The sequence below is a fragment of the Pseudocitrobacter sp. CD920760 genome, from assembly GCF_057782505.1.
Window position 1 is genome coordinate 4,754,677 of the sequence record NZ_CM173490.1, and the last position, 230,686, is coordinate 4,985,362.

At 55.4% G+C, this 230,686-nt stretch carries 203 protein-coding genes and 1 tRNA gene (2 of these 204 running past the window's edge); 78 read left to right on the top strand and 126 right to left on the bottom strand.

Translation table 11 applies throughout. The annotated features are described in order from the left end of the window. On the top strand, window positions 1-1,564 hold the 3' portion of the coding sequence (locus tag AC1MKH_RS22460; RefSeq protein WP_276218653.1) for an ABC transporter ATP-binding protein. The gene continues 341 nt to the left of window position 1, outside the view; only the last 1,564 of its 1,905 coding nucleotides appear in the window; its start codon lies beyond the left edge, outside the window; the stop codon is at window positions 1,562-1,564. A 12-nt stretch (window positions 1,565-1,576) separates the two neighbouring features. After that, entirely contained in the window at window positions 1,577-2,509 is a 933-nt protein-coding gene (locus AC1MKH_RS22465; protein WP_276218655.1) for a LysR family transcriptional regulator, read from the top strand. Between the two features lie 108 nt (window positions 2,510-2,617). On the opposite strand, the gene mdcH is transcribed toward AC1MKH_RS22465, so the two are convergent. The 8 genes from mdcH to mdcA form a co-directional block, all read right to left on the bottom strand. Further along, on the bottom strand, window positions 2,618-3,511 hold the full coding sequence (mdcH, locus tag AC1MKH_RS22470; protein WP_276218657.1) for a malonate decarboxylase subunit epsilon: 894 nt from the start codon (window positions 3,509-3,511) through the stop codon (window positions 2,618-2,620). Further along, a complete protein-coding gene (locus AC1MKH_RS22475; protein ID WP_276218659.1) occupies window positions 3,511-4,128 on the bottom strand; it encodes a malonate decarboxylase holo-ACP synthase in 618 nt (205 codons plus the stop codon). The genes mdcH and AC1MKH_RS22475 overlap by 1 nt, the downstream gene beginning before the upstream one ends. A gap of 3 nt (window positions 4,129-4,131) precedes the next feature. Beyond that, window positions 4,132-5,091, bottom strand: coding sequence for an AEC family transporter (locus AC1MKH_RS22480; protein WP_276218661.1), 960 nt, complete (start codon window positions 5,089-5,091; stop codon window positions 4,132-4,134). A 120-nt stretch (window positions 5,092-5,211) separates the two neighbouring features. Further along, on the bottom strand, window positions 5,212-6,012 hold the full coding sequence (gene mdcE / locus AC1MKH_RS22485; RefSeq protein WP_041686160.1) for a biotin-independent malonate decarboxylase subunit gamma: 801 nt from the start codon (window positions 6,010-6,012) through the stop codon (window positions 5,212-5,214). Continuing rightward, entirely contained in the window at window positions 6,012-6,845 is an 834-nt protein-coding gene (locus AC1MKH_RS22490) for a biotin-independent malonate decarboxylase subunit beta (protein WP_276218663.1), read from the bottom strand. Before AC1MKH_RS22490 ends, mdcE begins: the two co-directional genes overlap by 1 nt. Beyond that, window positions 6,838-7,137, bottom strand: a complete 300-nt coding sequence (mdcC, locus tag AC1MKH_RS22495) for a malonate decarboxylase acyl carrier protein (protein ID WP_276218665.1) — start codon at window positions 7,135-7,137, stop codon at window positions 6,838-6,840. The genes AC1MKH_RS22490 and mdcC overlap by 8 nt, the downstream gene beginning before the upstream one ends. Window positions 7,138-7,146: 9 nt before the next feature. Continuing rightward, on the bottom strand, window positions 7,147-8,013 hold the full coding sequence (locus AC1MKH_RS22500; protein WP_276218667.1) for a triphosphoribosyl-dephospho-CoA synthase: 867 nt from the start codon (window positions 8,011-8,013) through the stop codon (window positions 7,147-7,149). After that, window positions 8,013-9,668, bottom strand: coding sequence for a malonate decarboxylase subunit alpha (gene mdcA, locus AC1MKH_RS22505; protein ID WP_108476626.1), 1,656 nt, complete (start codon window positions 9,666-9,668; stop codon window positions 8,013-8,015). The genes AC1MKH_RS22500 and mdcA overlap by 1 nt, the downstream gene beginning before the upstream one ends. A gap of 249 nt (window positions 9,669-9,917) precedes the next feature. On the opposite strand from mdcA, the gene AC1MKH_RS22510 reads away from it, so the two are divergent. The 3 genes from AC1MKH_RS22510 to AC1MKH_RS22520 are packed head-to-tail and all read left to right on the top strand — an operon-like array spanning window position 9,918 to window position 12,051. Next, window positions 9,918-10,940, top strand: a complete 1,023-nt coding sequence (locus tag AC1MKH_RS22510) for a hydrolase (RefSeq protein WP_276218671.1) — start codon at window positions 9,918-9,920, stop codon at window positions 10,938-10,940. Continuing rightward, the gene (locus AC1MKH_RS22515) at window positions 10,937-11,155 is read left to right on the top strand and encodes a YheU family protein (RefSeq protein ID WP_015962712.1); all 219 of its coding nucleotides are present in this window, start codon (window positions 10,937-10,939) and stop codon (window positions 11,153-11,155) included. Before AC1MKH_RS22510 ends, AC1MKH_RS22515 begins: the two co-directional genes overlap by 4 nt. 26 nt (window positions 11,156-11,181) lie before the next feature. After that, window positions 11,182-12,051: a phosphoribulokinase gene (locus AC1MKH_RS22520; protein WP_015962711.1), complete on the top strand. Its 870-nt coding sequence runs from the start codon at window positions 11,182-11,184 to the stop codon at window positions 12,049-12,051. Between the two features lie 131 nt (window positions 12,052-12,182). Here the strand turns inward: AC1MKH_RS22520 and AC1MKH_RS22525 are convergent, their stop codons facing one another. After that, window positions 12,183-12,587, bottom strand: coding sequence for an OsmC family protein (locus AC1MKH_RS22525; protein ID WP_253898969.1), 405 nt, complete (start codon window positions 12,585-12,587; stop codon window positions 12,183-12,185). Window positions 12,588-12,889: 302 nt separating this feature from the next. Here AC1MKH_RS22525 and crp point away from each other — a divergent pair, with 302 nt between their 5' ends. Both crp and AC1MKH_RS22535 read left to right on the top strand, forming a co-directional pair. Continuing rightward, window positions 12,890-13,522: a cAMP-activated global transcriptional regulator CRP gene (crp, locus tag AC1MKH_RS22530; protein ID WP_000242758.1), complete on the top strand. Its 633-nt coding sequence runs from the start codon at window positions 12,890-12,892 to the stop codon at window positions 13,520-13,522. A gap of 48 nt (window positions 13,523-13,570) precedes the next feature. Continuing rightward, a complete protein-coding gene (locus AC1MKH_RS22535; protein WP_276219317.1) occupies window positions 13,571-15,646 on the top strand; it encodes a YccS/YhfK family putative transporter in 2,076 nt (691 codons plus the stop codon). On the opposite strand, the gene argD is transcribed toward AC1MKH_RS22535, so the two are convergent. Beyond that, window positions 15,639-16,856: a bifunctional acetylornithine/succinyldiaminopimelate transaminase gene (gene argD, locus AC1MKH_RS22540; RefSeq protein WP_276218682.1), complete on the bottom strand. Its 1,218-nt coding sequence runs from the start codon at window positions 16,854-16,856 to the stop codon at window positions 15,639-15,641. The two genes, AC1MKH_RS22535 and argD, sit on opposite strands and share 8 nt — an antisense overlap. A gap of 178 nt (window positions 16,857-17,034) precedes the next feature. On the opposite strand from argD, the gene AC1MKH_RS22545 reads away from it, so the two are divergent. Further along, on the top strand, window positions 17,035-18,135 hold the full coding sequence (locus AC1MKH_RS22545; RefSeq protein ID WP_276218684.1) for a DUF3829 domain-containing protein: 1,101 nt from the start codon (window positions 17,035-17,037) through the stop codon (window positions 18,133-18,135). A gap of 15 nt (window positions 18,136-18,150) precedes the next feature. On the opposite strand, the gene pabA is transcribed toward AC1MKH_RS22545, so the two are convergent. From pabA to ppiA, 4 genes are all read right to left on the bottom strand, one after another. Further along, entirely contained in the window at window positions 18,151-18,714 is a 564-nt protein-coding gene (pabA, locus tag AC1MKH_RS22550; protein ID WP_276218686.1) for an aminodeoxychorismate synthase component 2, read from the bottom strand. A 39-nt stretch (window positions 18,715-18,753) separates the two neighbouring features. Continuing rightward, window positions 18,754-19,347 (bottom strand): putative adenosine monophosphate-protein transferase Fic, encoded by a 594-nt coding sequence (locus AC1MKH_RS22555; RefSeq protein ID WP_276218688.1) that lies wholly within the window; start codon window positions 19,345-19,347, stop codon window positions 18,754-18,756. After that, window positions 19,337-19,504: a YhfG family protein gene (locus tag AC1MKH_RS22560; RefSeq protein WP_149464167.1), complete on the bottom strand. Its 168-nt coding sequence runs from the start codon at window positions 19,502-19,504 to the stop codon at window positions 19,337-19,339. Before AC1MKH_RS22560 ends, AC1MKH_RS22555 begins: the two co-directional genes overlap by 11 nt. Window positions 19,505-19,609: 105 nt before the next feature. Then, a complete protein-coding gene (gene ppiA, locus AC1MKH_RS22565; RefSeq protein WP_015962704.1) occupies window positions 19,610-20,182 on the bottom strand; it encodes a peptidylprolyl isomerase A in 573 nt (190 codons plus the stop codon). A 279-nt stretch (window positions 20,183-20,461) separates the two neighbouring features. Here ppiA and tsgA point away from each other — a divergent pair, with 279 nt between their 5' ends. Beyond that, window positions 20,462-21,640, top strand: coding sequence for an MFS transporter TsgA (gene tsgA, locus AC1MKH_RS22570; RefSeq protein WP_276218693.1), 1,179 nt, complete (start codon window positions 20,462-20,464; stop codon window positions 21,638-21,640). A gap of 102 nt (window positions 21,641-21,742) precedes the next feature. Here tsgA and AC1MKH_RS22575 read toward each other — a convergent pair whose 3' ends face one another. Then, the gene (locus AC1MKH_RS22575; protein WP_276218695.1) at window positions 21,743-23,023 is read right to left on the bottom strand and encodes a cytosine deaminase; all 1,281 of its coding nucleotides are present in this window, start codon (window positions 23,021-23,023) and stop codon (window positions 21,743-21,745) included. A gap of 238 nt (window positions 23,024-23,261) precedes the next feature. Between AC1MKH_RS22575 and nirB the strand changes: the two genes are divergently transcribed. The 4 genes from nirB (at window position 23,262) to AC1MKH_RS22595 (ending at window position 28,011) form a co-directional block, all read left to right on the top strand. Continuing rightward, entirely contained in the window at window positions 23,262-25,805 is a 2,544-nt protein-coding gene (nirB, locus tag AC1MKH_RS22580) for a nitrite reductase large subunit NirB (protein WP_276218697.1), read from the top strand. Continuing rightward, complete coding sequence (gene nirD / locus AC1MKH_RS22585) at window positions 25,802-26,128, top strand: nitrite reductase small subunit NirD (RefSeq protein WP_276218699.1); 327 nt, start codon at window positions 25,802-25,804, stop codon at window positions 26,126-26,128. Before nirB ends, nirD begins: the two co-directional genes overlap by 4 nt. Window positions 26,129-26,260: 132 nt before the next feature. Then, window positions 26,261-27,634, top strand: a complete 1,374-nt coding sequence (gene cysG / locus AC1MKH_RS22590; RefSeq protein ID WP_276218701.1) for a siroheme synthase CysG — start codon at window positions 26,261-26,263, stop codon at window positions 27,632-27,634. A 206-nt stretch (window positions 27,635-27,840) separates the two neighbouring features. Next, the gene (locus tag AC1MKH_RS22595) at window positions 27,841-28,011 is read left to right on the top strand and encodes a YhfL family protein (protein WP_276218703.1); all 171 of its coding nucleotides are present in this window, start codon (window positions 27,841-27,843) and stop codon (window positions 28,009-28,011) included. Window positions 28,012-28,059: 48 nt separating this feature from the next. Here AC1MKH_RS22595 and trpS read toward each other — a convergent pair whose 3' ends face one another. The 12 genes from trpS to AC1MKH_RS22655 form a co-directional block, all read right to left on the bottom strand. Next, window positions 28,060-29,067, bottom strand: a complete 1,008-nt coding sequence (gene trpS / locus AC1MKH_RS22600; protein ID WP_276218704.1) for a tryptophan--tRNA ligase — start codon at window positions 29,065-29,067, stop codon at window positions 28,060-28,062. Next, entirely contained in the window at window positions 29,060-29,821 is a 762-nt protein-coding gene (gph, locus tag AC1MKH_RS22605) for a phosphoglycolate phosphatase (protein ID WP_276218706.1), read from the bottom strand. Before gph ends, trpS begins: the two co-directional genes overlap by 8 nt. After that, window positions 29,814-30,491, bottom strand: a complete 678-nt coding sequence (gene rpe / locus AC1MKH_RS22610) for a ribulose-phosphate 3-epimerase (protein WP_108476607.1) — start codon at window positions 30,489-30,491, stop codon at window positions 29,814-29,816. The genes gph and rpe overlap by 8 nt, the downstream gene beginning before the upstream one ends. Window positions 30,492-30,507: 16 nt before the next feature. Next, window positions 30,508-31,338: an adenine-specific DNA-methyltransferase gene (dam, locus tag AC1MKH_RS22615; protein WP_276218710.1), complete on the bottom strand. Its 831-nt coding sequence runs from the start codon at window positions 31,336-31,338 to the stop codon at window positions 30,508-30,510. A 74-nt stretch (window positions 31,339-31,412) separates the two neighbouring features. Next, window positions 31,413-32,768 carry a cell division protein DamX gene (damX, locus tag AC1MKH_RS22620; RefSeq protein ID WP_276218712.1) on the bottom strand — a complete coding sequence of 452 codons (1,356 nt, stop codon included), beginning with the start codon at window positions 32,766-32,768 and terminating at the stop codon, window positions 31,413-31,415. An 85-nt stretch (window positions 32,769-32,853) separates the two neighbouring features. Continuing rightward, window positions 32,854-33,948: a 3-dehydroquinate synthase gene (gene aroB, locus AC1MKH_RS22625; RefSeq protein ID WP_276218714.1), complete on the bottom strand. Its 1,095-nt coding sequence runs from the start codon at window positions 33,946-33,948 to the stop codon at window positions 32,854-32,856. 72 nt (window positions 33,949-34,020) lie between these two features. Continuing rightward, window positions 34,021-34,542 carry a shikimate kinase AroK gene (gene aroK / locus AC1MKH_RS22630; RefSeq protein ID WP_015962691.1) on the bottom strand — a complete coding sequence of 174 codons (522 nt, stop codon included), beginning with the start codon at window positions 34,540-34,542 and terminating at the stop codon, window positions 34,021-34,023. A 280-nt stretch (window positions 34,543-34,822) separates the two neighbouring features. Continuing rightward, complete coding sequence (gene hofQ, locus AC1MKH_RS22635) at window positions 34,823-36,055, bottom strand: DNA uptake porin HofQ (RefSeq protein ID WP_276218717.1); 1,233 nt, start codon at window positions 36,053-36,055, stop codon at window positions 34,823-34,825. Continuing rightward, entirely contained in the window at window positions 35,997-36,371 is a 375-nt protein-coding gene (locus tag AC1MKH_RS22640) for a HofP DNA utilization family protein (protein ID WP_276218719.1), read from the bottom strand. The genes hofQ and AC1MKH_RS22640 overlap by 59 nt, the downstream gene beginning before the upstream one ends. Then, window positions 36,361-36,792 (bottom strand): HofO family protein, encoded by a 432-nt coding sequence (locus AC1MKH_RS22645; protein WP_276218721.1) that lies wholly within the window; start codon window positions 36,790-36,792, stop codon window positions 36,361-36,363. The genes AC1MKH_RS22640 and AC1MKH_RS22645 overlap by 11 nt, the downstream gene beginning before the upstream one ends. Continuing rightward, a complete protein-coding gene (locus AC1MKH_RS22650) occupies window positions 36,779-37,309 on the bottom strand; it encodes a PilN domain-containing protein (protein ID WP_276218723.1) in 531 nt (176 codons plus the stop codon). Before AC1MKH_RS22650 ends, AC1MKH_RS22645 begins: the two co-directional genes overlap by 14 nt. A gap of 2 nt (window positions 37,310-37,311) precedes the next feature. Further along, window positions 37,312-38,100, bottom strand: coding sequence for a pilus assembly protein (locus AC1MKH_RS22655; RefSeq protein ID WP_276218725.1), 789 nt, complete (start codon window positions 38,098-38,100; stop codon window positions 37,312-37,314). Between the two features lie 119 nt (window positions 38,101-38,219). On the opposite strand from AC1MKH_RS22655, the gene mrcA reads away from it, so the two are divergent. After that, window positions 38,220-40,772, top strand: a complete 2,553-nt coding sequence (gene mrcA, locus AC1MKH_RS22660) for a peptidoglycan glycosyltransferase/peptidoglycan DD-transpeptidase MrcA (protein WP_276218727.1) — start codon at window positions 38,220-38,222, stop codon at window positions 40,770-40,772. A 95-nt stretch (window positions 40,773-40,867) separates the two neighbouring features. Here the strand turns inward: mrcA and nudE are convergent, their stop codons facing one another. Then, complete coding sequence (nudE, locus tag AC1MKH_RS22665) at window positions 40,868-41,428, bottom strand: ADP compounds hydrolase NudE (protein WP_231826033.1); 561 nt, start codon at window positions 41,426-41,428, stop codon at window positions 40,868-40,870. A 305-nt stretch (window positions 41,429-41,733) separates the two neighbouring features. Here nudE and AC1MKH_RS22670 point away from each other — a divergent pair, with 305 nt between their 5' ends. The 4 genes from AC1MKH_RS22670 to hslO all read left to right on the top strand — a co-directional run bounded on the left by AC1MKH_RS22670 (window position 41,734) and on the right by hslO (window position 45,935). Beyond that, on the top strand, window positions 41,734-43,881 hold the full coding sequence (locus AC1MKH_RS22670) for an intracellular growth attenuator family protein (RefSeq protein WP_276218730.1): 2,148 nt from the start codon (window positions 41,734-41,736) through the stop codon (window positions 43,879-43,881). Window positions 43,882-43,952: 71 nt separating this feature from the next. Further along, entirely contained in the window at window positions 43,953-44,621 is a 669-nt protein-coding gene (gene yrfG / locus AC1MKH_RS22675) for a GMP/IMP nucleotidase (protein WP_108476594.1), read from the top strand. Window positions 44,622-44,631: 10 nt separating this feature from the next. Further along, window positions 44,632-45,033, top strand: a complete 402-nt coding sequence (gene hslR, locus AC1MKH_RS22680) for a ribosome-associated heat shock protein Hsp15 (protein ID WP_276218733.1) — start codon at window positions 44,632-44,634, stop codon at window positions 45,031-45,033. 23 nt (window positions 45,034-45,056) lie between these two features. Continuing rightward, window positions 45,057-45,935, top strand: coding sequence for an Hsp33 family molecular chaperone HslO (gene hslO / locus AC1MKH_RS22685; protein WP_015962680.1), 879 nt, complete (start codon window positions 45,057-45,059; stop codon window positions 45,933-45,935). Between the two features lie 70 nt (window positions 45,936-46,005). Here the strand turns inward: hslO and AC1MKH_RS22690 are convergent, their stop codons facing one another. Then, window positions 46,006-47,721, bottom strand: a complete 1,716-nt coding sequence (locus tag AC1MKH_RS22690) for a DUF4153 domain-containing protein (RefSeq protein WP_276218735.1) — start codon at window positions 47,719-47,721, stop codon at window positions 46,006-46,008. 377 nt (window positions 47,722-48,098) lie between these two features. Between AC1MKH_RS22690 and pckA the strand changes: the two genes are divergently transcribed. Continuing rightward, entirely contained in the window at window positions 48,099-49,715 is a 1,617-nt protein-coding gene (gene pckA, locus AC1MKH_RS22695) for a phosphoenolpyruvate carboxykinase (ATP) (protein ID WP_276218737.1), read from the top strand. Between the two features lie 156 nt (window positions 49,716-49,871). Here pckA and envZ read toward each other — a convergent pair whose 3' ends face one another. Next, on the bottom strand, window positions 49,872-51,224 hold the full coding sequence (envZ, locus tag AC1MKH_RS22700; RefSeq protein ID WP_015962675.1) for a two-component system sensor histidine kinase EnvZ: 1,353 nt from the start codon (window positions 51,222-51,224) through the stop codon (window positions 49,872-49,874). Next, complete coding sequence (gene ompR / locus AC1MKH_RS22705; protein ID WP_001157751.1) at window positions 51,221-51,940, bottom strand: osmolarity response regulator transcription factor OmpR; 720 nt, start codon at window positions 51,938-51,940, stop codon at window positions 51,221-51,223. Before ompR ends, envZ begins: the two co-directional genes overlap by 4 nt. Before the next feature lie 215 nt (window positions 51,941-52,155). On the opposite strand from ompR, the gene greB reads away from it, so the two are divergent. The 5 genes from greB (at window position 52,156) to feoC (ending at window position 58,263) form a co-directional block, all read left to right on the top strand. Then, entirely contained in the window at window positions 52,156-52,629 is a 474-nt protein-coding gene (greB, locus tag AC1MKH_RS22710; RefSeq protein ID WP_015962674.1) for a transcription elongation factor GreB, read from the top strand. Window positions 52,630-52,731: 102 nt separating this feature from the next. Then, window positions 52,732-55,065 (top strand): Tex family protein, encoded by a 2,334-nt coding sequence (locus tag AC1MKH_RS22715; protein WP_276218752.1) that lies wholly within the window; start codon window positions 52,732-52,734, stop codon window positions 55,063-55,065. A 380-nt stretch (window positions 55,066-55,445) separates the two neighbouring features. Further along, window positions 55,446-55,673: a ferrous iron transporter A gene (gene feoA, locus AC1MKH_RS22720; RefSeq protein WP_015962672.1), complete on the top strand. Its 228-nt coding sequence runs from the start codon at window positions 55,446-55,448 to the stop codon at window positions 55,671-55,673. A gap of 31 nt (window positions 55,674-55,704) precedes the next feature. Then, on the top strand, window positions 55,705-58,017 hold the full coding sequence (gene feoB / locus AC1MKH_RS22725) for a Fe(2+) transporter permease subunit FeoB (RefSeq protein ID WP_276218754.1): 2,313 nt from the start codon (window positions 55,705-55,707) through the stop codon (window positions 58,015-58,017). A 9-nt stretch (window positions 58,018-58,026) separates the two neighbouring features. After that, window positions 58,027-58,263: a [Fe-S]-dependent transcriptional repressor FeoC gene (gene feoC, locus AC1MKH_RS22730; protein WP_015962670.1), complete on the top strand. Its 237-nt coding sequence runs from the start codon at window positions 58,027-58,029 to the stop codon at window positions 58,261-58,263. 139 nt (window positions 58,264-58,402) lie between these two features. On the opposite strand, the gene AC1MKH_RS22735 is transcribed toward feoC, so the two are convergent. Together AC1MKH_RS22735 and bioH are read right to left on the bottom strand one after the other, a co-directional pair. After that, window positions 58,403-58,672 (bottom strand): YdgH/BhsA/McbA-like domain containing protein, encoded by a 270-nt coding sequence (locus AC1MKH_RS22735; RefSeq protein ID WP_149464140.1) that lies wholly within the window; start codon window positions 58,670-58,672, stop codon window positions 58,403-58,405. 121 nt (window positions 58,673-58,793) lie between these two features. Next, on the bottom strand, window positions 58,794-59,567 hold the full coding sequence (gene bioH, locus AC1MKH_RS22740; RefSeq protein ID WP_276218758.1) for a pimeloyl-ACP methyl ester esterase BioH: 774 nt from the start codon (window positions 59,565-59,567) through the stop codon (window positions 58,794-58,796). A 37-nt stretch (window positions 59,568-59,604) separates the two neighbouring features. On the opposite strand from bioH, the gene gntX reads away from it, so the two are divergent. The 3 genes from gntX (at window position 59,605) to gntT (ending at window position 62,749) form a co-directional block, all read left to right on the top strand. Beyond that, window positions 59,605-60,279: a DNA utilization protein GntX gene (gene gntX / locus AC1MKH_RS22745; protein WP_276218759.1), complete on the top strand. Its 675-nt coding sequence runs from the start codon at window positions 59,605-59,607 to the stop codon at window positions 60,277-60,279. Between the two features lie 58 nt (window positions 60,280-60,337). After that, window positions 60,338-60,913 (top strand): Fe-S biogenesis protein NfuA, encoded by a 576-nt coding sequence (gene nfuA, locus AC1MKH_RS22750; protein WP_015962666.1) that lies wholly within the window; start codon window positions 60,338-60,340, stop codon window positions 60,911-60,913. 519 nt (window positions 60,914-61,432) lie between these two features. Then, on the top strand, window positions 61,433-62,749 hold the full coding sequence (gntT, locus tag AC1MKH_RS22755; protein ID WP_149464137.1) for a gluconate transporter: 1,317 nt from the start codon (window positions 61,433-61,435) through the stop codon (window positions 62,747-62,749). 54 nt (window positions 62,750-62,803) lie between these two features. Here gntT and malQ read toward each other — a convergent pair whose 3' ends face one another. Both malQ and malP read right to left on the bottom strand, forming a co-directional pair. Beyond that, window positions 62,804-64,885 (bottom strand): 4-alpha-glucanotransferase, encoded by a 2,082-nt coding sequence (gene malQ, locus AC1MKH_RS22760; protein WP_276218761.1) that lies wholly within the window; start codon window positions 64,883-64,885, stop codon window positions 62,804-62,806. Between the two features lie 10 nt (window positions 64,886-64,895). Then, on the bottom strand, window positions 64,896-67,286 hold the full coding sequence (gene malP, locus AC1MKH_RS22765; protein ID WP_276218763.1) for a maltodextrin phosphorylase: 2,391 nt from the start codon (window positions 67,284-67,286) through the stop codon (window positions 64,896-64,898). Window positions 67,287-67,910: 624 nt separating this feature from the next. Here malP and malT point away from each other — a divergent pair. Both malT and AC1MKH_RS22775 read left to right on the top strand, forming a co-directional pair. Beyond that, complete coding sequence (gene malT / locus AC1MKH_RS22770; RefSeq protein ID WP_276218765.1) at window positions 67,911-70,616, top strand: HTH-type transcriptional regulator MalT; 2,706 nt, start codon at window positions 67,911-67,913, stop codon at window positions 70,614-70,616. A gap of 187 nt (window positions 70,617-70,803) precedes the next feature. Then, window positions 70,804-72,162 (top strand): glycoside-pentoside-hexuronide (GPH):cation symporter, encoded by a 1,359-nt coding sequence (locus tag AC1MKH_RS22775; RefSeq protein ID WP_276218767.1) that lies wholly within the window; start codon window positions 70,804-70,806, stop codon window positions 72,160-72,162. Between the two features lie 87 nt (window positions 72,163-72,249). Here AC1MKH_RS22775 and AC1MKH_RS22780 read toward each other — a convergent pair whose 3' ends face one another. The 3 genes from AC1MKH_RS22780 to glpE are packed head-to-tail and all read right to left on the bottom strand — an operon-like array spanning window position 72,250 to window position 74,249. Next, on the bottom strand, window positions 72,250-73,014 hold the full coding sequence (locus AC1MKH_RS22780; RefSeq protein WP_231826021.1) for a DeoR/GlpR family transcriptional regulator: 765 nt from the start codon (window positions 73,012-73,014) through the stop codon (window positions 72,250-72,252). 18 nt (window positions 73,015-73,032) lie between these two features. Then, window positions 73,033-73,863, bottom strand: a complete 831-nt coding sequence (gene glpG, locus AC1MKH_RS22785; protein WP_276218770.1) for a rhomboid family intramembrane serine protease GlpG — start codon at window positions 73,861-73,863, stop codon at window positions 73,033-73,035. A gap of 56 nt (window positions 73,864-73,919) precedes the next feature. Then, window positions 73,920-74,249 (bottom strand): thiosulfate sulfurtransferase GlpE, encoded by a 330-nt coding sequence (gene glpE / locus AC1MKH_RS22790; RefSeq protein WP_015962658.1) that lies wholly within the window; start codon window positions 74,247-74,249, stop codon window positions 73,920-73,922. A gap of 201 nt (window positions 74,250-74,450) precedes the next feature. Between glpE and glpD the strand changes: the two genes are divergently transcribed. Continuing rightward, window positions 74,451-75,959 (top strand): glycerol-3-phosphate dehydrogenase, encoded by a 1,509-nt coding sequence (gene glpD / locus AC1MKH_RS22795; protein ID WP_276218773.1) that lies wholly within the window; start codon window positions 74,451-74,453, stop codon window positions 75,957-75,959. Window positions 75,960-76,013: 54 nt separating this feature from the next. Here the strand turns inward: glpD and AC1MKH_RS22800 are convergent, their stop codons facing one another. From AC1MKH_RS22800 to asd, 11 genes are all read right to left on the bottom strand, one after another. Next, window positions 76,014-76,577, bottom strand: coding sequence for a hypothetical protein (locus tag AC1MKH_RS22800; RefSeq protein WP_276218775.1), 564 nt, complete (start codon window positions 76,575-76,577; stop codon window positions 76,014-76,016). Then, window positions 76,574-77,344 carry a hypothetical protein gene (locus AC1MKH_RS22805; RefSeq protein WP_276218776.1) on the bottom strand — a complete coding sequence of 257 codons (771 nt, stop codon included), beginning with the start codon at window positions 77,342-77,344 and terminating at the stop codon, window positions 76,574-76,576. Before AC1MKH_RS22805 ends, AC1MKH_RS22800 begins: the two co-directional genes overlap by 4 nt. Window position 77,345: 1 nt before the next feature. Then, a complete protein-coding gene (locus AC1MKH_RS22810; protein WP_276218778.1) occupies window positions 77,346-78,059 on the bottom strand; it encodes a YbbD family protein in 714 nt (237 codons plus the stop codon). A 1-nt stretch (window position 78,060) separates the two neighbouring features. Continuing rightward, complete coding sequence (locus AC1MKH_RS22815; protein WP_276218780.1) at window positions 78,061-79,560, bottom strand: PstS family phosphate ABC transporter substrate-binding protein; 1,500 nt, start codon at window positions 79,558-79,560, stop codon at window positions 78,061-78,063. Between the two features lie 50 nt (window positions 79,561-79,610). Next, on the bottom strand, window positions 79,611-80,141 hold the full coding sequence (locus tag AC1MKH_RS22820; protein ID WP_276218782.1) for a hypothetical protein: 531 nt from the start codon (window positions 80,139-80,141) through the stop codon (window positions 79,611-79,613). An 80-nt stretch (window positions 80,142-80,221) separates the two neighbouring features. Then, entirely contained in the window at window positions 80,222-82,669 is a 2,448-nt protein-coding gene (glgP, locus tag AC1MKH_RS22825; protein ID WP_276218784.1) for a glycogen phosphorylase, read from the bottom strand. Between the two features lie 17 nt (window positions 82,670-82,686). After that, complete coding sequence (glgA, locus tag AC1MKH_RS22830; RefSeq protein WP_015962654.1) at window positions 82,687-84,120, bottom strand: glycogen synthase GlgA; 1,434 nt, start codon at window positions 84,118-84,120, stop codon at window positions 82,687-82,689. Continuing rightward, window positions 84,120-85,415: a glucose-1-phosphate adenylyltransferase gene (gene glgC, locus AC1MKH_RS22835; protein WP_276218788.1), complete on the bottom strand. Its 1,296-nt coding sequence runs from the start codon at window positions 85,413-85,415 to the stop codon at window positions 84,120-84,122. The genes glgA and glgC overlap by 1 nt, the downstream gene beginning before the upstream one ends. A 56-nt stretch (window positions 85,416-85,471) precedes the next feature. Next, window positions 85,472-87,448 (bottom strand): glycogen debranching protein GlgX, encoded by a 1,977-nt coding sequence (gene glgX, locus AC1MKH_RS22840; protein WP_276218790.1) that lies wholly within the window; start codon window positions 87,446-87,448, stop codon window positions 85,472-85,474. After that, window positions 87,445-89,631, bottom strand: a complete 2,187-nt coding sequence (glgB, locus tag AC1MKH_RS22845; RefSeq protein WP_276218791.1) for a 1,4-alpha-glucan branching enzyme — start codon at window positions 89,629-89,631, stop codon at window positions 87,445-87,447. Before glgB ends, glgX begins: the two co-directional genes overlap by 4 nt. Before the next feature lie 258 nt (window positions 89,632-89,889). Further along, window positions 89,890-90,996: an aspartate-semialdehyde dehydrogenase gene (gene asd, locus AC1MKH_RS22850; protein WP_149464121.1), complete on the bottom strand. Its 1,107-nt coding sequence runs from the start codon at window positions 90,994-90,996 to the stop codon at window positions 89,890-89,892. Window positions 90,997-91,228: 232 nt separating this feature from the next. Between asd and AC1MKH_RS22855 the strand changes: the two genes are divergently transcribed. Continuing rightward, window positions 91,229-91,822 (top strand): YhgN family NAAT transporter, encoded by a 594-nt coding sequence (locus AC1MKH_RS22855; protein WP_015962649.1) that lies wholly within the window; start codon window positions 91,229-91,231, stop codon window positions 91,820-91,822. A gap of 155 nt (window positions 91,823-91,977) precedes the next feature. On the opposite strand, the gene gntU is transcribed toward AC1MKH_RS22855, so the two are convergent. From gntU to AC1MKH_RS22880, 5 genes are all read right to left on the bottom strand, one after another. After that, window positions 91,978-93,318 (bottom strand): gluconate transporter, encoded by a 1,341-nt coding sequence (gene gntU / locus AC1MKH_RS22860; RefSeq protein ID WP_276218796.1) that lies wholly within the window; start codon window positions 93,316-93,318, stop codon window positions 91,978-91,980. After that, window positions 93,315-93,848 carry a gluconokinase gene (gntK, locus tag AC1MKH_RS22865; RefSeq protein WP_276218798.1) on the bottom strand — a complete coding sequence of 178 codons (534 nt, stop codon included), beginning with the start codon at window positions 93,846-93,848 and terminating at the stop codon, window positions 93,315-93,317. The genes gntU and gntK overlap by 4 nt, the downstream gene beginning before the upstream one ends. A 135-nt stretch (window positions 93,849-93,983) precedes the next feature. Beyond that, the gene (gntR, locus tag AC1MKH_RS22870; protein WP_015962646.1) at window positions 93,984-94,979 is read right to left on the bottom strand and encodes a gluconate operon transcriptional repressor GntR; all 996 of its coding nucleotides are present in this window, start codon (window positions 94,977-94,979) and stop codon (window positions 93,984-93,986) included. A gap of 102 nt (window positions 94,980-95,081) precedes the next feature. Further along, the gene (locus AC1MKH_RS22875; RefSeq protein ID WP_276218801.1) at window positions 95,082-95,777 is read right to left on the bottom strand and encodes a pirin family protein; all 696 of its coding nucleotides are present in this window, start codon (window positions 95,775-95,777) and stop codon (window positions 95,082-95,084) included. A 121-nt stretch (window positions 95,778-95,898) separates the two neighbouring features. Beyond that, window positions 95,899-96,936 (bottom strand): oxidoreductase, encoded by a 1,038-nt coding sequence (locus AC1MKH_RS22880; RefSeq protein WP_276218832.1) that lies wholly within the window; start codon window positions 96,934-96,936, stop codon window positions 95,899-95,901. A 446-nt stretch (window positions 96,937-97,382) separates the two neighbouring features. On the opposite strand from AC1MKH_RS22880, the gene yhhY reads away from it, so the two are divergent. Then, window positions 97,383-97,886 carry an N-acetyltransferase gene (yhhY, locus tag AC1MKH_RS22885; protein ID WP_276218835.1) on the top strand — a complete coding sequence of 168 codons (504 nt, stop codon included), beginning with the start codon at window positions 97,383-97,385 and terminating at the stop codon, window positions 97,884-97,886. Window positions 97,887-97,973: 87 nt separating this feature from the next. Here the strand turns inward: yhhY and ggt are convergent, their stop codons facing one another. Then, entirely contained in the window at window positions 97,974-99,725 is a 1,752-nt protein-coding gene (gene ggt, locus AC1MKH_RS22890) for a gamma-glutamyltransferase (protein WP_276218836.1), read from the bottom strand. A gap of 121 nt (window positions 99,726-99,846) precedes the next feature. On the opposite strand from ggt, the gene AC1MKH_RS22895 reads away from it, so the two are divergent. Further along, on the top strand, window positions 99,847-100,287 hold the full coding sequence (locus tag AC1MKH_RS22895) for a DUF2756 family protein (RefSeq protein WP_276218838.1): 441 nt from the start codon (window positions 99,847-99,849) through the stop codon (window positions 100,285-100,287). On the opposite strand, the gene ugpQ is transcribed toward AC1MKH_RS22895, so the two are convergent. From ugpQ to livK, 11 genes are all read right to left on the bottom strand, one after another. After that, window positions 100,284-101,024, bottom strand: a complete 741-nt coding sequence (ugpQ, locus tag AC1MKH_RS22900) for a glycerophosphodiester phosphodiesterase (protein WP_276218840.1) — start codon at window positions 101,022-101,024, stop codon at window positions 100,284-100,286. The two genes, AC1MKH_RS22895 and ugpQ, sit on opposite strands and share 4 nt — an antisense overlap. Then, window positions 101,021-102,091, bottom strand: a complete 1,071-nt coding sequence (locus AC1MKH_RS22905) for a sn-glycerol-3-phosphate import ATP-binding protein UgpC (RefSeq protein WP_276218842.1) — start codon at window positions 102,089-102,091, stop codon at window positions 101,021-101,023. The genes ugpQ and AC1MKH_RS22905 overlap by 4 nt, the downstream gene beginning before the upstream one ends. A 1-nt stretch (window position 102,092) precedes the next feature. Continuing rightward, window positions 102,093-102,938, bottom strand: coding sequence for a sn-glycerol-3-phosphate ABC transporter permease UgpE (ugpE, locus tag AC1MKH_RS22910; RefSeq protein ID WP_276218844.1), 846 nt, complete (start codon window positions 102,936-102,938; stop codon window positions 102,093-102,095). Next, window positions 102,935-103,822 (bottom strand): sn-glycerol-3-phosphate ABC transporter permease UgpA, encoded by an 888-nt coding sequence (gene ugpA, locus AC1MKH_RS22915; protein WP_276218846.1) that lies wholly within the window; start codon window positions 103,820-103,822, stop codon window positions 102,935-102,937. The genes ugpE and ugpA overlap by 4 nt, the downstream gene beginning before the upstream one ends. Window positions 103,823-103,922: 100 nt before the next feature. Beyond that, window positions 103,923-105,239, bottom strand: coding sequence for a sn-glycerol-3-phosphate ABC transporter substrate-binding protein UgpB (gene ugpB, locus AC1MKH_RS22920; RefSeq protein ID WP_276218848.1), 1,317 nt, complete (start codon window positions 105,237-105,239; stop codon window positions 103,923-103,925). Between the two features lie 297 nt (window positions 105,240-105,536). Beyond that, entirely contained in the window at window positions 105,537-106,289 is a 753-nt protein-coding gene (locus tag AC1MKH_RS22925; RefSeq protein WP_442961879.1) for a hypothetical protein, read from the bottom strand. Between the two features lie 290 nt (window positions 106,290-106,579). Next, a complete protein-coding gene (gene livF / locus AC1MKH_RS22930) occupies window positions 106,580-107,293 on the bottom strand; it encodes a high-affinity branched-chain amino acid ABC transporter ATP-binding protein LivF (RefSeq protein WP_015962635.1) in 714 nt (237 codons plus the stop codon). Between the two features lies 1 nt (window position 107,294). After that, window positions 107,295-108,062, bottom strand: a complete 768-nt coding sequence (gene livG, locus AC1MKH_RS22935; RefSeq protein WP_276218851.1) for a high-affinity branched-chain amino acid ABC transporter ATP-binding protein LivG — start codon at window positions 108,060-108,062, stop codon at window positions 107,295-107,297. After that, window positions 108,059-109,336, bottom strand: a complete 1,278-nt coding sequence (locus tag AC1MKH_RS22940; protein ID WP_276218853.1) for a high-affinity branched-chain amino acid ABC transporter permease LivM — start codon at window positions 109,334-109,336, stop codon at window positions 108,059-108,061. Before AC1MKH_RS22940 ends, livG begins: the two co-directional genes overlap by 4 nt. Then, complete coding sequence (livH, locus tag AC1MKH_RS22945; protein ID WP_276218855.1) at window positions 109,333-110,259, bottom strand: high-affinity branched-chain amino acid ABC transporter permease LivH; 927 nt, start codon at window positions 110,257-110,259, stop codon at window positions 109,333-109,335. The genes AC1MKH_RS22940 and livH overlap by 4 nt, the downstream gene beginning before the upstream one ends. Window positions 110,260-110,313: 54 nt before the next feature. Then, a complete protein-coding gene (gene livK / locus AC1MKH_RS22950; protein ID WP_276218857.1) occupies window positions 110,314-111,423 on the bottom strand; it encodes a high-affinity branched-chain amino acid ABC transporter substrate-binding protein LivK in 1,110 nt (369 codons plus the stop codon). 420 nt (window positions 111,424-111,843) lie between these two features. Between livK and panM the strand changes: the two genes are divergently transcribed. Continuing rightward, the gene (gene panM, locus AC1MKH_RS22955) at window positions 111,844-112,227 is read left to right on the top strand and encodes an aspartate 1-decarboxylase autocleavage activator PanM (protein ID WP_276218859.1); all 384 of its coding nucleotides are present in this window, start codon (window positions 111,844-111,846) and stop codon (window positions 112,225-112,227) included. Here panM and AC1MKH_RS22960 read toward each other — a convergent pair. The 7 genes from AC1MKH_RS22960 to ftsY all read right to left on the bottom strand — a co-directional run bounded on the left by AC1MKH_RS22960 (window position 112,193) and on the right by ftsY (window position 119,017). Continuing rightward, window positions 112,193-112,729: a GNAT family N-acetyltransferase gene (locus AC1MKH_RS22960; RefSeq protein WP_276218861.1), complete on the bottom strand. Its 537-nt coding sequence runs from the start codon at window positions 112,727-112,729 to the stop codon at window positions 112,193-112,195. The genes panM and AC1MKH_RS22960 overlap by 35 nt on opposite strands. Before the next feature lie 3 nt (window positions 112,730-112,732). Then, window positions 112,733-113,002 (bottom strand): type II toxin-antitoxin system TacA family antitoxin, encoded by a 270-nt coding sequence (locus tag AC1MKH_RS22965; RefSeq protein ID WP_015962628.1) that lies wholly within the window; start codon window positions 113,000-113,002, stop codon window positions 112,733-112,735. A 150-nt stretch (window positions 113,003-113,152) separates the two neighbouring features. Then, on the bottom strand, window positions 113,153-114,256 hold the full coding sequence (gene livJ / locus AC1MKH_RS22970) for a branched chain amino acid ABC transporter substrate-binding protein LivJ (protein ID WP_149464102.1): 1,104 nt from the start codon (window positions 114,254-114,256) through the stop codon (window positions 113,153-113,155). Between the two features lie 339 nt (window positions 114,257-114,595). Next, window positions 114,596-115,450, bottom strand: a complete 855-nt coding sequence (gene rpoH, locus AC1MKH_RS22975) for an RNA polymerase sigma factor RpoH (RefSeq protein WP_015962625.1) — start codon at window positions 115,448-115,450, stop codon at window positions 114,596-114,598. Window positions 115,451-115,693: 243 nt separating this feature from the next. After that, window positions 115,694-116,749 (bottom strand): permease-like cell division protein FtsX, encoded by a 1,056-nt coding sequence (gene ftsX, locus AC1MKH_RS22980; protein WP_149464101.1) that lies wholly within the window; start codon window positions 116,747-116,749, stop codon window positions 115,694-115,696. Beyond that, window positions 116,742-117,410 (bottom strand): cell division ATP-binding protein FtsE, encoded by a 669-nt coding sequence (gene ftsE, locus AC1MKH_RS22985; RefSeq protein WP_015962623.1) that lies wholly within the window; start codon window positions 117,408-117,410, stop codon window positions 116,742-116,744. The genes ftsX and ftsE overlap by 8 nt, the downstream gene beginning before the upstream one ends. Before the next feature lie 2 nt (window positions 117,411-117,412). Continuing rightward, window positions 117,413-119,017, bottom strand: a complete 1,605-nt coding sequence (ftsY, locus tag AC1MKH_RS22990; RefSeq protein ID WP_276218867.1) for a signal recognition particle-docking protein FtsY — start codon at window positions 119,015-119,017, stop codon at window positions 117,413-117,415. A 192-nt stretch (window positions 119,018-119,209) separates the two neighbouring features. On the opposite strand from ftsY, the gene rsmD reads away from it, so the two are divergent. Continuing rightward, the gene (rsmD, locus tag AC1MKH_RS22995) at window positions 119,210-119,806 is read left to right on the top strand and encodes a 16S rRNA (guanine(966)-N(2))-methyltransferase (RefSeq protein WP_149464099.1); all 597 of its coding nucleotides are present in this window, start codon (window positions 119,210-119,212) and stop codon (window positions 119,804-119,806) included. Continuing rightward, window positions 119,796-120,068 (top strand): DUF1145 family protein, encoded by a 273-nt coding sequence (locus AC1MKH_RS23000; protein ID WP_276218870.1) that lies wholly within the window; start codon window positions 119,796-119,798, stop codon window positions 120,066-120,068. The genes rsmD and AC1MKH_RS23000 overlap by 11 nt, the downstream gene beginning before the upstream one ends. A gap of 90 nt (window positions 120,069-120,158) precedes the next feature. On the opposite strand, the gene AC1MKH_RS23005 is transcribed toward AC1MKH_RS23000, so the two are convergent. Beyond that, window positions 120,159-120,527: a DUF2500 domain-containing protein gene (locus AC1MKH_RS23005; protein WP_276219322.1), complete on the bottom strand. Its 369-nt coding sequence runs from the start codon at window positions 120,525-120,527 to the stop codon at window positions 120,159-120,161. Between the two features lie 135 nt (window positions 120,528-120,662). Between AC1MKH_RS23005 and AC1MKH_RS23010 the strand changes: the two genes are divergently transcribed. Continuing rightward, window positions 120,663-121,289 (top strand): lysoplasmalogenase, encoded by a 627-nt coding sequence (locus AC1MKH_RS23010; protein WP_276218871.1) that lies wholly within the window; start codon window positions 120,663-120,665, stop codon window positions 121,287-121,289. Window positions 121,290-121,367: 78 nt separating this feature from the next. Next, entirely contained in the window at window positions 121,368-123,569 is a 2,202-nt protein-coding gene (gene zntA / locus AC1MKH_RS23015) for a Zn(II)/Cd(II)/Pb(II) translocating P-type ATPase ZntA (protein ID WP_327621829.1), read from the top strand. A 114-nt stretch (window positions 123,570-123,683) separates the two neighbouring features. On the opposite strand, the gene AC1MKH_RS23020 is transcribed toward zntA, so the two are convergent. The 4 genes from AC1MKH_RS23020 to tusA form a co-directional block, all read right to left on the bottom strand. Beyond that, window positions 123,684-124,967 (bottom strand): TRAP transporter large permease, encoded by a 1,284-nt coding sequence (locus AC1MKH_RS23020; protein ID WP_276218876.1) that lies wholly within the window; start codon window positions 124,965-124,967, stop codon window positions 123,684-123,686. An 11-nt stretch (window positions 124,968-124,978) separates the two neighbouring features. After that, window positions 124,979-125,488, bottom strand: coding sequence for a TRAP transporter small permease (locus AC1MKH_RS23025; RefSeq protein WP_015962615.1), 510 nt, complete (start codon window positions 125,486-125,488; stop codon window positions 124,979-124,981). Window positions 125,489-125,498: 10 nt separating this feature from the next. Continuing rightward, window positions 125,499-126,482, bottom strand: a complete 984-nt coding sequence (locus tag AC1MKH_RS23030) for a TRAP transporter substrate-binding protein (protein ID WP_276218878.1) — start codon at window positions 126,480-126,482, stop codon at window positions 125,499-125,501. A 186-nt stretch (window positions 126,483-126,668) separates the two neighbouring features. Further along, on the bottom strand, window positions 126,669-126,914 hold the full coding sequence (tusA, locus tag AC1MKH_RS23035; protein ID WP_015962613.1) for a sulfurtransferase TusA: 246 nt from the start codon (window positions 126,912-126,914) through the stop codon (window positions 126,669-126,671). A gap of 199 nt (window positions 126,915-127,113) precedes the next feature. On the opposite strand from tusA, the gene AC1MKH_RS23040 reads away from it, so the two are divergent. Next, window positions 127,114-127,779, top strand: coding sequence for a 7-cyano-7-deazaguanine/7-aminomethyl-7-deazaguanine transporter (locus AC1MKH_RS23040; protein WP_276218881.1), 666 nt, complete (start codon window positions 127,114-127,116; stop codon window positions 127,777-127,779). A gap of 73 nt (window positions 127,780-127,852) precedes the next feature. After that, window positions 127,853-128,410: a DcrB family lipoprotein gene (locus AC1MKH_RS23045; protein ID WP_276218883.1), complete on the top strand. Its 558-nt coding sequence runs from the start codon at window positions 127,853-127,855 to the stop codon at window positions 128,408-128,410. On the opposite strand, the gene AC1MKH_RS23050 is transcribed toward AC1MKH_RS23045, so the two are convergent. Further along, entirely contained in the window at window positions 128,411-129,631 is a 1,221-nt protein-coding gene (locus AC1MKH_RS23050) for an MFS transporter (protein ID WP_276218885.1), read from the bottom strand. A gap of 142 nt (window positions 129,632-129,773) precedes the next feature. Between AC1MKH_RS23050 and AC1MKH_RS23055 the strand changes: the two genes are divergently transcribed. After that, window positions 129,774-130,823, top strand: a complete 1,050-nt coding sequence (locus tag AC1MKH_RS23055) for an AI-2E family transporter (RefSeq protein ID WP_276218887.1) — start codon at window positions 129,774-129,776, stop codon at window positions 130,821-130,823. 3 nt (window positions 130,824-130,826) lie between these two features. Here AC1MKH_RS23055 and AC1MKH_RS23060 read toward each other — a convergent pair whose 3' ends face one another. Then, the gene (locus AC1MKH_RS23060; RefSeq protein WP_041686150.1) at window positions 130,827-131,336 is read right to left on the bottom strand and encodes a phenolic acid decarboxylase; all 510 of its coding nucleotides are present in this window, start codon (window positions 131,334-131,336) and stop codon (window positions 130,827-130,829) included. 96 nt (window positions 131,337-131,432) lie between these two features. On the opposite strand from AC1MKH_RS23060, the gene AC1MKH_RS23065 reads away from it, so the two are divergent. Further along, window positions 131,433-132,293 (top strand): LysR family transcriptional regulator, encoded by an 861-nt coding sequence (locus tag AC1MKH_RS23065; RefSeq protein WP_276218889.1) that lies wholly within the window; start codon window positions 131,433-131,435, stop codon window positions 132,291-132,293. 58 nt (window positions 132,294-132,351) lie between these two features. Here AC1MKH_RS23065 and AC1MKH_RS23070 read toward each other — a convergent pair whose 3' ends face one another. The 5 genes from AC1MKH_RS23070 to AC1MKH_RS23090 all read right to left on the bottom strand — a co-directional run bounded on the left by AC1MKH_RS23070 (window position 132,352) and on the right by AC1MKH_RS23090 (window position 138,501). Beyond that, the gene (locus AC1MKH_RS23070) at window positions 132,352-133,476 is read right to left on the bottom strand and encodes an ABC transporter permease (protein WP_231825998.1); all 1,125 of its coding nucleotides are present in this window, start codon (window positions 133,474-133,476) and stop codon (window positions 132,352-132,354) included. Then, window positions 133,476-136,211 carry a ribosome-associated ATPase/putative transporter RbbA gene (gene rbbA / locus AC1MKH_RS23075; protein WP_276218891.1) on the bottom strand — a complete coding sequence of 912 codons (2,736 nt, stop codon included), beginning with the start codon at window positions 136,209-136,211 and terminating at the stop codon, window positions 133,476-133,478. The genes AC1MKH_RS23070 and rbbA overlap by 1 nt, the downstream gene beginning before the upstream one ends. Further along, complete coding sequence (locus AC1MKH_RS23080) at window positions 136,208-137,275, bottom strand: HlyD family secretion protein (protein WP_276218893.1); 1,068 nt, start codon at window positions 137,273-137,275, stop codon at window positions 136,208-136,210. Before AC1MKH_RS23080 ends, rbbA begins: the two co-directional genes overlap by 4 nt. A 63-nt stretch (window positions 137,276-137,338) precedes the next feature. Beyond that, window positions 137,339-137,476 carry a hypothetical protein gene (locus tag AC1MKH_RS23085; RefSeq protein WP_276218895.1) on the bottom strand — a complete coding sequence of 46 codons (138 nt, stop codon included), beginning with the start codon at window positions 137,474-137,476 and terminating at the stop codon, window positions 137,339-137,341. A gap of 119 nt (window positions 137,477-137,595) precedes the next feature. Then, entirely contained in the window at window positions 137,596-138,501 is a 906-nt protein-coding gene (locus AC1MKH_RS23090; RefSeq protein ID WP_276218897.1) for a LysR substrate-binding domain-containing protein, read from the bottom strand. Window positions 138,502-138,632: 131 nt separating this feature from the next. Between AC1MKH_RS23090 and AC1MKH_RS23095 the strand changes: the two genes are divergently transcribed. The 3 genes from AC1MKH_RS23095 to AC1MKH_RS23105 are packed head-to-tail and all read left to right on the top strand — an operon-like array spanning window position 138,633 to window position 140,936. Next, entirely contained in the window at window positions 138,633-139,643 is a 1,011-nt protein-coding gene (locus tag AC1MKH_RS23095) for an aldo/keto reductase (protein WP_189624052.1), read from the top strand. 44 nt (window positions 139,644-139,687) lie between these two features. Next, window positions 139,688-140,485 (top strand): SDR family NAD(P)-dependent oxidoreductase, encoded by a 798-nt coding sequence (locus AC1MKH_RS23100; protein ID WP_276218899.1) that lies wholly within the window; start codon window positions 139,688-139,690, stop codon window positions 140,483-140,485. 34 nt (window positions 140,486-140,519) lie between these two features. Then, a complete protein-coding gene (locus AC1MKH_RS23105; RefSeq protein ID WP_231825992.1) occupies window positions 140,520-140,936 on the top strand; it encodes an SRPBCC family protein in 417 nt (138 codons plus the stop codon). A 104-nt stretch (window positions 140,937-141,040) separates the two neighbouring features. On the opposite strand, the gene AC1MKH_RS23110 is transcribed toward AC1MKH_RS23105, so the two are convergent. After that, window positions 141,041-142,231 carry a BaiN/RdsA family NAD(P)/FAD-dependent oxidoreductase gene (locus AC1MKH_RS23110; protein ID WP_276218902.1) on the bottom strand — a complete coding sequence of 397 codons (1,191 nt, stop codon included), beginning with the start codon at window positions 142,229-142,231 and terminating at the stop codon, window positions 141,041-141,043. A gap of 230 nt (window positions 142,232-142,461) precedes the next feature. On the opposite strand from AC1MKH_RS23110, the gene pitA reads away from it, so the two are divergent. Then, window positions 142,462-143,958, top strand: coding sequence for an inorganic phosphate transporter PitA (gene pitA, locus AC1MKH_RS23115; RefSeq protein ID WP_015962601.1), 1,497 nt, complete (start codon window positions 142,462-142,464; stop codon window positions 143,956-143,958). Window positions 143,959-144,019: 61 nt separating this feature from the next. On the opposite strand, the gene uspB is transcribed toward pitA, so the two are convergent. After that, window positions 144,020-144,355 (bottom strand): universal stress protein UspB, encoded by a 336-nt coding sequence (uspB, locus tag AC1MKH_RS23120; RefSeq protein ID WP_015962600.1) that lies wholly within the window; start codon window positions 144,353-144,355, stop codon window positions 144,020-144,022. A gap of 425 nt (window positions 144,356-144,780) precedes the next feature. Between uspB and uspA the strand changes: the two genes are divergently transcribed. Then, complete coding sequence (gene uspA / locus AC1MKH_RS23125) at window positions 144,781-145,218, top strand: universal stress protein UspA (protein ID WP_004106650.1); 438 nt, start codon at window positions 144,781-144,783, stop codon at window positions 145,216-145,218. A 90-nt stretch (window positions 145,219-145,308) separates the two neighbouring features. Here uspA and AC1MKH_RS23130 read toward each other — a convergent pair whose 3' ends face one another. Further along, window positions 145,309-145,812, bottom strand: coding sequence for an RrF2 family transcriptional regulator (locus tag AC1MKH_RS23130; RefSeq protein WP_149464078.1), 504 nt, complete (start codon window positions 145,810-145,812; stop codon window positions 145,309-145,311). 219 nt (window positions 145,813-146,031) lie between these two features. Between AC1MKH_RS23130 and AC1MKH_RS23135 the strand changes: the two genes are divergently transcribed. Then, window positions 146,032-147,234, top strand: coding sequence for an NAD(P)/FAD-dependent oxidoreductase (locus AC1MKH_RS23135; protein WP_276218908.1), 1,203 nt, complete (start codon window positions 146,032-146,034; stop codon window positions 147,232-147,234). A gap of 126 nt (window positions 147,235-147,360) precedes the next feature. Here the strand turns inward: AC1MKH_RS23135 and rsmJ are convergent, their stop codons facing one another. From rsmJ to AC1MKH_RS23150, 3 genes are all read right to left on the bottom strand, one after another. After that, window positions 147,361-148,113: a 16S rRNA (guanine(1516)-N(2))-methyltransferase RsmJ gene (rsmJ, locus tag AC1MKH_RS23140; RefSeq protein WP_108476771.1), complete on the bottom strand. Its 753-nt coding sequence runs from the start codon at window positions 148,111-148,113 to the stop codon at window positions 147,361-147,363. Between the two features lie 7 nt (window positions 148,114-148,120). Beyond that, window positions 148,121-150,163: an oligopeptidase A gene (prlC, locus tag AC1MKH_RS23145; RefSeq protein ID WP_276218910.1), complete on the bottom strand. Its 2,043-nt coding sequence runs from the start codon at window positions 150,161-150,163 to the stop codon at window positions 148,121-148,123. A 190-nt stretch (window positions 150,164-150,353) separates the two neighbouring features. After that, window positions 150,354-151,364, bottom strand: a complete 1,011-nt coding sequence (locus tag AC1MKH_RS23150) for a DUF1963 domain-containing protein (protein ID WP_015962595.1) — start codon at window positions 151,362-151,364, stop codon at window positions 150,354-150,356. Window positions 151,365-151,535: 171 nt separating this feature from the next. On the opposite strand from AC1MKH_RS23150, the gene AC1MKH_RS23155 reads away from it, so the two are divergent. From AC1MKH_RS23155 to AC1MKH_RS23170, 4 genes are all read left to right on the top strand, one after another. Continuing rightward, window positions 151,536-152,378 carry a 23S rRNA (adenine(2030)-N(6))-methyltransferase RlmJ gene (locus AC1MKH_RS23155; protein ID WP_276218913.1) on the top strand — a complete coding sequence of 281 codons (843 nt, stop codon included), beginning with the start codon at window positions 151,536-151,538 and terminating at the stop codon, window positions 152,376-152,378. A gap of 101 nt (window positions 152,379-152,479) precedes the next feature. Beyond that, window positions 152,480-153,832, top strand: a complete 1,353-nt coding sequence (gorA, locus tag AC1MKH_RS23160; protein ID WP_276218915.1) for a glutathione-disulfide reductase — start codon at window positions 152,480-152,482, stop codon at window positions 153,830-153,832. A gap of 73 nt (window positions 153,833-153,905) precedes the next feature. Beyond that, a complete protein-coding gene (locus AC1MKH_RS23165) occupies window positions 153,906-154,736 on the top strand; it encodes an SdiA-regulated domain-containing protein (RefSeq protein WP_276218917.1) in 831 nt (276 codons plus the stop codon). A 227-nt stretch (window positions 154,737-154,963) separates the two neighbouring features. Then, a complete protein-coding gene (locus tag AC1MKH_RS23170; protein ID WP_276218919.1) occupies window positions 154,964-156,613 on the top strand; it encodes an alpha,alpha-trehalase in 1,650 nt (549 codons plus the stop codon). A gap of 104 nt (window positions 156,614-156,717) precedes the next feature. On the opposite strand, the gene AC1MKH_RS23175 is transcribed toward AC1MKH_RS23170, so the two are convergent. Beyond that, window positions 156,718-158,298: an STY4199 family HEPN domain-containing protein gene (locus AC1MKH_RS23175; RefSeq protein ID WP_276218922.1), complete on the bottom strand. Its 1,581-nt coding sequence runs from the start codon at window positions 158,296-158,298 to the stop codon at window positions 156,718-156,720. Between the two features lie 305 nt (window positions 158,299-158,603). On the opposite strand from AC1MKH_RS23175, the gene AC1MKH_RS23180 reads away from it, so the two are divergent. Continuing rightward, window positions 158,604-159,080, top strand: a complete 477-nt coding sequence (locus AC1MKH_RS23180; protein ID WP_276218924.1) for a lysozyme — start codon at window positions 158,604-158,606, stop codon at window positions 159,078-159,080. Here AC1MKH_RS23180 and AC1MKH_RS23185 read toward each other — a convergent pair. Together AC1MKH_RS23185 and AC1MKH_RS23190 are read right to left on the bottom strand one after the other, a co-directional pair. Further along, window positions 159,036-159,662, bottom strand: coding sequence for a helix-turn-helix transcriptional regulator (locus AC1MKH_RS23185; protein ID WP_276218926.1), 627 nt, complete (start codon window positions 159,660-159,662; stop codon window positions 159,036-159,038). The genes AC1MKH_RS23180 and AC1MKH_RS23185 overlap by 45 nt on opposite strands. Before the next feature lie 439 nt (window positions 159,663-160,101). After that, the gene (locus AC1MKH_RS23190; RefSeq protein ID WP_276218928.1) at window positions 160,102-160,860 is read right to left on the bottom strand and encodes an SDR family NAD(P)-dependent oxidoreductase; all 759 of its coding nucleotides are present in this window, start codon (window positions 160,858-160,860) and stop codon (window positions 160,102-160,104) included. Window positions 160,861-160,979: 119 nt separating this feature from the next. Here AC1MKH_RS23190 and AC1MKH_RS23195 point away from each other — a divergent pair, with 119 nt between their 5' ends. The 3 genes from AC1MKH_RS23195 to AC1MKH_RS23205 all read left to right on the top strand — a co-directional run bounded on the left by AC1MKH_RS23195 (window position 160,980) and on the right by AC1MKH_RS23205 (window position 164,554). Next, the gene (locus tag AC1MKH_RS23195; RefSeq protein ID WP_015962586.1) at window positions 160,980-161,879 is read left to right on the top strand and encodes a LysR family transcriptional regulator; all 900 of its coding nucleotides are present in this window, start codon (window positions 160,980-160,982) and stop codon (window positions 161,877-161,879) included. 51 nt (window positions 161,880-161,930) lie between these two features. Beyond that, window positions 161,931-162,959 carry an inner membrane protein YhjD gene (yhjD, locus tag AC1MKH_RS23200; protein ID WP_276218932.1) on the top strand — a complete coding sequence of 343 codons (1,029 nt, stop codon included), beginning with the start codon at window positions 161,931-161,933 and terminating at the stop codon, window positions 162,957-162,959. A 272-nt stretch (window positions 162,960-163,231) separates the two neighbouring features. Continuing rightward, window positions 163,232-164,554, top strand: coding sequence for an MFS transporter (locus AC1MKH_RS23205; protein ID WP_015962584.1), 1,323 nt, complete (start codon window positions 163,232-163,234; stop codon window positions 164,552-164,554). A gap of 111 nt (window positions 164,555-164,665) precedes the next feature. On the opposite strand, the gene AC1MKH_RS23210 is transcribed toward AC1MKH_RS23205, so the two are convergent. After that, window positions 164,666-166,702, bottom strand: a complete 2,037-nt coding sequence (locus AC1MKH_RS23210; protein WP_442961889.1) for an AsmA family protein — start codon at window positions 166,700-166,702, stop codon at window positions 164,666-164,668. An 88-nt stretch (window positions 166,703-166,790) separates the two neighbouring features. Continuing rightward, on the bottom strand, window positions 166,791-167,564 hold the full coding sequence (pdeH, locus tag AC1MKH_RS23215) for a cyclic-guanylate-specific phosphodiesterase (protein ID WP_276218937.1): 774 nt from the start codon (window positions 167,562-167,564) through the stop codon (window positions 166,791-166,793). A gap of 203 nt (window positions 167,565-167,767) precedes the next feature. Between pdeH and kdgK the strand changes: the two genes are divergently transcribed. Then, a complete protein-coding gene (kdgK, locus tag AC1MKH_RS23220; protein WP_015962581.1) occupies window positions 167,768-168,697 on the top strand; it encodes a 2-dehydro-3-deoxygluconokinase in 930 nt (309 codons plus the stop codon). Window positions 168,698-168,803: 106 nt separating this feature from the next. Here kdgK and AC1MKH_RS23225 read toward each other — a convergent pair whose 3' ends face one another. The 9 genes from AC1MKH_RS23225 to bcsR form a co-directional block, all read right to left on the bottom strand. Beyond that, complete coding sequence (locus tag AC1MKH_RS23225; RefSeq protein ID WP_276218939.1) at window positions 168,804-170,291, bottom strand: M16 family metallopeptidase; 1,488 nt, start codon at window positions 170,289-170,291, stop codon at window positions 168,804-168,806. A 229-nt stretch (window positions 170,292-170,520) separates the two neighbouring features. Then, window positions 170,521-171,807: a dicarboxylate/amino acid:cation symporter gene (locus tag AC1MKH_RS23230; RefSeq protein ID WP_276218941.1), complete on the bottom strand. Its 1,287-nt coding sequence runs from the start codon at window positions 171,805-171,807 to the stop codon at window positions 170,521-170,523. A 157-nt stretch (window positions 171,808-171,964) separates the two neighbouring features. Further along, the gene (gene hmsP / locus AC1MKH_RS23235; protein ID WP_276218943.1) at window positions 171,965-173,968 is read right to left on the bottom strand and encodes a biofilm formation regulator HmsP; all 2,004 of its coding nucleotides are present in this window, start codon (window positions 173,966-173,968) and stop codon (window positions 171,965-171,967) included. 266 nt (window positions 173,969-174,234) lie between these two features. Continuing rightward, window positions 174,235-177,723, bottom strand: a complete 3,489-nt coding sequence (bcsC, locus tag AC1MKH_RS23240) for a cellulose synthase complex outer membrane protein BcsC (protein WP_276218945.1) — start codon at window positions 177,721-177,723, stop codon at window positions 174,235-174,237. Beyond that, window positions 177,705-178,811 carry a cellulose synthase complex periplasmic endoglucanase BcsZ gene (bcsZ, locus tag AC1MKH_RS23245; protein WP_276219324.1) on the bottom strand — a complete coding sequence of 369 codons (1,107 nt, stop codon included), beginning with the start codon at window positions 178,809-178,811 and terminating at the stop codon, window positions 177,705-177,707. Before bcsZ ends, bcsC begins: the two co-directional genes overlap by 19 nt. A gap of 6 nt (window positions 178,812-178,817) precedes the next feature. Next, entirely contained in the window at window positions 178,818-181,127 is a 2,310-nt protein-coding gene (gene bcsB, locus AC1MKH_RS23250; protein WP_276218947.1) for a cellulose biosynthesis cyclic di-GMP-binding regulatory protein BcsB, read from the bottom strand. 13 nt (window positions 181,128-181,140) lie between these two features. Then, window positions 181,141-183,759 carry a UDP-forming cellulose synthase catalytic subunit gene (gene bcsA / locus AC1MKH_RS23255; protein ID WP_276218949.1) on the bottom strand — a complete coding sequence of 873 codons (2,619 nt, stop codon included), beginning with the start codon at window positions 183,757-183,759 and terminating at the stop codon, window positions 181,141-181,143. Further along, window positions 183,756-184,508, bottom strand: coding sequence for a cellulose biosynthesis protein BcsQ (gene bcsQ / locus AC1MKH_RS23260; protein WP_276218951.1), 753 nt, complete (start codon window positions 184,506-184,508; stop codon window positions 183,756-183,758). Before bcsQ ends, bcsA begins: the two co-directional genes overlap by 4 nt. Before the next feature lie 10 nt (window positions 184,509-184,518). Next, the gene (gene bcsR, locus AC1MKH_RS23265; RefSeq protein WP_015962571.1) at window positions 184,519-184,719 is read right to left on the bottom strand and encodes a cellulose biosynthesis protein BcsR; all 201 of its coding nucleotides are present in this window, start codon (window positions 184,717-184,719) and stop codon (window positions 184,519-184,521) included. A 172-nt stretch (window positions 184,720-184,891) separates the two neighbouring features. Here bcsR and bcsE point away from each other — a divergent pair, with 172 nt between their 5' ends. Genes bcsE through bcsG form a run of 3 tightly spaced genes read left to right on the top strand, consistent with a single transcriptional unit; the run spans window position 184,892 to window position 188,318 of the window. Further along, a complete protein-coding gene (gene bcsE / locus AC1MKH_RS23270; protein WP_276218953.1) occupies window positions 184,892-186,451 on the top strand; it encodes a cellulose biosynthesis protein BcsE in 1,560 nt (519 codons plus the stop codon). After that, the gene (gene bcsF / locus AC1MKH_RS23275; RefSeq protein WP_253897291.1) at window positions 186,448-186,642 is read left to right on the top strand and encodes a cellulose biosynthesis protein BcsF; all 195 of its coding nucleotides are present in this window, start codon (window positions 186,448-186,450) and stop codon (window positions 186,640-186,642) included. Before bcsE ends, bcsF begins: the two co-directional genes overlap by 4 nt. Continuing rightward, window positions 186,639-188,318, top strand: coding sequence for a cellulose biosynthesis protein BcsG (bcsG, locus tag AC1MKH_RS23280; protein ID WP_276218956.1), 1,680 nt, complete (start codon window positions 186,639-186,641; stop codon window positions 188,316-188,318). The genes bcsF and bcsG overlap by 4 nt, the downstream gene beginning before the upstream one ends. Before the next feature lie 83 nt (window positions 188,319-188,401). Here bcsG and AC1MKH_RS23285 read toward each other — a convergent pair whose 3' ends face one another. The 10 genes from AC1MKH_RS23285 to AC1MKH_RS23330 all read right to left on the bottom strand — a co-directional run bounded on the left by AC1MKH_RS23285 (window position 188,402) and on the right by AC1MKH_RS23330 (window position 199,393). Next, a complete protein-coding gene (locus AC1MKH_RS23285; protein WP_041686144.1) occupies window positions 188,402-188,509 on the bottom strand; it encodes a type I toxin-antitoxin system toxin Ldr family protein in 108 nt (35 codons plus the stop codon). 258 nt (window positions 188,510-188,767) lie between these two features. Next, window positions 188,768-189,778, bottom strand: a complete 1,011-nt coding sequence (gene dppF / locus AC1MKH_RS23290; RefSeq protein ID WP_149463620.1) for a dipeptide ABC transporter ATP-binding subunit DppF — start codon at window positions 189,776-189,778, stop codon at window positions 188,768-188,770. Then, window positions 189,775-190,758, bottom strand: coding sequence for a dipeptide ABC transporter ATP-binding protein (gene dppD / locus AC1MKH_RS23295; protein WP_276218961.1), 984 nt, complete (start codon window positions 190,756-190,758; stop codon window positions 189,775-189,777). Before dppD ends, dppF begins: the two co-directional genes overlap by 4 nt. Window positions 190,759-190,768: 10 nt before the next feature. Continuing rightward, the gene (gene dppC, locus AC1MKH_RS23300; RefSeq protein ID WP_276218963.1) at window positions 190,769-191,671 is read right to left on the bottom strand and encodes a dipeptide ABC transporter permease DppC; all 903 of its coding nucleotides are present in this window, start codon (window positions 191,669-191,671) and stop codon (window positions 190,769-190,771) included. A 9-nt stretch (window positions 191,672-191,680) separates the two neighbouring features. Further along, a complete protein-coding gene (gene dppB, locus AC1MKH_RS23305; protein ID WP_149463623.1) occupies window positions 191,681-192,700 on the bottom strand; it encodes a dipeptide ABC transporter permease DppB in 1,020 nt (339 codons plus the stop codon). Between the two features lie 168 nt (window positions 192,701-192,868). Further along, window positions 192,869-194,476: a dipeptide ABC transporter periplasmic-binding protein DppA gene (gene dppA, locus AC1MKH_RS23310; protein WP_231825968.1), complete on the bottom strand. Its 1,608-nt coding sequence runs from the start codon at window positions 194,474-194,476 to the stop codon at window positions 192,869-192,871. Window positions 194,477-195,198: 722 nt separating this feature from the next. After that, window positions 195,199-195,275: transfer RNA gene (locus tag AC1MKH_RS23315), tRNA-Pro, on the bottom strand. Window positions 195,276-195,366: 91 nt separating this feature from the next. Next, window positions 195,367-197,058: a kdo(2)-lipid A phosphoethanolamine 7''-transferase gene (gene eptB, locus AC1MKH_RS23320; RefSeq protein ID WP_276218966.1), complete on the bottom strand. Its 1,692-nt coding sequence runs from the start codon at window positions 197,056-197,058 to the stop codon at window positions 195,367-195,369. 253 nt (window positions 197,059-197,311) lie between these two features. After that, window positions 197,312-198,517 carry an L-lactate MFS transporter gene (locus AC1MKH_RS23325; protein ID WP_276218968.1) on the bottom strand — a complete coding sequence of 402 codons (1,206 nt, stop codon included), beginning with the start codon at window positions 198,515-198,517 and terminating at the stop codon, window positions 197,312-197,314. 177 nt (window positions 198,518-198,694) lie between these two features. Beyond that, the gene (locus tag AC1MKH_RS23330; protein ID WP_276218970.1) at window positions 198,695-199,393 is read right to left on the bottom strand and encodes an autotransporter domain-containing protein; all 699 of its coding nucleotides are present in this window, start codon (window positions 199,391-199,393) and stop codon (window positions 198,695-198,697) included. Window positions 199,394-199,546: 153 nt separating this feature from the next. On the opposite strand from AC1MKH_RS23330, the gene tag reads away from it, so the two are divergent. Beyond that, on the top strand, window positions 199,547-200,128 hold the full coding sequence (tag, locus tag AC1MKH_RS23335) for a DNA-3-methyladenine glycosylase I (protein WP_276219327.1): 582 nt from the start codon (window positions 199,547-199,549) through the stop codon (window positions 200,126-200,128). Then, complete coding sequence (locus AC1MKH_RS23340; RefSeq protein WP_276218972.1) at window positions 200,106-200,552, top strand: N-acetyltransferase; 447 nt, start codon at window positions 200,106-200,108, stop codon at window positions 200,550-200,552. Before tag ends, AC1MKH_RS23340 begins: the two co-directional genes overlap by 23 nt. Here AC1MKH_RS23340 and AC1MKH_RS23345 read toward each other — a convergent pair. Next, a complete protein-coding gene (locus tag AC1MKH_RS23345) occupies window positions 200,515-202,794 on the bottom strand; it encodes a molybdopterin guanine dinucleotide-containing S/N-oxide reductase (RefSeq protein WP_442961888.1) in 2,280 nt (759 codons plus the stop codon). The genes AC1MKH_RS23340 and AC1MKH_RS23345 overlap by 38 nt on opposite strands. A gap of 222 nt (window positions 202,795-203,016) precedes the next feature. Here AC1MKH_RS23345 and AC1MKH_RS23350 point away from each other — a divergent pair, with 222 nt between their 5' ends. The 6 genes from AC1MKH_RS23350 to ghrB all read left to right on the top strand — a co-directional run bounded on the left by AC1MKH_RS23350 (window position 203,017) and on the right by ghrB (window position 209,017). Then, a complete protein-coding gene (locus AC1MKH_RS23350; protein ID WP_231825961.1) occupies window positions 203,017-203,679 on the top strand; it encodes an OmpA family lipoprotein in 663 nt (220 codons plus the stop codon). Between the two features lie 95 nt (window positions 203,680-203,774). Further along, window positions 203,775-204,791: a LacI family DNA-binding transcriptional regulator gene (locus tag AC1MKH_RS23355; protein ID WP_276218976.1), complete on the top strand. Its 1,017-nt coding sequence runs from the start codon at window positions 203,775-203,777 to the stop codon at window positions 204,789-204,791. Between the two features lie 100 nt (window positions 204,792-204,891). After that, entirely contained in the window at window positions 204,892-205,641 is a 750-nt protein-coding gene (locus AC1MKH_RS23360) for a sugar phosphate isomerase/epimerase family protein (protein ID WP_015962554.1), read from the top strand. Between the two features lie 3 nt (window positions 205,642-205,644). Next, window positions 205,645-206,583 carry a sugar kinase gene (locus tag AC1MKH_RS23365; protein WP_276218980.1) on the top strand — a complete coding sequence of 313 codons (939 nt, stop codon included), beginning with the start codon at window positions 205,645-205,647 and terminating at the stop codon, window positions 206,581-206,583. 154 nt (window positions 206,584-206,737) lie between these two features. Continuing rightward, the gene (locus tag AC1MKH_RS23370) at window positions 206,738-208,018 is read left to right on the top strand and encodes an MFS transporter (RefSeq protein ID WP_276218983.1); all 1,281 of its coding nucleotides are present in this window, start codon (window positions 206,738-206,740) and stop codon (window positions 208,016-208,018) included. 21 nt (window positions 208,019-208,039) lie between these two features. Next, the gene (gene ghrB, locus AC1MKH_RS23375) at window positions 208,040-209,017 is read left to right on the top strand and encodes a glyoxylate/hydroxypyruvate reductase GhrB (protein WP_276218985.1); all 978 of its coding nucleotides are present in this window, start codon (window positions 208,040-208,042) and stop codon (window positions 209,015-209,017) included. 75 nt (window positions 209,018-209,092) lie between these two features. On the opposite strand, the gene AC1MKH_RS23380 is transcribed toward ghrB, so the two are convergent. Further along, a complete protein-coding gene (locus AC1MKH_RS23380; protein WP_276218987.1) occupies window positions 209,093-209,803 on the bottom strand; it encodes a DUF3053 domain-containing protein in 711 nt (236 codons plus the stop codon). Between the two features lie 417 nt (window positions 209,804-210,220). Here AC1MKH_RS23380 and AC1MKH_RS23385 point away from each other — a divergent pair, with 417 nt between their 5' ends. The 3 genes from AC1MKH_RS23385 (at window position 210,221) to cspE (ending at window position 212,579) form a co-directional block, all read left to right on the top strand. Then, window positions 210,221-211,591, top strand: a complete 1,371-nt coding sequence (locus tag AC1MKH_RS23385; protein ID WP_276218989.1) for an MFS transporter — start codon at window positions 210,221-210,223, stop codon at window positions 211,589-211,591. A 223-nt stretch (window positions 211,592-211,814) separates the two neighbouring features. Next, on the top strand, window positions 211,815-212,105 hold the full coding sequence (locus AC1MKH_RS23390; RefSeq protein WP_276218991.1) for an HTH-type transcriptional regulator: 291 nt from the start codon (window positions 211,815-211,817) through the stop codon (window positions 212,103-212,105). Between the two features lie 261 nt (window positions 212,106-212,366). Beyond that, window positions 212,367-212,579 carry a transcription antiterminator/RNA stability regulator CspE gene (gene cspE / locus AC1MKH_RS23395; RefSeq protein ID WP_000014594.1) on the top strand — a complete coding sequence of 71 codons (213 nt, stop codon included), beginning with the start codon at window positions 212,367-212,369 and terminating at the stop codon, window positions 212,577-212,579. 164 nt (window positions 212,580-212,743) lie between these two features. Here cspE and hokA read toward each other — a convergent pair whose 3' ends face one another. From hokA to AC1MKH_RS23415, 4 genes are all read right to left on the bottom strand, one after another. Continuing rightward, entirely contained in the window at window positions 212,744-212,896 is a 153-nt protein-coding gene (gene hokA / locus AC1MKH_RS23400) for a type I toxin-antitoxin system toxin HokA (RefSeq protein ID WP_231825956.1), read from the bottom strand. 319 nt (window positions 212,897-213,215) lie between these two features. Further along, complete coding sequence (glyS, locus tag AC1MKH_RS23405) at window positions 213,216-215,285, bottom strand: glycine--tRNA ligase subunit beta (RefSeq protein WP_276219002.1); 2,070 nt, start codon at window positions 215,283-215,285, stop codon at window positions 213,216-213,218. A gap of 9 nt (window positions 215,286-215,294) precedes the next feature. After that, on the bottom strand, window positions 215,295-216,206 hold the full coding sequence (gene glyQ / locus AC1MKH_RS23410) for a glycine--tRNA ligase subunit alpha (RefSeq protein WP_001168551.1): 912 nt from the start codon (window positions 216,204-216,206) through the stop codon (window positions 215,295-215,297). A 138-nt stretch (window positions 216,207-216,344) separates the two neighbouring features. Further along, a complete protein-coding gene (locus AC1MKH_RS23415; protein WP_015962543.1) occupies window positions 216,345-216,650 on the bottom strand; it encodes a YsaB family lipoprotein in 306 nt (101 codons plus the stop codon). A 176-nt stretch (window positions 216,651-216,826) separates the two neighbouring features. Between AC1MKH_RS23415 and AC1MKH_RS23420 the strand changes: the two genes are divergently transcribed. Next, window positions 216,827-217,822 carry an acyltransferase gene (locus AC1MKH_RS23420; RefSeq protein ID WP_276219007.1) on the top strand — a complete coding sequence of 332 codons (996 nt, stop codon included), beginning with the start codon at window positions 216,827-216,829 and terminating at the stop codon, window positions 217,820-217,822. Here AC1MKH_RS23420 and AC1MKH_RS23425 read toward each other — a convergent pair. The 3 genes from AC1MKH_RS23425 to xylA form a co-directional block, all read right to left on the bottom strand. After that, window positions 217,819-218,151: a YiaA/YiaB family inner membrane protein gene (locus AC1MKH_RS23425; protein ID WP_276219009.1), complete on the bottom strand. Its 333-nt coding sequence runs from the start codon at window positions 218,149-218,151 to the stop codon at window positions 217,819-217,821. The genes AC1MKH_RS23420 and AC1MKH_RS23425 overlap by 4 nt on opposite strands. 136 nt (window positions 218,152-218,287) lie before the next feature. After that, window positions 218,288-219,742 carry a xylulokinase gene (xylB, locus tag AC1MKH_RS23430; RefSeq protein WP_276219011.1) on the bottom strand — a complete coding sequence of 485 codons (1,455 nt, stop codon included), beginning with the start codon at window positions 219,740-219,742 and terminating at the stop codon, window positions 218,288-218,290. Between the two features lie 97 nt (window positions 219,743-219,839). After that, entirely contained in the window at window positions 219,840-221,162 is a 1,323-nt protein-coding gene (gene xylA, locus AC1MKH_RS23435) for a xylose isomerase (RefSeq protein ID WP_015962539.1), read from the bottom strand. Between the two features lie 350 nt (window positions 221,163-221,512). Between xylA and xylF the strand changes: the two genes are divergently transcribed. The 4 genes from xylF (at window position 221,513) to xylR (ending at window position 226,524) form a co-directional block, all read left to right on the top strand. Next, window positions 221,513-222,505: a D-xylose ABC transporter substrate-binding protein gene (xylF, locus tag AC1MKH_RS23440; protein ID WP_276219013.1), complete on the top strand. Its 993-nt coding sequence runs from the start codon at window positions 221,513-221,515 to the stop codon at window positions 222,503-222,505. A 68-nt stretch (window positions 222,506-222,573) separates the two neighbouring features. Continuing rightward, window positions 222,574-224,115: a xylose ABC transporter ATP-binding protein gene (locus tag AC1MKH_RS23445; protein WP_015962537.1), complete on the top strand. Its 1,542-nt coding sequence runs from the start codon at window positions 222,574-222,576 to the stop codon at window positions 224,113-224,115. After that, on the top strand, window positions 224,093-225,274 hold the full coding sequence (xylH, locus tag AC1MKH_RS23450) for a xylose ABC transporter permease XylH (protein ID WP_276219015.1): 1,182 nt from the start codon (window positions 224,093-224,095) through the stop codon (window positions 225,272-225,274). The genes AC1MKH_RS23445 and xylH overlap by 23 nt, the downstream gene beginning before the upstream one ends. Before the next feature lie 71 nt (window positions 225,275-225,345). Then, complete coding sequence (gene xylR, locus AC1MKH_RS23455; protein ID WP_276219017.1) at window positions 225,346-226,524, top strand: D-xylose utilization transcriptional activator XylR; 1,179 nt, start codon at window positions 225,346-225,348, stop codon at window positions 226,522-226,524. A gap of 36 nt (window positions 226,525-226,560) precedes the next feature. On the opposite strand, the gene AC1MKH_RS23460 is transcribed toward xylR, so the two are convergent. Beyond that, the gene (locus AC1MKH_RS23460; protein ID WP_276219019.1) at window positions 226,561-227,415 is read right to left on the bottom strand and encodes a Vmh family MBL fold metallo-hydrolase; all 855 of its coding nucleotides are present in this window, start codon (window positions 227,413-227,415) and stop codon (window positions 226,561-226,563) included. Window positions 227,416-227,529: 114 nt separating this feature from the next. Between AC1MKH_RS23460 and AC1MKH_RS23465 the strand changes: the two genes are divergently transcribed. Then, window positions 227,530-228,411, top strand: coding sequence for a LysR family transcriptional regulator (locus tag AC1MKH_RS23465; protein ID WP_276219021.1), 882 nt, complete (start codon window positions 227,530-227,532; stop codon window positions 228,409-228,411). Between the two features lie 40 nt (window positions 228,412-228,451). Here the strand turns inward: AC1MKH_RS23465 and AC1MKH_RS23470 are convergent, their stop codons facing one another. Continuing rightward, window positions 228,452-229,276: a protein bax gene (locus tag AC1MKH_RS23470; protein WP_149463653.1), complete on the bottom strand. Its 825-nt coding sequence runs from the start codon at window positions 229,274-229,276 to the stop codon at window positions 228,452-228,454. A gap of 315 nt (window positions 229,277-229,591) precedes the next feature. Between AC1MKH_RS23470 and AC1MKH_RS23475 the strand changes: the two genes are divergently transcribed. Further along, on the top strand, window positions 229,592-230,686 hold the 5' portion of the coding sequence (locus AC1MKH_RS23475) for an alpha-amylase (RefSeq protein WP_276219023.1). The gene runs 939 nt beyond the window's last position; only the first 1,095 of its 2,034 coding nucleotides appear in the window; it begins with the start codon at window positions 229,592-229,594; its stop codon lies beyond the right edge, outside the window.

The following is a 230,686-nucleotide window of genomic DNA, read 5'->3' on the forward strand; positions in this document are numbered from 1 at the left end:
TGGCAAACTGGACGCCATCGACGCGTGGACTATCCGCTCGCGTGCCTCCAGCCTGCTGCACGGTTTGGGCTTCAGTAACGAGCAGCTTGAACGTTCGGTGAGCGATTTCTCCGGTGGCTGGCGGATGCGTTTAAACCTGGCGCAGGCGCTGATTTGCCGCTCCGATTTACTGCTGCTTGATGAACCGACCAACCACCTCGATCTCGACGCGGTTATCTGGCTGGAAAAATGGCTGAAGAGCTATCAGGGCACGCTGATCCTGATTTCGCACGACCGCGACTTCCTCGATCCGATCGTTGATAAAATTATTCATATCGAACAGCAGGCGATGTTCGAGTACACCGGCAACTACAGCTCTTTCGAACGTCAGCGCGCGACGCGTCTGGCCCAGCAGCAGGCGACCTACGAAAGCCAGCAGCAGCGCGTGGCGCACCTGCAAAGCTTTATCGACCGCTTTAAAGCCAAAGCCAGCAAAGCCAAACAGGCGCAGAGCCGCGTGAAGATGCTGGAACGTATGGAGCTTATCGCCCCGGCGCACGTCGATAACCCGTTCCACTTCAGCTTCCGCGCGCCGGAAAGCCTGCCAAGCCCGCTCCTCAAAATGGAGAAAGTCAGCGCAGGCTACGGTGAGCGCATTATTCTCGACTCGATTAAACTGAATCTGGTACCCGGCTCGCGCATCGGCCTGCTGGGGCGCAACGGCGCAGGTAAATCGACGCTGATTAAAATGCTGGCCGGGGAACTCAACCCGATAAGCGGCGAGATTGGCCTGGCCAAAGGCATCAAGCTCGGCTACTTCGCTCAGCATCAGCTGGAGTTCCTGCGTGCCGATGAGTCACCCATTCAGCATCTCGCGCGCTTAGCGCCGCAGGAATTAGAACAGAAGCTGCGTGACTACCTCGGCGGTTTCGGTTTCCAGGGCGATAAAGTCAGCGAGCCAACCGGGCGTTTCTCCGGCGGTGAAAAAGCGCGTCTGGTGCTGGCGTTAATCGTCTGGCAGCGCCCGAACCTGCTGCTGCTCGATGAACCGACCAACCACCTTGACCTCGACATGCGTCAGGCGCTGACCGAAGCGCTCATTGAGTTTGAAGGCGCGCTGGTTGTCGTCTCGCACGACCGTCATCTGCTGCGCTCCACCACCGATGACCTCTATCTGGTTCACGATGGCAAAGTTGAACCGTTCGATGGCGATCTGGAGGATTATCAAAAGTGGCTGAGCGATTCGCAGAAACAGGAAGCGCAGGCGGACGACGCCCCGAGAGATAACGTCAACAGCGCTCAGGCGCGTAAAGATCAGAAGCGTCGTGAAGCAGAATTACGCACGCTCACGCAGCCGCTGCGCAAAGAGATTGCCCGTCTGGAAAAAGAGATGGAGAAGCTCAATGCGAAGCTCGCCAGCGCGGAAGAAAAACTGGGCGACAGCGAACTTTACGATCAGAGCCGCAAAGCGGAATTGACCGAATGCCTGCAACAGCAGGCGCAGGCAAAAGCGGGGCTGGAAGACGCAGAGATGGCCTGGCTGGATGCGCAGGAACAACTGGAAGCCATGCTGCAAAGCGAATAAAGGCGATACACCATGAACCCGGTAACGACTAACGACATCACGTTCCGTAAGCTGGCAATCTTCATGACCTTTATGGAGAAGGGCAACATCGCCCGTACCGCCGAGGCGCTGGAACTCAGCGGCGTGAGCGTGCATCGCGCGCTGCACACGCTGGAAGAGAATGTCCGTTGTCCGCTGTTCATCCATAAAGGCCGCAACCTGGTGGCACTTCCGGCGGCCTGGACGCTGCTGGAGTATTGTCAGGAAGTCACTCAACTGATGGCGCGCGGTCTGGAAGAAGCGCGTAAAACGGCGGGTGTCGGTCAGGGGCGTCTGCGCGTCGGCACGCTCTATTCATTGACGCTGGAAACCGTACCGCGTCTGATTATGGGTATGAAGCTGCGGCGTCCGGATCTGGAGCTTGACCTCACCATGGGCTCCAACGATACCCTGCTGCATATGCTGGAAGACGGCACGCTGGACGCGATCATCATCTCTATTTCTGAGAGCGACATCGACCGCAACAACATGGAAGTGCTGCCACTGTTCCACGACGACATCTTCCTCGCCGCGCCTGCGTCAGCCGCGCTGAATACCGACTCCCTTGCCGACCTGCGCGATTATCGTGACCAGAAATTTGTCTCGCTGGCGGAAGGGTTTGCCACCTACGCGGGGTTTCAGGAAGCGTTTCACATCGCCGGGTTTGAACCAGAGATCGTGACAAGGGTGAATGATATTTTCTCGATGCTGAGCTTAGTGCAGGCAGGCGTGGGTTTTACCCTGATGCCAGGGCGGATGAAGAAGGTGTATGAAAGTTCGGTGCAGTTGCTGAAGCTGTCGCAGCCGTACCAGATGCAGCAGCTCATCGCGATTGTGTTCAGCCGCAACCGCGAGCAGGACCCGAACCTCCGCGCGCTCGCCGCCGAAGGACGTATGTACGCGCGGAGCCTGGAAGAGAACGCCTGAGCCGTCGCCGGATGGCGGCTACGCCTTATCCGGCCTACCAATCCCTTCAACCATAGGCTCTCTCCCCATAACCTCGTAGGCCCGGTAAGCGCAGCGCCACCGGGCAACTCACCGCAGCCGCTGCGCCAGATGCACCGCAACATCCACGCCGCTACGCTCCAGCGAAATCGACTCGCCTTCCCACGCCGCCTGACGCGTTAAACAGGTCAAAATGCCGCCCGGCGGCATCTCAATCGCCAGCCGCGCTTCGCGTTCGTTGGCGGAAATCACCGCCTCCTGCCAGCGCACAGTGCGCGCCATATTCATCGCTAAATCATCGGCGATGCGTTCCGGTTGCCACAACACGCGCCCGGTACTGCCGCTCAGATACGCATAACGCGGACGCGTCAGCGTCACGCCGTTAAATGCCTGCACCAGCTTCTGCGCCGGTTGCGCCAGCAGTTCACAGTGCGACGGTACACTCACCGCCAGTCTCGGCGCTTTCGTCGCGCCTTTCTCCATCGCGCGTTTTGCCACGATGGCCATGCCGTCGTCCGGCCCGGCAATCACCGTCTGGGTTTCCGCATTCAGATTGGCGATGTACGTTCCCGTACCTTCCAGCAGCGGCTCAACCTGGTTCAGGGTGAGCCCCATAATCGCCGTTAACCCGTAACCGTGCGGATACGCCTGCTCCATCAGATCGCCACGCAGCGCCACCAGCTTCAGCGCATCGCGGAAATCGAGCGCCCCTGCCACCACGGCGGCAGGATACGCGCCAATCGACAAACCGCTGACGATATCCGGCGGCACACCTCGCCGCTCCAGTTCCCGCGCCCAGGCAACCCCCGCAATCAGCAGCGACAACTGCACCGCGCGCGTGTGTTTCAGCGCTTCTGGCGTATCCAGCGTCAGTGCCTCGTCGCCCAGCACCTCGCGGGCCTGCGTCAGTTCATCACCGGGCAGGTTTTGCAGCATGTCGGGGTGTTGCGTGCCCTGACCGGGAAAGGTAAACAGAATTTTCATTATTCCTCCCTGCTCCAGGGGGAGCGAACCAGTCGCGGCCCCTGGCTGGTTTTTAGCAACGCTTTGCCATCGCGCAGCCACTCCGCCAGCGCAAACGCGCCTTCCGGCGTTTCCACCTGGGTATCAGCGCGACACAGCGCGCCCGTCAGTTGCTGCTGCCAGCGTTGCAGTGCCTCGCGCGTTAACGGTTCAGGCGCGCGGATCAACAAATCCAGATCGCTTTCAGCGTGGATCACCGGGATCCCCGTTGCCAGCGCATAACCGGTGCTGCCGGTGACGCCCCACGTCCACGGCCAGCGTTGCTGGGCCAGCATTAACGCCAGTTGAACGGGAGGCTGTGAGACAAACGGAGAACGGAGTAATTCGAGGGGATTGACCAGCGATTCAGGCGAGCACACGCGAACCACAGCATCCGGGTTCGCCCAGCCAGCCGCACGCTGGTCGCGCTTCATTCCGCGCACCCCAACCGGGATGCGCCCCTGCGCATCGACATCACGCCGCACCACCACCGGCAGACCGGTATGCCAGATACCGTCTACCCAATCTTCTGTTACCGATTCCAGCGCATCGCGGGAATTGAGCCAGATAAGGTCATGTGGGCGTAATGTCGTGGTCATAACTTAGATTCCTGAAGTCAGCGAGATAAACAGCGGCAGCGACAGGATACACAGAACCGAGCTCAGCAGCAGCACCGCTTCCGCATCTGGCGATTGCACGCCGAAACGGTTACCGAATACCACGCCGAAGAAACCGGCAGAGAGCGCAATCATCAGAATAGCGGTGATGGCGACAGAACCATGCAGGCCAAACGCCAGTACGATACCCCATGCGATAAACGGCTGAATCAGCAGTTTGGCGATAGTCGCGCTGATAACCATGGTGTTGATTTGCAGTTTACGCGCAGAGAGGATCACCCCGGTCAGGAACAGTGCCGCAGCGGTTGCCGACAGGCCCAGCGGTTTAATCGACGCCAGCAGCATTTCCGGCATTTTGATGCCAATCGCCGAGAGGATCACCCCCAGCAGCGGGCCCATGACGATCGGTTTTTTCAGTGAACGCCACATAAGCACCGGCAGCATTGAGAGCGAGCTGCCGCTGTTGCCGCCTTCGGCACGCGCTTTTTCACGTTCCAGAATCAGCAGGCAGAACGGCGTCATCAGTACAGAACCACAGGCAATAGAGACCGCAACAGAAAGCGAGGTCGCTGGGGTTTCACCCAGCACGCTGCCCAGAATCGGCAGGCCAAGCGCGGCATAGTTCGGCAGTGCGACGGTCAGCGTCAGCACGGCGGCATCCTGCGGCGATTTATTGAAGACTTTTACGGCCAGGAAGTAGATAGCCGCATAGATAATCCACATCGCCAGCGTCAGTACCACAATCAGCGGCGACTGAGCGACAATCCCGGCCCATGGAGTTTGTACGGTTGCGCTGAACAGCGCGGCAGGCAGTGCGAAATCCATGACAAAAATATTAAGCAGGGAAACATTCTTGTTATCGACCATTTTGGCCTTACCTGCCCAGAATCCCAGTAGCATGATCACGAAAATCGGTGCCAGGGCATGAATAATTACGTAAGTCATAAATCACCTGTAGTTAAAAAGAAAAGTCACTGACGCGATGGTTATTATTTTCAGAGTGCAGACTCCCGGTGGGCGCAGCAGCTGTGCCCACCGGGTTGACTCTGGCAGGTCTCTTTTTACTTACCAGCTGGCGCGCATACGTTCGCGTACGAGCGCCGAACTGCGGCGGTTGTCAGAACCCAGGCGATTTTTCAGCGAGGTATCCTGACGAGCGTCTTTGATGGCCTGTTGCAGTGTGCTATTCACCTGCGTCAGATCGTTATCGGTTGGGGCATCCGGGTTGCTGATATCCAGCAGTTTCGCCAGCAGGCCAAGCGTGGCGTAGTTGCTGATGTCATACGCCATCGGCGGAATGGTCGCCGCCAGTTTTTCCAGTGCTTCAACGGTACGCAGGGTGATACGCGCGGCAGACTCTTTGCCCATCGCGTGGATCAACACGCCGGAATCGTTGAAGGCAATCAGTTGGTTGGCCTGATAACCGTGCGCCAGAAACGCGCCGGACATCGCTTTACCGACAATCAAACCAATCACCGGGTGACCAGCCAGACGCGCATTGGCATACGCCCCGGCAGCACCGGCCAGCGCCTGGTGAATACCGAACGCTTCTTCACGACGGCCATAGGCCTGGCTCGGTACATCAATCACTGCGATGATCGGGCGTTTAACCGCTTTATCGGCATCGGCAGCGACGGTTTCGCTCACCACTTTCGCCAGCGTCCAGCCTTCGAGCAGGCCCACTTCGCCTTTCGCCGCGCGCGGGAAATGGTTATTGGCATCGGGAACAACAGCCACAAAACGCACCGCTTCCCCGTTAATTTCGCCATCAGCCGCCTGGACTGACGGGCAAAGACCTTGTACGCGTTGTGCGTTCGGGGCCAGTTTTTCCAGCCACAATGCCCCACGGCTTACTGAGTTACTCATCATTTCACCTCCCGGGCAAAAAGCGCTTTAATCTGTTCAGAATCAGCCTGTTTGCGGGTATCGAAATTCGTCAGGCGATCCAGATACCAGTCGTAGTTATCGGTGCGATGTTTCGCCGGTACGCCTTTGGCAATCGCGTCGTTCATCGCCGCTTTCACCGCGTTAACGCCGTCACCCACCAGCGCATCGACCAGACCGCTTTGATAACGCACTTCGCCACCGGTCATGCTCCAGATAAACGGACGGTCGCGGGAGTCATATTCGGCAATCCCGGCTTCCTGTTCGATAACCTGCGGGCCGTTCAGGCCGAGACGCGCTTCGCGGGTGACAATCAGATAGCTGCACAGCGCGGCCGCGATAGACATCCCGCCGAAGCAACCAACGGTACCGGCGACAATCCCGACCACCGGGGTATAACGGCGCAGATCAACAATCGCGGCATGGATATCGGCAATCGCCGCCAGGCCGAGGTTGGCTTCCTGTAAGCGCACACCGCCGGTTTCGAGGCAAAGTACAGCCTGTGTCGGGATACCGTTACGGTTATCTTCCGCCGCCAGTTCAAGCGCCGCCGCCATTTTCGCGCCGGAAACTTCGCCCATGCTGCCACCCTGGAACGCGCCCTCAATCGCCACCACTACGGCAGGTTGACCGTTGATGGTGCCTTTGGCGACAACCATGCCGTCATCGGCCTGCGGCACGATGCCCTGCGGCCCAAGCCACGGTGAAACAATGCCTTCAAACGGGTCCAGCAGTTCGCGATAGCTGCCGTCATCCAGCAGCGCGTGCGCACGCTGACGTGCTTTTAATTCGATAAAACTGCGGTCATCACGCATAGCTCACCTCCTCAAAGACCTGTTCGATACGAATGCGAGCCACGCCCGGGGTTGCACCAAAATCGTGGATCACCAGCTTGCCGGAAGGCAGTTCGCTCACAAGGCTCAGGCGGTTAAACAGCGCTTCCCAGCGGGCGCGGCTGTTGTCCACCGAGGTGGTGATATCAATCGTCAGGGTTTTCTCCTGGTCGGCGGTGAATAACACCTCCATATCCCCGGAGCCCACAACGCCTGCCAGTGCTTTGCCGCTTACAGTGCGGCTGGCAGGCAAAGAGATCGTAATGTGTTCCATAACATCCTCTTAATTCGGTAAATAAGGCGCGGAAGACGCGTCAATACGGTCGAGAAACAGCGTGGCGGCCAGCAGGTCGGCAGCGCCGCCCGGTGAAGCGTTGAGCGCCAGCATTTGCGCATCCAGCGTTGCCAGCGCCTCGCGCCCTTCAGGCTGTGCGGTTCCGCCAGCAAGCAGGACCGCGCGCGCGCCGTTTTGCATGGTTTCAAGACCGTGCATTCCGCTGCGCGAAAGCACGCAGGTGTCGCTAAGCGAGGTCATGATCGCCATCAGTGCATCCAGCCTGGCGTGCGTTTCGCTGCTGCCGTTGAAGCGGCTTAAACGAAGCTGCGGCAATGCACGCTGCATCACATGCGGGAAAGCCTGTTGAGCTTCTTCCCTCGCGCCCGGCACACGGTAGCGGTGCGTGGCGCGAAGCCCTTTGCTGAACACTTTCGGTGCAACGGCATCCGGCAACATCGCCAGTTTCGCCGCCGTGGTGCTAATGGCTTTCGCCGTACCGGCACCGCCGAGCATCGCCACCGCGCTGACCAGCAGGCCCAGCGCCCAAATCGCGCCACGGTGGGTATTCACGCCGTCAGTGGCGGCCATCATCTGTTGCTCGCCTTCGCGTCCCAGTCGCCCAATGGTTTGTCTGAGCGCAACATCCGCCGGACGCTGCCAGCTTTGCTGCGCCAGGGCATGAAACGTTGGGGTCAGGCTGTGGGCGGAACGCTCCATCAGCGCCAGCGTCAGGTCGTGATGCGCCCCGCTGCCCCGGCTGTCCACCAGACCGGGTTTCGGGCTTAAACGTGCTTCGTCGACAAGACATTGCGTGGCGGTTCGCGCCAGCCATTCGGCACCGCCTTCAACCTGAATCTGTGGCAGAAGTTTCATTACCAGCTCCGGAATTTCGCAGGTGGGTTGTACAAACCACCGGACCATTCCACCAGGTCGGACACGCTGCTGGCAGCCAGCAGGGAACGGGTGGCGTCGGTACGGCGAATGCCCATATCTTCCGGATAAACCACTTTGCCGCTCTTACGCAGCTCAGCAACGCGTTTGGCGTCTACGCCGAGGCCAATATCGGTAATACCAGCAACGGCGGCGACCATCGCGCGACGTTCTTCCAGGCTTTCCGCACGGTAGAGGTAAGCGATACCTTCTTCGGTCAGCACGTGAGTCACGTCATCGCCGTAAATCATGACTGGCGCCAGCGGCATCCCGGAGGATTTCGCCACTTCAACAGCATCCAGCGTTTCGACGAAGGTGGGTTTCACGCCGGCCTGGAAGGTTTCCACCATCTGGACGACGAGTTTTTTACCGCGCTGCATCGGGTCTGGTTCAGTGATCATGTTCAGCCAGGCAGGCGTAGCATGACGACGACCGTGTGGGTCATGACCCATGTTTGGCGCACCACCGAAACCGGAGAGACGACCACGGGTTACGGTCGAGGAGTTAGCGAGGCCATCAACCTGTAACGTTGAACCGATAAACATATCCACCGCGTACTGACCTGCTAACTGACAGAACGCGCGATTAGAACGCATTGAACCGTCGGCACCGGTAAAGAACACATCAGGACGGGCGCGGATGTACTCTTCCATCCCCAGTTCGCCACCGAAGCAGTGCACGCTTTCCACCCAACCACTCTCAATCGCCGGGATCAGCGTCGGATGCGGGTTAAGCGTCCAGTGTTTACAGATTTTGCCTTTCAGGCCGAGCTGTTCGCCGTAGGTTGGCAGCAGCAGTTCAATTGCGGCGGTGTTAAATCCGATACCGTGATTGAGTGACTGCACCTGATGCTCTGCGTAGATGCCTTTAATCGCCATCATCGCCATCAGGATGTGTTCTTGTTTAATCAGACGCGGGTCGCGGGTAAACAGCGGTTCGATAAAGAACGGTTTGTCCGCAACGACCACGAAATCAATCCACGAGCCGGGAATATCCACGCGCGGCAGGTCGCATTCATCGTCCACCAGTTCGTTCACCTGAGCGATGACGATACCGTCGTGGAAGGCGGCTGCTTCAACCAGTGCTGGCGTATCTTCAGTACTGGCGCCGGTGTAAAGGTTGCCTTTGCTGTCGGCTTTAAAACCGGCAATCAGCGCCACGTTCGGGGCCAGGTCAACATAGAGGCGGGAGTAGAGTTCGATGTAGGTGTGAATCGCCCCGATTTCCAGCAAGCCATCTTCCAGCAGTTGCGAAATACGCAGGCTCTGCGTACCGGAGAAAGAGAAGTCCAGCTTGTGGGCGATGCCTTTCTCGAAAATGTCGAGGTGTTCACTGCGACCGACGCTTGGCATGATCATATGCAGGTCGTGAACAATCTGCGGGTTCACTTCAGCAAGGGAACGAGACAGGAAATCTGCCTGTTTTTGGTTATTCCCTTCTAATACCACTCTGTCGCCCGGGGCGATCAGTTTTTCCAGCATTGCGACAAGGTCTGCCGTCGGTAGCACCTTGCCCTGCACCGGTACAGACGCCAGGCGGCGCTGTTTCTCAGTGCGTCGCGTGTTCCATACCCGTGCGGGTGTTTGCCCAGATAACATTATTAACCTCCTGATTCAGCGAATCATTTTGATTTGCTTAACACTAAGAAGAGTCTGAACCCTGGTGAGAAAGTCATCAATTAAGCTTAGGAAGGAATCATTAGCTTGAGAGTAATAATCACATTAAAAATTTGTGACGCAGGTCAACTCAAAAAGGGGTAAAAGAGGCTACCACCGCCCATTTTCTTAAACACAATCAAAAAGTGACGGTATAGTAGTCAGCAGATTAAAAGAGAACATCGCAACGTTATGGCCCAAATTACTCCCGCAGAGTTTGCTGTCCCGCAGGACGACTCCTCATCATTTCGCCCGATGCCCGGCGTCAGCAACCCGCACCTGCAAACCATGCTGCCGAGGCTCATCCGCCGTCGGCTACACTTTACGCCGCACTGGCAGCGCCTCGATTTACCGGACGGCGACTTTCTGGATATCGCCTGGAGCGAAGACCCAATGCAGGCGAAGCACAAGCCGCGTCTGGTCGTATTCCACGGTCTGGAAGGCAGCCTGCACAGCCCCTATGCGCACGGTCTGATTCAGGCGGCGAAGGAACGCGGCTGGCTCGGCGTGGTAATGCACTTTCGCGGCTGCAGCGGCGAACCAAATCGCCTTAACCGTATTTATCACTCTGGTGAAACAGAAGACGGCACCTGGTTTTTAAACTGGCTGAAGCAGGAACTGGGCGATGCGCCCACGGCGGCGGTCGGTTATTCACTCGGCGGCAACATGCTCGCCTGCCTGCTGGCGAAAGAAGGCCCTACGGTTCCGCTGGATGCTGCGGTGATTGTCTCCGCGCCATTTGTGCTGGAAGCCTGTAGCTATCATATGGAAAAGGGCTTTTCGCGGGTGTATCAGCGCTATTTGCTGAACCTGTTAAAAGGCAACGCCTCGCGCAAACTGGCGGCGTATCCCGGCACGCTGCCGGTCGATTTGCGCCAGTTGAAGCGCGTGCGCAAAATCCGTGAATTTGATGACCTGATTACTGCCAAAATTCACGGTTTCGCCGACGCTATCGACTATTATCGTCAATGTAGCGCCATGCCGTTGCTCAATCAGATAGCCATTCCGACGCTGATTATTCATGCGAAAGACGATCCGTTTATGGATCACCACGTTATCCCCGACGCCGACGCCCTCCCCGCCTGCGTCGAATACCAGTTAACGGAACATGGCGGTCACGTCGGCTTTATCGGCGGCACCTTCCGCCGCCCGCAAATGTGGCTGGAGCGACGTATTCCCGACTGGCTGATGCCGTGGCTTGGAGGTGAAAAATGATCATTCCGTGGCAAGACATCGACGCTGAAACGCTCGATAACCTGATTGAAAGCTTTGTGTTGCGTGAAGGCACCGATTATGGTGAATATGAACGTTCACTTGCGCAAAAGGTCGCCGACGTAAAACAGCAACTACAACGCGGCGAAGCGGTACTGGTGTGGTCGGAACTTCATGAAACCGTCAACATTATGCCCCGCAGCCAGTTTCGCGGTTAATCTTACCGACTCGGGAGTTGTTCGCTATGTCTGCCAAACATCCGGTTATCGCCGTCACGGGTTCCAGCGGGGCGGGAACCACCACCACCAGCCTCGCGTTCCGCAAGATTTTCGCCCAACTCAAACTCCATGCCGCAGAGGTGGAAGGCGACAGCTTTCATCGCTACACGCGTCCGGAAATGGACTTAGCTATTCGTAAGGCGCGCGATATGGGGCGTCATATCAGCTACTTCGGGCCGGATGCCAACGACTTCAGCCTGCTGGAACAAACGTTCCGCGAGTACGGGCACAGCGGCACCGGACAGTCGCGAAAATATCTGCATACCTATGATGAAGCGGTGCCGTGGAATCAGGTGCCGGGAACCTTTACCCCGTGGCAACCGCTGCCTGAGCCGACCGACGTGCTGTTCTATGAAGGGCTGCACGGCGGCGTGGTCACGCCGCATCATGATGTGGCAAAGCATGTCGATTTACTGGTGGGTGTGGTGCCAATCGTAAACCTGGAGTGGATCCAGAAGATGATCCGCGACACCAGCGAGCGGGGTCACTCCCGCGAGGCGGTGATGGATTCCGTGGTCCGTTCGATGGAAGATTACATCAACTACATCACCCCGCAGTTCTCGCGCACGCATCTCAACTTCCAGCGTGTGCCAACGGTCGATACCTCCGATCCCTTCGCCGCCAAAGGCATTCCGTCGCTGGATGAGAGCTTTGTGGTGATCCACTTCCGCAATCTCGATAATATCGATTTCCCGTGGCTGCTGGCGATGTTGCAGGGCTCGTTTATCTCGCATATGAATACGCTGGTAGTGCCCGGCGGCAAGATGGGGCTGGCGATGGAATTGATCATGACGCCGCTGGTGCAGCGGTTGATGGAAGGGAAGAAGATTGGGTGAAGGGTGCAGGCTGGGCCCCTCACCCCGGCCCTCTCCCGCAGGGAGAGGGAGAAAATCAGCGCAGAACCTGAACACCGCACGGTCAGTCCCCTCTCCCTGCGGGAGAGGGTTAGGGTGAGGGGTGTCTCAACTTACCCCTCCACCACCTCATAAGAATGGGTAATGTTCACCGCTTTGCCCAGCATCAGCGCCACTGAACAATATTTCTCAGCGGACAAGTCCACCGCACGGGACACCGCCGCATCTTTCAGCTCTTTGCCGGTCACAATGAAGTGCAGATTAATGTGCGTGAATAGACGTGGCGCTTCTTCGCGGCGTTCAGACGTCAGTTTAACTTCACAATCGGTCACGTCGTAACGGCCCTTTTGCAGAATAGACACCACGTCGATGGCGCTACAGCCGCCCGCTGCCATCAGCACGATTTCCATCGGGCTTGGCGCTTTATCACCTGAGTTGCCATCCATCAAAATCTGGTGCCCGGAAGCCGACTCACCCAGGAAGGTTAACCCTTCAACCCATTTCACACGCGCTTGCATAATTGTCACTCCAGAGTTGCAAATTTATTGTCAGATTACGCGCACATAACAAATCTCGCAACGGAAGTAGACCTGGGTCATGCTGAAGCGAGACACCAGGAGACACACGGCAAAAGCTATGCTAAAACAGTCGGGATGCTACAGAGATACATAAACGTACTGCATGTATGCAGAGGACATCACATACTGGTCGCGACAATCTTTGACGACCAACTTCCCAGGTAGAGGGAAGGATATTATTTCAACCAGTGGCTGCCTGATTTATGCCGCTGGCGATAGCTTATAACAGAGGATAACCGCGCATGGTGCTTGGCAAACCGCAAACAGACCCGACTCTCGAATGGTTCTTGTCTCATTGCCACATTCATAAGTACCCATCGAAGAGCACGCTGATTCACCAGGGTGAAAAAGCGGAAACGCTGTACTACATCGTTAAAGGCTCCGTGGCAGTACTCATCAAGGATGAGGAAGGCAAAGAGATGATCCTTTCCTACCTCAACCAGGGCGATTTCATCGGTGAACTGGGCCTGTTTGAAGAAGGCCAGGAACGTAGCGCCTGGGTTCGGGCGAAAACCGCCTGTGAAGTGGCTGAAATCTCCTATAAGAAATTCCGTCAGCTCATCCAGGTTAACCCGGATATCCTGATGCGTCTCTCGTCTCAGATGGCGCGCCGTCTGCAGGTCACCTCTGAGAAAGTGGGCAACCTGGCGTTCCTCGACGTTACCGGTCGTATCGCGCAGACGCTGCTGAATCTGGCAAAACAGCCGGATGCTATGACCCACCCGGACGGTATGCAGATCAAAATCACCCGTCAGGAAATCGGTCAGATCGTCGGCTGCTCTCGTGAAACCGTGGGTCGTATCCTGAAGATGCTGGAAGATCAGAACCTGATCTCCGCACACGGTAAAACGATCGTCGTTTACGGCACGCGTTAATCCCGTCTGACGGCGTATTGTTCGCGCAATACGCCGTTTTTGTCTCGTATGTGGCGCAGGCTGATTTACCATCCGGAAGTCAACTATGCACTGCGGCAAACGCTGGTGTTATGTTTGCCGGTCGCCGTCGGCCTGATTCTTGGCCAGCTTCAACACGGCTTACTGTTCTCTTTAGTGCCTGCCTGCTGCAACATCGCCGGGCTGGATACTCCCCATAAACGTTTCTTCAAACGCCTGATTATCGGTGGGTCGCTGTTCGCCGGTTGCAGCCTGATTGTGCAACTGCTGTTGGCCGATGATATCCCGCTGCCGTTTATTCTCACCGGTCTGGCGATGGTGCTGGGCGTTACCGCCGAAATCAGCGCCCTGCACGGGCGATTGCTTCCGGCCTCGCTAATTGCCGCGATTTTTACCCTGAGCCTGGCGGGCAATATGCCCATCTGGGAACCGTTACTGATCTACGCGCTCGGCACGCTGTGGTACGGGTTGTTCAACTGGTTTTGGTTCTGGCTGTGGCGTGAACAACCGCTACGCGAGTCGTTAAGCCTGCTTTACCGCCAACTGGCGGAGTACTGCGAAGCCAAATATAGCCTGCTGACGCAACATACCGACCCCAATACCGCCCTGCCGCCGTTGCTTAATCGTCAGCAGAAAGTGGTCGATCTGATTTCCCAGTGCTATCAGCAGATGCACATGCTGGCGGCCAATCAGCACAATGATTACAAGCGCCTGCTGCGCGCCTTCCAGATGGGGCTGGATTTGCAGGAGCACATTTCGGTGAGTCTGCACCAGCCGGAAGAGGTGCAAAAACTGGTCGAGCGCAGCCACGCCGAAGCGGTGATTCGCTGGAACGCGCAAACCGTCGCCGCGCGCCTGCGGGTCATGGCCGATGATATTCTCTATCACCGCTTCCCGACGCGCTTCAACATGGATAAGCAAATTGGCGCGCTGGAGAAAATTGCCCGCCAGCATCCCGATAACCCGGTTGGGCAATTCTGCGCCTGGCACTTCAGCCGCATCGCCAAAGTGTTGCGTTCGCAGCGTCCGCTTTATCCGCGTAATCTGATGGCTGATAAAGAGCGCCGTCTGCCGCTGTTCCCGGCGCTGAAAAGCTATCTGTCGCTGAAATCGCCCGCGCTGCGTAATGCCGCACGTTTAAGCGTGATGCTGAGCATCGCCAGCCTGATGGGCGCAGCGCTGCATCTGCCAAAACCCTACTGGATCTTAATGACCGTGCTGTTGGTGACGCAAAACGGTTACGGCGCGACGCGCGTGCGTATCTTCCACCGTGCGGCGGGCACCCTGGCGGGGCTGGTGATTGCCGCCGCCACACTGCATTATCACTTCCCGGAAGGGTTTGCGCTGGCCGCGATGCTGGTGATCACCCTGATAAGCTATCTGATCATTCGTAAAAGCTACGGCTGGGCGACGGTGGGTTTCACCATTACGGCGGTATATACCCTGCAATTGCTGACGCTCAACGGCGAGCAGTTTATCGTCGCGCGTTTCGCCGACACCATTATTGGCTGCCTGATTGCCTTCGGCGGCATGCTGTGGCTGTGGCCGCAGTGGCAAAGCGGCCTGCTGCGGAAAAATGCGCACTCTGCGCTGGAAGCGGATCAGGAAGCGATCCAGTTAATTTTGAGTGACGACCCTTCCGCGGAAAAACTGGCGTATCAACGTATGCGCGTCAACCAGGCGCATAACGCCTTGTTTAACTCGCTCAATCAGGCGATGCAGGAACCGGGCTTTAATACGCACTATCTGGAAGATATGAAACTGTGGGTGACGCACAGCCAGTTCATCGTCGAACATATCAACGCCATGACCACGCTGGCGCGTGAGCACGACACGCTCTCGCCGGAGCTGATGCAACGTTATCTGGAATCGTGTGAAGTCGCCCTGCAACGCTGCCAGCAACGTCTGGAGTATGATGAATCGGGCAGCAGCGGGGATGTGAACATCATGGAGTCGCCGGATACGCTGTCCCACGGGCCACTCAGCACCATGGAACAGCATCTCCAGCGTATTCTGGGCCATCTCAACACCATGCACACCATTTCATCGGTGGCATGGCGTCAGCGGCCACGGCACGGTATCTGGCTAAACCGCCATATCAACTGACGACTTTCGCCACCGCCTGTGCAAAGCGCGTCATGCCGTCGTCGATGTCTTTTTCTTCCACCACCAGCGATGGCGCGAAACGCATCACGTCTGGCCCGGCGTTCAGCACCATGACACCGGCATCAGCGGCCGCGTAAAGGAATTCACGTGCGCGGCCTTTGTACGGTTCTTTCAGCTCGGCGCCAATCAGCAGGCCCATGCCGCGAATATCGCTGAAGACATCATACTTCGCGTCGATATCCTGCAAATGTTGCACAAAACGCTCGCGTTTGGCATGAACGCCATTCAGCACTTCCGGCGTGTTGATAATATCGAATGCCGCACCCGCCACGGCGCACGCCAGCGGGTTACCACCGTAGGTCGAGCCGTGGGAGCCGACGTGAAATGCGCTGGCGATATCTTCGGTAGTGAGCATGGCGCTAATCGGGAAACCCCCGCCCAATGCTTTCGCGCTGGTGAGGATATCCGGCGTCACGCCATAGTGCATATAGGCGAACAGCGAACCGGTACGGCCCATCCCGCTCTGCACTTCATCAAACACCAACAGCGCCTGATGTTTATCGCACAGGTCACGCAGCCCCTGTAAAAATTCCGGCGTCGCGGCCAGCACGCCGCCTTCGCCCTGAACGGGTTCGACCACAATCGCGCAGGTATGGTCGTCAATCACCGCTTCCACCGCGTGCAAATCGTTAAACGGCACATGGACGATATCCGCCGGTTTTGGGCCAAAGCCATCGGAATATTTCGGCTGACCGCCGACGGAAACCGTAAACAACGAGCGACCATGGAAGGCGTTGTGGAAGGCAATAATCTTACTTTTGTACGGGCTATGACGCGTAGAGGCGTAGTACCGCGCCAGTTTGAACGCGGTTTCGTTGGCTTCAGTACCGGAGTTCATAAACACCACGCGCTCGGCGAAGGTGGCGTCCACCAGCTTCTGCCCCAGACGCAGCGCCGGTTCATTGGTGAATACGTTGCTGGTGTGCCACAGGGTTTCGCCCTGCGATTTCAGCGCCTCAACCAGCGCCGGATGGCAATGCCCCAGCGCCGTCACCGCAATCCCGCCGGCGAAATCGACGTACTCTTTCCCCTGCTGATCCCACACGCGGCTGCCTTTACCTTTTACCGGGATAAACTCCGCCGGTGCATAAATTGGCAGGATCACCTGATCGAATGTCGCGCGGGTAATTGCAGGTTGTTTGGTTGTCATGTCATGCCCTTCTGTGATTATGCAGCAATGATTATGAAATTATAATCACAAAATATGCATAAAAAATCACTCAATGGCAATATGCAATTGCGGAAACACACAATTTTAGCTTTATGTTTTTAGCCGGAAAGTTATGCTACGCAATCGTAACAATGGAAATAATCACTAAGGGAATAGTATGTTTCTAAAACGCATCGCCATTATCTCGTTGTGCATAGGGCTGCTTTGCGGCTGCGATAATGCCAACGATGAAACACCGCCAACGTCTGAGCCTGCGCCTGCGCCTGCGCCTGCGCCTGCGCAAACTGATAGTGTTGATACGCATAACAACGTCGCAATGAAAGCCAATCAGTGGCTGGACATTATCAACAACGATTCCCCCGCCTATCAGTATGACAAAAGCAGTGAGGAAGATGTTGAACTGCCGACGGTTATCGGTCAGCAACTTGTCTGGGCCAAAGAGAGCTACGTTAAAACGGTCAAAGCACAACGGCTCTTCAGGCGCAAAGAACCTGTCACGGAAAGCGAATTCGACATACTGATGTCACAATTTAAGGTGATATCCAGCCCCGAAGAGAGAGAAACGTACCGGCGCATCGGTAAAACCATCTCGGCCACGCAGCCACCATTACCGCAACTGGATCGCGCCGGGCAAACGCTGATCGAGAGCGAAATAACATTGTCCGAGGCGGTTAATGCGCTTGTTGAATATCACACCTCTGGCGCCTATCGGCAGGATCGCCTGAGTAAAGCGCCGGCATTGCATATGGCGCTGGATCAGGCCTGGCAGCAATACCGGCAGGCTTCCCGAGAGGCGAGCACCCTTCGCAATGCGTTGTTCAGCGAAGAGCATGATATTGAACTGGCGTACTATAAAGACTGTGGCCTGACAGGACGACTGGCGGTTGTTGAAAGCGCAGACACTGTGCAGGAGATCGTTGACCGCTTATATACCGTGATTTCTCAGCAGAAAAAGGTCGAACATATTCCCCTGGCCGCATGGCAACAAAAAACAGAACAACTCGAAGGCGAACTGGCGCTGATCAATTCACTGGCAACAGATCCGCGCGCCCTCAGCGACAACGGCCTCGACGAGGCCTATATCAAAGACTATGCAAAGGCACTTGACGCATTCATTATCCACCTCAAACTCACCCTGCAGGGTGTCGGTGAAAGCGTGGAAAAGAACACAACGCTGCTGGACGAGCTGGAACAAAAGCAGATGGCGCTGTTCGGAGTGTATAACCAGCTTATTACCGGCGTCACTTGCGAGATGTAAAAGACGCCTTCATCATCAACGCCGCAGGAAGTTTGCCAGCAGTGCATGCCCTTGTTCGCTGAGAATACTTTCCGGGTGGAACTGCACGCCTTCGAGATCCCACTGGCGATGGCGAATGCCCATGATCTCGCCGCTTTCACTGCGCGCGGTCACTTCGAAGGTTTCCGGTAGCGTATCCGGATCGATCAGCAGGGAATGGTAGCGGGTGACGGTCAGCGGGTTATTCAGCCCCTGAAAAACGCCCTGCCCGTTGTGCGTAATGGGCGAAGTTTTGCCGTGCATCACTTTTTTCGCCCGCACGATGCGCGCGCCAAACGCCTGCGCAATCGCCTGATGCCCCAGGCAGACGCCCAGCAGCGGCGTTTTTCCGGCGTAATGGCGAATGACCTCCAGCGAAATACCCGCGTCATCCGGCGTACAGGGGCCAGGGGAGATAACGATTTTCGCCGGGTTGAGCGCGTCGATTTGCGCGAGGGAGATGTCATCGTTGCGCTTCACGAGCACCTCAGCGCCCAGCTCGCAGAAGTACTGGTAGAGGTTCCAGGTAAAGGAATCGTAGTTATCAATTAGCAGGATCATGGCGGCTCCGGTTACAGCAAACCGGAGCATTCTACCGGGTCAGGCAGCGACTCTCACCACTTTCGTAAACAACGCCAGCAGCGGTTTCAAATCCCCCATCGCCCCCTGCTGGTTGGCGTCGTTCCAGCGTAGCGGTTCAATCTCCCGCCAGTCCAGCGCGTAGCCCGCGTGAATCGCCAGTTGCTCAAAGAAAATGCGCTGCGCCAGGCCGCTGCCAATGCGAAACGGATGCAGAACGTTGATTTCGCAGTAGTACCACGTCAACCGCTCAATAAATGCGTCTTTCTCCAGCCCCGTCAGCCAGTCCTCGTCTTCCAGTTCCTGCATCAGGGCGTTGCCTTCTTTTTCAATGCGCGTGAAATGGCAGAATGGTGTATCGCCGTGGTAGATATTGATTTCCCGATACTTTCCGGCCCAGTCAAACACATCCTGATAGAGCTGATAATGAATGGCGCACAGCCAGGGAAGCCCGCGCACCTGCGGGCCAAGTTCGAGGGTCGCGGCACGCAGAGAGGTAAGCTCCCAGGCGGCCTGCTCAAGGCGGGTGGCTTCGTGGATGCCCAGTTTATTACGCATCACGTTTAAACCGGGGAACAGATAAGGGTCGCGGTCGTTACCGAATTTATCGCTCATAGTGCCCCCGCAGTTGTTCAATGCGTGTCAGCGCGTCTTCGGCGCTCAGGGTGACCAACGGGATATCAACACCTTCCAGGCGGCGACTGGCCTGAAAATTCTCGTTGCGTGTCTTTTCCCAGAGCTGAGCTTTTTGCTTATCGGTGAGTTTTTTCATGCAGCCTCCCTGAACTGTTCCCGTTTGCCACAAGTATAAGCAGCAATTCCAGGTTATGCAGAAAGGCAAAAACGCGCGGACGGCATCGCCCGCGCGAAGACGAATTTACGGCAGGACTTTTGCGGAGAGGATAACAACCGGTTTGGTCGGCACATTCTGGTACGGGCCAACGTTATGGGACTGCACCTGAGAAATTTTATCAGCGACGTCCATCCCTTTGACAACCTTACCAAATACCGCGTAGCCAAAATCACGCTGACCGTGATCGAGGAAGGCATTATCCGCAACGTTGATGAAGAACTGGCTGGTTGCGCTATCTTTATCAGCAGTACGAGCCATCGAGATAGTGCCACGGGTGTTACGCAGGCCGTTGTCCGCTTCGTTTTTGATAGGCGGGTTCGGTTGCTTCTGCTGCATCTGCTCGTTAAAACCACCGCCCTGCACCATGAATCCGGGGATCACGCGGTGGAAAGTGGTGTTGTTATAGAAACCGCTGTTGACGTAGTTCACGAAGTTTTCCACGGAAACCGGCGCTTTCTGGCTGTTCAGCTCCAGCTCAATATTCCCTGCGGAGGTCGTCAGCAGCACATGCGGATCACCGGTTGCAGCCAGGGCCGCCGGGGAGATCGCTGAGAGTGCAAAAACAGCCGTCATGGCCGCCAGAGTTGATTTGAGCATGAGAATTCCTTAACGGGTGCAGTAAAGAAGGCAAGTGGCTTGATTCTAAAGAGGGTTTGCACCCCAGGCCAGACTTTTACTTAAGTTTACTTAGTTGAAACAGATGTAACCAGCGCGGCGCTGAGATCTACGCATTTTTAATGTGACGTAAGTCACGTTAGACAGTGCAATAGATAACATTGATGCAATAAAACTAGGAATGCATCACTTTAATGAATAAAATCTGCGCACCCGGCGGGGTGTCAACGCGTTTTACGTTTCTATTCATACAGGCCAGTCATGACTAACAGCAACCGTATCAAGCTCACATGGATCAGCTTCTTCTCCTACGCCCTTACCGGTGCGTTGGTGATTGTCACCGGGATGGTGATGGGAAATATCGCCGATTACTTTAATCTGCCCGTTTCCAGCATGAGTAACACCTTCACCTTCCTGAACGCCGGGATCCTGATTTCTATCTTCCTGAACGCGTGGCTGATGGAAATCGTGCCGCTGAAAACGCAGCTCCGCTTTGGCTTTGTGCTGATGGTGCTGGCGGTTGCCGGTCTGATGACTACGCACAGTCTGGCGCTGTTCTCTGCCGCGATGTTCGTACTCGGTCTGGTCAGCGGGATCACCATGTCCATCGGTACGTTCCTGATCACCCACATGTATGAAGGCCGCCAGCGCGGCGCGCGTCTGCTGTTCACCGACTCCTTCTTCAGCATGGCCGGGATGATCTTCCCGATGGTCGCTGCGGTTCTGCTGGCACGCAGCATCGAGTGGTACTGGGTGTATGCCTGCATTGGTCTGGTCTACGTGGCTATCTTTATTCTGACCTTCGGCTGCGACTTCCCGGTTCTCGGCAAAAAAACCGCGCCCGATGCACAGCCTGTGGTGAAAGAAAAATGGGGTATCGGCGTGCTGTTCCTGTCGATTGCCGCACTGTGCTACATCCTTGGTCAGCTCGGGTTTATCTCCTGGGTGCCGGAATACGCCAAAGGCCTGGGCATGAGCCTGAACGACGCGGGTAAACTGGTCAGCGATTTCTGGATGTCATATATGTTCGGTATGTGGGCATTCAGCTTCATTCTGCGCTTCTTCGATCTGCAACGTATTCTGACCGTGCTGGCAGGCCTGGCGACCGTGCTGATGTACTTCTTCATTCACGGCGAGCCTCAGCATCTGGCGTGGTTTATTCTGACACTGGGCTTCTTCTCCAGCGCGATTTACACCTCAATCATTACGCTGGGCTCGCTGCAAACCAAAGTGGCCTCGCCGAAACTGGTTAACTTCGTTCTGACCTGCGGCACTATCGGCACCATGCTGACCTTCGTGGTCACCGGCCCGATTGTGGCTCACAGTGGCCCGCATGCGGCGCTGGTAACTGCTAACGGCCTTTATGCTGTGGTCTTCGTGATGTGTGTGATCCTCGGCTTCGTTAGCCGCCATCGCCAGCACGGCGCGGCGTCTCACTAAGACGATTGTTGTTGTGCCCGGTGGCGCTGGCGCTTACCGGGCCTACAAGGTGTGTCGCGTTGTAGGCCGGATAAGCGAAGCGCCATCCGGCATTTCATCGCCTCAGGCGTTTCGCGCGAAATTCACGCTTTCTCCCCGCACCCAGGTTTTCGCCAGCTGGGTTTCCGCAATCACCGTCCCTTCTCTTATCGACCAGCGTACCGGCACCTGACGGCGTACCGCCTCAAAACCATTCTCCGCCGGTAAAATTATCAGGTTAGCCCTATTCCCCGATGCGATGCCGTAATCCGTCACGCCAAATGTTCGCGCGCTGTGGTGCGTAATCAGCTTCAGCCCGTCGTTGATTTGCTGATACCCCATCAACTGGCAAACGTGCAGCCCCATATGCAGCACCTGCAACATATTCCCGGTGCCGAGCGGATACCACGGGTCGAACACATCATCATGCCCGAAGCAGACGTTAATCTCTGCCGCCAGCATCTCTTTCACGCGGGTGATGCCGCGACGTTTCGGATAATCATCAAAACGCCCCTGAAGATGAATATTCACCAGCGGGTTGGCGACAAAGTTAATGCCCGACATCTTCAGCAAGCGGAACAAACGGGACGTATACGCACCGTTATAGGAGTGCATCGCCGTAGTGTGACTCGCTGTTACCCGCGCGCCAATGCCCTCTTTCAGCGCCAGTGCCGCCACGGTTTCGACAAAGCGCGACTGCTCGTCGTCGATTTCGTCGCAGTGAATATCCAGCGGGCGTCCATACTTCTGCGCCAGGCGAAACGCGATATGCAGCGATTCCACGCCGTACTCGCGGGTAAATTCAAAGTGCGGGATCGCCCCCACCACATCCGCGCCAAGTTTCAGCGCCTCTTCCAGTAACGCTTCCCCGTTGGGGTACGACAGAATCCCCTCCTGCGGGAAGGCCACAATTTGCAGATCAACCCACGGCGCAACTTCCTGCTTCACTTCCAGCATGGCTTTCAGGGCGGTGAGCGATGGGTCGGAGACATCCACATGGGTACGCACGTACTGAATGCCATTCGCCATCTGCCACTTCAGGGTTTTCCACGCTCGTGCTTTCACATCGTCGTGGCTCAGCAGCGCTTTGCGCTCGGCCCAGCGCTCAATACCTTCGAACAGCGTGCCAGACTGATTCCAGTTCGGCTCGCCTGCCGTTTGCGTGGTGTCGAGGTGAATATGCGGTTCGATAAACGGCGGCAGCGCTAAACCGCCCTCAGCGTCGAGAACCTGCGGGTCGTCAGCCTGCACCACCTCTATGGGGGTAATCGCGCCAAACTGGCCATTTTCTATCGCAATTTGCCAACGTCCTTCCTGATTCGGCAAACGCACATTCTGGATTAAGCGAAGCGGTAGCGTTGTCATTCCTTTCCTCTCGTTTTAGTCGCTGTTTTTTTCACCAGCACGAAATGTTCATTTACCACTATTTTGTACACAAAAAGAGCAAGCCGGAAAAGCGTGTCTTTTCCGCAACTTATAAAAATACTGACAAATCAGTAATATACCCATTAAGTGGTAGGTAAAGGTGTATTTGATTTGTATCAATAATCGCCATAGCTGAATCGTTAAGGTAGGCAGTAATAGAAAAGAAATCGAGGCAATAATGAGCAAAGTCAGACTCGCAATTATCGGTAACGGCATGGTCGGCCACCGCTTTATCGAGGATCTTCTCGATAAGTCCGACGCCAGCCTTTACGACATCACCGTGTTCTGTGAAGAACCGCGTAAAGCCTATGACCGCGTGCACCTTTCTTCCTACTTCTCTCATCATACAGCGGAAGAGCTGTCGCTGGTGCGCGAAGGTTACTATGAGAAGCATGGCGTTAAGGCACTGATTGGCGAACGCGCCATCACCATTAACCGTCAGGAAAAGGTGATCCACTCCAGCGCCGGTCGTACCGTTTTTTATGACAAATTGATCATGGCGACGGGTTCATACCCGTGGGTGCCGCCGATCAAGGGTTCTGAAACGCAGGACTGCTTTGTTTATCGTACCATCGAAGATCTTAACGCCATTGAATCCTGCGCGCGTCGCAGCAAACGCGGCGCGGTGGTTGGCGGCGGGCTGCTCGGCCTGGAAGCGGCTGGCGCGCTGAAAAGTTTAGGCGTAGAAACCCACGTGATTGAGTTCGCACCGATGCTGATGGCTGAACAGCTTGATCAGATGGGTGGCGAGCAGTTACGTCGTAAAATTGAAAGCATGGGCGTGCGCGTGCACACCAGCAAAAATACCAAAGAGATCGTTCAGGAAGGCAAAGAAGCGCGTAAAACCATGCGCTTTGCCGACGGCAGCGATTTAGAAGTCGACTTTATCGTCTTCTCTACCGGTATTCGTCCACGCGACAAACTGGCGACCCAGTGCGGTCTGGCCGTCGCGCAGCGCGGCGGTATCGTGATTAATGACACCTGCCAGACCTCCGACCCGGATATCTACGCCATCGGCGAATGTGCCAGCTGGAATAACCGTGTTTACGGCCTGGTTGCCCCTGGCTACAAAATGGCGCAGGTCGCCGTTGACCATATCCTCGGCACGCAGAATGCGTTCCAGGGCGCAGACCTGAGCGCGAAACTGAAGTTGCTGGGCGTTGATGTTGGCGGTATTGGCGATGCGCACGGCCGCACGCCGGGCGCGCGCAGCTACGTTTACCTCGATGAAAGCAAGGAAGTCTACAAACGCCTGATCGTCAGCGAAGACAACAAATACCTGCTCGGCGCAGTGCTGGTGGGCGATACCAGCGACTACGGCAACCTGCTGCAACTGGAGATGAACAAGATTGAGCTGCCGGAAAACCCGGACTCCTTGATTCTTCCTGCACACGCGGGCAGTGGTAAACCGTCTATCGGCGTCGATAAACTGCCGGATAGCGCACAAATCTGTTCCTGCTTCGACGTCACCAAAGGTGACCTCGTCGCGGCGATTAACCGTGGCTGTCACACCGTTGCGGCGCTGAAAGCGGAAACCAAAGCCGGTACTGGCTGCGGCGGTTGTATCCCGCTGGTGACGCAAGTGCTGAACGCGGAACTGTCGAAACAGGGTATCGAAGTTAACAACAACCTCTGTGAACACTTCGCCTTCACCCGCCAGGAGCTGTATCACCTGATCCGCGTGGAAGGCATCAAATCCTTCGACGAACTGCTGCAAAAATACGGGAAAGGCTACGGCTGCGAAGTGTGTAAACCGACCGTCGGTTCGCTGCTGGCCTCCTGCTGGAATGAGTACATTCTCAAACCGGAACATACGCCGTTGCAGGATACTAACGATAACTTCCTGGCGAACATGCAGAAAGACGGGACCTACTCCGTTATTCCGCGCTCTGCGGGCGGAGAAATCACCCCGGAAGGGTTGGTCGCCGTGGGCCGTATCGCGCGTGAATTTAACCTGTACACCAAAATCACCGGTTCCCAGCGTATCGGCCTGTTTGGCGCGCAAAAAGACGACCTGCCGGAAATCTGGCGTCAACTGATTGATGCCGGCTTCGAGACCGGCCACGCGTATGCGAAAGCGCTGCGTATGGCGAAAACCTGCGTGGGCAGCACCTGGTGCCGCTATGGCGTGGGCGATAGCGTGGGCTTCGGCGTTGAGCTGGAAAACCGCTACAAAGGCATCCGTACGCCGCACAAAATGAAATTCGGCGTCTCCGGCTGTACCCGCGAATGTGCGGAAGCGCAGGGTAAAGACGTGGGCATCATCGCCACCGAGAAAGGCTGGAACCTGTATGTCTGCGGTAACGGCGGGATGAAACCGCGTCACGCGGACCTGCTGGCGGCCGATCTTGATCGCGATACGCTGGTGAAATATCTCGACCGCTTCATGATGTTCTACATCCGCACCGCCGATAAGCTGACGCGAACCGCGCCGTGGCTGGATAACCTGGAAGGCGGGATCGACTACCTGCGTGCCGTGATCATCGACGACAAACTGGGCCTGAACGAACATCTGGAATCTGAAATTGCCCGTCTGCGCGCGGCGTTCGCCTGTGAATGGACAGAAACCGTGAACAACCCGGCGGCACAGGTTCGTTTCAAACACTTTATCAATAGCGAGCAGCGTGACCCGAACGTGCAGGTTGTGCCTGAACGTGAACAGCATCGCCCGGCAACGCCGTACGAACGCATCCCGGTCACCATGGTGGAGGAAAACGCATGAGCCAGTGGGTAAACATCTGCAAAATCGACGCTATTTTGCCGGCAACCGGCGTATGCGCCCTGCTGGGCGACCAGCAGGTGGCGATTTTCCGCCCCTACGCTGACGACCAGGTTTTCGCCATCAGCAACATCGACCCGTTCTTTGAGTCCAGCGTGTTATCACGCGGCCTGATTGCAGAACACCAGGGCGATTTATGGGTCGCCAGCCCGCTGAAAAAACAGCGTTTCCGTCTGCGCGATGGGCTGTGTATGGAAGACGAAAATCACTCTGTCGCCCATTTTGAAGCTCGCGTCAAAGACGGCCAGGTGCAGCTTAAAGCCTGACGTGACAGGTCATAGGTTCCTCCTATGACCTCTTAGAGGTAACAGCAGGAAAAGTCGTATGTTTCATACGGCTTCTGCTGTTATTCTACCCGCCATATTCCCCCTGTTTCTGTCCATTTAAGAGGCTACACCGTGGATCACTTACCTATCTTCTGCCAGTTACACGACCGTGACTGTTTATTGGTTGGCGGCGGTGATGTTGCTGAACGCAAGGCGCGCTTGCTGCTTGATGCAGGAGCCCGTTTGACGGTCAACGCGCTGGAGTACGTTCCTCAGTTCAGGATTTGGGAAGAAGCAGGCATGCTGACACTGGTTGAGGGCGAATTTGCCCCGTCTCTGCTTGATACCTGCTGGCTGGCCATCGCCGCCACGGATAACGATGTGGTGAATCAGCAGGTCAGTGAAGCGGCGGAAGCGCGCCGTATTTTCTGCAACGTGGTGGATGCGCCAAAAGCCGCCAGTTTTATCATGCCGTCGATTATCGACCGCTCGCCGCTGATGGTGGCAGTCTCTTCCGGCGGCACGTCTCCGGTGCTGGCACGTCTGCTGCGCGAAAAGCTGGAATCGCTGCTGCCGCTGCATCTTGGACAGGTGGCACACTACGCAGGCCAGCTACGTTCACGGGTGAAAAAGCAGTTTTCCACCATCGCTGAACGCCGCCGTTTCTGGGAAAAACTGTTCAGCCATGACCGTTTAGCCCAGTCGCTGGCGAATCAGGACAAAGTTGCCATTGAACAGGTCACCGAACACCTGCTCAGCGAACCGCTGGATCATCGCGGCGAAGTGGTGCTGGTTGGCGCCGGGCCGGGCGATGCGGGCTTATTGACGCTCAAAGGGCTGCAACAAATCCAGCAAGCGGATGTGGTGGTTTATGACCGTCTGGTCTCCGATGACATTATGAATCTGGTGCGCCGCGACGCGGACCGCGTCTTCGTCGGTAAACGTGCCGGTTATCACTGCGTGCCGCAGGATGAGATCAACCAGATCCTGCTGCGCGAAGCGCAGAAAGGAAAACGCGTGGTGCGACTGAAAGGCGGCGACCCGTTTATCTTCGGGCGCGGGGGCGAAGAGCTGGAAACGCTGTGCGATGCCGGTATACCTTTCTCCGTTGTGCCGGGTATTACGGCGGCATCGGGTTGCTCGGCATATTCGGGTATCCCGCTCACGCACCGCGACTATGCGCAAAGCGTGCGTCTGGTCACCGGCCACCTGAAAACCGGCGGCGAGCTGGACTGGGAAAATCTGGCGGCAGAGAAACAAACGCTGGTGTTCTACATGGGGCTAAATCAGGCGGCAACTATCCAGGAAAAACTGATTGAACACGGCATGTCGGCGGAGATGCCGGTGGCGATTGTGGAAAACGGCACGGCCATTAAACAACGCGTCGTTGACGGCACGCTGGCCGAACTCGGCGCAATGGCGCAGCAGATGGAAAGCCCGTCGCTGATTATCGTCGGCCGTGTGGTTGGGCTGCGCGAGAAACTGAACTGGTTCTCAAATCATTAATGCCCTTCGGGCGTGGTAAACCTGCCGCGCCCACATATAATACAAACGCATGACACCTACGATTATTATTAATATTTAATACATTTTTAAGTTAATCGAATTATTCATTTCCCACCGTATGGCGTTAAATAGAGACAACTTATTCCGGCCTCACCGGAGATAAGTACAGGGATTTAATAACGTCTATCGATTCAAGGGATGATTCTATGAAAACCATGCTTAAAGCCGCCGCCGTCGTGCTGGCACTCTCTACTCTCACCGCCTGCACCGGGCACATTGAGAATAAAAACAAAACCTGCTCTTACGATTATTTGCTGCATCCCGCTATTTCGGTTTCCAAAATTATTGGCGGCTGCGGACCTGCGGCAGAGCAGTAATTTAAATGATATAAAAAAGCCGGGAATATTCCCGGCTTCAGTCATTTATTATACAGGCTTACCCACAAACCCAATCGCTTCATACACCGCTTTCAGGGTTTGCCCCGCGCGCGCGCTGGCTTTGTCCGCGCCCTCTTTCATGATTTTGTTGAGCAGCGCTTCATCGTTACGGAAACGGTGATAGCGTTCCTGAAGCTCGGTCAGCATGCCGGAAACGGCTTCTGCCACTTCGCCTTTCAGGTGGCCGTACATTTTGCCTTCGAAGTGTTTTTCCAGCTCCGGAATGCTCTGGCCCGTAACGGCAGAGAGAATATCAAGCAGGTTGGAAACGCCCGCTTTCTCTTTCACATCATAACGCACCACCGGCGGCTCTTCCGAGTCGGTCATCGCACGTTTGATTTTCTTCACCACGGATTTCGGATCTTCCAGCAGGCCGATGACGTTGTTGCGGTTGTCATCAGATTTGGACATCTTCTTGGTCGGCTCCAGCAGCGACATCACGCGCGCGCCGGATTTCGGAATGAACGGCTCTGGCACTTTAAAGATATCGCCGTAAATGGCGTTAAAGCGCTGGGCGATATCGCGGCTCAGTTCCAGGTGCTGTTTCTGATCTTCACCCACCGGCACCTGATTGGTTTGATACAGCAGGATGTCTGCCGCCATCAGCACCGGGTAGTCAAACAGACCGGCGTTGATGTTTTCCGCATAGCGTGCGGATTTATCTTTGAACTGGGTCATGCGGCTCAGTTCACCGAAGTAGGTGTAGCAGTTCAGCGCCCAGCTCAGCTGCGCGTGTTCCGGCACGTGAGACTGAACGAAGATGGTGCTTTTTTCCGGGTCAATGCCACAGGCCAGATAGAGCGCCAGGGTATCTAACGTCGCTTTGCGCAGCGCCTGCGGGTCCTGACGCACGGTGATCGCATGTTGGTCAACGATGCAATAGATGCAATGGTAGTCATCCTGCATGTTTACCCACTGACGCAGCGCACCCATGTAGTTGCCAATGGTCAATTCACCTGACGGCTGTGCGCCACTAAAAACGATGGGCTTAGTCATTTTCTAATTCCTGATTTTCACTGTGCGGAAGCCCGAGCGCGGGCAAGAGTTCGTTAAACTGGTCGAAGATATAATCGGGCGAGCTGAGCGCGATAGATTCGCCATAGTTGTAGCCGTAGGTCAGGCCCACGGAGCAGCAGCCCGCCGCCTGTGCCGCCTGAATATCGTTGCGTGAATCGCCCACAAACAACAGTTCAGCCGGTTCGATTTCCAGACGCTTCGCCACCAGCAACAGCGGCTCCGGATGCGGCTTCTTGTTCTGCACGTCATCGCCGCCAATCACCACGCTAAAGAAACGCGCAATGCCCAGCGACTCAAGCAGCGGCGCGACAAACGGCGTCGGCTTGTTGGTCACCAGCGCCAGCAGCAGGCCTTTGTCATGCAGCGCCGTCAGCGTCTGTTCAACATGCGGGAAGAGGAAACTGCCCTCTTCGGCAAACTCGGCGTAGTAGCGATCAAACAGGCGACGCAACACGCGCAGCTGTTCATCCTGCGGGATATCCGCATGGTCAACGGAAGGTTTCCCCTGGGCCGCACGTTGAGTCGCACGCTCCTGACGCGACCAGGCCAGCGCCCGCTCCATCAGGACATCAGCACCGTTGCCAATCCAGGTGACCACGCGTTCTTCGCCTGCTACCGGGAGTTCCAGCGCGTAGAGCGCGCTATCAACCGCCGCGGTGAGCCCCGGCGCGCTATCCACCAGCGTGCCGTCGAGATCGAAGGCCACGCCGCGGAGGGTCTGCAATTTATCCATGACTTACCTTTGCCAGTTCACTGCGCATTTCATCAATCACTTTTTTATAATCCGGCTGGTCAAAAATCGCCGAGCCTGCGACAAACATATCTGCCCCGGCGGCGGCGATTTCACCAATGTTGTTCACCTTCACCCCGCCGTCCACTTCCAGGCGGATATCATAGCCAGATTCGTCAATGCGACGACGCACTTCACGCAGCTTATCGAGGGTGTGAGGAATGAAGGACTGGCCGCCGAAGCCTGGGTTCACCGACATCAGCAGGATTACGTCCAGCTTATCCATTACATAATCGAGATAGCTCAGCGGCGTCGCCGGGTTGAATACCAGCCCCGCTTTACAGCCGTGCTCTTTGATCAGTTGCAGCGTGCGGTCAACGTGCTCAGAGGCTTCGGGATGGAAGGTAATAATGCTGGCGCCTGCCGCCGCGAAATCGGGAACAATGCGGTCAACCGGTTTCACCATCAGATGAACGTCGATAGGCGCGGTAATACCGTATTTGCGCAGGGCTTTAAGCACCATCGGGCCGATGGTCAGGTTCGGCACATAGTGGTTATCCATAACATCGAAATGAACCACATCCGCACCGGCTGCCAGTGCGTTGGCGGTGTCTTCACCCAGGCGGGCAAAATCAGCCGACAGAATTGAGGGGGCAATCAAAAACTGTTTCATCCGCATCTCCTAAAAACTATTTTTTATCTGCCGGACGATACAACGCCAGCAGCTCATCCACCTTATTACGCGTGCCGCCGTTGCGGCTAATGCTGCGTCGCACTTTTACGACGTGCTGTACTGCGTTGTTATACCACGCCACCGTCTCGGGTGTGCGATGGTTTGAAATCAGTACCGGAATACGCTTTGCCACCAGCTCTTCGGCTTTATCGGCCAGCAGCTTTTGCTGTTCGCTGCTGAAGCTATTGGTGTGGTAGGCGGTAAAGTTAGCCGTGGCGGAAAGCGGCGCGTACGGTGGATCGCAATAGACGACCGCTTTATTTGCCTGCTGCGCGCGGTCCATACACACTTCATACGACTCGCAATAGAACTCAGCGTTCTGCGCTTTTTCGGCGAAGTGATATAGCTCGGCTTCCGGGAAGTAAGGCTTCTTGTATCGGCCAAATGGCACGTTGAACTCGCCGCGCAAGTTGTAACGGCACAGGCCATTGTAACCGTGGCGATTCAGGTACAAGAAAAGAACCGCACGGCGCATTTTATCCGTGCTGGCGTTAAATTCGCTACGAAACGCATAGTAGCGCTCGGAATCATTCGTTTCTGGCGTGAAAACCTTGCGGGCCTCGGCGACATAGTCGTCAGGCTGGTTTTTTACGATGTTGTAGAGATCGATAAGATCGCTGTTGATATCAGCAAGGATATAACGAGAAAAGTCGGTATTAAGAAATACCGACCCGGCGCCCACGAAGGGCTCCACCAGGCAGTCACCTGATGGCAAGTGATGTCTAATATCTTCGAGCAGGGGGTACTTGCCCCCTGCCCATTTCAAAAAAGCGCGATTTTTTTTCATGCTGCCTAACTAATTACACTTTCTCCGGCTGTGGAGAAAGCTCCGACAGCATCCTGCGCTTGTAGCACGTCACATTACTTCAGGTCAGATTGCACCTGATGCAACGGTTTCGCCCACGGATTTTTTGCCTGTACATCGGCAGGCAGCGTGGTGACCGCGCGTTTCGCATCATCTTTCGACGCGTAAACACCCGTTACCAGCACATACCATGGCTGACCGTTACGCGTGGTCTGATAAACCACGTAGTCTTTCAGATTCTCTTTCTTCGCCCAACCGTTCAGGTTGTCGTAGTTGGAAGAGGAGCTGAGCTGCAGCGTGTAATGACCGCCTGGTGCAGATTTCAGTGAGTTCACATCACCTGCAGATTTCGCCGCGCTGCTGGCCGGAGCGCTGGTTGCCGCAGTGGCAGCCGGTGCGGCGGTCGCCGCAGGGGTAGTCGTTGATGTTGCTGCAGGTGCCGTGGTGGTTGCCGTAGCTGCCGGTTTCGCCGGAGCGGTAGAGGTCGCAGGCGTTTTCGCCGGCGTGCTCGTGGCTGCGGTTTCGGTATGTTTCGGCTGCTGGGCAACAGGTTTAGGCGTTGTCACCGGAGCCGGTTTCGCCGCCGCGGTCGTTTGCGGTTTGCTCTGCGGTTTGCTCTGCGGTTTCGGTTCAATCACAGCTTGTTTACGTTCAGGACGCGTTGCCGCCGTCTGCTGACGCGGTGCCGTTTCCGTTGCCGCCGGGCGAGATGCCGCGCCGTTACGGATAGGTGCAACGGTAGCCGGTTCGGTTGGCAGCGTGGAGTTCACTACTACGTTATCGACCTGGCCCTGCTGCTGAGTCAGTGCGTTGTTCAGATCGCCCTGTACTTCCACACGCTGCTGGCCTTCAGCCGTTGCGGCTGGCTGACCCTGAGTCGGCGTGGAAGAGATAGGCGGCAGAGAAACGTCCTGCTGCGGGTTAGCGCCTGCGGTCTGCTCTGCGGAAGTGGTGCCTGGCGCTGGCTGCGTGCCATTTGCCTGATCGGCAGCATCACCGGAGAGATCGATATTTTTTTCCGTTGACGCGCTCTGGTCGCTGGAAGAGGAAGACGGCGACTTCAGCGCCGAGCCGATGCCGACGATCAGCAGCAGCAGCACCAGAATCCCGACGCCCATCATAATGTACTGGCGGGAGGCCGGTTTACGCGGTGGGGATTTACGTTTACGCGGACGACGCTCGACGACTTCTTCCGCCTCTGCATCATCTTCGTCGTCATACAGCTCATCTTCGGGCTCGACATCTTCACGTGCCTTGCGGCTACGGGCCGGACGGCGCTCATCCGCTTCCAGCTCCACATCATCAAAATTGATCTGCGGCTCATTGTCACGATCGGAAGATTGACGAGAGCGACCAGTACGACGATCGCTGGGATCGGGTTTCAGCTCGTCTTCTGGTTTAAATTCATCCATTTAACACCCCACTAAAAGGCTCACGCCCACAACTATTGCACTTCACCTGAAGATAAAACGCCGCGCGAACGCGGCTTGACCTTTCTTATTGTTGCGCCCGCTGAGTATCAGCAATAGCGCCAAGAACCACATCATGCGGCACACCGCCGCGCACTTCACTTTTACCGATTGCCAGCGGGAGGACGAGTCGCATCTCACCGGCTAAAACTTTTTTGTCGCGCATCATGTGCGGCAGATAGGCTTGTGCCGTCATCTCCTGCGGGCCCGTGACCGGCAGGTTTGCGCGCTTGAGCAGCGCAATAATACGCTGTGTCTCTTCCGGCTTAAACTGACCTAAGCGTTCAGAGGTATGCGCCGCCATGACCATGCCAGCAGCAACCGCTTCACCGTGAAGCCAGTTACCGTAACCCATCTCGGCTTCAATCGCATGTCCAAATGTATGTCCAAGATTGAGTAAAGCACGTAAGCCGGTTTCGCGCTCGTCCGCAGCGACAACTTCTGCTTTTAATTCGCAACAGCGACGAATGCAGTACGCCATGGCTTTCTCATCGAGGGCCATCAGGGCATCAATATTCTCTTCCAGCCAGTCGAAGAACGGCGCGTCAAGGATAATGCCATATTTGATGACTTCAGCGAGACCCGAAGAGAGTTCACGCGCAGGCAGGGTTTTCAGGCAGTTCAAATCGACAACCACGGAAGCCGGTTGCCAGAACGCGCCAATCATATTCTTGCCAAGGGGATGGTTTACGGCTGTTTTGCCGCCAACCGAGGAATCTACCTGCGAAAGCAGCGTGGTAGGTACCTGAATAAAGCGCACGCCGCGCTGATAGCTCGCCGCCGCAAACCCGGTTAAATCGCCAATGACGCCGCCGCCAAGGGCTACCAGGGTCGTATCGCGACCGTGCGGTTTTTGCAGTAGTGCTGTAAAGACGGTGTCCATCACGGCCAGGCTTTTGTACTTCTCGCCATCGGGAAGGATCACGCTATCGACCTTGACGCCAGCCTGTTCTAACACAGAACGGACCTTATCAAGATAGAGCGGCGCCAGCGTTTCGTTGGTGACCAGCATAACCTGGCTGCCAGACTTGAGCGGTAAGAAGGAAGCTGGATCGTTAAACAAACCAGCCGCGATGGTTATCGGGTAACTACGTTCCCCGAGAGTTACAGTAAGCCTCTCCATAACGCGACGTCCACCTTGGTTACTTATATTCGCTTAAACGCTTTACGCTGACGCAGTGTTCGCTGCCCAGTATCAGTTGCTTTCCAGCATATGAATGATCTGGTTCGCGACCACTTTTGCACTCTGATCGTCAGTACGGATAGTGATGTCGGCAATCTCTTCATACAGCGGGTTGCGCTCATCGGCCAACGCCACGAAAACCTCGCGCTGCGGTGCATCAACCTGCAACAGCGGACGTTTTTTATCGCGCTGCGTACGTGCCAGCTGTTTTTCGATGGTCGTTTCGAGATAAACCACCACGCCGCGGGCGGAGAGACGATTGCGCGTTTCGCGAGATTTAACAGAGCCACCACCCGTCGCCAGAACAATGCCCTGCTTTTCGGTCAGCTCGTTGATGATCTTTTCTTCGCGGTCACGGAAACCTTCTTCGCCTTCGACATCAAAGACCCAGCCCACGTCAGCGCCTGTCCGTTTCTCAATCTCTTGATCAGAATCGTAAAATTCCATATTGAGCTGTTGGGCTAACTGGCGCCCAATAGTGCTTTTGCCGGCACCCATAGGTCCAACCAGAAAGATATTGCGTTTCTCTGCCATTTTTTTGGTACTACTAAGACTATTCGTTAATGATAAATCCGCGCCGCAAACACTTTGGCGTCGCCGGACATGAACTGAAACCTCTTGTGCGATACTGCGAGAGTCAGACTGAAAATTATCTCAATACTCCGGCTGGTTTGGCAACAGATTAAATTGCCGTCTTGAAGGAGACTGGAAAGAGGCGCCGACGCTCAAATCGGTACTCCTTGTATGCTAAATCCTGTCTCACGTCAAACACCTGACGTCAGTTCGTAAAGAAATTTCAGCGATTAACGGGCCTTCAGCGAGTAGAAATGATGCGTGGGGTGATAAACACCACCAGCTCTCGTCGCTCATTATCTTTGCCGTCATGGCGGAAAAGTTGGCCCAATAGCGGGATATCGCCCAATAAAGGTATACCATCCCGCGCGGTTTTGTTTTTTTGCGAGAATATTCCGCCCAGTGCCAGCGTTTCGCCGCTCTGGACTTCCACCTGGGTTTCAATCTCCTGTTTATCGATAGCCAGCACTTCACCATCGGCCTGTTGCAGTACCTGCCCCGGCATATTCTCACTAATGTGCAGTTTCAGGCGGACGCGGTTTTTCTGTAGCACTGTAGGGGTCACTTCCATCCCCAGCACCGCCTCTTTAAATTCTACCGAGGTCGCACCGCTTTCGCCGCTGGAGACCTGATAAGGAATTTCGCTCCCCTGTTTGATGCTGGCAGGCTGTAGGTGCGAAGCCAGTAAACGTGGGCTGGCGATAATTTCCAGTTGCTGCTTTTGTTCCAGCGCAGAGAGTTCCAGCTCCAGCAAACGGCCATTAATGCGGCCAATGTTAAACCCCGCGCGGGTGGTCGCATCCGCCACAGACAAGTCGCTACTGAGGGTGGTCACTTTGCCCAGCCCCGGCGGATTGTCGGCATCCGCCAGCGTCCACTTCACGCCAAGCTCGCGCAGACTCTTTTCATTAATGGTAACGATGTGCGCCGCCAGCTCAACCTGACCCACGGGAATGTCCATTTCGCTGGCCCAGCTATCAAACAGTGGCAGATGATTTTCATCATCACGCAGAATGAGCCGATTAGTGCGTTTATCGACGGTGAGCGTGCCGCGCGGGCTCAGCAACTTTTCCCCGGCTTTGGCGAGTTCCGCTGCATCCGCGTGATACAGCACGATGCTGCGGCTTTTCAGCGGAAGCGCCTGCTGGCGTTTTTCCTGCTCAGCCTGCGCGCGCTGCTGACGTGCTTCCTGCCAGGCCTGCGAATGAATGGCGATAACGCTGCCTTGCTGGGTCATGATTAATCCGCTGCTGGTTAACACCGTTTGCAGCGCCTGCTTCCACGGCACATTTTTCAGCTGCAACGACAGCGTGCCCTGCACATCGGGCGCAATCACCATATTGCGTTGCTCCAGATCGGCCAGGCTTTGCAGCACCTGCGCCACCGGCACCTCATCGACAACCAGCGACACATTTTTACTGGCGGCCAGCAGCGGCAGCAGTATCAGCGCCAGCAGGCTTATCCTTTTTATCATGCTCGATTTCTCCTTTAATGATTCGCCACTGCGACGGTTCGCAGGCTTCACCCGTCTCCATCGTCAGGCTTTGCGGCGCGATCTCCGTAATGCGCCAGCCAGCCAGGAGTACGTCTTCTCGCTGTATCCGTCGCCACTTTCCTTTTTCGTCGCGCAAAAATGCAATCTGCCGTTGCCCGCTATCCACACTGCCCGCGTACTGCAACTGGCTGAGCTGCGCGATTCGACAGGGATCGTCTACCGGCAAAAAGGGGTCACGCATACCCAGCAACAACGGGAGGGACAGCATTAGCGCGCCGCGTAAATTATTCTGCATTGATGCTCTCCAGTTGCAGCGTCAGCACATGCCGAGTCTCGCCTGCCTGAAGAGAAAAGGCCGATACCCGCATTCCCCGCTCCGCCAGAAGCATAAACACCGATGGCACCTGTTCCCATTCGGTTTCCAGCACCAGCTCACCGCCCCGCACGGCAGGCGTCCAGCTCATCAGTTCGGCCCCTGGGCGTTGAAAATCGACAGGGGAAAAGGGTTTAGTCGCAGCCAGAGTGGCGTCAGCGGCAACGTTTAGCGCCGCCTGTAGCGGCATCACGCTCTGCCAGCGGGCGATGCGCAGTATCTGCTGTTGCTTCCACGCGGCGTTCGGCGAGGCTGCTTCGGATTGCAGCAGAAACGCCACGCCGCCCGCCGCCATCAACAGCACACCTGCAAGCCCGGCATGCCAGCGTTCAGGGCGCAGCATCGGCGGATCTCCTTTTCATCTGATAGCTGAACAGCCAGCGTCCGTCTTTATCGCGCGCCATTTTTCCGGCAACGGCAGGCTGAAAACCGTCGATACGTTGCATTTGCTCATCAAGGGCGTGCAAGGCGGAAAAACGCGCCAGCACGCCGGAAAGCTGCAATACGTCGTTCTGGTAGCTCAGGCCGGTCAGCCATGCCTGCGCGGGCAACTGTTCGGCAAGCGCCACCAGCCGCGCCTGCCAGGCGAACGTATGCTGCCGCGTGGCCTGTTGACGCTGCAGCAGCGCGCGTTCTTCCAGTTGTTGCCTGAAGTGCTCTTCACGCTGGGTCAGCGCGTGAATCAACTGGCGTTCGGCATCCACATGGCAAGCCAGCAGCGTCTCTTGCAGGCGCGATTCCACCTGCCTGCTTGCCCCAGCCACCAGCAGCGCCAGCATGACGCCAGTCACGATGAGGCATGCAAGACGGAGCCGTTTTCGCTGACGAGATTGTCGCCAGGGCAGAAAGTTAACCGCCACGCTCATTCCTGTGCTCCCAGCGCCAGGCCAATGGCGATGGCAAACGCATCGCTGTCGGCGGGCAACGGCGGCTGAATCTGCCCGATGACACTCCAGGGGTCGAAGCGAGGAGCGTCATCAGCCTGCGCGGTACAGCGCACCAGCTCAGGCATAGCCAGTCGCGTGCTGAGTTGGTGCAACGAAGACGCCTCCGCCCGCAGCACGCTTCCCCAGCCTGCTGCACCGGCCCATAGCCAATGAGCATCGTCCTGCCACGCCAGCGCGCTCGCCCCGTGGGAAAGCCGGGGCAGAAAGTGGCGCAGCGCACAGGCGTCGGGCGTAATCGCCGTCACATGCAGGCGCAGCGCGCGGGCGACGCGCTGCAACGGTTCAACGTCCTTACGCTGAGCCGCAGTTACGCTCCAGCCTTCTGCCTGCATGTTTGGCTGATAATCAAAACAGAGCGCAGAAGGCTCCATCGCCACCTGTTGCGCCATGGCGCTGGCGATCCACTGCGCCTGCTCGCTGTCACGCAGCGTCATCGACGCCTGCGGCAGCGTTTTTTGTAAGGTGCGATGCGCCGGAAACGCCAGGCTGACAGCATGCTGCCACGGAAGCTCGCGTCGCCAGGCCGCGAGGGCCGCCACCAGCGCGTTTTCCGTCTGTGGGGGAGAAAGTGTCGAGAAATCAGCGGGAAGCGGCAGAAGCCACCAACGACGCAGCGCCCAGCCGCCGCGCACGCGCTGGAGCGCAAGGGCCGCAATTTTATCCTGTTGAATGTGAAGACCTATTTGCCAGCATCCGAAAGCCATTTCGTGATATCCCTTAAACGCCATCATGGTGACGGCTATATCAATGCATCTGGCTTGCCTTTATACTACCGCGCGTTTGTTTATAAACTGCCCAAATGAAACTAAATGGGAAATCTCCGGTGAAGTTCGTAAAGTATTTATTAATCCTTGCAGTCTGTTGCATTCTGCTGGGAGCAGGCTCGGTTTATGGCCTCTACAAGTATATTGAGCCCCAGCTTCCAGATGTTGCGACGCTCAGAGACGTGCGTCTGCAAATTCCAATGCAGGTTTACAGCGCAGACGGCGAGCTGATCGCCCAATATGGCGAAAAACGGCGTATTCCGGTCACCCTCAGTCAAATGCCGCCTGAGCTGGTGAAGGCCTTTATTGCCACGGAAGACAGCCGTTTCTACGAGCACCACGGGGTTGACCCGGTGGGGATTTTCCGTGCCGCCAGCGTCGCGCTGTTCTCCGGCCACGCGTCGCAGGGGGCGAGTACCATCACCCAGCAGCTGGCGCGTAACTTCTTCCTCAGCCCTGAAAAGACGCTGATGCGTAAAATAAAGGAAGTGTTCCTGGCCATTCGCATCGAGCAGATGCTGAGCAAAGATGAGATCCTCGAACTCTATCTGAACAAAATCTACCTCGGCTACCGCGCGTACGGCGTGGGCGCTGCGGCGCATGTTTACTTCGGTAAATCCATCGATCAGCTGAGCCTGAGCGAAATGGCGGTGATCGCCGGCTTACCGAAAGCGCCTTCCACCTTCAACCCGCTCTATTCTATGGATCGCGCCACGGCCCGTCGTAACGTGGTGCTGTCGCGCATGCTGAACGAAGGGTATATCACTCAGTCGCAGTACGATCAGGCACGTAGCCAGCCGATTGATGCGGACTACCATGCCCCGGAAATCGCCTTCTCTGCCCCGTATCTGACTGAAATGGTGCGCCAGGAGATGGTGAAACGCTACGGCGAGCAGGCGTATGAAGACGGCTACCGCGTTTACACCACCATCACACGTAAGAACCAGCAGGCCGCGCAGTTGGCCGTGCGGACCAACGTGATGGATTACGATATGCGTCACGGCTATCGCGGCCCGTCTAATGTGCTGTGGAAAGTGGGCGAGACGCCGTGGGATAGCAAGAAAATTACTGACTCCCTGAAAGCGCTTCCGACCTACGGGCCGCTGCGCCCGGCGGTGGTGATGTCAGCCAGCGCGACGGAAGCGACCGCACAGCTGGCCGATGGCAGTTCTGTCTCCCTGACAATGGAAGGCGTTCGCTGGGCGCGCGCCTGGCGTTCAGATACATCGCAGGGGCCAACCCCGCGTCGCGTTAGCGAAGTCGTGCAGGCCGGGCAGCAAATTTGGGTGCGTCAGGTTGGCGAAAGCTGGTGGTTGTCGCAGGTGCCGGATGTGAACTCGGCGCTGGTCTCCATCAACCCGCAGAATGGCGCGATCATCGCGCTGGTCGGCGGCTTCGATTTCAACCAGAGCAAATTTAACCGCGCCACGCAGGCGCTGCGTCAGGTGGGCTCCAACATCAAGCCGTTCCTGTACACGGCAGCGATGGACAAAGGCTTAACGCTCGCCAGCATCCTGAACGACGTGCCGATTTCCCGCTGGGATGCCGGGGCAGGTTCAGACTGGCGTCCGAAGAACTCGCCGAACGAATATGCCGGCCCGATTCGCCTGCGTCAGGGTTTGGGTCAGTCGAAAAACGTGGTGATGGTGCGCGCGATGCGTGCAATGGGCGTCGATTACGCGGCGGAGTATCTCCAGCGCTTTGGCTTCCCGTCTGAGAATATCGTTCGCACGGAATCGCTGGCGCTGGGCTCGCCATCCTTCACCCCGCTACAGGTCGCACGCGGCTATGCGGTGATGGCGAACGGCGGCTTCCTGGTCGATCCGTACTTTATCAGCAAGATTGAGAACGATCAGGGCGGCGTGATTTTTGAAGCGAAACCGAAAATCGCCTGTCCGGAATGTGATATCCCGGTGATTTACGGCAAAACGCAGAAATCCGACGTACTGGAAAACAAAAACGTTGAGGATGTCGCCGCATCACAAACGCCGCAGAATTCCAGCGTACCAATGCCGCAGCTTGAACAGGCTAACCAGTCGCTGGTGGCACAGACAGGCGCGCAGGAGTATGCCCCGCATGTGATCAACACGCCGCTGTCGTTCCTGATTAAGAGCGCGCTGAATACCAACGTCTTCGGCGAACCCGGCTGGCAGGGTACGGGCTGGCGCGCGGGTCGCGATCTGCAACGTCACGATATCGGCGGTAAAACCGGGACCACCAACAGCTCGAAAGATGCGTGGTTCTCAGGTTATGGTCCGGGCGCGGTGACCTCAGTGTGGATTGGCTTTGACGATCACCGTCGCGATCTCGGCAGAACCTCAGCCTCGGGCGCAATTAAGGATCAGATTTCCGGTTACGAAGGTGGTGCGAAAAGCGCGCAGCCTGCGTGGGATGCGTTTATGAAAGCTATTCTGGCCGGGGTGCCGGAACAGCCGTTAACGCCGCCGCCGGGTATCGTCACGATTAATATCGACCGCAGCACCGGTCAGTTGTCCAGCGGCGGTAACAGCCGCGCCGAATACTTTATCGAAGGCACCCAACCGACGCATCAGTCGATTCGCGAGGTGGGAACGGAGATTATTGATAACGGGGAATCGCAGGAATTGTTCTAACGGTACCGCGAATTGCCTGATGCGCTTCGCTTATCAGGCCTACAAAGCACCATAAATTGTAGGCCGGGTAAGCGCTAGCGCCACCCGGCAAAGCTTTAAAACCTGCCCTGCGCCTTCAGCCACTCGCGCACTAAAAACAGCGCGCTCACATTACGGGCTTCGTTGAAATCCGGCTCTTCAAGCAGTTCCATCATATTGGCGATAGGCCAGCGCACCTGCGGCAGCGGTTCCGGTTCATCGCCTTCCAGCGATTCGGGATATAGGTCTTCCGCCACCACGATATTCATCTTACTGGAGAAGTAAGACGGCGCCATGCTGAGCTGTTTCAGGAAGGTCAGGTTGTTGGCCCCGAATCCTACCTCTTCTTTCAGCTCGCGGTTCGCGGCTTCAAAGACGGTTTCACCCGGGTCGATGAGCCCTTTAGAGAACCCCAGCTCATAGGACTCAGTGCCCACGGCATATTCGCGGATAAGAATTAAGTGATCGTCCACCACCGGCACAATCATGACGGCTTCACGCGACGACGGTTTCATGCGTTCATAAACGCGGCGTACTCCGTTACTAAACTCCAGATCTACGCTTTCAACATTAAATAAACGGGAGCGCGCGACCGTTTCAACATGGAGAATCGTGGGTTTTTGTAATGGTTTACTCATTGGACCGTTCTTTGCTGTGATGACTGTTGTCATTGTGAGCCAGGAGGCGCATTCCGGCAATTTAAAATGGCTGTTATTTACATTTTCGTAACTATTGTTTTTGATAACCCTTATTTGTTCCAAAAAGTCAAGAAGTTGAAACAAATTTGAGAATTTGCTGATATTCGCCGCGAGAGGGGTTTGTTATCCTCGCGAGTTACGATAGTGTGCAACAAATCTGTGAAGACCTGGGTCATTCGTACTAAAAGTGAATAATAAAAAAGACGAATGAAGCGACCGACAAAAATAAGGATAATGGCAATAGCATGGGCACATTGACTCTCTTTACCGCTGCGATTCTGGTCTGTGCCTTACTGGCGGGCTGGTTTATTCGCATGCGCGCAAAGCGACGCCGTTTACCCTGGCTGCATGCATTCCCTGGCGCGACCACGCGCAAATTAACCGACGATGAGCGTCGCGGCATTGAGAACTATCTTGAAGATCTCAACCAGAGTCAGCAGATCCCCGCATCGGGTTCTACGGTCGCCCCTGCGCTTATCTCGTTGAATGCGCAAAGCAATACCGTTTTCACCCTGACCCGCGCCATTACCCGCTACGGCATCACGACCGACGATCCCAATAAATGGCGCTATTTCCTCGACTCCATCGAAGTTCATCTGCCGCCCTTCTGGGAGCAGCACATCAATGACGAAAACAGCATCGAACTTATCGTCACCGATGATATTCCGCTGGTGATTGCCCTCAACGGTTATTCGCTGAAAGAGTACACCCTTGAAGGCCAGCGTAAGGCGCTGGAATCCCCCACCTCGACGCAGGCATCTATTCGCGGCGAAGAGAGCGAACAGATCGAGCTACTCAACATTCGTCAGGAGACGCACGAAGAGTACGCGCTAAGCCGCCCGGACGGGCTGCGGGAAGCGCTGCTGATCGTTGGCGCATTCGTCCTGTTTTATTGCAGCCTGGTCCTGCCCGGCGTCTTTACGCCCTGGTTGCTCGGCGGTGCCATTTTGCTGCTGCTGGCGGGCCTGTGGGGCCTGTTTGCACCGCCCACCAAAACGTCGCTGCGTGAAATCCACTGCCTGCGCGGCACACCAAAACGCTGGGGTTTGTTTGGCGAAAACGACCAGGAACACATTAACAATATTTCACTGGGCATCATCGACCTGATTTACCCGCGCCACTGGCAGCCGTTTGTCGCGCAGGATCTCGGCCAGCAAACCGATATCGATATCTATCTCGACAGGCATGTAGTGCGTCAGGGACGTTTCCTGTCGCTGCACGATGAGGTCAAAAACTTCCCGCTTCAGCACTGGTTACGTAGCGCCGTCATTGCCGGTGGCGCGCTGCTGGTGGTGGTGATGCTGTGGGTGAGCGTGCCGCTCAACATGCCGTTTAAATTCACGCTCTCCTGGCTGAAAGGCGCGCAGGTGATTGAAGCCACCACCGTCGATCAGCTCGCCAAAGCGGGCGTGCGTGTGGGCGATACGCTGCAACTTCAGGGCACCGGGATGTGTAATATTCATTCGCCGGGTACCTGGACTGCGCAGGAGAGTTCGCCTTTCCTGCCGTTCGACTGCTCGCAAATTATCTGGAATAACGCGCCGCGCCTGCCGCTGCCGGAGTCGGATATCGTCAATAAAGCCACGGCGCTGGTGCAGGCGGTGAACCGTCAGCTGCACCCAACGCCGGATGACAGCTCCCGCGTCAGCCCGGCGCTACGCTCAGCGATTCAAAAATCAGGCATGGTGCTGCTGGATGACTTTGCCGATATCGTGCTGAAAACCAAAGATCTGTGCTCGGCGGCGGACGAGTGTTCGCGGCTCAAAAATGCACTGGTAAACCTTGGGAACACGCGCGATTGGGAAACGCTGGTCAAGCGCGCCAATTCGGGGCGTCTGGACGGCGTGAACGTTCTGCTACGCCCGGTCAGCGCCGAGTCGCTCGATAACCTGGTCGATACCTCCACCGCGCCGTTTATTCTGCGGGAAACTGCGCGCGCGGCACAGGCCCTGAACAGTCCGGCGCCTGGCGGTTTTCTTATCACCAGCGATGAAGGCAGCGATCTCGTTACTCAACCTTATCCAACGATGAGCCTGTATGACTTCCCGGCGCATCAGCAGTGGAGCGAGTTCCAGCGTCTGGCGGGCATGCTGATGCACACCCCGTTCCACGCGGAAGGCATCGTCACCAATATCTTTACCGACGCCAACGGCACGCAGCACGTTAACCTGCACCGCATGCCGGATAGCAGCGGCCTGTGGCGCTATCTGGCGACCACCCTGCTGATGATTGCGATGATTATCTGCGCCGTCTACAACGGCGTTCAGGCGCTGCGCCGTTATCAGCGTCATCGCGAACGTTTGGTCGAAATTCAGAAATATTACGAAAGCTGCACCAACCCCGTTTTGCTCTCCAACCCTGAGGATTATGAGCAAAATATGCCGCATCATTGATTCCATCCTGAATGAAGCAAAGCGGCAGGTTGTGCTAACCTGTCGCGCAATTCTATGGCTGGAGGCTCCTCATGCATTTTGACATCGCTTGGCAGGACGTCGATACCGTTCTGCTGGATATGGATGGTACGCTGCTCGACCTCGCATTCGATAATTACTTCTGGCAAACGCTGGTGCCTGAGACCTACGGCAGCCAGAAGGGCCTGACGCCGCAGGAAGCGCGCGACGCGCTGCGCCAGGAGTACCACGATGTGCAGCATACGCTAAACTGGTACTGTCTTGATTACTGGAGCGACCGGCTGGGTTTGGATATTTGTGCGATGACCCGCGAGCAGGGGCCGCGTGCGGCGCTGCGTGATGATACTGTGCCTTTTCTCAATGCCTTACAGGCGAGCGGTAAGCGGCGCATTCTGCTGACCAACGCGCATCCTTACAACCTTTCCGTCAAGCTGGAGCATACCGGTCTTGATGCACACCTTGATTTATTACTTTCCACCCACACATTTGGTTATCCGAAAGAGGATCAGCGGTTGTGGCAGGCGGTAGCGGAACATACAGGGCTGAAAGCGGAGCGCACGCTGTTTATCGACGATAGCGAGGCGATTCTGGACGCGGCGGCGACATTTGGTATTCGCTACTGTTTAGGCGTCACTAACCCGGACTCCGGTCTGGCGGACAAAAGCTATTTACGTCATCCCGCCCTGAATGATTACCGTCGTCTGATCCCCTCACTCAAGTGAAGGAGTGACCATGAAAGAGAAGTCCGCAGCGGGCGTTCGGCTGGATAAATGGTTATGGGCCGCGCGTTTCTATAAAACCCGGGCGCTGGCGAGGGAGATGGTTGACGGCGGCAAGGTTCACTATAACGGGCAGCGCAGCAAGCCCAGCAAGATAGTCGAACTCAACGCCCTGCTCACCTTACGCCAGGGCAACGACGAACGTACCGTCGTGGTGAAAAGCATTACCGAGCAGCGCCGCCCGGCCAGCGAAGCCATGCTGCTTTATGAAGAGACGGCTGAAAGCATTGAGAAGCGCGAGAAAGTCGCGCTGGCACGTAAACTCAACGCGCTGACGATGCCGCATCCGGACCGACGCCCGGATAAAAAAGAGCGCCGCGACCTGATGAGATTTAAATATGGCGACAGTGAGTGACTGGCGCCTCAAGAGAGAAAATTATGACTCAACACGATCAATTACATCGCTATCTGTTTGAAAACTATGCCGTCCGTGGCGAACTGGTCACCGTATCAGACACCCTCGAACAGATCCTCGCGAACCACGACTACCCGCAGCCGGTAAAAAACGTGCTGGCCGAGCTGCTGGTTGCCACCAGCCTGCTGACCGCAACGCTGAAGTTCGCTGGCGATATTACCGTTCAGTTGCAGGGCGATGGCCCGATGACGCTGGCCGTGATCAACGGCAACAACCAGCAGCAGCTGCGCGGTGTGGCGCGCGTGCAGGGCGATATTCCTGCCGATGCCGACCTGAAAGCACTGGTGGGGAATGGTTATCTGGTGATCACCATCACCCCGGAAGAAGGCGAGCGCTATCAGGGCGTGGTGGGTCTGGAAGGCGATACGCTGGCGGAATGCCTGGAAGATTACTTCCAGCGCTCTGAACAGCTGCCGACGCGTCTGTTTATCCGCACTGGCGAAGCGAACGGTAAGCCTGCGGCGGGCGGTATGCTGTTGCAGGTAATGCCAGCACAGGACGCGCAGCGTGATGATTTCGATCACCTGGCGGCACTGACCGAGACCATCAAAGGCGAAGAGCTGTTCACCCTGCCGGCGAACGATGTGCTGTGGCGTCTGTATCACGAAGAAGAAGTGACGATTTACGACCCGCAGGACGTGGAGTTCAAGTGCACCTGCTCCCGCGAGCGCTGCGCTGGCGCGCTGAAAACGCTGCCGGATGAAGAAATCGACAGCATCCTGGCCGATGAAGGCGAAATCGATATGCACTGCGATTACTGCGGTAGCCATTACGTTTTCAACGCCATGGATATTGCAGAGATCCGCAATAACGCCTCTCCGGCGGACCCGCAGGTACATTAATTATCCGGCGTTGAAAAATGCCATTTGTAGGCCCGGTAAGCGTAGCGCCACCGGGCTTTTTTTTGACCTGTCAGTTGTTGTAATACGCTTCCAGCGTTTCACCATCAATCGTCACGTCGCGCCACGATTTTAGTTTAGTCCCGATTCTCTCTTCACTCATTGCACGCAAAACCTGCTCTTTGGTGATGCTTTTTGGCAATTTCAGCGTTCCGTTTGAATCCCAGGTTTTTTTGGTAGGATCGTATGTGTAAATCGGACTCCATTTATCACCGAATATGAAAAGTATGCGTTCGGGCTGGCCATCATCATTCAAATCCTGGCTCACCAGTAAGCACGCATCTTTTACAATACAGAGGGAGAGGCGACCACGATCATCCATTACCATTCGCCAGAAGGCCTCATCCGGTTGGGAAGTGCCTGGTGCTATAGCAACATTATCCGCCAGATCTTTCATAAAGAATTGATCGCGATCCCCGCCCAGCATCGTCAGCAATTCACGCTTACGCTCTGCATCCTTCATATACTCCGCATCGTTTTTAAGCGACTCCATCGCCTCGCGTCCGTAACGACCCGTGCTATAAAGCAAATATACCGTCACCTGATCGGCGCTAATTTTCCCGCTATGATAACGCGCCATATGGCTGTTCACGCTGATACGCCAGCTGTCCAGCACGGGAGTGTTCAGTAGCGCCACGAACAGCAGCCCCAGCAGCGATACCGCCAGATTCACCTTGCCCTGCACCACTAACGGATTCCGTCCCTTCTGGCGCACAATGCTGATGAAATATCCCAACGACCACACCAGCAGCACCATCACCATCAATACGCCGTGTATACGGTCAGGCGTCCAGCCGTATTGATTTACCCGCAGCCACAGCGCCCAGGCCGAGATCAGTACATACACAGGCGCAATCAGCAGTGCGGTTTTAATCAGGCAGCGCAGCACGCCGACATAGGGCAGTGACGTTTTCTGCGGATCGCGAACGATTGCCATCAACAGAAGCAGCAGAAACGCCAGCGTCGAGAGTACCCCGGCAGCAGAGGCGTGGTCAGAAATCGCGCTCAGGCCGGTAAACGGCAGCGTCACGATAAACAGCAGCGTCAGCAGCGCCACTGGCGGCAGCAGGCCGGTGGCGATGATCGTCATCAGCTTTTGAACGGCGCCAATCAGCCGCGGCTGCGTCCGCGCCAGGATCACCGCCAGCGCCGTAATCAGCCCCAGCGTGAGGTAGATAAACCAATCGGTTTCAAAAAAGAGCGTTTTGAAAAACGTGATGCCGACAATCTTAAAGAGTTCACTCCACAGTAAGAGCACCAGCCACGTCAGGCCATTAGCGATAAATATCACCAGTAACGTGAGTGCGTTATGCCAGGCTAATCCATAAAATCGGGCATAACGTGTCACTCCCTGGCGCGGATTCAGGTTCTGTTGTATCCAGGGCAACAGCAGCATCGTCATCAGCAGCAGGTAGCAGCCGTAATCCCAGAGAAGGTTATCCGCTCGCCAGCCAGCCACGCCGCCGGTTTGCCACTTCATCCATCCGCTCATCCCCAGCACGGCGACAAAGACCAGCGCCAGCCATCCCCACAAGCGCTTCTGCCTGAAGGAAATAACCGTAAAAAGAAGTGTCGATGAGAGCGCCACCGTTGCAGGCACGCCGTAAAATAACCAGCCGCTGTTTTTCGGCGCCAGCCAGGTAATCAACAGATAGCACAACAGGCCCTGAATCAGCCCGGTGGCAACCATTCCCCAACGCGTAGGGCGAGAGAGTTCAACGTTATCCATGTCGGTGTCCGGTAAAAAGAGAGAACGTGATTATCACATTACGTCTCATAGCATGCTCACGATGTCTGAAAATTCGGAAAATGGCTCAGCGAGGTGAATCGATTTTTTCCATGAAAGGGTTACGTAATTTTCTTTCAGAAATGCGATTACATTCACATAAACATCGTATTTTAAACCATTTTTTAACCAATTAAGAACATTTACCCCAATTCAAGTCATTTTCCTGCCATAATCGGTGCCGCTTCGTGACAGGAGTCACAATGAATTCGTAAGTAGACGTTTTGTCGGGATACGTAAATCTATGAGCCTGGTCGCGGTCAACACCCCTAAAATACCCATAGAATTTGTAGCAATACAATTGGCTAAGGAGCAGTGAAATGCGCAATGGTTTAACTCCGCAGGATCTCAAGGCTTATGGTATCAACGACGCACAGGAGATTGTCTACAATCCGGATTACGACACGCTGTATCAGGAAGAACTTGATCCTAACCTGGAAGGTTACGAGCGTGGCGTCCTGACCAATCTTGGTGCTATCAACGTCGACACCGGTATCTTTACCGGCCGTTCCCCGAAAGATAAGTATATCGTCCGTGACGATACCACGCGTGATACCGTTTGGTGGTCTGATAAAGGCAAAGGAAAGAACGACAACAAGCCGCTCTCTCAGGAAACCTGGCAGCACCTGAAAGGACTCGTTTCAAATCAACTTTCTGGCAAGCGTCTGTTTATCATCGACGCTTTCTGTGGCGCAAACGAAGATACCCGTCTTTCCGTGCGCTTCATCACCGAAGTGGCCTGGCAGGCGCACTTTGTCAAAAACATGTTTATTCGCCCAACCGAAGAAGAGCTGGCAACCTTTAAACCAGACTTTATCGTGATGAACGGCGCGAAATGCACCAACCCGCAGTGGAAAGAGCAGGGTCTGAACTCTGAAAACTTCATTGCCTTTAACCTGACCGAGCGCATTCAGTTGATTGGCGGCACCTGGTACGGCGGCGAAATGAAAAAAGGGATGTTCTCTATCATGAACTACCTGCTGCCGCTGAAGGGCATCGCGTCGATGCACTGCTCGGCAAACGTCGGTGAGAAAGGTGATGTGGCGGTCTTCTTTGGTCTTTCCGGCACCGGCAAAACCACGCTGTCTACCGACCCGAAACGCCGCCTGATTGGCGATGACGAGCACGGCTGGGATGACGATGGCGTCTTCAACTTCGAAGGCGGCTGCTACGCGAAAACCATCAAGCTTTCCAAAGAAGCGGAACCGGAAATCTACAACGCGATTCGCCGCGATGCGCTGCTGGAAAACGTGGTGGTACGCGCCGACGGCACCATCGATTTCGACGACAACTCGAAAACCGAGAACACCCGCGTCTCCTACCCGATTTATCACATCGATAATATCGTGAAGCCGATTTCCAAAGCGGGCCACGCCACCAAAGTAATCTTCCTGACGGCGGATGCGTTTGGCGTACTGCCGCCGGTGTCTCGTCTGACCGCTGACCAGACGCAGTACCACTTCCTGTCTGGCTTTACCGCCAAACTGGCCGGTACCGAGCGTGGTGTCAACGAACCGACCCCAACCTTCTCCTCCTGCTTCGGCGCGGCATTCCTGTCGCTTCACCCAACGCAGTACGCAGAAGTGCTGGTGAAACGCATGAAAGCTTCTGGCGCGCAGGCGTACCTGGTCAACACCGGCTGGAACGGCACCGGCAAACGTATCTCTATCAAAGATACCCGCGCCATTATAGACGCCATCCTGAACGGTTCGCTGGATAACGCAGAAACCTTCACCCTGCCGATGTTCGATTTGCAGATCCCAACCGAGCTGCCGGGCGTGGATACGCATATTCTCGACCCGCGTAACACCTACGGTTCCCCGGAACAGTGGCAGGAAAAAGCCACCGCGCTGGCGAAACTGTTTATCGAGAACTTCGAGAAATATACCGATACTCCGGCAGGTGCCGCGCTGGTAAGCGCTGGGCCAAAGCTGTAATCGGTCTGGTGAGATGATGAAATCCCCCTTCCGTGAGGTTGGGGGATTTTTTTTGGCCAGGGTTTAGCGAGTGTGCCCGCCTGTTGCCGGGCCAACCAGCTCAGTTTTTGTAGGCCTGATAAGCGTAGCGCCATCAGGCAATACCGACGACGCGCGCTAACTCTCTTTCACCGGCCCATGCACATGCGCCACCGGAACCGGGAGCCAGGCACGAATCAGCAGGCCGCCACGTTCGCTGGTGTCAATTTCCAGCAAACCGTTATGGTTGTCGATAATACGCTGCACAATCGCCAGCCCAAGCCCCGTGCCGCTGGTGCTGCGCGCACTGTCGCCGCGCACAAACGGCTGGAACAGATGCTTGCGCTGCTCGGGTTTAATTCCCGGGCCGTTATCCTCCACCTGGAACCAGGCGCGATTGAGTTCGCTGCCGCTGCTGACTTTGATCCAGCCGTTGCCGTAGCGCGCGGCGTTCACCACCATATTGGCCAGCGCGCGTTTGATAGAGAGCGGGTGCATTCGCAGCAGAATTTCTCCTGCCTGGAGATCGGTTTCTATCTCGCGCTCATAACCACTTTCGGCGGCGATCACTTCGCCCAGTACAGCATTAAGATCCGCCATTTCCATCGGCATCTCCTGCCCGGTGCGCAGGTAGTCGATGAATTGTTCGATGATCGCGTTGCACTCTTCGATATCTTTATTGATCGATTCCGCCAGATAGCCGTCCTGCTCGCCCATCATCTCCGTCGCCAGACGAATGCGGGTGAGCGGCGTGCGCAGGTCGTGGCTGACGCCCGCCATCAGCAAGGTACGGTCATCGGCCAGCTGTTTGACGCCTGCGGCCATATGGTTAAAGGCGCGGGTTACCGAACGCACTTCCGACGCGCCATATTCGCGCAGCGGCGGCGGGATCATCCCTTTACCAACCTGGAGTGCAGCGTGTTCAAGGTCAACCAGGGGTCGGTTCTGAATACGGATAAACAGCCACGCACCGCCTATTGCCAGCAGCATGATCGCGAGTGTGTAACGGAACAGCGGCGAGAAATCGCCCTGATGGATTTCAGTAAGGGGAACGCGCACCCAGATGTTGGGAGACAACCAGGTTTTCAGCCAGACGACAGGCGAGCTTTTATTAACCTCGACGCGTACTTCCGTCGGGCCACCCAGCTGCGTCGCCATCTGCTGGCTTAAAAATTCGTAATGCTGCGCCCAGCGCAGCCCCGCCTCTTCCGCCGCTTCATCGGAATAGAGTGAGATACCAAGTTCGCGGTAAATTTCGCGACGGAACGCAGGCGGTACCACCAGCTGCGTACCGTCCTCCAGCTCAAGTTTATCGGTCATCAGCATACGGACTTCGTAGGCGAGGACCTTATTAAACTGCTGGAGGCTTGGCAAAATCGCGAAGTTCAGCACCACAAGATAGGTTGTCACCAGGCTGACAAACAGCAAGGTGACAATCAGCAACAACGTGCGGGCAAACGAACTTCGCGGAGAGAAGCGCAATCGCCTCATGCCTTAGAACCGTCCGGGACAAAGACGTAACCCAGGCCCCAAACGGTCTGGATATAGCGTGGATGGGCCGGATCTTCTTCCACCATGCGGCGCAGACGGGAGATCTGGACGTCGATGGAACGTTCCATCGCGGAGTACTCGCGACCACGCGCCAGGTTCATCAGTTTATCGCGGGAGAGCGGTTCGCGCGGGTGGCTCACCAGCGCTTTCAGTACCGCAAATTCCCCGCTGGTCAGCGGCATCGGCTCGTCTTCACGGAACATTTCACGCGTACCGAGATTCAGCTTGAACTTACCAAAGGCAATCACCGCCTCTTCCTGAGAAGGCGCGCCCGGCAGTTCGTTCGCCTGACGACGCAGCACCGCACGAATACGGGCCAGCAGTTCACGCGGGTTGAACGGTTTAGGAATATAGTCGTCAGCGCCGATTTCCAGGCCGACGATACGGTCAACTTCTTCGCCCTTCGCCGTCACCATGATGATCGGCATTGGGTTGCTTTGGCTACGCAGACGGCGGCAGATGGACAAACCGTCTTCGCCTGGCAGCATTAAATCCAGTACCATAAGATGGAAGGATTCGCGGGTTAACAGACGATCCATCTGTTCGGCGTTGGCTACACTTCGAACCTGGAAACCCTGCTCGGTCAGATAACGTTCAAGCAGCGCACGCAGGCGCATGTCGTCATCGACCACCAGAATCTTATAATTCTCTTGCATTGTTTTTACTCCCAAAGGTTCGCAACAATTATCAGTGCGTATTCTTAAAAAAGCGTAAGCCGGTCACCAGTTAAATCTGGTATAAATTCCAGGCTAAATTGTTACAAAGCATATTTTACAGCGGCTTAAGTATACATTTAATCATAAGACACATTATTCATCCTGTTGGACTCTTTTGTGCTTTCCAACAGGCCAGCAGAAGGCAGGAAACGCGGATGAAAACGCCTTTAATTACCCGTGAAGGGTATGAAAAACTGAAAAAAGAGATGGATTACCTCTGGCGCGAGGAACGCCCGGAAGTCACCAAAAAAGTGACCTGGGCAGCAAGTCTGGGCGATCGCAGTGAAAACGCCGATTACCAGTACAACAAAAAGCGCCTGCGTGAAATCGACCGCCGCGTGCGTTATCTCACCAAATGTCTGGAAAACCTGAAGATTGTCGATTATTCACCGCAGCAGGAAGGCAAAGTCTTCTTTGGCGCGTGGGTGGAAATTGAAAACGACGACGGCGATGTGAAGCGCTTTCGCATTGTCGGCTACGATGAAATATTTGGTCGTAACGACTACATCTCAATTGATTCGCCGATGGCGCGCGGCCTGCTGAAAAAAGAGGTTGGCGATCTGGCCGTGGTGCAAACGCCCGCCGGTGAGGCGAGCTGGTACATCAATGAGATCGAATATGTGAAGTAGCGCGCCTGGAACAATCCGAGAGAATACGGTGGCGACTGGCATTTTTGCCGGTCAATCCGTATAACTATCCCCTGATTTTTCGACCCAACAGATGACAACACCATGATGAATGATTCGCTCTGCCGCATTATTGCGGGTGAACTTCAGGCACGCGCAGAACAGGTGGAAGCCGCCGTTCGCCTGCTTGATGATGGGAATACCGTGCCGTTTATTGCACGTTATCGTAAGGAAGTCACCGGCGGTCTGGATGACACGCAGCTGCGTAATCTGGAATCCCGACTGGGCTATTTGCGTGAACTGGAAGATCGTCGCCAGACCATTCTTAAGTCGATCAGCGAGCAAGGTAAACTCACCGAATCGCTGGAAAAAGCCATCAACGACACCCTCAGCAAAACCGAGCTTGAAGACCTTTACCTTCCGTATAAACAAAAACGTCGCACGCGCGGGCAAATCGCCATTGAAGCCGGGCTGGAACCGCTGGCTGAGCTGCTGTGGAACGAACCGTCGCATGACCCGGAAACGGAAGCCGCCAAATTTATCGACGCCGACAAAGGCGTGGCAGACACCAAAGCCGCGCTGGATGGCGCACGCTATATCCTGATGGAGCGTTTTGCTGAAGACGCGGGCCTGTTGGCGAAAGTGCGTGATTATCTGTGGAAAAACGCCCACATCGTGGCGACCGTGGTGTCAGGCAAAGAGGAAGAAGGCGCGAAATTCCGCGACTACTTCGACCATCACGAACCGATTTCTACCGTGCCGTCTCACCGCGCGCTGGCGATGTTCCGTGGCCGCAACGAAGGCATCCTGCAACTCTCGCTGAATGCCGACCCGCAATTCGACGAGCCGCCAAAAGAGAGCCACGGCGAACAGATTATTATCGATCACCTTGGCCTGCGCCTGAACAACGCCCCGGCGGATAGCTGGCGCAAAGGCGTGGTGAGCTGGACATGGCGCATCAAGGTGCTGATGCACCTGGAAACCGAACTGATGGGCACCGTGCGCGAGCGCGCGGAAGACGAAGCAATTAACGTCTTCGCCCGTAACCTGCACGACCTGCTGATGGCGGCGCCTGCGGGCCTGCGCGCGACGATGGGCCTCGATCCGGGCCTGCGTACCGGCGTGAAAGTGGCCGTTGTTGATGGCACCGGCAAACTGGTGGCCACCGACACCATCTACCCGCATACCGGTCAGGCGGCGAAAGCAGCCGTTGCAGTCGCGGCGCTGTGCGAGAAGCATAACGTTGAGCTGGTCGCTATCGGTAACGGTACGGCCTCGCGCGAAACGGAGCGTTTCTTCCTCGACGTGCAGAAACAGTTCCCGAAAGTGACGGCGCAGAAAGTGATCGTCAGCGAAGCAGGCGCATCGGTTTACTCCGCGTCTGAACTGGCGGCGCTGGAATTCCCGGACCTCGACGTTTCTCTGCGTGGCGCGGTCTCTATCGCCCGCCGTTTGCAGGACCCGCTCGCCGAGCTGGTAAAAATCGACCCGAAATCCATCGGCGTCGGCCAGTATCAGCATGACGTTAGCCAGACCTCGCTGGCGCGTAAGCTGGATGCGGTGGTGGAAGACTGCGTAAACGCCGTTGGCGTAGACCTGAATACCGCTTCCGTTCCGCTGTTGACTCGCGTGGCGGGCCTGACGCGCATGATGGCGCAGAATATTGTCAGCTGGCGCGATGAGAACGGTCAGTTCCAGAACCGTCAGCAACTGCTGAAAGTCAGCCGTCTGGGGCCAAAAGCGTTCGAGCAGTGCGCGGGCTTCCTGCGTATTAACCACGGCGACAACCCGCTGGATGCCTCAACGGTGCACCCGGAAGCGTATCCGGTGGTCGAGCGTATCCTGGCGCGGACTCAGCAGGCTCTGAAAGATCTGATGGGCAACAGCAGCGAGTTGCGTAACCTGAAAGCCTCTGAATTCACCGACGAGCGTTTCGGCGTGCCAACCGTCACCGATATCATTAAAGAGCTGGAAAAACCGGGCCGTGACCCGCGTCCTGAGTTTAAAACCGCGCAGTTCGCTGATGGCGTAGAAACCATGAATGACCTGTTGCCGGGGATGATTCTGGAAGGCGCGGTCACTAACGTCACCAACTTTGGTGCGTTTGTGGATATCGGCGTGCATCAGGATGGCCTGGTTCACATCTCGTCGCTGGCGGATAAGTTTGTGGAAGATCCACACACGGTGGTGAAAGCCGGCGATATCGTGAAAGTGAAAGTGCTGGAAGTGGATCTGCCGCGTAAACGTATTGCGTTGACCATGCGTCTGGACGAGCAGCCGGGTGAAACCAACGCCCGTCGCGGCGGTAATAGCAATGAGCGCAACCAGGGTAATCGCCCGGCGGCCAAAGCAGCAAAACCACGCGGTCGCGATGCGCAATCTGCGGGTAACAGCGCGATGATGGATGCGCTGGCGGCGGCGATGGGGAAAAAACGCTAACGCGTGCGGTTTGTGTTGCCGGGTGGCGCTGCGCTTACCCGGCCTACAAACCAGAAACGTCTGTGGGCCCGATAAACGTTATCGGGCTTTTTATTTCGGAAATAGATTAATTGTTTTTATATTTAGCATTATTATCACCGCATTAACATTCGTCGAAATAAACAAACATACGGTTTACCCGAATTGTTTTGAGCCAAATCAACTTTGCACCACTTTATTCTCAGAAAGAACATCCGGTCACATTTTATCTATTGAAGATACAAACCATTCTCATTATCATCGTATTGTAGATTAATTAACCTCTCTCATGTTCGCGCGCCTTTCCGTTCGTTTCTGTTGAACCCGCGCGACAGTGACTCGCGATGAAATAAGTAGGCCCTATGCAATTTACTCCTGATAGTGCGTGGAAAATTACTGGCTTCTCCCGTGAAATCAGCCCGGCCTGGCGTCAGAAATTGCTGTCGCTCGGTATGCTGCCCGGCTCCTCTTTCCAGGTTGTACGTGTCGCACCATTAGGCGACCCCATTCATATTGAAACGCGTCGAGTCAGTTTAGTCCTACGCAAAAAAGATTTGGAATTTCTGGATCTTGAATCCATTTCTCGTTAATCCGATTTAGCTGTTATAGAGTTCACAAAAAATGAAAAAACTAACCATTGGCTTAATTGGTAATCCTAATTCCGGCAAGACAACATTATTCAATCAATTAACCGGCGCACGTCAGCGCGTGGGTAACTGGTCCGGGGTGACGGTCGAGCGTAAAGAAGGGTCGTTTTCAACGACCGACCACAACGTCACGCTGGTCGACCTGCCAGGCACCTACTCCCTGACCACCATCTCCTCGCAAACCTCGCTCGATGAGCAAATCGCCTGCCACTATATTCTGAGCGGCGACGCCGACCTTCTGATTAACGTCGTCGATGCCTCCAACCTCGAGCGCAACCTCTATCTGACGCTGCAACTCCTTGAGCTGGGCATTCCCTGCATCGTGGCGCTCAACATGCTTGATATCGCGGAGAAACAGAAAATCCGCATTGATATCGACGCCCTTTCCGCCCGTTTGGGTTGCCCGGTCGTTCCGCTGGTTTCCACGCGTGGCCGCGGGATCGACGCCCTGAAGCTGGCGGTTGACCGCTACCAAAGCAACGATGAGATTGAGCTGGTGCACTACGCCGCGCCGCTACTGCGTGAAGCAGAGAATCTGGCGCGCGCGATGCCGGAGTCTATTCCGGCAAAACAGCGCCACTGGCTCGGTATGCAGATGCTGGAAGGCGATATCTATAGCCGCGCCTATGCGGGCGATGCGGCAGATAAACTCGATATCGCGCTGGCTAACCTGAGCGACGAACTGGATGACCCGGCCTTGCATATCGCCGATGCGCGTTACCAGAGCATCTCCGCCATTTGCGATAGCGTCAGTAATACGCTCACCGCCGAGCCAAGCCGCTTCACCGCTGCCGTGGATAAAATCGTACTCAACCGCGTGCTGGGGCTGCCGATTTTCCTGTTCGTGATGTACCTGATGTTCCTGCTGGCGATTAACATCGGCGGCGCATTGCAGCCTATTTTCGACGGCGGTTCCGTCGCTATCTTTATTCATGGCATTCAATGGGTTGGCGCAACGCTGCACTTCCCGGAATGGCTGACGATTTTCCTCGCCCAGGGGATTGGCGGCGGGATCAACACCGTGCTACCTCTGGTACCGCAAATCGGCATGATGTACCTGTTCCTCTCCTTCCTTGAGGATTCCGGCTACATGGCGCGTGCGGCGTTTGTTATGGACCGCCTGATGCAGTCACTTGGTCTGCCGGGTAAATCCTTCGTGCCGCTGATTGTTGGTTTCGGCTGTAACGTGCCGTCGGTGATGGGCGCACGTACGCTGGACGCACCGCGTGAACGTCTGATGACTATCATGATGGCGCCGTTTATGTCCTGCGGCGCACGTCTGGCGATCTTCGCCGTCTTCGCTGCGGCGTTCTTTGGTCAACAGGGCGCGCTGGCGGTCTTCTCGCTTTACGTACTGGGCATCGTGATGGCGATCCTCACCGGTCTGATGCTCAAATACACCATCATGCGTGGTGAAGCCTCCCCGTTCGTGATGGAGCTGCCGGTTTATCACATCCCGCATCTCAAGAGCCTGTTTATCCAGACCTGGCAACGCCTGAAAGGCTTTGTGGTTCGCGCGGGTAAAGTCATCGTTATCGTCAGTATTTTCCTGAGTGCCCTGAACAGCTTCTCCCTGAGCGGCCAGGCGGTCGATAACATCAACGACTCAGCCCTTGCGTCAGTGAGCCGTCAGTTGACGCCGCTGCTGAAACCGATTGGTGTGCATGAAGACAACTGGCAGGCAGCGGTTGGCCTGTTTACCGGGGCGATGGCAAAAGAAGTGGTGGTCGGTACGCTGAACACGCTCTATACCGCTGAAAATATCCAGCAAGAAGATTTCGACCCGGCCACCTTTAGCCTGACCGACGAGCTTCTGGGCGCAGCCGATGAAACCTGGCAGAGCCTGAAAGACACCTTCAGCCTGAGCGTGCTGGCGAACCCAATCGAAGCCAGCAAAGGCGACGGGGAAATGGCGACCGGCGCGATGGGCGTGATGAGCAGCAAATTCGGCAGTGCGGCGGCGGCCTACAGCTACCTGATTTTCGTTCTGCTCTACATTCCGTGCATTTCGGTGATGGGCGCAATTGCCCGTGAATCCAGCCGCGGCTGGATGGGCTTCTCGGTGTTGTGGGGGCTGAACATCGCTTACTCACTATCAACGCTGTTTTATCAGGTCACCAGCTTCAAACAACACCCGCAGTACAGCCTGGTGTGCATTCTGGCGGTGATTCTGTTTAACGTGATAGTGATTGGCGCGCTGCGCCGGGCACGCAGCCGCGTGGATGTAAATCTGCTGGCGACGCGCAAAACCGTTCACGCTCATGAAACCTCTGGCAGCTGCCACTAAGGAGAGGCGATGGCATCGTTAATTGAGGTTCGCGATATGCTGGCACTGCAGGGACGCATGGGGGCATCACAACTCAGCGCGCAGTTACACACGCCGCAGCCGATGATCGATGCCATGCTCGAACGCCTGGAAGCGATGGGTAAAGCGCGTCGCGTGCAGGAAGACGCGGACGGCTGTCTGTCGGGAAGCTGTAAGCAGTGCCCGGAAGGGCGCGCCTGCCTGAGCGAGTGGTGGGTGCTGTGCTGATCTGCCCGGTGGCGCGTTGCTTACCGGGCCTACAAAATGGGCCAACATCCGCTTACCCGTAGGCCGGATAAGCGCAGCACCATCCGGCAAAAATGCAGGCACTCATGGCAAAAGCGGGTCCGAAGACCCGCTTTTTTAATTACTTATAAACGTCTGCGTTACCGTGCACAGTTTTCTCATTCTTTGAACCGGCGATAATCACATAGTACTTCCCGCCCAGCTCATCCGCTTTTTTCGACAAATCGCGCTTCGCATCCATCGGCGAGGTGGTGCGCGAAGTAGTAATTTCACCAATTTTGGTGAGATTCATCTTCGCGACATCTTCTTTCTGAATCTCTTGTGCCGCCAGCGCACCAAAAGAGAGCGAGCCCATAACCAGAGTCGCGACAATACCTGTAACGAGTTTCATAACGTTATCCCTATATAAGTTTTTGTTTTATATGCGGTACGCAACGGCTATCAACGCATTGAGCGTACCGGCAGGATAAGTATTATTCCGCTTTGAAACTTTTGCCATGTGGACGCAAAAATTAAATTTTAGCGTCGGCAAATTCGCGAATAACCTGACAAAATTCATCCGGATGCGAGATAAACGGCGCATGGGCGGCTTTGGCAAAAAGGTACGATTCACTCTGCGGCCACAGGGCATCGAGTTGGGGCACTATTTTGCGCGGCACCAGACCATCCAGTCGGCCATAAAGACGCAGGAAAGGTTTGTCCAGCGAGGTCAGCGCCTGACGCAAATCAGCGGTTTTGAGGATCTCCAGCCCGCCATTAAGCGCTTCGACGGTCGGCATCGGCAGTGACAGTACCGTGCTTTTCAGCGCACGCGCATCCTGCCTGGCGCTTTCCGTGCCCAGCGTTTGCAGTGCGAGGAAGCGCTCAACGGTACGCTGAAAATCTTCACTCAGTTGCTGCTGGAAGCCCGCCAGAATCTCGGGCTTGATGCCGACCCAGTCGTCCTGCGCACAGAAGCAAGGTGATGATGCGACGGTAATCAGCGCCTGGACGCGTTGTGGATGCGTCAGGGCTATCTGGCTCGCCACCAGCCCGCCGAGGCTCCAGCCCAACCAAATCGCCTGTTCAGGCGCCTGTGCAAGAACACGCTCCGCCATCGCATCCAGCGACATTGCACCGAAATCACGGCTGCGGCCAAAGCCTGGCAGGTCGACAAGATGCAGCGTGAAATGCGCGCTCAGTTCCGGCGTTATGCAATCCCACACCTGCGCGTTCAGCCCCCATCCGTGCAGCAGCACAAGATGGCAATCTCCTTCACCTTTGGTTTGCCACCAAACGTTGTTCATCAGTTATTGTTCCCACATCCAGCTTTCGAGGTGCAATATGCTAACAGTCCACAGCTTGTGCTGGCTATGCCAAATGCCGCTGGCGATCCCACGATGGGGCGTCTGCTCCCGCTGCGCGCGAACGTTATTCAACACACAACCGCGCTGCCCACAATGCGGCCTTCCGGCAGCGATCGGGCACGTCGTATGCGGGCGCTGCCTGCGTAAGGCGCCGCCCTGGAGCCGGTTAATCGCGGTGAATGATTATGTCCCGCTGCTCAGTCATTTGATTCATGAATTTAAATTCTGCGATAAGCCGGAGCTCGCCCCGATTCTGGCACGGCTCATGCTATTGAACGCGCGGCAAAGGTCGGGATTACCCCGGCCCGACCGGCTCATCAGCGTGCCGCTCTGGCAGCGACGCCACTGGCGACGGGGATTTAATCAGAGCGACCTGTTGTGTCAGGCGCTGGCAAAATGGCTTGGCTGCGCCTGGCATCCTTTTGCCCTTAAACGGGTGCGAAAAACCGCCACCCAGCACCAGCTCAGCGCGCGGTTACGCGCCCGTAACCTGAAAAATGCCTTCCGGCTTGAATTACCGGTGAAGGGGCTCCATATGGTGATTGTGGATGATGTCGTCACCACGGGCAGCACTGTCGCCGAAATTTCCCGCCTGCTTTTGCGAAACGGCGCGGCGAGCGTTCAGGTATGGTGCCTGTGTCGCACCTTGTAGACCCCCTCTGATGGGCGTATTATAACCAACTAAAGTAGTCAACTATTAGGCCAAAGCTATGATCCGTATTTCCGATGCTGCACAAGCGCACTTTGCCAAACTGCTGGTAAATCAGGAAGAAGGTACACAAATCCGCGTATTTGTTATCAATCCTGGCACGCCAAACGCAGAATGTGGCGTTTCTTATTGCCCGCCGGATGCGGTGGAAGCAAGTGACACTGCCCTGAAATTTGAACAACTCACCGCCTATGTCGATGAGCTGAGCGCACCGTATCTCGAAGATGCGGAAATCGATTTTGTTACCGATCAGTTGGGTTCTCAACTGACCCTGAAAGCGCCTAACGCCAAAATGCGTAAAGTGTCTGATGATGCGCCGTTGATGGAGCGCGTTGAGTACATGATTCAGGCGCAGGTTAACCCGCAGCTGGCAGGCCACGGTGGCCGCGTGACGCTGATGGAAATCACCGACGAAGGTTACGCGATTCTGCAATTCGGCGGCGGCTGTAACGGTTGCTCGATGGTAGACGTGACGCTGAAAGAAGGGATTGAAAAGCAGTTGCTGGCTGAATTCCCGGAACTGAAAGGCGTGCGCGACCTGACCGAACACCAGCGCGGCGAACACTCTTACTACTAAGTTTTCCCCCCTTCCCTGATTGCCCGGTGGCGCTGCGCTTACCGGGCCTACGGTTTGTGCTGCTGTTGCCCGATGCGCTTCGCTTATCGGGCCTACGTGACTGTGCCTGCTGTTGCCCGATGCGCTTTGCTTATCGGGTCTACGTGTTGTGCAGATTTTGTAGGCCGGATAAGGCGAAGCCGCATCCGGCAAATGCTTCACACCACACAAATCCATCCCCGTAATGTTACCGCGCAACATGGCTCGCAATTCCCTATACACATCTTTGCAAAAACCCGGCAAATAGTATGACATCCGTCTCAATTTTTACATTTATGCTGCCTGGGTAATTCTCACTCTTGCATGTTACCCGTATCATCCGCCCCATAGCGTCGTCACGCAAATCAATAGCCAGCTATCCTTTAGCAGGCAAAAGTGAGATTCCGACGCAATGAAGTGTGTCCACCCTCTCCAGGGGACAATTGGACGTTGTCACTGAAACAATGACGTTACCCATATAAATTAAAGGCCAGGTGCATCATGCCATTAGTCATAGTAGCTATCGGGGTTATCCTGTTATTACTGCTGATGATCCGTTTTAAAATGAACGGCTTTATTGCCCTTATCCTGGTGGCGCTCGCCGTCGGGTTGATGCAGGGTATGCCGCTCGACAAAGTCATCGTCTCTATCAAAAACGGTGTAGGTGGAACCCTGGGCAGCCTTGCGCTGATTATGGGCTTCGGCGCAATGCTCGGTAAACTGCTGGCAGACTGCGGCGGTGCTCAGCGTATCGCCACCACGCTTATCGAAAAGTTCGGCCGCAAAAACATTCAGTGGGCAGTGGTTCTGACCGGTTTCACCGTCGGTTTTGCCCTGTTCTATGAGGTTGGTTTCGTTCTGTTGCTGCCGCTGGTCTTCACCATCGCCGCTTCCGCGCGTATTCCGCTGCTGTATATCGGTGTACCGATGGCTGCCGCACTGTCCGTTACGCACGGCTTCCTGCCGCCGCACCCGGGCCCGACCGCGATTGCAACCATCTTCCACGCAGACATGGGTAAAACCCTGCTGTACGGTACGCTGCTGGCAATCCCGACTGTGATTCTGGCAGGTCCGGTTTATGCGCGCTGCCTGAAAAGCATCGACAAACCCATTCCGGAAGGTCTGCACAACCCGAAAACCTTCACCGAAGAAGAAATGCCTTCTTTCGGCGTGAGCGTTTGGACAGCTCTGGTTCCAGTCATCCTGATGGCCCTGCGCGCCATTGCAGAAATGGTGCTGCCGAAAGGCCACGCGGTGCTGCCGTACGCTGAATTCTTCGGCGACCCGGTAATGGCTACGCTGATTGCCGTCCTGATTGCCGTGTTCACGTTCGGCCTGAACCGTGGTCGTAACATGGACCAGGTGAACGATACGCTGACCTCTTCCATCAAAATCATTGCCATGATGCTGTTGATCATTGGCGGTGGCGGTGCGTTTAAGCAGGTTCTGGTTGATAGCGGCGTGGACAAATACATCGCGTCAATGATGCATGGCTCCAACGTTTCTCCGCTGCTGATGGCCTGGTCTATTGCCGCCGTGCTGCGTATCGCGCTGGGCTCTGCAACCGTTGCGGCCATCACTGCCGGTGGTATCGCAGCCCCGCTGATTGCCACTACGGGCGTGAGCCCAGAGCTGATGGTTATCGCGGTTGGTTCCGGCAGCGTTATCTTCTCTCACGTGAACGATCCAGGTTTCTGGCTGTTCAAAGAGTACTTCAACCTGACTATCGGCGAGACCATCAAGTCCTGGTCGATGCTGGAAACCATCATCTCCGTATGTGGTCTGGTAGGTTGTCTGCTGCTGGGAATGGTTGTTTAAGTGTAAACCGTCATCCGACAAAAAAAGAACCCGCCATCTGGCGGGTTCTTTTTTTTACTTCTTCTTACCTGCCGCTTTGCGCCGCTTATCCAGGTCCTTAATCAGCTTATTCACCCGTTCATCGGCAAACATCTGCTCAAGACTGGTGGTCAGCTTACGACGCCAGTTTTTGTACTGATCGCTGGTACCGGGGATATTGACCGGCTCTTCCATATTCAGCCAGTCTTCCGGTTGCAGCCCCAGCAGTGCGCTGTTGCTGTCAGCGATATAACGCTGCATACCGCGATTAAGCGTGTCGGTCATGCTCATCAGGCTGGCTTTATGCCCGGCACGTTTTGGCAGCACGCCATATTTGTGCAGCGCATCCAGCAAGCTCTGCTTCGCCAGTTCGCGATCCTGGTACAAACCACGTAACACCACTTCGTCAGGATAAAGCCCCAGCGCCCGACCCAGCGTCAGGTCACCGCTTTCCCAGTAACCGCGCAGCGTCGGCAGGTCATGGGTGGTAGCGACCGCCATGGATTGCTCCGGATACGCTTTTGGCGCACGGAAGGTTTTGTCGCTGTCATTTTCGAAGTAGAGCACTTTGTATGAGTAAACTCCGCTCTTGCGCAGTTTGCCGACAATCTCCACCGGTACGGTACCGAGATCTTCGCCAATCACCATGCAGCGATGGCGTTTACTCTCCAGCGCCAGAATCGACAGCAAATCGTCCACCGGATAATGCACGTACGCGCCGTGGTCCGCCGTTTCACCGTACGGTATCCACCACAGACGCAGCACGGACATCACGTGGTCGATACGCAGCGCGCCGCAGTTTTTCATGTTCGCGCGCAGCAGGTCGATAAACGGCTCGTAGGCACGCGCGGTAATGATGTGCGGGTCCATCGGCGGCAGGCCCCAGTTTTGCCCCAGCGGCCCGAGGATATCCGGCGGTGCGCCTACTGACGCTTTCAGGCAGTAAAGCTCGCGGTCACACCAGGTTTCCGCGCCGCCTTCCGCCACGCCCACGGCGAGGTCGCGATAAAGGCCAATCGGCATGTCATGTTGCTGGCTTTCCTGCCAGCAGGCCGCGAACTGGGTGTACGCCAGCCATTGCAGCCAAAGGTAGAAATCGACTTCATCGGCATGCTGGGCGCAGAACGCACGCACTTCCGGGCTATCGACATCCTGATACGCTTTCGGCCAGGCAGGCCAGCCCCAGCGCAGTTTGTCGATTTTTACCTGGTTGGCATGCAGCGCGTCATACGCCGCCTGCCAGTAAAGGCTTTCACCTTCACGTTCCACAAAGTTGCGGAACTGGGTCATCTGCGCGTCATCGCGTTTAGCAAAACGCGTCCACGCCATACGCAGCGCGGTCATTTTCAGTTCTGTAACCGCCGTGTAGTCAACCCAAACCGCATCGCAGGCGGCTTTCAACGCTTTCTGCGTGGCCGGTTTTTTCCACCAGGCCTGCGCTTCTTCGCTGTGCTGGAAATCCTCCACCGCATTGACGTCGATATAAATCACATTCAGCCAGCGGCGTGAAGACGGGCTGTACGGGCTGGCACTTTCCGGATTCGCCGGATAGAGCGCGTGAATCGGGTTGAGGCCGATAAATGCCCCGCCGCGTTTGGCGATTTCCGGCAGCATCGCCTTCAGGTCGCCAAAGTCGCCAATTCCCCAGTTCTTTTCAGAACGCAGGGTGTAGAGCTGCACGCAGGCGCCCCACAGTTTTTCTTTCTCTTTCAACGCCAGCGGTTCATAGCAGCGTTCCGGGGCGACAATCACCCGGCAGTGCCAGCGTTCATCAGACTGGGTCAGCGTAAGGGAGTGATAGCCCTCAGGCAGACGCGCGGGCAGCGCCAGGTTTTTGCCCCCCGTTGCTTCGCCCTGATACTGCTTGCCCTCTTCGGTGGTCAGCAGCCAGTGAAACTCACCGCTACCTTCAACCGTCAGAGCCATTTTTTTGCCATGTGTCCAGACCATGACGTTCGGGACCGGCGTCACCGCCACTTTCGTGGCGGTAGCATGCATTGCGTCCAGCAAACGCCGTTTGGTGTCAGCACCGATAGACTGCGGTTTACCGTGCGCATTGATATAGTTGGGGCTGATCCCCGCCGCCAGCGCGGCATTGTCGAGGCGTTTGCTTTCCATAGGCCTGTCCTTAGCGTTTTGCCTGCCAGATACGTTTCTGATAATCGCGAATAGAGCGATCGGAGCTAAACATGCCGCAGCGCGCGGTGTTCAGGATAGTGGCGCGAGTCCACGCTTCCTGATCGCGATACAGCACATCGACCTGTTTCTGCGCTGCCACGTAGGCTTCAAAATCGGCCAGCACCAGGTACGGGTCGCCGCCTTTCAGCAGGCTGTGCAGCATCTGGTCGAACGCGTGTTTGTCGCCATCGCTGTATTTACCGCTCTCCAGCTCTTTGAGCACCGCGTCCAGCAGTTTGTCTTTCTTACGCCATTTCAGCGGATCGTAACCTTTCGCTTTCAGCGCCTTCACCTGTTCAACGGTGTTACCGAAGATAAAGATGTTTTCATCGCCGACCACTTCCGCGATTTCCACGTTCGCACCATCCAGCGTACCGACGGTCAACGCACCGTTCAGCGCCAGCTTCATGTTGCCGGTACCGGACGCTTCTTTGCCTGCGGTAGAGATCTGCTCGGAGACGTCCGCCGCCGGGATCATTTTTTCCGCCGCCGACACACAGTAATCCGGCAGGAAGACTACTTTCAGTTTATCGCCTACTTTCGGATCGTTGTTGACGGCTTCTGCCACCTTGTTAATCGCGAAGATGATGTTCTTCGCCAGGTAGTAGCCCGGCGCTGCTTTCGCACCGAACAGGAATACGCGCGGTACGCGGTCTGCCTGCGGGTTCTCGCGGATCTCTTTATACAGTGCCAGAATGTGCAGCAGGTTCAGGTGCTGACGTTTGTATTCATGCAGGCGCTTGATTTGGATATCAAAAATCGCCTGAGTATTGATTTCAATGCCGGTACGCGCTTTCACGAACTCAGCCAGGCGCTCTTTGTTGGCCTGTTTGATCTCGCGGTATGTCTGGCGGAATTTCGCGTCATCGGCGAATTTCTCGAGGTTGATCAACTGGTCGAGATCGTTCGCCCATTCTTTCTTCAGCGACTTATCGAGCAGCGCAGCCAGTGCCGGGTTGCACTGTTTGATCCAGCGACGCGGCGTAATACCGTTGGTGACGTTGTGGAATTTGTTCGGCCACAGCTGGTGATATTCCGGGAACAGATCTTTCACCACCAGGTCGGAGTGCAGCGCGGCCACGCCGTTCACCGCAAAGCCGCTGACCACGCACATGTTCGCCATGCGCACCTGTTTGTCGTGTACCACAGCCAATTTCGCCCATACGGCTTTGTCGCCCGGCCAGGTTTTATCAACCAGCTTTTTAAAGCGCGCGTTGATTTCGTTGATGATCTGCATATGGCGCGGCAGCAGCGCTTTAATCAGTTTTTCATCCCAGCACTCGAGCGCTTCCGGCATCAGGGTGTGGTTGGTGTAGGCGAATGTTTTGCTGGTGATAGCCCAGGCGTCATCCCAGCTCAGCTGGTGCTCATCAATCAGCACGCGCAGCAGTTCCGGAATGGCGATCGTTGGGTGTGTATCGTTAAGCTGAATGACTTCGAAATTCGCCAGTTCATGCAGTTTGCGGCCCGCCAGATGATGACGACGCAGAATATCCGCCACTGAACAGGCGCACTGGAAGTATTGCTGCATCAGGCGCAGTTTTTTACCCGCCGTATGGTTGTCGTTCGGGTAGAGTACTTTCGTCAGTTTTTCGGCGTCGATGCCCTGCTGTTCTGCACGCAGGAAGTCGCCGTCGTTGAATTTGGTCAGGTTAAACGGATGCGCGTGCTTCGCCTGCCACAGGCGCAGCGGCTGTGCGATGCCGTTACGGTAGCCGAGTACCGGCAGGTCCCAGGCTTCACCGGTGATTTCGAATGCCGGGGTCCAGTGACCCTCTTTGCTGACTTTACCGCCAATACCGACCAGCACATCCAGCGCCGCGTTGTGGCGGAACCACGGGTAGCTACCGCGCTGCCAGTCATCCGGCGCTTCCATCTGCTGACCATCGGCAAAGGACTGACGGAATAAGCCATATTGATAGTTCAGGCCATAGCCCGTCGCCGACTGACCCACGGTCGCCATGGAGTCGAGGAAGCAGGCCGCCAGACGCCCCAGGCCACCGTTACCCAACGCCGGGTCCGTTTCTTCTTCCAGCAGGTCGGTCAGATGAATATCGAACGGCTTGAGCGCATCGCTCACGCCCTCATACCAGCCGAGGTTCAGCAGGTTGTTGCCGGTCAGACGACCAATCAGAAACTCCATCGAAATGTAGTTCACGTGGCGTTGATCCTTCGCCGGTTTCGCCACGGGCTGAGCGGACAGCATTTCTGCCAGCGCACCGCTCACAGCCTGCCACCACTGGTGAGAGGTCATCTCAGAAGCAGCCTGTAAACCAAATCGTTGCCACTGACGCGTCAGGGCAGCCTGAAACAGTTCTTTATTGAAGGTTGGCTGTGACATAGGGAATTCGAGTCCTTTTTACATAAACGTTAGTGATAGTTTGCCTGGCTGACTGGGTGTCTTCCTCATCCCGTCCCGGATTAGGCGGGGAGGAGTCGCAGGGATGAGCGAAAAATGTGATCGCAGACACTATTACATGATTCACTAATTCCTGATTTGCGCAAATTTTACCCAGCATCAGGCGGCCATCCATTCTGCCTGGCGGCAGTTTCAGTTATCAGAACGAAGATATCCGCGCGGTATGTCATAAAAATGAAATGGTGTTTTTCCTAATTTATGGCCGCAAGGAAATAGTTACGCTGATGAAATAACCTGAAATGAAAATAAGATGATCCATGATGCAAATAGCGCAGCTGACTATAAATTTAATAGTTGTTTAATTAACCCCATGCCCTTTGTCGCTTTTTCAGAGTTTTACTCTTTTTGACAAACCCAGTCACCACGCGCCCTGCAACCGGTCTCCGTAATTCAAATGGGCAATAAGTAGAATTGTGACAGAGTGCAAATTCGCAGACATCAAAACCGGACATAACTTGCAATAAATTGTCATTTAGCCGACCTTTGTATTGATTAATTACGAGCCCTAAAAAAATATTTTTCTCTCCTCACAGTGAAGTGATTGCTATGTTGATTCCGTCAAAATTAAGTCGACCCGTCCGTCTTGAACACACAGTGATTCGGGAACGGCTGCTGGCGAAGCTTTCAGGCGCGAACAATTATCGTCTGGCGCTGATCACCAGCCCTGCAGGTTATGGCAAGACGACGCTCATTTCACAGTGGGCGGCGGGAAAAAACGAACTGGGTTGGTACTCCCTTGATGAAGGGGATAACCAGCAAGAACGGTTCGCCAGCTACCTTATCGCCGCGATTCAGCAGGCGACGGGCGGCCATTGCAGCGCCAGTGAAAACATGGTGCAAAAACGCCAGTATGCGAGCCTGTCATCACTGTTTTCTCAGCTTTTTGTCGAGCTGAGCGAGTGGCAGAAACCGCTGTATCTGGTGATTGACGATTATCATCTGATCACCAATCCGGTGATCCACGACGCCATGCGCTTTTTCCTGCGCCATCAGCCGGAAAACCTGACGCTGGTCGTCCTGTCGCGTAATTTGCCGCAGTTGGGTATCGCCAACCTGCGCGTGCGCGATCAACTGCTGGAAATCGGCAGCCAACAGCTGGCCTTTAACCACTGTGAAACCAAACAATTCTTCGACTGCCGCCTCACCTCGCCTATCGAGCTTGCGGAGAGTGGCCGTCTGTGTGACGACGTTGCCGGTTGGGCGACGGCGTTACAGCTGATCGCCCTGTCGGCGCGTCAGCGCAATAATGCCACGCAGCACTCCGCCCGCCGTCTCTCCGGCATTAACGCCAGCCATCTGTCCGATTATCTGGTCGATGAAGTGCTGGATAACGTGGAGCCTGCAACGCGTAATTTCCTGCTGAAAAGTTCGCTGCTGCGCTCGATGAACGACGCGCTCATTGTGCGCGTGACCGGCGAAGAAAACGGCCAGATGCGGCTGGAAGAGATTGAGCGTCAGGGGCTGTTCCTGCAACGCATGGATGACTCCGGTGAATGGTTTAACTATCACCCGCTGTTCTGTAGCTTCCTGCGCCAGCGTTGTCAGTGGGAACTGGCGACAGAGTTACCTGATATTCACCGCGCCGCCGCCGAAAGCTGGATGGCGCAAGGCTTCCCGAGCGAGGCGATTCATCACGCGCTTGCAGCGGGCGACCCCAAAATGCTGCGCGATATTCTGCTGAATCACGCCTGGGGTCTGTTCCATCACAGCGAACTCGCGCTGCTGGAAGAGTCGCTCTCCGCACTGCCGTGGGAAAGCCTGCTGGAAAACCCGCGCCTGGTGCTGTTACAGGCATGGCTGATGCAGAGCCAGCATCGCTATAGCGAAGTTAACACCCTGCTGGCGCGTGCCGAACAGGAGATGGACTTCGAGATGGACAAAGCCCTGCATGGCGATTTCAACGCCCTGCGCGCGCAGGTGGCAATTAACGATGGCGACCCGGAAGAAGCGGAACGTCTGGCGATGGTTGCCCTTGATGAGCTGCCGCTGGCCAGTTTCTACAGCCGTATCGTCGCCACCTCCGTGCACGGCGAAGTGCTTCACTGCAAAGGGCAACTGGGGCAGTCGCTGTCGGTGATGCAGCAAACGGAGCAGATGGCGCGCCGTCATGATGTCTGGCATTACGCCCTGTGGAGCCTGATCCAACAAAGTGAAATTCTGTTTGCCCAGGGCTTTTTGCAGGCCGCCTGGGAGTGCCAGGAAAAAGCGTTCCAGCTGATCCGCGATCAGCATCTCGAACAGTTGCCAATGCACGAGTTCCTGTTGCGCATTCGCGCGCAGTTACTGTGGGCGTGGGCGCGTCTGGATGAAGCTGAAGCCACTGCGCGCACCGGCATGGACGTGCTGGTAAACTATCAGCCGCAGCAGCAGCTTCAGTGCCTGGCGCTGCTGGTACAATGCTCTCTGGCGCGCGGCGATCTCGACAATGCCCGCAGCCACCTGAACCGTCTGGAAAATTTACTCGGGAATGGCCCGTATCACAGCGACTGGGTCTCTAACGCCGATAAAGTGCGGGTAATTTACTGGCAAATGGTTGGCGACAAAAAATCCGCCGCCAACTGGTTGCGCCATACGCCAAAACCGGCATTCGCCAACAACCACTTCCTGCAAAGCCAGTGGCGCAACATCGCCCGCGTGCAGATCCTGCTCGGCGAATTTGATGCCGCTGAAATGGTGCTGGAAGAGTTGAACGAAAATGCGCGTTCGCTGCGTCTGATGAGCGATCTCAACCGTAATCTGCTGTTGTTGAATCAACTGTACTGGCAGGCAGGGCGGAAAAACGAAGCCCAGCGCGTACTGCTGGAAGCGCTGACGCTGGCCAACCGCACCGGGTTTATCAGCCACTTTGTGATTGAGGGCGAAGCGATGGCGCAGCAGTTGCGTCAGCTTATTCAGCTCAACACACTGCCGGAACTCGATCAGCATCGCGCTCAGCGCATTCTGCGTGAAATCAATCAGCATCATCGGCATAAGTTCGCGCACTTTGATGAGAACTTCGTCGAACGTCTGCTGAATCACCCGGAAGTGCCGGAGCTCATCCGCACCAGCCCGCTCACACAGCGTGAATGGCAGGTGCTGGGGCTTATCTACTCGGGTTACAGCAATGAACAGATTGCCGGCGAACTGGACGTGGCCGCCACGACCATCAAGACGCATATCCGTAATCTGTACCAGAAACTGGGCGTGGCACATCGTCAGGATGCGGTACAGCACGCGCAACAGCTGCTGAAAATGATGGGATATGGCGTTTAATATATATTTTGGTGGTAAATTATTATCACCAAAATATATTGTATATTGATACTTCTAATTAAGAAGAGATAGCTACGTCACATTAGAGAAGAAACATAAATCAGAAGTGAAAAATTAGAATATTTCTTCCCCGCCTCACCTTTTATAACTACTGCTGCGAGTTGGCACGTTATAAAAGGGTGATTATATGTCGGCATTAACCGAAAAAGTCAGTGCTAAAGAGAAGTTTGGATTTGGTTTGGGCGATGCCGCAAGCCATATTGTTTTCGATTCCTCTGTTGCTATTCTGGCGTACTTCTACACAAATATTTATGGCTTACCCCCGGCGGTAATGGGGACATTATTTTTAGTTGTCAGGGTCCTGGACGCCATTACCGACCCTATCATGGGGGCAATTGCAGACCAGACAAAAAGCCGATGGGGGCGTTTTCGTCCGTGGCTGTTAATTATCTGCGTACCGTTTGCCGTGAGCTGTATTTTAGTTTATTCAACGCCAGACTTTGATCAGACAGGAAAAATTATTTACGCCGTTATCGCCTATATATTTATGACGCTGATGTATACCGCGATTAATATTCCTTACTGCTCACTGGGTGCGGCCATTACTGCCGATCCGTCTGAAAACCTCTCTCTGCAATCCTGGCGCTTCGCCATCGCACCTATTGGCGGTGCAATGGGTACGGCGCTGATTCTTCCGCTGGCAGACTTCCTCGCACCAGGCGATCGCGCAAGCGGTATGCAGTGGGCGATGGGGATATTTGGTGTCATTGGCTGCATTATGTTCCTGATCTGCTTCCTGACCACCAAAGAACGTATTGAACCGGTGAAAGAAGAGAACCTGAATATTCTGCGCGACGTGAAAATCCTGGCGAAAAACGATCAGTGGTGGATTCTGTCGGTTTATAACCTGGCGATGTTGTGTGGCGTCGTTGTGCGCGGCAGCTTACTGGTTTATTTCGTGCAATATATCCTGAATCAGGGTAGCAGCGTTATTTCCATGTTTATGCTGGCGACAACGGTTGCTGCGGTGGTCGGAAGCCTGGCCGCAAAACCATTGGGTTCAAAAGTGTGCAAAATCCGCGCTTCCGTGTGGGTAAACATTCTGAGTGCCTTAATTGGCTTGCTGTTCCTCGTGTTGCCAACGGAATACTGGATCCCGGCATTTATTGTTCACATTATTCTGAACGTGTTGCAGGGCATTAACGCGCCGCTGCAATGGTCAATGATCACCGATGCCAACAACTACGGCGAATGGAAGACTCAGCGTCGTATTACCGGTATGAACGTCGCTGCGAATATTTTTATCATCAAACTGGGCGTGGCAATTGGTGGCGCACTGACGGGCTGGGGCCTGGCTTTCTACGGCTATCAGGCTGGCGTGGAACATCAATCCGCCGAAGCGATTCGCGGCGTACTGATTCTGTTTACCGTGTTACCGGCTATCTTCTATCTGATTACCGCGATTTCCATTCGCTACTATCAGCTGACGGAAGACAAAATGAATGCCATCGTAACTGACCTGAGCAAAGGGCAGTTCCAGATGTAACCGATGCCTGATGGCGGCTACGCCTTATCCGGCCTACAGATTGTTTGTAGGCCGGATAAGCGAAGCGCCATCCGGCACTTCTCACCGCTACTCCCGACACAACTCCAGCTGGATGTTATGTTCGGCAATCACCTTCATTACTCCATCCGGCGGCAACACATCTGTGTAGACTGCATCCACCATGCTGATACTGCCCATATTCACCATCGCGTTACGGCCAAACTTAGAATGGTCAACTACCAGCATCACATGACGCGAGTTCTCAATGATTGCGCGCTTGGTGCGCACTTCATGGTAATCAAACTCAAGCAGTGAACCGTCGCTGTCGATGCCGCTGATCCCCAGAATGCCGAAATCGAGGCGGAACTGAGAGATAAAATCGAGGGTTGCTTCCCCGATAATCCCACCGTCACGGCTACGTAATTCACCGCCCGCGAGGATGATGCGGAAATCTTCCTTCACCATCAGCGTGTTAGCCACGTTGAGGTTATTGGTGACGATACGCAGGTCACTATGATTTAGCAGGGCGTGGGCGACCGCTTCCGGTGTGGTGCCGATATCGATAAACAGCGTAGAGCCGTTCGGGATTTCGCTGGCCACCTTACGGGCAATGCGCTCTTTCTCCGCCGTCTGCGTCGATTTTCGGTCGTGCCACGAGGCGTTTACCGAGCTTGACGGTAACGCCGCGCCGCCGTGGTGGCGCAGGATCATCTTCTGCTCCGCCAGGTCGTTCAGGTCGCGGCGGATGGTTTGTGGGCTAACGGAAAAGTGCTCCACCAGCTCTTCGGTGCTGACATAGCCCTGCAATTTGACCAGCTCAATTATCGCGTCATGACGTTGTGTTTGTTTCATGGTGAGTCCCTGAAAAAATTACGCGCGCTTTCGCGCATTTAGCGTATCGACAAACGCCATCGCCAGACCGACCACCAGGCCGGTAACATGTGCGCCATTGGCAATCGACATGCCAAAAAGATCAAACCAACCGGCAACCAGCCAGACCAACGAAAAGATAATCAACCCACGCTGCAGGTAAATACCGCTGTCCGGATCGCGCTCGCCACGCAGCCAGACGTAACCCATCAGCGCATACACCACGCCAGACAGCCCACCAAACCATGGGCCACTAAACTGGTGCTGGATAAAACCGCTCAACAGCGCACTGATCGCGGTGATCACCACCAGTTTACCGCTGCCGATGCGTTTCTCCACCGCCCCACCGAGATACCACCACCACAGCAGGTTAAACAGAATATGCAGCACCGAGAAATGCATGAGCGCGTGGCTAAAGTAGCGCCAGGCTTCAAACTGCACCGAGCTGTCATAGGGCCAGGCCAGCCACATCATCACGGCCTGATCGCCCACCACATTCATCAGGACGAAAACCAGAATACAGGCGATCATCACCGCCATGGTCACCGGACCGGCATTGGCTTTCAGCGTTTCGAGGAACGGGAAACGACGATAGTGCAGCCCACTGTTGGTGTGGCCCGATTGCCAGCTCGCCGCCAGATAACGCGGATCTGCCGGGTTTTCCAGAAAGCGGGTCAGCTCGGCGCGCACACGTTCGGCCTGACTTTCATCTGCGAGCCAGACATCACTCTGAGTATGTTGTTGTATTGTCAGGATAATACCCTGCGTCGCCATATAGTCCACAAAGGCCTGGGCGACGCGCGGGTTAGTAAAAGAGGTGATCATCAACATGCAGAGGGTCGCTTATTCCACACAAAGGGGGACAGTATAACATCGCATTCAAATGCCTAAAGCGCGATGTGTTCAACCTCTGCCGGGAAGTGGCGATGCCAGGCGTCGAAGCCGCCGTCCACGCTGTAGACTTCATCGTAGCCCTGCTGTAGCAGATATTGCGCTGCGCCTTTGCTGCTGTTGCCGTGATAGCACATCACCATCACCGGCGTGTCAAAATCGTTGTCGCGCATAAACGCGCCCAGCGTATCGTTAGTCAGATGAAACGCACCCGGTGTGTGGCCCAGCGCATAACTCTGTGGGTCACGAATATCGACCAGCACGGCGGTCTGCTGGCGTAACTTCTGGTGCGCTTCTTCTACATTGATACACACAAACTGTTCCATGGTTTCTCTTCTCTTTATTGCAGGTGGGCGAACTCACGCCATTTTACCGCCAAGTGTACGTCCTGACGGCAGTGAAACGCCAATATGTTACACACATCACTGTAAATTGTTTTTTTGATGTTACCGAACGCGCGTTTGTTTGCTATTATTTTCGTTATCGAGCATTATTGAGCTATAACGAAAGTGAACGAGGTAGCGAGCATGGAAACCAAAGATCTGATTGTGATAGGTGGCGGGATCAACGGCGCAGGGATCGCAGCGGATGCCGCCGGGCGCGGATTATCCGTTTTGATGCTGGAAGCGCAGGATCTGGCATGCGCCACCTCCAGCGCCAGTTCTAAGCTCATCCACGGCGGCCTGCGCTACCTTGAACACTATGAATTCCGCCTGGTGAGCGAAGCGCTCGCCGAACGTGAAGTGCTGTTAAAAATGGCACCTCATATCGCTTTCCCGATGCGTTTTCGTCTGCCGCATCGCCCGCATCTGCGTCCAGCCTGGATGATCCGTATTGGTTTGTTTATGTACGATCACCTGGGCAAACGCACCAGTCTGCCGAGCTCAGCGGGTTTGCGTTTTGGCGCAGAATCGGTCCTCAAACCTGAAATCGTGCGCGGATTCGAATATTCCGACTGCTGGGTCGATGATGCTCGCCTGGTATTAGCCAACGCGCAAATGGTAGCGCGTAAAGGTGGTGAGGTACTGACTCGCACCCGTGCCACCTCCGCGCGTCGTGAGAATGGCCTGTGGATTGTGGAAGCGGAAGACATCGATACCGGCAAAAAATACACCTGGCAGGCGCGTGGCCTGGTCAATGCCACCGGCCCGTGGGTGAAACAGTTCTTCGATGACGGCATGCACCTTCCCTCGCCTTACGGCATCCGCCTGATCAAAGGCAGCCACATTGTGGTGCCGCGCGTGCACACTCAGAAGCAGGCATACATCCTGCAAAACGAAGATAAGCGTATTGTGTTCGTAATCCCGTGGATGGATGAGTTTTCGATTATCGGTACCACCGACCAGGAGTATCACGGCGATCCGAAGAATGTCGAAATCGACGAAGGGGAAATCAGTTATCTGCTGAAGGTCTATAACGCGCACTTCAAAAAACAGCTGGGGCGCGACGACATCGTCTGGACTTATTCCGGCGTACGTCCGCTGTGCGATGACGAATCTGACTCACCGCAGGCCATTACCCGCGACTACACGCTGGACGTTCATGACGTCGATAACCAGGCCCCGCTGCTGTCGGTGTTCGGCGGGAAGCTCACCACCTATCGCAAGCTGGCAGAGCACGCGCTGGAGAAACTGGCGCCGTATTACAAAAATATCGGCCCGGCATGGACCAAAGGTGCAACGCTGCCCGGCGGCGACATCAACGGTGACCGTGATGACTACGCGGCTACCCTGCGCCGCCGCTATCCGTTTATCAGCGAATCGCTGGCGCGTCATTTCGCCCGCACCTACGGCAGCAACAGCGAGCTGTTACTGGGTCAGGCGAAAAGTGTGGCTGATTTAGGCGAAGATTTCGGTCATGAATTTTATGAAGCTGAGCTGCGTTACCTGGTTGAGCATGAATGGGTACGCCGCGCCGATGACGCGCTGTGGCGCAGGACCAAGCAGGGGATGTGGCTGAACGCCGAACAGCAGTCACGCGTGGCGCAATGGCTGCTGCAAAACGCGGGAAAGCGTGAACTGTCGCTGGCGTCTTGATCAATTGCCCGGAAGCTGAACGCTTCCGGGCCTTCATATCATCAGGGACAGACTCTATTTCGTCAGGCTGGCAACCTCATTACCATTTTTATCTTTGAATCTTTTGTTGCCAGAGAAATCCACCTCAGACGTGCCTATCGTATTTCCATTTGCATCGCGATAGGTTGTCACTCCCCGATCATCTGTTGTTGCCGTTCCTTTGGTATTGCCATTGGCATCATTGAAGGTCGTTTTCCCCGCCGAATCGGTATTCGCGCTGCCATAGGTGTTACCGTTACGATCTTTAATCGTCGTCGTTCCCCTTGAATCCGTGGTTGAAGAACCGACCTGATTCCCATTACTGTCCCGATACGTTTTGTTCCCGTTCGCGTCGGCCGTTACCGAACCGGTGGCATTGCCATTGACGTCTCTGAGCGTATCCGCCAGAACAGGGGCTGCCAGAACACAACCTAAAACTGATGCCAATACCCATTTGATATTCATGTTTCCCTTCTCCATTTGCACGATAAACATTCCATTTTTTCTCCAGGAACTTGCCTGGTTTCTACACTCGTCAACGTAGTCAGCGTCGCTGGCAATCGCCTCCCATTGCAAAACCGAAATGTGTTTCTTCCTCATGTATCTTCTGGCTGTAATGAATCGCTCTCGTACATCGCGCATAGACACTCATCAATCATCCAGTCATCTTCCCAGACCTGGTACTCTGTCCACTGTTCAGGCTGCTTTTGCGGATTTTCAATCGCTAATCGCGCCCGCTCTTTAAGTAGTGCACGATTGTCACTCGACCAGTCCCGAACTTGAGTGGTCATGGCGAGATCGGTGTCGTCCGGGTTATCCCTGATATAACCTTCGCGATATTCGTACAACAGACAGGCCAGCGACGCCGTCGACCAGTAACCGGGAACGGATACGACTTCATCCAGTAATTGCGAAGGTGCAATATCAGCGCGGTAAAACATCTTCAGCATGCACTGCAATTCAACGACTTCCTCTCCCGACACCCAGTCGGCCATAAATTGACGGGCATAGCGTTCTAAAATCGCCCGTTCATCCGCCCGCCAGTGGGTCTTATCTGCCAGGTTAATCCGCCGCAATGAGAAATCTTCACACACACAGTCGAACTGACCGTGTGCGACAAATTCCAGCAAGCGCGGCAGAAAATAACGAACCTCATCGCTGTTTTGCGGATCGGGGCCGGGGCTGGAATTCCAGTCATTTAATAATGAGTAAGGTATTGCGCGCAGTGAGGTTTGCTGTAGCGCCTGTTGCTGTTGTTTATTGAGGCAGTATTCACAGCACACCACAAATTGTTTTGGCACCGTATACCGACGGAAGGTGTGATAAATCTGTTCAATCAGATTCAGCATGGCGGGGCTGGGTTGCATATTATTTCCTCCGCTTTTGTGAGCGCGTAAAGGGTATATACACAAAGCTCGCATTAGCGGCATTCAGCCTAATGATGGTACTGCGCGACAAGGAAAAACTGGGGCGAACACAGTTATCCTCACAGGCGCGGCATCCTTCATCAGCACAGTTCGTTGAGGAATAATTACGGCAATAATACGTCAGCGTCGCCTGCTTCTCACGGAATCCGCGCAGGCTGTTATCCCCGTGAAATTTCAGTGCTTCTCTGAAGACCCAAAGAGTGTATACATCCTCAATCCAGGAGGCGCATTCCCTGAGTGGACGTTTGGCAATGATTGTTCGCTCATCAGGATTTTTCATCGCCGAGAAATGGACGGTAAAGTCATCTGTTGTATTGAGTTCACACTCAATTTCAGGCACATCGCTAATATAAGGGTCAAAACCAAACTCAGCGCCGCTGGCACAAAGACGACTGATAGTCGCAGGATCGAGGGAAAACCCAGGCCAGATATGACTCGAGGACAAACCGACATTCAGAGTAACATCATAACGGCGCAAACCGTCAAGACCTGCTGCACCTACAAATTTTTCCCCTTCGTCCAGTGCCCGATTAATCAAGCGTGGAACCATATCCTCATCCCAATATGCTGATTCGCAATTGGCAATGGTGATTTCAACGCCAGTGTAGGGATCGGTGCCGACGAGGTCGGCAAATAATCTGTTAACTGATTCCATGTTACTGCCCTGAGTTAGCGAGTGTTTCATACATCGGCACATACCCCACATCCTGCACCAGCCTTTGCCCCTGTGGGCTTAAAAACCACTCGACTACTTTCTGGGTTTCCGTGGTTGGGTTTTCCTGAGTAACCATATAAACACCCGCGACCCAGGGATAAACTTCGTTGCGAATGTTCTCAGCTGTGGGGGCAATGCCGTTAATTGCCAGCAGTTTGACACCCTCACGAGCATGCATCCGCGTGGCGTAATAGCGGAAGGTGTAACCAATCGCGCCGGGGGTATCCTGATATTGCGCCACAATATCCACCATTTCCCCCATGTTTGTCGCAACCTTCATCTCCCTGGGTTTGAGCATTGGAGTCCCTTTCATCACCTTCGCCAGCATGGCGGTCTGGCTGCCTGAATCCTCGGGTCGCTGCCAGGGCTCAATGGCCGCGTCAGGGCCGCCAACCTGACGCCAGTTGGTTATTTTGCCACTGAAAATATCGCGGACCTGCTCGGTGGTGAGGCTGTTAATGGGGTTGTTTTTGTTGACGATAAAAACAAACGCTTCACGTGCGAACGGCGTGTAGGTCAGCTTTACGCCCATTTTCTGCGCATCTGATTTCTGCCCGGCAGAAGGCTGTGCGACGAAAATAATATCGACACGACCTTTGATAATATTTTCCCACGCGGCCGGCGTGCGCGAATTGAGTAAATATTTATCCTCATCAAACCGTTTCGGTAAGACGTTTAGCGCATAGAATGCGGAAGCATAGAGAGGATAACCCGCCGTCGCGCCGTCCATCCGCGGCCAGTTGTGGGTGATTTGTAACGCGGGCTTACCCTGAAGCGGGATGAGTTCGTTATGCCATTTATCAGGCTGGTAATTGCGGGTATCACGATCTTCATAAATAACGTTGGGATATTTTAGTTTCTGCTGCCATGCCTGGTACGCCGCGTAGGCTGAGGCTAAGACGATGAGAAACAGAATAATGCTGCGGCAAATGCCAGCCCTGCTTGTGAAGAAAGATCGCCTGAACGACCAGCCATAGCCGAGCGTAAAGCTTAGCTGCGAACAAACCGGTATCAGCAGGCTTCCCCAATACCATTGGCAGACAAGGTTAACGATATGAATCCCTGCCCAGGGGGATAATACGGTAAGCGTTCCGCTGCCCATCGTGTAAAAATCAAGGCCGGCCTGTTGCAGCGCGTAAATCCACCCCAGCAATGCCAGAAGTGCGGGCAGCAACAGAATCACGTGCCGCCAGATGAGGTTATCTTCCAGGGCGTTATCTTTCGACCAAATGCGACCGCCGAAAAACATCAGGTTGCAAACGGCGAGCAGAATCAATGCGGAAGGAAGCCCCTGCGTCTCTTTTCCCAGGCCAAGCCCCTCTAAAATATAAGCGATAATCGCGACACATAGCCCACAGAATAATGCCACGCAGTGCGCAAGAATGGGCACACCGATAAAAGCCATGACCAGAGAAAGAAGTATCCACTTAGTGTTTTTCATTTTTTAAATCGCATTTCCTTGCGCATTTCAAAAAAATATTATCCGTTCTTTTATTTATCTTCTTTCTTTTCTAGTTTGCGAATCAACTCAAGCCCATCTTTTTTTAAAACATAATAGTATGAATAAAATTTATTCGTTGTTTCATCCATGCCAGAAGTAATGAGCAACTTGCTGTTCTTCTCCATAAAAACGACTTCCTCACCCATTGATATTGGGTTTTCATCGTCACCACCATAATACACGGTAAAAGCTTTATCCAATGCCCTCCCGGTTCGTTTATTAATTAACGCTACGGTGTGACAACCCGACCCACCACAGCCCCACATGGCCTGAGCATATTCACCCGCAAAAACGACATCGCCCTGCATCGCTTCCTTGAAACGCGTTCTGAATTCATGCGTAAATTCATCGCTATTATCAATATCTTTTGCAGCATTGCCGGTATAAATATTATTAACAGGATAGTCTTTTGCTTCAGGCAATTTATCGGCGCCGAAGCTTGCCAATGACGTGATGCCGACAAATAAAGCTGCTATAACCATTGTGTTTTTAATGATGCGTCCTGATTTATTATTTTCCATTATGTATCCACAAAGTAAAACAAGGCCGTAGTAAACATTACTACGGCCTTGTCATTATTACGCGCTTTATCGATGCAGTGTTACAACCTCACCGGGTCAATATGCCAGATATGTTTGGCATACTCCTGAATCGTGCGGTCAGACGAGAAGTAGCCCATGTTCGCGATATTCAGCATCGCTTTAGTGGTCCACTCTTCCGGGTTACGGTAGAGCTCATCGACTTTATCCTGGGTGTCGATATAGCTACGGTAATCCGCCAGCACCTGATAGTGGTCGCCAAAGTTGATCAGAGAGTCAACCAGGTCGCGATAGCGCCCCGGCTCTTCCGGGCTAAACAGCCCACTGCCGATTTGCGTCAGCACCTGATGCAACTCTTCGTCCTGCTCGTAGTAATCACGCGGTTTGTAACCGTTACGGCGCAGCGCTTCCACTTCTTCTGCGGTGTTGCCGAAGATGAAGATATTCTCTTCGCCCACTTTCTCCTGCATCTCGACGTTTGCGCCGTCCAGCGTGCCGATGGTGAGCGCGCCGTTCAGGGCAAACTTCATATTACTGGTGCCGGAAGCTTCTGTTCCTGCCAGTGAAATCTGCTCGGAGAGATCGGCCGCCGGAATGATCACCTGCGCCAGACTGACGCTGTAGTTCGGCACAAACACCACTTTCAGCTTATCGCCAATTTGCGGATCGTTGTTGATCACATTGGCCACATCGTTGATCAGGTGAATGATGTGCTTCGCCATGTAGTACGCCGATGCTGCTTTCCCGGCAAAGATATTCACACGCGGCACCCACTCCGCCGTCGGATCAGCTTTGATACGGTTGTATCGGGTGATCACATGTAGCACATTCATTAACTGACGTTTGTACTCGTGGATACGCTTAATCTGTACATCAAACAGCGCATTCGGGTTGACCACCACGTTCAGGTGTTGGGCAATCGCCGCCGCCAGCCGTTTTTTGTTTTCCAGTTTGGCGCGATGCACGGCCTGTTTCACCGTCGGGTAATCAATGTGCTGTTCAAGGTCGCTGAGCTGGCTGAGATCGGTGCGCCAGGTACGACCAATGTTCTCATCCAGGACCTCTGACAATGGCGGATTCGCCAGCGCCAGCCAGCGACGCGGCGTGACGCCGTTAGTTACGTTGGTAAAACGCATCGGGAAGATACTGGCGAAATCGGCAAACAGTGATTGCACCATCAGGTTGGAGTGCAGTTCAGACACACCATTGACCTTGTGACTGACCACCACTGCCAGCCAGGCCATCCGCACGCGGCGACCGTTGGACTCATCAATAATAGACGTACGACTCAGCAGCCCCATATCCTGCGGGTATTGCTCCTGCAGGGTTTTGAGGAAGTAGTCGTTGATTTCAAAGATGATTTGCAGGTGACGCGGCAGAATTTTACCCAGCATGTCGACCGGCCAGGTTTCCAGCGCTTCGCTCATCAGCGTGTGGTTGGTGTAAGAGAAGACCTGGCAGGTCACCTCAAACGCGTCATCCCAGCTGAATTTGTGCTCATCAATTAACAGGCGCATCAGCTCAGGGATCGACAGCACCGGGTGGGTGTCGTTGAGGTGAATCGCGATTTTATCCGCCAGGTTGGCATAGGTTTTATGCAGTTGGTAGTGGCGGCTTAAAATATCCTGAATGGTTGAGGAGACCAGGAAATACTCCTGACGCAGACGCAGCTCGCGGCCCGAATAGGTGGAGTCATCCGGGTAGAGAACGCGTGAGACGTTTTCCGAGTGGTTTTTGTCTTCCACCGCCGCGAAGTAATCGCCCTGGTTAAATTTACCGAGGTTGATTTCACTGCTCGCCTGGGCGCTCCACAGACGCAGCGTATTGGTCGCGTCGGTGTCGTAGCCAGGAATGATTTGGTCGTAGGCTTCGGCGATGATTTCTTCGGTTTCGACCCAGCGGCTCTTTTTGCCTTCCTGCTGGATACGGCCACCAAAGCGCACTTTGTAGCGGGTGTTATGACGTTCGAACTCCCACGGGTTACCGTATTCCAGCCAGTAATCCGGCGATTCTTTCTGGCGACCATCGACAATGTTCTGGCGGAACATGCCGTAGTCGTAGCGAATACCGTAGCCACGCCCCGGCAAACCAAGGGTAGCAAGGGAATCCAGGAAGCAGGCCGCCAGTCGGCCTAAGCCGCCGTTGCCGAGCCCAGGGTCGTTTTCTTCGTCGATCAACTCTTCAAGGTCTAACCCCATCCCTTCCAGCGCGTTTTTGACATCTTCATAGATGCCGAGGGATAACAGCGCGTTGGAAAGGGTGCGGCCAATCAAAAACTCCATCGACAGGTAATAAACCTGCCGCGTTTCCTGAGAAAGTTGTGCGCGGTTGGAGCGCAACCAGCGCTCCACCATGCGGTCACGCACCGCAAACAGCGTGGCGTTCAGCCACTCATGTTTGTTGGCAATGGCCGGATCTTTCCCAATCGTGAACATCAGCTTATAGGCAATAGAGTGCTTGAGAGCCTCAACGCTAAGAGTCGGTGATGCATATGTAAATGGCGCATTCATAGAAATGGTTCCTGTGATTACATCAAGCGTTGATAAAGCTCGCGGTAAGAGTGCGCCGCGACTTGCCAGCTAAAATCCACGCTCATCGCCTGACGCTGTACATAGCGCCAGAGTGATGGGCGAGACCACAACACGAAAGCACGCCGGATGGCTCTCAATAGCGACCAGGCATTACTGTCCTCAAAGACAAAACCGCTGGCTACGCCATCGGCCAGGTTTTCCAGTGAACTGTCTGAGACCGTATCCGCCAGGCCGCCGGTACGACGCACAAGCGGTAGCGTGCCGTACTTCAGGCCATAGAGCTGCGTTAAGCCGCAAGGTTCAAAACGGCTTGGCACAAGAATGACGTCCGCGCCGCCCATAATGCGGTGCGAGAAGGCTTCATGATAGCCGATCTGGACGCCAACCTGCCCCGGATGCTCCGCCGCAGCCGCAAGGAACCCTTCCTGCAGAACAGGATCGCCGGCCCCCAGCAGCGCCAGTTGCCCACCTTGCTCCAGCAAACCCGGAAGGGCTTCCAGAACCAGGTCCAGACCTTTCTGGCTGGTTAATCGGCTGACAACGGCAAAAAGCGGCACTTTATCGTTAACATTAAGGCCCATCGCAATTTGTAGCTGGCGTTTGTTTTCCGCTTTCTCCTCAAGAGTATCGCGGTTATAGCGTGACGCCAGCAGTATGTCCTTTTCCGGACTCCATACGTTGTCATCCACGCCGTTCAGGATGCCGGAAAGCCGGCCCTCCTGGTGGCGCTGGCGCAGCAATCCTTCCATGCCGTAAGCGAACTGCGGTTCGGTAATCTCTCGTGCATAGGTTGGGCTCACCGCCGTGATGTGATCGGCGTAATAGAGCCCTGCTTTCAGGAACGAAATCTGGCCGTTAAACTCCAGCCCGTGCATGTTGAAGAACGACCACGGCAGCTCGATGTCATTCATGTGATGCGCATAGAACATGCCCTGGTAAGCCAGGTTATGCACCGTAAACACCGACTTCGCCGGGCGGCCACGCGCCGCCAGATACGCCGGGGCCAGGCCCGCATGCCAGTCGTGCGCGTGCACCACTTCCGGGCGCCAGAACGGGTCAAGCCCGCAGGCCATTTCGCAGCCTACCCACCCCAGCAGCGCAAAGCGCAGCACGTTATCGGTGTAGGCATGCAGGTTAGTGTCGTGGTACGGGCTCCCCGGGCGGTCATACAAATGCGGCGCGTCGATCAGGTAAATGCCCACTCCGTTAAAATGCCCGAACAGCAGCGAAATCGGCCCGGCAAACGTCTGACGACGCGTAACCACCTGCGCATCCGTGATGCCCCGGCGGATATCCGGGAAACCCGGCAACAGCACGCGCGTATCCGTTCCATCAGCAATTTGCGCTGCGGGCAGCGCGCCAATAACATCAGCCAGACCGCCAGTTTTCAGTAACGGGAACATCTCTGAACAAACATGTAAAACCTGCATTATCGCTCCTGTTTGACCTGCAATTTGCGCAGCATGTCACGCGTTACCAGCACAATCCCCTCTTCCGAGCGGTAAAAACGACGTGCATCGTCTTCCGCATTCTCACCAATCACCATTCCTTCTGGAATGACGCAGGCGCGGTCGATAACGCAACGGCGTAAGCGGCATGAGCGGCCAACCCAAACGTCAGGTAATAAGACTGCCGAATCAATGTTACAGAACGAATTCACGCGCACGCGCGGGAACAGTACCGATTGCACCACCACGGAACCTGAAATAATGCAGCCGCCGGAGACCAGCGAGTTCAGGGTCATGCCGTGGCTACCGGAGCGGTCCTGAACGAATTTCGCTGGCGGCAGAGATTCCATGTGAGTACGAATCGGCCAGTTCTGGTCATACATGTCCAGTTCGGGCGTGACGGACGCCAGGTCAAGGTTCGCTTTCCAGTACGCTTCCAGCGTACCCACGTCACGCCAGTACGGTTCTGCATTCGGGTCAGACTGTACGCAGGAGAGTGGGAATGGATGTGCATAAGCCATGCCAGCTTTGGTGATTTTCGGGATGATGTCTTTGCCGAAGTCGTGGCTGGAATTTTCATCCAGATCGTCTTCTTTCAGCAGTTCATAAAGATAATCTGCATCAAAGACATAGATACCCATACTGGCGAGCGATTTGCTCGAGTCGTTCGGCATGGCCGGTGGGTTCGCCGGCTTTTCAACGAATTCGATAATCTTTTCGCTTTCATCTACCGCCATTACGCCAAATGCGGATGCCTCTTCAATGGGCACCGGCATGCACGCAACGGTGCAGCGCGCGCCTTTTTCGACGTGGTCGATAAGCATGCGCGAGTAATCTTGTTTGTAGATATGGTCGCCCGCGAGGATCACCACATATTCCGCTTTATAGCGATTGATGATGTCGAGGTTCTGGGTTACCGCATCGGCGGTACCGCGATACCAGTTTTCGCCGTGTACGCGCTGCTGCGCAGGCAGAAGATCGACAAACTCGTTCATCTCTTCGCTAAAGAAGGACCAGCCGCGCTGGATGTGTTGTACCAGCGTGTGTGACTGATACTGCGTAATCACGCCAATACGACGAATCCCTGAGTTGATGCAGTTCGACAGCGCAAAGTCGATGATGCGGAATTTCCCGCCAAAGTGCACTGCCGGTTTCGCACGCTTGATGGTGAGATCTTTTAAGCGCGTGCCGCGGCCACCCGCGAGGATCAGCGCAACCGTTTTATTCGGTAACTGGCGCGCCAGCATTAAGGGATCGTTTTTTTCCAGCCTAACCATGATTAACTCCTTTTGTTGCTCGTCTTCATCCATTCTTTGTTGAGATGAATCAGAACTTATGACCTTTGAAATACGCACACTCCGTGCGCGGGCCCATGCCAGACAGCCATGACGACCGGATTATCCTCTCCGGCGAAGGGGGGAACAGCGCGCCACTCCCCCTCAGGTAAAACGAGTGTAGCCACGTCGTGCGTCGCATTGAGCGTAATAAGCCAGCGATGGGAAAGCAGGACTTGCATCCGCCTTACGCCGTTTTGCCACTCATCAGGATGCAGCGGTTGCGCATGCTGATTGAGCCACTGCACATTGCCGTCACCCTCCTGCCACCAGGCATCCTGCGTTAAGGCAGGGATGTTCTGACGCAGATGAATCAGCGCGGCGGTAAATGCGGTAAGCCCGGCATTGGCGTTTTCCCAATCCAGCCAGGTCAACGGATTGTCCTGGCAGTAGGCGTTGTTATTACCGTGCTGGCTGTGACCATGTTCGTCACCGGCCAGCAGCATTGGTGTCCCCTGGGACAGCAGCAGCGTCGTCAGCAAAGCGTGGAGGCTTGCCCGACGGCGCTCAATAATGTCCAGGTTACCACCTAATCCTTCTATACCATGATTGTTGCTATGGTTATTGCTAGTGCCGTCGCGATTTTCCTCACCGTTGGCTTCGTTATGCTTATTGTTGAAGCAAACACAGTCACGCAGCGTGAAGCCATCATGCGCCGTCACCAGATTTACCGCAGCCGACGGGCTGCGACCACCTCGCGCAAAAACATCGCTGGAGGCGGCAAAACGTTGGGCAAACTCGCCCAACGAGAGATTTTCCTGCAACCAAAATCGGCGCATTGCATCGCGGAAATGGTCGTTCCACTCCATAAACAGCGGCGGGAAATTACCGACCTGGTAACCGCCCATCCCGATATCCCACGGCTCGGCAATCAGCTTCACCGCTGACAGAACCGGGTCATGTTTAATCGCTTCAAACAGTGGCGCATCCTGACGAAATTCCGGCGTACGCCCCATAATGGTCGCTAAATCGAAGCGAAAACCATCAACATGGCAGACATCTACCCAAAAACGCAGGCACTGACGGGCATACTCCACGCCGCCAGGATGACTGAGATTGAGCGTGTTCCCACACCCCGTCCAGTTGTGGTAATCGCCATCTTCCCTTATCCAATAATAGCTACGGTTATCGATTCCGCGCAGCGAGAAGGTCGGACCATCAAGGTCAATCTCCGCGCTGTGGTTCAGCACGACGTCGAGAATCACTTCAATTCCGGCGCGGTGCAGCGCTTTTATGGCATCGCGAAATTCATCCAGCGCGCGCTCGGGCGAACTGGCGTAGCGTGGGTCGAGGGCAAACATCGCCATCGGGTTGTAGCCCCAGTAATTGCTTAACCCCATACGTTGCAGGCGCGGTTCGCTGGCAAAATGCGCTACTGGCATCAGTTCCAGCGCGGTAATACCCAGCGTTTTGAAGTAGTTAATCATCACCGGGTGAGCGAGCGCTTTGTAGGTGCCGCGAATTTCCTGCGGAATGCCCGGATGGCGATAGGTCAGCCCCTTCACATGCGCTTCGTAGATAACGGTTTTGCCCCACGCGGTACGCGGCGGCGCGTCGTCTTCCCACTGATAATCGAGCGCAGCAACGACCGATTTCGGCGCGATTGCGGCGCTGTCGCTGTTATCCGGCTGCTGATGCCCGCCGTGCAGGCTCGGGTCATCTTTCAGCGAGCCTTCCACCTGATAGCAGCACGGGTCGATAAGCAGTTTCGCCGGGTTAAAACGGTGGCCCTGCGCGGGGTCCCAAGGGCCGTGGACGCGATAACCGTAACGCAGTCCTGGGCGCGCTTTTGGCAGATAACCGTGCCAGATATCACCGCTGCGTGCGGGCAGGTCGTAGCGCGACTCGTTGCCCTGCGCATCGAACACGCAGAGTTCCACCCGCTCAGCATGGGCAGAGAAAAGCGTAAAATTCACGCCCCTGCCGTCATAGCGTGCGCCTAACGGCGTGGGTGTTCCTGCTGCGAGTACGGTCATTCCCCCTCCCGAACCAGCCAGATGGTGGACAGCGGCGGCAGCGTCAGGCTCAGGGAGTGCTCACGCCCGTGGCTGGCAATGTGATCGCTATGCACCACGCCGCCGTTCCCGGCATTACTGCCGTGATAGTGTGCGGAGTCAGTATTCAGCTCTTCACGCCAGCTACCTGGCTGATTGATACCAAAGCGATAGTCGTGGCGCGGCACTGGGGTAAAGTTGCTGGCGACGATCATTTCGTTGCCCTGCTTGTCGCGGCGCACGAAGATAAAGACCGAACGTTCGTGGTCATCGACCACCAGCCACTCAAAACCGTACGGGTCAAAGTCGAGCTCGTGCAGCGCTTTATGGTGGCGATAGGTGTGGTTCAGGTCGCGGACCAGACGCTGAACGCCGTGGTGCCAGTTGTCGCCGCCTTCCAGCAGATGCCAGTCGAGACTGCCGTCGTGGTTCCACTCGCGCCCCTGTGCAAACTCATTACCCATGAACAGCAGCTTTTTGCCCGGGAACGCAAATAACCAGCCGTAGTAGGCGCGCAGGTTGGCAAATTTCTGCCACGCATCGCCCGGCATACGGTCAAGAATCGATTTCTTACCGTGGACCACTTCATCGTGCGACAACGGCAGAACGAAGTTTTCCGTGTAGTTGTACAGCAGACCAAAGGTCATTTTGTCGTGATGATACTGACGATGTACCGGGTCAAGCTTCATGTAGTCGAGCGTGTCGTGCATCCAGCCCAGATTCCACTTGTACCAGAAGCCCAGGCCACCGGAATCCTGCGGGCGCGACACGCCGGCAAAATCGGTCGACTCTTCCGCCATACTCACCGCACCGGGAACCTGCTCGCCCAGCACGCGGTTGGTGTTGCGCAGGAATTCAATCGCTTCAAGGTTTTCACGGCCACCAAATTCATTCGGTATCCATTCACCTTCTTTGCGGCTGTAATCGCGATAAATCATCGAAGCGACCGCATCCACGCGCAGCGCGTCAATACCAAAACGCTCAACCCAGTACAGCGCATTACCGACGAGGAAATTGCTGACTTCACGGCGGCCGTAGTTGTAAATCAGGGTATTCCAGTCCTGATGGTAGCCTTCACGCGGGTCATCATGTTCGTAGAGTTTGGTGCCGTCGAATTCCGCCAGTGCGAAGTCATCCGACGGGAAGTGGCCCGGCACCCAGTCAAGAATCACGTTCAGCCCGGCGGCGTGCGCGGCATTGATAAAGTAGCGGAAATCTTCGCGCGTACCGAAACGGCGCGTCGGCGCGTACAGCCCGGTTGGCTGGTAACCCCAGCTACCGTCGAACGGATGCTCGTTAACCGGCAACAGCTCCAGATGAGTAAAGCCCATCCATTTAGCATAAGGCACTAACTGGTCCGCCAGCTCGCGATAGCTCAGCCAGAAGTTGTTATCCGTATGGCGACGCCAGGAACCGAGATGCACTTCATAGATGGAAATCGGCGCATCAAAACTGTTCGCTTTCTTACGCTCTTCCGTCTGCACCACTTTTTCCGGCAGGCCGCAAATCAGCGAGGCCGTTTCGGGTCGCATTTGGGCTTCGAAGGCGTAAGGGTCCGCTTTGATACGCAGTTTGCCGTGCGCGTCGATCATCTCAAATTTGTAGAGCTGACCGTTATGCGCGCCGGGCACAAACAGTTCCCAGATCCCCGTTTCACCACGCAGGCGCATCGGATGGCGACGGCCATCCCAGTAGTTGAACTGCCCGACCACAGAGACGCGGCGGGCGTTGGGCGCCCACACAGAGAAACGGGTGCCTGTGACGCCGTCCATTGTGTCGGCATGTGCGCCCAGCGTCTCATACGGACGCAGGTGTGTGCCTTCAGACAGCAGCCAGGCGTCCATCTCCTGCAACAGCGGGCCGAAGCGATAGGGGTCGTCAATCAGATTCTGCTGGCCGTGCCAAACCACCGCCAGTTGATAACGAAAAGGATTTTTACGTCGCGGCAGAACGCCGCAAAAGAAACCGCGCGAGTCTAAACACTCGAGCTTACCGACTTTACGCCCGGTTTTCGGTTCAATAACCCAAACATCAGTCGCATCAGGTAAAAGCGCCCGGACTTCCAGCCCTGCTTCGGTACTATGCATACCCAGAACGGAAAAAGGATCCGCAAAATGGCCAGCAATTAGCGCGTTAATCACGTCTCTATCAATACGATCGGACATGGTTCATCATCCTGTTGTATGTGTGTCGTCTCGTTCCAGTTAAGTGGACGACATTTTTGACCTGCACGGCGCAGCACAATGTGCTTCCTCTCTGCCCCGCCCAACCTTCAGTCAAGGTCGCAAAAATTGAACCTTGCTTACAGCATAGCCAACGCTTTATTTAACCTCAGAGAAAAATGAATACATTCGCGTTTACTCCTTGTAGTACGCAAAACCTATCAGATGTAAACAGGGGGGCATAAAGCCCCCCTGAGAATATTAAGCCAGCTGACGCAGCATGCGGCGCAGCGGTTCTGCTGCCCCCCACAACAACTGGTCGCCAACCGTAAAGGCAGAGAGATACTCCGGCCCCATGTTCAGCTTACGCAGACGCCCAACGGGCGTGGTCAGCGTGCCGGTGACCGCCGCTGGGGTCAGCTCGCGCATGGTGATGTCACGATCGTTCGGGATGACTTTCGCCCACGGGTTGTGAGCCGCCAGCAGCTCTTCAACGGTGGCGATAGAGATATCTTTTTTCAGTTTCAGCGTGAAAGCCTGGCTGTGGCAACGCAGCGCGCCGACACGGACGCAAAGGCCGTCAACCGGGATGGTGGACGCGGTGGCGAGGATTTTATTGGTCTCGGCCTGGCCTTTCCACTCTTCGCGGCTCTGGCCGTTATCGAGTTGTTTGTCGATCCACGGAATCAGACTGCCTGCCAGCGGTACACCGAAGTTATCGACCGCCAGATCGCCGCTGCGCGTCAGCGCGGTGACTTTGCGTTCGATATCGAGAATAGCGGAAGCCGGGTTCGCCAGTTCATCGGCGACGTGATTGTGCAGTTGGCCCATTTGGGTCAGCAGTTCACGCATATGACGCGCACCGCCGCCGGAAGCCGCCTGATAAGTAGCAACGGACGCCCACTCCACCAGGTCGTTAGCGAACAGGCCGCCTAAGGACATCAGCATCAGGCTGACGGTGCAGTTGCCGCCCACAAAGGTTTTCACGCCGTTGTTCAGGCCATCGGTGATGACTTTCTGGTTAACCGGGTCAAGAATGATAATGGCGTCGTCTTTCATGCGCAGCGAAGACGCCGCGTCAATCCAGTAGCCCTGCCAGCCGCTTTCACGAAGCTTTGGATAGATTTCGTTGGTATAATCGCCGCCCTGGCAGGTGACAATAATGTCCAGGGCCTTCAGCGCGTCAAGATCGTAAGCATCCTGCAGCGTACCACCGGTGGTGGTGCCAAAAGACGGCGCCGCCTGCCCAAGCTGGGAGGTGGAGAAGAAGACCGGGCGAATGGCGTCGAAATCGCGCTCTTCCACCATGCGTTGCATGAGTACAGAGCCGACCATTCCACGCCAGCCGATAAAACCAACATTTTTCATAACGTTTTTTTCCTGCAGAGATGTGCTGTTAATGTCACCAGATCCGGTGCGACATCCTTCACATTACAAAAAGCAGCCAAAGTCGCAAGTGAAATTAATCAATGATTGCAAAGCAATCAGAAATGCAACTTATTACCCCCATTTTGGGAGCCAACACGCGCCACTTCGGAAACCTTTCCATCGGCCACGTGTTTAGCAGAAAATCCGCAATGATTATCAGGGAATTTAGGTTATGAATGAAATCTTTTCTGCATCCGTTTTGTTGATCCTGATTATGGATCCATTAGGAAACTTGCCGATTTTTATGTCGGTATTAAAACACACGGAACCCAGACGCCGCAGGGCGATCATGATACGTGAGCTTTTAATCGCACTTCTCGTCATGCTGATTTTCCTGTTCGCGGGCGAGAAGATTTTGGCTTTTTTGAACCTGCGTGCCGAAACGGTTTCTATCTCTGGCGGCATCATTCTGTTTTTGATTGCCATTAAGATGATATTTCCCAGCAGTTCCGAAAACAGTTCCGGTTTACCGGCGGGGGAAGAGCCTTTTATTGTGCCGCTTGCCATTCCGCTGGTCGCCGGACCGACGCTGCTGGCCACCCTGATGCTGCTCTCGCATCAATATCCCAACAATATGAGCCACCTCGTTATCGCTTTGCTGATTGCCTGGGGCGGCACGGTGGCCATTCTGCTGCAATCGTCGCTGTTCCTGCGCCTGCTGGGAGAGAAAGGCGTGAACGCGCTGGAGCGCCTGATGGGGCTGATTCTGGTGATGATGGCAACCCAGATGTTCCTGGATGGCATTCGGATGTGGATGAAGGGGTGATGGAGCAGAACGACGCCGGGTGGCGGCTACGCCTTACCCAGCCTACAACAATTCCGCCATCCCATCGGCCCGGTAAGCGAAGCGCCACCGGGCGATTTAGCCAATAAAAAAGGGCTTCCATCAGGAAGCCCTTTCGCAATAACGTTCTGTAAAACCTAGCTCAGCAGGGTAAACGCAATCATACCGACAATCGCGCCCACGGTACCGAGGATGGTTTCCATCATGGTCCAGGTTTTCAGCGTCTGTGCTTCGGTGGCATTCGTAAACTTACCAAATAACCAGAAACCAGCATCGTTCACGTGGCTGACCACAATCGAGCCGCCCGCGATACAGATAGAGAGTGCCGCCATCTGCGCGCCGTTGTAGTTCAGCTGTTCAATCACCGGCATCACCAGACCCACCGCCGTCAGACAAGCAACCGTTGCGGAACCCTGAATGATACGTACCGCAGCCGCCAGGATGAAGCAGGTCAGCGCAATCGGCAGACCCATACCGGTCAGCGCTTCGCCCAGAGCCGGGCCCACGCCAGAGTCAACCAGAACCTGTTTGAACACGCCACCTGCACCGATAACCAGCAGGATGATGCCCGCAGGTTGCAGCGCGTGACCACAGATTTCCATCACTTTATCTTTCGCCATGCCCTGACGATACGCCAGACCATAAATGGCAACCAGACACGCAATCAGGATTGCAGTGAAGGGGTGACCGATAAATTCAAACCATTCGTACGCGGTAGAGCCTTCAGCCACAAAGCGCGCGGCAATCGTTTTCAGACCCACCAGGACCAGCGGCAGCAGAATCAGCGCGAGGCTGAAACCGAACGATGGCATTTTGCCTTCGCCCAGGTGCGGCTCGGTGATGTCTTCCGGAATGCTCAGCTCAACGTAACGGCTGATGAAGTTGCCCCACAGCGGGCCGGCAATGATCATGCCCGGAATCGCCGCGCACAGGCCAATCAGAATCATCCACCCGAAATCAGCGTGCATCTGGGAAGCCAGCAGCATCGGCGCAGGCCCAGGCAGCAGGAACGCCGCCGCCGCCGCAACACCGGCGAACAGAGGGATAACCAGTTTCACCAGGTTAGTCCCGGTGTGACGCGCCATAGAGAACGCTACGCTAATCAACAGCACAATCGCCACTTCGAAGAACAGCGGCAGTGCGCAAATCAGACCCGCCAGGCCAATCGCATAGTGCGCGCGGCTGTGACCAAAGGATTTCAGCATTTTGACGGCAATCTGATCGACCGCGCCCGTTTCATGCAGAATTTTGCCGAACATCGCGCCCAGCGCGACCACGATAGCCAGGAAGCCCAGCGTACCGCCCATCCCTTTTTCCATGGTTTGCGCGATCTTAATCAGCGGCATACCCGAGAAAAGACCTGCACCAATAGAAACCACCATCAAAGCCAGGAAGGCGTGCATACGCGCCTTCATGACTAAAAACAACAGCAGCAGAACAGAGCCTACTGCTGTTAAAACCAGCGTTAAAGTTGTCACGCGTTACTGCCTTTGTTAATCACTTCAATAGTACTGTTGATGACGCCTTCCAGCGGCTGATCGATATCAACCACCAGCACATCGCGTTCTTCAGCATTCGGTTCCTGCAGCGTTTCGAACTGCGTCACCAGCATTTGCGTTTTGAAGAAGTGACCTTTACGTGCTTTCAGACGGCTTTCGATCAGGTCGAAATCGCCTTTCAGGTACACGAAGGAGAGATTCGGGTTACCTTCACGCAGAATGTCGCGGTACGCTTTTTTCAGCGCAGAGCAGACAATCAGGGAAACTTTGTTGGTACGCTGCATCGCGAATGCGGCGTCGTTCAGCGCCTGCAGCCACGGTTTGCGGTCGTCGTCGTTCAGCGGTTCGCCGGAGGACATTTTGACGATGTTGCAACGCGGATGAAGGAAATCGCCATCAAGAAACGCGGCATTCAGTCGATGCGCCACTTCACTGGCGACTGCGGATTTACCACTGCCAGATACGCCCATCAGAACGTAGACATGGTGATCATGATTAGTCGTGCTCAAAGCGTCCTCCTGCTGGACACAAGAATTTGTTACGGGTAACTGTTATCGGTAACATTGTCATGCCGGACCAGTGGAGAAGCAATCACCATTCGTGCCGGAAATGAATATGTGTGATCTAGTTCAAATTTGTCGGGGCTAAATTGAACCGCCCGGTGACAAAGTGAAACCTAAATCTAACATTTTAGGAGTAACTGCTTCACCTCGGATCCGTGCTAACAGACGTTCCGCGCCGATGCGCCCCATTCGCTCACGCGGCGTCAGGACGCTTGCCAGGCGGGGTTCCATCACTTGCCCGATGTCATGGCCGTGGAAACCGGCGATGGCGATATCATCAGGAATACGTAAGCCCAGACGCTGGCACTCAAAGGATGCGCCCACCGCAAGGTCATCGTTGGTACAGAAGATGCCGTCAAGCTGTGGATATTCGCGACGCGCCTGGCGCATCAGCTCAATCCCCGACGAGTAAGAGGATGATTGCTCGACCATCACGCTGTAAGGCACCAGCCCGGCATCGAGCATCGCCTGCTCATAACCCTTCTGTTTGATGATAGTACGTTCATCAAGACGCGCGCCAAGATAAGCGATATGGCGATGGCCGCGCGCGATAATCGCTGCCGTCATCTGCCGCGCAGCTTCGAAGTTATCGAAACCGACCGCGATATCGAGGCATGGCGATTTGCTGTCCATCAGTTCGACAACCGGAATGCCCGCAACTTCAATCATCTTCAGAGTACGCGGCGTATGCGAACGCTCGGTAAGGATCAGGCCGTCAATATTCCACGACAGCATCGATTCCAGACGCTCCTGCTCCAGTTCCGGCTTATAGCCGTAGTGCGCAAGCATCGTCTGATAACCATAGGCGTCGGTCACGCTTTCAATGCCGCGAAGCACTTCTGCGAAAACCTGGTTGGTTAAGGAAGGAAGAAGAACGCCAACCGCACGGCTGGTCGCATTGGAGAGAATATCAGGGGCACGATTAGGAATATAACCCAGCTCATCCAGGGCCTGAGCAATTTTACCTCGCAGCGCGACGGAGACCTGCTCCGGATTGCGTAAAAAACGGCTGACCGTCATTTTGGTCACGCCGACGCGATCGGCCACATCCTGAAGTACGGGTCTTTTCTTTTTCATCGTCCTGAGAGAAATAAAAGTGAAACATCCTCTCAGTTTACCACGGAGATAAGAGAACCTCCCCGGTTGATTGGGGAGGTTCTCTTATTTATTTACGAGTTATCATACTGGCGGCAGATCGAAGAGCAGAATTTCGCTTTCGCTGTCGGCATGAACAGAAATCGCCTGCTCATCCCAAATTGCCAGGCCATCACTGGTGGTGGCTTTGGTACCATTGATAGTGACGTTACCTTTTACCACCTGAATCCACACGCGGCGGTCAGCGGCAATCTGGTGCACCGACTGCTCATCTTTCGCCAGCGCCCAGCGATAGAGTTCCATATCCTGGTGCACTTTCAGCGAACCATCACGCGCATCCGGCGACAGCACCAGTTGTTTACCCTGCTCGGCGTCAAAGCGACGCTGTTCGTAGCGCGGCGTAATACCGGTTTCTTCTGGAATGATCCAGATTTGATACAGACGCAGACGGTCAGTGTTGCTCGGGTTGTACTCGGAGTGACGTACACCGGTACCCGCGCTCATAATCTGGAACTCACCCGCCGGAACCTGTTCTTTGTTGCCCATGCTGTCCTGGTGCTCAACAGCGCCTTCCAGTACATAGGTCAAAATTTCCATATCTTTATGCGGGTGCGTACCGAACCCCTGGCCTGCATCAATCACGTCATCGTTAATCACGCGCAGTGCCGAGAAGCCCATAAAATTCGGGTCGTAATAGTTAGCAAACGAGAAGGTATGCCAGGAATCCAGCCAACCATGATTTGCATGACCACGTTCATTTGCTTTGCGTAAGAAAATCATTTGTTACCCCCTCATGTTTTCGATGGAGTAAGTGTGGCCCTAAACCGCCTGGGATGATAGTGGGTGAAAATTGACTCCTCTGTTCAAAAAATGTGAACAAGAATAGAGGAGCCTTAACATCTTATTTAGCGAGGGCGATCGTGGCAGGTGATGCCTGTTCGAAGGCACGTTCGAGGATCTCAAGGTTGGTCAGAACTTCAGATTCCTTGACGTAATTCGGCGTGCCCTGGGTAAGGGTTTGATACAGCGCATCGTAGACGCGGCCATAGTCGCCGGTTTCCGGTTTCACCTCTTCTTTCACCGTCACGCCTTCAGCGTTGACGTACTCAAGCTGCCCGATGGAGTCATCAGCGGCGAAGCCCGGTTCACCCGGCATAATATTGGCTTTCAGGCTGGTTTCCTGCTGGTCGATACCGTATTTCAGGTACGAGCCTTTGGTGCCGTGCACGATAAATTTCGGGTAATCGATTTTCACCAGGTGGCTGGTTTTGACAATGGCCTTCAGATCGCCGTAGAAAAGCTGCGCTTCAAAGGTGTCGTCCGGGTTGGCTTTGTTTCGCAGGCTACGGATGTCATAAGCGACGTGATCCGGGCGGCCAAACAGGGAAATGATCTGGTCCATCGTATGCACGCCAAGGCCGTAAAACGCGCCATCCTGCGGTAACCCAGGTTTGGTTTCCGCCACCGGGCGGAAGTAGTCAAAGTGGCTTTCGATTTCCACAATGTCACCAAGTTTTCCGCTTTCAATGGCCTTTTTCGCAGTCAGGAAGCAGGAGTCAAAACGGCGGTTCTGATACGGCGTAACCGTCAGCCCTTTGCTTTTCGCCAGCGCAAACAGTTCTTTCGCTTCGGCAAGCGTGGGGGTGAACGGCTTTTCGACCAACACGTTTTTCCCGGCTTCCAGCGCGCGCTTCGCGTAGTCGAAGTGGCTATCAGCGTGGGTACACACCACCACCAGTTTCACTTCCGGGTCATTGAGCACTTCATCCAGGTCGCTGGTGAAGTGAATGTGAGAATACTGCGGATGCTGCTCTTCCGGCTTCGCGCTGCGACGATAGATATGCGCCACGTGCCAGCTGTCTTTGCGGTTCAGAACATAGGGAAGATGATAGCGGGTGGTGCTTTTACCAAAACCAATGAATGCACAATGTAGGGCCATGATGTCGTCCTTTAAAGGTATCTGGTTACACCATAGCGCAAAGCGAAGAGAGACAAAATGAGGAAGTTTGGACAAGGAATGACACCAATGCCCGCGCACCAGCCATCGGCGTCGCAGCCAGTTTGTTTCCGGCCTGCGCGCAGCAACCGGAGCGTACTTAATGTACGTGAGGATTGCGAGCACAGCCCGGGAACAAAATGGCAAGTAAGCCAGGCTGGAACAATCCCCAAAAAAAAGCCAGCACGCGGCTGGCTAAAGTAATACTGGAAGCAATGTGAGCAATGTCGTGCTTTCAGGTTCTCCCTCAGGGGTCTTCCTGAATGCATTACAATAATAATCATTCTCATTCGCACTTGTCCAACACTTTTTGCAAAAAATGTCAGTTGACTCCGCTTTTAAAGTCAATGATGTTGAAAGGGATAATCCCCCCACAAAGGAAACAAGGAATGAGTGAGATAGTGATACGCCACGCGGAACCGAAAGATTACGCTGCCATTCGGCAGATCCACGCCCAGCCGGAGGTGTATTACAACACGCTACAGGTTCCTCATCCTTCCGAGCAAATGTGGGAAGCGCGTCTTGCCGACCAGCCCGGCATCAAACAGCTTGTCGCCTGCATTGACGACACGGTGGTCGGGCATTTGTGCATCGATGTAGCGCAACGCCCTCGCCGCAGTCACGTGGCTGATTTCGGCATTTGCGTTGATGCTGGCTGGCAAAACCGCGGCGTCGCCAGCGCGTTAGTGCGCGAGATGATTGATATGTGCGACAACTGGCTGCGCGTAGAACGCATTGAGCTCACGGTGTTCGTCGATAACGCCCCGGCGGTTGCGGTGTATAAGAAGCACGGCTTTGAAATTGAAGGCACCGGGAAGAAGTATGGGCTGCGCAACGGGGAATATGTGGATGCGTATTTTATGGCGCGAGTGAAAGGATTAAGTGCGGCCTGATGCCCTCTCCCCGGCCCTCTCCCACAGGGAGAGGGAGAATCGGTCCCCTCTCCCTTGAGGGAGAGGGTTAGGGTGAGGGGGTTAAATTCAGTACCCCGCCGCCAAATCATCCACCGAACGCGGGTCAGATGCGCCATACAGCGTGCCGTCTGGCCCTACCATAATGCTCTGTGTACTGCCCATCGCCTCTTTCAAGGCCACTTTCTGCCCCTTCTGCTCCAGAAGCTTCAGCGTATCCGGGCTAAAGCCCTTCTCCACGCGCAGTTCATCCGGCAGCCACTGGTGATGGAATCGCGGCGCGTTAGTGGCTTCCGCAACATTCATCCCATAATCGATGGTATTCACCACCATTTGCAGCACCGTGGTGATAATCCGGCTGCCGCCAGGGCTACCGGTAACCAGCCAGGTTTTGCCGTCTTTCACCACAATCGTTGGCGACATCGACGACAGCGGACGCTTCTTCGGCCCTACCGCATTCGCGTCACCGCCGACCAGGCCATAAACGTTCGGCACGCCCGGCTTGGCAGAGAAATCATCCATCTGATTATTCATCAGAATGCCGCTGTTCCCGGCAACAATCCCGGTACCGAAGGTGGTATTCAGTGTATAGGTCACCGCCACCGCGTTACCGTCTTTATCCACCACCGAGAAATGGGTGGTTTGATTGCTCTCGTAAGGCGCGAGTTTGCCAGGGCGAATTTCACTGGATGGTTTCGCCTTGTTGACATCAATCTGTTCGGCTATCGATTTCGCATAGGCTTTGCTGGTCAGGGCCTGCCACGGCACCTTCACAGAATCCGGGTCGCCAAGGTATTCTGAGCGATCCGCATAGGCATGTTTCTCGGCTTCCGCCATCACCTGCATGGCGTCGGCGCTGCCAAAGCCATATTTATGCATGTCGAAATTTTCGAGAATATTGAGGATTTGCACAATGTGGATCCCGCCGGAAGACGGTGGCGGCATCGAGAAGACTTGGTAACCGCGATAATCACCGCTGATTGGCGTGCGCTCTATCGCTTTGTATTCGGCGAGATCCGCTTTGGTAATCAGTCCACCGTGTTTGTGCATCTCGTCGGCAATCTGATCGGCGATGGCGCCTTTATAAAACGCATCCGGGCCGCTTTCGGCAATCAGCTCCAGGCTTTTCGCCAGATCTTTTTGCACCAGCTTGTCGCCCTTTTTCAGCGGCTCGCCGTCTTTCCAGAAAATCGCTTTGCTGTTTTCATGGTTGGGAATGACTTCACTGCCGTAGGTTTTGAGATCGTCTGCCAGCGCATCGTTCACCACAAAGCCATCGCGCGCCAGTTTGAACGCGGGCTGAACCACTTTGTTGAGCGGCAGCGTGCCATACTTTTCCAGCGCCAATGAGAAACCCGCCACCGTGCCCGGCGTACCGGAGGCCAGATGCGAGGTCAGCGATTTTTTGCTATCCGGGTTGCCATGGTCATCGAGGAACATATCGCGCGTGGCCTGGGCGGGGGCCATTTCGCGGAAGTCGATAGCCGTTGTCTTCCCGTCTTTGGTGCGCAGCAGCATAAATCCGCCGCCGCCCAGGTTCCCGGCTTGCGGATGCGTCACCGCCAGCGCATACCCCACCGCCACGGCCGCATCGACGGCATTACCGCCCTCTTTCAGGATTTGCACCCCGACCTGGGTGGCGAGCGCGTCCACCGACGCTACCATCCCCTGATGCGCGCGCACCGGGTGAAAAACATCTTCCTCTACGCCATAAGATACCGGTGGTGCAGCAGGCTCGGTCGTCGCTGCCGCCACGGCAAAACTCCCTCCGGCGGTCAGCGCGGCAATCGCCAGCCAACGCGCAAACGTCTGTTTCATCATCGTTGTTCTCCAGAATTGGGGTAACAGGTCCCGCTTAAGCCTGGTTCAAAACTCCTAAAAAATCATCGTTATGGCAAAAACGAGGTAAACTTAAGAGATCCCTCAGAAGGGAGGAGAGACAATGAAACGATTACTGATTCTGGCGGCACTGCTTCCGTTTGCCGCTTTAGCACAGCCACTCAATACCACTAACAACCCCAATCTGCCGGATTACAAAATTCCGAGCCAGCAGCGGTTACAAACCCAGATGAAATCGCAGCAGGTGCAGCAGAAAGGGATGCTGAATCAACAGTTGCAAACGCAAACGCGCGTTCAGCAGCAACAGCTTCAGACGCAGATGAATAATGACAGGCAGCGTATCCAGCAGGCCCAGCCGGGGGAGCGAAACCCCGCCGGTCAGCAAATGCTCCCCAATACTAACGGCGGGATGCTGAACCAGGGCGGGGCATCAGGGAATAGCGATTCGATGTTGAATAATCAGCAGCATATGTTGCCGCAGCGGCAGAATGGCGACATGTTGAATAACAATCCTAATCTGCCGGTGAAAACCAATCTGCCTTAAGGCTGGAAGTTCGGGCCGATGATATCAATGGCATCGGTGCAGATGCAGTTCACGCCCCAGCGCAGCAGTTGTGATGCGCGCTGGGGCTTGTTCACCGTATAGACCAGAATCTTCAGACCCGCCTCACGCAGGGCATCCACGCGCGCTTCATCCAGCAGTTTGTGGTTGAGGTGAATCGACACGCAGCCCAGCCGTGTGGTCAGTTCACGCCAGTCATCACGCCATTCATCCAGCAATAAACCACGCGGCAATTCCGGCGCGGCCTGCTGTGCCGCTTCCAGCGCATCAATTTCAAACGACGAGAGCAGCGGCGGCGTCATGCCTGCCCACAGTTCACGCGCCGCCAGCGCCACCGCTTTCCCGGTTAGCGGCCCGGTTCCGGTGGTCGGTTTGATTTCGATGTTCGCCATCATGCCGTATTCGCGGCAACGTTCCGCCACCTGCGAGAGCAGCGGCAGCGGTTCACCTTTGAATTCACCACTAAACCAGCTACCCGCGTCCACGCGCAGTAAATCGTGCCAGTTCAGTTCGCCCGCCACGCCCCAGCCGTTGCTGGTGCGCTCAAGGTTATCGTCGTGCAACAGGAAAATTTCGCCGTCTTTCGACAACTTCACGTCGAACTCAATCATGGTGTGACCGTATCGCGCCCCCACATCTATAGCCGCCAGCGTGTTTTCCGGAGCCAGTCTGCCGCCGCCACGATGGGCCGCAACGTGGGGATAAGGCCAGTTACTCATATTCTTTGTCCTGTTTCGCCATCAAAAAGATGCAAATGATTGTCCGGCACATGCAACCACAGCGTGCTGCCTGCCGTCGGGCGTTCCTGATGAGACAGACGCACCACCAGCTTTTGCGCGCCCCAGCGACCATGCGCTAGGTTATCCGCGCCCAGCATCTCCAGAGTGTCCATCACCAGCGGTATCCCGCCTTCCGCCTGCGAGCTTAACGCAATATGCTCCGGGCGGATACCGAGCGTCATTTTACGCCCGGCGTGCTGGCGAGCGTAGCCATTCAGCGGCAGCAACAGACCCTCATCCAGTTCAAAGTGCGTGCCTTCATTGTTGATGCGCCCGGCCAGCAGGTTCATCGCCGGGCTGCCGATAAAACTCGCCACAAACAGGCTGGCGGGCTTTTCGTACACTTCTACTGGCGTACCAATCTGTTCGGCGATGCCGCCATTCATCACCATCACCCGCTGGGCGAGCGTCATCGCCTCAACCTGATCGTGGGTCACGTACAGCGAGGTGGTTTTCAGGCGGCGATGCAGTTGTTGCAGCTCAAGGCGCATCTGCACGCGCAGCTTGGCATCCAGATTCGAGAGCGGTTCATCGAACAGGAACACCGCCGGGTCGCGCACAATTGCACGGCCCATTGCAACGCGCTGACGCTGACCGCCAGAAAGCTCGCGCGGGCGACGCTTAAGCAGGCCGTCAAGCTCCAGAATACGCGCGGCCTCTTTCACCCGCTCGGCAATCTGCTGTTTACCCATGCCGCGTATTTTCAGCCCCCACGCCATGTTCTCCTCCACGCTCATATGCGGGTAGAGGGCGTAGTTCTGGAACACCATCGCAATGCCGCGATCTTTCGGTTCCATTTCGGTCACGCGCTTGCCGTCAATCCAGATATCGCCGCTGGTCGCGCGTTCAAGCCCGGCCACCATGCGCAGCAGCGTGGATTTCCCGCAGCCGGACGGCCCGACCATCACGATGAATTCGCCATCGGCCACGTCCAGCGTCAGCGGTTTAATGACCTGGGTTTTGCCATCCCAGCTTTTGGTTATTGCCTGTAATTTCAGTCCTGCCATCTTATTTCTCACTGTCCACTAAACCGCGTACAAAGGCACGCTGCATCACTAAAACAATCACCACGGGTGGGATAAGCGTTAATAACATCGCTGCCATCACCTGGTTCCATTGGGTTGTGCCTTCGCCGGTGGCGATCATGCCTTTGATACCCGCAACGGTGGTGCCGAGATCAACATCGGTGATGATCAGCAGCGGCCACAGATACTGGTTCCAGCCATAGATAAAGGTGATCACGAAAAGCGCCGCCAGATTGGTTTTCGACAGCGGGAAGACGATGTCGCGGAAAAAACGCATCGGCGAGGCGCCATCAATACGCGCGGCTTCCACCAGCTCATCCGGGAGGGTCATAAAGAACTGACGGAACAGGAACGTCGCGGTTGCCGACGCCATTAGCGGCAGCGTCAGCCCGGCGTAACTATCCAGCATCTTCAGGTTGGCAATGACCTCTACCGTCGGGAAGATACGCACCTCAACCGGCAGCATCAGGGTGATAAAAATCATCCAGAAGAAGAGGTTACGCAGCGGAAAGCGGAACCAGACAATCGCAAATGCAGAGAGCATCGAGACGGTGATTTTTCCCACCGTTATGCTGAAGGCCATCACAAAACTGTTAAGCATCATTCGCCAGAACGGTGCGCTGTTTACGCCAACACCGTTCACCCAGATGTGATGCATATTTTCCAGCAGATGCGTACCCGGAATCAGCGTCATCGGCGTGGCGAAAACCGCCTGGTCATCCAGCGTCGCCGCCACGAAGGCGACGTACAGCGGGAAGAGGATCACCGCAATCCCCAGAATCAACATCGTATGGCTGAATATCGTCAGCCCCGGACGGTTCTCAATCATTGGTAACGCACCTTACTTTCCACATAGCGGAACTGCACCACCGTCAGCACGATGACGAGGAACATCAGCACCACCGACTGCGCGGCAGAGGCCGAGAGATCCAGCCCGGTAAAACCTTCGCGATAAATTTTATAAATCAGCGTGGTGGTCGCCTGCACTGGCCCGCCCGCCGTCGCGGCATCAATCACCGGGAAGGTATCGAAGAAGGCGTAGACCAGGTTCACCACCAGCAGGAAGAAGCTCACCGGCGCAATCAGCGGCAGAGCAAGCTTGAAGAAACGGCGAATCGGGCCGGCGCCATCAATCGCCGCCGCCTCAATCAGCGAACGCGGAATGGATTGCAGCGCAGCGTAGAAGAACAGGAAGTTGTAGCTGATTTGCTTCCAGACCGAGGCGAACACCACAAGGAACATCGCCTGGCCGCTGTTTTGCGCGTGGTTCCAGTCGTAACCGAATTCGGCGAGGACATGGGTGATCAACCCGCGCCCCGGGTTGAAGAGGAAAATCCATAGCACCGCCGCGACGGCAGGCGCGACGGCGTAAGGCAGCAGCATCAGCGTTTGATACAGACGACTGCCGCGCACGATGTACTCCACCAGCGCGGCGAAGACAAGCGAGATCACCAGACCGCTGACGGTCACCATGGCGCTGAATTTTATCGTCGTCCAGAAAGAATCGAGATAGTAACTGTCCTGGAACAGGGTGACGAAGTTATCCAGGCCAACAAACTGGCTGGAAAAACCAAACGGATCGACGCTTTGCAGCGAGTACCACAGCGCTTCGCCCGCAGGCCAGATAAAGAAAATAACGGTGATAACCAGCTGCGGGGCAACCAGCAAATAGGGCAGCCAACGCGAGCGGAACACCGGACGGGAAGATGACATTGAGGTTTAATTCCTGAGCAGTGCCGGATGGCGCTACGCTTATCCGGCCTACACATCTCTGTAGGCCGGGTAAGGCGCAGCCGCCACCCGGCATTTCACATTAAGACTTCGTCGATTTCTCAAAGCGGCGCAGCAGCTGATTCCCACGCTCGACGGCAGAATCCAGCGCCTGCTGAGGCGTTTTCTTACCGGTCCACACGCTTTCCAGTTCTTCATCGACAATGACGCGGATCTGCGGCATGTTGCCCAGACGCAGCCCTTTGGTGAACGACAGCGGCGGCTTGTTCAGCATCTGACGCGTGGCGGTATCCGCACCCGGGTTTTTATCGTAGTAGCCCTGCTCGCGGGTCAGGTCATAGGCGGCGGTAGTGATTGGCAGATAACCGGTTTTCTGATGCCACTCGGCGGCATTTTCCGGCTTCGCCAGGAATTCGAGGAACTTCGCCACACCGGTGTAGGTTTCTTTATCTTTACCCTGCATCACCCACAGGCTTGCCCCGCCGATAATGGCGTTCTGCGGCGCGCCTTTGGCGTCTGCATCGTACGGCATCATGCCCACGCCGTAGTTGAATTTGGCATACTGACGGATGTTCGCCAGCGAACCCGAAGAGGCGGTGGTAATCGCGCAGTCGCCGTTATAGAACTTCTCGGTCGATTCGTCTTTGCGGCCCACGTAGCTGAAATCGCCCTTCTTGTTCATCTCCTGCAACAGCGCGATGTGTTTCACCTGCTCCGGTTTGTTGAATTCCAGCACCGCATCCGTGCCGTCAAAACCGTTGTTTTTGCTGGCAAACGGCAGGCCGTTCCAGGCGCTGAAGTTTTCCAGTTGGATCCACCCCTGCCAGCCGCTGGCGTAACCGCACTTCATCCCCGCCGCTTTCAGTTTTTCGGTATAGGCCGCTAAGTCCTGCCAGGTTTTCGGCGGCTGCTCCGGGTCCAGACCCGCTTTTTTGAAGGCGTCTTTGTTGTAGTAGAGAACTGGCGTGGAGCTGTTAAACGGCTGAGAAAGGAGATGCCCGGTTTTCGCATCGGAGTAGTAACCGGAAACCGTCGGCACAAACTGCGACTCATCGAAGTTAATTCCGGCGTCTTTAAACACCTCATACACCGGTTTAATGGCTTTCGACGCCATCATCGTGGCGGTGCCGACTTCATACACCTGCAAAATCGCCGGGGCATTCCCGGTGCGGAACGCGGCGATACCCGCGCTCAGGTTCTGTTCGTAGTTGCCCTTGTAGATGGGCACAATTTTGTAATCCGGGTTAGCGGCATTGAAACGCTGCGCCAGAGAATCAACTTCTTTACCCAACTCCCCTTCCATCGAATGCCAGAACGGAATGTTAGTCACTGCCAGTGCCTGGCCAACAAATACCAGACTGAGCGCCAATCCTGAGGCTGTATGTCGTAACAGTTTCATTGATTATCTCTCTTGTTGTTTCGAATGCGCGATTTCACGCGTTTTATGCTCGCGGGGGTAACATGACATGCTCGAATTACAGAAAAATAACGTTTTTATTACAAAAAAAAGATAGTCAGGCGTCAGAGGGATGGCAAGACGATGACGCTGCGGTGACAGGAAAATGGGAGGTGGGGCACGTATAGGTGAGAGTAAAGAGACAAAAAGTCGCTATTTTAGATCTATTATTTATCTGCCAGCGCTTTTATCTCTTCACCATGTTTTTCCATCAGGGCAGCAAAGAGGAAATGCTTTCATTCATCTGACAATACCTTGCCGGAGTTTTTCATTCGCTATTTTAATCCATTCGCGATGGTATTTACGGTATTGCGACCTTGACCGTTTAGCGGTATCAACAATAGCGACATATTGCTCATTTGCTTCATGAAGGCGGTTCGATTTTTCCAGCATTTCCGCGTAGCGAATCCGTGCTTCTGGGCCAGGGTAGTATTCAACAAGTACCTTGAACTCACTCTCTGCGGCCGCGTAGTCTTCCTGAGCAGCTAAAGCTCTGGCAAAAAGTAAGTGCCCCTCTGAAGATTGAAAATCTGGATTGAATTTAATCAAATCTTCCAGCGTTTGCTGGCAACGCGCAAAATCCTGGGTAGCGAACTCAGCCCTGGCAAGACTCAACATCATCGGTGCTTCATGAGCAAAAATGCCACTCAGCGACTCTCGATAATGAGGGATAGCCTGATGATACCGCCCCAGGCGTGCTAACTCGTTTGCCAGTAAAAAGTGATTCTGATTTGTCTCAGCAATTGATAGCTCTTCCGTCAGTTTTCTAAGATGGCGTTCTGGGCTTATTTTATCCATGGCATGAGAGGTCAATGAACGTCCGTGATAACTGGAACTCGCATCCGGTAGAACCACAAATAAAAAGTAGATAAGGCATCCTATCCCAGGGAACACAAGGATAATAAAAATCCAATAGCGATCATTTCCTGAACGTACAACATGGAAAGCGCAAAATAATTGCACTGCAACCGACAAAATCAATAAGAGTGGCACCGTATTTCTCCCTGAATCAATTATTTACTGAATAATCCATGTAAAGTGCGTGGTATTTAGTGCTACTTATAACTGTCGAAATTAAATAATGGCAATAGCTGAAGGGCAAATTCGGATTTTGATTCTTCCATGAAAAAGGAGCCTTTCGGCTCCTCAGATTGCTGACAAAGTGCGCTTTGTTCTTGCCGGATGCGGCATAAACGCCTTATCCGGCCAACAATTGATAACAAATTCAATCTATTGCGCAAACTTTGTAGGCCCGGTAAGCGTAGCGCCACCGGGCATATGCGTTAACCGCCCAAATACGCACTTCTCACCGCTTCGTTCGCCAGCAGCGCGTCGCCGGTATCTTCGAGCACCACGTGACCGTTTTCGAGCACGTAGCCGCGGTCAGCGAGCTTCAGCGCCTGGTTGGCGTTCTGCTCGACAAGGAAGATGGTCATCCCCTGCTCGCGCAGTTGCTCGATGGTGTCGAAGATCTGCTGAATGATGATCGGCGCAAGTCCGAGCGAAGGCTCATCCAGCAGCAACAGGCGCGGGTTGCTCATCAGCGCGCGACCAATCGCCAGCATCTGTTGCTCACCGCCGGACATGGTACCCGCACGCTGAATACGGCGCTCGTGCAAGCGCGGGAAGAGTTCGTATACCCACTTAATACGCTCCTGGAACTGATCGCGTTCGGCAAAGAAGCCGCCCATCGCCAGGTTCTCTTCTACCGTCATACGCGAGAAGACACGACGCCCTTCCGGGACAATCGCCACCGCTTCGCGCATGATTTTCGCCGTCTGCCAGTCGGTAATGTCTTTATCATCAAAGACAATACGCCCGCTGGTGGCGCGCGGGTCGCCGCACAGCGTTCCCAGCAGCGTGGTTTTCCCCGCGCCGTTGGCACCAATCAGGGTGACGATTTCGCCCTGATTGATATGCAGACTCACCTCATGCAGCGCCTGGATCTTGCCGTAGTGGGCATTGACCTTGTCAAAAGACAACATGACTTTTTCCATTTTATGCCTCACCTAAATACGCACGAATGACGTCCGGGTTGTTACGAATTTGCTCCGGCGTACCGTTCGCCAGCGGCGTGCCCTGGTTCACCACGTAGATGCGGTCGGAAATGCCCATCACCAGCTTCATGTCATGCTCAATCAGCAAAATGGTGGTGTTATGCTCGTTACGTAGCTCGGCAATCAGCTCGTCCAGCTCTTTGGTTTCTTTCGGGTTGAGGCCCGCAGCAGGCTCATCGAGCATCAGAATTTCCGGCTGCGTGACCATGCAGCGAGCGATCTCCAGACGACGCTGGTCACCGTACGCCAGGTTGCTCGCCTGGCGGTTAGCGTGTTCCAGCAGGCCAATACGCTCAAGCCAGGTCGCGGCGCGATCGAGCGCTTCGCTCTGGGCGCGACGGAATGACGGAGTTTTCAGCAGGCCGGAGAAAACGCCGGTTTTCAGTTGTTGATGCTGCGCCACCAGCAGGTTTTCAATCACCGTCATTTCGCGGAACAGGCGCACGTGCTGGAAGGTACGCACCACGCCCATGCGGGCGATTTGCTGGCCCGGCAGCCCTTCCAGGTGCTGGTCGCGCAGCATGATGGTGCCGCCCGTCGGTTTGTAGAAACCGGTCAGACAGTTAAAGACCGTAGTTTTCCCCGCACCGTTCGGGCCAATCAGGGAGACAATCTCCTGCGGATGCAGCTCAAGATTGACGTTATTGACCGCCAGCAGGCCGCCAAAACGCATCATCAGGCCGCTAACGGATAATAATGGCTGACTCATGCCTGCTCTCCTTTCGCTTTCCCGTTTTTCAACTTCATCTGTACACGGGTCATCGGCAACAAGCCCTGCGGACGCCAGATCATCATCAGCACCATCAAACCACCCAGCATTAACATGCTGTATTCGTTAAAGTCGCGCATCAGTTCACGCGAGACCACCAGCAGAATAGCCGCAAGAATAACCGCAAACTGCGAGCCCATCCCGCCCAGTACCACAATCGCCAGCACGAAAGCGGATTCGGCGAAAGTGAACGATTCCGGGCTGACGAACCCCTGACGTGCGGCAAACAGCGTACCGGCAAAACCAGCGAACGCGGCGCTGATGGTAAAGGCCGTCAGCTTGATACGCGTCGGGCTCAGGCCCAGGGAGCGGCAGGCGATTTCATCTTCACGCAGCGCTTCCCACGCACGGCCCAGCGGCATACGCAGCAGGCGGTTAATCACGAACAGCGAGAACACCACCAGCAGCAGCGCCACCAGATAGAGCCAGATCACGCGATCGGACGGATCATACTTCACGCCGAAGAAGTTGCTGAAAGTATCCCAGCCGCCTTCACGCGCGGAACGGCTGAACTCCAGGCCGAAGAAGGTCGGTTTAGGGATCTGGCTGATCCCGTTCGGGCCGCCGGTAATTTCAGTGTTGTTGAGCAGCAGAATGCGAACGATTTCCCCAAAGCCTAAGGTGACAATCGCCAGATAATCACCGCGCAAACGCAGCACCGGGAAGCCAAGCAGGAAGCCCGCCGCCGCGGAAACCAGCCCCGCCAGCGGTAAACACGTCCAGAAACCAAGCCCGTAATAGTGGTTCAGCAGCGCGAAGGTATACGCGCCGATGGCATAAAAACCGCCGTAGCCCAGCACCAGCAGGCCAGACAGGCCAACAACCACGTTCAGACCGAGACCGAGAATGATATAAATCATGGTCAGGGTGGCGATATCGACCGTACCGCGCGACACCATAAACGGCCACGCCACAGCGATCACCAGCAGCGCCACGAGGAACAGTTTCTGTTTAACGGTGGAGCCATCAATCGCCGGCAGAACAAACTTCGGCCCGGAGACGTTTTTCAGGGTGTTCTGGAAAACAGGACGCAGCAACTGGAAGAAGAAGACCACCGCCGTACCGATGTAAACCCACTGCCAGCGAATATCCGCCGCCGAGCCCACCACCAGTTTGGTGCCATCCAGCTGTAACTGAACGCCCATAAAGACGCCCGCCAGAATAAAGAACATGACGGCAGAGAGCAGCGCCATTGCAAAATGCATCGGTTTCATACTTTCTCTACCTCCGGGCGACCCAGAATACCGGTCGGCATCACCAGCAGCACCAGAATCAGCAGGGCGAACGACACCACGTCTTTGTATTCAGTACTCAAATAAGCAGAAGAGAGCGCCTCGGCGATGCCGAGGATCAGGCCGCCAATCATTGCGCCTGGAATACTGCCGATACCGCCCAGCACCGCCGCGGTGAAGGCTTTCATCCCGGCCATAAAGCCGATATACGGGTTAATCACGCCGTAGAACTGGCCGAGCAGTACGCCCGCAACCGCTGCCATTGCCGCACCAATTACGAAGGTAAGTGCAATCACGCGGTCAGTGTTGATACCCAGCAGACTCGCCATTTTCAGGTCTTCCGAACAGGCGCGGCAGGCACGGCCCATGCGGGAATAGCGGATAAACAGCGTCAGCGCCAGCATGGAAATAAAGGTCACAATCCAGATAACCAGCTGCATGGTGGTGATGCTGGCCGAGAAGTTTTCACTGCTGCCAATCGTCCACTGACCGTTAAACAGGCTCGGCAGCGCGACGTCGCGCGAACCTTCCGTCAGGCTAACGTAGTTTTGCAGGAAGATGGACATCCCGATGGCAGAGATCAGCGCAATCAGGCGCTTGGAGCTACGCACCGGGCGATACGCGACGCGTTCAATACTCCAGCCGTAGGCGCTGGCGATAATAATCGCACCGATAAACCCGGCGGCAACCAGCAGCCAGCTGGTATCAATACCCATCATCATCAGGGCAGCGATGATCATAAAGGAGACATAGCTACCGATCATATACACCTCGCCGTGGGCGAAGTTAATCATGCCGATAATGCCGTAAACCATGGTGTAACCGATGGCGATCAATGCATAGGTGCTTCCCAGCGTAACGCCGTTAAACATCTGCTGCATGAAATAGAGAAACTGCTCTGACATAAAATGACCTTTTTCAACCCCTCCGGGTGTTGCGCCCGGAGGGTGGGATGACAGTTACTTCGCCGGGGTTGATGAGCCGTCGGCGTGCCACTGGAAGACACCAAACTCAAATCCCTTCAGATCGCCTTTTTCATCCCATTTCAGCGGCCCAATCACGGTGTTCGCACCGTTTGCTTTCAAATCTTTTACCAGCGCCAGCGGCTCATCGCTGCCGGTACGCTCCATCGCGGTTGCCAGAGACTGCACCGCCGCATAGGTGATCCACACGTACGGGCCGCTCGGATCTTTCTTCTGCGCCTTCAGTGCATCCACAATCGCTTTGTTGGCCGGTTCCTGGTCATAGCGTTTCGGCATCGTCACCAGCATGCCTTCCCCGGCATCGCCCGCGATGTTAGAGAGTGACGCGTTGCCCACACCTTCCGGGCCCATAAACTGGGTTTTCAGGCCGACGGAACGCGCCTGGCGCAGCATCTGGCCCATTTCCGGGTAGTAGCCGCCGAAGTAAACGAAATCGATATTCTCTTTTTTCAGGCGCGCGATCAGCGCCGAGAAATCTTTTTCTCCGGCGGTGATACCGTCGAAGAAGACGATATTGGCTTTACCCGCTTTCAGGCCATCCTGCACGGAACGCGCCAGGCCTTCACCGTACTGCTGTTTATCGTGGATGATAGCGATACGCTGCGGTTTCACCTTCTCCAGAATATATTTCGCGGCGGTCGGGCCCTGAGAGGAGTCGAGACCGGCGGTACGCATGATGTGCTGATAGCCACGCTGCGTCAGTTCCGGGTTGGTTGCGCCCGGCGTGATCATCAGAATGCCTTCATCTTCATAGATGTCGGAAGCCGGCTGCGTGGAGGAGGAGCAAAGGTGACCGATAACGTACTGAATGCCGTCGTTGACGATTTTGTTGGCCACGGCAACGGCCTGTTTCGGGTCGCACGCGTCGTCATACTCCACGCCAACCAGTTTGTTGCCTTTAATGCCGCCTTTAGCGTTGATGTCTTTAATCGCCTGACGCGCGCCATTGAACTCCATGTCGCCCCACTGGGCGACCGGACCAGACATCGCGCCGACCACGGCGACTTTAATATCCTCTGCCATCGCAACATGCGACATTGCCAGTGCGATCAACCCTGCGATCGCTGTTTTCGCATTCGGTCTCATTTTTATGGATCCCCACTCATGACGTGATTTATTTATTTTGTAGTTTTATGGTTAAAACGCACTTTGTTCTTTTTTTAAACAACGCTATTTTTACCAGTCTCTTTAATGGTTTAGCGCAGTTTTTTGGCTACAACCAGACTAAAATCTCTATTTTTCAGTCTATTAAGCAGAGATAATATTCTGTATTTCTGTCGATATAAACAAAAAAAGTCCAGAATTCAGCATAAAATAACGGTACATAAGGCGGAATAAATCACTACTTTTCAGGGTAAAACACTGCCTATTTTTCAATCCATACTGGATAAAACTGCCTTTATCTGGCTAAAAAAATTAATCAGCTAATGAATGGATAAAAAACAGAATCGCCCTGAAAGGAAAATTAGGTACACTCAGTTACCCGTTTTGGCAGGATTTTTTCGAATGAAACTGACCATCATCCGCTTACAGTACTTCAGCGAACAGGATCGTCTCGATCTGGCAAAAATATGGCCGGAGTACGACATCGACACGCTCACCCTTGATGACAACCATCGTATTTATGCGGCACGCTTTAACGAGCGTCTGCTCGGCGCCGTGCGCGTCACGCTTGCAGGTACTCAGGCGACACTCGACTCACTGCGCGTGCGCGAAATCACCCGCCGTCGCGGCGTGGGGCAATATCTGCTGGAAGAAACGCTGGCGGATAACGCGCAGGCATCCAGCTGGTGGATGGCGGATATCGGCGTGGAAGACCGCGGCGCAATGGCGGCGTTTATGCAGGCGCTGGGCTTTACGGCGCAGGCGGATGGGTGGGAGAAGCGGTAAACAGTCTCTCGATTGATTGGGTAGGATAAAACAGCGCCCGACGATTCTCCCGAACCAGCGGGATAAAGCCCAGCGACAGATAAAAAGCATGGGCTTTATCATTCAACGCTTCGACAAACAGGCCATAAATACCCACGGCCTGTGAGGCCTGATACACCACTTTCATGGCATGTGTCACCAGCAGCGCACCCCATCCTTCTCTCTGAAGCGATTTATCCACCGCCAGCCTGCCTAACGTAACACTTGGGATGTTCTGATAAGGGATTTTCTTTTGCCCTGCTTTCGAAGGCAGCGCCAACCGCTCAAAACAACTCCCGGACAAGGTGTAATACCCTAACACCACATTCCCGTTTCTGAGCACATAACCACGCAGGACTTTGCCATCATGTTGGCGGCGCAGATGCTCTTTCAAAAAGAGATTCAACGACGCTTCGCCGCAATCAAACTGATGCCAGTCATACTCCACATCATCCTGGAGAATCTCAATAATCAGATCTTGCACGCTCTACTCCATGTCTAAAAGACGTCTCGCTGCGCGTTTCAGTTTTTCGTTCGGCTCCGGAGGTGTATCAAGCGCATCCATCACGCGTTTCCAGGAGTCCTCATTTAAGACAATGCGTCGATGCTCTTCGATGACAGCCGCAGCCCTTTCCGAGGCGCTGTTCAGCATGAACTGAGTCACGGACTGATTGGTGATCGCCGCGGCTTCCTCAATCATGCTTTTATCATCATCACTCAACCGGAGATCGATTCGCTGTTTTTTTAGTGCTGGCATAACAGCCTCTTAATTTTTAACTTCAATTTGTACGGAAAATTACCGTACAAACAACTATACGCCAGTTAACAATGTTGGCAATAGTTGTATAAAAAACTCGCAAAAAAAAGCCCCGGTCGTAAACCGAGGCCTGTTATTCAAGGAATAGCCTTATTTGGCGTCAGTCGCCGTGCCGTTAGCGTGCCAGTCGAACACACCGAACTCGAAGCCTTTCAGATCGCCCTTCTCATCCCATGACAGCGGCCCCATTACGGTTTCTACGGAGTTCGCTTTCAGGTATTTTGCGATTTCCGCCGGGTCTTCAGACTGATTCAGGCCCGCCTGCAGTGATTGCAGCGCAGCATAGGTGGTCCACACGAATGCGCCGCTCGGATCCTGTTTCTTCGCCTTAATCGCATCCACAATCGGTTTGTTCGCCGGGACCTGGTCATAGTTCTTCGGCTTGGTCACTAACAGACCTTCCGCAGAGTCGCCCGCGATGTTAGACAGTGAAACGTTCGCCACGCCTTCCGGACCCATAAACTGGGTTTTCAGGCCTGCCGCGCGGGACTGACGCAGGATCTGCCCCATCTCAGGGTGATAGCCGCCGAAGTAGACGAAATCGATGTTCTCTTTCTTCAGACGCGCGACCAGGGTCGAGAAGTCTTTCTCGCCTGCGGTGATGCCGTCAAAGAAGACCACGTTGGCGTTGCCTTTCTTCAGGTTGTCCTGAACGGCACGCGCCAGGCCTTCACCGTACTGCTGCTTATCGTGCACGATAGCGATACGTTGCGGCTTCACTTTATCGAGAATGTATTTTGCCGCGGTTGGGCCCTGGTCAGAGTCCAGGCCGGTGGTACGCAGCAGCAGGTGATAACCGCGGGCGGTCAGCTCCGGAGCGGTCGCCGCCGGGGTGATCATCAGAATGCCTTCATCTTCATAGATATCAGACGCGGGCTGAGTGGAAGATGAGCAAAGGTGGCCGATAACATATTTGATGCCATCGTTAACCACTTTGTTCGCCACCGCGACCGCCTGTTTCGGGTCACAGGCATCATCATATTTTACGATTTGCAGCTTATTACCCTTGATGCCGCCTTTGGCGTTGATATCCGCAACCGCCTGCTCAGCACCGGTAAACTCCTGGTCGCCATACTGCGCAACCGGGCCAGACATCGCGCCCACGACCGCGACTTTAATGTTCTCTGCGAAAGCCATGTTACTGAACGCCAGCGCAATACATCCTGCCAGTAACGCTTTACCCTTCATGTTCATCCTGAGGTTCCCCATTGTTATGGTGATTGTATTTGTTGTGATGTTGTTGTGTGACACGTTATTCTGCTTTTATCTATAAGATAAGCATATGATAGTAGTAAGAACCGATGCATGCGGTGTCATAGCAGCATAGTCTGCTAAAAACATACCCCATTTTTCGGATTTTGAAACGAGAAATTTGGAAGGGATGTAACAGATTTATGACATTCTCAGTGCCGATAGCGATTGCCGGATGGCGCTTCGCTTATCCGGCCTACCTAAGAATGTGCACGATAAAAAAACAAAAACCCCCGGACTCGCATCCAGGGGTTATCGGGTACTGCTTAACGCGTTGCGCGGTTACGCTTCAATCGCGGCGCGCAGTTTTTTCATCGCGTTCTTTTCCAGCTGACGTACACGTTCCGCTGAAACGCCGTAACGATCGGCCAGTTCCTGCAACGTCGACTTGTTGTCTTCGTCCAGCCAGCGCGCGCGGATAATGTCCTGGCTACGTTCGTCCAGACCCATCATCGCGTCAGTCAGCTTGTTGGCTGCCTGCTCTTCCCAGTTATCGTCTTCGATGCCGTCGGCAAAGTTAGACGTTTTATCCTGCAGATAAAGCACCGGCGCCATCGGCTGGCTGTCGGACTCGTCGTCGGAAGACATGTCAAAGGTCATGTCTTGTGCCGCCATACGGGATTCCATTTCACGGACATCTTTGCTGGATACGCCCAGTTCGCGCGCGACCATCTCGACTTCATCCTGGTTGAACCAGCCCAGACGCTGCTTGGTTTTACGCAGGTTAAAGAACAGCTTACGCTGTGCTTTGGTCGTTGCGACTTTCACGATACGCCAGTTACGCAGTACGTATTCATGAATTTCCGCTTTGATCCAGTGTACGGCGAAAGAGACCAGACGCACGCCCACTTCAGGGTTGAAGCGACGAACGGCTTTCATCAGGCCGATATTACCTTCCTGAATCAAGTCAGCCTGCGGCAGGCCATAGCCCGAGTAGTTACGAGCGATATGAACAACAAAGCGCAGGTGAGACAGGATCAGCGTTTTAGCTGCTTCCAGATCGCCCTGGTAATGCAGCTTTTCAGCGAGCGCCCGCTCTTCATCAGCCGTCAACATCGGCCATGCGTTCGCAGCCCGGATGTAAGACTCCAGGTTACCAACAGGGGCTAAAGCTAAATTTTGCATTTCTTTGGTCATTCAATCCTCTCAATCAATATCGTCTGGCGGTTGAGCAACAACCGTGCCAGAGCTTTTGAGCAACGAGATTATCATTCACTCTTTTATCAGACAGTGATTTTATCCACAAGTTCAATGCAACACTGTGAATAGATTACGCACAAAATGTGACACTCGATAAGCGAGGGCAGGGGAAAGGTAAGAGTGGAACGTATCCCCTGCTAACGGGAACTCGTAGCAGGGGAAGAGTATAACAGAACTTTATTACTCGGGAGTAAATCGACGTAAATGTTGTGCGGTGGCAAGCCATGCCGCAATCCATCCGATCATCGAGCAAACCAGCAGCAGTAACAGGCACTCATCGAACGATAAGCCACTGAGTTCAAACTGAGTTCCGAAAACACGCGCCACTTCAGTCACCGCAGAAGAGAGCCGCATCACCAAAATTTCTGACAGAATCAGTGAAAGAAATGCGCCGGAAAAACCGAGCAGCGCGCCACCATAAAGGAACGGACGCAGAATGAAACCATCCGTTGCGCCAATCAATTTCTGCACGTTAATGGTATCGCGACGGGCAAAGATGCTCAGACGCACGCTGTTACCGATGACGAGGAATACCGCCGCCACCATCAGCACGCCGATCATGGCGGATACGCGGCCCACCAGCCCGGTCAGCGACGCCAGGCGCGCAAACCAGCTGTCATCCATACGCACTTCGTCCACGCCATCTACCTGCGCGACGCGGTCACGCAGGGTATTGAGCGAGTCAGTGCCCTGGAAATCGAGTTTCGGTATCACCACGGCCACCGCAGGCAACGGGTTCTCTTCCAGCATATCCAACGCCCCACCAAAGCCGGACCAGTTGCGGAATTCGCCCAACGCTTCATCACGGGAAAGGTAGTTTACCTTTTCTACACCCTGCTCCGCCTGCAACTGCGCGACCACGCGCGCCGCCGCATCGTCATCCAGCGTTTTTTGCAGATAGACCGTAATCTGCGGCGACGGGTAATATTGCGACGCCGCCGTGTTCACGTTCTTGTAGACCATATAGCACACGCTGGGCAGAGTCAGGGAGATGGCGATCACCATCACCGTCAGGAACGTCGCGAACGGCTTGCTTTTCAGGTCCTGTAATGCGCCCTGCCAGGCATAACGCACCTGCTCGTTGAACACATTGGTTTTGCGGTTAGCCGGTTTCGGTGCGGCTTTCGGGCGTTTTGGCGCGTTACGCCCACCGCCGCCTTTACCCACCGATTGGCGAATACGATCCAGCCTGCCGCCGAACTGGCGGATGTGATTCATTGCTTCGCGTTTATTCACCCGTGTGGCCTCCATGCAAATGGCCGTCGCTCAGCGTCAGCATGCGGTAAGCGCGGCTGGAGATGAGGCCCAGGTCGTGGGTCGCCATCAATACCGTTACGCCAACGCGGTTAAACTCTTCGAACAGGCGCAAAATGCCTTCCGACAACGCGTTATCGAGGTTACCCGTTGGTTCATCCGCCAGCAGAACGGCAGGCTTGTTCACCACCGCACGGGCAATACCCACGCGCTGCTGCTCACCGCCAGAAAGTTGAATCGGGAAGTTTTTCGCTTTGTCGAGCAGCCCGACTTTATCCAGTGCCGCCGAGACGCGACGGCGGATATCATCATAGCTTGCTCCGGCAATAATCAGCGGGATCGCCACGTTATCAAACACTGTGCGGTCCATCAGCAGATGGTGATCCTGGAAAATCATGCCGATCTGGCGACGCAGGAACGGCACCTCACGGTTTTTCAGGCGGCTGATATCATGCCCGCTGAAGTAGATTTTCCCGGCGCTGGGCCGTTCAATCCCACAGATAAGCTTCAGCAGGGTACTTTTCCCTGCGCCGGAATGGCCGGTCAGGAATGCCATCTCGCCTGGTTGCATGTGGAAGGTCACTCCCTGCAACGCTTGTCTCCCGCCGAGATAGGCTTTGCTGACGTGTTCAAAGCGAATCATTGTTAATCCTCTCGGGCAAAAAGTGCCTCAATAAAATCGCCCGCTTTAAACGGACGCAAGTCCTCGATACGTTCGCCAACACCGATATAGCGAATCGGAATACCGAACTGGTCAGCCACAGAGAAGATAACCCCACCCTTCGCCGTACCGTCCAGTTTGGTGAGCGTAATCCCCGTCAGGCCAACGGCTTCATGGAACAATTTGGCCTGGCTTATTGCGTTCTGACCGGTGCTGGCGTCAATTGTCAGCATGACTTCATGCGGAGCCTCAACGTCGAGCTTTTTCATGACGCGGACAATTTTCTTCAGCTCTTCCATCAGGTGCGATTTGTTCTGCAAACGCCCTGCGGTATCGGCGATGAGTACATCGACGTTACGCGCCTTCGCCGCCTGAATAGCATCGAAAATCACCGATGCGGAGTCCGCGCCCGTGTGCTGCGCGACCACCGGAATATTGTTGCGCTGGCCCCACACCTGAAGCTGTTCCACCGCTGCTGCGCGGAAGGTATCGCCCGCCGCCAGCATTACCGATTTGCCCTGCTGCTCGAACTGACGCGCCAGCTTACCGATGGTGGTGGTTTTACCCACGCCGTTGACGCCAACCATCAGAATGACGAACGGGGTTTTGCCTTCAATATTAAGCGGTTCATCCACTTTTGCGAGAATATCGCCCATTTCATCTTTCAGCAGGCCGTAAAGGGCTTCGGCATCGCGAAGCTGTTTGCGGCTGGCGCTTTCGGTCAGGCTGCTGATGATTTTACGGGTGGTTTCCACGCCGACGTCGGCAATCAACAGCTGTTCTTCCAGCTCTTCAAACAGATCATCGTCGATTTTCTTGCCACGGAACAGGCTGATAAATCCGGAACCGAGATTTTCTTTTGTTTTCAGAAGGCTGCGCTTGAGTCGCGCGAAGAAACCTTCTTTGGTCGGTTTTTCTTGTTCCTGTTGCTCAGGCTGTTCCTGCTGCTCTTCAACGGCTTCGTCGTCGATAGCGTTTTCTGCGGCATCAGCAGCGGCCAGCGCCTGCGTCTCGAGCTCTTCATCGCTAATCACCGGCTCGTCTTCGACGAGGATTTCTTCGGCGACAGGCTCTACGGCTGCGGGCTCTTCAGCAGCCGCTGTTTCTACGGCAGGCTCTTCAGCAACAGGCGTTTCAACGACGGGCTCTTCAACCACGGGTTCAACAACCGCGACCTCTTCAACCCGCGGTTCGGCCTCCTGAACAGGCTCAATCACCTCTTCAACGATAACCTCTTCCGGCTGCACTTCCGGCTCAGCAATGTCTTGCGCAATCTCTTCAGGCAGCGGCAGCTCTTCGTGCTCAATTACCGCTTCTGGCGCGACTTCAGGCTCAACCGGCTCAACGGGCTGCGGCTTTTCGCTCTCCGCAACCTCTTCGGTAACCTCTACCACCTCGGCGGCGAACGCTTCGCTCTCCTGCTGAGTGTGTTCAGCAGGCGCCTCGACAACCGCCGTATCATCCTGCGCAGGCTGCGCTTCTACCGCCGCCTGTTCTTCGATTTTTTGTTCAGATTCAACGTCCTGCTGCTGTTCTTTTTGCCCAAAGCCCAGCCAGGAAAAAAAGCCACGTTTCTTCTCTTTTGCCATTTGCGACTTAACTCCTCGCGGTTTATTTATGGCGCTGTTTCGCCATAACAGGGGCGAAAGCTAAAATAATGATGAAATTAGTCGGTTAGTCTACCACTTAACGCGGCGCGCATCACCGCCTGCGGATTAAGGTTTCGCCGAAGTAAGCAGATCGTTAGAATAGCAGGCCAAAAGAGCGACCTGAGCAATAAAATGAAGAAACCAACCTCTGCGGGCAGCGGCCAGATCCGGATTATCGGCGGCCAATGGCGTGGCCGAAAATTACCGGTTCCGGACAGCCCCGGCCTGCGTCCTACCACCGATCGCGTGCGTGAAACCCTGTTTAACTGGCTGGCGCCATCAATGGTCGATGCCCAGTGTCTGGACTGCTTCGCCGGAAGCGGCGCGCTCGGGCTGGAAGCGCTGTCGCGCTATGCGGCTGGCGCAACGCTGCTGGAGATGGACAAACAGGTCGCCCAGCAGTTGCAGAAGAATCTCGCCACGCTGAAAGCGAATCAGGGCAAAGTCGTGAATACGAATACGCTCTCATTCCTCAACCAGCCGGGCACGCCGCATGATATCGTTTTTGTCGATCCGCCGTTCCGTAAAGGGCTGCTCGCTGAAACGCTCGCCCTGCTGGAGAACAACGGCTGGCTGGCGGACGATGCGCTTATCTATGTTGAAAGTGAAGTGGAAAATGGCCTGCCAGCGGTGCCGGTAAGCTGGGAACTGCACCGTGAGAAAGTCGCCGGACAGGTGGCATACCGCCTGTACCATCGTGAAGCACAAGGAGAAAAGGATGCTGATTAATCTGGGCCGATTACTGATGCTGTGCGTGTGGGCGTTTTTAGTGCTCAATCTTTTCCAGCCTTTCCCGCGCCCGCTGAATATTTTCGTTAACGTCGCGCTGGTGTTTATGGTGCTGATGCACGGCATGCAACTGGCGTTGTTGCAGTCCACCATCCCGAAGGATGGCCCGCAGATGACCAAATCAGAGAAGGTGCGAATCTTCCTGTTTGGCGTTTTTGAACTGCTGGTGTGGCAGAAAAAAATCACGCCGAAGAAGAAGTAATGTGCGGTTTTTTGCCGGATGGCGCTGACGCTTATCCGGCCTACAAATGAGTGCAAACCGTAGGTCGGGTAAGCGTAGCGCCACCCGACATCACTGCCCCAAACTCTCCGCCTCAAACGCCACAAACCGCGAACCTTTATAACTCAGCACGCCTTTGTCGCCCACCGTCAGCGCATGATACTGCACGTCGTCGAGGCGAAAATGCATCTCCAGCCCGCCCTGTTCCGGCTTAAAGCTCACGTCATAGCGCATTGAACTGCCCGCCGGGATTTCCGTTTGCTGGCGCGAGCGGCGATCGTTGAGCACTTTTTCACGCTTATTGCTGACCGTGACGCGCTTTTGCATCAGCGGCGCAGCCTCGTTTTCCTGCTTCTCCCGCCGCTGCTGCACATAGCGAAACGACGCGGCAATCACGATAATTGCGACCACGACGACAAAAAATAACGGCATCTTACTCATCATCACATCTCATAGGAATTTACGGAATTCGGGCGATACGGCATGGAAGGCGATTGTCATTAGGCGCTCATGAACACTACACTGAAGACCAAGACTACGCGTGTAATACCTAATTAATGATAACAGGGACTTAATATGCTTTGGTCGTTTATTGCTGTCTGCTTATCCGCATGGCTTTATGTCGATGCATCCTACCGTGGCCCGGTCTGGCAGCGCTGGGTATTTAAACCGGTTACCCTCATTCTTCTTCTGTTTCTCGCCTGGCAAGCGCCGATGTTTGAGGCGGTTGGCTATCTGGTGGTGGCGGGGCTGTGCGCTTCCCTGATTGGCGATGCCCTTACGTTATTACCGCGCCAACGCCTGCTCTATGCCATCGGCGCATTCTTCCTGTCGCATCTGCTGTACACCATTTGGTTTGCCAGCCAAATGACGCTCAGCATTTTCTGGCCGCTGCCGCTGGTGCTGCTGGTCATTGGCGCACTGCTGCTGGCGGTTATCTGGAGCAAACTGGAAGAGCTGCGTATCCCGGTCGCCACCTTTATCGCCATGACGCTGGTCATGGTCTGGCTGGCGGGTGAACTGTGGTTCCTGCGTCCCACCAGCCCGGCGCTTTCGGGCTTCGTAGGTGCGGCACTGCTGTTGCTGGGGAATATCGTCTGGCTGGTTAGCCATTATCGCTATCGCTTCCGCGCCGATAATGCCATTTCGTCGGCCTGCTACTTCGCCGGACACTTTTTGATTGTCCGCGCGCTCTATCTGTAAAATGGCTCTTGACTCTGGAGTCGACTCCAGAGTGTATGCTGCGTTTAATGAAACAACGATCATTAACCGGAGGATACCATGTCGACTCCAGAGACGAAGCCCGCTAAAGCGCCGCAGTTTTCCTCGCTGAAGTTTACCCCTGCGCCTGCCAAAACGGACGACTGCTGCTGCGACGGCGAGTGCGCATCAACCGTTGCCGAAAACCTGCCGGATGCCCGCTACAGCTGGCTTGTCGATGGCATGGACTGCGCCGCCTGCGCCCGCAAAGTCGAAACGGCGGTAAGCCAGATCCCCGGCGTTAAACAGGTCAAAGTGCTGTTCGCCACCGAAAAGCTGCTGGTCGATGCCGATGACGATATTCGCGACCAGGTCGAACGCGCGGTCACCGCCGCCGGGTACACACTGCGCGGCGAAAACGCACCGAAAACGGAACAAGCCCCTTCCCGTCTGCGTGAAAATCTCCCCCTCATTCTGCTGACGCTGCTGATGGTGATCAGCTGGGGGCTGGAGCATTTCAATCACCCGCTCGGGAACGCCGCGTTTGTCGCGACCACGCTGGTTGGTCTCTATCCGGTGGCGCGTCAGGCGTTACGCCTGATCAAAAGCGGCAGCTGGTTTGCCATTGAAACGCTAATGAGCGTCGCAGCCATCGGCGCGCTGTTTATTGGCGCGACAGCGGAAGCGGCGATGGTGTTGCTGCTGTTTTTAATCGGCGAACGACTCGAAGGCTGGGCGGCGACCCGCGCGCGTCAGGGCGTGAGCGCGCTGATGGCGCTGAAACCCGACACCGCCGTGCGCGTGCGTGGCGACCAGCGTGAAACCGTCGCGCAGCAGGATTTACGCCCTGGTGATGTGATTGAAGTGGCGGCTGGCGGGCGCTTACCTGCCGACGGCACGCTGCTTTCTCCCTTTGCCAGCTTTGATGAAAGTGCCTTAACCGGTGAATCTATTCCGGTGGAACACAGTGCGGGCGAGCGCGTCAGCGCCGGAGCCACCAGCGTCGATCGTCTGGTACAAATCACCGTGACTTCACAGCCTGGCGACAGCGCTATCGACCGCATTCTGCGTTTAATTGAAGAAGCGGAAGAGCGCCGCGCGCCGATTGAGCGCTTTATTGACCGTTTCAGCCGCATCTACACCCCGGCGATTATGGTCGTGGCGCTGCTGGTTGCGCTGGTGCCGCCGCTGGCATTTTCCGCGCCGTGGCTGGAGTGGATCTACAAAGGTCTGACGCTGCTGCTGATTGGCTGCCCGTGTGCGCTGGTTATCTCCACTCCGGCGGCGATTACCTCTGGCCTGGCAACCGCCGCACGCTACGGCGCGTTGATTAAAGGCGGCGCGGCGCTGGAACAACTGGGCCGCGTACAGCAGGTGGCGTTCGATAAAACCGGCACCCTGACCGTCGGCAAACCGCAGGTGACATCCGTTGTCGCTACCGCGGAACTTGACGAAAACAGTTTGCTGGCGCTGGCCGCCGCCGTGGAGCAAGGCTCAACGCACCCGCTGGCGCAGGCCATTGTTCGTGAAGCGCAACAGCGCCAGCTAACGCTACCCGCAGCCGACAACCAGCGCGCGCTGGCAGGTTCCGGTATCGAAGCGGACGTTAATGGGCAACGCATTCTGATTTGCGCGGCGGGTAAATTCCCGGCGGATGCTCATCTGATGCAGATTGAAGAACTGGAAAAAGCCGGTAATACGGTAGTGCTGGTGACACGCGAAGAGACACTGCTGGGTGTACTGGCGCTGCGCGATACGCTGCGTGATGACGCCCGCGAAGCCATCGATACCCTGCATACGCTGGGTATTCAGGGCATTATCCTCACCGGTGATAACCCGCGCGCGGCGGCAGCCATTGCGGGCGAGCTGGGGCTCGATTTCCGCGCCGGGCTGCTGCCGGCGGATAAAGTCACCGAAGTTACCGCGTTGAATGCGAAAGCGCCGCTGGCGATGGTCGGCGACGGTATTAACGATGCGCCGGCCATGAAAGCCTCCACCATTGGCATTGCGATGGGTAGCGGTAGCGACGTGGCGCTGGAAACCGCCGATGCCGCGCTGACGCACAACCGCTTAACCGGCCTGGCGCAAATGCTGCGCCTGGCGCGGGCCACCCACGCCAACGCGCGGCAGAACATCGCCATCGCGCTGGGGTTGAAAGGCATTTTCCTCGTCACCACCCTGCTTGGCATTACCGGGCTGTGGCTGGCGGTGCTGGCGGATACCGGGGCAACGGTACTGGTCACGCTGAACGCACTGCGATTGTTGCGGATGAAGCTTCGGTGATGGGTTTGCCGGATGGCGGCTGCGCCTTATCCGGCCTACGGTAAGATTTCGGAGTGCCAATACATTCGTAGGCCGGATAAGCGAAGCGCCATCCGGCAACAACGCGCACCAAACTCACATCCCCAATACCCCCGGCAGCCATAGCGATATCGCCGGAACGTAGGTCACCAGCGCCAGCACCACCAACAGCATGCCGTAGAACGGCAGCATCGCTTTCACCACGCTTTCGATCTTCTGTTTACTCACCGCGCTGGCAACAAACAGCACCGAACCCACCGGCGGAGTAATCAGGCCAATCCCCAGATTCACCATCATGATCATGCCAAAATGTACCGGGTCGATGCCCAGCGCATTGGTCACCGGTAGCAGCACCGGCGTCAGAATCAGGATAATCGGCGCCATGTCCATCAACGTACCAATCAGCAGCAGCATAATGTTCAGATACATCAAAATGACGTACTTGTTATCTGACAGCGACGTAAAGAACCCGGTGATACGCACCGGAAGCTGCATATAGGTCATCACCGCGCCAAACGCGGCAGCAAAACCAATCAAAATCATCACGATACTGACGGTTTTCACCGTCCGGCACATCAGCTTCGGCAGTTCGCTCCACTTATAATCCCGGTAGATAAACATGGTCACGAAGAACGCCCACAGACAAGCCACCGCTGCCGATTCTGTGGCGGTAAAAATCCCGGAGAGAATACCGCCGAGAATAATGACCACCGTCATCAGCCCCCACAGCGCATCGACAAAAATCTTCACCGCTTGTTTAAACGGGATGCGCTCCCCTTTCGGATATCCGCGTTTGTGAGCGAAACCAAGACACAGGATCATCAGGCACAACCCCAGCAACAGCCCAGGCAATACGCCCGCGATAAACAGCGAGGCGATAGAAACCGTGCCGCCCGCCGCCAGCGAGTAAATCACCGAGTTATGGCTGGGCGGGATCAGAATCGCCTGCACCGAACCGCTCGCCGTCACCGCCGCCGCGTATTCGCGCGGGTAGCCCTTCTTTTCCATCTCCGGGATCATCACGCTGCCGATAGACGCTGTATCCGCCACCGATGAACCGGAAATCGCGCCGAAAAAGGTCGATGCGACGATGTTCACCAGCGACAGCCCACCGCGAATAAAGCCCACAAACAGATAGGCGAAATTGACCAACCGCCGGGCGATGCCACCCTCGGCCATGATCGCTCCCGCCAGAATGAAGAACGGGATCGCCAGCAGGGTAAACTTGTTCACCCCGCTGGTTATCTGAATCATTAATGCCTCCAGCGGCAGGTCAATCCAGAGCGCGCCGGCTACGGCACTTAAGCCCACCGCGAACGCGACAGGCATCCCCACGGCCAACAGAATGGCGAGGGTGAAAAGCAAAATAAACGCATCCATTTTTCACCTCATTAACCGTGGTTACCGATGAGCACCACCGGGCGGTGTTCCTGCGAACCGAACAGCAGGCGCTCAATCACAAACAGAATCAGCACAGCGGAACCCACCGGCAGCGGCAGATAGCTCTCGCCGGAGGTCATTACCGGAAATTCCGCAACGGGCTGCTCCCACAGTTCGACACAGAGCCAGAAGCTGTACCAGAACATCAGCACAGTCACCAACAGCATCAGTAAGTCCACCAGCCGCGCCGCCGCTTTTTGCAGCGCAGCGGGCAGGCGGTCGGTGAGCATATTGACCGCGATATGCGACCCGGCGCGATAGCCCACCGCCGCGCCGATAAAGGTGAAGGTCACCATGCAGATAATGGCAATCGGCTCCGGCCAGGATTCGCCCCGGTTAAGTACATAGCGAGAGAAAATGCCTACCGGGATGACAATGGTCATCAGCAGCAGTGACAGCCCGGCAACCCACATCGCCAGCATGTAAAGCCGGTCCATTGCACGCGAAAAATGCTCTGACATAGGGCCTCCGCTACTGGACATCAGCAATGGCGTTCATCAGGTCCTGATGCTTTTCGCCATACGCTTTTCGCACCGGTTCCGTGGCCTGAACAAAGAAGGTTTTGTCGATTTCGTGGAACTGCACGCCACCCGCTTTCATCTTCGCCAGCGCCTGATCGTTATAGGCTTTCCACAGTTCACGCTGCTCCAGCTGCGCTTCATGGGCCAGGGTGATGATTTTTTGCTGATCGTCCGCGCTCAGTTTGTCCCACTTCACTTTCGAGTAGAGCAGCATTTCCGGGGTAATAAAGTGGCCGCTCAGGGTGTAGTTTTTGGCGACGGGCAGGTAGTTATGGGCGATAAACGTCGGCGGATTATTTTCCGCGCCGTCAATCACGCCCGTTTGCAGGCCGCTGTATACCTCACTCACGCCCATCGCCACCGAGTTCGCCCCCATATCTTTTAGCGTCGCCAGCGCAACCGGGCTGCCCTGCACGCGGATCTTCATGCCCTTGAGATCTTCCGCCTTCAGCACCGGCTCTTTGGTGATGAGATTACGCGTACCGGAATCCATCCAGCCGAGGAAGACCAGCCGTGATTTCGGATTGTTAGTGAGCTTGTCGCCAATCTGCTTGCCGATATCGCCGTCGATCACCTTATGCATATGATCTTCATCGCGAAAAACATAGGGCAGCGTGAAGACTTCGATATCGGGCAAAATCGCCGCGACCGGGGCCATCGATACGCGGATCATGTCGATCGCCCCCATCTGCGCCTGCTCGATCATCTGCTTCTCATCGCCCAGCACGCCGCCGGGAAAGACTTTAATCTCCAGCTTGTCACCGGTTTGCTGTTTGAGTTTGTCCCCCATGTGCTGCACCGCCACCACGTTCGGGTAGCCTTCGGGGTGAACATCAGCGGCTTTGATCACCTGCGCCGAGGCGTAAGAGGTAAACAGGAGAGTGGCGGTTGAAAGGCACAAAGCGGCCACGAATGGCTTAACAGTCATCTTCATCGGTCGGCTCCAGCGGTATTTTTGCGGTAAGAGATAAAACGTTGTTTTAGTTTTCCGCTTAAAAACTAGACGGGAAGTGCGAGGTGGGCGGTGAGATAACTCACAAAAGAAACAATTTCGAAACGCGATTTTAACGATGTGATAACGATATTTCAGGACAGATCACATAATCTGCCCTGACAAAAACTAATGGCTTTTACGCAGCAGGTAGCGATACGGCAGGGTGTCAGTCTCTTTGGCAATCAATTCATGTTCCATGAACGTGCAGAAACCGGGAATATCGCGGGTGGTTGCCGGATCGTCGGCAATAATCAGCAGCGTTTCGCCCACGGGCATCGTGCGCACGGTTTTGCGCACCATCATTACCGGCTCCGGGCAACGGAGGCCAAGGGCATCTAAAGTATGGTTTGGGCTGGCGAACAGATCGGTCATTGTGGTCTCACCGTAGAAAAATCGGCCTTAGTTTACGCCGTGATTTCTGTGACGCAAGTCAGGTTAACGATTGCGTGAAAAACAACCATTGCAATGCCGCACGGAAGCAGTATCATTCGCTCCCTTATCGCGCAGGTAACGATAAGAATACGAACAGTTTTATTGGGTTCCCTCACCCCAATCTCTAAAAAGGTACAATATGACTCCCTTTACATCCGTACAGCGCAAGCACGCGCTGGTTTGGCTATCGCTATTCCATTTGCTGGTTATTATTTCCAGTAACTATCTGGTGCAGTTGCCAGTTTCTGTTTTTGGCTTCCACACCACCTGGGGCGCGTTCAGCTTTCCGTTTATTTTTCTCGCGACTGACCTCACCGTGCGCATTTTCGGCGCGCCGCTGGCTCGACGCATCGTCTTTGCGGTGATGCTCCCCGCGCTGATGGTCTCCTACGCTGTTTCATCACTTTTCTATATGGGTGAATGGCAAGGCTTTGCCGCGCTGGCGAGCTTCAACCTGTTTGTCGCCCGTATCGCCGCCGCCAGTTTTATGGCCTACGCGCTGGGGCAGATCCTCGACGTGCATGTCTTTAACCGCCTGCGCCAAAGCCGTCACTGGTGGCTTGCGCCGACAGCCTCGACGCTGTTCGGTAATATCAGCGATACGCTGGCCTTCTTCTTCATCGCCTTCTGGCGCAGCACCGACCCGTTCATGGCGCAGCACTGGGTGGAAATCGCACTGGTCGATTACTGCTTTAAAGTGCTGATCAGCATCATCTTCTTCCTGCCGATGTACGGCGTGCTGTTAAACATGCTGATGAAAAGGCTGGCAGACAAATCCGATTTGTCAGCAATGCAGCCAGGTTAAAGGTTCGTTTTCCGAGTTGTGATAAGATGGGTGAATGAGCCGTTAATGGCCGTTTATCGAAAGGAAGAAGTCAATGCGCAAATTGGTGAAATACGTTGGTATTGGCCTGCTGGTTGCCGGGCTGGCAGCCTGTGACAACAGCGATACCAAAGCTCCGGCACAGGGTGCGGCGGCAGAGAGCAACGCCTCCGGGCAGCCGATTAACCTGCTGGATGGCAAGCTGAGCTTCTCATTACCCGCGGATATGACCGACCAGAGCGGAAAAATGGGTACCCAGAGCAATAATATGCACGTCTACTCTGATGCGACCGGGCAGAAAGCCGTGATCGTTATCGTGGGTGACAACACCGATGAAGACCTCGGCGTGATGGCGAAACGTCTGGAAGAGCAGCAGCGCAGCCGCGACCCGCAGTTGCAGGTCGTGACCAATAAATCCATTGAGGTGAAAGGCCACACGCTGCAACAGCTGGACAGCATCATCTCTGCTAAAGGCCAGACCGCGTACTCTTCCGTTATCCTCGGCAAAATTGATGGCAAGCTGCTGACCATGCAGGTTACCCTGCCGGTAGATAATCAGCAGCAGGCGCAGACTGCCGCTGAGAACATCATCAATACTATCGTTATCAACTAATTAGTCTGCTGACGACGCGGCCTTCGGTTGTTCAACCGGAGGCCTTTTTTTTAGCCGCCACCCCAGCAGCAGCGCAATCGCCACCAGCCCGGCAGCGGCCAGGTAAATCGTCGATACGCCCATCCACGCCATCATCAGCCCGGCGAGCGGCCCGGTGATCCCGAGCGATAAATCCATAAACACCGTATAGGTGGCCAGCGCGGAACCCTGGTTTTGCTGCGGCACGGCCTTCACTGCCACTACACCAAGCGCCGGGAAGACCAGCGAGAAGCCTGCTCCCGCAAAGAAGGTACCGATTTTCGCCATCAGCGGTGTATCGGCGATGCCCACCAGCAACAGGCCGATAATCTCAACCGTAAAGCAGATCATTGCCACGTTCAGCCCGCCCAAACGGTTGATGCCGTTGGGGAACAGCAGACGCGTGCCGACAAATGCGCAGCTAAAGAGCGTGAGCGCAAAGGCTGCGCCATCCCAGCCTTTGGCATCATAAAACAACGTAATGAAGGTCGCGATAACGCCGAAGCCCGCCGAGGCCAGCGCCAGCGCCATGCCGTAGGGCCAAACGCGCCCGAGCACCGCGCGAAACGACATCACTTTGCCCTTCGCCGCTTTCACTTCCGCACGCGGCAGCGCACAAATCACCGCCAGCGCGGCAACCGCCATAATCACCAGCGCCAGCCCGTGCAGGCCGCCGTACTGATAGCAGAGCACGCCGAGCGGCGCGCCCATCGCCATCGCCCCGTAGGTCACGATGCCGTTCCAGGAAATGACGCGCCCGATATGCAGCGAGCCCACCACGCCAACGCCCCACAGCGTGGAGCCGGTGCCGGCAAAGCTTTGTCCAATCCCCAGAATCACACGCCCCAGGCACAGCAGCACCAGGCTTACCATCGGCCAGCCACCGCCCATCGCCGCCAGCAAATAACTCAGGCCGCTGAGAAAACAGCCGCACAAACCAAACACCACGATTTTCTTCGGCCCAAGCTGGTCCGCGTAGCGCCCGGCGTGAGGGCGACTTAACAGCGTGGCGAAGTATTGCAGGCTGATAACCAGCCCCGCCCAGAAGGCGCTAAACCCCATGACATCATGGACATAGCCCGGCAGCACCGCGAGCGGTAGGCCGATGGTGAGATAGCTGGCGAAGTTGAAAATAACGACGGAAACGATGCGTAAATTGAGGCGAAAACCGCTGAGTTGCGCCCCATCTGCGGCGTCTGGCATGACAAACATCCGAATTTTAAAACGATGTTTTCATTATTGCATGCGCTGAAATTGAAGTCGCGCTTTTGCGCCGTGCACTTTCAGATAATGCGCCTGCCGCTTCGCACTACACTTAAGTGCGAACGATCAAAAGGAATTCGATATGACATCCCCACAGCCTGATAAAGCGGGCCTGCATATTTTACTCAAACTCGCCGCCCTGGTGGTGATCCTGGCCGGTATTCATGCCGCCGCCGATATCATCGTCCAGTTGCTGCTGGCGCTCTTTTTCGCCATTGTGCTTAACCCGTTGGTGACATGGTTTTTGCGGCGCGGATTCTCCCGCGCCCTCGCCATCACCATAGTGATGATAGTGATGCTCTTCTTCCTTACGGCGCTGATGGCCGTACTCGCCTCCTCGATCAATGACTTCATTGCCCTGATGCCGAGCTACAACAAAGAGCTCACCCGCAAGTTTATCGAGTTACAGGAGATGCTACCGTTTCTGCATCTGCATGTTTCGCCGGAAAGATTACTCCAGCGAATGGATTCCGATAAGGTGATGACCCTGGCGACCACCTTAATGACCCAGCTATCCGGGGCGATGACCAGCATCGTGCTGCTGATCATGACCGTGGTGTTTATGCTGTTCGAAGCCCGCCACGTGCCTTATAAACTGCGCTTTGCGCTCTCCAACCCGAAAATCCATATCGCCGGGCTGCACCGCGCGTTGAAAGGCGTTTCCCACTATCTGGCCCTGAAAACGCTCATCAGCCTGATGACCGGCGTGATTGTCTGGCTCGGCCTGTTGCTGCTCGATGTGCAGTTCGCGCTGATGTGGGGCGTGCTGGCGTTTTTGCTGAACTATATTCCCAACATTGGCTCGGTGATATCCGCCATTCCGCCGATGATTCAGGCGCTACTGTTTAATGGCTATTACGAATGTTTAATGGTCGGCGCGCTGTTCCTGGTGGTGCACATGGTGCTGGGCAACATTCTGGAGCCACGCGTGATGGGGCATCGTCTGGGGATGTCGACGCTGGTAGTGTTCTTGTCATTACTGATATGGGGATGGCTGCTGGGGCCGGTGGGCATGTTGCTGTCAGTGCCGCTGACCAGCGTCTGTAAAATCTGGATGGAAACCACGAAAGGCGGGAGCAAACTGGCGATACTGCTTGGCCCGGGGCGGCCCAAAAGCCGCCTGCCGGGCTAGTCTTTAGCGCAGGTTTGCCGGGAAATCTTTCGGCAGTTCACTGGCGGCACAGGCGATGACGCTGTCATCGTCCGGGCCGCAGTCGCGCACGAAAGTAATGGTGGCGAACTCATCAATCACTTCGGTCGGATAAGCCGGGCCTGCATCACGATACGAATTCATCAGCGGAATATGATCGTTCTGGAAGCAGACGGTTTTTTCCGGATTGTTCATTATCCAGCGCGGGAAGAAGATGGTGCCGTGGAACAGTTTGTCGCCCAGGTTCACAATCAGGCTGACGTCAGTACCGGTCGGTTCAGTCCATGAAATTTTGTAGATGCTTTCCCCGACACGCACGATGTACGCCTGCTGATCTTTCACCCAACGATTCCCCACCAGACCGCTGTGAATGCGGTAATCAAGGGTGTTGGCGTTTTTGACGTAAATCTCGTAGTTCCAGCCGTTATCGTAGGTGTAGACCAGATGTTTACCGATAAAACCGCTTAAATCATTTTTATCAAAGCTGCTCATTATTCATTCTCCTCTTTTCGATGGAGTTATCTTATTGCTTTAAAAACTGAATGAATAACGCTATGTTTGAATGAAATTAATCTAAATTTTAAATCAATCATGCACAAGACCACCCTGGAACAATGGGCGCTACTGGAAAAAGTGGTGGCGCTCGGCAGCTTTGCCAAAGCGGCAGAAGAGACCAACCGTAGCCAGTCATCGGTTAGCTATAACTTGTCGCTGTTGCAGGAACGGTTAGGCGTTGCGCTGCTGGTGCCGGAAGGCCGCCGCGCGGTGCTGACGCCCGCAGGCGAACTGCTGCTGAGCCAGGTAAAACCCTTGTTGAAAGCCTTTTCCTGGGTCGAAACCCGCGCCGCCACGCTGCGCGACGGCATGCGTACGCGGCTTAATCTGGTCGTGGACAGCATCTTTCCTCGCAAACGCCTGTTTGCGATTTTGCGCCAGTTTCAGCAGCATTACCCGCAAACGCAGGTACGACTGACGGAAGTGCTGGAGAACAGCACCGACAACGACGCCGTGCAGGCGGAAGCGGATGTGATGGTGCTGACGCGACGCCAGGACATTACCGGGCGTGGCGAATGGCTGATGAATATCGATTTCATCGCCGTCGCCCACCGCGACCACCCGCTGTTTCATCAGGATGCCCCGTTTAGCGATGAGATGCTGCGTAACTGGCCGCTGGTGCGCATCGCCGACCATGACAGCGCTCGCCAGCCGGGCAACGATGCGTGGACCTTTTCAACAATTGATGCGGCGATTGATGCGGTGATGTATCAGGTGGGCTATGGCTGGTTACCGGAGGAGCGCATACAGCGCCTGCTGGAACAGGGCGTGTTGCAGCCTTTACCGCTCGACCACGGCGCGCGTCGCGCCACGCCGCTGCATTTGATCGTGAAGCAGGATCTCGCCCCGCTGGATGAACAGGTTGAGACGCTGTTGCGGTTGTTTAGCGAGGGGTAGGGAAACGCGGTGCAGGGAAATGCCGGATGGCGGCTGCGCCTTATCCGGCAACCCCAGGCTACGCCATCGTCCCAATCGTTTTTCTGAACCGCAGCAGGGCAATCATAAAAAATACCCCGCCAATCGCCAGCAGCGTGACAAACTGCGGCCAGACGATATCAAACCCGGCGCCGCGATAGAGAATCGCCTGCGCCAGGCTGACAAAATGGGTGGTCGGCATCGACAACATAATGTCCTGCACCATCTGCGGCATGCTCTCGCGCGGCGTCGAGCCGCCGGAGAGCATCTGCAACGGCAACAGCACCAGAATCATTAACAGCCCCAGTTGCGGCATCGAGCGCGCCACCGTGCCCATGAAAATTCCGATAGACGTGGTGGCAAACAGACTTAACGCCACGCCGAGCATAAACAGCGGGATCGATCCTTCAATCGGCACGCCCAGCACACCCTGCACCATCAGCACCAGCGACAATCCGGACACCACCAGCACCACCAGCCCCATCGACCAGATCTTGGCCATCATGATTTCAAACGGCGTAATTGGCATCACCAGCAAATGCTCAACGGTGCCGTGCTCGCGTTCGCGGATCAGCGCCGAGCCCGTCAGCACAATCGCCAGCATAGTGATGTTGTTGATAATCGCCATCACCCCGCCGAACCACGCAGGCTCAAGGTTCGGGTTAAAACGCATCCGCGTTTCCAGCGCCACCAGCGGCTCGCTGTTATCGCGGTAGCGCGCGACAAAACTATTCACCTCGCCGTTGATAATGCTCTGGATGTAGCTATTGCCGGTAAACGCCTGGCTCATACGCGTGGCATCGACGTTCACCTGAATATCCGGCTGACGCCCGGCCAGCACATCACGCTGAAAATTGGGCGGGATGTTCACCGCGAAGGTATAGCGCCCGGCATCCAGCCCGGCGTCCATTTCATCGGCAGTGATCATCTCCGGCGGCAGAAACCACGGGCGGTAGAAGCTGTTCACAATACGGTTAGAAAGCTGCGACTGGTCCATATCCGCGATAGCAATCGGCGCCAGATGCAGCGACCCCGGCGTGACCGTTGCCGACGAGTAAACCGACAGCGTAAACGCAAACACAATCAACGCCAGCATCGCTTTATCGCCCAGCAGGCTGCGCAGCTCCTTGATGCCCAGGTTATAAATATTGCGTAATCGGCGCATCATCCCTCCTGTTTTTTCAGCAGCAGCACGCTCAGGCCAATCACCAGCGGCACGGCAATCAGCAGCGGAATGAACAGCGGCCAGAGATCGCCCAGATCCAGCGCCTTCGAAAACGTCCCGCGCGCGATGGTCAGAAAATGGCTGGTCGGGTAGATCTCGCCGATCCACCGCCCCGGCCCTTCCAGCGACGCCACCGGATCGATCATCCCGGAGAACTGCGTCGCCGGGATAAGCGTAATGATCGAGGTGCCAAAAATGGCAGCGATCTGGCTTTTCATAAAGGTGGAAATCAGCAGCCCCATGCCGGTTGCGATGGTGACATACAGCAGCGCCGCCAGCGTCAGAGTAAGGAAACTGCCTTTGTGGTCAACGCCAAATACAAACACCGACAACGCGCATAGCAGGAAGAAGTTGAGCATCCCCAGCGCGATGTAGGGCAACTGCTTGCCGAGCAGGAATTCGCTACGCGTTGTCGGCGTAACGTAGAGGTTGATGATCGACCCCAGCTCTTTTTCACGCACCACGCTTAACGCACTGAGCATTGAGGGGATCATCATCAACAGCAGTGGAATAACCGCAGGCACAATCGCCGGAAGGCTTTTTACATCCGGGTTATAGCGATAGCGGGTTTCGATGGTCATCAGGCCGTTCTGCGCGTTTGACGTCGACTGGCGGCTGGCGACGTCCTGTAGCCAGGTCTGGTGCATCGCCTGCACGTAACCCTGCACCGTTTCCGCCCGACTCGGCATCGCGCCATCCACCCAGACGCCGATTTTCACCGGCGTACCGCGCGCGATATCTCGGCCAAAGTTGGGCGGAATTTCAATCGCCACGGCCACGTCGCCTGCGCGCATTCGTTTATCCAGCTCGTCATAGCTGGTGAGCGGCGGCTGTTCGATAAAGTAGCGGGAACCGGCAAGATTGAGCGACCACGCCTGGCTGCTCATGGTCTGATCGCGATCGAGCACGGCAAAGCGCAGGTTTTCGACGTCCATGCTGATGCCGTAACCCATGATCAACATCAGAATCACCGTGCCGAGCATCGCAAGTGTAGAACGTACCGGGTCGCGACGCAGTTCCAGCGCTTCCCGGCGGCTATAGCTGAACAGGCGGCGCAGGCTGAAGCCCTGACGCGGCGGTTTTGGCGCGTCATGCGTCACCGGGATGTCGTCTGGCGGCGGCACCTGCGGCGCAGGGCCGGACGCTTCCTGAAGCCAGGCGATAAACGCCTCTTCCAGATTCGCCGCGCCACGGCGCTCAATCAGTTCCTGCGGCGTGCCGCTGGCCAGCACTTTACCCGCGTGCATCAGCGACATGCGGTCGCAGCGCTCCGCTTCGTTCATAAAGTGGGTGGAGATGAAAATAGTGACTTTATCCTGCCGCGACAAATCAACCATCAGTTGCCAGAACATATCGCGCGCCACCGGGTCAACGCCGGAGGTCGGTTCATCCAGAATCAACATTTCCGGGCGATGGATCACCGCCACCGCCAGCGACAATCGCTGACGAATGCCCAGCGGCAACGAGGCGGGTAGCGCGTCCTCGACGTCGGCGAGCATGAAGCGATCGCTCATTTCCGCGACTCGCGCCGGGATTTCCGCTTCAGGAATATGAAACAGACGGGCGTGAAGCTCCAGGTTTTGCCGCACGGTGAGTTCACTGTAAAGCGAGAACGCCTGCGACATATACCCCACACGGCGGCGGGTTTCGATGTCATTCGGATCAACGGGCTGGCCGAACAGCCAGGCTTCACCTTCGCTGGCAGGCAACAGGCCGGTGAGCATCTTCATGGTGGTCGATTTGCCGCAGCCGTTGGAGCCGAGAAAACCAAAAATCTCGCCGCGCGGAATGCGAAAGTTCACATGATCGACCGCGACAAAATCGCCGAAACGCATGGTGAGATCGCGTGCTTCAATGGCGATTTCTGCATTTTCTGCCTGATACGGCGGAATGACGACCGGTTTATGCGCCTGCCGCTGCGCCTCTGGCAACAGGGCGATGAATGCCTGCTCCAGCGTCTCGCTGCCGGTTTTATCCCGTAGCTGTTGCGCGCTGCCCGTCGCCATCACTTCCCCGGCGTTCATCGCCACCAGCCAGTCGAAGCGCTCGGCTTCTTCCATGTACGCGGTCGCGACCAGCACGCTCATGTTGCTTTGCCGTTCGCGGATGCTGTCGATCAGATCCCAGAACTGCGCGCGTGAAAGTGGGTCAACGCCGGTTGTAGGTTCATCGAGGATCAGCAGTTCCGGGTCGTGGATCAACGCGCAGCACAGCCCCAGCTTTTGCTTCATCCCACCAGAGAGCTTCCCGGCGGGGCGATCGCGGAACGGGGCCAGACCGGTACTGTTCAGCAGTTCGCTGATCCGCGCTTCACGCTCCGCTTTGTTGTGGCCAAACAGTCGTGCGAAGAAATCGACGTTTTCATACACCGACAGCGTGTGATAGAGGTTTTTGCCCAGCCCCTGCGGCATCCAGGCGATACGCGGGCAGACATCGCGACGGTGCGCCGCATCGCGCATATCGCCGCCAAGCACAATCACATTGCCCTGCTCAATCACCCGCGCACCGGAAATCAGCGACAGCAGGCTCGATTTCCCCACGCCATCCGGGCCAATCAATCCCACCATGCAGCGTGAGGGAATGTTCAGCGTAATGTTCTTTAACGCCACCGTCGCGCCGTAACGCTGGCCGACGCCTTCAAGCTGCGCGACAGGCTCCCGTACCTGGCCGATCATTGCGGCAGCCTCACCACCAGGTCATCAGGCCAGGGTTGCTGTTCATCCAGACGCACCCACGCCATACCCGGCAGCCCGGTTTTTACATACTCAAGATGCTGTTGCAGCAGTTCCTGTGGAATACGCGCCTTCACGCGGAACATCAGCTTCAACCGCTCATCGCGCGTTTCCACGGTTTTTGGCGTGAACTGGGCGACGCTCGCCACAAAGCTGATGGTGGCCGGAACACGTAGATCGGGCGCGGCATCAAGCACCAGACGCGCTTCACCGCCAATCTTCAGCAAACCCGCCTGCTCGGTCGGCAGGAAGAAGGTCATATAAACATCGCTGAGATCGACCATATTGAGCACTCTGCCGCCCGCCGCCAGCACTTCGCCTGGCTCAGCGACGCGATACTGCACACGCCCGTCGCGCGGGGCTTTCAGTTCGCTATCGTCGATATCAGCCTGAATGCGCCGCTCGGTAGCCTGCGCCGCTTCGACGCGGGTTTGTGCCTGAATGATATTGGTGCGCGCCGCTTCAATCGCCGCATTGGATGCCGAAACCTGCGCCCTTGCCGACTCCAGCGCCGCACGTGCGCTCTCTGCCGCCGCGCGATCGTCATCTAACTGCTGCGCGGACACCGCGCCGCGCGTCGATAGCGTCTGCGAACGGGTATGACGTTTAGAGACGGATGCCAGCTCGGCATCACGCTGCTTCACCACCGCCTGCGCCGCACGCATCTCGCTCTGACGCTGCTCCAGCAAAGCTCGCGCTGCCGCGACCGCGCTTTCCGCTTCTTTAATTTGCGCGATAGCTTCCTGGCGTTGCTCGTTCAGCACGCGGGTGTCCATCTTCGCTAACACCTCGCCCTGACGTACAAACTGCCCTTCCGAGACCAGAATGGTGTCGATGCGCCCGGCGATTTTGGTCGCGATATCCACTTCCGTGGCCTCGATTCTGCCATTGCTGGCGGCGAAACCCTCCGGCACGCCTGCGGGGCGTAGCATCCACCACGCCACGGCAGCCACCACCACCACAATGCCAATGATCCACCACGTCAAATGACGCTTAATATTGTCCATACTCGACCCGCCATAATCCCTGTTAGCTAACCACGCGTGTCACAAAGCGCACCGAACAAGCGTTCAGCGACGATTCCCCTCCGGGATAAGAAGGAAAGAAGAGAGAGAGCCAGACGGTGTACAGGCGTCAGGATGACGCTCACCGTAAAGGAGAGTGCTGGATGAAGGTATTGCGAAATCGGGTAGTAATGTTGTCATCATCAGCGTTCCTGGCCGTAAATGAAACACGCGTACTCATTGATACTGTCAATGTGATAGTAACACCTGATTTTTGTATGTCTATTGTGTTCTTTTGGCAGCATCCTTGCTGCTTTGGGTTATCAGACGGTAGCGGCAGTGGGGTTGGCGCGCAGAATTTCCCGGAAGTGCGAGACCAGCGGGCGCTGATTCGCTTTATGCCAGGCGGCCCACAACTGAGTGGAGTAGTGCATCCAGGGCAGTTCGCGCAGTACCACGCCTTCCGGCGCATTATGGCGCAGACTGTGCTGAATCAGCGCCAGCCCCAGCCCGGCGGCCACGAGCCCCAGCGCAGTTAATGGCTCTCCCGCTTCCAGACGGATATCCGGGTTAAACCCAGCCTTCACGCAGGCCGCCACAAAACCATCACGCGAATGTGCGTCATCATTATGGACAACCGCAATCCACTCCTGCTCAGCCAGTTGTTCCGGGCGTAACGTATCGAGCAACGCCAGCGGGTGGTTCTGCGGTAACGCCAGCAACATTCTGTCATCAAGTACCTGAATATATTCCAGATCCTGCTCACCTTCTGACGGCGGCGCATCCACCAGCGAAAAATCCAGGCTACGTTGACGCAGCCCTTCGATTTGCGTAGCCGGGGGCTGGCTGTAGAGCGCGATATGCACATCCGGGCGAGACTGACGTAATGTGCGCAGGGCAGTGGAAAGTACGCCGGAGTGCATCGCATTTTCTATAAAACCAATACACAGTCCGCCATCTTCACCACGCCCCAGACGCTTCCCAAGCGACTCCAGGCGCGTGGCATGCGTTAACAGCGAGCGCGTCTCCGCCAGAAACGTCTGCCCATCTGCCGTCAGGCGAATACGCTGCTGGTTACGCTCAAATAGCATCAGCCCAAGACGCTCCTCCAGTTGCGCTATCTGACGGCTGAGCGGTGATTGCGAGATATGTAACCGCTCTGCCGCACGCCCGACATGTTCCTCTTCCGCCACCGCGACGAAGTATTTCAGTTGTCGTAAATCGATCACGTTAGACCTCAAAGGACTAAAGTTAGACTAATTATGTCCTATCAAGTCACAACCTGGCAAGGTAATGTGATCAGCGTCACAGGACGAGAGCGAAAACGCCCTTCCTGTATTCCAGATAAAGAGGACATCTTATGAGCATTAAAAATCTGTTACCTGCAAACATCGGTTTTGGCGGCGCGCCGCTGGGCAATATGTTCCGTGCTATTCCGCAAGAAGAAGCGCTGGCTACCGTTAAAGAAGCCTGGGACCTGGGCGTTCGTTATTTTGATACCGCGCCGTTATACGGTTCCGGCCTTTCTGAAATTCGCATGGGTGAAGCGCTGTCACAGTATCCACGCGATGAATATGTACTGAGCACCAAAGTCGGCCGCATCATGCTGGACGAAATGGAAGATCCGGCAAACCGTGATTTCGGTGAGAAAGGCGGGCTTTTCGAGCACGGCCTGAAAAACAAAATTCTCAACGACTATTCCGCCGACGCCACCATGCGTTCGATTGAAGACAGCCTGAAACGTTTGAAAACGGACCGTATTGATATCGTCTGGATCCACGATCCTGCACAAGATTTTTACGGCGACAACTGGCTGGAGCAGTTCAACATTGCCCGTACCGGTGCTTTCCGCACGCTGTCGCGTCTGCGTGATGAAGGCGTCATCAAAGCGTGGGGGCTGGGCGTTAACCGCGTTGAGCCGCCAGAATTAACGCTGGCGCTGGATGAACCGCAGCCCGATGCCTTCCTGCTGGCGGGCCGCTACTCGCTGCTTGACCACTCTCGCGCATTGCAGCGTTTGATGCCGGAAGCGTTGGAACAGAATGTCGATATCGTAGTCGGCGGCCCTTACAGCTCTGGTGTTATGGCGGGCGGTGATTACTTTGAATACCAGAAGGCATCGCCTGAAATGCGTCAGAAAGTTGCGAAAATTCAGTCAATTGCTGCGCAGTTCAACGTCAATGTAAAAGCTGCGGCACTGCAGTTCGCGCTGGCAAACCCGGCTGTTGCCGCCGTCATTCCTGGCTCCAGCCGTCCTGGCCGCATGGCGGAAGACCTGGCCGCACTGAAAGCCACTATCCCGGCAGCTTTCTGGGAAGAGATGCGCCGCCAGAATCTGGTTGCCGAAAACGCACCACTGCCAATCCGTTAACCCTCACGGGGCCGCAAGGCCCCAACAACGCGACGAGAAAATATATGAAACTTGATCTTACCGGCAAAGTCGCCGTGGTGAGCGGCTCAACCTCGGGCATTGGCCTTGGGATCGCAACAGGTTTAGCCAAAACGGGCGCGACCGTGGTAGTGGTTGGCCGTAAACAGGATGGCGTCACTCGTGCCATTGAAAGCATCACCGCACAGGTTCCCGGTGCCGCGTTACGCGGTGTGGTTGCCGACCTGGCGACGGCTGACGGTGCCGACGCATTGTTTGCCGCGGTACCTGAAGCCGACGTACTGGTGAATAACCTTGGCATTTTTAACGACAACGACTTTTTCACTGTACCCGACAGCGAGTGGTCGCAGTTCTACAGCACCAATGTGCTCTCTGGCGTACGCCTGTCCCGGCACTATGCCGCCACTATGGCGAAGCAAGGCTGGGGGCGCATTATTTTTGTCTCTTCCGAGTCTGGCGTCGCTATCCCTGGCGACATGATCAACTACGGCGTGACGAAAGCGGCCAACCTCGCCGTTTCACACGGCCTGGCCAAACGACTGGCTGGCACTGGCGTCACCGTTAACGCCATTTTACCGGGGCCAACGTTTACCGATGGCCTGCAGGCAATGCTCGCCGACGCAGCAAAACAGTCAGGCCGCAGCCTGCGCGATCAGGCCGATGAATTTGTGAAGTCCTCGCGCCCAAGCTCAATTATCCAGCGCGCGGCGGATGTCGAAGAAGTCGCGAATCTGGCCGTATACCTGGCATCACCGCTTTCATCGGCAACGACGGGCGCCGCCCTTCGCGTCGATGGCGGTGTCGTCGATACCTTAACAATGTAACCCTAATAAATTGAAAACTAAGAGAGAAAATATCATGGCTAAGACACTGGTCTCTATTGAAATCCCCGCATCCGCCGATGACATCTGGCAGTTAATGGGTGGCTTCGACACCCTGCCTGACTGGTTGCCGTTCATCCCAAAAAGCGTCATTTCTGAAGGTGGGCGCGTTCGCTCGCTGACCACCTCTGATGGCGGTACCGTCATTGAGCGCCTGGAAGCGTTCGACAACCGTCAGCGGAGCTATACCTACTCCATTATTCAGGCGCCGTTCCCGGTGGTGGATTATCTGTCGACGATTACCGTCGTTGCTACTGACGATAGCCGGATTTCCCGCGTGGAGTGGTCAGGAGAATTTACGCCGGTTAACGTTTCTGATGCCGAGGCTGAAGCGCTGTTTACCGGTATCTATCAGGATGGATTGGTGGCGCTGAAAAACAATTTTCACGCATAACGACAAAGCGCCGGGAAGTCTGGCGCTTTTTGCCTGATGCGCTTCGCTTATCAGGCCTACGGGTTTGTGCCCTTGTAGGCCGGGCAAGCGCAGCGCCCCCGGCGTTATTCGCCTAACGCCTGCGCACAGGCCCAGGCACTCGACCATGCCCACTGGAAGTTATAGCCGCCCAGCCAGCCGGTGACATCCATCACTTCGCCAATGAAATACAGCCCCGGCACCTTGCGTGCTTCCATGGTTCGGGAAGAGAGTTCGTTGGTATCCACACCGCCCAGCGTCACTTCCGCCGTGCGATAACCTTCCGTGCCGTTGGGCTGCACGCGCCATTCGGTTAAGGTCTCCACCAGCGTTTGCTGATCGCGCACATTAAGCTGTTTCAGCGTGACATCCGGAATCTGCCCCAACTGCTGTAAACACTCCACCAGACGTTTCGGCAGATGCATTGCCAGGGTATTTTTCAGACTCTGATTCGGGTGTTCCGCGCGCTGCGCATCAAGGAATTCGGCAAGGTCGATATCCGGCAACAGGTTAATGGTGACAAACTCCCCTGGCTGCCAGTAGCTGGAAATCTGCAACACCGCCGGGCCGGAGAGGCCGCGATGGGTAAACAACAGGCTTTCACGAAAAACGGTGCCGTCTTCAGCGCTAATCACTGAAGGAACGGAAACACCGGAGATGGTTTGGGAAACATCCAGCATCGGTTTGTGAAGTGTGAAAGGCACCAGCCCCGCGCGAGTTGGCAGAACCTTCAGGCCAAATTGTTCGGCAATTTTGTAACCAAATGGCGATGCGCCAAGACCCGGCATCGATAATCCACCACTGGCAATCACCAGTTTTTTCGTGGTGACCGTTTCACCGTTGAGTTGCAGACTAAAGCCTGCTTCATCACGCTCAACGCTCAATACTTCGCTGCGCAGGCGTGTCGTAACATTGCCTTTTGCACATTCATCCACCAGCAGCTTCACGATTTGCTCGGCAGAATCATCGCAGAAAAGTTGCCCCAGCGTCTTCTCATGCCAGGCAATGCCGTGTTTTCCGACGAGGTCGATGAAATCCCACTGGGTGTAGCGCGCCAGTGCAGATTTGCAAAAATGCGGGTTTTGGCTGAGATATGCCGCCGGTTCGACATAAAGATTAGTAAAGTTGCAGCGGCCACCGCCGGACATCAAAATCTTGCGTCCCGGCTTCTTACCGTTATCCAGCAGCAGTACGCGCAGGCCCGCCTGCCCGGCCTGCGCGGCACAAAACATTCCTGCGGCACCTGCCCCAATTACAATGGCATCAAACCTTTCCACGCACTATCCTCAACTTAGAGATTGTCGGGAAGTGTAAATTTTTCATGCATGTCCTACCAGTGAAATATAAGACAATCCTGCATATCCATTTGAAAAGTCTTAAAAAATCATTTTCACTGTTTATACAAAGATGGGGAAATATCAAAAAAAGTCTATATTTCACTTTGCCCGCGCTGCCAAAGTCCATGATAATGCCGCGCGTTCATGTCCTCAAAATGGCGTAACGTACTATGTTACATTTGTTCGCAGGTCTGGATTTACATACCGGGCTTTTGTTGGTACTTGCTCTGATTTTTGTTCTGTTCTACGAAGCGATTAACGGCTTCCATGACACAGCAAACGCAGTGGCAACCGTGATTTATACTCGCGCTATGCGATCGCAGCTTGCGGTTGCCATGGCGGCTATCTTTAACTTTTTCGGCGTTCTGCTGGGCGGCCTGAGCGTAGCCTATGCCATCGTGCATATGTTACCGACGGACCTCCTGTTGAATGTCAGTTCGGCGCACGGCCTCGCCATGGTCTTCTCCATGTTGTTGGCTGCGATTATCTGGAACCTCGGCACCTGGTATTTTGGTCTGCCGGCATCCAGTTCCCACACGCTGATTGGCGCGATTATCGGTATTGGTTTAACCAATGCGTTGATGACCGGCACATCGGTGGTGGATGCGCTTAACATTCCGAAAGTGTTAAATATTTTTGCTTCCCTCATTGTGTCACCGATTGTCGGCCTGGTCTTCGCAGGTGGTCTGGTGTTCCTGCTGCGTCGCTACTGGAGCGGTACGAAAAAACGTGCGCGTATCCACCTGACGCCAGCAGAGCGTGAAAAGAAAGACGGTAAGAAAAAGCCGCCATTCTGGACGCGTATCGCGCTGATCCTCTCGGCTATCGGCGTCGCGTTCTCTCATGGCGCGAACGACGGTCAGAAAGGCATTGGTCTGATCATGCTGGTACTGATTGGCGTGGCTCCGGCAGGGTTCGTGGTCAACATGAACGCGTCTGGCTACGAAATCACCCGTACCCGTGATGCTATCAATAACGTTGAAGTCTTCTATCAGCAGCACCCTGCGTTGCTGAAAAAAGTGACTGGCGTTGACCAAATCATTCCTGAGCCTGACACCGCCATCACGCCTTCTGGCGAGCTGCACTGTCATCCGGCAAACTCTCTCTACGCGTTAACCCGCGTGAAGAATATGCTGGCGGATATCGAGACCTACGACAAACTGAGCGTCGAGCAGCGTAGTCAGCTGCGTCGCATCATGCTATGTATCTCTGATACCACCGACAAAGTCGCTAAGCTGCCGGAAGTGAGCGCTGACGATCAGCGTCTGCTGAAGAAACTGAAAGGCGATATGCTCAATACCATCGAGTACGCGCCAATCTGGATCATCATGGCAGTAGCGCTGGCGCTGGGCTGCGGTACGATGATTGGCTGGCGTCGCGTGGCGACCACCATCGGTGAGAAAATCGGTAAGAAAGGCATGACCTACGCACAGGGTATGGCGGCGCAGATGACCTCTGCGGTATCCATCGGCCTGGCAAGTTATACCGGGATGCCGGTATCCACCACCCACGTTCTCTCCTCCTCCGTGGCGGGTACGATGATCGTGGACGGCGGCGGTCTGCAACGTAAAACCGTCACCAACATCCTGATGGCCTGGGTCTTCACGCTGCCAGCGTCGATTCTGCTGTCAGGCGGGTTGTACTGGCTGGCTCTGAAGATTATCTAATCTTCAGGCAGACAAAAAAGACGGGTCAGGAAACTGGCCCGTCTTTTTTTATGTTGAAAGATTAATGCCAGAGAGCCAGTGCAATCAGGCTTACCACCACTAATCCACACAACGAACTGGTCAAAATGAACTGGCGGCGCACGCGTTCACAGCGGCGAATAAACTCGTCGTCATGATGGTCGCGATAACGCTGACCGTAAATGTACCAAACCAGCCTCACCTGCTTGCTGGGTTGGCCATGTGAGGTAAAAAACCCACCACCATCAACATATTGATAGAGCAAGGGATCGCAACCACGCAGTACCACTAGCAATGCACGCAACGACGAGAAATAGCGTGCCATATTCACCACACAGACGACACACAGGGCCCAAAACAGCGCGATTGTGCTGATCATACCTCCTCCCCGGCGACCCGCCCAAAGGAGACGCCTCCCGGGCTACCGCACCCCGATAACCAATAGCTCTAGACAGCTCAGTGAAAAAGGTGAGAATCCGATCACGTTTATTTGCCCGACCGGCTCATTAAATAGTGTAGGAGATTAGTGAAATTTTTTACCACAACCTTAAGCGTTATCAATACGAGTGTTGCGAAAAATTTGTTTAACAAATTGGTGATCGCGTCGCATTGACGCGCAGACCCGGTCGCTATAATGTAGAAATATCTTCTACAATGAGGTCTTTAAGATTATTACAAGGCCTGATTAGCATCCTCGGATGCAGCAGATTTTAGGCAGGGCTAAACCCCCGCGCAATCGACATGCAGGACGCGGGCGACTTAACGCCCATTGGTCATCGACAACTTTATGGAAGGAGTAACACCATGGCTTACAAACACATTCTTATCGCGGTAGACCTTTCACCAGAGAGCAAAGTGCTGGTTGAGAAAGCCGTATCTATGGCACGCCCATACAACGCGAAAGTTTCCCTGATTCATGTTGATGTGAATTACTCCGATCTCTATACCGGCCTTATCGATGTGAATCTGGGCGACATGCAGAAACGCATTTCGGAAGAGACGCATCATGCGCTGTCTGAGCTGTCCACCAATGCGGGTTACCCGATTACCGAAACCCTGAGCGGCAGCGGCGATCTGGGCCAGGTGCTGGTCGACGCCATCAAGAAATACGATATGGACCTGGTGGTTTGCGGTCATCATCAGGACTTCTGGAGCAAGCTGATGTCTTCTGCTCGTCAGTTGATCAACACCGTTCACGTGGATATGTTGATTGTTCCGCTGCGCGACGAAGAAGAGGAGTAATCGCCTCTCGCGCATAATGAAAACGCCCGCTTTTGCGGGCGTTTTGTTAAGTACCCAGGCCTGATAAGCGCAGCGCCATCAGGCAATTCACTACGCTTTGCGCGCCGCAATCCAGTCCTGCACCTCGATAACAAATTCATCCGGCGCTTTGCGGTACATCTTGCGGGCAAGGTCGAGGATCGTGTGCTGAGCCAGCGCCTCTTCCATTCGCTGCTGTGCCATGTCCATTACCGAGCGCACGCCGCAGATGCCTTCACACGCCCACTCCGGCGGCTGTTCATCAAACACAGCCAGCCGCTGGCGAATTTCGCGGCATTCAAAGATGCGTTTCTCACCGTCGATAGCAACAGCCACGTCTTTCACCGTAATGTGCTCCGCGGGTTTAGCCAGCTGAAAACCGCCGCCCTTTCCTTCAATGCTGCGCACCAGCCCGGCTTTTGACAGACGGGTAAAGATTTTGGCGAGGTAGTCATAAGGCACGCTTTGCAGCTCAGCTATTTCACGCACGCTCATATCACGGGCGTCGCCCTTACTGTCTACCATGCACATCAGGCTATGGATGCCGTACTCAACCCCGGAACTGTAAAATGCCATGCTTTAATCTCAGCCAATATAACTCTGAGTTATTGTAGCTATTTTGCCCTTGGCAATCCAGATGCTTACTTGCATAGCCAAATACATTAAAAAATAAATAATGATTTATCAATGCGATAACCATCACCTTCCTCACAAAATGATTTTTCACATTGCCTTTTCATACTACGACCAATAAAATCCGAGTCAATTAATCGACGTTAACAGAGTGAATGAGCGATGCGTAAACAAATTTTGATCGTAGGAGCCGGTTTTGCCGGAATGTGGGCAGCCCTGAGCGCGGCGCGCCTGGCGGACAAGCATGATAATCAGGCTATTGATATTACAGTGATAGCTCCGCAGCCAGAGCTACGTGTTCGCCCGCGTTTTTATGAAAGCCACGTTGAAACGCTGGTTTCCCCACTGATGCCGCTATTCGACGTCACCGGCGTGAAATTCCTGCGTGGCACCGTATCGGATATTCACACAGACTCGCGTAGCGTGAGCTGGAAAGATGCCGATGGCGAAATGCATCAGCACCCCTACGACCGTCTGGTTCTGGCGAGCGGTAGCCACGTAAACCGTTCATTTGTTTCAGGCGTCGCTGAGCATGCGTTCGATCTCGATCAGCTGGAGAGCGCGGCCGTTTTAGAAAAACATCTGGAATCCCTGGCCTCTCAATCTGAAAGCGACGCGCGTAATACCGTCGTCGTCTGCGGCGGCGGGTTTACCGGTATTGAGATGGCGATGGAATTACCAGGCCGTCTGCGCGACATTCTTGGCTCAAATGCTAAGACCAGAGTAGTCGTAGTTGAGCGCGGCGCACAGCCAGGTTCACGTTACAGTGAAGAACTGCGTAATGTGGTCATTGATGCTTCAAACGAGCTGGGCGTCGAATGGATAGTGAATGCCGAAGTCGAATCGGTGGACGCAGCAGGCGTCACGCTGAAAGACGGGCAGCGAATCGACTCTTCGACCGTTATCTGGACCGTAGGCGTGCAGGCAAGCGGCCTGACGGCGCAGATTGATGCGCCGCGCGATCGCCAGGGGCGTCTGCATGTGGATGCGAATCTTCAGGTTGTCGGCCATGAAGAGATTTTCGCCACCGGCGACGTGGCGTATGCGGCAACGGATGACAAAGGCAACCACGCGCTGATGACCTGCCAGCATGCGATTCTGCTGGGCAAATTCGCCGGGAATAACGCCGCTGCCAGCCTGCTGAGTGTGGAACCGTCGCCGTATCGCCAGGAGATGTACGTCACCTGTCTGGATCTCGGCGCTTGGGGCGCGGTGTATACCGAGGGCTGGGATCAGCAGGTAAAACTGACGCGCGAAGAAGCGAAGAAGTTGAAGGTGTCGATCGTTAGCGAGCTGATTTACCCGCCGAAAGCGGAGAGAACAGCGGCGTTTGAGATGGCCGATCCGTACGCGCCGTTTGTGTAGAGGCCCTCACCCCGGCCCTCTCCCACAGGGAGAGGGAGAAAACCGCACAACTTTCACCATTGGCATGATCGGTCCCCTCTCCCAGTGGGAGAGGGTTAGGGTGAGGGGGCCCAGGCCGCACCACCCTTATTCCGCCGTCCCCGCATAAATATCAAACCGATGCCCTTTCGTGACCACCGCGTTGGTTGTCGCCACGTCCGCGAGCGGCGGCGCATAGTCTGGCCGCTTCACTACCACGCGTTTTGTCGCCAGCAACCGCGCGGGTTCCAGCAATCCATCCGCGTCGAGATCGGGCCCCACCAGCGACTGAAATACGCGCATCTCTTTCTTTACCAGCGCGCTTTTCTGCTTATGCGGAAACATCGGGTCAAGGTACACCACCTGCGGACGCGGGGTGATATCCGCGAGCGTCGTCAGGCTGGAGGCGTGGATCAGTTGCAAGCGTTCCTGCAACCAGCCGCCAATTTCCGGGTCGGCATAGCCGCGCGCCAGGCCATCATCGAGCAGCGCCGCCACTACCGGGTTGCGTTCCAGCATCCGCACATGGCAACCCACCGAGGCCAGCACAAAGGCATCGCGCCCCAGCCCCGCCGTGGCGTCAACCACGTCCGGCAAATAGCTGCCCTTGATGCCGACTGCTTTTGCCACCGCTTCACCGCGACCGCCGCCAAATTTGCGTCGGTGCGCCATCGCCCCGCCGACAAAATCCACGAAGATGCCGCCAAGCTTTGGCTCATCGCGCTTGCGCAGTTCAAGATGCTCCGGCGTTAACACCAGCGCCATCAGGTTGTCTTCATCGTGCTCCAGCCCCCAGCGGGCGGCAAGAACAGATAAGGCGCCGTCTCCGGCGCCCGTTTCATCAAGTAAACAGATTTTCACTGACTGATTAGCCTTTGATCCCGTAGTGCTCCAGCATTGCATCAAGCTGCGGTTCACGGCCACGGAAGCGTTTGAACAGCGCCATTGGCTCCTCAGAACCGCCGCGCGTCAGGATGTTATCAAGGAACGACTGCCCGGTATCGCGGTTGAAAATCCCCTCTTCTTCGAAGCGGGAGAACGCATCCGCCGCCAGCACATCGGCCCACAGATAGCTGTAGTAACCCGCCGCATAACCACCGGCAAAGATGTGGCTGAAGGCGTGCGGGAAGCGGCCCCATGACGGCCCCGGCACCACGGCAACCTGTTTCTTGATTTCCGCCAGGGTTTCGAGGATTTTCGCGCCCTGCTCTGGGTTAAATTCCGCGTGCAGGCGGAAGTCGAACAGGCCAAACTCCAGTTGACGCAGGATAAACAGCGCCGCCTGGTAGTTTTTCGCCGCCAGCATTTTATCGAGCAGTTCTTTCGGCAGCGGTTCGCCGGTTTCGTAGTGACCGGAGATAAACGCCAGCGCGTCCGGCTCCCAGCACCAGTTTTCCATAAACTGGCTCGGCAGTTCGACCGCATCCCACGGCACGCCGTTGATCCCGGAAACGCCTGCGGTTTCGATGCGGGTCAGCATGTGATGCAGGCCGTGACCGAATTCATGGAACAGGGTGATCACTTCGTCATGCGTAAACAGCGCCGGTTTGCCGTTGACCGGACGGTTGAAGTTACAGGTCAGATAGGCGACCGGTTTTTGCAGCGAGCCATCAAGCTTGCGCATCTGACCAACGCAGTCGTCCATCCACGCCCCGCCGCGTTTGTGTTCACGCGCGTACAGGTCGAGGTAGAAGCTACCGCGCAGTTCGTTATTTTCGTCATACAGCTCGAAGAAGCGCACTTCCGGGTTCCAGACGTCAACATCTTTGCGCTCTTTGGCTGTGATGCCGTAAATACGTTTCACCACTTCAAACAGGCCGTTAACGGCTTTGTTTTCCGGGAAGTACGGGCGCAGCTGTTCGTCGCTGATGCTGTAGAGGTGCTGTTTCTGTTTTTCGCTGTAGTAGGCGATATCCCACGGTTGCAGCTCATCGACGCCAAATTCCGCCTTCGCGAAGGCACGCAGTTGCGCCAGCTCTTTTTCACCCTGCGGACGCGCGCGTTTGGCCAGATCGGTTAAGAATTCGAGCACCTGCTGCGGGTTTTCCGCCATTTTGGTGGCGAGTGATTTAAAGGCGTAGCTTTCGAAGCCCAGCAGTTGCGCCAGTTCGTGACGCAGGGCGAGGATTTCCGCCATCACCGGGCTGTTGTCCCATTTACCGGCATTCGGGCCTTGATCGGAGGCACGGGTGCTGTAGGCGCGATACATCTCTTCACGCAGGGCCTGGTTGTCACAGTAGGTCATCACTGGTAGATAGCTTGGGATATCCAGCGTCAGCAGGTAGCCGTCCAGCTCTTTGGCTTCGGCCTGCGCTTTGGCGGCAGCCAGCGCGCTTTCCGGCATGCCGGAGAGTTCCGCTTCGTCGCTCACCTGTTTTGTCCAGCCCATGGTGGCATCGAGTACGTTGTTGCTATAGATGTTGCCCAGTTCAGACAGGCGCGTCGCAATTTCACCGTAGCGCTGCTGTTTCTCTTTCGGCAACCCGATCCCGGACAGTTCGAAATCACGCAGCGCGTTATCGACCGCTTTTTTCTGTGCCGTCGAGAGCGTGGCGTAATTATCGCCGTCGCGCAGGTCGCGATACGCTTTATACAGCCCTTCATGCTGACCGACCCAGGTGCTGTATTCCGACAACAGCGGCAGAGTTTGTTCGTAAGCTTCGCGCAGTTCCGGGCTGTTTTTGACCGAGTTCAGATGGCTGACCGGCGAGAAAATACGCCCCAGCACATCATCGACTTCTGCCAGCGGCTGGCATAAGTTTTCCCAGGAATACGGTGCGCCCTGCGCTACCACGCGTTCCACATTTTCACGGCAGTCGTTCAACGCTTTGGTGACGGCGGGAACAACATGCTCAGGCTTGATTGCGGAAAACGGTGGCAGTTCGAAGGGAGTCAGTAATGGATTCGTCATATGCACAGTCCTGGTTAAAAAGGGGGAAACAAACGCGTATGCGCGTTGTTGGCGGGTGGCGGCTGCGCCTTACCCGACCTACGCCTGTAGATCGGATAAGACGCGTTACATCGCCATCCGCTATGTAATGTATGTAGCATGGGGTTAAGTGTAGTGAATTTCAATGATGAAGGTGATGCTGGGTTTTCTTTCAGTCGCATTGCTGAATCAATTGCGCCCGCTCAAAGCGACGCGCAATCAGGTCGCTGCGTTTGATCCACAGATAAAGCCGTCCCCAATCGCAATTCATCCATCCGATATCTTCAGAATCGAATTGCGCCAGCAATATCCATTCGGTCGCAGTGGCGCGAATTGATTCTGAATCTACTACTGTGTAGATATTATCACCGTCACAGACATGACCGGAGCTTACAAACGCACAACCAACCTGCATATCATCCTGCATAACATCAGGCCAACCGCTAATCTGACTACCAGGAAAATCATCCAGAGCCTTGCGCCAGCCAGCAACAATGCCCGCCGTCTCATCGGAAAGCCTGGATAGTTCCCATTGCGCTGTTCCGTAGGGTAGAAGAGATAACTTTTTCTCAGTTTCACACCTGTTTACTGGCCTCATAGTACTCCAGCAATCCAGCCACAACAGTTGTTCTGGAATTTCTCGGCGAATTAATTTCGTGTCAGAAGCAATATAAAGAACAGAAAAGCCCACGTTCTCTTTAGGATCGCAGCCCCACGGTTGCACGATCAAATCGTAAAAAAGATACAGTACCCCTTCACACGGCATACACTCATTCAACTCTCCCCCCCACATCTCAGCGAAATTGATCTGGGCAATAAACGATAAGGGAAAAGCATGTTCTACTGCATAAAGATCGCGCTTTGCCTCTTCACAGTTTTCAATCCGCTGCTCCAGCGTTCCCCAACGCCAGTCATCCACTGTCCTGGTTGCCCTTTCACGGAAACTCGCCATGCAACTCGCTTTCTCTGGATAAGCCGAGCGCCATGGCCATTCGACGCCTTCCGGTAAATCGGGTCTGCCGCCGATTTTCGTCATACCAACAGGGATGCTCTCTTCATTATCAACAGGATGCGGGATAAGGCGTGTTGCGGGCCGGGCCTGCTGCGCGAGTATTCTGGCCTCTTTGGGATTAACTCCAGCTTCCACCAGGCTCTCTTCAATCTCATCTCTGCTCGTAAACATCCTGCTGTTCTCGTCTGCGAAGTGTTCACTCCAGAATAAATTCCAGGAAAAGAAAATACCTGTGCTATTCCTCATTAAGGGTGAATTCAGAAAACATCAAGGTCAGGTAATTTGGACGTTTCTGCGGTAAACTATCTGCTAATTCGTTTATTTTCCGGAACCCCTTTACCCATGCTCAGTTATCGCCACAGCTTCCACGCTGGCAACCACGCCGACGTTCTCAAACATACCGTTCAGAGCCTGATCATCGAATCACTGAAAGAGAAAGATAAACCGTTTCTCTATCTGGACACCCATGCGGGCGCGGGCCGTTACCAGTTAAGCAGCGAGCATGCCGAGCGTACCGGTGAGTATCTGGAAGGTATCGCCCGTATCTGGCAGCAAGACGATCTGCCTGCCGAACTGGAGCCATACATCAGCGTGGTACAGCATTTCAACCGCAGCGGTCAGTTGCGCTACTACCCAGGCTCACCGCTGATTGCCCGCCAGTTGCTGCGTGAACAAGACAGCCTGATGATGACTGAACTGCACCCAAGCGATTTCCCGCTGCTGCGCTCAGAGTTCCAGAAAGACGATCGTGCGCGCGTGGAAAAAGCCGACGGTTATCAACAACTCAAATCCAAACTGCCGCCGGTGTCTCGTCGTGGCCTGATCCTCATCGACCCGCCGTACGAAATCAAAACCGATTACCAGGCTGTGGTTACGGGCATTCACGAAGGCTATAAGCGCTTTGCGACAGGCACCTATGCGTTGTGGTATCCGGTCGTCCTGCGTGCGCAAATCAAACGCATGATCAAAGACCTGGAAGCCACCGGCATCCGTAAAATCCTGCAAATCGAGCTGGCGGTACGCCCGGACAGCGATCAGCGCGGCATGACCGCGTCCGGCATGATTGTTATCAACCCGCCGTGGAAGCTGGAACAGCAGATGAACGCCGTTCTGCCATGGCTGCACAGCAAGCTGGTGCCGAACGGTATCGGCCACACCACGGTAAGCTGGATCGTGCCTGAGTAATTGCAGACATAGCCAGAACCTATCAGTTTCAGGTATACAATCGCGGATCTTTGGCGCTGGGCGTAGAGCCCTCGCCTGACAATGAACAGGAAGGAGCGGTCATGACCAAACATTACGACTATATCGCTATTGGCGGCGGCAGCGGCGGCATCGCCTCGATTAACCGTGCGGCGATGTACGGCCAGAAGTGCGCGCTGATTGAAGCCAAAGAGCTGGGCGGCACCTGCGTTAACGTCGGTTGCGTGCCGAAAAAAGTGATGTGGCATGCCGCGCAAATCCGCGAAGCCATCCACATGTATGGCCCGGATTACGGTTTTGATACCACCATCAACGACTTCGACTGGAACAAGCTGATTGCCAGCCGCACGGCCTACATTGACCGTATTCATACGTCGTATGACAACGGCCTGGCGAAAAACAAAGTCGACGTCATTAAAGGCTTTGCCCGCTTTGTTGATGCGAAAACCGTGGAAGTGAACGGGGAAACGATCACTGCCGATCATATCCTGATCGCCACCGGCGGTCGCCCAAGCCATCCGGATATTCCGGGCGTGGAATACGGTATCGATTCCGACGGTTTCTTCGCGCTGCCGGCATTGCCGAAACGCGTTGCCGTTGTCGGCGCGGGCTACATTGCTGTGGAACTGGCAGGCGTGATTAACGGACTGGGCGCGGAAACGCACCTGTTTGTGCGTAAACACGCGCCGCTGCGTACCTTCGACCCGCTGATTGTCGAAACACTGGTGGAAGTCATGAACGCGGAAGGCCCAACGCTGCATACCCAGGCTATTCCTAAAGCAGTCGTGAAAAACGCCGACGGCAGCCTGACCATTGAACTGGAAGATGGCCGCAGCCAGACGGTAGATTGCCTGATTTGGGCGATTGGCCGTGAACCGGCGAATGACAACTTCAACCTGGCCGCAACGGGCGTGAAAACCAACGATAAAGGCTACATCGTCGTTGATAAATTCCAGAACACCAACGTTCCGGGAATTTATGCGGTGGGCGATAACACCGGTGCCGTTGAGCTGACGCCGGTTGCCGTGGCCGCAGGTCGTCGTCTCTCAGAGCGTCTGTTTAATAACAAGCCAGATGAGCACCTGGATTACAGTAACATTCCGACGGTGGTCTTCAGTCATCCGCCCATCGGCACCGTCGGTTTAACCGAACCGCAGGCGCGTGAGCAGTATGGCGACGACGCCGTGAAGGTTTATAAGTCGTCCTTCACCGCAATGTATACCGCTGTTACCACGCATCGCCAGCCGTGCCGTATGAAGCTGGTTTGCGTTGGCCCGGAAGAGAAAATTGTCGGTATTCACGGCATCGGCTTTGGTATGGATGAAATGCTGCAAGGCTTCGCCGTGGCGCTGAAAATGGGCGCAACCAAAAAAGATTTCGATAATACCGTGGCAATTCACCCGACAGCGGCGGAAGAGTTTGTTACTATGCGTTAATATATGACGCGCAATCCCCTATATGAAAACATATAGGGGATATCCGACTCTCCCGTTAATTCCCTGTGGGTTTATGAAGAATAAGAAAACTAAAATATTATCAGGCTTTATTATTGTTCTTCTTTGTATTTTCTCTTTCTATTACTACATCACAAATTACCCACAAATAGATAACTACCACGTCACGATCGACGCCAAACAGATTTCAGGTCTGGAGGGCGGATTATCCGGTCTGACCTGGAATAAAGACACACAAACGCTGTTCGCCGTCACCGATGCGCCCTCTTTAATTCTGGAACTTAGCACGGATGGGAAGGTGCTGCGCCGTATCAAAACGGATACACCCGCAGACCTTGAGGCCATTGAATATATCGGCAATCAACGCTTTTACCTTTCCAAAGAAAAGAGCGGCACGCTGGCTATCGTCACCATTAATAACGATACACAAAAAGTGGATATCAGCCATGCCGAAATTTATCGTCCGGCAGTTCAGGCGGAAAAGGAAAACAGCGGCGTGGAAGGATTAGCCTGGAAACCCGAACTGTCTCGCATGGTGACAGCCCAGGAGAAAAAACCCGTCCGCATTTTTAATATCCTCGATAACGAAGGGGTATTCAAAACGGATATAAGTCCGCTCAATGAATTAATGCTCTCCTGGTATGTGCGCGATATCTCCGGAATGGATTTTGATGGCTCGACGTCTAACCTCTATATTCTCTCCGACATTTCGCAAAAAGTCGTGCTGGTAGACCGCGAACATAACCTGAAATTTATGTCGCTGACGGCGGGCCATTACGGCCTTTCCCGTGATATTCCACAGCCGGAAGGTATCGCTACCGACGGCACGGGTAATCTTTACATCGTCAGCGAGCCGAATCTGTTTTATAAATTCAGTCCGCGTTAAAACCCGTTACAATCGATTGTTCTGAAAATCCCGGCGACGGTGAAAACCGGGATTCCCATTTTTTATTATTTTTCAAAAACCTGAAAAAAAACCCTCTTATCACCTCGCCATAAAATGTGATCTTCCGCACGCTTTGCTCACCCGTAACCGAAGCGAATGTCTACGCTTTATAAGTGGCCGGATAAAACCGGGATGTAAAACGACGCTCACCGGAGGTGACCTGCGATATGTTCAACCAGAAAATACGTCACGAAGAGTCCGAGGCCTTAGCCATTGATATCGAGCTGTGCTACGAAGCGGATCCGTACGAATTAAAACTGGATGAAATGCTCGATGCCGAACCGGAGCCGGAAGTCATTGAGGGGCTACCCGCCTCCGATGCCTTAACGCCAGCCGATCGTTATCTGGAACTGTTCGAAAACGTTCAGCGCGCACGCATTTTTAGCGATAGCAAAACGTTTCCTGACTGCGCGCCGAAGAAAGATCCGCTGGATATTCTCATCCATTATCGCCGTATCAAGCGTATACCTGGCTTTGATCTGCGCCGTTTTGTGGAAGAGAACTTCTGGCCGCCGGAACTGCGCGACAGTGAATACGTTTCGGACCCGGATAAATCGCTGAAGGAGCACATCGACACGCTCTGGCCGGTGCTCACCCGCGAGCCGCAGGACCATATTCCCGGTTCGTCGCTGCTGGCGCTGCCGCAGTCCTATATCGTGCCCGGCGGGCGCTTTAGCGAGACCTACTACTGGGACTCCTACTTCACCATGCTTGGCCTGGCGGAGAGCGGTCGGGAAGACCTGCTGAAATGCATGGCCGATAACTTCGCGTGGATGATTGAGCGCTACGGGCATATTCCTAACGGCAACCGCACCTACTACCTCAGCCGCTCGCAGCCCCCGGTGTTTGCGCTGATGGTTGAACTGTTCGAAGAGGATGGCGTGCGCGGCGCGAAACGCTACCTCGACCATCTGAAGATGGAGTACAGCTTCTGGATGGATGGCGCGGATTCGCTCATTCCCAATCAGGCTTATCGCCACGTGGTGCGCATGCCGGACGGTTCATTGCTCAACCGCTACTGGGACGACCGCGACACGCCGCGTGATGAGTCATGGATTGAAGATGTCGAAACGGCGCAGCATTCAGGCCGACCGCCCAATGAGGTGTATCGCGACCTGCGCGCCGGGGCAGCATCCGGTTGGGACTATTCTTCACGCTGGCTGCGCGATACGTCGCGACTGGCAAGCATCCGGACGACCCAGTTTATTCCCATCGATTTGAACGCTTTTCTGTTCAAACTGGAAAACACCATCGCTAATCTTTCTGGTTTGAAGGGCGATAAAGAGACACAGGCGCTGTTTAAACAGAAAGCCAGCGCACGCCGTGCAGCGGTGACGCGTTATCTGTGGGATGAAGAAAATGGTCTGTTCCGCGATTACGACTGGCGCCGCGAGCAACAGGCGCTGTTCTCCGCCGCCAGCGTCGTGCCATTGTATGTCGGCATGGCGACGCATGAACAGGCAGACCGGCTGGCGCTTGCCGTCCGCGCCCGGTTGCTCACGCCGCGCGGTATTCTGGCAACAGAGTATGAAAGCGGCGAGCAGTGGGATTATCCGAACGGCTGGGCCCCGCTACAGTGGATGGCGATTCAGGGATTCAAACTCTACGGCCACGACGTGCTGGGCAACGAAATCGCCCATAACTGGCTGGAGACGGTGAATCATTTCTATCGCGACCATCATAAGCTAATTGAGAAGTATCACATCGCCGAAGGCACGCCGCGCGAAGGGGGCGGCGGGGAGTATCCGTTACAGGATGGTTTCGGCTGGACCAACGGCGTGGTACGCCGTTTGATTGGTTTGTACGGCGAGCCTTAATAACGTGAAAAAACCGTAGGCCTGATAAGCGAAGCGCATCAGGCATTTACACCGCACCCGCCGGGGGCGCTGCGCTTGCCCGGCCTACAATGGCTCAATAACCGCTATTTAATCACGGCATAAATCTCGCGCTGTACGTCCAGCCATCGCTTATTGTGTGTCGTCGGCTCGGCCTTCACGCGTTGTCGGGCGTTATCCACTTCCCGTCGTTGACGTTCAACCACGGCGGGGCGGGTGCAAAACGTCTGTAAAAGATCTCTTCTTGACGACGTGAGCGCTTCACCGCCCGCCAGCGCGTGGCTCAGAGCGGTGATAAAGCGCCGACAGGGTTTTGGCTCATCCATTTGCAGGCGATATCGCAGCAGCAAAGCAATCACCTCATCGTGCTGTGCTGACAGCGCCTGCTCCGTCCAGGCGAGCTGCCAGTCCATCCCGCCACGCATAAACAGCTGTACGACACCCGCATCGTTACGATCGATAGCCGAACGTAATCCGTTGATATCCCAATTAATACCGCGATTCGCCAGCTGTTCTCGCGGTGACTCACGCGACGGCGCTTCAATTCCCGGCGCAGGCGTTGTCGATGCGCTGGCCGTTGGCGCGGCAGGCGACGCATTGAGCATCCAGATGCCCCCAACAACCATCGCCACCACCATCAGGCCCACGGCGGCCCACAGCCCCGAGGAGATTAATTTATCCCGCGCTTCCACCGTACGGGCTGATTTTTTACGAGTTCGTTCAATAGACTCATGGACAGGCTGCTCATCCGCACCGTTAAGCCGGGCAAACTCGCGTTGCTCATCCCAGAAATGCTGCACCACGTTACCGTCTGTCGCCATCAGGCTTGCGGGATTCACCAACGTTCTGCCCTGCTCAAACGCGCGCTGAATCGGCGTGGCAATCTGCCGGGCATAGATATCCAGCAGCAGAAAAGCGGTGGATGACACGGCCCGCTGGCTGACCACCGCCTTGCGCATCAGGCGGATATCATCCAGGAAAGCATGCAGCGTCAGACGAGGGTCCGCATGGAAGGTCAACAGGGTCGTACTGTGGAAAAGCGAAGCGTAGTGGCGCGAAAACTCTTTTTTATCCACCACCAGTAGCGCCAGCTCGCTGAACTGCATGCCACTGAGAATATCGCCCTCTTTGCTGCGCGAGAGCCAGCCCCGCACGCAGTCCGCGCCAAACTGTAGTTTGAGGTGATTGTGCAAACGGGTGGTATCCGGCCAGGCCTGACGAATAAGCGCGGTCAGCATCAGTTGGATCATCCGCAGCTGCCGCAGCGCCAGGGCCTCCAACTGCTCGGCATCCGCATCAGAGTCGCTCTCAAAGACCAGCAACGGCTGACGGCGGCGCATCAGCTCCAGCGCGGCCACCATTCGCGCCGCAGCAATCAGCTGATCCTCCGTGATGGGTTGCCCGCGCTCATAGTGCGGCACCAGTTTCTGTAAATGACGGAGTTGCAGGGTGAACTCGCTCAGCTCGGCATCATTGAGGTTCAGCTTTTTCGCCACGCTCGCCCAGCCGCCAAGATTCAGCCGGGCCTGATCCAGTTGCTCCAGAAACCAACGAGGCTCCTTACCTTCCCCGACGCGCATGTCGAGCAGGTTGAGGATCTCCACAGACGCCTGGCGGATCACGCCAAGGCAATGTTCAAATAATTGATGCGATGGAGTAGGCATCATCCACGTCCTTAACCCACAGTAGGAAAGTAACCTGAAGATTAGTAAGGTTTATTTTTGTTTTTTTGCCGATACAACATATACGAAACCCTTAAAATTAAAAGGCCGCTGCGCTGACACTGACGCGAAACTCGATCGTTCTCACGACTTTTTCGCAAACGGTTGGCCCGTATTTCTATTGTTGCAGCGAATTTTACGATTGGCGGAATATATTCTCGCCACATGCAGGATTTACCCAGGCCATCTGGCGAATAGGCGCGCGATTCCCCATCCTCTACACTCGCTAACCATCTGAGTGAGGAAGAAAAATGCCAAATACTGCCCTGCGCCTCAGCCCGGAAGGGTTAGCGTTTATTAAACAATGTCAGGGGTTTTCTGCTGAGCCCTACCAGGATGAATGCCATCTTTGGGTCGTGGGATATGGTCATTTGATTCAGGGGAGTGAGACGTTCAATACGCCGCTTAGCCAGCCACAGGCCGACGCGTTGTTACAGCTGGATATTTACGCCTGCCAGCGCGTACTGGCGCAAGAGATAAAGGTGCCACTGGTGCAGATTCAATATGATGCGCTGATATCGCTGGCACTCAGTTTAGGCCCCGAGACATTTGCCGCTTCCGCTGTAGTGCGCTACATCAATCAGCGCCAGTTCGCGAAAGCACTTGCAGTATGGCTGGCAGAAACAGAGTTAAACGGGGTGAGAAGCAACGGCCTGAACAAACAGCGTCAGGCCGAATGTGCCTTATTCCGAACAGATCTGGGGCGGGAGCTCATGCGCGCCGAATAACATCGCCGCCTGGGTGCGGTTTTTCACATCCAGACGCCGGTACAGTGATTCCAGATGCGCTTTCACCGTACCCGCGCTGATATTCAACGTTCGACTGATCTCTTTATTCGACTCGCCGTTCGCCAGCAGCTCCAGAATTTCACGCTGGCGATGGCTAAGCTTCTCAAGACCACATCTCTCGTTTTCGTAATTAAACGTCCAGCCGCCGGGAAGACACATTAACCCGCACGCGGCGCTGTTAATCGCCTGCACAAACGTTTCGACGCTTTCATCACGTGGCACAATAGCCTGCACATTCCACGCAAGCGACTCTTTCAGCCAGGCCTGCTGGCAATCACTCGCCACAATCACCGTATGCGATGACGGAAACTGCTGCGCTTTTTCCTGCAATAACCAACTGCAAAACGATTTATCCATGTCGCCATCCAGAATAAGTAATGCCTCTGGATATTCCAGCAACCGTCGCCACAGTTCATCAGCCTGACTGACGGCGTAAATATCTACTTCAGGAATATTTTCCTGCAAACTGATCTTCATTCCATGAATAAATATCGACTGCCTGTCAAACATGATTACCTGCATACTGATTCCTCATCAGAAAAATGAACCCTACACATTGAAGGGTGAAGGGTATTACTAGCGGAGGTAAATAAGAACTCGCTGTTTGGCCTGGGCTATTTTACTGATGAAAACAAAAATAAAAACATTTTTGTTATGAATGAGTTAGAGGCATGGGGAAGTATTACTTATTCATATTGTTTATTACATCCTATTTAAGGAAATCCTGAATATAATTGTCAGCGGGATAAATATTAATTTCCAGAAGAATAGCGCGATGGCGGAAATAAAGAAAAGGCAGTGAGAAAGGTTGAGTGTTACCAGGTGTGAAATAGCACGTGTTGTTGGGGAGCCCCTCACCCTAACCCTCTCCCACAGGGAGAGGGGACTGATTGTGCATAGCCTACAGAACTGCGTCGGTTTTCTCCCTCTCCCTGTGGGAGAGGGCTGGGGTGAGGGGCCCCTACAAAAACATCCCCCCGGAGACCTCCACCCGCTGCGCGTTCATCCAGCCGAGCTTATCGCTCAGCAGTGCGGCAATCGCATCGCCGATGTCGTCCGGCATACCCACGCGCCCCAGCGCGGTTTGCGAGGCAATATACTGATTAATCTGTTCATTATCACGCACACTGCCGCCGCCGAAGTCGGTTTCTATCGCCCCCGGCGCAATCACATTGACCGCAATGCCGCGCTCGCCCAGTTCTTTCGCCTGATAACGCGTTAACACTTCCATTGCCCCCTTCATGGCGGCATAAGCGGCAAACCCCGGAAGCGCAAAACGCGCCAGCCCCGTCGAGACGTTCAGGATGCGTCCGCCGTTTTTAATCAGCGGCAGCAGGCGCTGAGTCAGGAAAAATGGCCCCTTAAACTGGATGTTCAATAATTCATCAAACTGTGCTTCCGTGGTCTCGGCAAATGGAGCATTGATACCAATTCCGGCATTGTTCACTAAATAATCAAACGTGTCGCGCTGCCACGTCTCTTTTAGCGCCTGTTGAACCTGCTGAGCAAAATCACCAAACGTGCTGATATCACTGACGTTAAGCTGTAATGCCACCGCTTTCACGCCCGTTTGCTGAAGTTCTTTCACCAGATCCTGCGCCGCCTGCTGCTGGCTATTCCAGGTAAAGATAATATCTGTTCCCTGGGCCGCCAGCTTCAATACGGCATTTTTGCCCAGTCCACGGCTGCCGCCAGTCACTAATGCGATACGTTGCGTCATGAGAAACCTCATTTCAGTGGGGTTGTTCGTTGAGAACAAGCTTATTAGGTGATAAAAGAACAATAAATATTGCTGATTACGCTTCACTGTCTCATTCAAAACAACAATAAGGGTTGGGGATGGATAAAATTCACGCAATGCAACTGTTCATCCGCGTGGCGGAACTGGAGAGTTTCTCCCGCGCCGCCGATACCCTCGGCCTTCCTAAAGGTAGCGTATCGCGCCAGATTCAGGCGCTGGAAAACCAGCTCGGCTGCCGCCTGCTGCACCGCACCACGCGGCGCGTCCAACTGACGCAGGACGGCATGGTCTACTACGAGCGCGCCAAAGATCTGCTCAGCAATCTGGAAGAGCTCGACAGCATGTTTCAAAGCGACCCCAGCAGCGTGAGCGGGCGGCTGCGCGTCGATATGCCCGTTGCTGTAGCGCGAAATGTGGTCATTCCCCGCCTGCCCGCGTTTTTGCAGCACTACCCCGGCATTGAGCTGGAACTGAGCAGCAGCGACCGCCTGGTGGATGTCATTCGTGAAGGATTTGACTGCGTGGTACGCGTGGGTCACCTGAAGGATTCAGGATTAATCGCCAGACCGCTCGGCAAACTGACGGTGATAAACTGCGCCAGCCCGGATTATCTGGCGCGATTCGGTTATCCAGAATCGCTGGACGCACTCGACGACCATGCGGTGGTGCATTACGCCACCAGCCTCGGCGTGCGCCCGCAGGGGTTTGAAGTGGTTATTGATAACACCACGCGCTGGGTAAAAACCGGTGGCGTGCTGACGGTCAACAGCACCGAAACCTATCACGCCGCCTGCCTTGCCGGGCTGGGGATAATTCAGGTTCCGCGTGTTGGCGTGCGGGAGGCGTTACGCAGCGGTAAGCTTATCGAAATTTTGCCGCAGTACCGCGCAGAACCGATGCCGGTATCGCTGATTTATCCCCATCGCCGCAACCTATCACGCCGCGTTCATCTGTTTATGGAATGGCTAACGGAGGTGATGAAAGAGTACGTTGATTAGCAGAGTCTATAATTTAGTGATAGTAAACAAGAGAAAAGGAAAACCGACCTGATGACGCCGGAAAATGACGTAAAACGTCCTACTCAGGAACTGGAGCACGACCCCATCAAATCCATTGATACCGAAACGCATCGGGCCCCTGAGGAGCCCGGAAAAGCGACGCAGGCGCTGAACAAAGTCACGCATACCGCACAGAAAATTCAGCAGCAACCGATCATCGCCCACCTGCTTCGCGCCGCCGAGCGCTTTAACGATCGCCTGGGCAATCAGTTTGGTGCTGCGATCACCTACTTTTCGTTCCTGTCGATGATTCCAATTCTGATGGTGTCCTTTGCCGCAGGCGGTTTTATCCTCGCCTCGCACCCAACGTTGTTGCAGGACATCTTTGATAAAATCCTCACCAATGTGAGTGACCCGACGCTTGCCACCACGCTAAAAAGCACCATCAACACCGCCGTCCAGCAGCGTACCACTGTCGGTTTAGTTGGGCTTGTGGTGGCGCTCTATTCCGGCGTGAACTGGATGGGCAACCTGCGCGAGGCCATCCGCGCGCAATCGCGTGATGTCTGGGAACGCACCCCGCAGGATCAGGAAAAAATCTGGATTAAATACCTGCGCGATTTTGTCTCGCTGATTGGCCTGCTGGTTGCGCTGATTGTCACCCTGTCGATTACTTCTGTTTCCGGCGCAGCGCAGCAGATGATCATCTCAGCCCTCTATCTCGACAGCATTGAGTGGCTGAAACCGGCCTGGCGATTGATTGGTCTGGCGATTTCCATTTTTGCCAACTATCTGCTCTTCTTCTGGATCTTCTGGCGACTGCCGCGTCACCGCCCGCGCAAAAAGGCGCTGATTCGCGGCACCTTCATTGCAGCGATTGGCTTTGAGGTGATTAAAATCATCATGACCTGGACGCTGCCTGCGCTGGTGAAATCCCCGTCCGGCGCGGCATTTGGTTCGGTTCTGGGGCTGATGGCGTTCTTCTACTTCTTCGCACGCTTAACCCTGTTTTGCGCGGCGTGGATCGCCACCGCGCAGTACAAAGATGACCCGCGCATGCCAGGCAAAACGCACCGTTAATGCACTATCGGGCTGAATGAAAATGCAAAATTTCAGCCCAATTCATCATTTCAGCAGATAAATCCAGTTAGTAACTTTTTTTTAACCGAAAACCAGTTTTATCCACTAACGTGTAAATTCTGTGAAGCATTTCATAGAAGTGATTTCGCTGGCTTAAAAACGATCCACTTTTTGCCGCTTTTCCACGCACCCGCCCGGTCTGTTACAGATTGAAATGTCGATTTTGCTATGTCTAATATGGCCGTTCGTTCGCTATAAAATAAGAAAAGACTATGCAAGCTACCGCCACAACACTCGATAACGAACAAGACATCGCACCGGTTAACTCACGTAATAAAGTCGTCGTCGCCTCACTCATCGGCACCGCCATCGAGTTCTTCGATTTCTACATTTACGCCACCGCTGCGGTGATTGTTTTCCCGCACATCTTCTTCCCGCAGGGCGACCCGGCCGCGGCCACGCTCCAGTCGCTGGCGACCTTTGCCATTGCCTTCGTCGCGCGCCCGATTGGCTCCGCGCTGTTCGGCCATTTTGGCGATCGCGTCGGGCGTAAAGTGACGTTAGTGGCCTCGTTGCTGACGATGGGCATTTCCACAGTGGTGATCGGCCTGCTGCCGGGCTACGAAACCATCGGCATTCTGGCGCCGATGCTGCTGGCGCTGGCGCGTTTCGGTCAGGGGCTGGGATTAGGCGGTGAATGGGGCGGCGCAGCGTTGCTGGCAACGGAGAACGCACCGCCGCGTAAGCGCGCGCTGTACGGGTCTTTCCCGCAGTTGGGTGCGCCTATCGGCTTCTTCTTTGCCAACGGCACCTTCCTGCTGCTCTCCTGGCTGTTGACCGACGAGCAGTTCATGAGCTGGGGCTGGCGCGTGCCGTTTATCTTCTCTGCGGTGCTGGTGATTATCGGGTTATATGTCCGCGTGTCGCTGCATGAAACGCCGGTGTTCGCGAAAGTCGCCGCCGCAAAAAAACAGGTTAAAGTGCCGATGGGCACGCTGTTGACCAAACATATGCGCGTGACGGTTCTCGGCACCTTTATCATGCTGGCGACCTATACGCTGTTTTACATCATGACCGTTTACTCCATGAGCTACAGCACCGCCGCCGCGCCGAACGGGCTGGGGCTGCCGCGTAACGAAGTGCTGTGGATGCTGATGCTGGCGGTAATTGGTTTTGGCGTGATGGTGCCAATTGCCGGACTGCTGGCCGACCGTTTTGGCCGCCGTTCCAGCATGATTGTCATTACCTCGTTGATTATTCTTTTCGCCCTGTTCTTCTTCCAGCCGCTGCTGGGGTCCGGCGAGCCGTCGCTGATTATGCTGTTCCTGTTGATTGGCCTGAGCCTGATGGGGCTGACCTTCGGCCCGATGGGCGCACTGCTGCCGGAGTTATTCCCGACAGAAGTGCGTTATACCGGTGCGTCGTTCTCTTATAACGTGTCGTCGATTCTTGGCGCGTCGGTTGCGCCGTATATCGCGGCCTGGTTACAGGGCAGCTACGGGCTGTACTACGTAGGCGTGTATCTGGCAGCAATGGCGGCGTTGACGCTGATTGCGCTGCTGCTGACCCATGAGACGAAGCATCAGGCGCTGTAAAAACCCCCTCACCCCGCCCTCTCCCGCAGGGAGAGGGCGAAAACCGCACGGTCGGTCCCCTCTCCCTGGGGAGAGGGTTAGGGTGAGGGCATCAGCGCGCACCGTCCAACATCAATGCTTCATCTGTGCCAGAATCGACTGGCACTGATTCACATCCCCTTCTGACGGCGAAATCAACGCCAGCAGCGCCGCCGCAGGTGTGACGAGCGTCGCCAGCGCCGCTGCCACCGCGCCACGGGCAATCAGCGGCCCGGCTTTCACGCCCGCCTGCGGGTTCTTGAAACTGCCGCGCACATACAGCGGTGAGCGCAGGGTAATGATACGAATCCCCTTACTTTCCGGGTCAATCGTCAAATCGAGCTGCTCTGAGGCGAAACTGGCGGTGCCGGTCACGTTAATCAGCGCATTTTCCGTATCAAAGGCAAAAATCTGTGGACGCGCTACGCCGTTCACAATATCGAGGTTGGCTGCCGCGCAGTTCACTCGCACTTCATCATCGCCAAAAATCTGCCCAACGATAAAGTTACCGACGTTAAGCCCGACAATCTCCATCAGGTTACGGCTGATAAGCCCATCGTTCATCAGCAGCTTCAGGTTGCCGTTGCTGTTGCCCAACAGCGCGGCCACGGAATTCCCGGTGCCGCGAAATTCTGCATCGCCGTTCATCTCACCGAGCGTTTTCTGCATCAGTTCCACGTTGGGCATCAGCTCTTTCAGCTTCAGGCGACGCGCCTGAATATCTGCCTGGCCGCGCATGGGTTTACGGTCGCCTTCCAGATGGATATTGCCGCTGATCGAGCCGCCCGCCAGCCCCAGTTTGATCGGTTGCAGACGCAAATCGGCATTTTTGAGGATGATATGCGTGGACAAATCGCTAATCGGCAAGGAGCTGCCGTGCTCAATACGACGCCCTTTAAAGCGCACATCCGCATCCATCACGTTCCATTTGTCGGTTTCGAAGCGGTCATAAGGCAACACCTTGTCGGCAGGCTGGACCGTGGCTTCCCCTTTACGCGCCTCGGCGCTTTTCGCTTTTTGCGCGCCTTTCCCGGAGTCCACGCCAATCAGCGGGCCTAAATCCGCCAGCCGAAGCTGGCGCGATTCCAGGTCGCCTTCCAGTTTCGGGCGCGGTTTCCCGGTGGTATAGGTCAGCGAGCCGTGGATATCGCTGTCGCCGATACGGCCGTTGAATTTGCGATAGTCAAAGACGGAAGACTTTTCGCTGTCAATTTTTGCCACCAGTCGGCCATCCGTTTCAAACGGTGGGGTGTCCGGTAGCAGCACGCCGGTGAGATCGTAGAGATCGCTCAGCGAGTCGCCAGAGAATTTAAGTTGCAGATCGACCCCGCCCATCTTCATGGGATCGTTGACCGCGCCAACAAACGCCACTCGCGTATTGCCGGAGCGGAAATCGGCCTGCACCGGGAAAGGCTGTCCTTCGCCACGCAGCGCCAGCATGCCGCCAATCTTACCGGTGCCGGTGAGCGGCTCGCCGCGATAGCGCCCCTGCGCTTTCAGGCCAAACACATAATCCCCGGCTTTGGCGTTATCGCCCTGACCTTTGCTGCCGGTCACTTCACTAAAAGGCAGCGGTTTGCCGAGCGGATCGACTAGGATCTCAATGGCCGCCTGACTCACTTTGTCATCCACGGTAATGCGCCCGCGATCGAACAAAATATTATCCAGCCGGAATGACCACGCCGACGGCTGGGCGTTTTTCTCGTCCTTACCGTCGCCGATATTGAAGGTCCAGTTATTGTTCTTTTCAGAGAGGCGAATCAGGCGCGCGTCGGGTTGTTCCAGCTTAATCCACGGCAGCCAGACCGTTTTGGTGAGCAGCGCCAGCGGCGCGAGCGTGGCTTCTACGCGCGGAAGATGCACCATGGTGACGTCCGGAATATCCGGTGGGTTGCCGAGCATGATGTCTTCAGCATGCACGTGCGGCCAGGGGATCCAGCTTCGCCAGCCGGTCTCCTGCTTCTGACGCTCCCACACCACGCCAAGATCGCCGCGAATAGCGAAGGGCCGGTGCAGTTCAGTGGACACTTTTTCGTTGATGGTTGGCTTCAGCCGGTTCCAGTCGAAGGTCGCAATAATTATCACCAGCAGGATAATCAGGGCCACTAATACCCCTGCGGTGATGGCAATCGCTTTGCTTAATTTCGTCACGCTCGCTCCTTTTGTGAAATTCCTCACCTCTCATAAAGATAGCTGAGGGAGAAGAGAGCGGGATAAATCAGGAAAATGCTATCACCACATCATCGAGCGTCTTCATGGGAACCGGGCGGGAAAGAAAGTAGCCTTGCGCCGCAAAAGCGGGCGATTCCTGCACATCCTGCCACTCTTCCTGGGTCTCGACACCTTCTACGATCACGCCACGGCAATAGCGGTTCATCAGCTGTAATAGCATGGTGAAGAGATTGCGCCCCTCGGGGGTTTTACGCAGCATGATAAACAGGTCGCGGGCGACTTTGATGTAGTCGTAGCGCACTTCGCTGAGTGACGAGAAGTTTGCCATGCCCGTGCCAAAATCATCGAGCCACAGCGGGCCAAACTCGCAAATGGACGCATACGACGATTCCTGCGGCAGACGCGTATGCTCAACTAATTCAAAACGCAGCCAGTCGAGCGGCTCAATCATATTTTTTAGCGCCTGATCCTGCTGCATCGCCATCAGCGTGGGGCCATCCACGTTGACCGACGCCAGGATCTGGTTCTGTGCAAAGAATTCCTGCTTCAGCATCAGCATGTGCAGTTGCTCTTTTAAGACGGCGATACGTTGACTGACGGGCACTTCAGAGAAATAACGGTCTGGCGCAATGCGTTGCGAGGGATGGTTGGGATGCGTCACTACCGTCAGCACTTCAATCGCCATCAGGCGGCCTTCGGTGGTGTAAATGGGCTGGTAAGTGTAGGCGCGTTCACACTCCAGCCAGTAGTGCTGTGCCTGCAGATTCGCGAGACCTGGCTCAGGAATGCTCAACTGCGGGATGACCGGCGTTAACTTCATTTCAGCTTCCTGTTGCAATGAGGGATCGAATGGAACTCGTCAACAGGTTATCGGCGGGTTAAAGGAGAACTTTATGTGCAAAAATTTGCGCTAACACGCGCTAGCTCAAAAAAATAATGGAACGATGTTTTAATATAGTTGACCACTAAAACAGCGCAGCGCACACTAGCGCTAATATTCCGATTCAGATCAGGTTCACGACTATGTCTAAAAAAATTGCCGTGATTGGCGAATGCATGATTGAGCTGTCCGAGAAGGGCGCAGACGTAACCCGCGGCTTTGGCGGCGACACTTTAAACACATCAGTGTATATCGCACGCCAGGTTGATTCCGCGGCGCTGCGCGTCGACTACGTCACCGCGCTGGGCACCGATACGTTCAGCCAGCAGATGCTGGATGCCTGGAAGGCAGAAAACGTCGGCACCGGGCTGATTCAGCGCATGAGCAACCGCATGCCGGGCCTCTACTACATCGAAACCGACGATACCGGCGAGCGCACGTTCTACTACTGGCGTAACGAAGCGGCGGCAAAATTCTGGCTGGAAAGCGATGAAGCTGCCGCCGTTTGCGAAGAGCTGGCGACCTACGACTACCTCTACCTGAGCGGGATCAGCCTGGCGATTTTAAGCCCGACCAGCCGCGAAAAATTACTCTCTCTGCTGCGCGAATGCCGCGCCAACGGCGGGAAAGTCATTTTCGACAATAACTACCGTCCGCGCCTGTGGGCCAGCAAAGAAGAAACCCAGCAGGTTTACCAACAGATGCTGGAATGCACCGATATCGCCTTCCTGACGCTGGACGACGAAGACGCGCTGTGGGGCGAGAAGCCGGTTGAAGAAGTGATCGCGCGTACCCATGCGGCAGGCGTGCAGGAAGTGGTGGTGAAACGCGGCGCCGACTCCTGTCTGGTAGCGATTGCAGGCCAGAACGTGGTTGATGTTCCTGCGGTGAAACTGCCGAAAGAGAAAGTTGTGGATACCACCGCAGCGGGCGATTCTTTCAGTGCGGGTTACCTGGCGGTACGTCTGACCGGCGGCGATGCAACAGCAGCAGCGCAACGTGGTCACCTGACCGCCAGCACCGTAATTCAGCATCGCGGCGCGATTATTCCGCGCGAGGCGATGCCGGCTTAAAGGCGAGCCCCCTCTCCCTAAGGGAGAGGGGGCCGATTGTGCCAAAGGTTAAGCGTGTGCGGTTTTTCTCCCTCTCCCTCAGGGAGAGGGCGGGGTTAGGGTTGTGTTACTGTGGCGGAATATCCGACACGTCCTGGCGCACGTCATCCCCGCTTACCGGTTCTGCCGCCGCAGGCGCTGCCATCACGTTATCCCACGTGGCTTTCAGTTCCTTCATATTATGCTCCGGCTCACCGGCAGGCTGCTGCAAAATCAGCGCCATATCCTGCGACAGCTGGCTGCGCAGATCCTGGTTCACCATATCGAGCGTTAACGTATCAAGGAAGTTCTGGCGCAGTTGCTGATACTGCTCTGGCGCGATATCCACCACCTGATTCTGCAATGAACGCATACGCTGGCTTATTAGCACATCGGTGTCGGTGCGGGCATAAGTTGCGAACAGTTTTTGCAGCTCCAGCTTTTTCTGCGCGACCAGCGCGTCAAACTCTTCGACCGGCAAACCCTTTTCGCGGACTTCTGCCAGCTCTTTCGCCACCACGCCAAGGTTACCGTCGAGCTTATCGCCCGGGGAATCCAGGTTGATGGAACACTGAGCGCGCAGATACAGCACCCGGCAATCAAAGCCTAACGCGATGTCTTTCGCATTGTTTTTGCTCAGTTTCTGCTGAACATGCCAGAACAGCGCTTCACGCGCGAGGTCCGCACGCCAGTAACGCAGCATCGCCGCAGATTCGCGGATAGGCTGCCATGGGGTATCCCACATCAGCGACAGACGATCCTGGGTGACGTTTTTGGTCATGATACTGACCGCTTCCGGACGCAGCGGCGAAAGCGTTGGCACTGCCGCAGGCGTTTCACGTTTGCCCTTCAGCTCGCCGAAGGTTTTGTTGATTTGCTCGGCAACCGTGCGGCTATCGACGTTGCCGACCACAATCAGGGTCATCGCATCCGGCGTGTACCATTTCTGGTAGAACGCTTTCACCTGTTCGGCATCCACCGGGCGCTTCAGCGGCTCTGCCGGGTCGTGGCCCAGCATAGTGGAGCCTTTCAGGCGATAGCGCCACCAGCCGTCTTTGGTATCCTGCGGCCAGGTTGCCACCATATCCTGCGTATTCAACGCATGTTCTATCGTCTGCGGCGTAATCGACACGCTGCCGCCCGCGCTGGCAAGCCAGGAGAGTGACTCTTTCAGTAAGTCTGTGCGGTTGTTCGGCAGGCTTAAATTAAAGTGGGTGTAATCATAGGAAACGATCGCCGGCGGCAGCGGCCGTTTCGGGTCGATGCCCTGCTGCCACAGTGAGCGAGCCTGCATCGGTTGTAAGCTTCCGCTTTGCGTCAGCGCAATGCGGGGAATGAGGTGGCTGTAGCCGGTTTGTTGCGCGCTTTCAGAGAGCGAGCCGATATTCACCACCAGCCGGATTTCAACGCGATCGCTGGGACGCTGAGGTGTGGAAAGCACCTGCCACTGAAAACCATTAGCCAGGGTACCCTGTTGCCAGGCGGGATCGGGCTGTAGCGCCTCTGCCTGCACATAACCCGCTGTCGCCATCATCAGCAAACTGCCAGCTAAGAGTCGAATTTTTGTGCCCTGCATGTGAACCCCTGATGAACGTTCCTGGTTACAAAGGCAATCCACACGTCGTGGTTGCCGAAAAGAATGTCGTAAACACGTCTGTTTGACCACACGATCGTCAAAACGTCACATCGCTACGAAAAATAATGTCTTACGATAGCATGACGTCGCTGCATGCAATATGCAACGCCGCCTAATTATGCGCAGGAGCCCGCACTCCAGCAAGGGAGTACGGGCTTAAGATGAGGATTTAAGAGGATAATTCGTGCGGTTTGTTGGCAGGCGTACGATTATTCAGCACATCATCCAGCTGCTGCTGGTCGAGCTGCTTAACGCGTTTCGCCACCACAATCGTTGCCACGCCGTTACCAATCAGGTTAGTCAGGGCGCGCGCTTCCGACATAAAGCGGTCGATACCCAGAATCAGGGCCAGGCCCGCGACCGGTAAATGCCCAACGGCAGAGATAGTTGCCGCCAGCACGATGAACCCGCTTCCGGTGACACCCGCCGCCCCTTTGGAGGAGAGCAACAACACCACCAACAGGGTGATTTGATGGAAAATATCCATGTGGCTGTTGGTCGCCTGGGCGATAAACACCGCCGCCATCGTCAGGTAAATAGAGGTGCCATCGAGGTTAAACGAGTATCCGGTCGGTATCACCAGCCCCACCACCGATTTCTTACAACCCAGTTTCTCCATCTTGTCCAGCATACGCGGCAGCGCCGATTCGGAAGACGACGTGCCCAGTACAATCAGCAGCTCTTCACGGATATAGCGGATGAATTTGAAGATGCTGAAGCCGGTGGCTTTGGCGATAGAACCGAGTACCACCACCACGAACAGAATACAGGTAATGTAGAAGCAGATGATCAGCTGGCCGAGTTGCACCAGCGTGCCCACACCGTACTTACCGATGGTGAAGGCCATCGCCCCGAACGCCCCGATAGGTGCCAGGCGCATGATCATGTTGATGATGCCGAAGATAACCTGCGAGAAGCTCTCGATAACGTTAAAAATCAGCTGGCCTTTGCTGCCCAGGCGGTGCAACGCAAAGCCAAACAGCACCGCAAACAGCAGCACCTGCAGAATGTTACCGCTGGCGAACGCACCAATCACGCTGGAAGGAATGACATCCAGTAAGAAAGCGACAATGCCCTGATCCTTCGCCTGCTCGGCGTACACGGCCACGGCGCCCGCATCCAGACTTGCCGGATCAACGTTCATGCCCGCACCGGGTTGCACCACGTTAACAATAATCAGGCCGATAATCAGCGCAATGGTACTGACCACTTCGAAGTAGAGTAGCGCCACCGCACCGGTGCGCCCTACCGCCTTCATGCTTTCCATCCCGGCAATACCGGTCACGACGGTACAAAAGATGACAGGCGCGATGATCATTTTAATCAGCTTAACGAACGCGTCGCCAAGCGGTTTCATTTGCGCGCCTAACTCAGGGTAGTAGTGGCCCAACAGCACACCGATGACGATGGCGGTCAGAACCTGCACGTAGAGGCTTTTGAAGAAAGAGGTTTTCATAGGATGTCCTTAAGATAAAACCACAAACCAGGTAGGGGATTACCCAACTTGTGACCTCAAAATAACACCCACGAAACATTACGGAAATATATATAGCTACATTTGCAACTGAATTGTTAAAAACCTTGAGCTGACTCGCACAACTGCGAAATCATTTTCAATCGGGTTTCACCGCCGAATCCGGCAGGTAGTCCTGCTCAAAGTTTTCCGGTGACACCGCGCGCGCAAACAGGAAACCCTGTAACACATCGACATTCGCCGCCTTCAGCCATTCATATTGTTCCTGCGTTTCCACCCCTTCCGCCACCAGCCGCAGATGCAGACTGCGTGCGAGTTGAATAATCGCCGCGACCATGCTGGCATCTTCCGGCAGGGTATCCACAAACAGCTTGTCGATTTTCAGGATATCCACCGGCAGCGACTTCATATGCTGAAGCTGCTGGAGTCCCGCATAGCCCATACCAAAATCATCCAGCGCGATACGCACCCCGGCATTGCGCAACGGGCGCAGAATCGCTACAGCGGCTTTGGGATCGTCGATGCTGCGGCTTTCTGTCACTTCCAGCACCAGCGTGCCGGGTGCTATGCGGTAGCGTTCGAGCAGTGCCAGCATATCCGGCACCATGTTGTGATGCATCAGTTGCAGGGCAGAGAGATTGACCGACAGCGGTAGCATGATGCCGCGCTTCTGCCACGCGGAAAGCAGACGACACGCCTCTTCCAGCACCCAATGGCCGACGGTCACCATCAGCCCGCAGGATTCGATGGTGTCGATCAGGTCGTTTGGCAACTCCCAATCGCCGTTCACCTGCTGCTGGCGCAGCAACACTTCCGCGCTGCACACCTTGCCGGTTTCGGTATCGATTTGCGGCTGTAGCCAGATGGCAAACTGATGGTGTTCCAGCGCCGAGAGAATGTCGCTCTCCTGCGTCAGGCGTTTTTGCGCTTTTTCCATCTGCTCCGGGTTAAAAAACTCAATCTGATTTTTGCCCTTGCGACGCGCGCTAAAGGCCGCCGAAATGGCGCGACGGTAGAGTTGCTCGGCGCTCAACCCTCCTTCGAACATGGCGATACCAACGCTTGCGGTTGGGCGCAGTTGAATACCCTGCAACGGCAAACGCTCATTCATGACAGTGAGTACTTGCTGACCTAATGTGATGGCGTGCCACGGTTCGGTAACGCCTTCAGCCAGAATGGCGAAGTCATAGGCGCTGACCTGCGCCAGCACCATGCGTGGTGAGATCACCTGTTTCAGCTTCTCAACCAGGGTCAGCAACAGCATTTCGCGCTGCTCTTCTTTCAGAACGCCCGCTGTGTCCTGCAAGGTCTCGCACGCCACCATCAACAGCGCGGTGGTTTTCTGCTGGCTGACGGTTCGCTCAAGCAACGCCAGTAAAAAGGCTTTATTTGGTAATTCGGAAACCGGGAAACGCGTTGCTCGGCTGCAAAGCTCATCATACTGGCGCAAAGCAAGCTGCTGATGGCGGTTGTAGCTGCGCACCATTTTGCCGATTTCATCGTCGTGATGCAGACGCGGCAGTGTGAGCTGATGGCCCACGCGCTCTTCCGGCGAGAGGTCGTTCAGTTCATTGGCAATCGCGCGCAGCGGGCGCACAATCAGGCGGTTGATGCTCCACGTCAGCGCCACGGTGAGGATCAGCACCAAAAGTAAGTAAGCAGTCACTAACGTAGCGAGGGCGCTCATCACGAATTTGTACATGCGGTACGAATCGGACTGAAGCACCAGATAAGCCAGCGGCTGTGGGTTTGCCGGGCGTTCCAGCGAATAGAGCGGTAGCGAAATCTGTACCGGCAGCTCAAAAATACGGGTGATCATCACCGGAACCGGGCGTTCCGGAATAAAACTCATGCGCAGCGCCTGGAACTGGTTAGGCAACACCACATCGGCCCGGCTCACAATGCCGGAAGGCTGAATGCGGCCAAGAATGGTTTCCGCTTCCGGAATATCGGCCTTGAGAATGGCCGCAGAAAGCGGCTGGCGAACGGAACGGGCGATGCTTTCAAGTTGCGTGGCCGTGTTATAGCGATTCTGCTGCACAAAGTGAAAAAGCAGAATGAAACAAAAGACAAACACGAACACCATGGTTACGCCTGCAACCATTGCCATTTGTTTGATCGTAAGTGAACGGCTGACGCGCAAAAGAATTCTCCACTAAATACTTAACGCACTGCCCGTCATGAGGATAACGAGGTCGATGACAAAGTCAAAAGGTGACCAAAAGGAACAGGCCGACAAAACGACGATCCACAACAGAAAGCACTAACGTCTTACTGTGCAGATATCAGATGCGCAACAAAACAGGACAAAGCCCGCGATAACGTAACAAAGTATGACGTTTCGCGGGCCGATTATACGCTAAGAGAATGGAATTCGTGACAGTTGTCGGTTAATTTCAGCGATTAAAATCACCAGTCAGCATATGGGACTAATGGCTGAGGCGGCATATCCAGATCGCCCTGCCAGCCTGCCGCCGAGTAACGCACATACAGTAACGCATGGCTCGGGGTGTAATCCTTCGCTTCCTGAATATCCACCGCCGCGCCAACGAACCAGTTCGACGTCACCCGACGCTCTACCAGCGCACGCGCGGTGTAACCGAAGCCCTGACTGCTGCCGCCGCTGCTGCTGTCCTGGCTGGCGTTTTCCCGCCAGTCGGTCGGTATCAAATTCATCAGCGGATAGCTGGCCTGCGATTTGGTGCGTGAATGCGACCACGATACCGAACCGCCCAGCTCCCACGACCAGTTTTCTGTCCGCTGACGCCAGGTCACCGGCACGGCAAACGACACATACTCTTGCGGGCTGTAGTATCCACCCTGACCCAGGGTATAGCCGCTCAGATCCTTCTGATAATGCCAAATCATATTGTTCAGGCCGACCGTCACCCGGCGATTATTTTCATTAATCACCTTGTAGTAGTAGCCGGTCATCCAGCGCACGCGCCAGTTATCGTCAACGTTCTTACCGGTTAACTGATCTGCACCCAACGACGCCCATACGCCGTTGGCCTCGCCTTTGTCATAGCTCAGGCTGAGCACGCCGCCGTCAGCGCGTACCCCGCCCCATTTCTTGCCGGTGTGACCATCTTTGCTGTTATCCTGCTGGCCGCCGAAGGCCAGCAGCGAGCTGGAGATCGGGCGACGATGACCTTCCAGGGTGTAACCAATCGGGCCCGCTTTGCTGCTGTAGCTCAGGCCACCGACCACATCCACCACATTGAAGCCCATCGGCGTGGTACCGATGTCGCCGCTCCAGGTGTCGTTTTTCCAGCCCACCGCCACGCTGACGCCGTTATCGCTTGCGCTTGCGCCGCCACGACAGGCGTGATCTTTAATGCCGCAGGTACCCCAGTCCGGCGCGTAGCTGCCGTCGCTTTTACGCGAGAAGCTGCCGACGTTCATGTCCACCCAATCGGAGCGGAAGAACATTCGTCCGTCTGAGAGCGGCGCATCCACCTGAAGCATAGTGGTATGCGCTTTCAGGTCTGAATACCCGCCCGTACCGCTGGAACCCCAGTAGTCATGCTCCAGCGTCACGTTGAGATCCTGCTGACGATACAGGTCCGCGGCATCGCTGCGCACACCACGCTTGAGCCAGTCATCGCTGGCATCGTTGCGCGTCAGGCGCGTGAAGGTGTCGTTATCCTGCGGTCGCGTCGGCGTAATCCCGGTGGCGACCATCGTATCTTTATAGGTTTCCAGCGCCTGCTGCGGGTTGCCGTCCTGCGCCTGAAAACGTGCGGCATCGCGCAGCACCAGCGCGCTGTCCATTGACGGCGGCTGAGATTTCGCCTGCTGCACCAGCGTGTTAAAGGTATTCCGCGCTTTTTCGTTTTCACCGAGGCCAGACTGCACCAGCGCAATACGCCGCTGCGTACCCATCGACGGCGCTTCCCCCGTGGTGGAGAGCTGCGCCAGTTGCGCACGCGCGGCGGCCTTATCGCCCTGCGCTAAATAAAGCTCCGCCAGCCCCAGTCGCGCATCGTCATTCTGCGGCTCTTTGCTCAGCACCTCGTTGTAGAGCGCGATAGCCTGAGGCGCATCGCCGCGCTGCTGCGCCCAGTCGGCGAGGGTCAGCGTGATCCGCGTAGACGCGGGTTGTTTTCGCAGAAGCGCAATGGCCTGCTTCTCCTGACCGGCGTCACGCAGTCGGTTCGCCTCCTGCATCGTCTTCGCAAATTGCAGGCGGTCCGAAAGTTCCTGAATGTTGCTGTTCCACTGACTGCGCGGCAGCGTACCTAAATGAGAAATGGCGGCAGCATCACGTTCGGTGCTGGAAAGATACAGGCTGTAGGCATATACCTGATCCGGGTCTTTTGCCTGCTTCTGCGCCAGATTGCGCATCAGCGAATCCGCTTCGCTGCGCTTGCCCGCGCTGTCGAGGTCTTTCGCCAGACGATAGGTTATCCACACACTGTCCGGGTTGAGCGCCAGACGCTGACGCTGAACCTCGGCGGCCTGAGCCCACTGGCCTTTGCTCTCAAGCGTTTCGGCCTGCTGTTCAAGGCGATCGTTGGTCAGACCGCGCTCGATATCATCAATGCTGCGACGTTGTGCCGCAGGTAACGATTGAATGTAAGCGGTCGCTTTCTCGGGAGACTGCGCCCGATAGACATTCGCCAGCCCGCGTACCGCGAGATTATTATCCCGGTCCATGCGCAGTGTCTGTTTGTAATAGCCTTCCGCCGTCGGGTAATCCTTACGCGCGGCAGCGACGTCGCCCAGCCCAAGAATCGCATAGCTGTCGGTGTTATCCACCCGCTGCGCCTGCTGGTAATACGTTTGCGCCTGCGCCGGGTTATTGGCCTTCAGCGCCGCATCGCCCTGCTGAATCAGCAGCCAGTAGCGGTTGGTTTTCAGCAGGCTATCCCACTTGCTGCGGCTGGTGTTTTGCGGGTCGAGAGCAATCGCTTTTTGCAACTGCGCCACCGCACGCACGCGGTCGCCTTTCTGCGAATAGGCTTCGCCGAGCGTACCGATAGCGTCGGCATCTTTATTGTTTGTTGCTACAGCGCGTTGCAAATCGGCAATGGCTGACGCTGCATTGCCCGACGCCAGCGCAGCAGCGGCTTCGCTCTTCGCGCGAACGGTAGGATCAGACAAGGTTTTCTGTTGTTCAGCCAGCAAGCCACGGGCATCATCCGCCTTCTCACCGGTGGTGAAAATTTGCAGAAAACGCTGAAGCGATTGCACGCTCGCCTGGCTCGGCGGCTGATCCTTAATGGCGTTGAACCAGACATCGCCCGCTTCATTGCGCCCGTTGGACGATTTCGCCATCTGTTCCAGTACGGCAAACGCCTCGTCGCGACGGTTATCCGCCAGCAGCGTGCGCGCCAGGGTGGATTGCAGCGTGACGTTGCCCGGCATTTGCTTGTTCAGTGCCTGCAAGCGCACCAATGCATTATTGTGGCGCGCCGGGATTTTCAGCGCCGTCGCCCAGTACTCCACCGCATAATCACCGTCCGGCGGCGGGCCGTTAAATGCTTTCTCGTAGGCCGCGATGGCTTCATCGGCATGGCCGGTGGTCGCCAGCAGACGCGCCTGTTGCAGCGCCTGACGACCTTCCGCCGAATTCAACAAAAGCTCCGTACGCGAAGCGTTGTATTCCGCTGAGTTGGGTGCCAGGGTTTTTATTCGCTCAAGCTGTTTCTGCGCCCCGGCGGTATCGCCCTGGCGCAGCATGTAGCGCAATCGCGCGGCCAGCACCTGCGGGTTATTCGGGTCGATCAGCTCCAGGCGATAGAGCGACTGCTGCACGATATCTTCGCGCTTGCTGGATTCCCCCAACCGCACCTGATTGAGCAGTTGCTCCTGTGCTGAGGGCGCGGCATAACTCGCCGGAATCAGCGTAATGCCTAAAGAAAGAGTGAGTAAACTTAGTGTGAACTTGCGCATTCCTGGCCCCAGTCAGGTAGTAATTCACCGCGGGCGCTGAAGCGAAAACGGTGTTGGTCCCAGCCCTGGCCAAAGAGGGTCAGGACATAGCTGTAATAGGCGTCTGCGCCAGGGAAGTTGTCGGCCACGCGCTGGCGCTGAACGGCTTGCGCATCACGATCCTGCAGGAACGGCAGCAGCGAGGCGGAGAAGCCCACCGGGCCATTGCCGGTCACGTTGCCGGTGAGGGTATCGACTTTTTCCGGCGGAACGCCTTCGCGAACGGTCTGCGCCGCCATCGCTTTAAATCGGGTTAACAGACGGGCTTTTTGCGGGTCGCTGTTATGCATCATGCCCACCCATAAATAGACGCGGATGGCGTCATAGCTGCCCACCAGCGGCGTTTTACTCTGCTTCTGCCAGCCTTTGCCTTTCTCATAGTTCACCCAGTCCGGCGAATAGCCTTTCGGGGCGGTTTCCATCAGCAGGCGCTGGTTGGTTTCGCGCAGCGTCGTCCACGGCGCACCAAAGCGGGTGAAATAGCTCGCCAGCTGTGGCGGCAGGTAGCTTGGGTTGAAGCGCCAGCTATTGGTTTCGGCAAAACCAATTTTGCCCGGCAGCAGCATCGAGCCCAGCCCCGGCACATTCACCACTTCTTCACGGGCAATGCGCGAAAGCAGCGCTTTCCCGGTTTCGCTGTAATTGGCGTTCTTCCACAGACGGCCCGCTTCCAGCAGCGACCAGGCTATCCAGACGTCAGAATCGGATGCGGAGTTGGTATCCAGCACCGTCCACGCGTTGTCCTCTTTCTTGCCCCACAGCCAGGCAGGCAGCGTGCTTTTCAGGTCACCCTGCGCCAGGTTGTTCTGCGTCCAGTCGAACAGTTTGCCGAACGTTTCGCGATCGTTGGCCGCCAGCGCGAAGAACAGCGCATAGCTCTGCCCTTCGGAGGTGGTAATTTTGCGCGCATCGCTCGGGTCGATAACGCGCCCTTCGGCACTGACATAGTCTTTTTTGAACTGATCCCAGGCAGGCCAGTTACAGCCCGCCTGGGCCTGTACCATCGTGCCCAGCGCTAACAGCAAAACTATCCAGCGTACGCTTTTCATCACGGCTTACTCGTCTTCAGGGTCCAGGCGACGGCGGCTGATAATGCGCAGCAGTCGCCACAGCACCCACGCCAGCAATACGATGCTGATAGCGGCAAACAGCGCCAGCAGAATCGGATGGTTAGAGAGGGCAAACCACAGGCGCTCGAACCATGGCAGGTGACCGACGTAGTACACATCGCCCACGCGCAGGCTGCTCACGCCCGATTCACGAATCACCGAAACCGAACCAAACATCGCCGCGCGCTTACCGCTGTCGTTCAGCGCGCCGTTCAGCAGTTCATAACCGCGCGGGCTGTCTGCCAGCAGCGCAACCACGCTGCGCTGGTCGTTATACGGCGACTGGAAGCCGACGATTGCCGCCATCGGGCCGGATGAGGTGACGTCCGTCTGCACGTTCGGTTTACGTTCGTTTTCATCGAGATAGATGCTCGGCAGCTCATGATGACGCAGCGGCGTTTTCACCCAGCTCTTCGTGGCTTCAACCAGCAGGTCAATCTGCTTGTCGTTTTTCAGTTTTTCCGGGATGGAACCAATCAGCAGCAGGTCGGTATCTTTGCCCTGAATGTCGCTGCCTTCATCGGCCAGGGTCAGGTTCATCGCCGGGAAGCCGGTCTGTGCGCCCATTTCGCCGACGGTATTCAGTAGCGTGGTTACCTGTTCAACGGTCGGGTTTTTCGGCATCACCACGGTGGTGTCAGAGAGATCCGCCATGCGGCTGAACGGGAAGCCCGCGTTGGCAAACGCGCGCAGGTCCGGCATCGCCAGGAAGTGATAGTAGTTCGAGAAGTCGATCGTTGAGTCGTCGCCAATCACCACATGGTTCTGCACCGGCTGGAAGGTAATACAGTTATCAATCGAGCCGCCCGGCATCGGGTTCATATACTGGAAGTCGAAACGCAGCTGGTTCATTGCGCCCAGACGCAGCGCCGGAATAGTCACTTCGTTTTTACCGTCAACCAGCCCCTGCAATACCGGCAGACGCAGCAGCAGGCTGCTCACTTCCTGCGTGCTGTTGAGGTTAAACGACTGCAGGAACTGATCGTTCAGGCTGATATCCATTCGCGAACTGTCTTTCACCGCAGGCATGGTAAAGCGATATTTGAGGTCCATATCGATACCGTTGCTGCGCAGCAGGTAGAGATCCGGCGGCAGGTTCAGCGCCACGTTAATGGACGCCGGTTCCAGCCCGGTGGATTGCAGCTGTTGCTCGTAAGTTTTTAGCTCACCAAAAGTGACCGCGCGGTCGGTACGCACCCAGTTCGGCGCATCGTATGGCACACGTGCCAGCAGCGGTTTCACATCGTCCACCACCACGCTGTCGCCACGGAACAAGATATTGCCCTGAGCAATGCCTTTCGCGGCCATCAACAGATCTTTATCATCGCGGCCCATGATCACCAGCAGCTTGACGTAAGGATCGTTCGGGTGGTTGATCATTTCGATCGTCGGGGCTTTTACCGCCGGATGATCGCGCAGGAAATCAGGACGCTTGTCATTGGTGGCAAACACAATGGCATTTTTATCCGGCAGCGTGTTGTAGCTGACCGGGAAGGTCTGCCCACGCCAGCCGGCACGCGAACCAAACCACGAGGCGACAATGCCCGCCGCCTGCTGCTGTGGCAGATCCGGCGTCGCCGCGAAGACGATCGGCAGCGTGAGCGGTCGGTTGTCGCGGGAATCGAAGAACGGTATCGGGAAGTGCGACAGATCGTTACGCACGTTCAGCGCCTGATAGGTCAAATCCAGCGAGCTGTTGCGGCCTACATCCAGCCAGACGGTGCTGTTAGCCGGGTTTTCACAGACGTCGCGATAGTGGCCAACAAACTCCAGACGCACGCGGTTAAAGTCGGTGATATAGAGCGGGTCGATAGGGATCTGCGCGCTGACCTTTTTCCCCAGTTGCTCTTTGGTGACCGGCAACACATCCATCAGCTCTTCGTTCAGGTAAACCTTCAGCTGCGACAGCACCGGTTGTAGCGATGGCGATGGCGTATAGGTGAGATTCAGCAGCGCTTTCGACACCACTTCGTCGCTGCGCATACCAAATTCAATGGAGCCATTAGGATTCGCACCGCGCAGCACCATGCTGCCCGGCGGCGGCGCAATTTGCGCGAAGGTGAGTTTGACATCGCGCGAGGGCACGCTTTCCACCACCACCGGCGAGGCATCGGACGGCGCAGCAGGCGTCGTCGCGCTCTCCTGAGCAGGCGGCATTACCGGCGTTGCGGTCGTCGGTTCAGACCAGGTTGTCGCAGGCAGCAGGCTGCCCATTCCCATCGCCACTGCACAAATCCAGGAGAGTTTTCTTTTCATCGTGTAATCATCATTATTGTTGAGCCATAACCGGCTGTGAGTGCGGCTGCACAGCTTCACGCTCAGGGCGACGCGGGACAAAAGAAGCCACCCAGGCCACCAGCGAAGTGAGCGTACGGAAAATTACTTTTGCAAACGGTGGAGCAAATTCCGCCAGATGGCGATAGCCCCGGAAGCCGAGCTTGAGAATATCCAGCAGGCTTTCCAGTGGTTTATCTTCCGGATAGCTGTCCTGCCAGAGCGCCCAGGTATCGGCACGCGCGAAGGTACATTGAACAAAATCGATATGCTGACGGGTGGTCATCGGCAGCAGTTTCAGACCGACTTCACTGCCAAACACGCGCACCACCTGCGTCGGGAAGACGTACTCCTGCTGGCCACGCTTGAGCAGCAGATTCACTTTCTGCCCTTCCAGCACCTGCGCGTCGCCGTTAATTTTGATCCCCACCCCGCCGTCGGAGAAGTCATGCACCGTGCAGGAAAAGAGATGCCCGTCTTCGCGGGCAATCGCGCCAGGCATTTTGATCTCCACGCGATGCGAGCGACGAACCTGTTTGCTTTCAACCGACACGGCCACCGCACCGCCGAGGATAATCAGGTTGTAGAAGACCCACACCAGGCTGACCCAGACCGTGAGAATTTCATCCTCCGGGCCGTACATATAGCGCCAGATACCGAACGCCACGCCCACCAGGTTTATCAGAACGAGATAGATGTAAGGCCGGGAAATCACCCAGTCGACATACTCCTCTTTCACCAGCCCGCCTTTCGCCGTGACGTTGAATTTGCCTTTGTGCGGGTTAATCAACGCCACCAGCGTTGGCGGCGCGATATACCACGCCAGTACCGTTTCGTAGATTTCGCTCCAGAAGGAGTGGCGGTATTTGCCCTGAATCTTCGAGTTGGTCAGGCTGGCGTGGATCATGTGCGGCAGTACAAACAGCGCAATCATCAGCGCCGGAGCGTAAATGATGTAGGCGTGCAGCAACAGGAAAGCGAGCGGCGCGGTCAGGAAGATAAGCCTCGGCACGCCGGACAAGAAGTGGAACATGGCGTTGACGTAACAGAGCCGCTGCGCGAACTTCAACCCTTTGCCGGTCAGCGGGTTATCAAGACGGAAGATTTGTACCATCCCGCGCGCCCAGCGAATACGCTGGCCGATATGCGCGGATAAACTCTCCGTCGCCAGCCCCGCCGCCTGCGGAAGGCGCATATACGCAGACGTGTAGCCGCGACGGTGCAAACGCAGCGAGGTGTGCGCATCTTCCGTCACCGTTTCGACAGCAATGCCGCCAATCTCATCCAGCGGTTTACGGCGGATGACGGCGCAGGAACCGCAGAAGAAGGTCGCATCCCACATGTCGTTACCGTCCTGCACCAGGCCGTAGAACAGCGTGCCTTCGTTCGGCGTTTTACGGAAGCGGCCCAGGTTGCGTTCAAACGGATCGGGCGAGAAGAAGTGGTGCGGCGTCTGCATCATCGCCAGCTTTTTATCCTTCAGGAACCAGCCCATGGTCATTTGCAGGAACGAACGGGTAGGCACGTGGTCGCAGTCGAAAATCGACACGAATTCACCTTTCGCCAGCTTCAACGCATTGTTGATGTTCCCGGCTTTCGCATGCTCATGGGTGCTACGCGCGACGTACTCGACGCCAACATCTTTCGCAAACTGACGAAACTCAGGACGGTTGCCGTCATCCAGTATCCAGATTGACACTTTATCCTTCGGCCAGTCGATACCCAGCGACGCGTAGACCGTGTTCTTCACCACATTGAGGTCTTCGTTGTAGGTTGGCACAAAAATGTCGACCGTCGGCCACTGATTCATGTCTTTTGGCAGCGGAACGGGCTGGCGGTTGAGCGGCCAGACAACCTGGAAATAACCCAGCACCAGCACAATCCACGCGTAGGTTTCAGCGAACAGCAGAATGAGGCCGCACACCAGGCTCACCGGATCGTTCCAGTTAAGCGTCGAGGTATAGCGCCACCAGATATAGCGGCAGGACACGGTGAGCGACAAAACAATCAGCATCAGCGCCGAGAAGCGCCCGGGGATGCGTCTGACCAGCAGCGCCACGCCCCATAGCAGCATCAGGAAGATGAACTGAGACAATGGGTTAAAGGGTTGCGTAATACAAATCAGCGCCAGCGCGAGCGACAGCGTCACCACCACGCCCAGCACAATGCGGCGGATTTTCGGATTGATGTGCGCCAGCTCTTTGTGGCTATCGAGATGCCCGGTTCGCGCGTTGACCTTCGCCGGAATCGCCTCGACCCACTGATGATAGCGCCCCATCACGCCCTGCACCGCCGCAAGCGATCGCCAGCCAGGACGTTTAGCCGGTTCAGGCCGCTTCGTCGCCAGCAGCCACACGCTTTGCAGCAGATAGCGTAGCGGGTCGAGCGGACGCGGACGCTGGGCGTCAATATGGGGATAAAGCTCATCCTGGCGGGCGATCAGCCGCTGCCAGTTCGCCTGTTCAAGCGGAATAAACGCCCACACAAGCGCCACCCAAAAGCAGCCCAGCGACGCGCTAAAACGAGATGCGCCCGCGCGCCGATAACCCTGATAGCGCGCATGCAGGCGCGTATAGGCTTCCGGCGCAAACAGCCAGGCGCTCAGGCTTATCATGATGCGGACTCCTCAGGAGCGCGGACACCGGCGTAATGCAGCAAACACCAGCTCGCCAGCGTCAGGATCTCTTCCGCCGCCAGCGAGTCGTGACGATATTCGCCCAGCGGTTGCTTCGCCGCCATACACTCGGCCATCGCTTCATCGCGATGCACGGCAATCGGTAGCAGGCGGCGTTGGGTTTGCAGCCATACCTGATACAAATCTTCCTGGAGCTGACTGCCGACGCGCAAGTCGTTAATCAGGATATGGGCATTCACCGGCAGCGCCTGCTGGTGCAGGCGCACATGGCAGTTGGTGTCCGGCTGGACAATCATCAGCGTATGATGGCAGGCCGCCATTAGGGATTGCGTCCACGGATAAAAACCGTGCGGCAGGTCGAGGAGGATCCAGCGATACTCTCCCTGACGCTGGAGCGCGTCAACAATGGTGGTAATTTCCGCAAGTTTATCCGCCAGCGACAGGACATTCTCACGCTCGCCCGGCGTCAGCGCGCCAAACGGTAAAACGTCAATCAGCGTGGTGTAACGCATCCCGGCATCGCGCCAGTCGGCTCCGTCAAGCACCGCACGCGCCCAGCCGCCCTGGTGGGCAATGTCGTCATTAAATGACAGGCGCAGCAAATTATCGGGGCAGGCATCAATCACCAGCACCGATTCGCCAAGTAGTTGCAATGACCAGGCTAGCGCCGCCGTAACTGAAGTGGTGCCCACTCCGCCACGCACGCCCTGTAATCCCAGAATGGCCATTATGGCTTCCTTATTTTTGTTCGACTTTTTGTTCTGCAAACTCAGCCAGCAAAGGCCAACGCTTAAAGGCTGCGGCGAGTTGTTCGCGCTGAGAAATATCGGTGTAGTCTATATCCGGCAAAGAAAATGCCCGGCTCAACGCCAGGAAGTCATTCTGAAATGTATAACCGAGCGTCGAATCTGACGAAGTCATGGGTTCATTATCAGGCATTTTTGTCGATCCCTATGGAATAAACCAGGAACTACGCTACGGTGCTAAGTAAGCTTTTCCTGAAATTCGTTTACATGCTAAATCTGATGTTATTTAATTTCAATCTTAGGTTTATTCTGCTGCTTTCGCTAGTAAACTGATATGCAGGCTAATCAGCAAAAAGAAGGACACGATGAACCCCATATTTTCTATTGGTATTCAGTCATTATGGGACGAAGTCAGTCACATGCCCACCGGTGGTGTGTGGTGGATTAATACCGATCGCCATGAAGACGCTGTCAGCCTGCTCAACCAAACCCTTTCCGCGCAACCAAAAGAGGCGCGGGTCGCGGTGGTATGCATGGGTTCAGATCCAAAGAAAATCATAAAGTTAGACGAAGACTGCGGGCCTCAAAAAATAGATCTTTTTTCCATGCAGGAAAATGAAAGCAGTCTATACTTTATGCGCCGCGATTTACTCTGTTCTCTCGATCCGACAAATTATCTGGTTGTGGTTTTATGCAGCAACAATGCATGGAAAAATATTCCTCCAGAAAAATTTCACGATTGGCTCAGTAAATCCAACAAGTGGGTAAAATATCATCGTTGTACTCTCTTGATTCTCAGCCCCGGAAACAATTCTGACGCCCAAACCTCGCGTTTGTTAAGTGAGTACGGTTCGCTTGCCGGTCTGGCAAGTTTACGTTACCAGGGCGATGGAATGCTTTTTGACATTGCTTTCTGGGCAAATGAAAAAGGCGTTAGCGCCCGTCAGCAACTTCTCATCAGGCAAAACGATAACGGTCTGGAATTAGTTCAGGAAGAGCTGGCAAATGTTCAGCCGCGTACTGATGAAAAAGCAGTATTTAGCAATATTGCTTTTCTGGAAGGGGCTCCGCCGCTTTCGGAGCACTGGTCAGTATTCGATACCAATGACGCCGTCTTTAATGCCGCGCGCAGCGCGCAGGCCGCGACGGTGATTTTCGTGATGGGCCAGAACAGCCAGATTGAACAGCTCGCGCGTTATATTCATACGCTGCGACGCCAGCGCGGTACAGCGTTGAAAATCGTGGTGCGCGAAAGCGTACCCAGCCTGCGCGCCACCGACGAGCGCCTGCTGCTAAGCTGCGGTGCAAACCTGGTTATCTCTCACAGTTCGGCGCTTTCGCGCTGCCTGACGTTAATTGAAAGCGTGCAAAATCAGCAATTCAGCCGCCGCGTACCGGAAGATTTGGCTACGCTGTTCAGTAATACCGAACCATTAAAGCTTAAGGGCTACCTGAAATGGGACGTCTTCTGCGAGGCAGTGCAAAAAATCGTCAGCAACCCACTATTGCCTGCTGATGGCAAAGGCGTGCTGGTCGCGCTGCGCCCTGCTCCGGGCTTGCGCGTTGAACAAGCGCTGACCCTGTGCCGCCCGCACCGTATGGGCGATATCGCCACTATTGCCGACAAGCGCCTGATGATCTTTTTATCGTTTTGCCGGGTCAACGATCTTGATATCGCCCTGAACCATATTTTCCCGCTGCCGACGGGCGACATTTTCTCTAACCGGGTGATTTGGTTTGAAGATAAACAAATCGCGGCAGAACTGGTGAATATGCAGGACGTGAAACCGGAGCGCTGGACGAAGCCGCTGCCGGTGACCACCCAGCCGGGCAAAATTATCAACGCCACGCACGATGGCCGTCACTGGCGTCGGTATCCGGAACCGCATCGTTTATCCACTGACACGGGAGAACAGTCATCATGATGTCGATAAGCGATATTATTCAGTTAGTTGTCTTGTGTGCGCTGCTTTTCTTCCCGCTGGGATATTTGACGCGCCACTATCAGCGCCGCATCGAAAACGCCTTCCGGCTGATGTTTTTTAAACCGCGTTATGTCAAACCTGCTGGCATCGTCCGCCGGGGTTCAAGTTCCAGAGCGAAAACAGAAAAATGACCCAATCAACCCAAACCGCCACGGCCTCATCGCCGCTCTGGCAATACTGGCGCGGCTTGTCCGGCTGGAATTTCTATTTCCTGGTAAAGTTCGGCCTGCTGTGGGCCGGTTACCTCAATTTCCACGCCATGCAGAACCTGGTGTTTATGGCGTTTCTGCTGTTTCCGCTGCCTAATCGCCGCCTGCACAAATGGCGCAACTGGATTGCCATCCCGATTGGTTTTGCCCTCTTCTGGCATGATACCTGGCTGCCTGGCCCGGAAAGCATCATGAGTCAGGGCTCGCAGGTCGCCGGCTTCAGCGCGGACTATATCTGGGATCTGGTGACCCGCTTTATCAACTGGCAGATGGTTGGCGCCTTCTTTGTGCTGCTGGTCGCCTGGCTGTTCTTAACCCAGTGGATCCGCGTGACCGTGTTTGTGGTTGCCGCGATGGTCTGGCTGAACCTGATTACGCTGGTTGGCCCTTCCTTTAGCCTGTTCCCTGGCGGCCAGCCGACCAATACTGTCACCACCACCGGCGGCACGGCTGCCGCGACGGTCGCCACGGCGGGCAATACGCCGGTTGTCGGTGATATTCCAGCGCAAACCGCGCCGCCAACCTCCGCCAATCTCAACGCCTGGCTGAGCAGTTTCTATCAATCTGAAGAAAAGCGTTCGACCAAATTCCCGGACGCGTTGCCTGCCGATGCCCAGCCGTTTGAACTGCTGGTGATCAACATCTGCTCGCTCTCTAACGCCGATATTGAAGCCGCTGGCTTGATGCAGCACCCGCTGTGGTCGCACTTTGATATTCGCTTTACCAACTTCAACTCAGCAACCTCCTACAGCGGCCCGGCGGCGATTCGCCTGCTGCGCGCCAGCTGCGGTCAACCGTCGCATACCAATCTGTATCAGCCTGCCGGTAATCAGTGCTACCTGTTCGATAACCTGAGCAAACTGGGCTTCGCACAGCAGCTGATGCTGGATCACAACGGCGTCTTCGGTGGTTTCCTGAAAGAAATACGTGATAACGGGGGTGTGCAAAGCCCGCTGATGGATCAAAGCAAACTGCCGGTTAACCTGTTCTCTTTCGACGGCTCGCCGGTGTATGACGATCTTGCCGTTCTGAAACGCTGGCAGGAATCGGAAGGCCAGGGGGCGGAAAAACGCACCGCAACCTTCTTTAATATTCTGCCGCTGCACGACGGTAACCACTATCAGGGCCAGAGCAAAACCGCCGACTACAAAGCGCGTGCGCAGAAGCTGTTTGATGAGCTGGATACCTTCTTTACCGAACTGGAAAAATCGGGGCGTAAAGTGATGGTAGTCGTGGTGCCGGAACACGGCGCGGCGCTACAGGGCGATAAAATGCAGGTGTCTGGCCTGCGCGATATTCCAAGCCCGTCCATTACGCATGTTCCCGCTGCGGTGAAATTCTTCGGCATGAAAGCGCCGCATCAGGGTGCGCCGATCGTCATCGATCAGCCGAGCAGCTACCTTGCGGTCTCCGAACTGGTTGCCCGCGCCGTTGACGGTAAGATGTTTAATGAGGATAGCGTGGACTGGCAGGCCTACACCAACAGCTTGCCGCAAACGGCCCCGGTCTCTGAGAACTCCAACGCCGTTGTGATGCAGTACCAGGGTAAACCGTACGTTCGCCTGAACGGCGGCGACTGGGTACCGTATCCGCAGTAAGCAAAAAAGGCCGCAGGATGTTACCCCTGCGGCCCGATTCGGGCGCGCGTTGCCATCTCGACAGCCTGACGCCCGCCTGCATGTTATCTCCGGTTACGCCACCAGCTCACGATTGCGGTGGTGATAATCCCCACCAGAATCGGCGCTGCCAGATCGTGCCAGAAGATTACACAGAGTTGTGCGAACGTCATATAGCCGCCTTGCTTGAAATGACAACGGTTCGCGGCTATTCTTGAATTGTCTAGATGCAAGATTAGCCCCCGTTATGTTGTCAGGTTAAACCTCTCAACGTGCGGGGGTTTTCTCTTTCCAGCAACCAATGCCGCCGGGGATCAAGCCCCCGCAACATTGCGCCTGACCGGGCGAACCCGGCCTGGCGTCGATACTACGCTTATCTGTTTATTCCCTTCACCTGGCAATCACGCAATTTGCGCACTGCCTTCCAGACCTTATAACGCCTTTTCAGGGTTTTCATCCTGGTCTACGGCGAAGCACGCAACCAGTTGACCGTTATACTCTTTCAGCTGCGGCGCGAGTTGGGTGCAGGGGCCAAAGCGACGACGGCAGCGGGCGTTGAAGGCACAGCCCGGCGGTGGATTCAGCGGGCTTGGCAGTTCGCCGGTGAGCTTAATCCGCTCGCGACGATCGTCCGGATTCAGACGTGGTGTCGCAGAAAGCAGTGCCTGAGTGTACGGGTGACGCGGGTTATTGAAGATTTGATCCTTGGTACCTTTCTCCACACAGCGGCCCAGGTACATCACCATCACTTCATCGGCGATGTGTTCCACTACCGACAGGTCGTGAGAGATGAAGACATAAGACAACCCCAGCTCCTGCTGCAAATCCATCATCAGGTTGAGCACCTGCGCCCGCACCGAAACGTCCAGCGCGGAAACCGGTTCGTCGGCAATCACCACGTCCGGGTCGAGCATCAACCCACGCGCGATGGCGATACGCTGACGCTGGCCGCCGGAGAACATATGCGGATAGCGGTCGTAGTGTTCCGTTTTCAGGCCCACTTTCGCCATCATCGCCAGCGCTTTTTCACGGCGTTCGGCTTTGCTGAGTGAGGTGTTAATCAGCAGCGGTTCTTCCAGAATCTGCCCCACTTTTTTGCGCGGGTTCAGTGAACCGTATGGGTTCTGGAAGACTATCTGAATTTTCTGCCGACGCAGCTTTTGCGCGTGCGGATCGTGTTTCAGCAGGTCCTGCCCCTGATAAGAAAGCGCCCCGCCAGTGGGGGTTTCAATCATCGTCAGCAGACGGCCGAGCGTCGATTTCCCGCAGCCGGATTCCCCCACCACCGCCAGCGTTTTACCGCGTTCGAGGGTAAACGACACGCCGTCCAGCGCTTTCACCAGACGCTCAGGGGCAAACAGCCCTTTCTTCACCGGGTAGTATTTTTTCAGATCGGTTGCCTGCAACAGCGGTTGTTGCAGTGCGGCCTCTTGCGTACTCATCGTGTAGGCCTCCCGGCGTCATCGAGTGGGTAGTGACATTTAGACTGACGCGCGCCGTCCAGCAGGTTCAGGTCCGGCTCCTCGCTGCGGCATTTATCCGTCGCATACGGGCAGCGCGGGTTAAGCAGGCAGCCGTTCGGGCGGTCGTATTTGCCCGGAACCACGCCTGGCAGCGAGGCCAGACGCGCTTTGTCCTGGGCAAACTCCGGCAGCGCGCGCAGCAGCGCCTGGGTGTAGGGATGGCGCGGCGCGCGGAAAATATCGTGCGCGGCACCGGTTTCCACCACCTGGCCGGCATACATGACGATAATTTTATGCGCGGCTTCCGCCACCAGCGCCAGATCGTGAGTGATCAGGATCAGCGCCATGTTCTCTTTCTGCTGTAGCTCCAGCAGCAGTTCGATGATCTGCGCCTGAATGGTCACATCGAGTGCCGTTGTCGGTTCATCGGCAATCAGCAGTTTTGGCCGACAGGCTATCGCCATGGCGATCATCACGCGCTGGCTCATCCCACCGGAAAGCTGATGCGGATAAACGTCTAAACGCGAGGCCGGGTCAGGAATGCCGACCTGATTCAGCAGGTCAATCGCCCGCTGACGACGCGTTTTCTTATTACCGCCTTGATGTACCTTAATCGCTTCCATTATCTGGAAACCGACGGTGTAGCACGGGTTGAGGCTGGTCATCGGGTCCTGGAAGATCATCGCCACTTCGGCGCCCACCAGGTTGCGACGCTCTTTCTCCGAGATACGCTTGAGATCCTGGCCGTTAAATTCCAGGCTCTCCGCCATCACGCGGCCCGGATAGTCAATCAGCCCCATAATCGCCAGCGAGCTGACCGATTTACCGGAACCGGATTCGCCAACAATCCCGACAACTTCGCCTTGATCCACGCTATAACTGATGCGGTCTACGGCGCGGAATTCAGCACCCACTTCACCGAAGTGCACCGATAATTTATCTACATTTAATAACGCCATCTCGAACCTCTTACTGCTTCAGTTTGGGATCGAGCGCGTCACGCAGACCGTCACCCATCAGGTTAAATGCCAGCACCGTCAGCAGGATCGCCAGACCGGGGAAGGTCACGACCCACCAGGCGCTTTGCGCGAACTGCAACACGTCGGAGAGCATGGTGCCCCACTCCGGTGTTGGCGGCTGCGCACCCATGCCAAGGAAGCCAAGGGCGGCCATATCGAGAATGGCGTTAGAGAAACCGAGCGACGCCTGAACAATCAGCGGCGCAAGGCAGTTCGGGAAGATATTGACGAACATCTGGCGCATCGCTCCCGCCCCCGCCACGCGAGACGCGGTGACGTAGTCGCGATTGACTTCTACCAGTACGGCGGCACGCGTCAAACGGACATAGTGAGGAAGCGCCACAAAAGTTAGCGCCAGCGCAGCATTGCCGATAGATGGGCCGAAAATCGCCACCAGTACCAGCGCGAGCAGCAGGCTTGGCAGCGCCAGCATGATATCGACGACGCGCATAATGACGTTATCAACCAGGCCGCCGAAGTAGCCCGCCACCAGCCCGAGGATAACCCCCAGCACCAGCGACAACACCACCACCAGACAACCGACCAGCAGTGAGAGGCGCGCGCCATACATCAGGCGAGACATCACATCACGGCCTACGTCATCCGTGCCCAGCAAATGCGCCCAGCTTCCGCCCTCCTGCCAGACCGGCGGGGAGAGCAGCGAGTCGCGAAACTGTTCGGCTGGGTTATAAGGCGCAATCCAGTTAGCGAAAATCGCAATAAACAGCACGATAACCACGTAAGCCAGGCCAACCACTGCGCCCTTGTTACGTTTAAAGTAGTGCCAGAATTCCTGCAGCGGCGTCATCGGTACCGGTGCGGACACCGTTTTATTTTCAGTGACTTGTGACATGATGGCCCCTTACTTCTTATGCCGAATACGCGGGTTCACCACGCCATAGAGGAGATCAACCAGCAGGTTGACGAGGATAATCATCGTCGCTACCAGCAGCACGCCGCCCTGTACCACCGGGTAGTCGCGGCGCTGTAAGGCATCGATTAACCAGCGGCCCAGCCCCGGCCAGGAGAAGATGGTTTCCGTCAGGATCGCGCCTGCCAGCAGCGTACCGACCTGCAAGCCGATAACCGTCACCACCGGCAGCATGGCGTTACGCAGCGCGTGCACCACGATGACCCGCATGCGGGTGAGCCCTTTGGCGCGCGCGGTACGGATGTAATCTTCACCTAATACTTCCAGCATGGAAGAACGTGTCATACGCACAATCACCGCCAGCGGGATGGTACCGAGCACGATGGCAGGCAAAATCATATGCGCCACCGCATCAATGAAGTTGCCCTCTTCACCCCAGATGGCGGTATCAATCAGCATAAAACCGGTTAGCGGGTTCGAGTCATCAAGGAACACCATGTCGCTCACGCGCCCGGAAACCGGCGTCAGGTTCCACTGCACCGAGACCAGCATGATCAGCATCATGCCCCACCAGAAGATAGGCATGGAGTAACCGGTCAGCGCCAGACCAACCGCTGTGTGATCGAAGATAGAGCCGCGTTTCACCGCAGCCAGCACGCCCACCGGGATACCCACGGCAACGGCGAACATCATGGCGCAGATACCAAGTTCCAGCGTCGCTTTAAAACGCGGCACGAACTCGTCCCACACCGGGAGACGGCTTTTCAGCGAGATCCCTAAATCACCATGCAACACGCCCCAGATATAGTGGAGGTACTGCTGCCACATCGGCTTATCAAGGCCGAGCGCGGCCAGCAGTTCAGCATGGCGTTCAGGGGAGATACCACGCTCGCCCGCCATAATCATCACCGGGTCGCCGGGGATCATATGGACAAACGCAAACGTGAGAAGGGTAATACCGATAAACGTGGGGATGACGAGTCCCAAACGTCGGAGAATAAACTGCAACATAACCCGGATTCTCTCTAGTAACACTCAGCCTGGAACTGGGTGTCTGTATTGCTCACAAATCCTGGCCCGCACGTACACTGCCACGGGCAAAGTATTACGCCGGATGGCGCTGCGCTTATCCGGCCTACAGGTGCAGGTGAGGACAAGCGCAGCAATCCAGCTTTTTAATTATTCGATGGAGACGTTGTCGAAGTGGTGTTTGCCCAACGGATCGACCACATAGCCTTTGACTTCTTTACGCACCGGCTCGTATACAGTGGAGTGAGCGATGATCAGCGCCGGAGCCTGGTCATGCATCACTACCTGAGCCTGTTTGTACAGTTCAATACGCTTGTTGTGATCGTCGGTGGCGCGCGCCGGCTGAATCAGGTCTTCAAACGGCTTGTAGCACCATTTCGAGTAGTTGGAGCCTTGCTCTGAGGCGGCACAGCTGAACAGGGTGGCGAAGAAGTTATCCGGATCCCCGTTATCGCCAGTCCAGCCCATCATGACCGTTTGGTGCTCGCCATCTTTCGCACGTTTCAGGTACTCGCCCCACTCATAGGTAACGATGTTGGCTTTCACGCCCACTTTCGCCCAGTCAGCCTGAATCATCTCTGCCATACGGCGAGCGTTCGGGTTATATGGACGCTGAACCGGCATCGCCCACAGATCGATAGTGAAACCGTCCGCATGGCCCGCTTCTTTCAGCAGCGCTTTCGCTTTTTCAGGATCGTAGCTGTAGTCTTTCACATCGTCGTTGTAGCCCCACATGGTTGGCGGGATCAGGTTTTTCGCGGCCACGCCAGCGCCCTGATAAACGGCTTTGATGATCGCTTCTTTGTTCACCGCATAGGTCAGCGCCTGGCGAACTTTCACTTCATCGAGTGGTTTTTTCTGCACGTTGTAAGAGAGGTAGCCCACGTTCAGGCCCGCCTGCTCGTGCAGGGTAATATTTTTATCCTGCTTCATGCGCGCGATGTCTGCCGGGTTCGGGTACGGCATCACCTGGCATTCGTTCTTCTGCAGCTTGGCATAACGCACGGAAGCGTCAGGCGTGATAGAGAAGACCAGACGGTCGATCTGCGGCTTGGTGCCCCAGTAGCCCGGGAAGGCTTTGTAGAGAATACGGGAGTCTTTCTGGTACTGCTGCAGCTGGAATGGCCCGGTACCGATTGGGTTCAGGTCAACTTTATCCGGCGTACCGGCTTTCAGCATGTTGTCAGCATATTCTTTTGACAGAATAGAGGCGAAGTCCATCGCCAGGTCGGCAAGGAACGGTGCTTCCGGGCGAGTCAGGATGAACTGAACCGTGTGATCGTCGACTTTTTTCACTTCGCTAATCAGCTCCGGCAGGCCCATGCCTTCGAAGTATTCATAGCTGCCGCCAGAGACTTTGTGGTACGGGTTCTGGTCGTTTTTCTGACGGTCGAACGAGAACACCACGTCATCGGCGTTGAAGTCGCGCGTCGGTTTGAAATCTTTGCTGTCCTGCCACTTCACACCGTTACGCAGGTGGAAGGTGTAGGTTTTGCCATCTTCGCTGACTTCCCACTTTTCAGCGAGGCCAGGGATAACTTCGGTAGTACCGGTTTTGAATTCCACCAGACGGTTATAGATTGGCACCGAGCTGGCGTCATAGGTGGTTCCCGAGGTAAAGAGCTGTGGGTTAAAGCCTTCCGGCGAGCCTTCAGAACAATAAACCAGGGTTTTGGCCTGCACGCCCGCTGCGACGGTCATCGCCACCAGGCTGAGACCAAGCTTCAGCATCCCTGACTTCTTCAAGGAAATACTCATTATTGTGCTCCAGGTTATGTGTGTTGTGTTGTTGTTATTCCGCCAGCCTTTATTTGTTTTTTAACCGGTCTGGTCGGTGGTGCCCGAAGGCGTTACAGGGGATGGAGATTCCTTTCAGGTGAGCGTGTGAGTTGCAGCGCAGATCCTCCCTGAAATGCCCCTCGTGCCCTACAATCTGTCAATAGAATGTGAAAACGTCAATACACTCATCCGGGATTTACAACGAGGGTGAGAATTGGCAGGCAAAGATTAAAAAAACTCCAGGGCGGTATTTTCAGCAGAGAAATTTATGCTACTCGCCAGGAGCCAGAGTTTTGTTCTTGATATTTCCGGGTGGTCAGTGATTAACGTTTAATCACATTATGAAAAAATAATGACAGAACGGTGATTATCTGAGCGATAAATACCGCGAACGTTAAAACGCACAGGGGAAAATGCTGAGGTTATCCATAAGCAACGAAAAAAAAGATCTGACTATGTATAAAAAAAAGCAATGGAATAGGTCACAAAATGGAGAGGTCGCGGATATTCAGATGCGTAAAGGGCCTTATGTGTGATCGTCGCACGCTGTTGCCCTCACCCCGGCACTCTCCCACAGGGAGAGGGAGAAAACCGGCATGAACCTAAACTTGCAAGCGATCGGTCCGCTCTCCATGAGGGAGAGGGTTGTCTTCAAACACCAGACGCAAAAAAGCCCGCTCATAGAGCGGGCTTTTCAAATTTGGTCGGTGATAGAGGATTCGAACCTCCGACCCCTTCGTCCCGAACGAAGTGCGCTACCAGGCTGCGCCAATCACCGAATGCGGGGCGCATCTTACTGCTGTGATGCACCCTCGTCAATCCCTTACCTTAAAAAAGCCATCCGTTCGGCGAGAAAGTCGCCATCCCGGTTAATTCGTAGCTTTCTTGCTGGCATCCGGGATGTGACACCAGTTGTTATTCTCGTTAATCCCGCCGTTTGGCGAGGTGTAACCGAGGCAGCCCATAATGGTGTCGTACAGCTCAACGTGACGACGCGGCTGTTTCATATCGGCTTCCTTCTTCAACTGAGCAAACGCCGCAGCATTCGATGGATTCTCCAGATATTTATCCGACATCCACACCATCATCGGCACGCGGAACTGCTCCGGCGGGGCCATATGGCGTGGGGTGCCGTGCAGGTGCTCGCGTTCCTCAATCGACTCACCGTGGTCAGAGGCGTAGAACACGATCGCTTTCTTATCGCGCACCTGATCGATAATGGTATCGATAAAGTGATCGACGTAGGTGATGGAGTTATCAAACGAGTTGATCATCAGGTCTTTCGGACACTTACGATCGACCGCGTAGCACTCTGGCCCCCACTGGGCGAAGGCGCGCGGGTAACGCTGTGTATAGTTGTAGTGCGACCCTTTGGTATGCAACACAATCAGGTGTTTACCCTGCGGGTTATCATCCAACGAGCGCTGAACTTCGCTCGACAACAGCATATCGTCCACGGCTTTACCCCGGTTACGCGGTTCAGCGGCGATCTGCTCACGGTAGGCGATGTTATCCGCCATGGTGTTGGTATAGAACCACATCTCGCTCTGCATCGCATACAGGTCGGAACTGAAACCTAACTGCTTAAGCACCGCAAACACGTTCTGCTCTTTCAGCGTGCGCTGCGGATTATCTTCCGCCCCGCCCTGACGCACGAACATGCAGCGCAGCGACAGCTTGGTCGCGGTGTCACAGGAGTAACCACGGTACATCACCAGATTCTTCTCTTTAGAGAGTTTCGGCGTAGTATTGCGTTCGTACCCCAGCATACCCATGTGGTCCCAGCGGGTGGTTTCGCCGATGATGAAAATCACATAGGTATCATCGAGATTTTGCGTCGGCGTATAGGTAAATTTCTTCGCCGGATTCATCAAAGATTTGTTATCGGATGATTCATCCACCTGGGCAAAGGCGTAAAGCCCCAGCGCAGAGAGCCAGTTCGTCGGCAGATAGGAGTTAGCCAGTACGCCACCGTAACTCGGCATATCCACGCCCGCGATGCGGTCATCGCGCTTCTGGCGCGTATCAAGGAAGCGAATCGGGCCCCAGACCATCAGACCCGCCAGCAGTACCACCAGCACGCTGCGCCAGCGCAGTTCCGGCGTGCGAATCTGACGCCACAGCGTCATGTTGCTGCCGTTGAACCAGATAAGGAACAGCGGAATGGCACTTATCAGCACCACCGAGATAACCAGCGTCCAGCCAACCACTTCTTTCGACAGATCGATATCCGTCGTCATCACCGACGCGACAATGCCGTAGCCAATCATGACGTTCATGGTGGTCATGTAATAACAGGCGCCAGCGGAGATCAGCACCAGCAACGATGCCAGCACCTGCCAGACACGTCTGCCGAGTAACGACAACAAGCGCAGTAAGAAGAAGCAGATCAGAACGGCGGCAATCATCTCAACGATGGCAGCGACGCCTTTCCAGAAAGAGAGGTCCTGAGCGTAGCCTTCAAAGCGACGCAGGAACACGGAAGCATTCATAAACAGACCGATGTAAACAGCCAGCAGCCAGCACAGCGTCTGCTGAGACATCGTTTTTAAATATCGCATGCAAATAACCCTGAAAAAAGGGAACAACAGATCCAGCGCCGTACCTTCCTGGTAAGCGCATCAGGCAATTGTGCGGGAGTAATAGAGTCCGTTCGGTACACGCGCGGCTAAGTAGACCACAGTAAGAGGGAAAAGTGGCAATGATGTGCGTTTTCGCTACAGATATTTACAAAAAAGCAAGTGCGGAAGTGGACAAAAAAGGGGGTAGAAACAGCAAAAGAGGAGCATAGCTCCTCTTTTTTCGGACTTGCAATTAATGAGCGTGTATCTGGCGCAGTGTTGGCTGGGCCGGCTGACGAATCGTCGTGGACAGCGCCAGCGAGATAATCAGCAGAGCGAAGATAACGCAGAAGGTCACGTAGAAGCCGCCGAACAGTGAGGCAATCAACGAACCGCAGATGCTGCCGATACCGAAACCTAAGTAAATCACACCGTAGTTTTTCGCCAGATTGTTCAGACCGAAGAACTCACTCACCAGCGATGGGAACACGGTGATGGTGCCGCCAAAGTTAAAGGCGACGCAGGCAATTGCCGCGAAGAAGGTGGTCGCGTTGAGCGGGGCGAAGAGCAGTGCAGCCATGCCCACCAGCGAAATGACCTGGCCGATAGTAATGACACGGATACGGGAGATTTTATCAGACAAGATCCCCAGCACCAGACGTCCACTCAGGTTAGCGATAGAGATAATGGTCACCGCGTTCGCCGCCGTGGCGATATCCAGATGTACCATGCCCTGGGCAATATCTTTCGCCACGCCAATCACATACAGGCCACTCATGCAGGCCGTCAGGAACATCACCGCCAGCATCCAGTACTGCGGTTTACGCATGGATTCAGCCAGGGTGAAGTCATTTTCAACTACGCCGTTAACGCTTTTCACTTCCTGCTGCGGCGCATCGGTCATCAGCATCGCGCCGAAGACAATCATCACCAGCACAATCGCGCCCCAAATCATGAAGGTTTTTTCCAGGCCGACGGTTTCCAGCAGGTGGCTGTCAATGAATTTAAAACCGAGGCTGCCTAAACCGTAAGAACCGATGGCAAACGCGGAAATCAGCCCTTTTCGTTCCGGGAACCATTTCACGCAGTTGGAGAGCGTCAGCAGATAGCCCGCGCCGTCGGCGAGGCCAACCAGCACGCCTGCGCTCAGCCACAACATCATCAGGCTGTTAGAGTGCGCCGTCAGGAAGAAGCCGATGCCCAGTAAAATCCCGGAAGCCATGGTGACGCGTTTTACGCCAAAACGTTCCTGTAATTTCCCGGCCACAGAGGAGGAAAGCGCGAGGCCAAGACTTAATAAACCGAAGGAGAAAGCGACCTGGCTGACCGGCGCATCCAGCTTGCTGGAGAGCGAGCTGTTAAACAGGCTCCAGGTGTAAACTGACCCCAGCGCAAACTGGGTAATGATGGTGCCGATAAGCGTCAGCCAGCGAGTATGGTTTTGAGTTGCAGCGTTCATGATGAAGATGCCTTCTTGAATTAACTGCGGCTACGATAACGAAACCCGCGTATTCCATGGGGGAAAAAGGCATGAAGTGCGTTGAGGACGGAATGAAATGCACTGAGAGTGGAATGAATGACATTGCGTGCAGCTTATGCCCGATGGCGCGGTCTGTCGCCCACGCCATCCGACAATCTAAAAGCGAGCGCTCACGCCCATGGTATAGAGGTAGTTAGAACCGGTGGTCATGTTGTCGGCCTGCGAGAGAGCCGCATACGCAGCAACATGTTGATTCAGCAGCATATCAGCGCCGAGCGTCACATCGACCCAGTTGCCTTCCTGATTGGTGCCCGGCATGCGATTAAGGCCTGACTGGGCTTTCCACTGATTTTCGCCGTACTGCTGGTTATAACTGACCTGCGCCCACGGATGAACACCCCACCAGGAGCGGGAGTCCACGCGCCAGCCCAGCGTGCTGATACTGGCATGCCACATCGGATCGGTATAACTGCCAATATCACCCGCGTCAGTAAATACCGCGCCAGGGGAGCCATCGTAGCTCCACGCGGCAACCGGCCCGGTCGTCAGGCCCGCCGTCAGCGGCATATTCCAGCCGATGCTCATTGATTTGGTCGCGTCCAGCGGCGTCTCATCCGGCATCGTCATCGCCAGACCGGGCCCATCGCTGGAAGCCTTGATACGTTCCGCCAGAATATCGTCATAGCGCGGTTGGTGATCGCTATCCCATGTATAGCGTTCAGCGGTACGACTTTCTGTGTCAGTCACGATATATTCTTGCTGCCAGGCGTGCGCCTGAGCCGTAAAGAGTAAGCAAAAAAAGACAGGCGCAGTCAAAACGGCTGGTCGAAAGCCAGTGCATTTCTTATCAATCATTCAAGCGACTCCAGAGTAGAGCCGAACCCGGCGATATTGTTATGTTTTTAGGGGGTGTGTATCCCTGTATTAAATATTGTCTTTTTATTTCTGGCGTCAAGCATGATTTGCAGGTTTTATTATCAGGTCAGGACCATGAAACAGGAGAAGGGTATGCAGCGTTGTGGTTGGGTCAGTCAGGACCCGCTCTATATCGACTATCACGACAAGGAGTGGGGCGTTGCGCAGAAAGACGGGCAGCAGCTGTTTGAAATGATCTGCCTTGAAGGCCAGCAGGCCGGGCTTTCATGGATTACGGTACTTAAAAAACGGGAAAATTACCGTCACGCTTTCCACCATTTCGACCCGCGCAAGGTTGCGGCCATGACGGAAGAAGACGTTGAGCGGCTGGTGCTGGATGCCGGAATTATCCGCCATCGCGGGAAAATTCAGGCCATTATTGGCAACGCGCGCGCCTGGCTGGCAATGGAAGAAAACGGTGAACCGTTTGCCGATTTCGTCTGGTCGTTCGTGGATAACACGCCCATCATCACTCAGGCGGCAGAGCTGTCCGGCATTCCAACCTCGACGCCCGCGTCCGATGCCTTATCAAAAGCGCTGAAAAAACGCGGTTTTAAGTTCGTCGGAACCACCATTTGCTACTCCTTTATGCAGGCGTGCGGGCTGGTTAACGATCACGTAACGGGCTGCTTCTGCCATCCCGGAGGCCAGCATGATCCGCAAGTGGACAGCTAAATCCCTCGACCCGGTGCTCACTCTGTGGCTGGAAAGCACCACCTTCGCGCATCCTTTTATTGATGAGCAGTACTGGCACGACAGCCTCGCGCTGGTACGCGACGTTTACCTACCGGCGGCGCAAACCTGGGTGTGGGAAGAAAATGACACCCTGCTGGGGTTCGTCAGCGTGATGGATAACCAGTTTGTCGGTGCGCTGTTTGTGGCGCCGCAGGCGCTGCATCGCGGCATTGGCAGCGCGCTGCTCAACGAAGTTAAGCAGCGCTATCCGATGTTAAGCCTGGAGGTGTATCAGAAAAATGGCCGCGCGGTGAATTTCTACCATGCGCTCGGTTTTCGCATCGAAGACGGCGCATGGCAGGAAGAGACCAAACATCCCACCTGGATTATGCGTTGGCAGGCGGATCAAACGCCGTTAGCCTAAGCGCCGGGCCGCGGTATTTCTCCACCCACGCCAGCGCCGTATTGCCCGCACAGCCATTCCCCAGCTTCGAGCTGGGGAGGTCTTTGGTCAGTACGTTGACTGCACCGTTTTTACAGATGCCTCCGGCCTGAAGGTCAAGATCCGGCCACGCGCCTTCATGCAGGCAAATCACGCCAGGCTTAATGCCGTCGTTCACCACCGCGCCCGCCAGCACCTGCCCGCGATGATTCCACACGCGCACCACATCGCCATCCTGAATATTTCGTGCACGCGCATCCTGCGGATGCAGAGTAAGCGGTTCACGCCCCGCAACCGCGTACTGCTCGCGCAGGGAAGTGTGATTGAGCTGGCTGTGCAGACGATGAGCCGGATGCGCGGAGAGCAGCTGCAACTGCTCTGGCTCGGCATTGCCGTGCCATTCGTCCGGCTCCAGCCACATCGGATGCGGCGGACAATCGGCATAGTTGAAACTGGCGATGCGCTCGGAATAAATTTCAATTTTCCCGCTCGGCGTTTTCAACGGATTGGCCTGCGGATCGGCACGGAAGGCCGCGAAACGGACAAACTGAGCGTTTTGTTCGCTGGTCGGCATTTCGATAAGCTGATTCGCCTGCCAGAATTCCGCAAACGGCGGCAGCGTAACCTGCTGGCTGGCGCCCCGCTCTGCGGCGATGCGGTAGAACGTTTCCAGCCATTGCAGGTCGCTTTTGCCTTCAGTAAAACGCTCACGCCCACCCGTTTCCCAGCGCTCGCTCAGTTCAGCGAAGACCTCAAAATCATCGCGCGCTTCACCCTGCGGCATCACCACGCGCTTCATCGGCACCAGGTGCTGATTACTGTAATCCCCGGTCATGGTGAGATCGTTGCGCTCGAAAGAAGTGGTGGCGGGCAGAACGATATCGGCGTGACGCGCCGCCGCCGTCCAGTTGCACTCGGAAATCACCACCAGCTCCGGTCGCTGCCAGGCGCGAATTAAGCGGTTGGTATCCTGATGATGGGTAAAGTTAGCGCCACCCGCCCACCAGACAAAACGGATATCCGGGAAGTGCCTGTCCATGCCGTTGTGCTGATACGGTGCGCCGGGGTTTTCCAGTGCCTCGACAATCCGCGCAACGGGAATTTTATCGACTGCTTCCACCCCGCCTTTTACCGCGCCCTGCATCGACGCCAGCACGGCTGCGCGGCGCGTCGGGTTGCCGCCGTTGGCAAAGTGATAGGAGAGCCCAAAGCCCCCGCCCGGCGTACCGATTTGCCCCAGCATGGCGGCGAGCGTCACCAGCATCCAGTGCTTTTGTTCGCCGAATTGCTGACGCTGCATCCCCCACCCCGCCATTAACATGGTGGTATTTTCGTGGAACAGTTTCGCCAGTTCACGGATTTTAGCCGCACTTACGCCACAAATGGCTGAGGCCCATTCCGCGGTTTTCGGCTGCCCGTCACGTTCACCGAGCAGATAAGCGGCGAAGGTGTCGAATCCAGTCGTGCAGCGCGCGAGGAATTGCGCATCATGCCAGTCGTTTTCCACCAGCGTATGGGCAATGCCAAGCATCATCGCCACGTCAGTGCCCATATGTGGGGCTATCCACTCCATCGTCTCACCGAAGAAATCGACGGTCTCCGATCGCATCGGATCGATGCAGATCAGGCGCTTGCCGCTTTTACGCAGTTGTTCAAAGTAAGGAATGCCTTGTTCATCCGAAGCATTCCAGGCAATTTTCAGCGTATTCAGCGGGTTGGCGCTCCACAGCACCACCACGTCCGTATGCTCCAGCACCAGTGGCCAGCTGGTTTGCTGCTGATACACTTCGTTGCCGCCGACCACGTGCGGCATGATAGCCTGCGCCGCGCCGGTCGAGTAATCCCCCAGGTGCCCGGTGTAACCGCCCGCCAGGCTCATATAGCGCTGTAGCAGCGTCGCCGCTTTGTGGAGTACGCCATTGGATCGCCAGCCGTAGGAACCGGCAAAAATCGAGGACGGGCCATAAGTCTCACGAATACGTTTGTGCTGCGCGTGAATAAGATCCAGCGCCTCGTCCCAGCTTACCCGCACGAATTCGTCCTGCCCGCGCCCCCCCTTCGGCGACGCCGGCGAGGCCAGATAACCTTTGCGCACCATCGGGTAACGTACCCGCGTTTTACTGTGCACCTGATCGCGCACGGCGCTTTGCAAAGAGTTAACAAACGAGGTTTCAAGCGCCCCGCGCGAGGAAAAAACGGTTTCCCCGTCCGTCTCGACAAGCATGGGGCCCCAGTGGGCGGCAGTTAAGATGGTGTGCGTTTTCGCTGTAGTAGCCAAAGCGTGCTCCTGAGTGTTCGATGCAGGTGTTGTGGCGATGAATTAACCATCACTCATTATTTTTTACATAAATCGGAGTTATAGAGGGAATTTTCCGCTTATTTCCACGTCATAATCAACCGTCACGGACGCCGTGGCAAAGAATAAAAAAAGGATTAAGGAATTAAGATGAAAAAAAGCGTACTGATGATTGCTGCCGTTGTGAGCGGAGCTCTGGCAGTTTCTGGCTGCACCACTAACCCTTACACCGGTGAGCGCGAAGCGGGCAAATCCGGCATTGGCGCCGGGCTCGGCTCTCTGGTTGGTGCTGGCGTTGGCGCACTCTCTTCGTCGAAGAAAGATCGCGGTAAAGGCGCGTTGATTGGTGCGGCTGCGGGTGCGGCCCTTGGCGGCGGCGTCGGTTACTACATGGACGTGCAGGAAGCCAAACTGCGCGACAAAATGCAGGGAACTGGCGTGAGTGTGACGCGAAATGGCGACAACATCGTGTTAAACATGCCAAGCAATGTCACCTTCGACAGCAGCAGCGCAACGCTGAAACCGGCGGGCGCTAATACCCTGACCGGCGTGGCGATGGTGCTAAAAGAGTATGAGAAAACCGCAGTAAACGTGATTGGCTACACCGACAGCACCGGTGGCCAGGATCTGAACATGCGCCTGTCTCAGCAACGTGCGGATTCCGTCGCCAGCTCGCTGATTACGCAGGGCGTAGCGGCAACGCGTATTCGTACCAGCGGGATGGGCCCGGCGAACCCTATCGCCAGCAACAGCACCGAAGCGGGCAAAGCGCAGAACCGTCGCGTTGAAATCACTTTAAGCCCTCTCCAGTAATACATCAGCCCGGTAACGCCTCGTTTACCGGGCAAATCACTTGCTTAGCCAGATTTTCGCGCTAAGGTGTTCTCACTTTGCAAAGAGAGGCCCCTATGGCGAAATCAACACGCCCGACTATCAGCGACGTCGCAAAAGCAGCGAAAACCGGTAAAACCAGCATCTCCCGTTACCTTAACGGCGAGAAGCATCTGCTTTCCGATACGCTTCTGGCGCGTATTGAAAACGCCATCGCCGAACTCGATTATCGCCCCAGCCTGATGGCGCGCAGCCTGAAGCGTGGCCGCACCCGCCTGATTGGCCTGATTATCGCCGATATCACCAACCCCTACTCGGTTAACGTGTTAAGCGGTATTGAGGCCGCCTGCCGCGAGAAAGGCTTCACCCCGCTGGTGTGTAATACCAACAATGAGGTCGATCAGGAGCAGCATTACCTCGACCTGCTGCGCAGTTATCAGGTGGAAGGAATTGTGGTCAATGCCGTCGGGATGCGCGAAGAGGCGCTCAATCGTCTGCAACAATCCTCACTGCCAATGGTCCTCATTGACCGCAAAATTCCCGATTTCGCCTGCGACGTGGTGGGGCTCGATAATACCCAGGCGGCCACAACCGCCACCGAACATCTGATTGACCAGGGTTTCGAAGCCCTGCTGTTTCTCAGCGAACCGCTGGGCACCGTCAACACCCGCCGCGAGCGTCTGGCGGCGTTTAATGCCACGCTGGCGCGCTACCCTGGCGTGCTGGCCGAAAATGCGGAAGTGCCGCTGGCCGAGAATGCGCTGCTGGATAACTCTCTGCGCCAGTTCCACACCCGCTATCGCGGTATGCGCAAAGCGATTATCTCTGCCAACGGCGCGCTCACGCTACAGGTTGCCCGCTCGCTCAAACGCATCGGTTTGAACTGGGGCAGCGATATCGGCCTGCTGGGTTTCGATGAACTGGAGTGGGCAGAACTGGCAGGCGTCGGCATCACCACCTTAAAACAACCCACCTGGCAGATTGGTTTTGCGGCGGTCGAACAGGTCGTGCGCCGCATCGAAGGTGGCAGCACCGCCATCCATGAACAGGTTTTCTCTGGCGAACTGATTATCAGGGGATCAACCTCCCGTTAACGAACCTTCGTGATGACGATCATAAATTCAACATCCTGAGCTTTTCTTTGGAACCGGTTCCATCTAGCGTATTAACCATACGATGACGCTGGAGTTCCCCATGAAAAGACAAATTATCGTGGTTACTGCCGCTTACGGACATGACCAGGTCCGCGCCGCGGGTGGCCAGGCGGCGATGCTGCCGATAATCGCGAAAGCGGGCGCGGATGGTGTAGAAATCCGCCGCGAGATGTTCAACGATGCCGAGCTAAACGCCCTGCCTGAGCTGGCCCGCGCGATAGAAGCACAAAAATTACTGGCCTGTTATTCCGCCCCTGAGCCGCTGTTTCTTGCCGACGGCACGCTTAACCCGCACCTTCCCGCCCTGCTCGAAGAAGCCCGCACGCTGAACGCCCTGTGGCTGAAAGTTTCCCTTGGTCATTTCGAGCGCAAAGCGCCACTGGAAACCCTGCGCACCTGGCTGGAAGTCAGCGGTATGGCGCTGGTGGTGGAAAACGACCAGACCGAATGCGGCCAGCTGCCGCCGATGCAACGTTTCAAAGCCGCCTGCCGTGTACTCAACCTGCCCGTGCGCCTGACCTTTGATATGGGTAACTGGCTGTGGGTCGGAAACTGCCCGCAGGAAGCGGCCCAGCAGTTGGCTCCTTCAGTGTGCTACATCCACGTCAAAGCGGCGACGCCTCACCATGACAGCTTCCGCGCCGTGCCGCCGGACCCCATCAATACCGACTGGCTGGATGTACTGCGCGCCCTGCCCGCCGACGCGCCGCGTGGAATTGAGTTTCCGCTGGAAGGCAACGACCTGACCGCAGTAACCCGTCGCTATGTCGAACTGTTACGCGAGGATTAAGCAATGAATAAACAATTGGATGTCATCACCATCGGTGAAGCCATGGCAATGTTTGTGGCAACACAAACGGGCGATCTCAGTGAGGTTGAGCAGTTTATCAAACGTGTCGCCGGGGCTGAGCTCAACGTCGCGACCGGACTGGCGCGCCTGGGCCTGAATGTGGGCTGGGTCAGCCGCATTGGAGACGACAGCTTCGGCCAGTTTGTGATCAATAGCCTTAAAAAAGAAGGTATTGATGCGACAGGTGTCACCTGCGATCCGCGTTTCGCTACCGGCTTTCAGGTTAAATCTAAGGTCGAAAATGGAACCGATCCCATTGTGGAATACTTCCGTAAAAACTCAGCGGCCAGCCATCTTTCGCTCGATGACTTCAATGACAATTATTTCGCCAGCGCACGCCATCTACACTTAAGCGGCGTTGCGGCGGCGCTCTCTGACTCGTCCTACGCCCTGCTCGACCATACGGCCCGCACGATGAAAGCACAGGGCAAAACCATTTCATTCGACCCGAACCTGCGCCCGGTGCTGTGGAAAAGCGAAGCAGAGATGGTGGAAAAACTCAACCACCTGGCGTTCCAGGCCGACTGGGTTTTACCTGGTTTGAAAGAGGGCATGATCCTGACCGGCCAACAAACACCGGAAGCCATCGCCGATTTCTATCTGGCTCATGGTGTAAAAGCGGTGGTGCTGAAAATCGGGGCAGACGGCGCCTGGTATAAAACCGCAGATGGCGAGAAAGGCTGCGTCGCGCCGGTAAAAGTCGACAAGGTGGTCGATACGGTGGGTGCGGGCGATGGCTTCGCCGTCGGGGTAATTAGCGCCCTGCTGGAAGGTCGCTCACTGCGTGATGCGGTAACCCGCGGGAATAAAATTGGCGCACTGGCCATTCAGGTTCAGGGCGACAGTGAAGGATTACCGACGCGTGAGGCGTTGGGGGAGTAGCGCCCTCACCCTAACCCTCTCCCTCCAGGGAGAGGGAATAGATTGTGCAAATTATTGGTTTCCCCCTCTCCCTGTGGGAGAGGGCCGGGGTGAGGGCACCAGCGCGCACCTTCCCCAAATAACACTCTGACCCTACAACCACAGAGGCAGGACTATGAATAGCTCAACCAATGCAGCCAAACGCTGGTGGTACATCATGCCAATCGTGTTTATCACGTACAGCCTGGCGTACCTCGATCGCGCAAACTTCAGCTTCGCTTCCGCCGCAGGCATTAACGAAGATTTAGGCATCACCAAAGGGATCTCTTCCCTGCTGGGCGCCCTCTTCTTCCTCGGCTACTTCTTCTTCCAGATCCCCGGCGCGATGTATGCGGAACGCCGCAGCGTGCGCAAACTGATTTTCGTCTGCCTGATCCTGTGGGGGGCCTGCGCCTCGCTCACCGGGATTGTGCACAATATTCCGATGCTTGCCGCCATTCGCTTTATTCTCGGCGTGGTGGAAGCCGCGGTGATGCCTGCCATGCTGATTTACATCAGCAACTGGTTTACCAAATCCGAACGTTCGCGCGCCAATACCTTCCTGATCCTCGGTAACCCGGTGACGGTGCTGTGGATGTCGGTGGTTTCCGGCTACCTGATTCAGGCGCTCGGCTGGCGTGAAATGTTCATTATTGAAGGCTTCCCGGCCATCATCTGGGCGTTCTGCTGGTGGGTGCTGGTAAAAGATAAACCGGCGCAGGTGGGCTGGTTGTCTGAATCCGAAAAAGCGGCGTTGCAGGCCGAGCTCGATAAAGAGCAGCAGGGCATTAAAGCCGTGCGTAACTACGGCGAAGCGTTCCGTTCCCGCAACGTCATTCTGCTGTGCATGCAGTATTTCGCCTGGAGTATCGGCGTTTACGGTTTCGTGCTGTGGCTGCCGTCGATTATCCGCAGCGGTGGCGAAAACCTCGGCATGGTTGAAGTGGGCTGGCTGTCATCTGTGCCGTATCTGGCCGCCACAGCGGCGATGATTCTGGTCTCCTGGGCTTCCGATAAAATGCAGAACCGTAAACTGTTTGTCTGGCCGCTGCTGCTGATTGCCGGTTTCGCCTTTATCGGTTCATGGGCGGTGGGCGCTAACCACTTCTGGATTTCCTACACTCTGCTGGTTGTCGCCGGTGCCGCAATGTACGCGCCGTATGGCCCGTTCTTTGCCATCATCCCGGAAATGCTGCCGCGCAACGTCGCTGGCGGCGCGATGGCCTTAATCAACAGTATGGGCGCGCTGGGATCGTTCTTTGGCTCCTGGTTCGTCGGCTACCTCAACGGCGCGACCGGTTCGCCGTCCGCCTCTTACATTTTTATGGGGGTGGCGCTTTTCGCCTCGGTATGGCTTACTCTGATTGTTAAGCCTGCTAAGAATCAACAACTTCCCGTTGGCGCACGCCACGCTTAAATCACACTTACGGAGAGTCGCATGAAGCCGTCCATTATTCTCTACAAGGCACTGCCTGACGATTTACTGCATCGCCTGGAAGCCCACTTTACCGTTACGCAGGTGCCAAACCTGCGCCCGGAAACCGTCCAACAGCATGCAGAGGTGTTTGCTAACGCCGTCGGCCTGCTGGGCTCCAGCGAAGCCGTTAACGAAGCGCTGCTGGAGAAAATGCCGAAGCTGCGCGCGACCTCGACCGTCTCCGTGGGTTATGACAACTTTGATGTTGATGCCCTGAACGCGCGTAACATTCTGCTGATGCATACGCCCACCGTTCTGACGGAAACCGTGGCGGATACGGTGATGGCGCTGGTGCTCAGTACCGCGCGCCGGGTGGTGGAAGTCGCCGATCGCGTAAAAGCCGGCGAGTGGAAAAAGAGCATCGGACCGGACTGGTTCGGTACCGATGTGCACCATAAAACGCTGGGTATTGTCGGGATGGGCCGCATCGGCATGGCGCTGGCTCAGCGCGCGCACTGCGGTTTCGGCATGCCGATTCTGTATAACGCTCGCCGCCAGCATCCGCAGGCCGAAGAGCGCTTCAGTGCGCGTTACTGTGACCTCGACACGCTATTGCAGGAATCCGATTTCGTGTGTCTGATTCTGCCGCTCAGCGACGAGACGCATCATCTTTTCGGTAAAGAACAGTTCGCGAAGATGAAATCCTCCGCCATCTTTATCAACGCGGGGCGTGGCCCGGTGGTAGACGAGCAGGCGCTCATTGCCGCGCTGCAGGCGGGTGAAATTCATGCCGCCGGGCTGGATGTCTTTGAGCAGGAGCCGCTGCCTGTCGATTCACCGTTGCTGACGCTGCCGAACGTCGTTGCGCTGCCGCATATCGGTTCTGCGACGCATGAGACGCGCTTTAACATGGCGGCCTGCGCGGTGGATAACCTGATTGATGCATTGCAGGGGAAGGTTGAGAAGAACTGCGTGAACCCGCAGGTGTTAAGGAAATAAAACGAATAAGGCGGGAATTCCCCGCCTTATTTCTGCCGGATGGCGAATTACGATAAGACGCCATCTAACATAATGTTACTTCGTCGCTTCTACTGCCGCAGTCCAGGCCTGAGTAAATGCCTGATGCTGGGAAGCCAGCGGGCCGATCAGCGAGTTGTACTGGCTTGCCTGCTGTGAGGTCGGGAACTGAATCCCGTTCGCCACGAAGCTCACCTGCTCACCCTGCTGCGCGACAAAATCACCGACCTGGACCAGCTGCTGCGTGAAGATTTGCGCCGCCGGGATCAACGGTTGCATCGCATTTGCAGGTGCCGTCACCACTTTGCTGTACACCTGATCAAAGACCGGCTTCAGGTCATCCGCCTGTTTCAGCGCCGCATGTGCCGCATCGGCCTGCATCTTCGCATTTTCCAGCTGCTGGCTCAGTACGCCCAACGAACCGTTCGCCTGACGCAGTGGCTCGCGCTGAGTCATATAATCCTGCGGAACGCGAATGGCGTTAACGCTATCGACAACCGGGCGCAGACCCGCATCCATCGCCTGGCTCACCTGCTGCGAATAGCCGTAAATGACGGCGTAATCGGAGACAAAGGGACCAAACTGTTTTTTCTGGTCAGCGGTCAGCGTTGGCAGACGTTCGCCCCCACGCATCACTGTATTTTGCAGGAAATCGACAAACGCTTTGCGCTGGTCGCCTTCTTTATCAAAACACCCACTCAGGCTAACAACCATCAACAACGCCGCAACAGGCGCAAACCAGCGAGAGCAGGACTTTCCTGTCGCCATTTTATTACTCCTTCAGCCAAAAAAAACGCAAACAGGCACCCGCGTGCCCGACGCTGACAAGGATAGTCCAGCAGCGCGCCGCAGGATACCTTTTCCTGACAAAGTTATGGCAGGAAATCACGATGGGGAAAGGGAGAAAACACGGATGTTAATACATTGTTGCGCACATCACATTTATGACCACAACTTTTACGCGAAATATTGTTATTAATCTATTGTTTTAAAATGATTTTAATCTTCTCGCGTGTTTGTCTCCCCGCAGGGAGTACGATAATCGCACACTTCCTGATTTCCCCTGCATTGTCGCCGCAAACGTTAAGTGTTTTGATGAATTGAACGATTACCGGAAATAGGTTCGATAATCGCACAACTTCATGCGGGAGAATCCTTCTCCCCGCTGTTTTCAGGAATTGCCGCATGACGAAGACAACCACGGATATTCAGGCTTTTATCAACGATCATCCCTTTTCTAAATACCAGTGGATGATCCTCGCATTATGCTTTGTGACCGTCGCCATGGACGGTTTCGATACTGCGATTATTGGCTTTATCGCTTCTGACCTGGTGCAGGAGTGGGGCGTGCAGAAATCAGATCTCGGGCCGGTGATGAGCGCCGCGCTGGTTGGCCTGGCGGTAGGTGCATTAACGGCAGGCCCGATGGCGGACCGTATTGGCCGCAAGAAAGTGCTGGTGCTGTCGATTCTGGTTTTTGGCGGCTTTAGCCTTGTCACTGCTTTTGCCACCAACCTCACCCAGCTTACGCTGCTGCGTTTCCTGACCGGGCTGGGGCTGGGTGCGGCGATGCCCAATGCCGCCACGCTGATGAGCGAATATGCGCCAGAGCGTCGTCGTGCGTTGCTGGTGAACCTGATGTTTGTGGGCTTCCCGATCGGCTCGTCGATGGGCGGGTTTATCTCCGCGTGGCTAATTCCACACTACGGCTGGCAGAGCGTGCTGATCCTCGGCGGCGTCATGCCGCTGGCGCTGGCGGTGCTGCTAATATTCCTGCTGCCGGAATCCGCACGTTATATGGTGGTCAAAAATCAGCCTCAACATAAAATTGCCGCCATCCTCAAACACATCGCCCCGGTGGCCGATAACGCGAGTTTTGTCTTGCAGGAAGCCGGACAGGTGAAAGAGAAATCGGCGCTGGGGGTGATTTTCTCGCCTCGCTATGCTGTCGGCACGGTGATGCTGTGCCTGACCTACTTCATGGGCCTGTTGATTTTTTATTTACTGACCAGCTGGCTACCGCTGTTAATTCGCGAAACTGGTGCATCGTTAAGCCAGGCGTCGGTTATCACCGCCCTCTTCCCACTGGGCGGCGGCATTGGCGTGCTTATCCTCGGCGTGCTGATGGATAAACTCAATCCCAATAAAGTGGTGGCGGTAGGCTACGTACTGACAGGCGTTTTTGTCTGCCTGGTCGGGTTCTCAACCAACAGCCTGGTGCTGATGGGCGTGATGGTCTTTATTGCCGGAACCATCATGAACGGCGCGCAATCGTCAATGCCGGCTCTCGCGGCGGGTTTCTACCCGACGCAGGGGCGCGCTACAGGCGTGGCGTGGATGCTGGGGCTGGGCCGTTTCGGCGGCATTCTGGGCGCATTCAGCGGGGCGTTCCTGATGCAGGCGGAACTCTCCTTCCAGACCATTTTCACGCTGCTGGCCATTCCCGCCCTGGTGTCAGCACTGGCGCTGCTGGTGAAACACATCGTCAGCCAGCGGCAAACGCTGAAAAGCGAAGCGGAAACGCCGGCATTGAACCGCAATACGCAGAAAGCCTGAGTTAGCGAACCGGCGGCTCAGCCGTCGGTTTTAGCGATTTTTACAAAATTATACCTGGCGAAGCCGTCATTGATTTTTGAGCGTTTTTCGCCCGATAGTTGACGGGTGAAAATGGATCTCACAAATAGTCACATTCGTGATCATCTTCTCATCGGAAATCCCGACTATTCTTAATTAGCTCTACGATATTCACGATCCCGCTGTGTGTTTACAGGAGTTATCAATGGAAGAAAAAGATCCAACAATTGAACTGCTGAGCAGTCTGGAACAGATTGTCTTCAAAGATGCATCACATGTGATTACCCTGACAGCAAAACCGTCCGTCTTTACGGAGTTCGAAGAGTTGCGTAAAGGTACCGGTTTGCAGATGACTGAGTTTGCCAAAGCGATGGGTGTAAGCGTATCGACAGTACAGGAATGGGAGTCCAGACGGGTAAAACCGTCCGCCACCGAACTCAAGCTGATGCGTTTGATCCAGGCAGACCCACAAATTTATCATCGCCTAGTTGATTGATAGATAACACTTTTTAAGTATTTTAACGGTCCTTCTCAGGGCCGTTTTATGTTTTTTCTCAGATAACGTTTGCGTTTAGAGGCCGAAGTATGCGTTAATAGCTTCACGGTTTGACGCACAGACCACAAAGCAGTTGAGTAAAGCAGTTCCCTTCAAGGTTATCCATTGGTACCCCTCGTAGCGACATTTCCTTTACGCTTTAAATTCTGTAAAGCATGCCATATCGCCGTAAGGCTCACTTAATTTATAAAGGTAATTTCTATGTCCGGTAAAATGACTGGTATCGTAAAATGGTTCAACGCTGATAAAGGTTTCGGCTTCATCACTCCTGACGATGGTTCTAAAGACGTGTTCGTACACTTCTCTGCTATCCAGAACGATGGCTACAAATCTCTGGACGAAGGTCAGAAAGTGTCCTTCACCATCGAAAGCGGCGCTAAAGGCCCGGCAGCTGGCAACGTAACTTCTCTGTAAGTTTAAGCCGCTAAAAATTCGAATCCCTGCCCTCGGGCGGGGATTTTTTTTGCCTGCGATTTATCGTCGTAGACTTTAGTGATATTCATATCATAAATAAAAAGGGTGCATTGAAAATGCATCACACCGTAAGAAAGGCGGAGATCTCTCCCCGCCAAATGCTCTTACTTTTTATTTCCACAGGCTAAAAATGCCGCCAGCTCATTACTTCCCTGCTTGATATGTAATTCACACAGTGAATCTCTTACCATCCAGGTAAATAATAATAGCGTGAAACAAATCACTACTAAGCCAAATAACAAATGTTTTTGCGGCATTCCCAGCCTCCGGTGTTGATTTCCAACAAGCAAGAGGCTACCTTTATGGTGTCTATGCATAGAGGGGCCTCACTTTGATTTATAGTCAGGTGGGGCTTTTCTCTGTCTGCCTTTCGGTGATACCTGAGACAAACAGTCTCAAGCACCCGTCGCTATTCTAGCAAACACCGCTCACGCAAAAGAATTAATGTATTCTGAAAAAAATTTTTGCGTAATAAATGTGTAAGTACACACACATTAATCGAATAAATATTACTTGTTTATATTAGCGCATAAAAAAACCTGCCATTCGGCAGGTTTTTATTTATCAGCAGTAAACTTATTGCAGCAGCGAAATATCCGCAACCTGCAGGAACAGTTCACGCAGCTTCGACAGCATAGTCAGACGGTTGATACGCAGATCTTTGTCATCAACCATAACCATCACTTTATCGAAGAAGGCATCGACAGGCTCGCGCAGTTCAGCCAGTTCAACCAGCGCTTCCTGATAACGCCCTTCCGCAAAAGCTGGTGCCAGTTTGTCGCGCAGCACCACAACCTGCATTGCCAGCGCAATTTCTTCTGGCTCTTTCAGCGTGGCGGCGTTTACGCGGTCATTCAGCACTTCATCGGTTTTCGCCAGGATGTTAGACACACGCTTGTTGGCCGCAGCCAGCGCAGACGCGGCTTCCAGGGTACGGAAGTGAGAGACGGCTTTCATACGCGCATCAAAGTCTGCCGGACGTGTCGGACGACGCGCCAGAACGGCCTGGATGGTATCGACGGTATAACCGGCATCCTGATACCAGGCACGGAAACGGCCCAGCATAAAGTCGATGACATCATCAACCACGTTGGCGTTAGTCAGCTTATCACCGTACAGACGCGCCGCTTCTTCAGTCAGCGTTTGCAGATCGAGGTTGAGGTTCTTCTCAACGATAATACGCAGCACGCCGAGCGCCGCGCGACGCAGCGCAAACGGGTCTTTATCGCCTTTCGGATGCTGACCAATCCCGAAGATACCCGCCAGGGTGTCCATCTTGTCAGCAATCGCCAGTGCGCAGGCTACCGGGTTAGACGGCAGGTCATCACCGGCAAAACGCGGCTGATACTGCTCATTCAGCGCCACGGCAACATCTTCCGCTTCGCCATCATGACGCGCGTAGTGCATACCCATTACGCCCTGAGTGTCGGTGAACTCGAAGACCATGTTGGTCATCAGGTCGCACTTGGACAGCAGGCCCGCACGGGTGGCGTGGTTAACGTCAGCACCAATCTGTTCAGCAATCCAGCCAGCCAGCGCCTGAATGCGGTCAGTTTTGTCGCGCAGCGTGCCCAGCTGTTGCTGGAACAGCACGGTTTGCAGGCGCGGCAGGTTATCTTCCAGACGTTTTTTACGGTCGGTGTTGAAGAAGAACTCGGCATCGGCCAGACGTGGGCGAACCACTTTCTCGTTACCGGAGATAATCTGCTGCGGATCTCTGGACTCGATATTGGAGACAAAGATGAAGTTCGGCAGCAGTTTGCCGTCGTTTGCATACACCGGGAAGTACTTCTGGTCACCTTTCATGGTGTAAACCAGCGCTTCAGACGGCACCGCGAGGAATTTCTCTTCAAACTTCGCAGTCAGTACAACCGGCCATTCCACCAGCGAGGTGACTTCTTCCACCAGGCTTTCGCTTAAGTCAGCGTTACCGCCAATTTTACGTGCGGCTTCTTCGGCGTCGGCTTTGATCTTCGCTTTACGCTCCGCGTAATCGGCGATGACTTTCCCGCGCTCGCGCAGAATTTCCGGATACTGATCGGCGTTATCGATGGTGAATTCCGGCTCGCCCATAAAGCGGTGGCCGCGAATCACGCGATCGGACTGAATACCCAGAATGGTTGCCGGAATAACTTTGTCGCCCAGCAGCAGGGTCACGGTGTGAACCGGACGCACGAAGTGTACGTCAGACGCGCCCCAGCGCATCAGTTTCGGGATAGGCAGTTTAGCGAGCGAAGTGGCAACCATGTTCGGCACCAGCGCTTCGGTGCTTTCGCCCTTCACGTGGGCGCGATACAGCAGCCATTCGCCTTTATCGGTAGTCAGACGCTCGGCCTGGTCTACGGTGATACCGCAGCCACGCGCCCAGCCCTCTGCCGCTTTACTCGGTTTGCCTTCGGCGTCGAACGCCTGCGCAATCGCCGGGCCGCGTTTTTCAACTTCGCGATCGGCCTGGGCTTCCGCCAGGTTAGCGACCTTCAGCGCCAGACGGCGCGGGGCAGCAAACCATTCAACGTTACCGTGTGCAAGGCCGGCGTTATCCAGCTCCGCAGTGAAGTTCGCAGCAAAGGACTCAGCCAGGCTGCGCAGTGCTTTTGGTGGCAGCTCTTCAGTGCCGATTTCCACCAGAAAAGTTTTCTCAGACATGGCCGCCTCTTACTTGTCTTTGTTGCACATCGGGAAGCCGAGGGCTTCACGGGAAGCATAATAAGCTTCTGCCACCGCTTTGGTCAGGGTGCGAATGCGCAGAATGTAGCGCTGACGCTCGGTGACGGAGATGGCTTTACGCGCATCCAGCAGGTTGAAGCTGTGGGCGGCTTTCAGAATACGCTCGTAAGCAGGCAACGGCAGCGGATTTTCCAGCGCCAGCAGCTGCTGGGCTTCTTTCTCGTACTGCTCGAAGCAGGTGAACAGGAAGTCCACGTCCGCGTATTCGAAGTTGTAGGTGGATTGCTCCACTTCGTTCTGATGGAACACGTCGCCGTAGGTGGTTTTACCCAGCGGGCCGTCGCTCCAGACCAAGTCGTAAACGCTGTCTACGCCCTGAATGTACATTGCCAGACGTTCCAGACCGTAGGTGATCTCGCCGGTAACCGGTTTACATTCCAGGCCGCCAACCTGCTGGAAGTAAGTGAACTGCGTCACTTCCATGCCGTTCAGCCACACTTCCCAGCCCAGACCCCAGGCACCCAGCGTCGGGTTTTCCCAGTTATCTTCCACGAAACGGATGTCGTGGATGGTCGGGTCCATTCCCAGCTCTTTCAGGGAACCGAGGTACAGTTCCTGAATGTTGTCCGGCGATGGCTTGATGACCACCTGGAACTGATAGTAGTGCTGTAAACGGTTCGGGTTTTCGCCGTAGCGGCCATCGGTCGGACGACGGGAAGGCTGCACATAAGCAGTCGCCATCGGCTCTGGACCCAGCGCGCGCAGGCAGGTCATTGGGTGAGAGGTACCCGCGCCAACTTCCATGTCCAATGGTTGAACAATGGTGCAGCCCTGGCGAGCCCAGTAATCCTGTAAGGTCAGGATCAAGCCCTGGAAGGTCCTGGTATCAAACTTTTGCATATTATTTCGTGCTGGATACGTGTGGATTTAAAGGAAGGGATCAGTATACCCGCTGGCTGGAAGATATACAGTATGAAAGCGACCTGTTTAGGGAAAATAGAGGAAAACAGGCCGACTTTTCGTGCCATATTGCCGCGTTTAACGCATCGATAAGTGTAAAAAATCACCATTTGCGTCAAATGAGCAGACAAAACCTTCATTGCGCGCAGTATAGCCGCGTAATTCATAGCTGCCCTGAAAACGCTCAAAGCCCGTGACGTCAATTTTCTGCGCCGCCGTGTTATAGCGCTCCGCCGCCCGTTCCTTGCATAAATTTTCCATCCCCAGCGAACGGGCGGGGTTCGCTTTCGCATTTTGCGCTTTCATCGGCGTCGCGGATTCGGACGCGGCGCATCCCGCCAGTAATAGCCCCATTAGCAGGGGAAGGAGTCGCTTCATCATCATTTTTCATTACCGCCTTACGATCGGGCTGTTATTTTAGTGGGTAGTCACTGCTGTGATGGCATTCTGCGAATCACACCACAACACGACAAGTGTGGGGTGAAAAACTCAGAATAATCCAGTCAAATAGCCTAATAAATATTGAGTCACACTTTGTTTGAAAGGAGGAACCGGCCCTAATGCAGCCCAAAATAAACTGGATTGATAACCTACGCGGAATAGCCTGCCTGATGGTAGTGATGATCCATACGACAACCTGGTACATTACCAACGCGCACAGTATCAGCCCGGTGAACTGGGATATTGCTAATGTTCTCAACTCTGCCTCACGCGTGAGCGTGCCGCTGTTCTTCATGATCTCCGGCTATCTCTTTTTCGGCCCGCGCAGCGCTCAGCCACGCCATTTTCTGCGGATTGCGCTGTGCCTGCTGTTTTACAGCGTCGTGGCGCTTATCTATATCGCGGCATTCACACATATCAATATCGAAGGGTCGCTTAAGAATATCCTACAGAAGCCTGTTTTCTATCACCTATGGTTTTTCTTCGCCATCATGGTGATTTATCTGGTCTCGCCGCTGATTGAGGTGAAAGCGATAAGCAGCAAAATGCTACTGGCGCTGATGGTGGTGATTGGTATTGTTGCTAACCCGAATACAGTGACGTTGAAAACCGACGGCATCGAATGGTTACCGGTGAATCTCTATATCAACGGCGATACCTTTTATTACCTGATTTACGGCCTGCTGGGGCGCGCCATCGGCATGATGGAGACGCAAAAACGTGGGTTAAGCGGGTTATGTGGCATCGGTTTTGTGCTGGCGGTAGTGGTGATTTCGCGTGGCACGCTGCATGAATTGAGCTGGCGCGGCAACTTTGCCGACACCTGGTATCTCTATTGCGGGCCGATGGTGTTTATCTGCGCGGCAACGCTGTTTGTGGTGGTAAAAAACTGTCTGAACCATCGCGTATTGCCGGGATTAGCGCTGATTTCGCGCCATTCGCTGGGCATTTATGGTTTTCACGCCCTGATTATTCATGCTTTACGCAGCAGCGGCGCAGACATTAAAAGCTGGCCGCTGCTCGATATTGTGTGGATTTTCTGCGCCACGCTGGCGGGGAGCCTGGTGCTGTCGATGCTGGTACAGCGCGTGGATAGCAAGCGATTCGTCAGCTAGCGCCAGCGCGCCGCGCCGTACATCGCGGCAAACCAGGCGAGAACGCTAAGCCCCTTTTCCGTCAGGCTGAGGGGTAAGTTCCAGATGCCCACCAGCATTAAGCCTGTCGCCAGCAGCAGCACAAAGCGGCACAGCCCGGCAAAACGCCCCTCATCTTTTTCTTTTCCGGATAATCGCTGGTACGTCAGTACGGTGAACACACCAAGTACCAGCACGGCCAGGAAATAACCTTTATCGGTCAACTGCGGGCAGTCGCCCCATAGACATACAACGTAGAGAATAACTCCGGCACACAACACGCCCTGCGGGGCTTTCAGCGCTAACTTCATGGCGGTCTCCTTATCCATAGCAATCGCATTATGAACGGAAACCACAGCGCAACATTGGAGCAACACGAAATTTCCCGCCAATTCGGAATTCATCAATTTTGGTGGAGAATCCGCCCCGGAGACGAGGCGGAATACATCAGGACATCAGCGGCAGCAGTTGCTGATAGAGTTGACGGAAGGTTTCACGACGCGGGGCATATTGCGCATGGCGCTGTGCGTCCGGATAGTGCGCCTGCTCAAGCGGTAACTGCGGCAGCAGATCAGTGAACGGCTTATCGTGGTGAATCGCCAGTTGCGCCAGGCGCGCTGCGCCCAATGCCGGTCCGACATCGCCGCCAGTGCGGTAATCCAGCTGTTGACCGCTGATATCCGCCAGCATCTGACGCCAGTAAGCGCTACGCGCACCACCGCCAATCAGGGTCACACTTTTCGGTGTGACGCCGCAGGCATGAACCACATCCATACCGTCGGCCAGCGCAAAACCTACGCCTTCGAGCACCGCGCGCGCCAGTTCCGCCGGGCCGTGCTGGTGCGTCAGGCCAAAGAAGACGCCCTTAGCCTGCGGGTTATTGTGCGGCGTACGCTCACCGGAAAGATACGGCAGAAACCACACCGGCCCGGCATTCTCATCGGCGGATTGCGCCGCGCTGATCAGCGCAGGTACGTTTTCCAGCCCGGTGAGTTTTGCTGCCCAGTCAAGGCACGACGCTGCACTAAGCATCACCGACATTAAATGCCAGCGCCCCGGCAACGCATGACAGAAACTGTGCACCGCGCTTTCTGGCTTGCTGAGGAAACCTTCGCTTACCGCAAAGTAAACGCCTGACGTGCCGAGCGAAAGCATCGCCTGCCCGGCATCGGCCATGCCCACACCGACAGCGCCCGCCGCGTTGTCACCGCCGCCCGCTACCACCGGCACCGCTGGCATATTCCACGCCTGCGCGACGGATGGCAGCAGCGTGCCAGTAATATCACAGCCTTCAAATAGCGCAGGCATGTTGTCACGGCTCAGGCCACAAGCCGCGAGCATTTCATCGCTCCAGTCGCGTTTTGCCACGTCCATCCACATCGTGCCCGCGGCGTCGGACATGTCGCTGGCGAATTCACCGGTGATACGCAGGCGCAAATAATCTTTTGGCAGCAGGACTTTATCGACCTGAGCAAAAATCTCCGGCTCATGGCGCTTCACCCACAGCAGTTTCGGCGCGGTAAAGCCCGGCATCATCAGATTGCCGGTAATCTGGCGGGAATTTTTCACCGCGTCTTCCAGCAACTGGCACTCTTGCGCACAGCGGCCATCGTTCCACAGAATCGCCGGGCGAAGCACGCGCTGCTGCTTGTCGAGAAGGGTTGCGCCGTGCATCTGCCCGGCAATGCCCAGCGCTTTCACGTCCTGTAAACTGTGCTGCTGCGAAAGCGCTTTAATCGCGCGATCGGTCGCCTGCCACCACTGTTCCGGGTCCTGTTCAGACCACAGCGGATGCGGGCGTGAAACGGTGAGTTTCTCCGTTTGCGAGGCGACGACATCGCCCTCTTCACTCAGCAGGATAGCTTTAACGCCGGATGTACCCAGATCAATCCCAATATACATAGCGTATCGTTCCTTAAAAAAAGCCCGGTGGCGCTAACGCTTACCGGGCCTACAGACGGGTAGACCGGGCAAACTCGCTGCCGCCCGGCGTTTTCCATTATTTGTCGAACAGATAGTGATTAACCAGGTTTTCCAGCAGCTCCTGGTGACCGCTCTGATGCTGCGGCGCCAGCTGATGCTGCTCGGCATATTTTGCCAGGTCCTGCAGCGACATCTGCCCTTTCAGGATTTGCTGACCCAGTTCACCGTTCCAGCCCGCGTAACGTTTAGCCACACGTTTATCCAGCTCGCCGCCTTCAATCATACGCGCCGCCACTTTCAGCGACAGTGCCATGGTATCCATCGCGCCAATGTGGCCGTAGAACAGGTCATATTTGTCGGTGCTCTGACGACGCACTTTCGCATCGAAGTTCAGGCCACCGGTAGTGAAGCCGCCCGCTTTGAGAATTTCGTACATCACCAACGCATTCTCTTCCACGCTGTTCGGGAACTGGTCGGTATCCCAGCCCAGCTGCGGATCGCCACGGTTGGCATCAACGGAACCGAACAGGCCCAACGCAATTGCGGTAGCAATTTCGTGATGGAAAGAGTGCCCCGCCAGCGTCGCGTGGTTCGCTTCGATGTTCAGTTTAATCTCTTTTTCCAGGCCGAACTGTTTAAGGAAACCGTAAACGGTCGATGCATCGTAATCATACTGATGCTTGGTCGGTTCCTGCGGTTTCGGTTCGATAAGCAGGGTGCCCTGGAAACCGATTTTGTGTTTGTGCTCTACCACCATCTGCATGAAGCGGCCAATCTGCTCGCGTTCCTGACGCAAGTCGGTGTTCAGCAGAGATTCGTAGCCTTCACGGCCCCCCCACAGTACATAGTTCTCGCCGCCCAGTTTGTGAGTGGCATTCATAGCGGTGAAGACCTGAGTCGCCGCCCAGCTAAAGACTTCCGGGTCCGGGTTCGTTGCCGCGCCTGCGCCGTAGCGCGGGTTAGTAAAGCAGTTCGCCGTACCCCATAGCAGCTTCACACCGCTCTGCTGCTGTTTTTCGGCCAGCACGTCTACCATCTGCGCGAAGTTGTTCAGATACTCTTTCAGCGACGCACCTTCCGGCGATACGTCAACATCATGGAAGCAGTAGTAAGGCACGTTCAGCTTATGGAAGAATTCAAATGCGACATCCGCTTTGCGTTTCGCCAGGGCAATGGCTTCGCCCGGCTGCTGCCACGGGCGGTCGAATGCGCCCACGCCGAACATATCTGCGCCATTCCAGCAGAAGGTGTGCCAGTAGCAGGCGGCGAAGCGCAGGTGATCTTCCATCCGTTTACCCAGCACCAGTTCGTCAGGGTTGTAGTGGCGGAAAGCCAGCGGGTTTTCCGTTTTAGGGCCTTCGAAACGAACACGATCCAGTTGGTCGAAATAAGCTTGCATAATGAACTCCATAATCAGATACGCGGCGAGGAATAATTCGTTAGCTAATACTGAGTTCAGATTTCCTGTTCCTCAATTACGTTATTTCACACTGCGATTAAGAGAATCCACAAACGTGCGCTGGCTCGCAAAATAAAACGGCTCGCAAAATTTATGTAAATTTCTCTTAGGCGATATATAAAACTCGATCAAGCTCATAAATTGACAATTAAACCAAATATCGTAATGGGAAGATAAAAATCTGTAATTGCCAGCACCGCTTTCTATGTTAAAAATTTGCTGCGTGTTAAGTCGTGCTTGTTTCTTTTATCGCCAATCTCATTACCTACCCTACAAAAGGCATTACGACTATGAAAATCAAGAACCTTTGCCTCACGCTCTGCGCATCCCTTCTGCTTACCAGCATGGCGAGCAGCGCAAAAGAAGTCAAAATCGGTATGGCTATCGACGATCTGCGTCTTGAGCGCTGGCAGAAAGACCGCGATATTTTTGTTAATAAAGCAGAATCGTTAGGCGCCAAAGTATTTGTACAGTCGGCTAACGGAAACGAAGAAACCCAGATGTCGCAGATTGAAAATATGATCAACCGTGGCGTCGATGTTCTGGTTATTATTCCTTACAACGGTCAGGTACTCAGTAACGTCATTAAAGAAGCCAAACAGGAAGGTATTAAAGTTCTGGCTTACGATCGCATGATCAATAACGCTGATATCGATTTTTATATCTCTTTTGATAATGAAAAAGTGGGCGAAATGCAGGCCCAAAGCCTGGTCAATCAGGTGCCACAAGGGAACTATTTCCTGATGGGCGGCTCACCGGTAGATAATAACGCCAAACTGTTCCGCGCGGGTCAGATGAAAGTCTTAAAGCCGTATATCGATAGCGGCAAAATTAAAGTCGTCGGCGATCAATGGGCTGATGGCTGGTTACCGGAAAACGCGCTGAAAATTATGGAAAACGCCCTCACCGCCAATAACAACAAAATTGATGCCGTGGTGGCATCAAACGATGCGACCGCTGGCGGTGCGATTCAGGCGCTGAGCGCGCAAGGGCTGGCGGGTAAAGTCGCTATCTCCGGGCAGGATGCGGATCTTGCTGGCGTGAAACGCATTATTGCGGGCACGCAAACCATGACCGTGTATAAACCGATCACCACGCTTGCGACAACCGCCGCTGAAATCGCCGTCGAGCTCGGTAACGATCAGCAACCGAAGCCTGATACCACGCTAAATAATGGCCTGAAAGATGTGCCGTCTCGTCTGCTGACGCCAATCGAAGTGAATAAGACCAATATCGACCAGACCGTCGTTAAAGATGGGTTCCATAAGAAGAGCGAACTTTAATTTCCCTGCCCCGGTAACGGGGCAGTCGTTCTCGTTCGGCCTGAATTATCGGCTTACGTGGAGCAGCTATGTCTTATTTACTTGAAATGAAAAATATCACCAAAGCCTTTGGCGCGGTGAAAGCGGTGGATAACGTCAGCCTGCGTTTAAACCCTGGCGAGGTGGTGTCGCTGTGCGGTGAAAATGGCTCCGGAAAATCGACGCTCATGAAAGTACTGTGCGGTATTTACCCGCACGGCAGCTACGACGGCGAGATTATTTTTGCCGGGGAGACGCTTACCCCGACGCATATTCGCGATACAGAACGCAAAGGCATCGCCATTATTCACCAGGAGCTGGCGCTGGTGAAACACCTTACGGTGCTGGAGAATATTTTCCTTGGGGCAGAAATCAGCCGCCACGGTATTCTCGACTACGATGCCATGACCCTACGCTGCGAAAAATTACTTGCCCAGGTCAGTCTGGCGATTTCCCCCGACACCCGCGTGGGCGATTTGGGGCTGGGGCAACAGCAACTGGTCGAAATTGCCAAGGCGCTGAATAAACAGGTGCGCCTGCTGATCCTCGACGAGCCAACCGCCTCGCTCACCGAGCAGGAAACTGCCGTGCTGCTGGATATCATCCGCGACCTTCAGCACCACGGCATTGCCTGCATCTACATTTCACACAAGCTCAATGAAGTGAAGGCTATCTCCGACACTATTTGCGTGATCCGCGATGGTCAGCACATCGGCACGCGCGACGCCAGCAGCATGAGCGAGGACGACATCATCACCATGATGGTGGGCCGCGAACTGACGGCGCTCTATCCCAACGAACCGCACACCACCGGTGACGAGATCCTGCGCGTGGAACACCTCACGGCGTGGCATCCGGTTAACCGCCACATCAAGCGGGTAAACGATATCTCTTTCAGCCTTCGGCGCGGGGAAATTCTCGGGATTGCCGGGCTGGTCGGTGCCGGACGTACTGAGGCGGTACAGTGCCTGTTTGGCGTCTGGCGCGGGCGCTGGGAGGGAAAAATCTTTCTGGATGGCAAACCCGTGACCATTAACACCTGCCAGCAGGCGATTGCCCACGGTATTGCAATGGTGCCGGAAGATCGCAAAAAAGATGGCATCGTGCCGGTGATGGCGGTCGGTAAAAATATGACGCTGGCGGCGCTCGATCAGTTCAGCGGCGCGCTAAGCAGCCTGGATGACGCCCGCGAGCAGCAGTGTATTTTACAGTCGCTGCAGCGGCTTAAAGTCAAAACATCCTCACCGGAGCTGGCGATTGGTCGCCTCAGCGGTGGTAATCAACAGAAAGCGATTCTGGCACGCTGCCTGTTGCTCAACCCGCGCATTCTGATCCTCGACGAACCGACGCGCGGTATCGACATTGGCGCGAAATATGAAATTTACAAGCTGATCAACCAACTGGTGCAACAGGGGATCGCCGTCATCGTTATCTCTTCCGAACTGCCGGAAGTACTGGGTCTGAGCGACCGGGTGCTGGTCATGCACGAAGGGAAACTGAAAGCAGACCTGGTGAACCACAACCTGACGCAGGAAAAAGTGATGGAAGCCGCATTGAGGAGCGAACGTCATGTCGAAAAACAACCCGTCTGAAATCAAGCTGGCGGCGCCGACGCCGGCCCCCACATTTAGCCTGAAGTCGCTGAACTTGCAGGTATTCGTGATGATTGCCGCCATTGTGGTCATCATGCTGTTCTTCACCTGGACGACCGAAGGCGCGTACCTCAGCGCCCGTAACGTCTCTAACCTGCTGCGCCAGACTGCCATCACCGGCATTCTGGCGGTAGGGATGGTGTTTGTGATTATCTCCGCCGAAATCGACCTCTCTGTCGGCTCGATGATGGGGCTGCTCGGCGGCGTAGCGGCGATTTTCGACGTCTGGCTCGGCTGGCCCTTGCCGCTGACCATCATTGTGACGCTGGCGATGGGCCTGGTACTCGGCGCATGGAACGGTTGGTGGGTTGCCTATCGGAAAGTACCGTCGTTTATCGTTACCCTCGCCGGGATGCTGGCGTTCCGCGGTATTCTGATTGGCATTACAAACGGTACCACCGTGTCGCCCACCAGTGCTGCGATGTCGCAAATTGGCCAAAGTTACCTGCCTGATGGCATTGGTTTCTCCTTCGGGGCGATTGGCCTGATGGCGTTTATTGTCTGGCAGTGGCGCGGGCGCATGCGTCGTCAGAATCTTGGGCTCGCCACACCGGCCTCTACCGGCGTGGTCGGGCGTCAGGCACTGACAGCGATAATTGTGCTGGGCGCGATCTGGCTGTTGAATGACTATCGCGGCGTGCCGACACCGGTTCTGCTGCTGACGCTGCTGCTGTTGGGCGGAATGTTTATGGCCACGCGCACAGCGTTTGGACGTCGCATTTACGCCATCGGCGGTAACATCGAAGCCGCGCGCCTGTCAGGGATTAACGTCGAGCGCACCAAGCTTGCCGTCTTCGCCATCAACGGCCTGATGGTGGCGATCGCCGGGTTAATCCTCAGCTCACGTCTTGGCGCAGGTTCACCGTCGGCAGGCAACATTGCCGAGCTGGACGCTATCGCCGCCTGCGTGATTGGCGGCACCAGTCTGGCGGGCGGCGTAGGTAGCGTGGCCGGGGCGGTAATGGGCGCATTTATCATGGCGTCGCTGGATAATGGAATGAGCATGATGGACGTGCCCACTTTCTGGCAATATATCGTTAAGGGCGCCATTTTGCTGCTGGCAGTCTGGATGGATTCGGCCACCAAACGCCGCGCTTGATACGATGTACGATGACAATACCGGCCATTAAGCCGGTATTGTCATTCATGATTCACCAGGGAAATTGAACCATGTTTGAAAAGCGTCACCGTATTACCCTGTTATTCAACGCGAATAAGGCCTATGACCGACAGGTGGTCGAAGGGGTTGGCGAGTATTTACAGGCGTCGCAGTCGGAGTGGGATATTTTCATTGAGGAAGATTTCCGCGCACGAATCGAAAACATCAAAGAGTGGCTTGGCGATGGCGTGATTGCCGATTATGACGATCCGCACATCGAAGCGTTACTGGCCGACGTGAAAGTGCCCATTGTCGGCGTAGGCGGCTCTTATCATCGCCCGGAGCAGTATCCGCCCGTCCATTACATCGCCACCGATAACTATGCGCTGGTCGAAACCGCTTTCCTGCATCTGAAAGAGAAAGGCGTACATCGATTCGCGTTCTACGGCTTGCCGGGCTCCAGCGGTAAACGCTGGGCGGTAGAGCGGGAATATGCCTTTAGCCAGATTGTGGCTAAAGAGAAATATCGCGGCGTGATTTATCAGGGGCAAGAGACCGCGCCAGAGAACTGGCAGCACGCACAGAACCGCCTGGCGGACTGGCTACAAACGCTGCCGCCGCAAACCGGCATTATCGCCGTAACCGACGCCCGCGCGCGTCATATCCTGCAAGCCTGCGAACACCTGCACATTCCGGTGCCAGAGAAGCTGTGCGTCATTGGTATCGATAACGAAGAGCTTACCCGCTATCTTTCGCGGGTGGCGCTGTCATCTGTGGCACAGGGCGCGCGGCAGATGGGGTATCAGGCCGCCAAACTGCTGCACCGCCTGCTGGATAACGAGGAATTACCGCTACAGCGCCTGCTGGTGCCCCCGATGCGCGTCATTGAACGACGCTCCACCGACTACCGCTCGCTGAACGACCCGGCGGTCATTCAGGCGATGCACTACATCCGCAACAACGCCTGCAAAGGCATTAAAGTGGAGCAGGTACTCGATTCTGTCGGTATTTCGCGCTCGAACCTTGAGAAACGCTTCAAAGAAGAAGTGGGCGAAACCATTCACGCCGTGATCCACAGCGAAAAGCTGGAAAAAGCGCGCAGTTTGCTTATTTCCACCTCGCTGTCGATTAACGAAATCTCGCAAATGTGCGGCTACCCTTCCCTGCAATATTTCTATTCGGTGTTTAAAAAAGAGTACGACACCACGCCGAAAGAGTACCGCGAACAACACAGCGAAGTGCGGTTGTAGCCGCTTTGATGCTGGATGGCGCTGCGCGTGTCCGGTTTACTTCCAGGCCATCTCGCCGGTGTTGACCTTTGCGCTCAGTTCCAGCGAACTCTCATCGGCGAGATCCGGATACGCCTTTTTCATCACCCCAATCACGCCAGCCGAATTTTTCTGGCTGTTCAGCGCCAGCTCAAATTTTTGCAGATAATCAAGGGTAAAGGTGATGGCTTTCGCCCCGGAGGGCAACTTGCCAAGGTAATGGCCCGGAATCACCGTCTGCGGCTGTTCGGCCTGCATCGCTTTCAGCACGCTGCGCCATTCATTACGGCGCGTCACGGTCTGTGTATCGGCGCTCCAGATATGAATGCCGGACGCCACGCCGGTGCCGCCAAGAATCGCCTTATTCGCCGGGATCCAAACGTAGGCGGCATAGCTTTCAGGGTGTTTGATTTCGACCGCTTCGCCATCAATGGTGAAACGCATGTCGTGGAGCGGTTTTGGCGTATAGAGCTGGTGCGGCGCATCGGCTTTCAGCTGTGGCCCCCAGTAGGCCAGTTTGGCATCTCGCGTAGCCTCAATGTGAGATACCACCGCAGGCGTCGCAACAATCTCCACATTCGGGAAGGCTTTGACTATCGGTTCAAGACCAAAATAGAAATCAGGATCACCCGAGGTAATCACAATGCGCGAGAGTTTTTTACCACTTTCGCGAATCATGGCGACCAGCTTTTCACCGTCTTTCACGCTGAACTGGGCATCAAACAGCACGGCTTCTGAGGGACCGTAGACCAGCGTCGATGAGACCGGAAAAACGGCATTTTCCTGAGGGTTATACGTCTTCATCGTCAGCGGAGCGGCAAAAGTCGTGCTGCTGATAACAAGGGCGGCGATGGCGGTGAATGCACGTTTCATGATGAACCTGATGTTGTTATGTGTGAGACCGTCCATTTTACGGATTTCCCCACCTGTCAGAATTCCCGAAAACCGATATGCTTGGTTTCATAAAACGATCAGCTGGAGCCGTTCATGGATAGAGTCACCGCCGCACGCGTATTTAATCGCATCTGCGAACTGGGCAGCCTGAGCGCCGCATCACGCGCGCTGGGAATTTCGCGGCCTATGGTCAGCCGCTATCTGGAACAGATGGAACAGTGGGCGGGCGCGCGCCTGATTCATCGTACTTCGCGCCGCCTGACGCTGACGCCAGCTGGCGAAGAGATTTTGCTTAAGACGCGCCATCTGATTCAGCTCGCCCAGGAAATTGAGCTGCGCAATCAGCAGGATGAACCCTCCGGCGTGCTGCGCGTTGCCTGTGCGCACCTGACGGCTACCTGCATCATTGGGCCGATTGTCACCGAATTTCTGAATCGGTATCCGGCGCTACGCCTGGAACTGGATGTGAACAACCATCCGGTGAACCTGGTGAGCGAGCGCATTGACGTGGCAGTGCGCATTACCAATAACCCGGAGCCTGGAACCATTGCTCGCCGCCTGGGCGAATGCCGTTCAGTGCTTTGCGCCGCACCGGATTATCTGGCCCGCTACGGTACGCCGCAAACGCCTGCCGATCTCGCCCATCATAACTGCCTGCACTACAGCCGTTTCGCCGGGCAGAGCTGGCACTTTACCACTGCCGAAGAAACAGAGGTATCGGTCAATATCAGCGGTAATTTCAGCGCCACGATTTCAACGGTGTTACTGGATGCGGCCATAGCGGGCTGTGGTATTGCGATGGTGCCGGAAATGGAAGCCAGGGAAGCATTGGCAAAAGGAAGTGTGGTAGCGCTGCTGGCAGAGTATGAACCGGCCAGGCTGGGAATTTATGGTATGTATTTGTCGCGGGAGTATCAGCCAGGGGGATTAAGGCCGTTTCTGGATATGCTGGAGCATGCATTGTTAGGGGCGTAAAAAAGGGAGCTTCCGCTCCCTTTAGCATTCCAGATGAGGATTACATATGCGCCGCAATCAGACGCTGGTTATCCTGGTACATCGCGAACAGATAGTTGTTGTAGCTCGAACCTTTGGTGGAATAACCCTTCAGCTTATGAATCATCGCGCTGGCGGTGACTTCCTGGTCCGTCTTACGCAACTGCGCGCGAGACTTACGGAATGACGAGTACGCCGGATGGGTATTCAGGTTCATCGCGTAGGCCTGGACAGACGCTTTGACAGAGTCAAAGTGCGAGTAGCCATTCACTTTACCGGAACCATTTTTACACTTACCGGAACCACACTTCATCCCGAACAGATTGTTGTTGGCGCGTGCCAGTTTTGACGTCCCCCAACCACTCTCTGCCGCAGCCATGGTCGCCACCATGCTGCCAGGGATGATGTCGACACGTTCAAGCAGTGAATTCCACGGCACCTTGCGGGTGTTACCGTTCCACTTCACCTTATAGCGCGTGGTGATGTCTTTCAAACGCGCACGCTCAGACGGCGACCAGCGGCCTTCGTACTGCTTTGAAACCAGCCAGTTACGATCGGCAGTGATTGCTGCATTTTGGCTTGTAATATAAGGCATTACCGTCCGGAGAAACGCTCTTTTCCTTGGGGTTCCGGAAGGGTATTTTCGCAAATCAGGAAGTGAACTGCTCTTTACACTATTGCGAGAATACTCTTGTTTACTGCTAACCTTAGTACTACTAACCTTTTTAACTGAGGCTTTATGATGCTCTGTTACTGTGTGAGTTTTCGCTAACACCCCACCAGAAAAAATCATGGTGAGTAACATAAGTATCGCTGCCCCATATCGTCGAATGGGAGTCGATATCATTAGGTCTCCTGGTCGGATTTAATCATTCCAACACCTTATTTTTGTCTCGAAATTGAGAGTTGAATCTCAAATCATACCAAAAATAGCCCGCCTACGCACCCTGTTGAATAGTCCTTGTCCTAAAACAATGGCACAACTTTGCCATGGACAAAAACCGTACGCATAATAGTAATCATTGGAAATGATACGGTTATCGCACTTTTTACTGAATTTTGACGCCCGTCACTCACCCCTTTTTATCCTCCCCCTGAGAGGATGAGGCTTGCGCGGTCAATTGCTGCCACACTGTTGAAAAAAACCGCGACAGGACCCGACATGAAACTCGCTGCGCTTGTACCGCTACTGCTCCCGACCTACGCCTTCGCCGCCTGGACAGTGAATGACTTCCCGGCATTTACTCCCGAAGGTACCGGCAAATTCGTCAGTCAAAAAACACTCACGAAGGGTACTCGCCCCCTGACGTTAAATTTTGACCAACAGTGCTGGCAGCCTGCCGCAGGCATTAAGCTTAATCAGATGCTGTCGCTGGAGCCCTGCAAAGGCGACGCACCGCAGTGGCGCATCTTCCGCGACGGCAATTATCAACTGGAGATAGACACTCGATCAGGCACGCCGACGCTGTCGATTTCGGTACAAAGCGCAGCGCAAACCAGCAGCGTACAGACAGCGATTCGTCAGTGTCCGCGCTGGGATGGTAAACCGTTAACCCTTGACGTCAGCCAGACCTTTGCCGAAGGCAGCAACGTGCGGGATTTCTACAGCGGCCAAACGGCGCAGGTAAAACAGGGAAAAATCACTCTGCAACCGGCACCAGAAAGTAATGGCCTGTTGCTGCTGGAAAGTGCAGACACCACCAAACCGGCCCCCTTTAGCTGGCACAACGCTACGGTCTATTTCGTGCTGACCGACCGTTTTGTTAATGGCGATCCGGGTAACGACAACAGCTATGGCCGCCGCAAAGATGGTATGCAGGAGATAGGCACTTTCCACGGCGGTGACCTGAAAGGGCTCACCAGCAAGCTGGATTACCTGCAACAGTTGGGCGTTAACGCGCTGTGGATTAGCTCGCCGCTGGAGCAAATTCACGGCTGGGTCGGCGGCGGTACCAAGGGCGATTTCCCCCACTACGCCTATCACGGCTACTACACCCAGGACTGGACAAAACTCGACGCCAACATGGGCGACGAAAACGACCTGCGTAATCTGGTTGAGGGCGCCCATCAGCGCGGCATGCGCATTCTGTTTGACGTGGTGATGAACCACACGGGCTATGCCACGCTCGCCGATATGCAAGAGTTCCAGTTTGGCGCGCTCTATCTGGAAGGTAGCGACATCGAAAAAACGCTCGGGAAGAACTGGACAGACTGGACGCCGGGCCCAGGTCAAACCTGGCATAGCTTTAACGATTAC

Coding starts and splice junctions, on each gene's coding strand:
- ghrB (WP_276218985.1), top strand. CDS start 208,040: ATGAAGCCGTCCATTATTCTCTACAAGGCACTGCCTGACGATTTACTG.
- AC1MKH_RS22965 (WP_015962628.1), bottom strand. CDS start 113,002: ATGCCAGCACTAAAAAAACAGCGAATCGATCTCCGGTTGAGTGATGAT.
- AC1MKH_RS23100 (WP_276218899.1), top strand. CDS start 139,688: ATGAAACTTGATCTTACCGGCAAAGTCGCCGTGGTGAGCGGCTCAACC.
- bcsR (WP_015962571.1), bottom strand. CDS start 184,719: ATGCCTGATAATGAACCCATGACTTCGTCAGATTCGACGCTCGGTTAT.
- AC1MKH_RS22595 (WP_276218703.1), top strand. CDS start 27,841: ATGAAAACCATGCTTAAAGCCGCCGCCGTCGTGCTGGCACTCTCTACT.
- AC1MKH_RS23415 (WP_015962543.1), bottom strand. CDS start 216,650: ATGATGATGAAGCGACTCCTTCCCCTGCTAATGGGGCTATTACTGGCG.
- AC1MKH_RS23390 (WP_276218991.1), top strand. CDS start 211,815: ATGGAAGAAAAAGATCCAACAATTGAACTGCTGAGCAGTCTGGAACAG.
- AC1MKH_RS22645 (WP_276218721.1), bottom strand. CDS start 36,792: ATGCTGCGCCCTGAACGCTGGCATGCCGGGCTTGCAGGTGTGCTGTTG.
- AC1MKH_RS23135 (WP_276218908.1), top strand. CDS start 146,032: ATGCGTAAACAAATTTTGATCGTAGGAGCCGGTTTTGCCGGAATGTGG.
- AC1MKH_RS23050 (WP_276218885.1), bottom strand. CDS start 129,631: ATGCCAGACGCCGCAGATGGGGCGCAACTCAGCGGTTTTCGCCTCAAT.
- glpE (WP_015962658.1), bottom strand. CDS start 74,249: ATGGAACAGTTTGTGTGTATCAATGTAGAAGAAGCGCACCAGAAGTTA.
- AC1MKH_RS22735 (WP_149464140.1), bottom strand. CDS start 58,672: ATGAAACTCGTTACAGGTATTGTCGCGACTCTGGTTATGGGCTCGCTC.
- aroK (WP_015962691.1), bottom strand. CDS start 34,542: ATGGCAGAGAAACGCAATATCTTTCTGGTTGGACCTATGGGTGCCGGC.
- AC1MKH_RS23360 (WP_015962554.1), top strand. CDS start 204,892: ATGAAAAGACAAATTATCGTGGTTACTGCCGCTTACGGACATGACCAG.
- AC1MKH_RS22775 (WP_276218767.1), top strand. CDS start 70,804: ATGTCGGCATTAACCGAAAAAGTCAGTGCTAAAGAGAAGTTTGGATTT.
- AC1MKH_RS23020 (WP_276218876.1), bottom strand. CDS start 124,967: ATGGATGCGTTTATTTTGCTTTTCACCCTCGCCATTCTGTTGGCCGTG.
- AC1MKH_RS22800 (WP_276218775.1), bottom strand. CDS start 76,577: ATGAGGAAGAAACACATTTCGGTTTTGCAATGGGAGGCGATTGCCAGC.
- xylA (WP_015962539.1), bottom strand. CDS start 221,162: ATGCAAGCTTATTTCGACCAACTGGATCGTGTTCGTTTCGAAGGCCCT.
- nfuA (WP_015962666.1), top strand. CDS start 60,338: ATGATCCGTATTTCCGATGCTGCACAAGCGCACTTTGCCAAACTGCTG.
- tusA (WP_015962613.1), bottom strand. CDS start 126,914: ATGACCGATCTGTTCGCCAGCCCAAACCATACTTTAGATGCCCTTGGC.
- AC1MKH_RS23330 (WP_276218970.1), bottom strand. CDS start 199,393: ATGATTGATAAGAAATGCACTGGCTTTCGACCAGCCGTTTTGACTGCG.
- hokA (WP_231825956.1), bottom strand. CDS start 212,896: ATGCCGCAAAAACATTTGTTATTTGGCTTAGTAGTGATTTGTTTCACG.
- pckA (WP_276218737.1), top strand. CDS start 48,099: ATGCGCAATGGTTTAACTCCGCAGGATCTCAAGGCTTATGGTATCAAC.
- nirD (WP_276218699.1), top strand. CDS start 25,802: ATGAGCCAGTGGGTAAACATCTGCAAAATCGACGCTATTTTGCCGGCA.
- AC1MKH_RS22510 (WP_276218671.1), top strand. CDS start 9,918: ATGGCCCAAATTACTCCCGCAGAGTTTGCTGTCCCGCAGGACGACTCC.
- bcsE (WP_276218953.1), top strand. CDS start 184,892: ATGAACCCCATATTTTCTATTGGTATTCAGTCATTATGGGACGAAGTC.
- rsmD (WP_149464099.1), top strand. CDS start 119,210: ATGAAGAAACCAACCTCTGCGGGCAGCGGCCAGATCCGGATTATCGGC.
- AC1MKH_RS23165 (WP_276218917.1), top strand. CDS start 153,906: ATGAAGAATAAGAAAACTAAAATATTATCAGGCTTTATTATTGTTCTT.
- glgP (WP_276218784.1), bottom strand. CDS start 82,669: ATGAATGCGCCATTTACATATGCATCACCGACTCTTAGCGTTGAGGCT.
- AC1MKH_RS22880 (WP_276218832.1), bottom strand. CDS start 96,936: ATGGCCCTACATTGTGCATTCATTGGTTTTGGTAAAAGCACCACCCGC.
- cspE (WP_000014594.1), top strand. CDS start 212,367: ATGTCCGGTAAAATGACTGGTATCGTAAAATGGTTCAACGCTGATAAA.
- tag (WP_276219327.1), top strand. CDS start 199,547: ATGCAGCGTTGTGGTTGGGTCAGTCAGGACCCGCTCTATATCGACTAT.
- AC1MKH_RS22715 (WP_276218752.1), top strand. CDS start 52,732: ATGATGAATGATTCGCTCTGCCGCATTATTGCGGGTGAACTTCAGGCA.
- AC1MKH_RS23325 (WP_276218968.1), bottom strand. CDS start 198,517: ATGAACGCTGCAACTCAAAACCATACTCGCTGGCTGACGCTTATCGGC.
- AC1MKH_RS23225 (WP_276218939.1), bottom strand. CDS start 170,291: ATGCAGGGCACAAAAATTCGACTCTTAGCTGGCAGTTTGCTGATGATG.
- AC1MKH_RS23195 (WP_015962586.1), top strand. CDS start 160,980: ATGGATAAAATTCACGCAATGCAACTGTTCATCCGCGTGGCGGAACTG.
- tsgA (WP_276218693.1), top strand. CDS start 20,462: ATGACTAACAGCAACCGTATCAAGCTCACATGGATCAGCTTCTTCTCC.
- envZ (WP_015962675.1), bottom strand. CDS start 51,224: ATGAGGCGATTGCGCTTCTCTCCGCGAAGTTCGTTTGCCCGCACGTTG.
- feoA (WP_015962672.1), top strand. CDS start 55,446: ATGCAATTTACTCCTGATAGTGCGTGGAAAATTACTGGCTTCTCCCGT.
- bcsG (WP_276218956.1), top strand. CDS start 186,639: ATGACCCAATCAACCCAAACCGCCACGGCCTCATCGCCGCTCTGGCAA.
- prlC (WP_276218910.1), bottom strand. CDS start 150,163: ATGACGAATCCATTACTGACTCCCTTCGAACTGCCACCGTTTTCCGCA.
- kdgK (WP_015962581.1), top strand. CDS start 167,768: ATGTCTAAAAAAATTGCCGTGATTGGCGAATGCATGATTGAGCTGTCC.
- mdcC (WP_276218665.1), bottom strand. CDS start 7,137: ATGGAACACATTACGATCTCTTTGCCTGCCAGCCGCACTGTAAGCGGC.
- AC1MKH_RS23105 (WP_231825992.1), top strand. CDS start 140,520: ATGGCTAAGACACTGGTCTCTATTGAAATCCCCGCATCCGCCGATGAC.
- AC1MKH_RS23230 (WP_276218941.1), bottom strand. CDS start 171,807: ATGAAAACCTCTTTCTTCAAAAGCCTCTACGTGCAGGTTCTGACCGCC.
- AC1MKH_RS22520 (WP_015962711.1), top strand. CDS start 11,182: ATGTCTGCCAAACATCCGGTTATCGCCGTCACGGGTTCCAGCGGGGCG.
- glyS (WP_276219002.1), bottom strand. CDS start 215,285: ATGTCTGAGAAAACTTTTCTGGTGGAAATCGGCACTGAAGAGCTGCCA.
- AC1MKH_RS22640 (WP_276218719.1), bottom strand. CDS start 36,371: ATGCAGAATAATTTACGCGGCGCGCTAATGCTGTCCCTCCCGTTGTTG.
- AC1MKH_RS23005 (WP_276219322.1), bottom strand. CDS start 120,527: ATGAGTAAGATGCCGTTATTTTTTGTCGTCGTGGTCGCAATTATCGTG.
- dppF (WP_149463620.1), bottom strand. CDS start 189,778: ATGAGTACGCAAGAGGCCGCACTGCAACAACCGCTGTTGCAGGCAACC.
- gntR (WP_015962646.1), bottom strand. CDS start 94,979: ATGAAAAAGAAAAGACCCGTACTTCAGGATGTGGCCGATCGCGTCGGC.
- AC1MKH_RS22655 (WP_276218725.1), bottom strand. CDS start 38,100: ATGGCTTTCGGATGCTGGCAAATAGGTCTTCACATTCAACAGGATAAA.
- AC1MKH_RS23370 (WP_276218983.1), top strand. CDS start 206,738: ATGAATAGCTCAACCAATGCAGCCAAACGCTGGTGGTACATCATGCCA.
- AC1MKH_RS23190 (WP_276218928.1), bottom strand. CDS start 160,860: ATGACGCAACGTATCGCATTAGTGACTGGCGGCAGCCGTGGACTGGGC.
- AC1MKH_RS23465 (WP_276219021.1), top strand. CDS start 227,530: ATGGATAGAGTCACCGCCGCACGCGTATTTAATCGCATCTGCGAACTG.
- AC1MKH_RS23460 (WP_276219019.1), bottom strand. CDS start 227,415: ATGAAACGTGCATTCACCGCCATCGCCGCCCTTGTTATCAGCAGCACG.
- AC1MKH_RS22480 (WP_276218661.1), bottom strand. CDS start 5,091: ATGACTTACGTAATTATTCATGCCCTGGCACCGATTTTCGTGATCATG.
- bioH (WP_276218758.1), bottom strand. CDS start 59,567: ATGAACAACGTTTGGTGGCAAACCAAAGGTGAAGGAGATTGCCATCTT.
- glgB (WP_276218791.1), bottom strand. CDS start 89,631: ATGTCCGATCGTATTGATAGAGACGTGATTAACGCGCTAATTGCTGGC.
- glgC (WP_276218788.1), bottom strand. CDS start 85,415: ATGGTTAGGCTGGAAAAAAACGATCCCTTAATGCTGGCGCGCCAGTTA.
- AC1MKH_RS22535 (WP_276219317.1), top strand. CDS start 13,571: ATGTGGCGCAGGCTGATTTACCATCCGGAAGTCAACTATGCACTGCGG.
- glpD (WP_276218773.1), top strand. CDS start 74,451: ATGGAAACCAAAGATCTGATTGTGATAGGTGGCGGGATCAACGGCGCA.
- yhjD (WP_276218932.1), top strand. CDS start 161,931: ATGACGCCGGAAAATGACGTAAAACGTCCTACTCAGGAACTGGAGCAC.
- dppD (WP_276218961.1), bottom strand. CDS start 190,758: ATGGCGTTATTAAATGTAGATAAATTATCGGTGCACTTCGGTGAAGTG.
- AC1MKH_RS22855 (WP_015962649.1), top strand. CDS start 91,229: ATGAATGAAATCTTTTCTGCATCCGTTTTGTTGATCCTGATTATGGAT.
- AC1MKH_RS22545 (WP_276218684.1), top strand. CDS start 17,035: ATGTTTCTAAAACGCATCGCCATTATCTCGTTGTGCATAGGGCTGCTT.
- AC1MKH_RS23055 (WP_276218887.1), top strand. CDS start 129,774: ATGACATCCCCACAGCCTGATAAAGCGGGCCTGCATATTTTACTCAAA.
- AC1MKH_RS22810 (WP_276218778.1), bottom strand. CDS start 78,059: ATGGAATCAGTTAACAGATTATTTGCCGACCTCGTCGGCACCGATCCC.
- AC1MKH_RS23345 (WP_442961888.1), bottom strand. CDS start 202,794: ATGCTTGTCGAGACGGACGGGGAAACCGTTTTTTCCTCGCGCGGGGCG.
- aroB (WP_276218714.1), bottom strand. CDS start 33,948: ATGGAGAGGCTTACTGTAACTCTCGGGGAACGTAGTTACCCGATAACC.
- asd (WP_149464121.1), bottom strand. CDS start 90,996: ATGAAAAATGTTGGTTTTATCGGCTGGCGTGGAATGGTCGGCTCTGTA.
- ugpE (WP_276218844.1), bottom strand. CDS start 102,938: ATGATTGAGAACCGTCCGGGGCTGACGATATTCAGCCATACGATGTTG.
- malT (WP_276218765.1), top strand. CDS start 67,911: ATGTTGATTCCGTCAAAATTAAGTCGACCCGTCCGTCTTGAACACACA.
- AC1MKH_RS23010 (WP_276218871.1), top strand. CDS start 120,663: ATGCTTTGGTCGTTTATTGCTGTCTGCTTATCCGCATGGCTTTATGTC.
- yrfG (WP_108476594.1), top strand. CDS start 43,953: ATGCATTTTGACATCGCTTGGCAGGACGTCGATACCGTTCTGCTGGAT.
- AC1MKH_RS22690 (WP_276218735.1), bottom strand. CDS start 47,721: ATGGATAACGTTGAACTCTCTCGCCCTACGCGTTGGGGAATGGTTGCC.
- bcsC (WP_276218945.1), bottom strand. CDS start 177,723: ATGCGCAAGTTCACACTAAGTTTACTCACTCTTTCTTTAGGCATTACG.
- ompR (WP_001157751.1), bottom strand. CDS start 51,940: ATGCAAGAGAATTATAAGATTCTGGTGGTCGATGACGACATGCGCCTG.
- AC1MKH_RS23085 (WP_276218895.1), bottom strand. CDS start 137,476: ATGATGACAACATTACTACCCGATTTCGCAATACCTTCATCCAGCACT.
- AC1MKH_RS23470 (WP_149463653.1), bottom strand. CDS start 229,276: ATGATATCGACTCCCATTCGACGATATGGGGCAGCGATACTTATGTTA.
- yhhY (WP_276218835.1), top strand. CDS start 97,383: ATGAGTGAGATAGTGATACGCCACGCGGAACCGAAAGATTACGCTGCC.
- AC1MKH_RS22940 (WP_276218853.1), bottom strand. CDS start 109,336: ATGAAACCGATGCATTTTGCAATGGCGCTGCTCTCTGCCGTCATGTTC.
- AC1MKH_RS22895 (WP_276218838.1), top strand. CDS start 99,847: ATGAAACGATTACTGATTCTGGCGGCACTGCTTCCGTTTGCCGCTTTA.
- livH (WP_276218855.1), bottom strand. CDS start 110,259: ATGTCAGAGCAGTTTCTCTATTTCATGCAGCAGATGTTTAACGGCGTT.
- dppC (WP_276218963.1), bottom strand. CDS start 191,671: ATGTCACAAGTCACTGAAAATAAAACGGTGTCCGCACCGGTACCGATG.
- greB (WP_015962674.1), top strand. CDS start 52,156: ATGAAAACGCCTTTAATTACCCGTGAAGGGTATGAAAAACTGAAAAAA.
- nirB (WP_276218697.1), top strand. CDS start 23,262: ATGAGCAAAGTCAGACTCGCAATTATCGGTAACGGCATGGTCGGCCAC.
- bcsQ (WP_276218951.1), bottom strand. CDS start 184,508: ATGGCCATTCTGGGATTACAGGGCGTGCGTGGCGGAGTGGGCACCACT.
- feoB (WP_276218754.1), top strand. CDS start 55,705: ATGAAAAAACTAACCATTGGCTTAATTGGTAATCCTAATTCCGGCAAG.
- AC1MKH_RS23340 (WP_276218972.1), top strand. CDS start 200,106: ATGATCCGCAAGTGGACAGCTAAATCCCTCGACCCGGTGCTCACTCTG.
- AC1MKH_RS23025 (WP_015962615.1), bottom strand. CDS start 125,488: ATGTCAGAGCATTTTTCGCGTGCAATGGACCGGCTTTACATGCTGGCG.
- AC1MKH_RS23065 (WP_276218889.1), top strand. CDS start 131,433: ATGCACAAGACCACCCTGGAACAATGGGCGCTACTGGAAAAAGTGGTG.
- AC1MKH_RS23285 (WP_041686144.1), bottom strand. CDS start 188,509: ATGACGTTCGCACAACTCTGTGTAATCTTCTGGCACGATCTGGCAGCG.
- AC1MKH_RS23150 (WP_015962595.1), bottom strand. CDS start 151,364: ATGTTTACGAGCAGAGATGAGATTGAAGAGAGCCTGGTGGAAGCTGGA.
- hslO (WP_015962680.1), top strand. CDS start 45,057: ATGACTCAACACGATCAATTACATCGCTATCTGTTTGAAAACTATGCC.
- hofQ (WP_276218717.1), bottom strand. CDS start 36,055: ATGATAAAAAGGATAAGCCTGCTGGCGCTGATACTGCTGCCGCTGCTG.
- ggt (WP_276218836.1), bottom strand. CDS start 99,725: ATGATGAAACAGACGTTTGCGCGTTGGCTGGCGATTGCCGCGCTGACC.
- malQ (WP_276218761.1), bottom strand. CDS start 64,885: ATGGAAAGCAAACGCCTCGACAATGCCGCGCTGGCGGCGGGGATCAGC.
- AC1MKH_RS23000 (WP_276218870.1), top strand. CDS start 119,796: ATGCTGATTAATCTGGGCCGATTACTGATGCTGTGCGTGTGGGCGTTT.
- AC1MKH_RS23040 (WP_276218881.1), top strand. CDS start 127,114: ATGACTCCCTTTACATCCGTACAGCGCAAGCACGCGCTGGTTTGGCTA.
- livK (WP_276218857.1), bottom strand. CDS start 111,423: ATGAGACCGAATGCGAAAACAGCGATCGCAGGGTTGATCGCACTGGCA.
- AC1MKH_RS23045 (WP_276218883.1), top strand. CDS start 127,853: ATGCGCAAATTGGTGAAATACGTTGGTATTGGCCTGCTGGTTGCCGGG.
- AC1MKH_RS23155 (WP_276218913.1), top strand. CDS start 151,536: ATGCTCAGTTATCGCCACAGCTTCCACGCTGGCAACCACGCCGACGTT.
- gph (WP_276218706.1), bottom strand. CDS start 29,821: ATGGATAAATTGCAGACCCTCCGCGGCGTGGCCTTCGATCTCGACGGC.
- AC1MKH_RS23070 (WP_231825998.1), bottom strand. CDS start 133,476: ATGCGCCGATTACGCAATATTTATAACCTGGGCATCAAGGAGCTGCGC.
- livG (WP_276218851.1), bottom strand. CDS start 108,062: ATGAGTCAGCCATTATTATCCGTTAGCGGCCTGATGATGCGTTTTGGC.
- xylF (WP_276219013.1), top strand. CDS start 221,513: ATGAAAATCAAGAACCTTTGCCTCACGCTCTGCGCATCCCTTCTGCTT.
- bcsZ (WP_276219324.1), bottom strand. CDS start 178,811: ATGAAAAGCGTACGCTGGATAGTTTTGCTGTTAGCGCTGGGCACGATG.
- AC1MKH_RS22905 (WP_276218842.1), bottom strand. CDS start 102,091: ATGGCAGGACTGAAATTACAGGCAATAACCAAAAGCTGGGATGGCAAA.
- AC1MKH_RS23445 (WP_015962537.1), top strand. CDS start 222,574: ATGTCTTATTTACTTGAAATGAAAAATATCACCAAAGCCTTTGGCGCG.
- AC1MKH_RS23170 (WP_276218919.1), top strand. CDS start 154,964: ATGTTCAACCAGAAAATACGTCACGAAGAGTCCGAGGCCTTAGCCATT.
- dppA (WP_231825968.1), bottom strand. CDS start 194,476: ATGAGTATTTCCTTGAAGAAGTCAGGGATGCTGAAGCTTGGTCTCAGC.
- bcsA (WP_276218949.1), bottom strand. CDS start 183,759: ATGATAAGCCTGAGCGCCTGGCTGTTTGCGCCGGAAGCCTATACGCGC.
- glpG (WP_276218770.1), bottom strand. CDS start 73,863: ATGTTGATGATCACCTCTTTTACTAACCCGCGCGTCGCCCAGGCCTTT.
- gorA (WP_276218915.1), top strand. CDS start 152,480: ATGACCAAACATTACGACTATATCGCTATTGGCGGCGGCAGCGGCGGC.
- bcsF (WP_253897291.1), top strand. CDS start 186,448: ATGATGTCGATAAGCGATATTATTCAGTTAGTTGTCTTGTGTGCGCTG.
- panM (WP_276218859.1), top strand. CDS start 111,844: ATGAAACTGACCATCATCCGCTTACAGTACTTCAGCGAACAGGATCGT.
- AC1MKH_RS22475 (WP_276218659.1), bottom strand. CDS start 4,128: ATGACCACGACATTACGCCCACATGACCTTATCTGGCTCAATTCCCGC.
- AC1MKH_RS22670 (WP_276218730.1), top strand. CDS start 41,734: ATGGGCACATTGACTCTCTTTACCGCTGCGATTCTGGTCTGTGCCTTA.
- rbbA (WP_276218891.1), bottom strand. CDS start 136,211: ATGATCGGCCAGGTACGGGAGCCTGTCGCGCAGCTTGAAGGCGTCGGC.
- dam (WP_276218710.1), bottom strand. CDS start 31,338: ATGAAAAAAAATCGCGCTTTTTTGAAATGGGCAGGGGGCAAGTACCCC.
- uspB (WP_015962600.1), bottom strand. CDS start 144,355: ATGATCAGCACAATCGCGCTGTTTTGGGCCCTGTGTGTCGTCTGTGTG.
- mdcH (WP_276218657.1), bottom strand. CDS start 3,511: ATGAAAATTCTGTTTACCTTTCCCGGTCAGGGCACGCAACACCCCGAC.
- AC1MKH_RS23130 (WP_149464078.1), bottom strand. CDS start 145,812: ATGGCATTTTACAGTTCCGGGGTTGAGTACGGCATCCATAGCCTGATG.
- malP (WP_276218763.1), bottom strand. CDS start 67,286: ATGTCACAGCCAACCTTCAATAAAGAACTGTTTCAGGCTGCCCTGACG.
- xylR (WP_276219017.1), top strand. CDS start 225,346: ATGTTTGAAAAGCGTCACCGTATTACCCTGTTATTCAACGCGAATAAG.
- ftsY (WP_276218867.1), bottom strand. CDS start 119,017: ATGGCAAAAGAGAAGAAACGTGGCTTTTTTTCCTGGCTGGGCTTTGGG.
- AC1MKH_RS23350 (WP_231825961.1), top strand. CDS start 203,017: ATGAAAAAAAGCGTACTGATGATTGCTGCCGTTGTGAGCGGAGCTCTG.
- rpe (WP_108476607.1), bottom strand. CDS start 30,491: ATGAAACAGTTTTTGATTGCCCCCTCAATTCTGTCGGCTGATTTTGCC.
- glgX (WP_276218790.1), bottom strand. CDS start 87,448: ATGACCGTACTCGCAGCAGGAACACCCACGCCGTTAGGCGCACGCTAT.
- AC1MKH_RS23080 (WP_276218893.1), bottom strand. CDS start 137,275: ATGGACAATATTAAGCGTCATTTGACGTGGTGGATCATTGGCATTGTG.
- AC1MKH_RS22490 (WP_276218663.1), bottom strand. CDS start 6,845: ATGCGTGATGACCGCAGTTTTATCGAATTAAAAGCACGTCAGCGTGCG.
- ugpQ (WP_276218840.1), bottom strand. CDS start 101,024: ATGAGTAACTGGCCTTATCCCCACGTTGCGGCCCATCGTGGCGGCGGC.
- mdcE (WP_041686160.1), bottom strand. CDS start 6,012: ATGAGTAACTCAGTAAGCCGTGGGGCATTGTGGCTGGAAAAACTGGCC.
- gntX (WP_276218759.1), top strand. CDS start 59,605: ATGCTAACAGTCCACAGCTTGTGCTGGCTATGCCAAATGCCGCTGGCG.
- AC1MKH_RS23185 (WP_276218926.1), bottom strand. CDS start 159,662: ATGCAGGTAATCATGTTTGACAGGCAGTCGATATTTATTCATGGAATG.
- AC1MKH_RS23355 (WP_276218976.1), top strand. CDS start 203,775: ATGGCGAAATCAACACGCCCGACTATCAGCGACGTCGCAAAAGCAGCG.
- uspA (WP_004106650.1), top strand. CDS start 144,781: ATGGCTTACAAACACATTCTTATCGCGGTAGACCTTTCACCAGAGAGC.
- hslR (WP_276218733.1), top strand. CDS start 44,632: ATGAAAGAGAAGTCCGCAGCGGGCGTTCGGCTGGATAAATGGTTATGG.
- AC1MKH_RS23205 (WP_015962584.1), top strand. CDS start 163,232: ATGCAAGCTACCGCCACAACACTCGATAACGAACAAGACATCGCACCG.
- AC1MKH_RS22555 (WP_276218688.1), bottom strand. CDS start 19,347: ATGAGCGATAAATTCGGTAACGACCGCGACCCTTATCTGTTCCCCGGT.
- zntA (WP_327621829.1), top strand. CDS start 121,368: ATGTCGACTCCAGAGACGAAGCCCGCTAAAGCGCCGCAGTTTTCCTCG.
- pabA (WP_276218686.1), bottom strand. CDS start 18,714: ATGATCCTGCTAATTGATAACTACGATTCCTTTACCTGGAACCTCTAC.
- livJ (WP_149464102.1), bottom strand. CDS start 114,256: ATGAACATGAAGGGTAAAGCGTTACTGGCAGGATGTATTGCGCTGGCG.
- damX (WP_276218712.1), bottom strand. CDS start 32,768: ATGGATGAATTTAAACCAGAAGACGAGCTGAAACCCGATCCCAGCGAT.
- AC1MKH_RS23380 (WP_276218987.1), bottom strand. CDS start 209,803: ATGGCGACAGGAAAGTCCTGCTCTCGCTGGTTTGCGCCTGTTGCGGCG.
- ppiA (WP_015962704.1), bottom strand. CDS start 20,182: ATGCTCAAATCAACTCTGGCGGCCATGACGGCTGTTTTTGCACTCTCA.
- AC1MKH_RS22780 (WP_231826021.1), bottom strand. CDS start 73,014: ATGAAACAAACACAACGTCATGACGCGATAATTGAGCTGGTCAAATTG.
- AC1MKH_RS22575 (WP_276218695.1), bottom strand. CDS start 23,023: ATGACAACGCTACCGCTTCGCTTAATCCAGAATGTGCGTTTGCCGAAT.
- trpS (WP_276218704.1), bottom strand. CDS start 29,067: ATGACTAAGCCCATCGTTTTTAGTGGCGCACAGCCGTCAGGTGAATTG.
- AC1MKH_RS23095 (WP_189624052.1), top strand. CDS start 138,633: ATGAGCATTAAAAATCTGTTACCTGCAAACATCGGTTTTGGCGGCGCG.
- nudE (WP_231826033.1), bottom strand. CDS start 41,428: ATGAGTAAACCATTACAAAAACCCACGATTCTCCATGTTGAAACGGTC.
- mdcA (WP_108476626.1), bottom strand. CDS start 9,668: ATGTTATCTGGGCAAACACCCGCACGGGTATGGAACACGCGACGCACT.
- gntT (WP_149464137.1), top strand. CDS start 61,433: ATGCCATTAGTCATAGTAGCTATCGGGGTTATCCTGTTATTACTGCTG.
- AC1MKH_RS23425 (WP_276219009.1), bottom strand. CDS start 218,151: ATGAAGTTAGCGCTGAAAGCCCCGCAGGGCGTGTTGTGTGCCGGAGTT.
- AC1MKH_RS23420 (WP_276219007.1), top strand. CDS start 216,827: ATGCAGCCCAAAATAAACTGGATTGATAACCTACGCGGAATAGCCTGC.
- AC1MKH_RS22560 (WP_149464167.1), bottom strand. CDS start 19,504: ATGAAAAAACTCACCGATAAGCAAAAAGCTCAGCTCTGGGAAAAGACA.
- feoC (WP_015962670.1), top strand. CDS start 58,027: ATGGCATCGTTAATTGAGGTTCGCGATATGCTGGCACTGCAGGGACGC.
- ugpB (WP_276218848.1), bottom strand. CDS start 105,239: ATGAAACTGTTACGACATACAGCCTCAGGATTGGCGCTCAGTCTGGTA.
- AC1MKH_RS23365 (WP_276218980.1), top strand. CDS start 205,645: ATGAATAAACAATTGGATGTCATCACCATCGGTGAAGCCATGGCAATG.
- pitA (WP_015962601.1), top strand. CDS start 142,462: ATGTTACATTTGTTCGCAGGTCTGGATTTACATACCGGGCTTTTGTTG.
- dppB (WP_149463623.1), bottom strand. CDS start 192,700: ATGTTGCAGTTTATTCTCCGACGTTTGGGACTCGTCATCCCCACGTTT.
- glgA (WP_015962654.1), bottom strand. CDS start 84,120: ATGCAGGTTTTACATGTTTGTTCAGAGATGTTCCCGTTACTGAAAACT.
- AC1MKH_RS23385 (WP_276218989.1), top strand. CDS start 210,221: ATGACGAAGACAACCACGGATATTCAGGCTTTTATCAACGATCATCCC.
- xylH (WP_276219015.1), top strand. CDS start 224,093: ATGTCGAAAAACAACCCGTCTGAAATCAAGCTGGCGGCGCCGACGCCG.
- AC1MKH_RS22805 (WP_276218776.1), bottom strand. CDS start 77,344: ATGCAACCCAGCCCCGCCATGCTGAATCTGATTGAACAGATTTATCAC.
- crp (WP_000242758.1), top strand. CDS start 12,890: ATGGTGCTTGGCAAACCGCAAACAGACCCGACTCTCGAATGGTTCTTG.
- argD (WP_276218682.1), bottom strand. CDS start 16,856: ATGACAACCAAACAACCTGCAATTACCCGCGCGACATTCGATCAGGTG.
- ugpA (WP_276218846.1), bottom strand. CDS start 103,822: ATGTCATCTTCCCGTCCGGTGTTCCGCTCGCGTTGGCTGCCCTATTTG.
- rpoH (WP_015962625.1), bottom strand. CDS start 115,450: ATGACCAAAGAAATGCAAAATTTAGCTTTAGCCCCTGTTGGTAACCTG.
- AC1MKH_RS22515 (WP_015962712.1), top strand. CDS start 10,937: ATGATCATTCCGTGGCAAGACATCGACGCTGAAACGCTCGATAACCTG.
- AC1MKH_RS23175 (WP_276218922.1), bottom strand. CDS start 158,298: ATGATGCCTACTCCATCGCATCAATTATTTGAACATTGCCTTGGCGTG.
- AC1MKH_RS22820 (WP_276218782.1), bottom strand. CDS start 80,141: ATGGAAAATAATAAATCAGGACGCATCATTAAAAACACAATGGTTATA.
- livF (WP_015962635.1), bottom strand. CDS start 107,293: ATGGAAAAAGTCATGTTGTCTTTTGACAAGGTCAATGCCCACTACGGC.
- AC1MKH_RS22500 (WP_276218667.1), bottom strand. CDS start 8,013: ATGAAACTTCTGCCACAGATTCAGGTTGAAGGCGGTGCCGAATGGCTG.
- ftsE (WP_015962623.1), bottom strand. CDS start 117,410: ATGATTCGCTTTGAACACGTCAGCAAAGCCTATCTCGGCGGGAGACAA.
- AC1MKH_RS22525 (WP_253898969.1), bottom strand. CDS start 12,587: ATGCAAGCGCGTGTGAAATGGGTTGAAGGGTTAACCTTCCTGGGTGAG.
- AC1MKH_RS23180 (WP_276218924.1), top strand. CDS start 158,604: ATGCCAAATACTGCCCTGCGCCTCAGCCCGGAAGGGTTAGCGTTTATT.
- xylB (WP_276219011.1), bottom strand. CDS start 219,742: ATGTATATTGGGATTGATCTGGGTACATCCGGCGTTAAAGCTATCCTG.
- AC1MKH_RS22875 (WP_276218801.1), bottom strand. CDS start 95,777: ATGATTTTCTTACGCAAAGCAAATGAACGTGGTCATGCAAATCATGGT.
- pdeH (WP_276218937.1), bottom strand. CDS start 167,564: ATGAAGTTAACGCCGGTCATCCCGCAGTTGAGCATTCCTGAGCCAGGT.
- eptB (WP_276218966.1), bottom strand. CDS start 197,058: ATGCGATATTTAAAAACGATGTCTCAGCAGACGCTGTGCTGGCTGCTG.
- glyQ (WP_001168551.1), bottom strand. CDS start 216,206: ATGCAAAAGTTTGATACCAGGACCTTCCAGGGCTTGATCCTGACCTTA.
- AC1MKH_RS23030 (WP_276218878.1), bottom strand. CDS start 126,482: ATGAAGATGACTGTTAAGCCATTCGTGGCCGCTTTGTGCCTTTCAACC.
- AC1MKH_RS22465 (WP_276218655.1), top strand. CDS start 1,577: ATGAACCCGGTAACGACTAACGACATCACGTTCCGTAAGCTGGCAATC.
- bcsB (WP_276218947.1), bottom strand. CDS start 181,127: ATGAAAAGAAAACTCTCCTGGATTTGTGCAGTGGCGATGGGAATGGGC.
- AC1MKH_RS22815 (WP_276218780.1), bottom strand. CDS start 79,560: ATGAAAAACACTAAGTGGATACTTCTTTCTCTGGTCATGGCTTTTATC.